Origin of the sequence: Stenotrophomonas sp. STK17_22 (assembly GCF_051983905.1) — a bacterium.
Taxonomy (GTDB): domain Bacteria; phylum Pseudomonadota; class Gammaproteobacteria; order Xanthomonadales; family Xanthomonadaceae; genus Stenotrophomonas; species Stenotrophomonas maltophilia_A.
Genome location: NZ_CP197010.1, coordinates 3042950 through 3265690, shown reverse-complemented (window position 1 = coordinate 3265690; position 222741 = coordinate 3042950). Strand labels below are relative to the sequence as shown.

General features: G+C 65.0%; 220 protein-coding genes, 7 tRNA genes and 2 pseudogenes (2 of these 229 only partly in view). 135 read left to right on the top strand and 94 right to left on the bottom strand.

The window, feature by feature from the left end:
• From ACSYS9_RS15285 to ACSYS9_RS15270, 4 genes are all read left to right on the top strand, one after another.
• Positions 1–205, top strand: partial view of a BLUF domain-containing protein gene (locus tag ACSYS9_RS15285; RefSeq protein WP_049396662.1) — the end only. Its footprint begins 269 nt before the window's first position; 205 of the gene's 474 nt are visible here — the last part of the coding sequence; the start codon falls outside the window, past its left edge; its stop codon occupies positions 203–205.
• A gap of 208 nt (positions 206–413) precedes the next feature.
• Complete coding sequence (locus ACSYS9_RS15280; RefSeq protein WP_071227533.1) at positions 414–647, top strand: hypothetical protein; 234 nt, start codon at positions 414–416, stop codon at positions 645–647.
• Positions 648–695: 48 nt separating this feature from the next.
• Positions 696–1310, top strand: coding sequence for a hypothetical protein (locus ACSYS9_RS15275; RefSeq protein ID WP_071227534.1), 615 nt, complete (start codon positions 696–698; stop codon positions 1308–1310).
• Between the two features lie 564 nt (positions 1311–1874).
• Positions 1875–2081 (top strand): hypothetical protein, encoded by a 207-nt coding sequence (locus ACSYS9_RS15270; protein ID WP_153643642.1) that lies wholly within the window; start codon positions 1875–1877, stop codon positions 2079–2081.
• 477 nt (positions 2082–2558) lie between these two features.
• Here the strand turns inward: ACSYS9_RS15270 and ACSYS9_RS15265 are convergent, their stop codons facing one another.
• Complete coding sequence (locus ACSYS9_RS15265; protein WP_049430810.1) at positions 2559–4004, bottom strand: EAL domain-containing protein; 1446 nt, start codon at positions 4002–4004, stop codon at positions 2559–2561.
• Between the two features lie 241 nt (positions 4005–4245).
• Here ACSYS9_RS15265 and ACSYS9_RS15260 point away from each other — a divergent pair, with 241 nt between their 5' ends.
• The 4 genes from ACSYS9_RS15260 (at position 4246) to ACSYS9_RS15245 (ending at position 5356) form a co-directional block, all read left to right on the top strand.
• Positions 4246–4413 (top strand): hypothetical protein, encoded by a 168-nt coding sequence (locus tag ACSYS9_RS15260; RefSeq protein ID WP_153643641.1) that lies wholly within the window; start codon positions 4246–4248, stop codon positions 4411–4413.
• A gap of 223 nt (positions 4414–4636) precedes the next feature.
• A complete protein-coding gene (locus tag ACSYS9_RS15255; RefSeq protein WP_071227536.1) occupies positions 4637–5005 on the top strand; it encodes a hypothetical protein in 369 nt (122 codons plus the stop codon).
• On the top strand, positions 4986–5174 hold the full coding sequence (locus tag ACSYS9_RS15250; RefSeq protein WP_049396657.1) for a hypothetical protein: 189 nt from the start codon (positions 4986–4988) through the stop codon (positions 5172–5174). Before ACSYS9_RS15255 ends, ACSYS9_RS15250 begins: the two co-directional genes overlap by 20 nt.
• Positions 5171–5356 (top strand): hypothetical protein, encoded by a 186-nt coding sequence (locus tag ACSYS9_RS15245; RefSeq protein ID WP_071227537.1) that lies wholly within the window; start codon positions 5171–5173, stop codon positions 5354–5356. The genes ACSYS9_RS15250 and ACSYS9_RS15245 overlap by 4 nt, the downstream gene beginning before the upstream one ends.
• A gap of 144 nt (positions 5357–5500) precedes the next feature.
• On the opposite strand, the gene ACSYS9_RS15240 is transcribed toward ACSYS9_RS15245, so the two are convergent.
• Positions 5501–6601 carry a hypothetical protein gene (locus ACSYS9_RS15240; RefSeq protein WP_138927471.1) on the bottom strand — a complete coding sequence of 367 codons (1101 nt, stop codon included), beginning with the start codon at positions 6599–6601 and terminating at the stop codon, positions 5501–5503.
• Positions 6602–6776: 175 nt separating this feature from the next.
• On the opposite strand from ACSYS9_RS15240, the gene ACSYS9_RS15235 reads away from it, so the two are divergent.
• Entirely contained in the window at positions 6777–7478 is a 702-nt protein-coding gene (locus tag ACSYS9_RS15235) for a hypothetical protein (RefSeq protein WP_071227539.1), read from the top strand.
• Positions 7475–8263 (top strand): DUF6988 family protein, encoded by a 789-nt coding sequence (locus ACSYS9_RS15230; RefSeq protein WP_071227540.1) that lies wholly within the window; start codon positions 7475–7477, stop codon positions 8261–8263. Before ACSYS9_RS15235 ends, ACSYS9_RS15230 begins: the two co-directional genes overlap by 4 nt.
• Here ACSYS9_RS15230 and ACSYS9_RS15225 read toward each other — a convergent pair.
• Both ACSYS9_RS15225 and ACSYS9_RS15220 read right to left on the bottom strand, forming a co-directional pair.
• Positions 8260–8556 (bottom strand): hypothetical protein, encoded by a 297-nt coding sequence (locus ACSYS9_RS15225; RefSeq protein WP_138927472.1) that lies wholly within the window; start codon positions 8554–8556, stop codon positions 8260–8262. The genes ACSYS9_RS15230 and ACSYS9_RS15225 overlap by 4 nt on opposite strands.
• 96 nt (positions 8557–8652) lie before the next feature.
• The gene (locus tag ACSYS9_RS15220) at positions 8653–8943 is read right to left on the bottom strand and encodes a helix-turn-helix domain-containing protein (protein WP_425532650.1); all 291 of its coding nucleotides are present in this window, start codon (positions 8941–8943) and stop codon (positions 8653–8655) included.
• 218 nt (positions 8944–9161) lie between these two features.
• Between ACSYS9_RS15220 and ACSYS9_RS15215 the strand changes: the two genes are divergently transcribed.
• The 11 genes from ACSYS9_RS15215 (at position 9162) to ACSYS9_RS15165 (ending at position 16342) form a co-directional block, all read left to right on the top strand.
• Positions 9162–10034 carry a hypothetical protein gene (locus ACSYS9_RS15215; protein WP_071227544.1) on the top strand — a complete coding sequence of 291 codons (873 nt, stop codon included), beginning with the start codon at positions 9162–9164 and terminating at the stop codon, positions 10032–10034.
• A complete protein-coding gene (locus tag ACSYS9_RS15210; RefSeq protein ID WP_071227546.1) occupies positions 10031–10393 on the top strand; it encodes a hypothetical protein in 363 nt (120 codons plus the stop codon). Before ACSYS9_RS15215 ends, ACSYS9_RS15210 begins: the two co-directional genes overlap by 4 nt.
• A 59-nt stretch (positions 10394–10452) precedes the next feature.
• Entirely contained in the window at positions 10453–10935 is a 483-nt protein-coding gene (locus tag ACSYS9_RS15205; RefSeq protein ID WP_081352238.1) for an ABC transporter permease, read from the top strand.
• Between the two features lie 293 nt (positions 10936–11228).
• Complete coding sequence (locus ACSYS9_RS15200; RefSeq protein ID WP_071227547.1) at positions 11229–11624, top strand: hypothetical protein; 396 nt, start codon at positions 11229–11231, stop codon at positions 11622–11624.
• A 36-nt stretch (positions 11625–11660) separates the two neighbouring features.
• Entirely contained in the window at positions 11661–12437 is a 777-nt protein-coding gene (locus ACSYS9_RS15195; RefSeq protein WP_143048162.1) for a hypothetical protein, read from the top strand.
• Positions 12438–12458: 21 nt separating this feature from the next.
• Positions 12459–12818: a hypothetical protein gene (locus ACSYS9_RS15190; protein WP_071227551.1), complete on the top strand. Its 360-nt coding sequence runs from the start codon at positions 12459–12461 to the stop codon at positions 12816–12818.
• Positions 12811–13299, top strand: a complete 489-nt coding sequence (locus tag ACSYS9_RS15185; RefSeq protein ID WP_143048163.1) for a hypothetical protein — start codon at positions 12811–12813, stop codon at positions 13297–13299. The genes ACSYS9_RS15190 and ACSYS9_RS15185 overlap by 8 nt, the downstream gene beginning before the upstream one ends.
• A 359-nt stretch (positions 13300–13658) precedes the next feature.
• Positions 13659–13892 (top strand): hypothetical protein, encoded by a 234-nt coding sequence (locus tag ACSYS9_RS15180; RefSeq protein WP_049406695.1) that lies wholly within the window; start codon positions 13659–13661, stop codon positions 13890–13892.
• Positions 13893–14136: 244 nt separating this feature from the next.
• Complete coding sequence (locus ACSYS9_RS15175; protein ID WP_256200883.1) at positions 14137–14577, top strand: DUF6573 family protein; 441 nt, start codon at positions 14137–14139, stop codon at positions 14575–14577.
• 89 nt (positions 14578–14666) lie between these two features.
• Positions 14667–15584, top strand: coding sequence for a hypothetical protein (locus tag ACSYS9_RS15170; protein WP_071227553.1), 918 nt, complete (start codon positions 14667–14669; stop codon positions 15582–15584).
• On the top strand, positions 15581–16342 hold the full coding sequence (locus ACSYS9_RS15165) for an AbiU2 domain-containing protein (RefSeq protein WP_081352239.1): 762 nt from the start codon (positions 15581–15583) through the stop codon (positions 16340–16342). The genes ACSYS9_RS15170 and ACSYS9_RS15165 overlap by 4 nt, the downstream gene beginning before the upstream one ends.
• 161 nt (positions 16343–16503) lie before the next feature.
• Here ACSYS9_RS15165 and ACSYS9_RS15160 read toward each other — a convergent pair whose 3' ends face one another.
• A complete protein-coding gene (locus tag ACSYS9_RS15160; protein ID WP_164207853.1) occupies positions 16504–18291 on the bottom strand; it encodes a type 4 pilus major pilin in 1788 nt (595 codons plus the stop codon).
• A 165-nt stretch (positions 18292–18456) separates the two neighbouring features.
• On the opposite strand from ACSYS9_RS15160, the gene ACSYS9_RS15155 reads away from it, so the two are divergent.
• The 5 genes from ACSYS9_RS15155 to ACSYS9_RS15135 all read left to right on the top strand — a co-directional run bounded on the left by ACSYS9_RS15155 (position 18457) and on the right by ACSYS9_RS15135 (position 21614).
• Positions 18457–18630, top strand: a complete 174-nt coding sequence (locus ACSYS9_RS15155) for a hypothetical protein (protein ID WP_006375368.1) — start codon at positions 18457–18459, stop codon at positions 18628–18630.
• Entirely contained in the window at positions 18621–19085 is a 465-nt protein-coding gene (locus ACSYS9_RS15150) for a hypothetical protein (protein ID WP_071227554.1), read from the top strand. Before ACSYS9_RS15155 ends, ACSYS9_RS15150 begins: the two co-directional genes overlap by 10 nt.
• A 114-nt stretch (positions 19086–19199) precedes the next feature.
• Entirely contained in the window at positions 19200–19796 is a 597-nt protein-coding gene (locus tag ACSYS9_RS15145; protein ID WP_071227555.1) for a ParA family protein, read from the top strand.
• A gap of 35 nt (positions 19797–19831) precedes the next feature.
• Positions 19832–20401 (top strand): hypothetical protein, encoded by a 570-nt coding sequence (locus ACSYS9_RS15140; protein ID WP_239591827.1) that lies wholly within the window; start codon positions 19832–19834, stop codon positions 20399–20401.
• A gap of 16 nt (positions 20402–20417) precedes the next feature.
• Positions 20418–21614 carry an AlbA family DNA-binding domain-containing protein gene (locus ACSYS9_RS15135; RefSeq protein WP_071227557.1) on the top strand — a complete coding sequence of 399 codons (1197 nt, stop codon included), beginning with the start codon at positions 20418–20420 and terminating at the stop codon, positions 21612–21614.
• On the opposite strand, the gene ACSYS9_RS15130 is transcribed toward ACSYS9_RS15135, so the two are convergent.
• Positions 21573–22673, bottom strand: coding sequence for an HNH endonuclease (locus tag ACSYS9_RS15130; protein ID WP_071227558.1), 1101 nt, complete (start codon positions 22671–22673; stop codon positions 21573–21575). The genes ACSYS9_RS15135 and ACSYS9_RS15130 overlap by 42 nt on opposite strands.
• A 767-nt stretch (positions 22674–23440) precedes the next feature.
• On the opposite strand from ACSYS9_RS15130, the gene ACSYS9_RS15125 reads away from it, so the two are divergent.
• The 11 genes from ACSYS9_RS15125 (at position 23441) to mobF (ending at position 36134) form a co-directional block, all read left to right on the top strand.
• Complete coding sequence (locus tag ACSYS9_RS15125; RefSeq protein ID WP_071227559.1) at positions 23441–23842, top strand: hypothetical protein; 402 nt, start codon at positions 23441–23443, stop codon at positions 23840–23842.
• Between the two features lie 27 nt (positions 23843–23869).
• Entirely contained in the window at positions 23870–24505 is a 636-nt protein-coding gene (locus ACSYS9_RS15120) for a hypothetical protein (protein WP_071227560.1), read from the top strand.
• A gap of 58 nt (positions 24506–24563) precedes the next feature.
• Positions 24564–25643: a hypothetical protein gene (locus ACSYS9_RS15115; protein WP_239591826.1), complete on the top strand. Its 1080-nt coding sequence runs from the start codon at positions 24564–24566 to the stop codon at positions 25641–25643.
• Between the two features lie 65 nt (positions 25644–25708).
• Positions 25709–26041, top strand: a complete 333-nt coding sequence (locus ACSYS9_RS15110; RefSeq protein ID WP_071227562.1) for a hypothetical protein — start codon at positions 25709–25711, stop codon at positions 26039–26041.
• A gap of 23 nt (positions 26042–26064) precedes the next feature.
• On the top strand, positions 26065–29103 hold the full coding sequence (locus tag ACSYS9_RS15105; RefSeq protein ID WP_071227563.1) for a TraM recognition domain-containing protein: 3039 nt from the start codon (positions 26065–26067) through the stop codon (positions 29101–29103).
• An 87-nt stretch (positions 29104–29190) separates the two neighbouring features.
• Positions 29191–29715 (top strand): hypothetical protein, encoded by a 525-nt coding sequence (locus tag ACSYS9_RS15100; protein WP_071227624.1) that lies wholly within the window; start codon positions 29191–29193, stop codon positions 29713–29715.
• 136 nt (positions 29716–29851) lie between these two features.
• Positions 29852–30055 (top strand): hypothetical protein, encoded by a 204-nt coding sequence (locus tag ACSYS9_RS15095; RefSeq protein WP_071227564.1) that lies wholly within the window; start codon positions 29852–29854, stop codon positions 30053–30055.
• Between the two features lie 225 nt (positions 30056–30280).
• A complete protein-coding gene (locus ACSYS9_RS15090) occupies positions 30281–30508 on the top strand; it encodes a hypothetical protein (RefSeq protein WP_239591825.1) in 228 nt (75 codons plus the stop codon).
• Positions 30509–30864: 356 nt separating this feature from the next.
• The gene (locus ACSYS9_RS15085) at positions 30865–31374 is read left to right on the top strand and encodes an ankyrin repeat domain-containing protein (RefSeq protein WP_239591824.1); all 510 of its coding nucleotides are present in this window, start codon (positions 30865–30867) and stop codon (positions 31372–31374) included.
• On the top strand, positions 31352–33238 hold the full coding sequence (locus ACSYS9_RS15080) for a helicase HerA-like domain-containing protein (protein WP_071227567.1): 1887 nt from the start codon (positions 31352–31354) through the stop codon (positions 33236–33238). The genes ACSYS9_RS15085 and ACSYS9_RS15080 overlap by 23 nt, the downstream gene beginning before the upstream one ends.
• Before the next feature lie 61 nt (positions 33239–33299).
• On the top strand, positions 33300–36134 hold the full coding sequence (gene mobF, locus ACSYS9_RS15075; RefSeq protein ID WP_071227568.1) for a MobF family relaxase: 2835 nt from the start codon (positions 33300–33302) through the stop codon (positions 36132–36134).
• Here mobF and ACSYS9_RS15070 read toward each other — a convergent pair.
• Both ACSYS9_RS15070 and ACSYS9_RS15065 read right to left on the bottom strand, forming a co-directional pair.
• Entirely contained in the window at positions 36124–36579 is a 456-nt protein-coding gene (locus tag ACSYS9_RS15070; protein WP_071227569.1) for a GIY-YIG nuclease family protein, read from the bottom strand. The genes mobF and ACSYS9_RS15070 overlap by 11 nt on opposite strands.
• Positions 36580–36762: 183 nt before the next feature.
• Positions 36763–38532: an adhesin gene (locus ACSYS9_RS15065; RefSeq protein WP_071227570.1), complete on the bottom strand. Its 1770-nt coding sequence runs from the start codon at positions 38530–38532 to the stop codon at positions 36763–36765.
• 258 nt (positions 38533–38790) lie between these two features.
• Between ACSYS9_RS15065 and ACSYS9_RS15060 the strand changes: the two genes are divergently transcribed.
• Positions 38791–39585 (top strand): M15 family metallopeptidase, encoded by a 795-nt coding sequence (locus tag ACSYS9_RS15060; protein ID WP_071227571.1) that lies wholly within the window; start codon positions 38791–38793, stop codon positions 39583–39585.
• 603 nt (positions 39586–40188) lie between these two features.
• Positions 40189–41442, top strand: coding sequence for a hypothetical protein (locus ACSYS9_RS15055; RefSeq protein ID WP_071227572.1), 1254 nt, complete (start codon positions 40189–40191; stop codon positions 41440–41442).
• Between the two features lie 249 nt (positions 41443–41691).
• Here the strand turns inward: ACSYS9_RS15055 and ACSYS9_RS15050 are convergent, their stop codons facing one another.
• Entirely contained in the window at positions 41692–44454 is a 2763-nt protein-coding gene (locus ACSYS9_RS15050; RefSeq protein WP_071227573.1) for a UvrD-helicase domain-containing protein, read from the bottom strand.
• A 179-nt stretch (positions 44455–44633) separates the two neighbouring features.
• Between ACSYS9_RS15050 and ACSYS9_RS15045 the strand changes: the two genes are divergently transcribed.
• A complete protein-coding gene (locus ACSYS9_RS15045) occupies positions 44634–45368 on the top strand; it encodes a hypothetical protein (RefSeq protein WP_256200884.1) in 735 nt (244 codons plus the stop codon).
• A 68-nt stretch (positions 45369–45436) separates the two neighbouring features.
• Here the strand turns inward: ACSYS9_RS15045 and acuI are convergent, their stop codons facing one another.
• Positions 45437–46426: an acrylyl-CoA reductase (NADPH) gene (acuI, locus tag ACSYS9_RS15040; RefSeq protein WP_071227575.1), complete on the bottom strand. Its 990-nt coding sequence runs from the start codon at positions 46424–46426 to the stop codon at positions 45437–45439.
• A gap of 102 nt (positions 46427–46528) precedes the next feature.
• Between acuI and ACSYS9_RS15035 the strand changes: the two genes are divergently transcribed.
• The 4 genes and pseudogenes from ACSYS9_RS15035 to ACSYS9_RS15020 all read left to right on the top strand — a co-directional run bounded on the left by ACSYS9_RS15035 (position 46529) and on the right by ACSYS9_RS15020 (position 50076).
• Positions 46529–46876 (top strand): winged helix-turn-helix transcriptional regulator, encoded by a 348-nt coding sequence (locus tag ACSYS9_RS15035; protein ID WP_049398249.1) that lies wholly within the window; start codon positions 46529–46531, stop codon positions 46874–46876.
• A 499-nt stretch (positions 46877–47375) separates the two neighbouring features.
• Positions 47376–47783 (top strand): hypothetical protein, encoded by a 408-nt coding sequence (locus ACSYS9_RS15030; RefSeq protein ID WP_071227576.1) that lies wholly within the window; start codon positions 47376–47378, stop codon positions 47781–47783.
• 76 nt (positions 47784–47859) lie between these two features.
• Positions 47860–48723, top strand: a complete 864-nt coding sequence (locus ACSYS9_RS15025) for a Smlt3025 familytype IV secretion system inhibitor (protein WP_071227577.1) — start codon at positions 47860–47862, stop codon at positions 48721–48723.
• 31 nt (positions 48724–48754) lie between these two features.
• A pseudogene (locus tag ACSYS9_RS15020) lies at positions 48755–50076 on the top strand (Smlt3024 family type IV secretion system effector).
• 48 nt (positions 50077–50124) lie between these two features.
• Here ACSYS9_RS15020 and ACSYS9_RS15015 read toward each other — a convergent pair.
• The 10 genes from ACSYS9_RS15015 to ACSYS9_RS14970 form a co-directional block, all read right to left on the bottom strand.
• Positions 50125–50595, bottom strand: coding sequence for a hypothetical protein (locus tag ACSYS9_RS15015; protein ID WP_256200885.1), 471 nt, complete (start codon positions 50593–50595; stop codon positions 50125–50127).
• Positions 50592–51158 (bottom strand): UDP-N-acetylglucosamine acyltransferase, encoded by a 567-nt coding sequence (locus tag ACSYS9_RS15010; RefSeq protein WP_071227578.1) that lies wholly within the window; start codon positions 51156–51158, stop codon positions 50592–50594. Before ACSYS9_RS15010 ends, ACSYS9_RS15015 begins: the two co-directional genes overlap by 4 nt.
• 398 nt (positions 51159–51556) lie before the next feature.
• Positions 51557–51754 (bottom strand): hypothetical protein, encoded by a 198-nt coding sequence (locus ACSYS9_RS15005; RefSeq protein WP_032128612.1) that lies wholly within the window; start codon positions 51752–51754, stop codon positions 51557–51559.
• A gap of 115 nt (positions 51755–51869) precedes the next feature.
• Complete coding sequence (locus ACSYS9_RS15000) at positions 51870–52247, bottom strand: EF-hand domain-containing protein (protein ID WP_071227579.1); 378 nt, start codon at positions 52245–52247, stop codon at positions 51870–51872.
• A 27-nt stretch (positions 52248–52274) separates the two neighbouring features.
• On the bottom strand, positions 52275–52670 hold the full coding sequence (locus ACSYS9_RS14995; protein ID WP_049398244.1) for a hypothetical protein: 396 nt from the start codon (positions 52668–52670) through the stop codon (positions 52275–52277).
• A gap of 90 nt (positions 52671–52760) precedes the next feature.
• A complete protein-coding gene (locus ACSYS9_RS14990; protein WP_071227580.1) occupies positions 52761–54719 on the bottom strand; it encodes a MacB family efflux pump subunit in 1959 nt (652 codons plus the stop codon).
• A 2-nt stretch (positions 54720–54721) separates the two neighbouring features.
• The gene (locus tag ACSYS9_RS14985; RefSeq protein ID WP_071227581.1) at positions 54722–55912 is read right to left on the bottom strand and encodes an efflux RND transporter periplasmic adaptor subunit; all 1191 of its coding nucleotides are present in this window, start codon (positions 55910–55912) and stop codon (positions 54722–54724) included.
• Between the two features lie 135 nt (positions 55913–56047).
• A complete protein-coding gene (locus ACSYS9_RS14980) occupies positions 56048–56446 on the bottom strand; it encodes a hypothetical protein (protein WP_440568113.1) in 399 nt (132 codons plus the stop codon).
• A gap of 341 nt (positions 56447–56787) precedes the next feature.
• Positions 56788–58137, bottom strand: a complete 1350-nt coding sequence (locus ACSYS9_RS14975; protein ID WP_071227583.1) for a sensor histidine kinase — start codon at positions 58135–58137, stop codon at positions 56788–56790.
• Positions 58137–58811 (bottom strand): response regulator transcription factor, encoded by a 675-nt coding sequence (locus tag ACSYS9_RS14970; RefSeq protein ID WP_049398287.1) that lies wholly within the window; start codon positions 58809–58811, stop codon positions 58137–58139. The genes ACSYS9_RS14975 and ACSYS9_RS14970 overlap by 1 nt, the downstream gene beginning before the upstream one ends.
• Before the next feature lie 208 nt (positions 58812–59019).
• On the opposite strand from ACSYS9_RS14970, the gene ACSYS9_RS14965 reads away from it, so the two are divergent.
• The gene (locus ACSYS9_RS14965; protein ID WP_071227584.1) at positions 59020–59301 is read left to right on the top strand and encodes a hypothetical protein; all 282 of its coding nucleotides are present in this window, start codon (positions 59020–59022) and stop codon (positions 59299–59301) included.
• A gap of 56 nt (positions 59302–59357) precedes the next feature.
• Here ACSYS9_RS14965 and ACSYS9_RS14960 read toward each other — a convergent pair whose 3' ends face one another.
• Positions 59358–61499, bottom strand: coding sequence for a TonB-dependent siderophore receptor (locus ACSYS9_RS14960; RefSeq protein ID WP_071227585.1), 2142 nt, complete (start codon positions 61497–61499; stop codon positions 59358–59360).
• A gap of 72 nt (positions 61500–61571) precedes the next feature.
• Positions 61572–62216: a TetR/AcrR family transcriptional regulator gene (locus tag ACSYS9_RS14955; RefSeq protein ID WP_071227586.1), complete on the bottom strand. Its 645-nt coding sequence runs from the start codon at positions 62214–62216 to the stop codon at positions 61572–61574.
• Between the two features lie 82 nt (positions 62217–62298).
• Between ACSYS9_RS14955 and ACSYS9_RS14950 the strand changes: the two genes are divergently transcribed.
• A complete protein-coding gene (locus tag ACSYS9_RS14950) occupies positions 62299–63822 on the top strand; it encodes an FAD-dependent monooxygenase (RefSeq protein ID WP_071227587.1) in 1524 nt (507 codons plus the stop codon).
• Between the two features lie 8 nt (positions 63823–63830).
• Here ACSYS9_RS14950 and ACSYS9_RS14945 read toward each other — a convergent pair whose 3' ends face one another.
• From ACSYS9_RS14945 to ACSYS9_RS14915, 7 genes are all read right to left on the bottom strand, one after another.
• Positions 63831–65534, bottom strand: coding sequence for a hybrid sensor histidine kinase/response regulator (locus ACSYS9_RS14945; protein ID WP_071227588.1), 1704 nt, complete (start codon positions 65532–65534; stop codon positions 63831–63833).
• A gap of 182 nt (positions 65535–65716) precedes the next feature.
• The gene (locus tag ACSYS9_RS14940) at positions 65717–65965 is read right to left on the bottom strand and encodes a hypothetical protein (RefSeq protein ID WP_005410137.1); all 249 of its coding nucleotides are present in this window, start codon (positions 65963–65965) and stop codon (positions 65717–65719) included.
• Between the two features lie 97 nt (positions 65966–66062).
• Complete coding sequence (locus ACSYS9_RS14935) at positions 66063–66308, bottom strand: hypothetical protein (RefSeq protein WP_071227589.1); 246 nt, start codon at positions 66306–66308, stop codon at positions 66063–66065.
• A 125-nt stretch (positions 66309–66433) separates the two neighbouring features.
• On the bottom strand, positions 66434–66703 hold the full coding sequence (locus ACSYS9_RS14930; protein ID WP_049422469.1) for a hypothetical protein: 270 nt from the start codon (positions 66701–66703) through the stop codon (positions 66434–66436).
• Between the two features lie 86 nt (positions 66704–66789).
• Positions 66790–67434, bottom strand: coding sequence for a hypothetical protein (locus ACSYS9_RS14925; RefSeq protein ID WP_071227590.1), 645 nt, complete (start codon positions 67432–67434; stop codon positions 66790–66792).
• 133 nt (positions 67435–67567) lie between these two features.
• Positions 67568–68044 carry a hypothetical protein gene (locus ACSYS9_RS14920; protein ID WP_071227591.1) on the bottom strand — a complete coding sequence of 159 codons (477 nt, stop codon included), beginning with the start codon at positions 68042–68044 and terminating at the stop codon, positions 67568–67570.
• Positions 68045–68137: 93 nt separating this feature from the next.
• Positions 68138–69376: an NADH:flavin oxidoreductase/NADH oxidase family protein gene (locus ACSYS9_RS14915; RefSeq protein ID WP_071227592.1), complete on the bottom strand. Its 1239-nt coding sequence runs from the start codon at positions 69374–69376 to the stop codon at positions 68138–68140.
• Positions 69377–69465: 89 nt separating this feature from the next.
• Between ACSYS9_RS14915 and ACSYS9_RS14910 the strand changes: the two genes are divergently transcribed.
• Positions 69466–69945 carry a MerR family transcriptional regulator gene (locus ACSYS9_RS14910; RefSeq protein ID WP_071227593.1) on the top strand — a complete coding sequence of 160 codons (480 nt, stop codon included), beginning with the start codon at positions 69466–69468 and terminating at the stop codon, positions 69943–69945.
• Positions 69946–69961: 16 nt separating this feature from the next.
• Here ACSYS9_RS14910 and ACSYS9_RS14905 read toward each other — a convergent pair whose 3' ends face one another.
• Positions 69962–71173, bottom strand: a complete 1212-nt coding sequence (locus ACSYS9_RS14905) for an MFS transporter (protein WP_071227594.1) — start codon at positions 71171–71173, stop codon at positions 69962–69964.
• Between the two features lie 107 nt (positions 71174–71280).
• The gene (locus tag ACSYS9_RS14900) at positions 71281–72114 is read right to left on the bottom strand and encodes an HD domain-containing protein (RefSeq protein ID WP_071227595.1); all 834 of its coding nucleotides are present in this window, start codon (positions 72112–72114) and stop codon (positions 71281–71283) included.
• 122 nt (positions 72115–72236) lie between these two features.
• Here ACSYS9_RS14900 and ACSYS9_RS14895 point away from each other — a divergent pair, with 122 nt between their 5' ends.
• From ACSYS9_RS14895 to ACSYS9_RS14815, 17 genes are all read left to right on the top strand, one after another.
• Positions 72237–72494, top strand: a complete 258-nt coding sequence (locus tag ACSYS9_RS14895; RefSeq protein ID WP_071227596.1) for a hypothetical protein — start codon at positions 72237–72239, stop codon at positions 72492–72494.
• Positions 72495–72530: 36 nt separating this feature from the next.
• Positions 72531–74210, top strand: coding sequence for a type IV secretory system conjugative DNA transfer family protein (locus tag ACSYS9_RS14890; protein ID WP_071227597.1), 1680 nt, complete (start codon positions 72531–72533; stop codon positions 74208–74210).
• A 427-nt stretch (positions 74211–74637) separates the two neighbouring features.
• Positions 74638–75084 carry a hypothetical protein gene (locus ACSYS9_RS14885; protein WP_049422460.1) on the top strand — a complete coding sequence of 149 codons (447 nt, stop codon included), beginning with the start codon at positions 74638–74640 and terminating at the stop codon, positions 75082–75084.
• An 89-nt stretch (positions 75085–75173) separates the two neighbouring features.
• Positions 75174–76229, top strand: coding sequence for a virB8 family protein (locus ACSYS9_RS14880; RefSeq protein ID WP_032129528.1), 1056 nt, complete (start codon positions 75174–75176; stop codon positions 76227–76229).
• Positions 76226–77005, top strand: a complete 780-nt coding sequence (locus ACSYS9_RS14875) for a TrbG/VirB9 family P-type conjugative transfer protein (protein WP_071227598.1) — start codon at positions 76226–76228, stop codon at positions 77003–77005. The genes ACSYS9_RS14880 and ACSYS9_RS14875 overlap by 4 nt, the downstream gene beginning before the upstream one ends.
• On the top strand, positions 77002–78267 hold the full coding sequence (locus ACSYS9_RS14870) for a TrbI/VirB10 family protein (protein ID WP_032129527.1): 1266 nt from the start codon (positions 77002–77004) through the stop codon (positions 78265–78267). The genes ACSYS9_RS14875 and ACSYS9_RS14870 overlap by 4 nt, the downstream gene beginning before the upstream one ends.
• 14 nt (positions 78268–78281) lie before the next feature.
• On the top strand, positions 78282–79325 hold the full coding sequence (gene virB11 / locus ACSYS9_RS14865; protein ID WP_032129526.1) for a P-type DNA transfer ATPase VirB11: 1044 nt from the start codon (positions 78282–78284) through the stop codon (positions 79323–79325).
• A gap of 3 nt (positions 79326–79328) precedes the next feature.
• On the top strand, positions 79329–80312 hold the full coding sequence (locus tag ACSYS9_RS14860) for a lytic transglycosylase domain-containing protein (protein WP_071227599.1): 984 nt from the start codon (positions 79329–79331) through the stop codon (positions 80310–80312).
• A gap of 73 nt (positions 80313–80385) precedes the next feature.
• Positions 80386–80796, top strand: a complete 411-nt coding sequence (locus ACSYS9_RS14855; RefSeq protein ID WP_006374697.1) for a TrbC/VirB2 family protein — start codon at positions 80386–80388, stop codon at positions 80794–80796.
• Positions 80789–81097 carry a type IV secretion system protein VirB3 gene (locus ACSYS9_RS14850; protein ID WP_081352243.1) on the top strand — a complete coding sequence of 103 codons (309 nt, stop codon included), beginning with the start codon at positions 80789–80791 and terminating at the stop codon, positions 81095–81097. The genes ACSYS9_RS14855 and ACSYS9_RS14850 overlap by 8 nt, the downstream gene beginning before the upstream one ends.
• Positions 81098–81178: 81 nt before the next feature.
• Positions 81179–83617: a VirB4 family type IV secretion/conjugal transfer ATPase gene (locus ACSYS9_RS14845; protein WP_032129524.1), complete on the top strand. Its 2439-nt coding sequence runs from the start codon at positions 81179–81181 to the stop codon at positions 83615–83617.
• Between the two features lie 59 nt (positions 83618–83676).
• Positions 83677–84474, top strand: coding sequence for a hypothetical protein (locus tag ACSYS9_RS14840; protein WP_049398226.1), 798 nt, complete (start codon positions 83677–83679; stop codon positions 84472–84474).
• Between the two features lie 79 nt (positions 84475–84553).
• A complete protein-coding gene (locus ACSYS9_RS14835) occupies positions 84554–85696 on the top strand; it encodes a type IV secretion system protein (protein WP_065724509.1) in 1143 nt (380 codons plus the stop codon).
• A gap of 24 nt (positions 85697–85720) precedes the next feature.
• Positions 85721–86254, top strand: a complete 534-nt coding sequence (locus tag ACSYS9_RS14830; protein WP_440568101.1) for a DUF4189 domain-containing protein — start codon at positions 85721–85723, stop codon at positions 86252–86254.
• A gap of 876 nt (positions 86255–87130) precedes the next feature.
• Complete coding sequence (locus tag ACSYS9_RS14825; RefSeq protein WP_081352245.1) at positions 87131–87700, top strand: DUF4189 domain-containing protein; 570 nt, start codon at positions 87131–87133, stop codon at positions 87698–87700.
• 163 nt (positions 87701–87863) lie between these two features.
• Positions 87864–88268, top strand: coding sequence for a hypothetical protein (locus tag ACSYS9_RS14820; protein WP_428992362.1), 405 nt, complete (start codon positions 87864–87866; stop codon positions 88266–88268).
• Between the two features lie 32 nt (positions 88269–88300).
• On the top strand, positions 88301–88816 hold the full coding sequence (locus tag ACSYS9_RS14815) for a DUF4189 domain-containing protein (RefSeq protein WP_182267872.1): 516 nt from the start codon (positions 88301–88303) through the stop codon (positions 88814–88816).
• Between the two features lie 278 nt (positions 88817–89094).
• Here the strand turns inward: ACSYS9_RS14815 and ACSYS9_RS14810 are convergent, their stop codons facing one another.
• The gene (locus tag ACSYS9_RS14810; RefSeq protein ID WP_177179484.1) at positions 89095–89280 is read right to left on the bottom strand and encodes a hypothetical protein; all 186 of its coding nucleotides are present in this window, start codon (positions 89278–89280) and stop codon (positions 89095–89097) included.
• A 252-nt stretch (positions 89281–89532) separates the two neighbouring features.
• Here ACSYS9_RS14810 and ACSYS9_RS14805 point away from each other — a divergent pair, with 252 nt between their 5' ends.
• The 5 genes and pseudogenes from ACSYS9_RS14805 (at position 89533) to ACSYS9_RS14785 (ending at position 93994) form a co-directional block, all read left to right on the top strand.
• Complete coding sequence (locus ACSYS9_RS14805) at positions 89533–90048, top strand: DUF4189 domain-containing protein (RefSeq protein WP_081352246.1); 516 nt, start codon at positions 89533–89535, stop codon at positions 90046–90048.
• Between the two features lie 488 nt (positions 90049–90536).
• Positions 90537–90680, top strand: a pseudogene (locus ACSYS9_RS14800) (type IV secretion system protein); the annotation flags it as partial.
• A gap of 397 nt (positions 90681–91077) precedes the next feature.
• Positions 91078–91614 carry a hypothetical protein gene (locus tag ACSYS9_RS14795; protein ID WP_071227601.1) on the top strand — a complete coding sequence of 179 codons (537 nt, stop codon included), beginning with the start codon at positions 91078–91080 and terminating at the stop codon, positions 91612–91614.
• Between the two features lie 57 nt (positions 91615–91671).
• Positions 91672–92679: an XVIPCD domain-containing protein gene (locus ACSYS9_RS14790; protein ID WP_032129520.1), complete on the top strand. Its 1008-nt coding sequence runs from the start codon at positions 91672–91674 to the stop codon at positions 92677–92679.
• Positions 92680–92776: 97 nt separating this feature from the next.
• Positions 92777–93994, top strand: a complete 1218-nt coding sequence (locus ACSYS9_RS14785; RefSeq protein WP_428992363.1) for a hypothetical protein — start codon at positions 92777–92779, stop codon at positions 93992–93994.
• Between the two features lie 54 nt (positions 93995–94048).
• Here the strand turns inward: ACSYS9_RS14785 and ACSYS9_RS14780 are convergent, their stop codons facing one another.
• From ACSYS9_RS14780 to ACSYS9_RS14770, 3 genes are read right to left on the bottom strand one after another with little or no spacing between them, the layout of a single operon-like run.
• On the bottom strand, positions 94049–95377 hold the full coding sequence (locus ACSYS9_RS14780) for an XVIPCD domain-containing protein (RefSeq protein WP_071227603.1): 1329 nt from the start codon (positions 95375–95377) through the stop codon (positions 94049–94051).
• Positions 95374–96027, bottom strand: a complete 654-nt coding sequence (locus tag ACSYS9_RS14775; protein ID WP_071227604.1) for a hypothetical protein — start codon at positions 96025–96027, stop codon at positions 95374–95376. The genes ACSYS9_RS14780 and ACSYS9_RS14775 overlap by 4 nt, the downstream gene beginning before the upstream one ends.
• Positions 96028–96066: 39 nt before the next feature.
• Entirely contained in the window at positions 96067–96738 is a 672-nt protein-coding gene (locus tag ACSYS9_RS14770) for a hypothetical protein (RefSeq protein WP_081352247.1), read from the bottom strand.
• A gap of 243 nt (positions 96739–96981) precedes the next feature.
• Between ACSYS9_RS14770 and ACSYS9_RS14765 the strand changes: the two genes are divergently transcribed.
• Positions 96982–97488 (top strand): GNAT family N-acetyltransferase, encoded by a 507-nt coding sequence (locus ACSYS9_RS14765; RefSeq protein ID WP_071227605.1) that lies wholly within the window; start codon positions 96982–96984, stop codon positions 97486–97488.
• 22 nt (positions 97489–97510) lie between these two features.
• Here the strand turns inward: ACSYS9_RS14765 and ACSYS9_RS14760 are convergent, their stop codons facing one another.
• The 3 genes from ACSYS9_RS14760 to ACSYS9_RS14750 all read right to left on the bottom strand — a co-directional run bounded on the left by ACSYS9_RS14760 (position 97511) and on the right by ACSYS9_RS14750 (position 99048).
• Complete coding sequence (locus tag ACSYS9_RS14760) at positions 97511–97717, bottom strand: hypothetical protein (RefSeq protein ID WP_071227606.1); 207 nt, start codon at positions 97715–97717, stop codon at positions 97511–97513.
• Between the two features lie 58 nt (positions 97718–97775).
• Positions 97776–98213, bottom strand: a complete 438-nt coding sequence (locus ACSYS9_RS14755; protein ID WP_071227607.1) for an acetyltransferase — start codon at positions 98211–98213, stop codon at positions 97776–97778.
• Positions 98214–98280: 67 nt separating this feature from the next.
• Positions 98281–99048, bottom strand: a complete 768-nt coding sequence (locus ACSYS9_RS14750) for an NAD(P)H-dependent oxidoreductase (protein ID WP_071227608.1) — start codon at positions 99046–99048, stop codon at positions 98281–98283.
• A gap of 78 nt (positions 99049–99126) precedes the next feature.
• Between ACSYS9_RS14750 and ACSYS9_RS14745 the strand changes: the two genes are divergently transcribed.
• The 5 genes from ACSYS9_RS14745 to ACSYS9_RS14725 all read left to right on the top strand — a co-directional run bounded on the left by ACSYS9_RS14745 (position 99127) and on the right by ACSYS9_RS14725 (position 103090).
• Positions 99127–99486, top strand: coding sequence for a winged helix-turn-helix transcriptional regulator (locus ACSYS9_RS14745; RefSeq protein WP_032129513.1), 360 nt, complete (start codon positions 99127–99129; stop codon positions 99484–99486).
• A 75-nt stretch (positions 99487–99561) separates the two neighbouring features.
• Positions 99562–100086 (top strand): tRNA adenosine(34) deaminase TadA, encoded by a 525-nt coding sequence (gene tadA, locus ACSYS9_RS14740; protein WP_049422446.1) that lies wholly within the window; start codon positions 99562–99564, stop codon positions 100084–100086.
• A gap of 75 nt (positions 100087–100161) precedes the next feature.
• Positions 100162–100734, top strand: a complete 573-nt coding sequence (gene orn, locus ACSYS9_RS14735) for an oligoribonuclease (protein WP_071227609.1) — start codon at positions 100162–100164, stop codon at positions 100732–100734.
• 159 nt (positions 100735–100893) lie between these two features.
• Positions 100894–101766: an EcsC family protein gene (locus tag ACSYS9_RS14730; RefSeq protein WP_071227610.1), complete on the top strand. Its 873-nt coding sequence runs from the start codon at positions 100894–100896 to the stop codon at positions 101764–101766.
• A gap of 208 nt (positions 101767–101974) precedes the next feature.
• Positions 101975–103090: an alkene reductase gene (locus ACSYS9_RS14725; RefSeq protein WP_071227611.1), complete on the top strand. Its 1116-nt coding sequence runs from the start codon at positions 101975–101977 to the stop codon at positions 103088–103090.
• A gap of 132 nt (positions 103091–103222) precedes the next feature.
• On the opposite strand, the gene ACSYS9_RS14720 is transcribed toward ACSYS9_RS14725, so the two are convergent.
• Entirely contained in the window at positions 103223–104116 is an 894-nt protein-coding gene (locus ACSYS9_RS14720; RefSeq protein ID WP_071227612.1) for a mechanosensitive ion channel family protein, read from the bottom strand.
• Between the two features lie 136 nt (positions 104117–104252).
• Positions 104253–106631: a phosphoenolpyruvate synthase gene (ppsA, locus tag ACSYS9_RS14715; RefSeq protein ID WP_071227613.1), complete on the bottom strand. Its 2379-nt coding sequence runs from the start codon at positions 106629–106631 to the stop codon at positions 104253–104255.
• A 145-nt stretch (positions 106632–106776) separates the two neighbouring features.
• Here ppsA and ppsR point away from each other — a divergent pair, with 145 nt between their 5' ends.
• From ppsR to ACSYS9_RS14690, 5 genes are all read left to right on the top strand, one after another.
• Positions 106777–107598 (top strand): posphoenolpyruvate synthetase regulatory kinase/phosphorylase PpsR, encoded by an 822-nt coding sequence (gene ppsR, locus ACSYS9_RS14710; RefSeq protein WP_006452040.1) that lies wholly within the window; start codon positions 106777–106779, stop codon positions 107596–107598.
• Positions 107599–107746: 148 nt separating this feature from the next.
• Positions 107747–108256, top strand: a complete 510-nt coding sequence (locus tag ACSYS9_RS14705) for a DUF1249 domain-containing protein (protein WP_071227614.1) — start codon at positions 107747–107749, stop codon at positions 108254–108256.
• A 42-nt stretch (positions 108257–108298) separates the two neighbouring features.
• Complete coding sequence (locus tag ACSYS9_RS14700) at positions 108299–108787, top strand: NUDIX hydrolase (protein WP_071227615.1); 489 nt, start codon at positions 108299–108301, stop codon at positions 108785–108787.
• A gap of 125 nt (positions 108788–108912) precedes the next feature.
• Positions 108913–109542 (top strand): DUF2239 family protein, encoded by a 630-nt coding sequence (locus tag ACSYS9_RS14695; protein ID WP_049422441.1) that lies wholly within the window; start codon positions 108913–108915, stop codon positions 109540–109542.
• Between the two features lie 118 nt (positions 109543–109660).
• Positions 109661–111025 carry an MATE family efflux transporter gene (locus ACSYS9_RS14690; RefSeq protein WP_071227616.1) on the top strand — a complete coding sequence of 455 codons (1365 nt, stop codon included), beginning with the start codon at positions 109661–109663 and terminating at the stop codon, positions 111023–111025.
• A gap of 547 nt (positions 111026–111572) precedes the next feature.
• Here the strand turns inward: ACSYS9_RS14690 and ACSYS9_RS14685 are convergent.
• Positions 111573–112223, bottom strand: a complete 651-nt coding sequence (locus ACSYS9_RS14685) for a class I SAM-dependent methyltransferase (protein ID WP_049398211.1) — start codon at positions 112221–112223, stop codon at positions 111573–111575.
• A gap of 344 nt (positions 112224–112567) precedes the next feature.
• On the opposite strand from ACSYS9_RS14685, the gene ACSYS9_RS14680 reads away from it, so the two are divergent.
• Genes ACSYS9_RS14680 through ACSYS9_RS14670 form a run of 3 tightly spaced genes read left to right on the top strand, consistent with a single transcriptional unit; the run spans position 112568 to position 115345 of the window.
• Entirely contained in the window at positions 112568–113182 is a 615-nt protein-coding gene (locus ACSYS9_RS14680) for a CDP-alcohol phosphatidyltransferase family protein (RefSeq protein ID WP_071227617.1), read from the top strand.
• A 22-nt stretch (positions 113183–113204) separates the two neighbouring features.
• A complete protein-coding gene (gene phaE, locus ACSYS9_RS14675) occupies positions 113205–114281 on the top strand; it encodes a class III poly(R)-hydroxyalkanoic acid synthase subunit PhaE (protein WP_032130351.1) in 1077 nt (358 codons plus the stop codon).
• Positions 114278–115345, top strand: a complete 1068-nt coding sequence (locus tag ACSYS9_RS14670) for a class III poly(R)-hydroxyalkanoic acid synthase subunit PhaC (protein WP_071227618.1) — start codon at positions 114278–114280, stop codon at positions 115343–115345. The genes phaE and ACSYS9_RS14670 overlap by 4 nt, the downstream gene beginning before the upstream one ends.
• 42 nt (positions 115346–115387) lie before the next feature.
• Here ACSYS9_RS14670 and ACSYS9_RS14665 read toward each other — a convergent pair whose 3' ends face one another.
• Positions 115388–116350 carry an IS110 family transposase gene (locus ACSYS9_RS14665; RefSeq protein ID WP_132808894.1) on the bottom strand — a complete coding sequence of 321 codons (963 nt, stop codon included), beginning with the start codon at positions 116348–116350 and terminating at the stop codon, positions 115388–115390.
• 253 nt (positions 116351–116603) lie between these two features.
• Here ACSYS9_RS14665 and ACSYS9_RS14660 point away from each other — a divergent pair, with 253 nt between their 5' ends.
• The 7 genes from ACSYS9_RS14660 (at position 116604) to ACSYS9_RS14630 (ending at position 124004) form a co-directional block, all read left to right on the top strand.
• On the top strand, positions 116604–116975 hold the full coding sequence (locus ACSYS9_RS14660; RefSeq protein WP_071229599.1) for a YfeK family protein: 372 nt from the start codon (positions 116604–116606) through the stop codon (positions 116973–116975).
• A gap of 64 nt (positions 116976–117039) precedes the next feature.
• Positions 117040–117243 carry a PspC domain-containing protein gene (locus ACSYS9_RS14655; RefSeq protein ID WP_006374017.1) on the top strand — a complete coding sequence of 68 codons (204 nt, stop codon included), beginning with the start codon at positions 117040–117042 and terminating at the stop codon, positions 117241–117243.
• The gene (locus ACSYS9_RS14650; RefSeq protein WP_071229598.1) at positions 117240–117692 is read left to right on the top strand and encodes a hypothetical protein; all 453 of its coding nucleotides are present in this window, start codon (positions 117240–117242) and stop codon (positions 117690–117692) included. The genes ACSYS9_RS14655 and ACSYS9_RS14650 overlap by 4 nt, the downstream gene beginning before the upstream one ends.
• Before the next feature lie 756 nt (positions 117693–118448).
• The gene (locus ACSYS9_RS14645; protein ID WP_005410085.1) at positions 118449–118664 is read left to right on the top strand and encodes a hypothetical protein; all 216 of its coding nucleotides are present in this window, start codon (positions 118449–118451) and stop codon (positions 118662–118664) included.
• A gap of 207 nt (positions 118665–118871) precedes the next feature.
• Complete coding sequence (locus tag ACSYS9_RS14640; protein ID WP_071228830.1) at positions 118872–121259, top strand: Tex family protein; 2388 nt, start codon at positions 118872–118874, stop codon at positions 121257–121259.
• Positions 121260–121467: 208 nt separating this feature from the next.
• Positions 121468–123657: a PAS domain S-box protein gene (locus tag ACSYS9_RS14635; protein WP_071228831.1), complete on the top strand. Its 2190-nt coding sequence runs from the start codon at positions 121468–121470 to the stop codon at positions 123655–123657.
• A 62-nt stretch (positions 123658–123719) separates the two neighbouring features.
• Entirely contained in the window at positions 123720–124004 is a 285-nt protein-coding gene (locus ACSYS9_RS14630) for a hypothetical protein (protein ID WP_223276933.1), read from the top strand.
• Here ACSYS9_RS14630 and ACSYS9_RS14625 read toward each other — a convergent pair.
• Positions 123978–124937 carry a right-handed parallel beta-helix repeat-containing protein gene (locus ACSYS9_RS14625; protein WP_071228832.1) on the bottom strand — a complete coding sequence of 320 codons (960 nt, stop codon included), beginning with the start codon at positions 124935–124937 and terminating at the stop codon, positions 123978–123980. The two genes, ACSYS9_RS14630 and ACSYS9_RS14625, sit on opposite strands and share 27 nt — an antisense overlap.
• A 64-nt stretch (positions 124938–125001) precedes the next feature.
• Positions 125002–126090: a DUF5694 domain-containing protein gene (locus ACSYS9_RS14620; RefSeq protein ID WP_071228854.1), complete on the bottom strand. Its 1089-nt coding sequence runs from the start codon at positions 126088–126090 to the stop codon at positions 125002–125004.
• A 95-nt stretch (positions 126091–126185) separates the two neighbouring features.
• Here ACSYS9_RS14620 and ACSYS9_RS14615 point away from each other — a divergent pair, with 95 nt between their 5' ends.
• Together ACSYS9_RS14615 and ACSYS9_RS14610 are read left to right on the top strand one after the other, a co-directional pair.
• Positions 126186–126788, top strand: a complete 603-nt coding sequence (locus ACSYS9_RS14615; RefSeq protein ID WP_256201494.1) for a GNAT family N-acetyltransferase — start codon at positions 126186–126188, stop codon at positions 126786–126788.
• Positions 126789–127043: 255 nt separating this feature from the next.
• Positions 127044–128870, top strand: coding sequence for a methyl-accepting chemotaxis protein (locus tag ACSYS9_RS14610; protein ID WP_071228833.1), 1827 nt, complete (start codon positions 127044–127046; stop codon positions 128868–128870).
• On the opposite strand, the gene ACSYS9_RS14605 is transcribed toward ACSYS9_RS14610, so the two are convergent.
• The 3 genes from ACSYS9_RS14605 to ACSYS9_RS14595 all read right to left on the bottom strand — a co-directional run bounded on the left by ACSYS9_RS14605 (position 128867) and on the right by ACSYS9_RS14595 (position 131117).
• On the bottom strand, positions 128867–130303 hold the full coding sequence (locus ACSYS9_RS14605) for a GGDEF domain-containing protein (protein WP_071228834.1): 1437 nt from the start codon (positions 130301–130303) through the stop codon (positions 128867–128869). The genes ACSYS9_RS14610 and ACSYS9_RS14605 overlap by 4 nt on opposite strands.
• Positions 130304–130418: 115 nt before the next feature.
• Positions 130419–130961, bottom strand: coding sequence for a GNAT family N-acetyltransferase (locus tag ACSYS9_RS14600; protein WP_032129386.1), 543 nt, complete (start codon positions 130959–130961; stop codon positions 130419–130421).
• A gap of 70 nt (positions 130962–131031) precedes the next feature.
• Positions 131032–131117: transfer RNA gene (locus ACSYS9_RS14595), tRNA-Leu, on the bottom strand.
• A gap of 132 nt (positions 131118–131249) precedes the next feature.
• Here ACSYS9_RS14595 and ACSYS9_RS14590 point away from each other — a divergent pair.
• Positions 131250–131630 carry a response regulator gene (locus ACSYS9_RS14590; RefSeq protein WP_032129385.1) on the top strand — a complete coding sequence of 127 codons (381 nt, stop codon included), beginning with the start codon at positions 131250–131252 and terminating at the stop codon, positions 131628–131630.
• 69 nt (positions 131631–131699) lie between these two features.
• Positions 131700–131897 (top strand): hypothetical protein, encoded by a 198-nt coding sequence (locus ACSYS9_RS14585; RefSeq protein WP_010484956.1) that lies wholly within the window; start codon positions 131700–131702, stop codon positions 131895–131897.
• 45 nt (positions 131898–131942) lie between these two features.
• On the opposite strand, the gene ACSYS9_RS14580 is transcribed toward ACSYS9_RS14585, so the two are convergent.
• A complete protein-coding gene (locus ACSYS9_RS14580) occupies positions 131943–132899 on the bottom strand; it encodes an SOS response-associated peptidase family protein (protein WP_071228835.1) in 957 nt (318 codons plus the stop codon).
• 77 nt (positions 132900–132976) lie between these two features.
• Here ACSYS9_RS14580 and ACSYS9_RS14575 point away from each other — a divergent pair, with 77 nt between their 5' ends.
• Positions 132977–133393 carry a GNAT family N-acetyltransferase gene (locus tag ACSYS9_RS14575; protein ID WP_010484960.1) on the top strand — a complete coding sequence of 139 codons (417 nt, stop codon included), beginning with the start codon at positions 132977–132979 and terminating at the stop codon, positions 133391–133393.
• A gap of 164 nt (positions 133394–133557) precedes the next feature.
• Here the strand turns inward: ACSYS9_RS14575 and ACSYS9_RS14570 are convergent.
• The 7 genes from ACSYS9_RS14570 to ACSYS9_RS14540 all read right to left on the bottom strand — a co-directional run bounded on the left by ACSYS9_RS14570 (position 133558) and on the right by ACSYS9_RS14540 (position 134897).
• Positions 133558–133633: transfer RNA gene (locus tag ACSYS9_RS14570), tRNA-Glu, on the bottom strand.
• A gap of 47 nt (positions 133634–133680) precedes the next feature.
• A tRNA-Ala gene (locus ACSYS9_RS14565) sits at positions 133681–133756 on the bottom strand.
• Between the two features lie 46 nt (positions 133757–133802).
• Positions 133803–133878, bottom strand: a tRNA-Glu gene (locus ACSYS9_RS14560).
• A gap of 49 nt (positions 133879–133927) precedes the next feature.
• A tRNA-Ala gene (locus ACSYS9_RS14555) sits at positions 133928–134003 on the bottom strand.
• Positions 134004–134188: 185 nt separating this feature from the next.
• A tRNA-Glu gene (locus ACSYS9_RS14550) sits at positions 134189–134264 on the bottom strand.
• A gap of 54 nt (positions 134265–134318) precedes the next feature.
• Positions 134319–134394, bottom strand: a tRNA-Ala gene (locus tag ACSYS9_RS14545).
• A gap of 89 nt (positions 134395–134483) precedes the next feature.
• Positions 134484–134897, bottom strand: a complete 414-nt coding sequence (locus ACSYS9_RS14540; RefSeq protein WP_071228836.1) for a heavy metal-responsive transcriptional regulator — start codon at positions 134895–134897, stop codon at positions 134484–134486.
• 186 nt (positions 134898–135083) lie between these two features.
• Here ACSYS9_RS14540 and ACSYS9_RS14535 point away from each other — a divergent pair, with 186 nt between their 5' ends.
• From ACSYS9_RS14535 to ACSYS9_RS14500, 8 genes are all read left to right on the top strand, one after another.
• Positions 135084–136151: a GlxA family transcriptional regulator gene (locus ACSYS9_RS14535; RefSeq protein ID WP_032129381.1), complete on the top strand. Its 1068-nt coding sequence runs from the start codon at positions 135084–135086 to the stop codon at positions 136149–136151.
• An 80-nt stretch (positions 136152–136231) separates the two neighbouring features.
• Positions 136232–137035 (top strand): TlpA disulfide reductase family protein, encoded by an 804-nt coding sequence (locus tag ACSYS9_RS14530; protein WP_032129380.1) that lies wholly within the window; start codon positions 136232–136234, stop codon positions 137033–137035.
• A 30-nt stretch (positions 137036–137065) separates the two neighbouring features.
• Positions 137066–137908 (top strand): thiol:disulfide interchange protein DsbG, encoded by an 843-nt coding sequence (dsbG, locus tag ACSYS9_RS14525; RefSeq protein WP_032129379.1) that lies wholly within the window; start codon positions 137066–137068, stop codon positions 137906–137908.
• A gap of 517 nt (positions 137909–138425) precedes the next feature.
• Positions 138426–139859: a DcaP family trimeric outer membrane transporter gene (locus tag ACSYS9_RS14520; protein WP_071228837.1), complete on the top strand. Its 1434-nt coding sequence runs from the start codon at positions 138426–138428 to the stop codon at positions 139857–139859.
• Between the two features lie 76 nt (positions 139860–139935).
• On the top strand, positions 139936–141288 hold the full coding sequence (adiC, locus tag ACSYS9_RS14515) for an arginine/agmatine antiporter (protein ID WP_005410068.1): 1353 nt from the start codon (positions 139936–139938) through the stop codon (positions 141286–141288).
• A 20-nt stretch (positions 141289–141308) separates the two neighbouring features.
• Positions 141309–143597, top strand: coding sequence for an Orn/Lys/Arg decarboxylase N-terminal domain-containing protein (locus ACSYS9_RS14510; protein WP_071228838.1), 2289 nt, complete (start codon positions 141309–141311; stop codon positions 143595–143597).
• 28 nt (positions 143598–143625) lie between these two features.
• Positions 143626–144528: a cation diffusion facilitator family transporter gene (locus ACSYS9_RS14505; protein ID WP_071228839.1), complete on the top strand. Its 903-nt coding sequence runs from the start codon at positions 143626–143628 to the stop codon at positions 144526–144528.
• A gap of 180 nt (positions 144529–144708) precedes the next feature.
• A complete protein-coding gene (locus ACSYS9_RS14500; protein WP_071228840.1) occupies positions 144709–145143 on the top strand; it encodes a RidA family protein in 435 nt (144 codons plus the stop codon).
• Here ACSYS9_RS14500 and ACSYS9_RS14495 read toward each other — a convergent pair.
• The 9 genes from ACSYS9_RS14495 to ACSYS9_RS14455 form a co-directional block, all read right to left on the bottom strand.
• Positions 145140–145853, bottom strand: a complete 714-nt coding sequence (locus ACSYS9_RS14495; protein ID WP_071228841.1) for an energy transducer TonB family protein — start codon at positions 145851–145853, stop codon at positions 145140–145142. The two genes, ACSYS9_RS14500 and ACSYS9_RS14495, sit on opposite strands and share 4 nt — an antisense overlap.
• A complete protein-coding gene (locus tag ACSYS9_RS14490) occupies positions 145846–146646 on the bottom strand; it encodes a ChaN family lipoprotein (protein ID WP_071228842.1) in 801 nt (266 codons plus the stop codon). Before ACSYS9_RS14490 ends, ACSYS9_RS14495 begins: the two co-directional genes overlap by 8 nt.
• Positions 146633–149104, bottom strand: a complete 2472-nt coding sequence (locus ACSYS9_RS14485) for a TonB-dependent receptor (protein WP_071228843.1) — start codon at positions 149102–149104, stop codon at positions 146633–146635. The genes ACSYS9_RS14490 and ACSYS9_RS14485 overlap by 14 nt, the downstream gene beginning before the upstream one ends.
• 64 nt (positions 149105–149168) lie before the next feature.
• Positions 149169–150095: a FecR family protein gene (locus tag ACSYS9_RS14480; protein WP_071228844.1), complete on the bottom strand. Its 927-nt coding sequence runs from the start codon at positions 150093–150095 to the stop codon at positions 149169–149171.
• Positions 150092–150601, bottom strand: coding sequence for an RNA polymerase sigma factor (locus ACSYS9_RS14475; protein ID WP_071228845.1), 510 nt, complete (start codon positions 150599–150601; stop codon positions 150092–150094). Before ACSYS9_RS14475 ends, ACSYS9_RS14480 begins: the two co-directional genes overlap by 4 nt.
• A 124-nt stretch (positions 150602–150725) precedes the next feature.
• Positions 150726–151232, bottom strand: a complete 507-nt coding sequence (locus tag ACSYS9_RS14470) for a hypothetical protein (protein WP_071228846.1) — start codon at positions 151230–151232, stop codon at positions 150726–150728.
• A 98-nt stretch (positions 151233–151330) separates the two neighbouring features.
• Positions 151331–151555: a hypothetical protein gene (locus ACSYS9_RS14465; protein WP_032129370.1), complete on the bottom strand. Its 225-nt coding sequence runs from the start codon at positions 151553–151555 to the stop codon at positions 151331–151333.
• Entirely contained in the window at positions 151552–152253 is a 702-nt protein-coding gene (locus ACSYS9_RS14460; RefSeq protein ID WP_071228847.1) for a glutamine amidotransferase, read from the bottom strand. The genes ACSYS9_RS14465 and ACSYS9_RS14460 overlap by 4 nt, the downstream gene beginning before the upstream one ends.
• Positions 152250–153023: a YggS family pyridoxal phosphate-dependent enzyme gene (locus tag ACSYS9_RS14455; RefSeq protein ID WP_071228848.1), complete on the bottom strand. Its 774-nt coding sequence runs from the start codon at positions 153021–153023 to the stop codon at positions 152250–152252. Before ACSYS9_RS14455 ends, ACSYS9_RS14460 begins: the two co-directional genes overlap by 4 nt.
• 76 nt (positions 153024–153099) lie before the next feature.
• Between ACSYS9_RS14455 and ptsJ the strand changes: the two genes are divergently transcribed.
• The gene (gene ptsJ / locus ACSYS9_RS14450) at positions 153100–154386 is read left to right on the top strand and encodes a MocR-like B6 salvage transcription factor PtsJ (protein ID WP_071228849.1); all 1287 of its coding nucleotides are present in this window, start codon (positions 153100–153102) and stop codon (positions 154384–154386) included.
• A 32-nt stretch (positions 154387–154418) separates the two neighbouring features.
• On the opposite strand, the gene ACSYS9_RS14445 is transcribed toward ptsJ, so the two are convergent.
• From ACSYS9_RS14445 to ACSYS9_RS14415, 7 genes are all read right to left on the bottom strand, one after another.
• On the bottom strand, positions 154419–154925 hold the full coding sequence (locus tag ACSYS9_RS14445; RefSeq protein ID WP_046984666.1) for a hypothetical protein: 507 nt from the start codon (positions 154923–154925) through the stop codon (positions 154419–154421).
• Between the two features lie 191 nt (positions 154926–155116).
• Complete coding sequence (locus tag ACSYS9_RS14440) at positions 155117–158227, bottom strand: error-prone DNA polymerase (protein ID WP_440568076.1); 3111 nt, start codon at positions 158225–158227, stop codon at positions 155117–155119.
• Between the two features lie 6 nt (positions 158228–158233).
• Positions 158234–159643 carry a Y-family DNA polymerase gene (locus ACSYS9_RS14435; RefSeq protein WP_071228851.1) on the bottom strand — a complete coding sequence of 470 codons (1410 nt, stop codon included), beginning with the start codon at positions 159641–159643 and terminating at the stop codon, positions 158234–158236.
• A gap of 9 nt (positions 159644–159652) precedes the next feature.
• On the bottom strand, positions 159653–160267 hold the full coding sequence (imuA, locus tag ACSYS9_RS14430) for a translesion DNA synthesis-associated protein ImuA (protein ID WP_012511391.1): 615 nt from the start codon (positions 160265–160267) through the stop codon (positions 159653–159655).
• 296 nt (positions 160268–160563) lie between these two features.
• The gene (locus ACSYS9_RS14425) at positions 160564–161571 is read right to left on the bottom strand and encodes a cyclase family protein (protein WP_049422824.1); all 1008 of its coding nucleotides are present in this window, start codon (positions 161569–161571) and stop codon (positions 160564–160566) included.
• Between the two features lie 35 nt (positions 161572–161606).
• Entirely contained in the window at positions 161607–162257 is a 651-nt protein-coding gene (locus ACSYS9_RS14420; RefSeq protein ID WP_049422823.1) for a DsbA family oxidoreductase, read from the bottom strand.
• Between the two features lie 92 nt (positions 162258–162349).
• Positions 162350–163300 (bottom strand): LysR family transcriptional regulator, encoded by a 951-nt coding sequence (locus ACSYS9_RS14415; protein WP_177179518.1) that lies wholly within the window; start codon positions 163298–163300, stop codon positions 162350–162352.
• 132 nt (positions 163301–163432) lie between these two features.
• Between ACSYS9_RS14415 and ACSYS9_RS14410 the strand changes: the two genes are divergently transcribed.
• Entirely contained in the window at positions 163433–164323 is an 891-nt protein-coding gene (locus ACSYS9_RS14410) for a sterol desaturase family protein (protein ID WP_071228852.1), read from the top strand.
• A gap of 9 nt (positions 164324–164332) precedes the next feature.
• Here the strand turns inward: ACSYS9_RS14410 and ACSYS9_RS14405 are convergent, their stop codons facing one another.
• On the bottom strand, positions 164333–165037 hold the full coding sequence (locus tag ACSYS9_RS14405; protein ID WP_071228853.1) for a helix-turn-helix domain-containing protein: 705 nt from the start codon (positions 165035–165037) through the stop codon (positions 164333–164335).
• Between the two features lie 318 nt (positions 165038–165355).
• Entirely contained in the window at positions 165356–165790 is a 435-nt protein-coding gene (locus ACSYS9_RS14400; RefSeq protein WP_005410044.1) for a VOC family protein, read from the bottom strand.
• A 337-nt stretch (positions 165791–166127) separates the two neighbouring features.
• On the opposite strand from ACSYS9_RS14400, the gene ACSYS9_RS14395 reads away from it, so the two are divergent.
• Positions 166128–168923 carry a beta-glucosidase family protein gene (locus ACSYS9_RS14395; protein WP_081352334.1) on the top strand — a complete coding sequence of 932 codons (2796 nt, stop codon included), beginning with the start codon at positions 166128–166130 and terminating at the stop codon, positions 168921–168923.
• Positions 168924–169022: 99 nt separating this feature from the next.
• Here ACSYS9_RS14395 and ACSYS9_RS14390 read toward each other — a convergent pair whose 3' ends face one another.
• A complete protein-coding gene (locus tag ACSYS9_RS14390) occupies positions 169023–169919 on the bottom strand; it encodes a LysR family transcriptional regulator (RefSeq protein WP_071229124.1) in 897 nt (298 codons plus the stop codon).
• A 105-nt stretch (positions 169920–170024) separates the two neighbouring features.
• On the opposite strand from ACSYS9_RS14390, the gene ACSYS9_RS14385 reads away from it, so the two are divergent.
• The 3 genes from ACSYS9_RS14385 (at position 170025) to ACSYS9_RS14375 (ending at position 173899) form a co-directional block, all read left to right on the top strand.
• Complete coding sequence (locus ACSYS9_RS14385; RefSeq protein WP_071229123.1) at positions 170025–171383, top strand: MFS transporter; 1359 nt, start codon at positions 170025–170027, stop codon at positions 171381–171383.
• Positions 171383–171769 carry a DUF4440 domain-containing protein gene (locus ACSYS9_RS14380; RefSeq protein WP_071229122.1) on the top strand — a complete coding sequence of 129 codons (387 nt, stop codon included), beginning with the start codon at positions 171383–171385 and terminating at the stop codon, positions 171767–171769. Before ACSYS9_RS14385 ends, ACSYS9_RS14380 begins: the two co-directional genes overlap by 1 nt.
• Positions 171770–171988: 219 nt before the next feature.
• Entirely contained in the window at positions 171989–173899 is a 1911-nt protein-coding gene (locus tag ACSYS9_RS14375; protein ID WP_071229121.1) for a CocE/NonD family hydrolase, read from the top strand.
• A 98-nt stretch (positions 173900–173997) separates the two neighbouring features.
• Here the strand turns inward: ACSYS9_RS14375 and ACSYS9_RS14370 are convergent, their stop codons facing one another.
• On the bottom strand, positions 173998–174462 hold the full coding sequence (locus ACSYS9_RS14370) for an SMI1/KNR4 family protein (RefSeq protein WP_081352347.1): 465 nt from the start codon (positions 174460–174462) through the stop codon (positions 173998–174000).
• A gap of 220 nt (positions 174463–174682) precedes the next feature.
• Complete coding sequence (locus ACSYS9_RS14365; RefSeq protein WP_049398445.1) at positions 174683–175636, bottom strand: helix-turn-helix transcriptional regulator; 954 nt, start codon at positions 175634–175636, stop codon at positions 174683–174685.
• A 446-nt stretch (positions 175637–176082) separates the two neighbouring features.
• Here ACSYS9_RS14365 and ACSYS9_RS14360 point away from each other — a divergent pair, with 446 nt between their 5' ends.
• Together ACSYS9_RS14360 and ACSYS9_RS14355 are read left to right on the top strand one after the other, a co-directional pair.
• A complete protein-coding gene (locus ACSYS9_RS14360) occupies positions 176083–176841 on the top strand; it encodes an SDR family NAD(P)-dependent oxidoreductase (protein ID WP_049398446.1) in 759 nt (252 codons plus the stop codon).
• 147 nt (positions 176842–176988) lie between these two features.
• Positions 176989–177438: an MgtC/SapB family protein gene (locus ACSYS9_RS14355; RefSeq protein WP_032129616.1), complete on the top strand. Its 450-nt coding sequence runs from the start codon at positions 176989–176991 to the stop codon at positions 177436–177438.
• 70 nt (positions 177439–177508) lie between these two features.
• On the opposite strand, the gene ACSYS9_RS14350 is transcribed toward ACSYS9_RS14355, so the two are convergent.
• Positions 177509–177901 carry a hypothetical protein gene (locus ACSYS9_RS14350; protein ID WP_049422813.1) on the bottom strand — a complete coding sequence of 131 codons (393 nt, stop codon included), beginning with the start codon at positions 177899–177901 and terminating at the stop codon, positions 177509–177511.
• A 238-nt stretch (positions 177902–178139) separates the two neighbouring features.
• Between ACSYS9_RS14350 and lldP the strand changes: the two genes are divergently transcribed.
• The 6 genes from lldP to ACSYS9_RS14320 all read left to right on the top strand — a co-directional run bounded on the left by lldP (position 178140) and on the right by ACSYS9_RS14320 (position 185166).
• Positions 178140–179798 (top strand): L-lactate permease, encoded by a 1659-nt coding sequence (gene lldP / locus ACSYS9_RS14345; protein ID WP_071229119.1) that lies wholly within the window; start codon positions 178140–178142, stop codon positions 179796–179798.
• Between the two features lie 53 nt (positions 179799–179851).
• The gene (lldR, locus tag ACSYS9_RS14340; RefSeq protein ID WP_071229118.1) at positions 179852–180616 is read left to right on the top strand and encodes a transcriptional regulator LldR; all 765 of its coding nucleotides are present in this window, start codon (positions 179852–179854) and stop codon (positions 180614–180616) included.
• A gap of 4 nt (positions 180617–180620) precedes the next feature.
• Complete coding sequence (gene lldD / locus ACSYS9_RS14335) at positions 180621–181760, top strand: FMN-dependent L-lactate dehydrogenase LldD (RefSeq protein ID WP_071229117.1); 1140 nt, start codon at positions 180621–180623, stop codon at positions 181758–181760.
• The gene (gene dld, locus ACSYS9_RS14330; RefSeq protein ID WP_071229116.1) at positions 181757–183463 is read left to right on the top strand and encodes a D-lactate dehydrogenase; all 1707 of its coding nucleotides are present in this window, start codon (positions 181757–181759) and stop codon (positions 183461–183463) included. Before lldD ends, dld begins: the two co-directional genes overlap by 4 nt.
• Before the next feature lie 92 nt (positions 183464–183555).
• Complete coding sequence (locus ACSYS9_RS14325) at positions 183556–184164, top strand: SMI1/KNR4 family protein (protein ID WP_071229115.1); 609 nt, start codon at positions 183556–183558, stop codon at positions 184162–184164.
• A 117-nt stretch (positions 184165–184281) separates the two neighbouring features.
• Complete coding sequence (locus ACSYS9_RS14320; protein ID WP_071229114.1) at positions 184282–185166, top strand: hypothetical protein; 885 nt, start codon at positions 184282–184284, stop codon at positions 185164–185166.
• A 98-nt stretch (positions 185167–185264) separates the two neighbouring features.
• On the opposite strand, the gene ACSYS9_RS14315 is transcribed toward ACSYS9_RS14320, so the two are convergent.
• Positions 185265–185561 carry an I78 family peptidase inhibitor gene (locus tag ACSYS9_RS14315; protein ID WP_006373100.1) on the bottom strand — a complete coding sequence of 99 codons (297 nt, stop codon included), beginning with the start codon at positions 185559–185561 and terminating at the stop codon, positions 185265–185267.
• A gap of 171 nt (positions 185562–185732) precedes the next feature.
• Here ACSYS9_RS14315 and ACSYS9_RS14310 point away from each other — a divergent pair, with 171 nt between their 5' ends.
• Positions 185733–186401, top strand: coding sequence for a decarboxylase (locus tag ACSYS9_RS14310; RefSeq protein ID WP_071229113.1), 669 nt, complete (start codon positions 185733–185735; stop codon positions 186399–186401).
• A gap of 67 nt (positions 186402–186468) precedes the next feature.
• The gene (locus ACSYS9_RS14305) at positions 186469–187245 is read left to right on the top strand and encodes a CDP-diacylglycerol diphosphatase (RefSeq protein ID WP_071229127.1); all 777 of its coding nucleotides are present in this window, start codon (positions 186469–186471) and stop codon (positions 187243–187245) included.
• On the opposite strand, the gene ACSYS9_RS14300 is transcribed toward ACSYS9_RS14305, so the two are convergent.
• Positions 187242–187841 carry a GNAT family N-acetyltransferase gene (locus tag ACSYS9_RS14300; RefSeq protein WP_071229112.1) on the bottom strand — a complete coding sequence of 200 codons (600 nt, stop codon included), beginning with the start codon at positions 187839–187841 and terminating at the stop codon, positions 187242–187244. The two genes, ACSYS9_RS14305 and ACSYS9_RS14300, sit on opposite strands and share 4 nt — an antisense overlap.
• Before the next feature lie 219 nt (positions 187842–188060).
• On the opposite strand from ACSYS9_RS14300, the gene ACSYS9_RS14295 reads away from it, so the two are divergent.
• Together ACSYS9_RS14295 and ACSYS9_RS14290 are read left to right on the top strand one after the other, a co-directional pair.
• A complete protein-coding gene (locus tag ACSYS9_RS14295) occupies positions 188061–190787 on the top strand; it encodes a TonB-dependent receptor plug domain-containing protein (protein WP_253143703.1) in 2727 nt (908 codons plus the stop codon).
• Positions 190788–190891: 104 nt separating this feature from the next.
• Positions 190892–191524, top strand: a complete 633-nt coding sequence (locus ACSYS9_RS14290; protein ID WP_239683447.1) for a hypothetical protein — start codon at positions 190892–190894, stop codon at positions 191522–191524.
• 27 nt (positions 191525–191551) lie between these two features.
• Here ACSYS9_RS14290 and ACSYS9_RS14285 read toward each other — a convergent pair whose 3' ends face one another.
• Positions 191552–192193: a hypothetical protein gene (locus ACSYS9_RS14285; RefSeq protein ID WP_071229110.1), complete on the bottom strand. Its 642-nt coding sequence runs from the start codon at positions 192191–192193 to the stop codon at positions 191552–191554.
• Positions 192194–192376: 183 nt separating this feature from the next.
• Here ACSYS9_RS14285 and ACSYS9_RS14280 point away from each other — a divergent pair, with 183 nt between their 5' ends.
• Positions 192377–193537 carry an amidohydrolase family protein gene (locus ACSYS9_RS14280; protein WP_071229109.1) on the top strand — a complete coding sequence of 387 codons (1161 nt, stop codon included), beginning with the start codon at positions 192377–192379 and terminating at the stop codon, positions 193535–193537.
• 49 nt (positions 193538–193586) lie between these two features.
• Here the strand turns inward: ACSYS9_RS14280 and ACSYS9_RS14275 are convergent, their stop codons facing one another.
• Together ACSYS9_RS14275 and ACSYS9_RS14270 are read right to left on the bottom strand one after the other, a co-directional pair.
• A complete protein-coding gene (locus ACSYS9_RS14275; RefSeq protein ID WP_071229108.1) occupies positions 193587–194024 on the bottom strand; it encodes a DUF3806 domain-containing protein in 438 nt (145 codons plus the stop codon).
• Between the two features lie 173 nt (positions 194025–194197).
• Positions 194198–195079, bottom strand: coding sequence for a LysR substrate-binding domain-containing protein (locus tag ACSYS9_RS14270; RefSeq protein ID WP_071229107.1), 882 nt, complete (start codon positions 195077–195079; stop codon positions 194198–194200).
• Between the two features lie 122 nt (positions 195080–195201).
• On the opposite strand from ACSYS9_RS14270, the gene ACSYS9_RS14265 reads away from it, so the two are divergent.
• From ACSYS9_RS14265 to ACSYS9_RS14245, 5 genes are all read left to right on the top strand, one after another.
• Positions 195202–195903 carry an ankyrin repeat domain-containing protein gene (locus tag ACSYS9_RS14265; RefSeq protein ID WP_071229106.1) on the top strand — a complete coding sequence of 234 codons (702 nt, stop codon included), beginning with the start codon at positions 195202–195204 and terminating at the stop codon, positions 195901–195903.
• 51 nt (positions 195904–195954) lie between these two features.
• Positions 195955–197412, top strand: coding sequence for an amidohydrolase family protein (locus ACSYS9_RS14260; RefSeq protein WP_071229126.1), 1458 nt, complete (start codon positions 195955–195957; stop codon positions 197410–197412).
• A gap of 155 nt (positions 197413–197567) precedes the next feature.
• Positions 197568–198623, top strand: a complete 1056-nt coding sequence (locus ACSYS9_RS14255; protein ID WP_256201509.1) for a sensor histidine kinase — start codon at positions 197568–197570, stop codon at positions 198621–198623.
• Positions 198620–199342 carry a LytR/AlgR family response regulator transcription factor gene (locus tag ACSYS9_RS14250; RefSeq protein WP_071229104.1) on the top strand — a complete coding sequence of 241 codons (723 nt, stop codon included), beginning with the start codon at positions 198620–198622 and terminating at the stop codon, positions 199340–199342. Before ACSYS9_RS14255 ends, ACSYS9_RS14250 begins: the two co-directional genes overlap by 4 nt.
• Positions 199343–199455: 113 nt before the next feature.
• A complete protein-coding gene (locus tag ACSYS9_RS14245) occupies positions 199456–200772 on the top strand; it encodes an acyl-CoA thioesterase/BAAT N-terminal domain-containing protein (protein ID WP_256201508.1) in 1317 nt (438 codons plus the stop codon).
• A 310-nt stretch (positions 200773–201082) separates the two neighbouring features.
• Here the strand turns inward: ACSYS9_RS14245 and ACSYS9_RS14240 are convergent, their stop codons facing one another.
• Both ACSYS9_RS14240 and ACSYS9_RS14235 read right to left on the bottom strand, forming a co-directional pair.
• The gene (locus tag ACSYS9_RS14240) at positions 201083–201736 is read right to left on the bottom strand and encodes a response regulator (RefSeq protein WP_071229102.1); all 654 of its coding nucleotides are present in this window, start codon (positions 201734–201736) and stop codon (positions 201083–201085) included.
• A complete protein-coding gene (locus tag ACSYS9_RS14235) occupies positions 201729–204758 on the bottom strand; it encodes a sensor histidine kinase (RefSeq protein WP_071229101.1) in 3030 nt (1009 codons plus the stop codon). Before ACSYS9_RS14235 ends, ACSYS9_RS14240 begins: the two co-directional genes overlap by 8 nt.
• 96 nt (positions 204759–204854) lie before the next feature.
• Here ACSYS9_RS14235 and ACSYS9_RS14230 point away from each other — a divergent pair, with 96 nt between their 5' ends.
• From ACSYS9_RS14230 to ACSYS9_RS14200, 7 genes are all read left to right on the top strand, one after another.
• Positions 204855–205187, top strand: coding sequence for a hypothetical protein (locus ACSYS9_RS14230; protein ID WP_071229100.1), 333 nt, complete (start codon positions 204855–204857; stop codon positions 205185–205187).
• A gap of 50 nt (positions 205188–205237) precedes the next feature.
• Positions 205238–205681: a helix-turn-helix transcriptional regulator gene (locus tag ACSYS9_RS14225; protein WP_071229099.1), complete on the top strand. Its 444-nt coding sequence runs from the start codon at positions 205238–205240 to the stop codon at positions 205679–205681.
• Positions 205678–206334: a hydrolase gene (locus ACSYS9_RS14220; RefSeq protein WP_071229098.1), complete on the top strand. Its 657-nt coding sequence runs from the start codon at positions 205678–205680 to the stop codon at positions 206332–206334. Before ACSYS9_RS14225 ends, ACSYS9_RS14220 begins: the two co-directional genes overlap by 4 nt.
• Before the next feature lie 2 nt (positions 206335–206336).
• A complete protein-coding gene (locus ACSYS9_RS14215; protein WP_049398467.1) occupies positions 206337–206762 on the top strand; it encodes a DoxX family protein in 426 nt (141 codons plus the stop codon).
• Between the two features lie 119 nt (positions 206763–206881).
• Positions 206882–208729, top strand: a complete 1848-nt coding sequence (locus ACSYS9_RS14210) for an amidohydrolase (protein ID WP_177179527.1) — start codon at positions 206882–206884, stop codon at positions 208727–208729.
• Positions 208708–209991 (top strand): alginate export family protein, encoded by a 1284-nt coding sequence (locus ACSYS9_RS14205; protein ID WP_071229096.1) that lies wholly within the window; start codon positions 208708–208710, stop codon positions 209989–209991. The genes ACSYS9_RS14210 and ACSYS9_RS14205 overlap by 22 nt, the downstream gene beginning before the upstream one ends.
• On the top strand, positions 209985–211634 hold the full coding sequence (locus ACSYS9_RS14200) for an MFS transporter (protein WP_071229095.1): 1650 nt from the start codon (positions 209985–209987) through the stop codon (positions 211632–211634). The genes ACSYS9_RS14205 and ACSYS9_RS14200 overlap by 7 nt, the downstream gene beginning before the upstream one ends.
• A gap of 159 nt (positions 211635–211793) precedes the next feature.
• On the opposite strand, the gene ACSYS9_RS14195 is transcribed toward ACSYS9_RS14200, so the two are convergent.
• Entirely contained in the window at positions 211794–212618 is an 825-nt protein-coding gene (locus ACSYS9_RS14195) for an alpha/beta fold hydrolase (protein ID WP_049398471.1), read from the bottom strand.
• Between the two features lie 186 nt (positions 212619–212804).
• Between ACSYS9_RS14195 and ACSYS9_RS14190 the strand changes: the two genes are divergently transcribed.
• On the top strand, positions 212805–213191 hold the full coding sequence (locus tag ACSYS9_RS14190) for a hypothetical protein (protein ID WP_071229094.1): 387 nt from the start codon (positions 212805–212807) through the stop codon (positions 213189–213191).
• 69 nt (positions 213192–213260) lie between these two features.
• Here the strand turns inward: ACSYS9_RS14190 and ACSYS9_RS14185 are convergent, their stop codons facing one another.
• The 9 genes from ACSYS9_RS14185 to ACSYS9_RS14145 all read right to left on the bottom strand — a co-directional run.
• Positions 213261–213974, bottom strand: a complete 714-nt coding sequence (locus ACSYS9_RS14185; RefSeq protein WP_043402505.1) for a DUF2968 domain-containing protein — start codon at positions 213972–213974, stop codon at positions 213261–213263.
• A 99-nt stretch (positions 213975–214073) separates the two neighbouring features.
• The gene (locus tag ACSYS9_RS14180; RefSeq protein WP_071229093.1) at positions 214074–216239 is read right to left on the bottom strand and encodes a TadG family pilus assembly protein; all 2166 of its coding nucleotides are present in this window, start codon (positions 216237–216239) and stop codon (positions 214074–214076) included.
• Positions 216240–216247: 8 nt separating this feature from the next.
• Positions 216248–216706 (bottom strand): DUF3613 domain-containing protein, encoded by a 459-nt coding sequence (locus tag ACSYS9_RS14175; protein WP_032128080.1) that lies wholly within the window; start codon positions 216704–216706, stop codon positions 216248–216250.
• Positions 216703–217599 (bottom strand): Flp pilus assembly protein TadD, encoded by an 897-nt coding sequence (locus ACSYS9_RS14170; RefSeq protein ID WP_071229092.1) that lies wholly within the window; start codon positions 217597–217599, stop codon positions 216703–216705. Before ACSYS9_RS14170 ends, ACSYS9_RS14175 begins: the two co-directional genes overlap by 4 nt.
• Positions 217599–218534, bottom strand: a complete 936-nt coding sequence (locus tag ACSYS9_RS14165; protein ID WP_071229091.1) for a type II secretion system F family protein — start codon at positions 218532–218534, stop codon at positions 217599–217601. The genes ACSYS9_RS14170 and ACSYS9_RS14165 overlap by 1 nt, the downstream gene beginning before the upstream one ends.
• 28 nt (positions 218535–218562) lie before the next feature.
• Entirely contained in the window at positions 218563–219519 is a 957-nt protein-coding gene (locus ACSYS9_RS14160; RefSeq protein ID WP_032128077.1) for a type II secretion system F family protein, read from the bottom strand.
• A gap of 2 nt (positions 219520–219521) precedes the next feature.
• On the bottom strand, positions 219522–220871 hold the full coding sequence (locus tag ACSYS9_RS14155; RefSeq protein ID WP_032128076.1) for a CpaF family protein: 1350 nt from the start codon (positions 220869–220871) through the stop codon (positions 219522–219524).
• Positions 220856–222112, bottom strand: coding sequence for an AAA family ATPase (locus ACSYS9_RS14150; RefSeq protein ID WP_071229090.1), 1257 nt, complete (start codon positions 222110–222112; stop codon positions 220856–220858). The genes ACSYS9_RS14155 and ACSYS9_RS14150 overlap by 16 nt, the downstream gene beginning before the upstream one ends.
• Positions 222113–222139: 27 nt before the next feature.
• Positions 222140–222741 carry the 3' portion of a type II and III secretion system protein family protein gene (locus tag ACSYS9_RS14145; protein WP_049398479.1) on the bottom strand. The gene runs 757 nt beyond the window's last position, so only the last 602 of its 1359 coding nucleotides appear in the window; its start codon lies off the right edge, out of view; it ends in the stop codon at positions 222140–222142.

The following is a 222741-nucleotide window of genomic DNA, read 5'->3' as shown; positions in this document are numbered from 1 at the left end:
GTGGCCAATGCGATTGTTTGAGGCCAATGAGGGCCAGCTGCAGAGCATCGCGATGGCGGGCTGGGCCGGCTTCGCGCAGCGGGGCGATGCGGAAGCAATGAATGCTACGGCGATGGATCTCCTTGTGCGATTCACAGGTGGGCCGGCTGCCTCGGTCTACGTTGGGCCCCTGTCTAGGCCACTTAGCAAAGGAGGGGCGAACTGAGCATTTAGGCAAGCGGTCTGCTACACAGGAACGAAGCGACGCTCGGAGTCACATTGCCGGCCGCCAGTGAGGGATGAATTGCTAGGTTGCAGTCGTCTGAGCCTGACTTTCCGCGTCGCAGGAAGGGCAAGCGTGGAACATACGGGATTGGTTGAGGCCAGCGGCGTTCGCGTGCACACTGCTTTTGAACAGTCAGGGTTCGAGGGCCATGGGTACTTCCAAGCCGGGCAAAGATTTAGAACGGGTCACCTTGTCGGTGGGAGAGCACGTTTACACCTCCGAGATCTGGCGGCTCAGTGAAAGCCGTTGGGTTCTTCTCGCTGTCGAGGTCCACGGCGTGGGAGGGCGCTCGGATTTGAGCATCAAAGCGTCGTCGTGCCTCCATGCGTTGGACGCGGGAGAGCGGATTGCGTCTGAGATTCTCAACAACCCCAATGGCTGAATTGGCGTTGGAAGGTTCAATCGACTGAGTGGATCCCAAGGACGGCAGATGAGCATTTTGAACGTGTTGCTGAGTGCCGATCACTTGGCTGTGACCGTCGATACCCTTGCGCAAGATGCTCAAACCGGGGCGCACTCAGAGGGCGCCAAGTTGATTCTGCTGCCTCAGCACAACGCCGTCTTGGCCACGCGTGGGTCGGCCCAGTTCTTCCTAAGAATCTACGAGCTCTGTCTCCAAGCCAGTTTTCGAGCAGACTTCACGATAGAGCGGCTGTCCGGCGAGCTTGGCGGCGTGATTGATCGCCTCTGGCCAAACTACGTGAGCGCGGCGGCAGCCGCTGGCATACCCATCAGCGCTATGCACACCGAGTTGGTTTTGGGCGGCTGGTCGGCGCACGCCCAGCGCATGGTTGCCACCGCTTATGCAAAGTCCGAAGATGGCCGTCCCGCCGTGGTCCAAGCGCTGGTGGGAGGCTTGGCGTCGCCAGGAGAGCCCTTGCGGAATCAGCCAGCAGGCATGGGACGGGCGGAGTTGATGGCAGCAGGACGCTTGCAAGCCGCTTACCTCAACGGCGACAGCGAGCGGCCATTAGCGGGCGGTCGTCTGTTGGCAGCAATTCTCTCAAAGGGCCAAGCAACCGTTCTCGATCTGGGAGGTCTCTAGGGGGCAGGGCAAAGCGTCGATTTGCTCGGCCACGGACCTCAGTCCATGACGCAAGCCAAGCAGAAAGTCTGCATTGGAGCGTTGGCTGGGGAGGCACATGGATGTCGACGATCATGGGCATCAGGTGGGCCCATGCAAGGCGCACCGTGGTGGGATTGGCAGAACTGGCCACCAAAGCCCTGACCGCATACTCCAAGGCATTGGTTTTGCCCTCAGCGTTGGGCAGGCGCCTCTCGCACTCGCTCAGGCTGAGCTCCAACTTGACCAACGCCTCCGTCTCAGCCTTGTGCATACCCCTCCTCCATTGGCTGGCCACCGAATCGCGGTCTGGCAGCAGGGTGGCCCCAAGCTCAAGCGTTGGAAACCGGTGAGCGTTCCGCTTGACTGCACCGTCAATCGGCCCTTTCGGGCCAGCACACAGCGGTCCACTCTTCAATCACGACTCGCCATGCGCGGGTGGTTAGGTTGGGGGCAAAGCTTTTCCAACCTCGCGCGTGCCACCGCCTAGCGGTTGTCACAGAGCGGGCAAGTGAGCACGGCGGCGCCGTCCAAGTCCAGCAGGCCATGCCCTGGAACCAATCGCAGTTGGCGGCCGCATTCCAGACAAGCGCAACTGATCCGCGTGACCTGCAAGAGCGAGCCGTCGGCCCGCCGCACACCCTCAACCTGATCGATGAAGAAACGTCCAATGTTGGGCATGAAGATGAACAAAAAGCTGAACAGAGCGGAATGCATATGATGCACCGCGACAACCCCACCGGAACCAGATGAGAAAATTGGATTCTGAAGAATTCATCTACGGGGTCGTCCGCGCAGTCCGCACGCCAGATACCGCTGTCCGATTCCTCTATTGCCGTCGCAGGAGCATGATAAAGAGGCGGGCTGCACGGCGACAGCCTTAGGCACAGGGAAGTCACCGAGCGGCGCTGTTGGAACGCGCTGAGCCAGTTCGTTAACCAGCAAAAGGCCAGACCGGCGGCCAGTCGGTTGCGACCACTGCTGAGGGTGTGTGTCGCGCGTTGCCCTAAAGAGGCCGCCTGCTAGGGGTGCCGATCACGACGATGCCCTGAACTGCCGGGGCGTCACCTAGGGCGAGGGGGAGTCACCCCGTTGGTTCGGCGGCGCCAACTGGGGTCAGCGCCATAGCGGAGATTTTCACGATTGTCGCGTCCATCGGACGCACGGACATCTTGCTAGGGCGAACGTCAAGCGCCAGTGAACGCGCTAGGGTCGACCCGTGCGCGAGGGCTACCCAACTTGGATGGCGGCAAGCGCGTCTTTGGTTGAGAGAGGGCAGCCATAGTGCCACCCTTGGCCAATAGCCTCTGGAGCAATCCGGTAGAGCAGCAAATCTTGCGCCTCTGATTCGACGCCTTCTGCGATGACATCCAGCCCAAGCTCACGTGCGATGCGATACATCCCTGGCAAAACGGGCCGCAGGGGGGAGTCCTCGTTGATAGCGGCCACGAACATGCGATCGATCTTGATTCCTCGAAATGGCGATTGGGCGAGGTGGGAGAAGTTGGCGCTGCCGGTCCCGAAGTCGTCGATCAAGAACCGGTATCCCAGAACTGAGAGGGCCTGCATGTTGCTCTTTGCGGCAGCGGACACGAGTTCTTCCCGCTCGGTGATCTCGATGCGAATTTGCTCTGGCAACACGCCAAAATCGTTGGTGACGCTGCCGATGTAGCGAACGACGCACTCTTGGGCCATGTCCACGGGCTCGGCATTGATGCTTACGTAGAGGTTCCTATGCTCCCTCAGCGCGGGGGCGAGATCATTCATGGCACGGGCCAGCACGTATCGAAAAAGATCAGGACTCAGGCCGAATCGGTGGGCGATGGGCACGAAGATGGCCGGCGGGATTTCATCGTCTCCCGGCGGGCGCCAGCGGCTGAGCGCTTCAAATCCCACGAGCTCCCGCGTGCCAATTCGACGCAGTGGCTGGTAGGCCAGTTCGATCTCGCTGCGCTTCAGTGCAAGCACCAACCGTTGCTGGATGGTTTGCCGAGCCGTGATTTGGTGTTTGATCAGCAAGAACGCGAGCAACAGCCCTACCGAGGCACCCGCTGCCAGGATGGTGGTGAGCAACGCCGAGGGCAGTTCGGACACCACGTGCCTAGGGCTGGTAACGAACGCGCAAACGTCGGCCACCCGGCTGCAATGTTGAGCTTGGACGAGAGACGGGGTGCCGACGCGGCTGGTCGGGGACAAGGTGCGGAATGTAAACGATCGGTCCTTCGTTTCGATGCTGATGGAGCTGCTGCGCGCAGGGTCCAAGCTCTCGAAGGCAGACGGGGAGGACACGGTGAACGTGTCGCCTTGGGCGATCAGATTGGACCCGGTGTAGGGGGAGCCAACGAGATCCGACGCGTGCCAAAGCCGGACAGCGCCGCTGGAGAAGCGTGGGGCGGGGAGGGTGTAGGGGCGCGAGCGCCCCCAGAGAGCGCTGCAGACAAGGCGTCCGTCTCGGATGCGACCGATGTCGCTCATGTAGATGGAGCGGAACGCGATCTCCTTTAGTGAGTCGATGTCGGTGTCGGAGCAAGGCGGCTGTCCGATGCGAGAGGCTTGTTCGGCCGCTACGCGCCGGTTACGAGATATGGCCTCCGCGCGCGTCACCGCGGCTTCCGCCACTGCCTCCGCCCCTTCCTTGTCACGCACGTAGAGGATGGCTTGGGCGACCGCGAGCATCGCCAAGAGGCACACCGCCGTGGCTCCTATTACGGTCAAGACGTAGCGACGCCGATTTTCTCGAACGCTCAAAGCAACCCCCGATCTGAAACGCGCCATCGCTTCGCTTGGCTTCTCGCCTCATTTACCTTGTTACAGGTTTATCGGCAAGCTTTCCATGAACTTCAGCCCCAGCTCCACTGGCTTGCAAGCCTCGATCGAACAACCATGCATCTGCGTCTGAACTGTACAGCAATAGGCCGTGAGCCCGGCGATCGCCAGCATGGCCACCCAGGACCTGCTGGTGGCAGCGCAGCTCCAGGCTCGATACCTCAACGCCAGCATGGGGCGGACCGTCGCCGGCGGACGGTTGCTATTGGGCTTTTTGAAGCCTGGCCAGGCGGTGGTCAAAGACTTGGGCCCGATTTAGCCCTGCCAATTTGGTCACTCGGACCGTTCAAAGCACTGCCCCAGTCGAGCGCCGGCTGACGGGCAAGTGCAGCCGCGCCTGCAGCGTGATCGGGCTTTTCTCCCAATTTTTAGCTTTAGTCAGAATAACCCCCTTTGTGGGTTTCGCGTGTCGGTGTATCCCAAACGTATGACGTTCGCGATGCGTGCGTCTGACACCGACCAACGAAACGAAAGGGGGGAACATGTTCATTGGATTTAGACTGACGAAGCGGCTTGTCGTCAACGTCGTGGTTGCCCTGGTGCTGGCGCGATTGCTGTTCATGGGCATGGACGGCTTGGACCGGTTTTCCGACACGTGGAACCGCACGTTTGGGGCGAACATGCCCAACGCCAGCGGGTTGCGCGGGGCCGTCAACGGCGCACGCCAGGTGTTCCCGTCGGGGTTGGACGAGTATGCGCGCCAGGCCGAACTGGACGCGGCGCAAAGCACCAAGCTCATGGATGTTTTTGCCAGCGTGTTCGGGCGCGTGAAAAACGAGGAGGTGATGCTGCCCTCGACCATCAATTCCGCTGGAGGGGAGGGCTCGATCTATGACCGCTACGACCATTGATTTTGAGTGGCTGTCCATCCTCTCCGGGTGGTCCTTGCTCAACGACAGCGCGGCGCTGCTGCGCACCCCGGGCCAACGTTGGGCGGGCTTGGAGGGATTGCTTATCGGCTACGGCCTCATCGCTGGACAGTGGTTCGTCCTGGCCACCATGGCCGGAGCGCTGGCATGACCACCGTGGGCGCGATGCTGGCCGCCATGTTGGCTGCAGCGTTCCTGGCCGTGGCCGGTATCCATTGGGTCAACGCCCGGCACGCCAGCGGGGCGCTTCGTGAGCGCTACCGCTTGCGGGCCCAAATTCTGGCCGGTTTGGCGTTGGCGTGGGTGCTCACCCTGGCGAGGCTGTCCACGTGAGCCGGCCACCTTATGTGCAGATGGCCGTTCGCGTGCCACGGCAGCTGAAAGATCGGCTGGAACAGGCGGCAGCCCGGGAGGGGCTGCATGCCAGCGAAATGGTTCGCTTGTTGCTCTGCGAGGGCTTGGCACGCCGTGCGGCGATCAATAGGCAGGGCGCTTCACGATCCGGTGGTTGAGCAGCGGCCGAATAAAGTTGGCCGGCGTGGACTTGTCCAATGGTTGGGCGCGCACCTGGTATTGCCCGCTCTCGCACAAGCGCAACAACTCAGCTTCGTCGTGGATCTCGCGCTGGCCATCCTTGGTGTTGCCCATCTTGGCCACCCGGAACGCCACGTTTCCCGTGTCTCGGTCCCTCATCCGCACCGGGACGATCACCCTTCCATCGTGGCGAACCAGGTGGAAGGCTCGGGCAAAACGGTCGCCGTTGGACGCCCTAGCTGGTGAAATCGGGTCAGGCGGCGTGGCACGCTGGATCGGTGCCGGTGCCGGTGCCGGTGCCGGGCGAGGCGGAGCTGAAAGGGGCTGCGCTGGGGCCTTGTGACCCAACGCTTGGCGCGCCAGCTGCTTCTTGCGGCCCGGTTCGGTGGCGGTGTCACCGTCGATCCAGGCTTGAAAGGTCCCGTTGGCCGGGCTGGGGTGCGACGCAAACACCCATGTCCGGCCTTGGGCGCTGAAGGCTACCTCGTTGATTTCTTGGAAGTCGTTGAATTGCTGGCGCATGAGCGCCTTGACCCCCTTCATGTAGGCATCGGTGGTCCCCAACAAGACCACGCGCTCCACACTGTCAGGCAACGGGTCCAGGTGGCGTGCCACGCATGTTTTCATGGCTTCCAAAGGCAACGACGAACGAATGGCCTTGGGCATGATGGTGCCACTGCTGACCAGCTTGCCGTTGTCCATCACCGACAACCCGCAGCGCACCAAGGAGGCGGCGCCCATGTGGCGGCTTTCGGCGGTCAGGGCGTCGTTGATCGATTGCCCACCCAGATCGATCCCAAGCTCGTGCAATACAGCTGCGAGGCGAGGGCGCATAGCACCCGCGAAGGCGACCCCATCGAAGCTCCCGTGTTGGGCGGCGGCAATTTGGGTGGCCCCCTTGGAAAAGCCCAGGACCAAGGTTTTAGGGACGCTGGTTCCCCAGTAGCCGGGATTGGCACGGAGGTGCCAGCCTCCCTCTACACGCACATCAAGTCCTGGTGCATGGCATGCGCGGCACGCCTGCCAGCCGTGGTGAGTTGTCATGGGGCCTCCGCATGATCCTTGAAGGCCCATACAGTTAAAGCACGTGCGAGCGGTATGCAAGAGCTTTTTGTCGGCTAAATGTGGCGGAAAAATGGGATGGCATGGGATGGCGTGCAATAGCTGCATGGCAGCACGGTGTGGAGTAGCCTGACACCATCATACGAAGGTCAATGGCATGGATGATCCGGCTGAGTTGAACATGGAAGCGTGGCCGGCTGAGGTGGTCTTCGTGCCCTACGTCGGCCGCGGCTACTGGAAGGGAGTTGAAGGGCGCCGCGTCTTGCTACTGGGCGAGTCCCACTACCGGGAGGCTGGGTGGACCGACGACCCCGTCGTCACTCGTCCTTTCACCCGTGAAACGTTTGGCGACATGCAGACTTGCAACAGGAAAGGTGGTGGCAAGTTCTTTGATGAGCTGGATCGCCTGCTGACTGGTCAAAGCAGCCCAAATGTTGTGGATGCCGCCCACGCCTGGCAGCACGTTGCATTTTGCAACTTGTCCCAGCGCTTTGCCGGCACGAGAGCTGGACACCGTCCGTCAGGAACCGACTTCAGTCAAGGCGGGAAGTTGTTGGTAGAGGTGATCCTCCCTCTGCTCCGGCCAGAGGTGATTCTGGTGCTCGGCCGCACCGCTTGGCGAATGTTCGATCACGGGAAGCGGTCGGACCAGCCTACCTTCCAGGCTCGCCATGCAAACTCAGAGGGCAGGAGGCGGCGCTATCTGGAGGAGCGCCACGTATGGTCTCTCGATTATGGCAACGGGGGGGCGTGGATGACTTGGGTCTACCATCCATCTTGGAACGTAGATTGCTGGGAAGATCGTGCCGCAGCTCTGAGGCATCTTTTGAAATACGCGAATGAAGGGCAAAGGATATGACGCACAATTCGTTGAAGGATGCGATCCGCGATGCGCTGGAGCCGCGTGCTGCCACGCGGCAGCCCACGGCGTTGGACATCGCACAGGAGGCCAGAGAGGCCAAGGCCAGCCTGGAATCGAACATGTCCTGCATGGCCCGCATCACTGTTCCCGCCGGCAGTGAGCGCCATCGGGTGACCTTCCAGCTGTTGCGGGCGTCAATGGACTACGGGCGTGCGTTGCTGTTCCTCCTAGAGACCCATCCCGTCGATCTTCCAGCGGTGGCCTTGGCAATGCACCGCTCCCAGATTGAGCAATTCCTGCGGGCGGTGTTTGTCCAGTTCCTTGCCGACGACGAACAGCTGGAGGACTTTCTCCAGGAAGATCGCGGCCCCCGAAAGAAGAACGAGAAAGGAAAGTGGGTGGCTATTGCCCTCAAAGACTTGGCCGCAGACGTGGAGCAGGCCATTGCACGCATCGGGCAGGACGATGGGCCTCAGAAGCTGGCTCGGACGGTGACCAATTCGTGGGATCCTCTTTGCGGACTGGTTCATGGCGCGAAGGCCATTCGGGTTATGTATCAAGATCCCAATGGGCAGATCGGGGCGCACGTGCCGGCAGCCATTCTTTTTCAGACCACCGTCAACGCGGTGGCCACAACCAACTTGTGCGTCATTGCAGCACTGACAGCGGTTGGGGTTGGGGCCTTTGAGGAAAGCCCCGTTGTTGAGCAGTGCGCCAGCGGAATGCTGCACTACATGCAACGGAGGAAAGCTCGCATGGAAGAGCTGGCCTGGCCGCCTTAAAGGACCGGACGCACATTGTCGCGCGGCTCTGTATCCCCACCAACGATCGCTGGCGGGGAGAGTTGCAATCGGAGGTCTGCGAATCCTCGGTTTAGGCGGCGTGCCTTCTGACCAAGGGATTCCCAGGTTGAGTCTGCGGCGTCGAATGGAGGCTTTTCGTTGAGGATCAGCTGGGCCGATGCCTTGAATCTCTCAAGAAGTGCTGCTTCATGCCCCGGTGGGTTCAGTGCAACGCGGCTGCGGGCCTCCGCTGCGTTGAGCTCTAGCATGTTTAGTTCGATCAGCGTGGCCATGGCAACGGCGGACCGGGTGGGCTCCGTCCTATTGCGGCGGCAGAGGTGGGTGATCCATGTCCACATGGGGTCGATTCGTCCTTGTTCGCCGACGCCCTAATCCTTGCCGGGCGGCAACAGCTGCTCGATGAGCGCGTTGCGCTTTTTTTCGGACAGTTCGCCAAGTTTGCCCAGCAGTTCGGCAAAACGTTCCTGCTGAGCCGCGCTCTGCTCCCCCAAAGCCAAGATCGCATCGGCCATCGCCGGGCTGGTTGCCAAGAGATAGGCCGGGGGCACCTCCAAGGCTTGGGCCAGCTCGAAGAGGGCTTCCAAGCTGATCGACATGCCCTCTGATTCATACCGAGAGATGCGTGCCGACGCCGTGTCCTTGTCCATCCCCATCCTCACTCCGACTTCGCGTTGGCTCAAGCCCCGGAGGACGCGGGCTTGGCGCAGGCGCGCGGCCACCACGGTTCGGGGAACGGGCGGGGCGGCGGTCACGGGCTGAACGGATGCAATGCAGGCATGCGGACAGGATGACCCAGAGGCTACGTCCCGGGTAGACTCTACGTGGCACGTAAGTTGGCTGCAAGATCCCAAATCTATCGGTGGGAACAGGGGGTTCCATGAAGGGAGTTAAAAGGGCCGTGCTGACCGGGGCTTTTGCCCTGACTGCGGCGGCTGGAGCGCAGGCGCAATCGGGGGCTGGATCGGATCTGCTTCGCCAGATCGGCCGAGCCATCCAAGGCGCGCCCAAGGTGGTGAGCGACAGGGCGAGAAGCCCCTACCTTGAGCCGGCAGGGACCTATTGGGATCTGGATCAGGACGACTTGGAAGGGGCTCAGCACCTGCGGGTCGGGGTGACGGCTGTCGGGGGCGGGGGCGTGGACACCTGCGACATGCAGCTGCTGGCGATGGCCCATTCGGCCTATCGGATCGACGCCGACAAGCGCCAGTGGTGCCTAAGGCAATGGTGGCTGATGGACACGAAGGCCCACGGCGCCAACGGTGTCTCGGGCAATGATCCGGCTGCCATCGAGCGCCGATATGGGCCGGCTTTCGATGCGCGCCAGGAACGCTTCAAGGGCATCCGGCGGTTTGCCATTCGTCCCACCTTCCAAGCCTTGGGCGATGTCGCCTACCGAGCCGACCGTGGGGTGCTGGAGGGATTCATCCCCATGCCTCAGGTGTCCGCGGCTGGGCAAAGCGTCACCGGCAACGGCTTTGTGCCGTGGGTCCACCGCACCGCCGGTGGTGTGTCCAGCCCACCCAACGCCGGCCGCTTCCACCTTCTGATCCGAATGAATGCCCAAGAGGCCGCCAACCTGGCGCGACAAGGTCGCAGCTACCGAGACGACCTGGTGGTGTTCTCCGTCAACCGGGTTTGGGTGGACGGCACGGTGCCGAAGATGGACGTGACGATAGAGAGGGTTCGGCTCGGATACCGCGACGAAACGATTGACGTTGATTTGACCAAAACGCAAGGAGCTCCGGCATGAAAGCAACCCTCGTTTCCCTCACCCTGATCACCGCAGGGCTGGCTGCCTGCAGCAGCAAGGCGGATTTTCCCACCGTTGAACAAGTCGCCCACGCTTACGAGGCGCATGCCAATGCCAACCTCTCTAGCGAAATGGGCCAACGAATCGAGGTCCGGGGTTGGAAAGACCTCACCGCGGATTGCACCTCCACTGGTCCCCAGCGGGCCACGTGCGTGACCGGTGGAACGCTGGACGTGGTCGGGTTCCAGGGCGGGCAGCAGTTGAAGCCCGATCCCGTTCCCGTGCCGTCGGCTTACGACTTCGTCTTTGAGAAGCAGCCCGCCGGCTGGGTGCCGGTCGGAGCCCAGAAGAAGGGCTGACCTTGCCAAGGCGCGGAATCGCGCTATGCATTGAGGGAACACCACTTCAAGGAGGTCCCATGCCTTACAACGCTCACCACACCCCCGGCGGTCACATGCAGTGGGGCTTGCTGGCACCGGCCACCGTCATCCTCGGTGGTGCAGGCCTGCTGTTTCTTGCCGGGGCCCAAGAGATCGGCCAGAACGTGGGCTACGGCTGGCAGGCCGGCCTGGCAGTCGCTGGTGGGGCAGCCGTGCTGCTCTTGCTGCTCCTGCTCTACGTGTTGAACTGGCGAGCGGCCCGAGTGCGCGCGGCAAGGGCAAGCGGGCTACTGGTCTCGCCTCGCAAGGGCGGCTTCGGAAAGGGCGCCATGATGGGCATGTTCTTCGTCGTTGCCCTGCAGCTGGCCAGCGTTGCCGTGGGCCTGCTCTACCCGGGGTTGGAGGAGGGTGAGCGAAACTTCTTCAGCTACGTGCCTCCGATGGCTCTGATGGCACTCCTGCCCGTGGCGCTGATCGCAGGTGGCGTCGTAGGCAATCTCTGGCGCTCCACCAGCCTGTAAGATCAGTCCATGTCCTTTGGGGCCCCCGCGAGGGGGCCCTTTTTTGTGCAAAGAACAAAGCCCGGCGCCCCCGCCGGTCGCCTCGCGCCGGCTTCTGTAAAAGCGGGGGTGGGAAAAGAGCAGATGACGCCTTCGGCACGATAAGTGATGTTAGGAATAACTGCGGCCTTGGCTCCGCAGTTTTTGATTTTAGTCAAGATTTTGTCCACCAAAACCGTGGACAAATTTTCGTGGTGATCTACCTTAAATTCATGGGAAGGCAATCGTGCCAACCGACAAACAAGGACCTCGCCATGAACCACACGATGCTCATCACAAACGACACCATCACCGTCAAGGAGGCTCACGAAGCTGCGCATGCCGCTGCCAGCACTTTGTTTGACCAGTTGTCTGGGTATACCTTTTCGACCGGCGCGGCGGGCTATCTCTATCCCGCGTTCCAGTCTTCCGCTGAGGACGCATTGCTGGCTTTCCTGCTGAACCGCAATTGGGCTGAGCTGGGATGCGAAGACGACGAGCTGTTGGCTGACCAAACTGTCTCCGTCAACGTGGAGCGTCAAGAGGACGGGCAGCTCCTTTATGAGGTGGTGTTCGACATCGAAGGGTCGGATTACGGCACCAATTGCAGAGTCAAGGACCTGGAGACGCTGGACGAATGGTTCGATGAAGAATGGATCGGCGTGGACTGAGATGTGCTTACAAAAGCTGTCACGTGAGAACAATCCATGTCCTTTAAGGCCCCGCGAGGGGCCTTTTTTGTGCAAAGAACCAACCGCCGGTCGCTTCGCGCCGGCTTCTATAAAAGCGGGGGTGGAAAAAGAGCAGGTGACGCCTTCCGCGCGATAAGTGATGTTAGGAAAAAGTGCGGCCCCAGCATCGCAGTTTTAACTTTTAGTCAAGATTTTGTCCGCTGTAGCCGTGGACAAATCTCCTGGGCGATCTACCTTGAATTTGTGGATGGGCAATCGCGCCTTCCAAAGACCATCAAGGAAATCAACATGAAAATCCATCACCTCATCAGCGACGGCAACCAAGCGGTCGCCATCACGCAATCGGCTTCGAGTGGTGGTGGTTACGCGCACCCGGTGAAGCTCTCCGCCATTCGCTTCAACGTGCAAGACGCTGAAGCGGCGCTTGGCGAGCTTAACAGGTCTGGCCACCGTCACGAGAAGGCGTTCGAAGTGATTGAGCGTTGGGACGTCGATGCTCGCAACCAAGGGCCAAAGTCAAAGTTCGGTCGAACCCTTGCCGCCCTCGTGGACGAAGCGCAGGGCCACTTGAAGGGGCCGGTGATCTACGAAGCCAAAAGCATGGAGGAGGACACCGCGCGTGCGCTCAATGCCGCAGCGAAGCAAGCCAGGCTTTCGCAGGTCCTTCCTGCTGCAGGTGGTCCGAGCATGATCATCGGTGGGGAGGTGTGGAACCCGCGCCAAGAGGCGCAGAGCCAAGCTCCAACTCCGGCGGCCGCCCTGGAAGCTCCCCGTCAGCGCGTGCGTCTGTAACCGCCGTCCAAGGAAAGAGAAGTGCTTAAACCCGTCCCTTCCCCAAAACTTGTCACCCTTCCGTCCTCCCGGGGCTACTCCCGTGATTTGGAGCGCTTGCAGGCGGCCGCCGCACGCGCGCAGGTCACCCGAAACGAAGCCGTGCGCCAAGTGCTCGCCATGTATGCCGCCCACCCTTACGCACTGAGCAAGCATCGGCTGGGTGGGGAGAGGGACGTGCGCCTGGCCTACCTACCGCTGCAGCGCAGCGTCTTGGAGGCGGTGGAGCAGGGCGCGGTGAACGCTGGGATATCCACCGCAGAAGCGGTGCGCCAGATCATCCGTGACTACGTCCAAGGACATCTGCTTCGGAACCAGGTTCGGGGCAGCCGGCATGGGTGACCGCCGCCCACCACCGCCAGGAAGTCCGAGCGCTGAGCTGATTCACGCGTGCGTCGATGGAAGTCTTTTCCGCGCTCTACAGGCCCTGCGGCAGGGCGCCAACCCCAATGCGTGGCGCCTCAACGAAGGTCCTGCGCTCCATTCCGCACTTGCCTGGCCCCGCATCGTCGAAGCCCTCCTGCAAGCTGGTGCGCACCCTCAAGAGAGGAACCACTGGTGCGAGCGCCCGCTGGAAAAGCTGGCGGCAGACTACCAGCTGAGCGACGACGCCGACGAGCGCAGCCGACTTGAACAGACGGCGTTGCTGCTGTTGCGGCTGGGCGGCAACCCTCACCGGGGCGGCCCGTTCTGGAACACGCCATCGCTGAAGGCGGCGATGCCGCACGTGGTGGCCACGGTGGAAGCCGAACAACGCGCTGTCCATCTGGAGCAGGCATGGGCTGCCCGGGGAAGTGTCAGTGCAAAGCGGACAAGGCTGTAGAGCCAACGGCCCAGCGCCGCCACCGGTCGCTACGCGCCGGATTCTGTAAAAGCAGGGGTGGAAAAGAGCAGGTGACGCCTTCGGCGCGAGAAGTGATGTTAGGAATAACTGCGGCCTTGGCTCCGCAGTTTTTACTTTTAGTCAAGATTTTGTCCACCACAACCGTGGACAGATTTCCAGGGCGGTCTACCTTGGAATCAGGAAGAACGCAACGCTCTTCCCACCGACTGGAACCGCCGACATGACCCTTTCTCTTCTCGCCATCGCTGCCCCCATCGCCCTTCCTTTCAGCGTTTGGTTGGCCCAGCGCCTTGAACGCTGCATCGATCGTGCCCTTTGGGCGCACTGAGGGAAACGCCATGACCACGCGTGCCGCCCGCCACCGCTATTACGCATACGAGCGCCGCGATGGCTCTGTGTGTTACCTGCCAAAACTGTTGCACGAGGGAATTCAGCGCTACCCACGAACGATCGCGCACTACCACCTGGTGCAATGGTTGGGGGTGTCAAAACTACTCAGCCAGGACGAATACAAGCAGATGGCGTGGATGGGTGCGAACCGTCCGATGGCTAGGCAAGCTGCTGTGGCTTAGGCACACAACTTCATGGCGAAGCTACTGCCCAATTCAAGCCCCTCGCGCTCCGCGCGGCCCCATCGCCCGGCTCTCCGGTCAAGGGTCATTCCAGGGCCCGTGTCCTCGCTCCGCTGCGGGCCGCGCCAGCCCTTCCATTTCCTCCCTTGACCGCGCCGAGCGGTGGGGCGGTGGGTTTTCCATTCCAGGACATCCGGACCGGATGCCCTGGACCGGGCCATTACTCATCAGCGAGGTGCGCTCCATGTTTGACGAATTCGACCTTATCCATTCCTACACCCGCGCCCAGGCGATCGAGGACGGCGTCTTGGTGGACGTGTCCGACGTGGCCAAAGAAGCCGGCCTCAAGTTGCCCGTGGCCATCACCCGCACTGCGTGGGCACGCTACGTCGAAGTGCCAGCGGGACTGGAGGTGCGTGGGCAGTCGGTGGACGGCCGGCTCTGGGACGTGCTTTTCATGCTCCACGTGGCCATCAAGCGGCAACAGGGCAACGGTTCGGAGATCCACTACCAGCTCCACGTGGCTCTGCCCGATGCCGGCGACTGGTTGTCGAACGAAGCCCACCTGGAGGCCGGGTCTGGCCTGACGCGGTCCACCCATCGCCTGGTTACCTTGAAAGCACTGTGTGGGCCCGGGGACTCCCTGGAGCCGGTGGTCACCATCATGCTGCCCAACGCGGATTGAGAAAGGAGGGTGCAGGACATCGGCCCCCCATCGTTTTCCCGTGCTGGTCCCGCCGCTACCATGGCGAGACGACAAGGGAGGAGTAGGGGATGGAAAAGTTCGATTGGTCGAAGGTGGAGTTTGCACGCACACCCTGGCGGAGCCGGGTTATCCCGGACGCGTTGCCCATCCTCATCCGGTGGGCGCAGGAGGGCGAAGCTCATTCCTACAGCGACCTGGCCCAAGAGCTGCACGACACCTTCGGACACGAGATCAAACCCCGCAAAGACCTCTACGGCACCGTCGCCGGGGGAGTGGCCCAGGCCCTGCAGTGGCTCAGCGAGCAGTGGAAGGAACCCATCCCGCCCCTCCACGCAATCGTCGTCAACAAGAACACGAAACACCCTGGCGAGGGTGCCATAACGATTTCGCCGGCCTACTTCGCGGGCAAGAAGTTGGACACCGAGGAAGAGCGCCGCGCGCACTTGCGAGAGGCGATGGAAGACGTTTTCACCTATCCCAATTGGGACCAGGTCGCCCGCGCTCTGGGAGCCACCATGCTGACCCCGTCCGCCGGGGCGGTTGAAGAGGTGGCAGCGGATGCGCCTCTTCCCCTTCCTAAAGTCCAGGAGGGTGGCAGGCCAGAAAGCGATGAGCACAAAGCGTTGAAGGCGTGGGTGGTCAGCCATCCCGAAGAGTTCGTGGACTTTGGGAGCTTCCCCGCGGGGAGCAACGAGAAGTTGTTGAGCTCGGGTGACCGACTGGACGCGCATTTCGATAACGGAAGACATCGTCTGGCGGTGGAAGTTAAAACCAGCAAGTGCTCAGAGGACGAGCTCCAGCGCGGCGTTTACCAAGCGGTGAAATACCGCGCCGTTCTTCGGGCCGAGCAGAAGGCGATCCGTCACGTGCCCAACGGGGAGGCGATCTTGGTCTGCACGCGTGCGCCAAACAAGGAAACCCGGGCGCTCATCAAGCGGCTGCAGGTGCGGTTCCAGCAAGTGCCGCTGGAGGCGGAGCAAGAATGAAGCCTGAGGAACTGGAGCAACGTATTCGCCAAATCGATGGATTCGTTCGGGTGCTCACGCAGGAGTGCCACATCCTCGACGAGCGCCGGCACATCCTGTCCCCACTCATTCAAGATCCCGAGATCCAGGCAGGGCTGAAAACCAAGCTGGACAAGACGCCGGGTGCCAATGCCTGGAACCACCTGGCGCCGCTTCTTGGACAAGACTTGGTGCGCGATCAGTCACGGCTTTTCCTCGACAACCATTGGCGGTCCGGAAGCCTGACGAACCTTTGGCGCAAGCTCCAGGCAGATCCCGCGATCAAGAGGCACTACCGAGAAGCCTACGGTCGAATGTTCGACCACTTCGACGACGAGCCTATCAGTGACCTGCCGCCCGAAAGCTCGGCTGTTTTCCAGGAGAAGTTCAGACAGAGCGATCGGGACGAAAATTACTCGCGCTTCGATAGTGGCTGGGAAAAGGTCTCCAATGAAATGGTGAGCCTTACGGCTGATCCCGTGGCAGCGAAGATCAAGACCTTGCGGGACAAGCACCATGCCCACCTGGAAATGCGAAAGTTGGACGAGGAGCCCGGCGCCTTTGACATCAACACGCTTGGGTTGACGTTCAATGAGGTCTTGGCTTTTGGTGATCGTTGCCAAGCCGCCGTGGCAGAGCTGGGGCTGCTCTTGACCGGAACCAGTTGGGATCCACAGCAATACGCATCGGTTCACGAAGCCCAGGGCAAGGCGATGTGGAAAACCTTGGCTGGGGTTTGACTTCGAGGCACAACAGCGAAGAGCCCAGAAGCCGCCGCAGGTGGCCAAGCCACCTGCCTTCTGAAAAGCACGCTTGGTGCGAGGGCATTGCCTCCGGTCGGTTTTGGAGAGCCGAAGCTTTGCCACTTCGAACGTGAGGGATGCCCCCGCCTTCTTTGCCGTCAGGGGCACTTGAACTCAAAGCCCACCCAGTCGCTCGCTCCCAGGTCTTGCCAGTAGAACCGTGCGCCTGGACCCACGACGCTGCACGAGCAAGCCGCCGGCCAAACCGCGGTGCCTGGGTGGTTGACGAAGCCGTAACCTGGCATCGGAGTTAAGTTGGCGCGCAGCGCGTAGACACAGGCTTCCAAAGCCGGTGTTGGGCGGGTCACGCCAGGTGGCTCTGGCGTAAACGTGGGGGTGTCGTTCGTTTCGTATTGCCAAGTGCATGCCAACGAGGTGGCTTGAAGCTCGGCCAGGGTCCGGGGAGCGTTGCAGAAGATCGCCCAGCCGTAGTGCCCTCCGTCTCCCCACGAATGCCAAGATCGCCCGGTGTATTCGGGAAACGTCGGAGGTGGTGCGTTGGGGGTGCATGTATTGGCCTCGTTGCGACGAACCCCAGTCTCCGCCCAATTTGTCCAAGTGGTGAACGTCGGGCTGGGCAGCGACCACGTGGTGGCCGGGCAGCTGTATGTCCCAGTCCTCGTCCGCCGCTGCTCGGCCTGCCACGTGTGCGATCCACTCTGGCCCGCCGGGCAAGCGGCCGCCGTGGTGACCCACTGGGTTTCCGCTTGTGGGAAAGGCGCTGGGCACGCCGCGCAGGTGGTGTTGGTTTGGGTCCATGTGTTCCACGAACCGGTGCCCGTGCACGAGAAGGTCCGCTGCTGCCCAATCGCGCCAAACTGGCCTGCAGGGCATCCCACGTTGCGCGTCTCGGGAGCAGGGCACGGCGTGCAGGTGCTGCTGGTCGTGGTCCAACTGCCGGCCGTCGTGGACCCAGCCCACGCCTCGTAAACGCTCGGGTCGGGTCCGCAGTGGTGACGGCGGTTCTGGAACACCTGGCCCACTTGGCCCATTGGGCAGTTGATCGTTCGGTTCTCGCTCCACTCTTGGCACGGCGTCGTGGTGCTGATCGGCGGCGGCGTGACCGGCGGTGAAGTGGGCGGAGCCGGAGGCGTCACGCTCACCGGGGGAGCGGGCGGCGTGACCGGTGGGGGTGTAGCAGGTGGGGCGCTAGGCGGCGGGGCGGATGCTGGCGACATCGGCGTGGAAGGCGCGACCGGCCCCACGGGCCCTACTGGGGTTCCCACGGGTGGAGAAACGGGAGGCGTGACCGAGGGCGTGGCGGGCGGCAATACCAGCGGCGATCCGGTCCATTCGCCCCCCAACAACCCGTTGTGGTAGACGAAGACCACGCGCGATTTGTCCGCACACGTGCGGCCCAGCAATCCCACGTCGAGCTGGCCGCCCGTGTTTCGAATCACCGAAACGTCCGACACCTGGGCGTCCCACACCCCGCCCGCGTTGGCCGCGACCAGGTCCACGCACGCTTGGCGAGGAAGGCCGGCGTAGCTGACGGAGAACGAATCACCGAAGCGTTCGACGGTGTAGGGTTGGACGTTTACCGCGCCGCCCCAAGCGTTGGTCAAGACGCTTTCCCCGACGCCGAGTTGGGATTCAGGGGCCAAGCCATCGACCACCACGGCCGAGGTGCTCACCCCGCGGAACGTCCCCACCATCCCAAAACTGCTCTCGATACGTCGGGACAGCTCGCGCAAATTGCGCGTTTCGCTGGCCACCTTGGCCTTTGCATCGACCTGGCCGAAGAACAGGAACATCGCGCCCGTTGCGGCGGTCACAACGCCCAGCGCCAGCAAGGCCTCGGTGAGGGTGAAGCCCAGCGCGCTGCGCACGCCTTTGGACAGGCGGGTGAGGGTGGGCGAACAGCGGGGGCGGATCGTGTGCGTCACGCATTCAGCATGCGATGCACCTTGGATTCCGCAAGCCCCTGTTTTTAGTCAAAAAAAGTTGGATTTTCCATCTTGACATTGCTCGGTGGTCTGGTTGCATGGGATCAAGGGAGTGGGGCGACCTACTCACGAAATCCGTTCTAAACAACCCAAGAGACCGCCGCCATGATTGAAAGCCCCACCCGCTCGGCCCGCCCCATTGCTGGCCTTCCTTTCGCGCACATCCCACCCACGGCTCCCGCGTTCCTGCCCGAAGGCAAGCTTCGCCGGCAAGCCCGGCTGGCCCGTCAGCAACGCCACTTCGAGCGCCAGCTGCGCAAGGAGCTGAAATGGAAATGACCACCGACCGGCGTGCTCAACGGCTTCTGGATGCCATCGAACACCGCAACCCACAGGCTTTGAAAAGAACCATTGCGGCCATCCGCGAGGCACGTCTGAAGGCGTGGAGGGGCTTGACGGCTTTCAGGTCCTTGGATCACCCGGTGGGGCCCAACGGAATTACCGCTTTCCACGTCGCTTGCATGGCGTGGCACGTGAACCAGCATGACCCGGCCAAACGGCAGTGCTACGACAAGATGGCCGGAATGTTGGCTGAAGCGGGAGCGGACGTGTTCGCGGAGTTCGGCCCGGCAAAACAACGCTGGACGATCATCGAAGCACTGCATGGCGCCGCGCCACCGTCTGTCAAAGCATGGATGGCCTCTCAGCCGTTCGATCTGCATTGCTCGGCGTCAAACACCGCCCACACGCTGCGGTGGGAATGCCGTCGTCCAGGCGCCTTGTCGGAAGCGTAGAAAAGAATCCAAGGGCTGAACGGCCCAAAAGGGTTGCAAAAACATGCACTTGCGCAACGGCGGCGTCGGGGTAGATTCGATGGGAATCCCTATCTACTCACGAAAGGATGTCCTATGCGACTGTGTAACTTCTCACTCAAGGGTGGCGTCGGCCGCACGACGCTGGCCCTGAATCTTGCCGGGTGCTATGCCCGTGACCCCAGCCTGCGTGTGTTGGTCAACGACCGGGACCCCCAAGGCGGAGCCTGTGCGTTTGCCTCGCTGTCGGACGAAACACCGTTCAGTGTCGGGCGATCGCGCTCCCCTGGCTTCGACGTGGAGATCACCGACACCCCGCCGCGTCTGCCGGACAACGAGGTGATTCCCGATGCTGACCTCTACTTGGTGCCAACGTTGCTCGACGGGGCCAGCTTCCTCATCTTCCTGCGAACCGTGGATGTTCTTGAAAAGAAGGGAAAGCGTTACCTGCCCATCGCCAACCGGGCCAACGAGAAGCGGGCAGCCCATCGACGCCGCCTGGAGCACCCCAAGATGTCGGGCGCTATCCTGGTGCGGGATCGTGCGTTGTTTGCGGACTGCTACGAGGAGGGAAAGACCGTGTTCGACGCCAACGGCCGCTGGGCCCGGGTGGCCCAGGAGGAGATCCACGCCATGGCTGTCCGGGTGCGCGATACCTTGGCCGCTGGTGCAGGCCGGAGGGCTACGGCATGATGGAGCTTCCCTTGGTTTCCCTCCCAGACCTACCCATGGCGACCCGCAAAGCTCCTGCCAAGAAGGCTGCGACGAAGAAGGCCGTCAAGCGCACCTTGGATGACGTCAAGGACGTCACCCATGCCAAGCCCCGCAGGGCCAGCAAAGCGGCAAGCCTTCCGATCGCCCGCATCCCTGAGCACCTGTTGCTGGGGCCGGGCGACTACCCGGAGCGCAAGTCCTATTTTGACTACGACGACAGCCAGAAGGCGGGAAGCGTGGGAGGCAAGCGGGTTCACATGGTCATGCCCCGATCGGTCACCCTCCACGACTACCGCCGTCGGGAAGACGGGCTGCGCCACCACCGGGCCATGGTCACCATTCCTCCCAAGCTCCGCGAGAACATCGCCAAGCTGTTCGGCTTTGACGATTCGGAGGACGCTGGCAGTGAAGTCGCGTTGACCACCGCCATGGTGGCGTTGGCCGACTACGCGGCAGCGTCGCTCATCCAGGATAAGACGCTGCTGATCGTGAGCTCGCCGGTGGACGAGCACGCGGAGGACCGCAAGGCCGCCAGGGTGGCGGTGCGGAACTTGGGGATGAGCAAGAACGGAAAGATCTACTGACAGGGAGTGTCCCGCCATGCTCACGGATGACCAGTTGGATCAGCTTCGATACAAGGGTGAAGGCTCGGATCTGGACTACAAGGCTGATCGCTACCCGTTCGCGTCCGCCACGGATGACGCGAAGTCAGAGCTGCTGAAGGACATTCTGGCCATGGCCAATGCCCATCGGGACGGCACGGCCTACATCCTGATCGGTTTTAAAGAAAGCTCGCCGCACCCAGCTGAAGTGGTGGGTGTCCTCGCAGAGGGCGCAATCGATGATTCAAGAATCCAGCAGTTCGTTAACGAGAAGCTGGAGAGCAAGCTGGATTTCCGCTATGAAGAGCGAATCTTCGACGGGAAGCATGTGGCAGTCATTGCTATCCCCAAGCAATCGCGTCCGTTCTATCTCAAGAAGTCTTACGGCAAGTTGCCCAAGGATACGGTCTATATCCGGCGTGGAAGCTCGACTGCGGTAGCTTCCCCGCGTGAAGTGGCCATGATGGGGGCCGGCAACGCCATCCGGCCGCCGGCCAAGATTGACCTCGAGCTAATGGGACACGGCAACCTTCCGTTGGTTGAGAACTTCCAACTGGCATTTTACTGCTCATCCTCTCCCTACCCTGACTTCAGCACGGAAGAGCGATCATATGACCCCTTCGACAGGACGTCTATTTACATCAAGACGCACGAAGACAATCGGCATTTTTGGAGGGAAGCCGCGGAACACTTGTTCCTGAGAAGCCGCCTCGTCACTGTTCGAATGAAGGTAACCAATCGGTCAGAGTTCGCCTTGAATGGCGCAAAGCTGGAGGTATGGGCACTTGGGCCGAGTGATATGGCTGTGGATCTAAATCTGGTGGACGAGTTGCCAGAGATGCCCACGCCGAGGTGGAACATCATGACCCGTCGAATGCGACATATGGTTCCGGTAGCTCGACACGGGAGCCGCGCACCTCAGATGGAAGTGGACACCAAGGAAGGCCATCACGTATGCCGTGTCCGATTGGGCAGCCTGTTGCCGGGCGAGTCAGTGTTTGGGGACGAAGCCTTAGCCGTGCTCCCGGAACTCCCTGGTCCCCATCTTCTTAAGGTCCGGATACTCGCCCAGGAACTCAACCCACCTTTGTCCTTCGAACACATTTTCGAAGTTCAAGGAAAGAGCGAAGCGCTCGATCTGGACGGGTTGAAGTCACTGATCTATCAGTCCATTAATGGAACAAGAGCCGATTAGCGCTGCTGGGCTTTCTTTCAGCGTCCCAGTAAATAGACGGCGCGCTGAAAGCCATTGTTGGGCAAGATCGTCTACATCGGCCTGCATGGCTGCCCGCTCCCCGGGTAACCATGCCCTCAGCGTCCCACTTGCCACGCCCGCGTCTCGCTTCGCCAAACGCCGCCGTGCTTCCAACCACTGGGCCTTCGTTTCCCCCTCACGCGTTGCTTGGCGCTGGGTCCGCATGCGAACGGCGTTGGGCCTGTCGCTGTAAGCGGGGACGTGGTCTTTGGCCTGGCTAGGCCACGGTGCTTCGTGCGTGCCCTGTCGCCGCAGTTGGATCTGGCGCAGGCTTGGATACCGGGCCATCCACCGGTTCTCAAAGGTGCGGTCGGGGAGGGGATAAGTCTCTATAGGCAGGGGAACGACCAACGCGTGGAGGGCAATCAGCTGCCACACCGCCAATTGAAAAACATCCGCGGTCAACCGGAAGGCCACCACCTCGGGGTGTTCCAGCCATTCGCCCTGGTGCACGTTGCGCAAGAGTGCGGCCAAGTCGTTTCGCGTCAGATGGGCACGCTGGGCCAGTGGCCACCCCAACATCCAGCTGTCCGAATGTCGCTCCACGTGGACGAGGAACCGGGGGTGTATCCAGCGCTCTTGAAGCTGGGCAAGAACGGTGGCCGGCTTCGCAAAGCGCCCCACCTCGACCAGGTGGTTGTCGGAGCGCTGGAGGACAAGCAGCCGGTCGGCCAGCAGGGCCTCTAGGGTGTCTGGTGGCAGCCGCTGGCTCAACTCGGGCCAGGCCAACAGGTCACGGCTGCCCCGCTCGGTGATGCAGCGCTTGCAAGCCATGCGCAGGTTCTCGGTGTCCGTTGGGCCGCCCTGGCTCAACGGAACGAGCGGTGAAAGCCCCCAGGCGTGGCGACGATCCAAGTCCAGGGGAGCGGTGCAGAAAGCGCACGCAGGGTTCTCGGAGCGGCGGGCCACGTCCAGCCCCCAACGTGGGGTGGCAGGCCCACGGGCGGCATGGAAGGCCCGCACGCGGTGGGCAAACGCGTCCACGTCAGCGGTGGTCATGGGAGCGCTCCTGAAACGAAAGCAGGTGGATCATTGATGGGCCAATGGCGGTGAATGAAGGCCATGGCGCGCACCCTTGTTTGACTAAAACGAAATGGGACGAGGGATCTGCGATTTACTTCCAGGGGTTCTTTGGCTCCCCACTTGTGGTTCGGAAAACACGGTGTCGGTGTATCCAAGGGCGCTGCACACGTTTGACTAAAACCAACGTGGCTTGGGTGTCGTGGGGCGGTGCTGCGGGTGGGCGAGGGCATCCTGTTCTGGGGATTCGAGGCAATGGGGAACAGTGGGCTGGAAAACTCCGCACGGATTCCCGGGGTGGGGCATCGGTGGGCGTGAGGGGTGGAAGAGCGGGAGCGCTGCGTGGGCATGGCGTGGGCGGTGGTCCTGTGGGGGCGAGGGGGCGTAGACCACCAATAGCGCACCTGGGGCAACACGCAAGGGGCCGCCGAAAAGAAACTGCAAGAGCCCAACGTGGGTGGAAGCAGTGTCGGCAGTGGCAGAGAAGCAGGAGCCCGGACGGTTCCCCAGAGTCGTCATACACATGACGCACTGAAGTGGGAGTGCGTTTTTCGCCCAAAAATCGGCCTCACATCTGCCGAAACCTCAATGCAATCAAGGCCTGACCGTGTCACCAGCGAATGGAGACAGCGTCAGTGGTTGTTAGCTCATTTGGCCCTTGTTTTTCAGGCTCCTGCGGTGGGGTCTTGCCAACTCCGAGATTCGCGGTATCGGTGGAGTAATCCCGATGCGGAGTTACTCGACCGATGGCGTTCGTTCGTCAAAACGTAAACCTCGACCGTGGGCAACTGAAACTTGCTCAGCGGCTTGCCCGTGAATCGGGCAGTGGGTTCAGCGCCTACGTGCGAGAGGCGCTGGAGCGACACAACACCTCCATGTCTGTGGCGAGTGTGCTGGAGAACTCCAACGCTCACTTGGAGCAGCTCATTGACGAGCTGCGGGAAGAGAACGCGCTGTTCCGGAGTGCGCTCCAGGAAGATCTGCGGCGGCTGCGAGACGAAACGAAGGCGGAGCAGGACCGCGCCATTCAGCGCTACGAAGAAGCGCTTCGCAAGGTCGTGACTGCGGCCCTCTCGCAACCCTCTCCCAAAGATCCTGGTGCGGCAAAGGTGCCCGCAACCGGACCCATGACTGCTCCACGCACCTAACTTTCCCCACAGCAGGAGATCCATCCCATGAAACGTTTTTCCCTTCCTCTCACTCTCTGCCTGGCGGCGTTCATGCCGCTTCACGTTTCCGCCCAAGCCGCCCCTGACGAAGTGCACGCCGCGGCGGACCATGGCAAGCCCAAGGCCGACAAGAAGCGTCTGTTCAAGGCCGGTGGTATCGGTTGTGTGGCCGGCGGAGCCATCGCCTTGCTCACGGGCAAGAAAGACAAGGCCCTGGGCGCTTGCGCCGCGGGTGCTGCAGTGGGTGCTTCGGCGTCTTACGTGAACCAGCAGCGGGAACACGCCGAGCAGGCCGCCGACGCCGCCCGTGCGGCTGGCATGAAGGCCGAAGTGGTCACCAAGACTGAAACCGTGGAGGGCAAGCAGGAAGCCGTCCTGGATTCGTTGCGCTTGAACTACAACCCCACCGACATGAAGCGTTTGGACAGCGACACTCGGGCCTTCCTCGACAAGTTCGCGGGTCTGTTGAACAAGTCCAGCAACGGGTTGACGGTGGTGTTCCAAGGAGCCGACAAGGCCGCCTGCCAAGTGCCCATCGTGGAGCTGGCCAAGCGTGGTGCGCTGTCCAAGGTCACGGTGGACGACCGCTGCGGCAGCGGTGAGCCCGTGATCGTCGTTACCCCGGTGCCTGACGTCCGGTGATCTCGCGCCCGGGTGTCTGTCGATGCTCGGGCGTCCTTTCCCAATTCAAGGAGCCCACATGACCCCAGAAGAAAAGAACCAAATAATGCTGCAGCGCAAGCGCAAGGAGCTGCTTGAGCGTGCCAGGGCAACCCCGACCGCATCGCCCACCCAAGAAGAGCGGCTGGTTTCCGACGGCATGAAAGAGAACCTGAAAGCTGCCAGTCACTGGGCCGGAGTGATCAGCAGGCGCACTGCCGAGTTGACCCAGAAGGGCGTTGCTGCCGCTGCCGAGAAGGCGAAGGAGGTCAAGGCGACCGTGGACGCCAAGCGGGCAAGGAGCGCGGAGGAAAGAGTTCAGGCAGCAGAAGCCGAGTCTGGACCCACCGTCCAGCCGAGCGAAGCCGAGGTGGGACCCGAGGACTTGGTCGATGCGTTGCCCGCCCGGGAGCCAGCGGCAATTGCCGTCGAAGCAGAAGCGGTTGGCGTGAGCGAAACGAATCTTGAGCCAGGAGTGACGGAACAGCGGCCTGTCGTGGAAGCCACCAGATTTACACCGGAGGCGGACGCCACTTCGTATCAGCCAGCAGATGCTGTCAAAGAGCCGCAGGTGACCGATGACGTTTCGACAGGGCAGGGAGAGTTGACCGCCGCTGCCGCAGAGGAGCTTGGCCCCTCACCCGACGCCAAGTCTTCAGAAGCATCGCAAGCGTCACTGCATTCCACGCCCGGCTCTCGCTGGCATTGGGCAGTAGGCGGCGTGGTGGCGGCGGCATTGGTCGTGGGGACGATCTACTTCTTACATGGGAAAGGCGATCAGGTGCCACCGAGCACACCGCAGCCCGTGGCACCGGTTGCTACTCCAGCCGCTCCCGAGCAGTTGCCCGAGGTGGTGGAAGCCCCCGTGGTCGCGCCTGCTCCAGCAGTGCTTACAGAGCAGGCCGAGCCAGAACCTGCGATCGAGAAGCCAGAGCCGGTCGCCGCTCCCGATGTGACAGCGTCAGCGACGATTGCGTCCCAGCCCAAGCCTTCGCCGAAACGTGCGATCGCCCCGTTGCCGAGGAAGGCCACCGCACCAGCCGCCGAACCGCGGAACGACTGGCAGCAAAAAGCCAATGCAGACCTGGACGCCTGGGCGAAGAAGTCGGGGATCGACTAATCCCCCTTGCGCATCCGCGGATTCGATCTAGAAAGAAGTGACCTACTCACGAATAGGGGGGAGACATGTTCAAGTGGCTGTTCACGCAATACCGGGAACCCGGAAAACTTCACTTCGGATCAAAGTGGCTGAACCTGCACGGGCGCTTGTTCCTCGGCAGCCCTGAATCATTTGGCATAGGCCACCTGAGTGAAGGCGTCCGCCGCACTTTCTACTACTTGCGGGCCGATCGCAGGCCTCCGGTCAGAGACGACGCCGCGTATGACGCATGGACCAAGGATCGGCTCTACGCGAGCAAGGTTGAGCAGGTCGCAGAGCGCTGGGTGGCCAAAGCGGGCTTCCTGGCGTGCGCGCCGCTTTGTTTGGTGCTTGCCGTCTTGGCGCATTGGCTTCGTTGATTTGACAGGGGAGGGAAACAGAGATGGCAGCAATCAGTTTGTTAAACGTTCTGGACTGGACGAGCGGCCTGGGCCGCAAGTTCCGACGGAAGAGCGGCGAGCCTTCGGGCGTGAAAGAAGAAATCATCGTCAAGTCCCACGATGAGTATGAAAACCTCGTGGGTCGCTTTGACGTGACCGATCGCGTTCGCAGCCGAGAGCTCGATGTGCCGGAGGCTGATCGGGATTTCGCGCTGGAGTGCGGCGCCGTCTGGGACGAGAACGCCCAGGTGTTCAAGGTGCCCGACGGACGCAGCGAGGACGAATTCCAGGAGTGGTGGCCGAAGGTTCCGGAAGATTTGCGTGACACGCAATCGCGGATCATCACGACGAAGCTTGGACGGCGTGCCGAGGGCTTTCTGCAGGGCAACGACATGGGGCAGGGCGGCGACAGCCTGGCCACTCCCTTGATGTATCTCGCCTTCCCCGTGATCGGCGTTCTGGCAACCTTCCTGGTGAGCCTGATCGTTTCTATGGGGTGGACCAAGCTAGAGGCCGCCTCGACGCTGGAAAGCTTCGTTCGGATTGGTGGGGCGGGCGTGATAGCTCTCTTGCTGACCATTCCTTATTTCATTGCCCTCAAGCAAGGCGAGGGCATGAAGGAGGCACTGAAGGCATGGGTGCTGTTGCAGTGGGTTCCGATGGCGCTTCAGTTCGTGGTTGGGGACAGCAAGGGCGGCACCGAGGTGGCAATGCAAGCCGGCGGCATGGCTGTGTATGCCCAGATCGCCAGGACCTACCTGTGGTGGGCCTTTGGCTTGGTCGGCATCCTGTTTGTGGTTTGCTTTGTGGCGGCGGCCTCGCACCCGCACCGGGGCGTCATTGGCGGGACAGCCGCGCGCTTCATTCAAGCGATGAAGTGGGTGGGGCTCGTCTTTGCCACACTGGTGGTCGCCAAGGTCCTGCCATTTGGCTTGGGCGAGGCGGCGCCTTACGTGCTGGCATGCATGTATGCGATGCAATACGCCGAAGGCAACTTTGTCCAAAACGCCGCCCGGCTTTACCTGCAGAACAACGACAACAACCTGGCCACCCAGGGGGCGCTGATCAACGCGCACGTCAAGGCGCGTGAACAGCAAGCCGAGGCGGCCCTGCGGGACAAGACCCCGCTGATCACCATCGGGCGCGCCACGGGACACCTGTCCGACAAGGGCTATGGCTACTCACCCGACTTGGGCACCGTGATGATGTTCTCATGGCGCGATTGCCAGCAGGGCCTGCTCGTGTTCGGAGCCATCGGTTCGGGCAAATCCTATGCCGCGCTGCGACCCATCGCTCGTCGGTTCCGTAAAGCTGCCTTGGCAATGGCGTGTGTGGCGTCGGACCAAGGCGATGTAAGGGAGCGTTTGACGCGGCAGAAGCTGGCCGGCGGTGCTCTCATTGCTGACGGTAAGGACGGAGCAATCATCGCGGATCTGGAAGGGTTGTTCGATATCGTCGTCAAGCCTGGAATGCGCGTGGGGCCCTACGAAGGGTTGGCGCCCGATCAGATCGTCCGGGCATTGCGCGGTGCAGCCGGTGGGCGAGTGGACGAGAGTTCCAAGCTCTGGATGGACGGCGGTGACGCGTTCCTCTACCACACCGGCATCATCCTTCGTGCGCTCGTGGATCACGAGATGGCTTACAGGTCCTGGTGCTCGGCCAAGCTGGAAGGGTTGGAGCGTGCACAGATGGACGCGGAGCTTGAGCTGGTCAAACAGCGCAAGCTGGGCGAGGACGTGGCCGAAACTGAGGCATTGATCGAGCGGATCGCCGAGCAGATCGCCATCCATCGAATACCGGTGAGTGACGACAGGCAATGGCATTACACGCCATTCCACCACCACAAGTTGTTGTCCATTGTGGAACGCGTGATTCCCGCAAGTCCCGCGCCTCGTGCCAGTCCAAAGCTAATGGAGGTGGTGAAATACTTGGGCCTGGAAGAGGCGGACACGAGCCATGACGAAGAAGGGCGCCTGGCCTACGCGGCCTACCTGCAACAGCACCGCCTTCGTCAAGAGAGCGCTCCGCAGACCATCCACCCGGATCTCTTCCGTCCCATGTCTCAGCTGCAGAGCTCGCTGGAATGGGCGTTCCTGGAGATTCCCGCGATGCATCCGGAACAGAGGCAATCGTTCACGCTCAACTCACGAGGGCTGCTGGAGAAGCTCTTGCGAGGCGAAAAGCTGCGTGACAGCAAGACGGACATGCCCTGGCATTCGATTGAGACGGGCGAGGTGGACGTCTCCGACGCGCTCTATGGAGCCATGGTAGGCCTCTTCTTGCCCCCGACCCAATTCGGTGAGGCAGGTGAAATGATGATGCGTCTGCTCAAACAGCGGGTCATGAACGGAATCAAAGGGCGTGGTGCATACGGTGATAAATGGCGTGAAGCACTGCCCGGCCAGACCGAGGTGATGCTGATGATGGACGAGGCCCACCTGCTGTTGACGGCCGATGACATCAACCTGTTCTCCGTTTCGCGCTCGCTGGGGTTGATGCCCGTGCTTGCAACGCAAGGGTTTGAAAGCTTGGTCAACGCCTTTGGGTCAGTCAACGAGGCGGAGCTGATGGCCAACACGATGCAATCGGTGATCGCGCTGAAGTGCTCGCACAACACCCACGAATACCTGGAAAAGCGGTTCGGACAGGCAACGTTGACCACGTTCAAACAGCGCACCCGGGGCATCGACTACCAAGGCGGCATGAACAATTGGCGCCACTCCGTGCTCAACGACCCGGATCATGCCTACGCGTCCGCCTACGACAAGATGCGAATGGAAGGGGCCGGGCGGTTGACGGCCTCGCGCATCGACGCCGTGACGGGCCGCCGCTGGCGGATTGGATCGGAGGACACGCTGGGCCAAGACGAGATCGCGCGCGACATCGACATGCCCACCGGGGGCAAGCGCGAGGTGCAGCCGCTGTTCCTGCGCGAGGAGTATTCCGCCCTTCTTGAGCCCCGCGGTCACGCCGTTGTGGCGTTGAACCGGGCTGGCATCAAGCGGTTCGACCTGGCAGAGCTCCTGCCCGATGCGGATTGATGCGGATAGGCAAGGGGGCTCACCCCCCTTGCCAAACCTGCGGATTGATCAACGATGAACCCATTCACCCCAGCGGAGGGAACAAACATGAGCGACAGCCTTTCCCAACCCATCGAAGAAATGACCGAGCTGCGAGCACTCCAGGCGCAGCGCAACGAGCGGCTTCTGGGCGATCGCCCACCGCCCAAGAAGGACAGCGCGGCACGGGCGGACTTCGAGCAGAACGTGGCCCAAGACCAAGACGCCATCGAGCAACGCCGACAGCGCGTTCTAGCGTGGGCAGAGAAGGCCTCGCCCGATCAGATCGCCGCGCTCCAGGCAAAGATCCAGGAGGCCGACAAAGCCGTTCGTGATGCAAAGCCGGACGACAGGCACGAGCAGGTGGTTCATGCGACCGTTGCGCAGTGGCGGCAGCAACGCAGCGTCCAGCGGGAGGAGAGCCCTCCCATGTTGACCCGTGAGCAGCGGATGGAGAACGGATCTGGGCGCCTGGGATACGCCGATTACGCCCGCAGTTCGTTGAAGGAGGCGGCTTTCATGAAGGACTACGCTGCCAATTACGATTGGGAGAAGCACCAGAAGCAGGCCCAGCCAAACGTCTTTCGACAGTAATTTTCACCGATGTTCAAATCTGCCCGGTTCTTCGCAGAATCGGGCATTTTTGCGTCTTGACGTCCAGTTTGACGGTGCTTTAATGGTTATGTAACGAGTAGGTAGACCTACTCATAAAACCAAAAGGAGAGCCGCCATGTCCACGTTGTTCAATGCCATCAAAGACTTCGCTTTCGAAAACGCGGTCCCACTGCTGACCGGCTTGTTCCTGCTGGTCGCGGCCTTCGCAACGGCCGTCCTCGCCTACCCTCCGGCCGTTCCGGTTCTGCTCAAGGTAATGGCCATAGCGGCGGTGGGCTTTGTGACCATCGGGGTGGTGGTCCAGAGTTCCTTCCGATGAGCAGCTGGCGCTGGCTCAAGCTGCGCGAGGTGCAGGAAGCGTTGGCGCCGTTTTGACTGGGAGGGCTTTGGTTTCTGGTTCTATCCCGCGCTGATTTTCTACATGCTGGGTTGAATCGTCTTTGGCCCACGCGACAGTGTTTGACGCGTTAGCCCATTAGTTCACCAGCGATCGAGCTGGACCTTTCCGATGAGGCACATTGGCTTACCACTGCAGGAGGATCAGATGAATATCAACAACACCAACTTCCACCGTTTTCCCGACGTTGCTCCCGAGCATTTGAGTTCTTTCGCCTTGGTCGGCGGGTATGTGGATTCCCAGGTTTTGGCTGGAAGAAGCTTGGACAATGTGCTTCAGGAACTGGACAGCAGTAGCCCAGGGCAGAAGCTCTGGCATGACACTGGGATTCTTCGGCATTTCAGTGTTGCGGTGGCTACTCGCCTCAACAGCTGACACGTTCTCTTGACGGTCGCGGATTCGGCTTTACAACAATAGAGATGGACATCCAAGAATCTCTGTTGCGCCTCTTGCGTCCCCTCGGCCTCCAACGAGCGGAGGCCTTGGCGGGCGCGCTCGCGCGCGAAGCCGGAGCGTCCAGAGGCCTTCACGATTCGCAAGTGTTGGCGCGTGCCCACGCCCTGAGCGTTGCCCCTGTCGAGGGGCGGTTGGGCGATCTGGTCTGGCAGGTCCGCCAGCGGAAGCACGATGATGCGCCCCAAGTGGACCTGCGCTGGGGCTTACATCGCCTGGGGTTCGACGCGCACACGCGAGCGTCCACACGGGACCTGGTGCGTGCTTACGAGAGGCGCTTGGCAGACCGTGACGAGCCGATGGTTTACAGCACCTTGGCAGAGAGGGTGGCTGGGTTGTCCATGGCAGAGCACGCCTCGCTCTTCCAAGGCATGGCGATGGCGGTGGAGGAGGCGCGGGCTCGGCTGTCGGATGCAAACCGGTTGCGGGAGAACGCACCGTGGCAAGCCTGGCTCGTGGGGGCGTCCCGAGCGGGCCACGAAGCAGCACTGCTGGCCTGCATCGGCATGGGCGCGGACGCCCGGCTGCCCGATGCCAGCGGCAACACGCCACTGCATCATGCGGCCCGGTTTGGTCACGCCTCGCTGGTCACCCCGCTGGTCCAAGCCGGCGCCGACGTGGCGGCCCTCAACGCCCACGGGTGGGCGCCGCTCCACCTCGCCGCGCTTCACAGGCACGCCCGGGTCTGCCTCCACCTGATGGCCCACGGCGCCAATCCTGAGCAGCCAGGGTGGCGAGGGCGGACCCCTACGCGCATGCACCGACATGAGCAAACCCGAGCCCTTTGACGCGCTGGGTGACGTGCCCGGCAGCGTTGCGCCTTCCCAGCCGGTCCGATACTGGCACCGCGCCGTTCTCGCCGGTGCATTCGTTTTTGGCTTGGCCTACGTGGGGAGCATGGGCGTTGCCTGGCTCTTGCCGAATCCCGATGGCTCGCTCATCCGCTTCGCCGATGCTTTGAAAGGTGGTCTGGTGACCGCTTTTCACTTCCTGACCGCTGGCATCTCGGCACGTGCTCCGGCACGGGAGTTCATCGAACTGGTGTCCTACCACCACCCAGTGGCGACGTGGTCCCGGATCGGGGTGTCGCTTCTGCTGGCGGTGGGCCTTGGCCTTCGCATGTTCCTCAAGGCAGCTGAGCCGGTGAGCAACACTTGGCATTTGTCTGGACCGAGGCTGCTGGATGGAAAGGAGGCTGTGGACGAGGCCCGGCACCGCTCGATGACACCCAAGGAAGCCGAGGCGGATCCCTTCGCCCTGTCCCTCCACCCCGATCTGTTGCTGTCTAAAAAGCATTGGGCGCGCCACGTCCTGATCACCGGCTCGGTGGGTTCGGGCAAGAGCGTCATCCTCAAGCACATCCTGGAACAACTGACGCGAAAGAGGGGCGCAAAGCTATTCCTCTACGACATCAAAGGCGACTTCACGTCGATTCTCAAAAGGCCCATCATCGTGTCCCCTTTTGATGCGCGGTCCTACGTGTGGGACGTTGCCGCCGACGTGCGGACCCCCGCCCAGGCGGCGGCGTTCGCTGCCTCGATCATTCCGGAGGGCGACGGGAACGCCAAGTTCTGGAGCATGGCCGCTCAGGACTTGTTGATTGGGTGCGTGCGCGAGCTCCAAAACACCCGGCCTGGCCAGTGGGAGTGGCCCGATCTGGCGGCCTTGGTGCGCCGCCCCGCCGCAGAGATGGCCGCAGGCATGCGCCCGCATTACCCCCGAGGCGCCGCACTGGTGCGTGACCCGGAGAGCCAAACCACGTCCAGCGTGCTGTCTTCCCTGGGGGGCTTCACCCGCCTCATCGACGATCTGGCCACCGCATGGCCCAAGGTTGGGAAGCGCCGTTTCTCCATGACCGAGTGGATACGGGACGACTACACCGGGCGCAAGCAGGTCATCGTTCAATCCGGACCCGATCCAACCCTGACGAAGGCCTACATCGCCGCCATGATCAACGTGGCCGTGCCGGATCTCATTGGGCCGGGCTTGCCGGACAAGGAGGGCGGGCGTGGGCTCTACTTCGTGTTCGATGAGCTGACCAGCGCAGGGCGCTTGAACATCGATCCCTTGCTGGCATTGGGGCGCAGCAAAGGCGTGGTGGCCGTCATGGCGGTCCAGGATCACTCCCAGGTTGAGCTGGTTTACGGCGACAAGACCGCCCAGGCCTTCTCGTCGCTGGTGGGAACCCACGTGGTGTGCCAAGTGCAGATGGGGGCTACCCGGGACAAGCTGGCCAGCCAGCTCGGCAAGCGAAAAATCGCCTGGCGTGGGCACGACGACAAAGCCCAGGTCCACGAAGAAAGCCGCGCCTTGGTTTCCAGCGGTGAGCTCACCGACCGGCTGGGGTTCCGCAAAGGCAAGCGCTACGGTCCCGAGAGGTGGGGCATCGAGGCGATCGTGCAGATGGGCGGAGACGTGCTGTTGCTGACATGGCCCGGAAAGAGCCATCAAACGGTTCGCGAGGGGCAGGTGGCCGCTGCGTGGACCACCAAGCCAGCCGGACCGGTGGCCGAGGCTGAAGGGCCGTCGCCGGCAACGTCCCCTTCAAACGCTGGCGCGTCTGCCTTCCCAATCACCGCCGAAGGCATCGATGCGGTGCAGTGTGTGCTGACCATGACACCCGAGGAAATCGACGCGCTTTTCAAGCGGTGATCGGCCTTGCCAACTCTCCGTTTTCTGGGACCTTGGATCAGTCAACGTTTCGGAGAGCCACATGATCAACTGCACGCGAATCGACGCCCGCGGCCACAACAAGCACAACGGCAACATGTTCGACTACATGCTGGCCACCGAGCGCCTGTCCATCGACAGCGCCGTGGCTTACTACGTCGGCAGCGGTCCTGATCCGCGGCAGACGCTCAATTGGGGCGGCAGCCTTGCCGCCGAACTCGGCCTGGAAGGGCAGCCGGTCACCCGCGAGGTGATGGAAAAGCTGGGGAAGGGCTTCTCACCCACCGGAAGGCCGTTGTGCAAAAACGCAGGCAAGGAGGCCCGATTGGTCATCAAGACGGATCGCTGGGGAAACGTGCGGTTGGACGACGACGGCAAGCCGATGGAGAAGTGGGAGGGCGGCCACCGGGTGGGGTTCGATCTGACCATTTCCGCCCCCGGGGACGTGAGCGTGGCGTTTGCCCTTGCGGATGAACGCGAGAAGCTGGCCATCTTGGAAGCGCACCGCCAGGCCTGCGCCGTGGCGATGCGCTACATCGAGAGCAAGGTAGAGACCCGGCGCGGAGAAGCGGGCGTAGACGTTATAGGCACGGCGGGATTGGTTTGGGCAGCCGCCGACCACGTCAGCAACCGGAACGTGGAATCCGATCTGCACACCCATCATCTCGCGTTTGGTGTTTCGAAGGGGGAGGACGGCCGTTGGGGCACGTTTGATGCCATCGAGATCTACCGCCACCGCCATGCGGCCGATCACCTCTACAAGGCCGAGCTCTACAGCGCGATGAAAGCGCTGGGCTATGGGGTTCAGCGGGAACGCGAGGTGGACGTGATGGGGCACGAGACGGGCCAGATCCTCACCACGATTGCCGGCATCGACCGTGAGCTGGTGCTTCAGACGAAGACCCGCCGCCAGGAAATCTTGGACTACGTCAAAGAACACCCCAACGCCAGCCACGACGAGGCCTGCAAGGCCACCCGCAAGAAGAAGGAAGAACCGCCCTTCGATCAGGTGGTAAAGGACTGGCAGCAAACCTTCGCCAACATTGCCCGAGAAAGGCCAGACTTGGTTCCCACCACCCAATCGCTCAAGCAGACCCAAGGCCAGCACCTGGACCCGCATACGTTTGATGAGGTCTTGCAGCGCATGCACGAGAACGAGGCGATGTTCTGCGAGCATGACCTGGTCCGGGAGCTGGGGATGGAGTTCGCCGGGCAAAAGAACGCGGAGGAGATCCTCAAAATGGTGAAGGAGTTCACCGAACAGGACGACCTGGTGCGCGTGAAAGCCGAACACCTCCACAAAGACGACCGTGGCACTCGGTTGGCGCGCAAGCACCGGGAGGATCGCTTCTGCGCCACCTGGATGGTCGAATGGGAGGCCGAGATCATCCGCCGCTCGAAGGAGCGGGAGAACGAGACGGATCTCAAGCTGTTCCGCTCCACAGTAGACCGGGTGATCGCCGCGTATCAGAAGCGAAAGGGGTTCATCCTCACAGAGGAGCAGAACGCCGCCATCGGTCACCTCACCCACGGCACGGCCGGCGTGGGGGTCATGTCGGGGTTGGCCGGCACCGGCAAGACCACCGTGGCCGAGGTTTACAAGCAGTGCTTCGAAGCCGAAGGAAAGCAGTTGATGGGCTTGGCCGTGTCGGGTAAAGCCGCGGCTAAGCTGGAAGAAGAGTCCGGCATGCCCTGCATGTCGGTTGCAAAGTTCTTTTCCCAGCTCCGGCAGGGCAAGGTTGCACTGACGAAGAACGTTGTGGTGGTGCTCGATGAAGCCGGGATGATTGCCACCGGCGATACCTTGAAGTTGATGACCTACTGCCAAGGGGTGGGCGCCAAGCTGATCTTGCAAGGGGACAGTGACCAGCTTCAGCCCATCGCCGCGGGCAACGGCTTTGAACTGGCGAAGATGGCCCTGGGCGACACGAAGCTGACCGAGATCCGCCGGCAGAAGAACGCCGGTGACCTGATCACCGCCAACAGCTTCTACGAGCGGGACCAGCAGGGGAAGGTCAAGGACATGCGCCGCGGGCACCGCAGCCGCCAAGGCACCTTTGATATGGGCACAGAAATCCTGAACAACCTCAAGCAACGCAACTGCATCGACGACTTCGGAACGGAAAGACAGGCCATCAAGGCGTTGGTGGACGATTACCTGAAAGACAAAACGCCGATGGACGAGAAGCTGGTCTTGGCCCACACGCGCTCTGAAGTCAAAGCCCTCACCACGGGCATCCGAACGGGGCTTCAGGAACAAGGCTTGCTGGACAAGGAGGAGTTCACCTTCCGCTCGATCGTGAAAGGGCAGTGGGAGGACCTGACGCTCTCACGCCGCGATCGTGTGATGTTCACGGCGACCAACAACGACCTGGGTGTCATCAACGGCACCGAGGGCACGGTGGAGAGCATCCGGAAGGACAAGTCCGGTGGCTACGACGTGGTGGTGCGCATCGAGGGCTCGAATCCGAAGGAGAATGGGCGCATCGTGCAATTCAACACGAGCGAACACAATGCCTTGGCCCACCGGTATGCCATGACCGTCCACAAGGCGCAAGGACAAGGGAAATCCGAGGTTTACCACTTGGCCACGAACATGGGCATGCTCGACCAGCAGTCGGCCTTGGTGGCGTTCACCCGCCTCACCAAGGGCAGCTACCGCATGTATACGACGGACGACGTGATGGAGCGCATGGCCGAACGCTTGGGCACCGAGCGACACAAAGAAATGGCGCTGAGCGTCGGTTTGTCCGAGACCCAGGCTGCTCCGATGCGCGACCTGGTTCAAGACGTCGAAGAGCTGCTCGCAGGATTGAAACCGCAACCTCAGGTGCCGAGCATGAACGCGAAACAGCGCGACATGGGGCTCACCCGGTGACGCATCGGGCCAGTGTTAAAACGCTGATCACCACCACTACCCACGGCCACCACCCCACGCGTTCGGAGGGGGCTTTCACCGGTGTTCCCAGCTGCCACCGCCGTTGGTGGGCCAGCCATCGCACGTGCGGCGTTGACCGCCGGTGCGGGTTGACCACGATCCCCGGTGGCTTGGCGTAGATGCGCCACCCCTCTCGGGAGGCCTTCACCCGCCACGCCTGCTCATACGCTTCGGCTTCCGCCCTGGTGGCGGTCACCACTTCCAGCGCATGGAACCGGAAGGGACGGTGCCAGCCGCCTTTGGGGGAGCGGTGCTGCTTCTCCCGCTGCTGCGGGTTTGAGCTTTGGCCGATGTAACAGCCCCCGTCGTCGAACAGCAGGGCATAAAGGGTGCGGGGCAGGGTGTGATACTTCTCACTGCGTCCCAGTTTGTGGTGGTGGGGCATGGTCTCTCCTTGAGTAAAGCGACCCACTCACGAATAGATCAGAATCTTGAGTTGGCAAGCCTGCTGCGAAGGGTTCAAGACGCCTACAGCTATTCATGTAAGCTCCTGCTAACGAACAAGGGCCCCGAAGGGCCCTTGCCGAGACACGATCACCTCCTTTCGCCGCTGACATTCTTTAATTCGTTACCAACCGATGGCCCAGGCTGCGCCCACGGCCGTGTCCTGCCCGCTGCGGGAAACGCCGATCGAGAAAGCCGATGGAGATCCGCGTGGGGTGGTCACGTCGCGGGTGTAGCCGATGGAAATGGCGGCTTGGCCGCTGCAGCCACCGACGCCCACGGCCAGGCGGTTTCGGTTCTCTCCATGGATAGCCGACGTCGAGGTGGCCATCTGCGCGTTGGCTTGGGCCATGGCGCACACACCGCTCACCCGTTTGTCGAGCTGGCGGAAACGGCGGTCCGTCAGGTTCCAGCGGTCGTCTTGCTCCCGCTGGTAATCCCACAATTGACCACCGTTGATCGCGTCCGTGGACCCTGGAGCGATCGCTCCTGCTGCCACTCCGGTTACCCGCTGGTTGCCGGCGTTGATCCCGGATCGGGTGACCGATGGGCCGCCCTGGACGGTGAAGCCGTCGCTGTTGTGGATGGCCTTGGCCACTTGGACCGAGCCCTGCTCGGACAGCTCAATGGTGTCTTTCAAGCCAACGGTTTGGGTGCCGTTCCCGTTGTCCGTGACCTCGATGTTGGCCCCGGCCACCGTGGTGCTGCTTCCGCCATCCTTGCCGTCTTTACCGTCCTGGCCTGCGGGACCTTGCGGGCCGGTCGGACCTTGCGGGCCGGTGGTGCCACCACCACCGCCAGGGTTCTGCTCCAGCTGGTGAACGCGCCCGTCGAGATCGTAGATAGCGCCGGCCACGGTGGTGTGGTTGTTTCCGCTGCTCAGCTGGTAGTTCGGCGCCACGATCACGCCGTTTACTACGGTAGCGCCAGCGCCCAGGGTTTCCACGGCGGTGCGCAGTTGGCTGACGACCACGGCGTCGTCGTCAGCTTTGCCCAAGGCAACCTGGGTCAAACGACGGTTGCCGAACGCTGCGGTCTCTTCTTCATCGCAGGTGGTGTTGGCGCCCACGGCCACGCATCCCCATGCGTTGGCCGCGGCACGAGGCCCCAATGCCACGCCTTCTGTGGCGTTGGCCGTGGCAGACGCGCCGAAGGCTGCAGAGTAGGGCGCAAACGCCTGGGCCCACGGGCCCACGGCGGTGCCGGCCTCGCCGGCAGCGCCAGCGCCGTAACCGTAGGAAACCGCGAAGTCGGCGGTGGCGTTGGCACCGGGCCCGACGGCGGATGCGCCTTCGCCCTCGGTCTGGGATGCGGCGCCCAGCGCCAGGTTGTTAACGCCTTGCGCAGTCGCACCGCTGCCGAAAGCCGCTCCACCGTTTCCATTGGCTTTTGCGGACGGCCCTACAGCGGTCCCACTGGCTCCAGGCGCACGGGCATTAGAGCCGATGGCCACACTGGTGATTCCGCTGGCCAAGCTGTGCCCTCCAATGGCTACCGCAAAGTCGCCGGTGGCTTGCGCTTGAGGGCCGACGGCGACGGCGTAAACCGCGAATGCCTGTGCGCGAGAGCCAATGGCGAGCGCATGTGGGCCCTGCGCTTCGCTCAAGAATCCCAGAGCGGTTGTGCTGCACCCGCGGGCGGTGGCGCGATTGCCCACCGCGGTGGCCCCCAGGCACTCGCCCGGAACGCCGTTTTCATTCACCTCCACCCCGCCATCGGCGAGGGCGTCTGCCCCGATGGTCGTGGCCCCTATGGTCAACGATTGAGCGCGGTCGCCCACCGCGGTGGTATCGGGTTTGGTGGCAACGGCGCCGTTGCCCACTTGAACCTGGGCCTGCGCCGTGCCTGCAAAGAGGCCCGCCAGCAAAGCGCAGTGGATGAGGGAGCGTTTCATGGGATGGCCTCCTGGGATATGAAATGAGTGATCGTGTGCACTCACGAATAGATCAGATCCTGGAATGCGCAAGCCCCCCCTAACGAAACTTCCCGGCACAACGGTAGGAGGAGCCGTTGCGCCGGGAAGCGGTGGGGCCGACTTTTCCCCACCCCTCTTCTTCTACGTCAGGGAAAAGATTCCGCAAGCCCCCCCTTGCGCATTCTCGATTCTCCGCTTGCATGAGTGCATCGCTCATGTGAGTAAGGAGGCCTACTCATGTTTCAACGCTTGTTGCTCGCGCTCGCATTGGCCAGCGCCCCCATCCTGGTCCACGCTCACGTGCCAGCCACCGATTCCGTTGAGGTCCACGGGAAGAAGCCAGGGTTTTTCAAACGCCTGTTCCACCGTCACAAGGACGCCCCGCAGTGGGACGGTGTCCACCCTGAGCTTCGCTCAACGCTGGAACGCATCGCCTTGCAGATGAAGGACGAGGGCTACGACCTGCGGCTGATGGAGGGCTACCGTTCTGAACAGCGCCAGGCCGCGCTGCTCGCCAGCCAAAAGGGCGTGACCCAGGTGGGGCCAGGCAGCAGTTGCCACAACCACGGTTGGGCCGCAGACATGGTCATCTACAAGCGCGGCCGCCCGTCTTGGGACCTGACGGACGAGCAGGTGCGGCAGGGCTACCAACGCTTCGGTGAGCTGGCCCAGCAGGCGGGATTGAGGTGGGGTGGGGCTTGGAAGAGCTTCAAGGACATGCCCCACGTCGAGATGCGCAGCGAGTGCCTGGTAGCCATTCGTGGCGGATCTGCCCCCCGCCGATCAATGCAAACAGTGATTGCCAAGGCGGAGTCAGTGTCTGACCTACCGAGAGCACCTCGGTGGGCCTGGAGCGTCGATTCCGAGTTGGCGCCGGACTGGGCGTGCGAGTCCGTGCTTTGCAGTGCGTCTTGGGCGACGGTGAGCCGGCCATGGAGCTATGGGGCAAGGCCGCCGTTGAAAGGACTCCGTCCAGAACCGTTTGCTGAGGCGTCCTGTCCCATGGCCCCAATTGCCCTGAGACATACATGAGGAAGCGGTCCACCGGATTGCTTCCCTTTTCGGCGGAGAGTGGGGGTAAGCGGGTCATCTGCCCTGATCGCGCAGGTTCGGAGGGGATCGAGATTGACGCTCCCAAGGGCTGCAAAAACGGCTGGATCCGTTGCACCGCAAGGGGTATGCTCGTGGCGGGCACATTCCAGGGCACCTCCCAGATGGGTGAAACCCAAGCCGCCCAAGGGGTGAGGGCACTTCTCAAGGAAGTCCCACTCTCTCCGCCAGTTGTTTCAAAGAGCCCCTGGAAACAGGGGCTTTTTTGTATTTCCCGCCTTGCTGCCCGTCAGTTCATCAATTCAGCTACTTGGTTCCAGGGAGGGGCGGCAGTCGCGCAGAGCACGCATGCTGCCAAGCGCGCTGGCTGACAGGCGACAGAGAAAGTGCGCAGAACGTGAGATTAGGGCCACGATCCCGCGTGGGTTCCATCGAGCGTATCACGGGCTGCTGGCTCCCTGACAACACGCTGACGGTTGGAAATGGAACACTCTACTCAATAGCAATCGTAATCACGTCGTACACTCATGCTCAGTTTGCAGCAGGCTGCGCAGAATTCCTACCGCATTCATTGGAGGAGGCTAGGTGAAAACAGGCGCTATTTACGTGAGTGTGTTCGGGCTCCTCTTGGGGAGTGTTGTGTCCACCACTGCACTTGCTCAGAAGGATGTTTCTGAAAGTGAGAAACTGAAGGGGCTGGATGAGGAGACTGCGGTTGCAGTCAGCTCCCTCCTTTCCAGAGTCAAGTCTCTATCGGTTGATGAGGCAATCAGACGGATTCAGCTGGAGGCGGCAGTGGCGCCCAGCATCCAGGACATTCGTCGAGAGTATGCCGGGCGCTTGACGGAAATCAGCATTGAGCAGTCGCCTGACTTTCATGTTTCAGTGAAGCTCAAGGGAGATGGTGCTGTTGCAGGGCGGCAATGGACGACGGCGGCTGGTAAAGCGCGTGTCGAGTTCTCCTCTGGGCACCTCTTCACGGAGGATGAGTTCACCAAGCAACTGAAGGAAATTCGGCTGGCAGCACAGTCAGCTATCCCGGGTTTCGTTGGATTGACCGGATATGCGGGAGATAACGAGGCTGAGGTCAGAATACGTGGGGATGAACAGGACGCCCAGAAATATATGGGAATCCTGTCCAAGCTCGAACGTGCCTATCGCGTAAAGCTCCGTTTCAAGACATCGGACGTTCCTGAAAGCAATTCAATATATGCAATCGGCGGAGCCGTGCTGCAGTCAAACAATTCATACTGCACCACCGGATTTACGGTGAAGCACACGGCTACAGGTCTAAAGGGAATCATAACGGCGGCGCATTGCCCCGACGACGTCATCTATGGCAACTATGGGAGTAGCCAGAACGGGACCTTGGTTACGTTCCCCTTGATGTTCCAGGATCAAAGGAACGATGCGCAAACCGATGTGCAGTGGCATCGAATTCCATCTCCGCACATTCCTTTGCTGGAGACGTACGCGTCGTCAACCGTGTCCACGCGATTTATTGCGAACGTTTACAATGTGCCAGCGAAAGACGGTACCATCTGCTTCCGCGGTTCGCGTAGCGGATACAGCTGTGGAATAGTCACGTCGGTTAAGCATAGTCCTGGAAACATTTGTGGGCCCACCGAGTCTATGCAGTGCGATGAGGTCTGGTTCAAGGTAGAGGGAAGCTCGCTCGCGTGCGGTGGTGGCGACAGCGGTGCTGCAATGTTCTTCCAGGACACCGGTTATGGCATTGTCAAATCTGCGCGCTCGGACACGCCGCTACCGGGCGAGTGCAAGTCGCTCACCGGAATGCCGTTCAGTCGCGTCAGGGCTTGGGGGTTCCAGCCCAACTAGAGACTGACCTCAACAAGCTTCTCTGAGTGGTTGAGCCGTGTATTGAGTTCCATACGGTATGTGCAGCTGGCGACGTTGCTGGTATCAGCGACGTCGGCTACATGGCCAGCGTTCTCTCCGCCAGAATCATGAAATGGCCCCTGGGAACAGGGGCCTTTTTTCTGCCTCCGCAGCTGCTGTGCAGCCATCGAACCATCAGGCCAGCTTGCACGGCTTGGTACGGGCGCATATGGGTTCAGCTGAACGCACTTACCCGCGTCGCCCAACCTTCGGCTTGTTGTGGCACAACGGATAACTTGAGCACGACCGGAAAGCCCCATGCGGCCCATTGCGGTCCACAAACACGCCGACCTTGCACACTGGGCAGCGTTCTTCATTGATGGCCACGCCAGACAGGCTTGTTATTTCCACTGCCCCGTCCTTCACCAGCTCATCCAGGAACGGCGAATGCTTCCCCTGCACGGTGAACATCGCCACCGACCGTCGCGCCCGCGTAAGCGCGACATAGAACAACCGCCGTTCTTCGCTCAGCGGATAGGTATCCCCATCCGGCATCGCCAGCGAAAGCGCCGGGTCATCCGCGCGCAAGCTCGGGAAGCTGCGGTTGATCATGCCCGGCAGGATCACGTAGTCCGCCTCGCGTCCTTTCGATCGATGTGCGGTCAGGAACTCGACGTCCATCGTGTTGCCGAAGGCTGTCTTCCAATCCGAGGGCAGCGCGCTGCGATCGGCGCGGTAGCGCCCCAGGATGAAGACCGTCACGCGCCCGTTGCGGCCCTGTGGAACGGCACCGGACAGCAGCTGCTGATGCAGCTTGGCGAGGTACTGGCGAACGCCATCCTGCACCTCCTCCCGCCGATTCATCTGGAACGCCTGCAGCACCGGGCCCATGGCCGTTGCAGCTGAGCGAACTGCTTTGGCGATCTGCGCGGGGTTGCGGCTGATGAAGCGGCTGGACACATCGCAGAGCGCCTGTGGGCAGCGGAACGTCTGTTCCAGTTTCAGCACCTGGCCATGGCCCATCCACTCGCGGAATCCGGTCATCACCGAAACGTCGGCCCCGGCGAAGCGGTTGATCGACTGCCAGTCATCGCCCACTGCAAACAGATGGCGGCCCGGTTGGCTGACCAATGCACGGCAGAGGCGTGCGCGGGCGCGCGAAGCGTCCTGGAATTCATCGGCCATCACCAGCTCGTAAGGCGATTCGTAGCGGCCCTGTTCCAGCAGCCCGGCCGCCATGTTGAGCATGTCCTCGAAGTCGATGCCGCGCTCCTCAGTCAGTGCGTTGTCCCAGGCCTGGAAAACCGGCCCTGCGATTTCCAGGAAGCGACGGTGTCGCTCCTTGAACTGATCCTCGGGCATCTGCCGCAGGCGTGCGGCCATATCGTCCAGCGTCAGGCAGTTGCTCTTGGCGTGGGCAATGAAGGTGCGCATCAAGCCGATCAGGTCCGCGTCCGGCATCGGTTTGGCGCCCTGATCGGGCAGCTCGCGGTCCGGGTTCGGGTCGAGCTCGATGTCGCACTCGCCAAGTTTCTCTGCGAGGTCCAGCAGGGCATGCCCGCTGCGCAGGCCAAAGGATGTCGTCTCGACAAGGGCCGTGCCGCGTGCCACATGCTGCTGGCGCTTCCAGTGCATCCCTTCGCTGTAGTTGGCAATGTGCTTTGGCGGCTGACCATCGGCATCCAGCGCAAAGTGCTCGTGATACAGCCCGGCGTCCGGGTAATAGAAGTCGGGGCGATACTGGCGATGGGTGTCTGTCGCGGTGTCGAACTCGTAGTGTCGCTCGTAGTCGTACGTCACGCCGTTGTAGAAGAGCCAGTCGGCGATGACGCACTCTTCCAGGCTCTTCACCCGTTCCCCCTGCAGGGTACGGATGTAGGGCGTGCCATCGCGGTCGTAGCCATCGGCCTCCATTTCCGCGCCGAATGGCGGCAGGTCGCGCCCGAACACCAGGCGGAACATGTCCCATTGGGTGCGGAAGTGGGTCGAGCGGTCCTTCAGGTCGTCCACCAGTTCGGCGAGCTTGTTGAAGCCCAGTGTGGCGTCAGTGGTCCATTCCGGGATATCGGGCTTGCGCCCGGTGGCTTTGGCGATGATGGCCAGGCCCAGGGCGTGGAAGGTCCGCGACTCAACCACGGTGTCGCCCATGCCGAGCCGATCGAAGGATCGCTGCGCGCGCTCCTCCAGCTCCTTGGCAGCGTCCTTGTTGAAGGCGAGCATCACGATGCGTTCGGGTTCGACAAAGCCCCGATCAATGGCATAAGCGGCCTTGGCGACCATGGTGGAGGTCTTGCCGGAACCGGCCGCGGCCACGACTTGGACCCGGTTGTCGAAGCAGATGACGGCGCGGGACTGTTCCTCGGTCAGCGGCTTGCTCTCGACCCGGTCCAGGAAGTCCTTGGCCAGCACCAGCTCCCGCGTCGCCATGGTCGCATTGGCGTCCCCCCATACGGCGGGCCAATCCAGCTGCCAGTCGTGCAGGGCATCCAATGCGGCACGATGGCTATGGGAGTGCAGGTCGTCGTGCACATCCTCATCAAGGAACAGCCGTTCCAGCTCGGCGGGCGACAAGGGCAGGGTGGGGCGCTCGGCCAGCAGGATGTGCTGCTGTTCGTGGGTGATCCAGCGGCGGCCGGCGGTGCCCCGGTCAGTGAGGGCGTCGGCCTCGGCCAGCCACGATTGGATCTGCTCCAGGATGTCCTCGAAAAGCGCCTTGCGCCCGCGTGTGGTGCGCGCGAAGAGCACCTGCTGGACAGCAGCCGCGAGGCGGGAAGCTTGGCCGTTGGGCAGGCCGTCCACGGACAGCGTTTCGCCGTCCTCGCTCTGCAGCGCAACCCTGGCCCAGAACAGGCCCGGAAGAATCCGCACACGCTGGTCATCATCGATGTGTTGGCGGTACTGCCGGCCTTCAATCAGAAGCTCGACATGCTCGACATGCTCGCCATCCAGCCGCAGCCGCCAGTCCGGCGAGCGGGTCACACGCTGGCCCCAGCCCGAGGGGCGCCATTCCATAGACATCCGGATACTGCCTTGCGTACGTCACTGGGCGTAAAGTGCCCTTACAGCCCCATGATAAGGGGGCTTGATCAGGCGCGTGACTGTTGCCGTGTGGTCGGAGTGGGTTAGGCTGTCGCCATGCCGTAGCGGATGGCTCCGACTACTCCGTGGATGGCGCCCCGGGAAGGAATCCAATGCCTGCAGGAATGTTCTCTACATCTGGCCGCAACTGCCTTCTGGCTGTTGTACTGTCTTTGGCAGCACTGCCTGCGGCGGCGCAATCGTCCACCCCATCACTGTTCTGTGGCTTCTGGACTGAGGAAGCGGACGGAACATGGAGTGTGTCCCGGGAGGTGGACGCAGCAACGGGTGCCACGGCATCGCGCGACACCTACGAATGGACGTCAAACAGCACGCCATTCGGCACTGGCATGGCCAGCAGCTGGACCCTGAATTACTACTGGCCACAAGACGCGACGCGCCAGAAGGCTGTTCCAGAGGCTGAGGTCGTAGTGGTCATGGGTTTCCGTTTTGACGCCAAGGAAATCGGCCAGGAGCCGAAGGATCCCGGACACACCTGGATACACCTGTATCGGTCGGAAGATCCGAACAAGCAGTTTTCGGTCTACTCCACCAGCCTGACAGGCAATATGGACTGGAATCGCCTCCGAAACGGAAACCTCGGCGGAAGGGCTTTTCTGTCTTTGGATACGCTGCTGGCTTACGGTACGGGCCTGGAAAAACTGGTGTGGCACATCCGCGGTGCGCCTAACGCTCTGGGTGTGACGGAAAGTTACGCCAAGGGCGTGCTGCCCATCGCGACGATGCGCAGGAAGCTGGCGAAGATTCCGAAGCTACGTGCTGAACTGGACCGGAAAGCGGGGAAGTTCCGCAGCGAATGCAAGCTGCCGATTGAAGTTTCAGAATAGCGCTGCATTGACGCACAGCACGGCATCGGCCGCGCGGCGGCAGCGTGCCACCGCGGGACTGCCTGCCGTCACGCATTCACATCCACAACAATCCGCCCACGCACCTTGCCCGGAATGATCTGGTCGTAGACGTCCAGCACGCCGGCAAGCCCGATCAACTGCACGGTGCTTTCCAGCTTCTGCGGGTCCAGATCGGTGGCAAGACGATCCCAGGCGCGCTGGCTGACGGCCTGCGGCGCATTCACCGAATCCACGCCGGCAAGCGTCACGTTGCGCAGAATGAAGGGCAGCACCGAGCCATGCAGATCATCACTCTGCGCCAGCCCGCAGGCGGCCACTGCGCCACGGTATTTCGTCTCGGCAATGGCGTTGACGAGGGTGGGGCCGCCCGCCACATCGACCACGCCGGCCCAGCGCTCGGCACTCACCGGCCGCTCGCGCGGGGCTGAAAGCTGCGCGCGGTCGATGATCTCGGCGGCGCCCAGGCTGTGCAGATACTCGGCGTGTTCAGGTCGCCCGGTGGCAGCCACTACGCGATAGCCAAGCTTGGACAGGATCGCCACCGCAATCGAGCCGACGCCGCCGTTGGCGCCGGTGACCAGCACATCGCCCTTCCCGGGCGTCACGCCTGCATCTTCCAGTGCCAGCACGCACAGCATGGCGGTATAGCCTGCTGTGCCGATGGCCATGGCGTCGCGGGTGCTCAGGTTGGCGGGAATCCTGTTGAGCCATTCGCCGCGAACACGGGCACGCTGGGCGAGGCCGCCGTGGTGGCCCATGCTGAGATCCCAGCCGTTCAACACCACGCGGTCACCGGGTTGGAAACCGGCATTGCCCGATTCCAGTACAACGCCAGCCAGATCGATGCCAGGGATCAACGGGAACGTCCGGATCACCGGGCGCGTGCCGGTGAGGGCCAGCGCGTCCTTGTAGTTCAGCGTGGAGTACTCGACCTGCACCAGCACGTCGCCATCCATCAGGTTGGCTTCATCGAAATCGACCAGCTCCGTGGAAACGCCGTCGTTGGTCTTGCGGGTCAGCAGTGCCTTGAAACTCATGGTGCGGTCTCACGTTCAGTGGATGAGCCCATGCTAGGCTCGCACCGTTATCGCAACAAGAACGATGATTTTCCGTAGGTACTATGGTTTTCCGGAGTATGCATGCGTAGCAGGCGTTGGGACGGCAAGAGCGGTTGCGCGGTGGAAGTCACGCTGTCGGTGATGGGCGGCGTGTGGAAGCCGATCATTCTGTTTCACCTGATGACAGGCAAGCGACGCTTCATGGAGCTGACGCGGCGTGTGCCCAACGCCACCCAGTCCATGCTGACCAGCCAGCTGCGGGAACTGGAGGCTGACGGCGTGGTGATCCGCCACGTGTACCCGGAAGTGCCGCCGAAGGTGGAATACGAACTGTCTGAATTCGGGCGCACGCTGGTGCCGGTACTCCTTGCCATGCGCGAGTGGGGTGAAACCTATCGCGGCCATAAGAGCGAGGACGCCAACAGCTGAAGGATGAAGGGGCCGCGTACGTGCTTTCGCTGCGCGCGCACTTCGGTCTCGCCAACGGCCGCGGTCACCAGTGGGCAGCGTGTGTCTCGATGGACGTGTCGTGTATGGCTGGATAGGGTGTCCAGATAGCGCACGCCAGCCGGGCACGTTTGCTGGCGAAGTGCATCAGTCGATGGATAACCCGCCATGCCGTGACGCTACCGGCGTAAGACCGCGTCAGCGCGGGATTTTCCTACTTCTCAGTGCAGGTTCAGTGCGGCAATCATGCCCGCGCCAAGGCACTCGCCCTGGCCGGGATTGGCGTCCCGAACTTACGTACCACTACCGGTCGTGCTTGCTGCCTTGGCGGCAGCCGCGACAATGCACCGCCTGCCAGTTCATGGCGGACGGTGCGTGGGGATCTCCTGATCCGCCGGCTTTAGTGGTACGTATCCGGCACGCCAACCCGCACCGTCCGCCACCTTGCATCTGCAGGTGGCCACACCGTGAGGTTGTCGCCATGCCTGACCGTACCCCTGACGTTCCCCGGCTGCGCGAGCTGCTCGGCACCGCAGTGCGCGATCTTCCCGCGGCCCTGGCCGAGAAGCTGGAAGGCGCGCTCTGTGAATCTGCGAAGTCCGTCGTGCCCTCAGCGTTCTTCGCGCACCTTCAAGCGCATGGCGGGAATCTGCGCGCCGACGGCCAGCCCTGGACCGAAACCCGGCTCAGCCCAGGCCGAGCCGTCGATCTGGCCCTGGCCACCCGCAGCGCGTCGGGCATCACTGCGCTTACCGCCTTGCTGCATGCCGCGCATGTGGCGCGGGAGAGCGACGATCCCGCGTGCTACCCGTCCGCAGCGCTGGTCGACGGGCTGTTCAACGCCTGCCAGGCCCTGTCGCTGCAGCTGGAATGCTGCCTGGTTCCGTGAAAGACCGCGATGCGGTTCCTGTTCCGTTGACGCCCGCTTGCCTATAGTGGCCCAGGAGCCCTGCAATGGAATGCCCATGCACGTGATGTCCCCCCGCCGTTGTCTGCCGCTGGCACTTGCCATCGCAGTGAGTGCCAGCGCGTGTGCACGGCCGCCGTCCACCGAGAATGAAAGGAATCCCGCCATGTCCGGCGCAACCCAGACCGGCCGCACGATCAACGGCCACACCTATACCGATGCGCCCGTGGACGTGAAGCTCGGGCCGAATACCTTCCGCATTCCGGCCAATTATCTGGACAGCCAGATCGCACCGTGGCCCGGAGAAGGTGTGACCCTGGTCATCGAATGGCCGGACATGAAGCCGACGCCGCCGGGCGCCCGGGCGAACCCACGTACGAATGATTTCCGGAAGGAGATTCCCATTCGGATCAACTACGTTGATCGGGTTCCCGTCGAAACACTGCTCTCAAGGCTGTCGTCAAATGAAGCCATCACGGAGGAGGGCTCTGTGGAAAGGGAGGATCCCAGGGACCGTCTCGATCAACGCGTTGCACAGCCGGAGACCTTGGGTCTGACGCCCTATGCAATCGATGAAGCGAAGATGGTGTTGTACGCGAAGAAGCATGAGGCGCGGTACGGGAAGCCGCCTGTCCGCAATCCGGCCTATGAGAGAGACTGGTACATCGCACGCCAGGGCGATGGCCGGATCAGCTCGTTCATCAAATGTGACGGCGAGGAATTCCGACGCGATGGCGTGCGGTTGGAGGGGGGCGAGGTGATCAGCGAGCCGGGAGAAGTGGCAGCGGGCTGCGTTCACTATTTCGTGGACATCGACAACAGGCTGTCCATCAGCCTGGACTACAAGAGAGCGTTTCTGAAGGACTGGAAGCGTATGGAAGAGGCCGTCAGGGATGTCATCGCGCGCACCCGGTCCAAGTGATCGGTGGTTCAGGGAAGAGAAGGGGTAAGGCATGAGTGGATTGACCGAACACGATCTCAGAATCCTTGGCAGCTATGCCAGAGATGGCAACCGCGAGCTTTACTGGAACTACCTGTCGCAGCTGCCGGGCGCCGATGGGTACGGGACACTGGGCTGGGTGTTGTACGCAATGACAGCCTGCCGGGGCGCGTAGCGAACAGCTATGCACAGAGCTACGCGAAGACCCAGCAGGAAGAGGGATCCCGTTTCTCGAATGCACAGTTGACCGAGCGGCAATGGGAGTCCTTCGGGCAGACCCTGCTCGAAAGAGATCTTGAACTGCGGCGGCAGTGGATGAACGAACGCCGCCCAGACCTGGCACTGAATCTTCCCGGCAAGGATGTGATGCTGGCGCACGATCGTGCGTTTGAACGGCATGAACTCGACCCCAATTGCTGGACCCCGCGCGTGCTGCTGGAAGCGGCCGAACAGAAGAGCAGCCCCGCGAAGCTGGAACAGATCTGGACCAACATGCTCAACAACGACTATGCCGGGGGCCCCCGCGTAGGCAACACCAGCGTCGATGCCATCAGCCAGATGGGATGGACGAAGGGTGGCCAGTACCTGACCCGGTTGAGCGTGCTGGAAGCCACCCAGGTACTGGAGGGCCGCTCAGCGGTCGATCCGAACATCATCGGTGGCAACAGCTATTACGCGATGTACTTCGAAGCGGACAGAAAATGGGCCAGCGTCAATGCGGGCAGCGGTCACATGTCGCTGCGCGAGATCACCGATCCCGCCCGTATCGCTGAACTCAACGACGCGCGCGAGGTTCGTCTGGAACGCCAGGAAAAGCGTACCCAGTTCCACCCGGACGACCCGTATCGGACCATTACCCGCAGCCCGCTGACCGCAGCGGCGGACGACGTGCCGGATCCCTCACAGGCGCCGACCCGCCTGGCGGACATCGGCCCAGGCCATCGGGAATACGCACTGATGCAGCAGGTGCGCGAAGGCGTTGCCGCGATCGATGCCAGCGCCGGGCGCACCCACGATGAGAACAGCGAGCGTCTTGTGGCGAGCGTGATGGCCTTGGCCCGCCGCAACCAGCTTGAACGCGCCGATCACGTGCTGCTGAGTGCCCAGACGGCCGACACTCCCGCAGGTCGGAACGTGTTCGTGGTGCAGGGCGAGATGAACGATCCCGCCCACCTGCGCGTTTCAATGCCCACAGATGTAGCAGTGCATACGCCGGTTGCGCAGTCGTTGCAGCAGATGGAAGCCGCCAGTCTGGAGCGGCAGCAGGCGGTCATGCAGCGCCAGCAGGATATCGAAGTGCAGGCTCGCGAGAGTCACGCGGTGCGGATGGGTTGAAATCGCACCGCTGCAGAGCGATGCCCCATGAAAGGGGCATCGCCGCGTTTACGGGGCCGACTTCGGCTGGCGTGGATCGGCAATGATCCGCGAGGGTGACCCATACAGCACCAGCACCCGCATGCCGGTGCTGAATACCGGATCGGGGCCTTGTACAACTGTCATCAGATTGCCGTTCTCCGTCTGCACCACGTATTCCAGGCCCTTGGCCTGCGAAAGTGCGCGTTCGGAGGCTGCGCCGGCAATCGCGCCTACCACCAGGCCGCCAATGGCACCGATGGCCGCCGCCTGGTCGCTGCCACCGATGGTGGAGCCGGCCACGCCGCCAGCCGCAGCGCCGGCAACGGCACCACCGCCCTGTGAGCCGTCAATACTGACCGCACGGACGCTGATGACCGTGCCGCTGACGGTGCGATTGACCTGTCCCACCGAACCGATGGAGTAGCTGTCCGTGCGCACATTTGGTGCGCATGCGGTCAGCATCACAGCAGCGGATGCGGCCAGCAGCAGGCGCTTCACGGCGCTTCCTGCTTGTTCGGGAACATCGGCTTGGAGATATCCACTGTCTCCAGGGCCTGCAGGAACTGGGCGATGTTGTTCTGGGCCGAGCGGCTGATCGACTCACGGGCACGGATCACGCCTGCGAAGGCGTAGTTGAACGGAACTTCGCCGGACGCGCTGACATCCTGGGTGTAGACGATGCTGCCCGTTGCACGATCGATCAGCTCGTAGCGGGCGATCGTCTTGGTGGTCATCGATGCACCGAAGCTCGGAATGTCGATCGCCAGGATCTTCACCGACAGGCTCAGCTTCACCGGCGCATCGTCGCGGAACACCGCCATCTTGTTCAGCGCTTCGGTCAACGCGTTCTGCCACATCTGCGGCACTTCGTGCTGGGCCTGCGCGGGGATCTTGCCCTTGGCTTCATCCGGACGTGCCAGCGTGACCGTCAATGACTTCAACTCGCCATCAATCTTCTTGCTGCTGACCCCGACATTCGGGACCGAAAAATTGAGCGGTGGATTGGTGGTGCAACCTACCAGCGACACGGCGATGATCGCTGCGAACAGAAACTTCTTCATCCATTTTCCCCTGTGACTACGTTGAAACATCCATGGCGAATCGTGTGTTCGTCGGCAACGACGATGCTGCACCGCAGCGGCCGCATGAAGGCGTGGCTGACTGCGCGCAAGGATACCTGAATTGGGGCGATCTGCCTGGTACTGTCACCTTGCAGGATTGGTGCTGCGAAGGACGGAAAAGGGTGCCAGGGGCTCAGCACCGGGTCCGCGCGCCGTCGCGCAAATGCGCCGGACGCATCGTGCTACCGATATGGCGGATGGGTATTCTGCGTGCATGCTCGGCTCGGCCGGCCAGCTGGAATGCAGACTGATACCGTGAGGAGCGAGGAGCACCTTTCGAGAAGCACCAATGCCAGCCCCCGCAATGGGGGCCGGCACACATCACGGCAGTGCGTGACTTATGGGATGGTGCAGCCGCTGTTCCGCAGGCAGCGGGCAAAAGCCGGGTAGCACACCTTCTCGCCATTGCCCGCTGCGAGGCAGGCCTCGTACGCGGTGTAGCACGGGGTACAGCGGGACTGCGCGGAGGCACTGCCGATTCCCAGGGTCAGTGCAGCAGCCGCAATAGCAACAGACAGCTTGAATCCAATCTTCATGCTTCACTCCGTTGATAGCCCTCCTTGGGCACCTCGGAGGCTAACGTGGGAAGAGGGTGTATTCAACCCGCACCGCGCCCGGATGGGTATCCATCTTCAGCGCTCCGCCCTGGATTTACTTTGTTGGCGCGTCTGCAGTCTGAGCGGCCACCATGGCTTGTTGCATCTCTTTCAGCGACAGATAGCCATCACCATCGGTGTCCAGGCCCGCGAAGTACTTCGCGATCTCCGGCACCACGTTGGCTTCCTCCTTGCTGATCCTGCCGTCTTTGTTCCTGTCCATCGCGGAAAACGCGGCGTCGATGGAATCGGCCTGCTTGCTGAAACGTTCCTGCTGAAATTTCGCGTACTCGACCTTGTCAACGCGTCCGTCGTTGTTGGCATCCATGGCGGTGAATGTGGCGTCGATGTAGGCCTGCTTCGGGTCGGTCGGTGAGGCCTGGGCCAGCAACGGAGCAGCGCACAGCGCGATCAATAGAGTGATCCTGGTCATGGGTGGTTTTTCCTTGAGAGATACAAGTCAGCGGCAGGGATAGGTGTAGCCGTCGGCGCCGCGATAGGTGTCGTTGCGGCGGTCGTAGTTGCCGTAGCGGTTCATGCAGTAGTCGGCGCGCTCGCGGGTCTCACGCTCACGTTTGGCGGCAGCGGCAATCACGCCGGCCACCACCGCTGCACCTACCACGCCCACCACGACACCGGCGGTCTTGGCATCGTGCCGGCGCTCGCGTTCGCGCTCATGATTCCGCTCACGTTCGCGCCGTTCCCATGCATCGCGCTCCCGATCGCGGTAGTCCTGGTTCCACTGCGGGTTGTAGCGGTCGCCACGCTGCGCATGGGCGTCGCCGGCGTACGGCATCAACACCAGCTGCGCAGCGACCGCCAGAATCAGCGCGGTTCTTCCTGTCTTCAGAAACATCGTCCAGCTCCTGTGCGGACATCGTTGGTAGCCGTAGTACACCCTGCAGACATTGCGCGAACCTGCCGTCAGGGCGAGCAATGACAGCGGCTATCGAACCAGCGCCTCCACAGGATCCAGCTGTGCGGCACGGCGTGCCGGCAGGAAGCCGAAACCAACGCCGATCAGGCTGGAACACACGAATGCAGCCAGAATCGAATTGACGGAGAACACCAGGCTGAAGCCCGCATCGGCCAGCTCCATCACCGCGCCCAGCGCCAGCGCCACGCCGATGCCGAGCACGCCACCGAGCAGGCAGACCAGCACCGATTCGATCAGGAACTGCTGCAGGATGTCGCTGCGTCGCGCGCCCACCGCCATGCGCACGCCGATCTCGCGGGTTCGCTCGGTCACCGAGACCAGCATGATGTTCATGACCCCGATTCCGCCCACCACCAGTGCGATGGCAGCGATGGAGCTGATCATCATGGTCAGGATGCCGGTGGTCTGTTCAATGGATCTACGGATCTGCGCGTTGCTGCTCATGTAGAAATCGGTGCTGCCGTGGCGGCGAGTCAGCAGTCGCGCGATGGCCTGCTCAGCCGCTTCCATGCTGATCGCATCCGAGACGCGCACGGTGATGCTGGAGACGTGGCTCTGCCCCAGTACGCGCGCCATTGCGGTGGTGTAGGGAAGCCATACCCGCAGCAACGATGCATCACCAGTGGTGCCGGCATCCTTCTTCACCACACCCACCACGCGCACCGGGACATTGCCCAGCAGCAGGGTCTGCCCGATCGGATTGTCGGTCGCGGCGAAGAAGCGTGCGCGGGTATTGGCGTCGATCACCACCACCTGCTGGTAGCCGACCACGCCGGGTGGACCGAAGAAGGCGCCCTCGCCGAGCTTCAGGCCATGCACGCGGAAGTACTGCTCGCTGACGCCCTGCACCTGCACACTGGCAGAGCGATTGCCGCGCAGGGCGGTGCCGCTGGTGGCAACACCCGGGGTGGCGCTGTCCACGAATGGCTGCCGGGCCAGGGCCACGCTGTCGCCGGGAGTGAGTGTTTCCACCCGCGCCGAGTGCAGGTCGCCAAAACCGGAACCGGGATAGATCTCGATGGTGTTGGTACCCAACGAGGAGATGTTGGACAGGATGGCCTGCCGTGCACCGGTGCCCAGTGCTACCACCGCCACGACCGAAGCAATGCCGATGATGATTCCGAGCATGGTCAGGAAGGTGCGCATGCGGTGGGCGTTCATCGCGCGCAGTGCCATGCGGAAGGCTTCAGCGAACCGGTCCCGCCAGACCTGCCAGCCGCTGCTACCCACGGATTGGGGCGCGGCTGGCGTCGCCACGCCCGCTGCCAGAGCTGTACCGGTTGCACGATCATCCACGATCCGCCCATCGCGGATTTCGATGATGCGCTGCGCATGCTCGGCCACGGCCATGTCATGCGTGACCAGCACCACGGTATGACCCTCCGCGTGCAGCTCGCCGAGGATCTTCATCACCTCTTTGCCGGAATGCGTATCCAGCGCACCTGTGGGTTCGTCGGCGAAGATCACCGCGCCACCATTCATCAGCGCACGCGCAATCGAAACGCGTTGCTGCTGGCCGCCCGAGAGCTCGCCAGGGAGATGCTGCATACGCTCGCCCAGACCCAGCCGCGACAGCAGGGTGGCTGCCCGTGCATGGCGTGCTTCGGCAGGCATGCCGGCGTAGATCGCAGGCACCTCCACATTGCTCAGTGCAGTCAGATCGGTCAGCAGGTGGTAGCGCTGGAAGATGAAGCCGAAGTGCTCGCGGCGTAGTTCGGCCAGTTCATCAGGCGACATCTGCGCGGTCTCGCGCCCGGCGATCTGATAGACGCCGGCGGAAGAGCGATCCAGGCAACCCAGGATGTTCATCAGCGTGGACTTGCCAGAACCGGATTGGCCTACGATGGCCACCAGTTCACCTGCGTGAATATCCAGGTCGATGCCGTCGAGTACCACCAGTGTCTGCTCGCCTGCGGCAAATTCACGGCGTACGCCGCGAACGCGCAGCAGTGGCTCGGTCATGGTCATACTCATTCGGGTTGCGCGGGTGCGCTGGTGGCTTCGTCGTTGGCCTGCGCCAGCACGACCTGTTCGCCTTCGTTCAGCCCGTCGCGTACTTCCACCTGGATCTGGTCATCCAGCCCGGTGGTGATGCGCCGCGTGCTGGCGCGGCCGTCGGCACCACGGACCTGCACGCTGTAGCTGCCATCGACGGCGCGCGCACCCAATGCGGCCGAGGGAATGGTCAGTACGTCGTTGGCGCGGCCCAGCACGATGCGAACCTGCGCGGTCATGTAGCTGCGCAGGCGGCCATCGGCGTTGTCCACGTCGAACTGGCCGTTGTAGTACATGGCCGTGCGGCTGCCACCCGACACCGCCGGTGCGGCGAGGCTGGAACTGTCTTCGTTGGTGATCGATTCCGGTGCTGGTGCTATATCCCGAAGCCTGCTGCTGTAGCGGCGACCGGCATCACCAAGAATGGTGAAGAACGCCTCCTGCCCAACAGCGGTGTGTACGACGTCAGCCTCGGAGATCTCGGCGTATACCGTCATCACGTCCTGATTGCCCAGCATCACGATGGTCGGTGCGCTCTGCACCGCATTCACGGTCTGCCCCTGGCGCGCGACCACGGCCAGTACGGTGCCGTCGGTGGGGGCGGTGATGCGGGTGTACTCCAGATTGGTCTGCGCGACATCGACGTCGGTCTGTCGGCGCGCAACTTCACCGTCCAACGCGGCGATCTGTTCACGGGTGGCGTCGACCTTGGCCTTGGCTGCATCGAAGTCGGCGCGGGCCACCAGTTGCGCGGCAGCCAGTTGCTGCTGCCGATGCAGTGTCAATTCGAACTGGCGCAGGTCGGTGGCCAGCGCATCGCGGTTGGCGCGCGCGGTGCGCTGTGCGGCCTGCGCGCTCAGCAATGCATTGCGCTGAGTACGCGAATCGATATCGGCGATGGGATCGCCGGCTTTCACTTTGTCGCCCAGTTTCACATGCAGGGTGTCGATGCGGCCGGAGACCTGCGCACCCACGCTTACCAGTCGCGAGGGCTTCAGCGTGCCAGTGGCTTCCACCACCTGTTCGATGCTGCCGCGAACGACCGGCGCAACCTGCAGTTGCGGAGGTGGTGCGGGCCGCAACCATGCAAACAGAATCAGCGCGCTGCACAGCAGGGCGGCAGCAATCATGAGCGCGCGGCGGCGCTTGCGTGGTGCGGCGCTCATCGTCGCAGCATCCAGTAGAGACAGGTCATCGCGGGTCCTCGCAGCAGAAGAGACACACGTCTGGCGTGGCAGACGGGGTTGGCCGTCGAGTCTCGATGCGCTGGGTTGCGTGAACCTTGCGGGGCTGTCGCTGTGTCAGCGTGCGGCAAGAAGGGCGAGCAATGCTACGGCGATGAACTGCAGGGCGCTACCGAGAACCAGCATTGCATTGCGCAGCCGGTGACCTGCCAATCGCGCAGCGAAGAGTTGACTCACCGCGCCGGCCAACAACCAGAAGAATGCTGGAACAGGCAGCTTCGCCATCCCTGCACCGATGCTGATCAGCAGCGCGCTGGCAATCATCATCCCGGTGGCATGACCATCCAGGACGCGCAGCAGTGGTGACATCGGGCGCGAGGTTGCCGCGCGCCATGCCGCCAACCCATGCAGCGCGGCATGCACGGCAATGAACAGGAGCACAACAGCGGCCGCCGCAGCGCTGGCGTGCCTATACGTTGAAGCCACCAGTGCAATGCCGGGCAGCAGCAGGAACAAGGCGCCGAACAGCCGCATCAATACACCTGCGCGCTCGGCTTCGGGAACTTCCCGCAGCCAGAGCGGCCAATGTTCCAGGCCGAGTGCGCGGCCAGTGCGTGGGCGGCGATTCCATGCGGCAGCGGTAAGGCCCGGCGAATTCCGCGGTGGCACAGTGCGCGTGGAAGAGGACGGTGGAGGAGCTCCCTGGGTCACATGCAGGCTTCCTGTCAGATCGGAACGCGGTGGCACGGCAGGTGCCACACCCCGATGCTGTGCAGCGAACATTGCCGCAACCTTGCCTGTCCTCGCTACCGGCTTCGCATGGACAGGTGCCAGTTACACAGGTGCATGCGGTGTGTTCAGTGCTCCAGCGGTGGCGCGCTGGTCACGCCCGGGTGCAGTGGAAACTCAACACGGATCAATGCACCACCGCCAGGCGCATCCAGAATCGTGACGTGGCCGCCGTGGCGGTCGATCACCTGGCGCACCAGGTTCAACCCCAGGCCTGCGCCTGTCTGCCGCGGCCGCAGCCGCTGGAAGGGTTCGAAAACCCGTTCGCGCTGGTCGACCGGTATGCCGGGGCCGTCGTCCTCGACCTCCAGGCAGCTGCCCTGAACGCGCACGATGATCTGGCGTCCGCCATGTTCGGCAGCATTCAGCACCAGATTGGAGATTACCCGCTCCACTGCGCCGGTCTCGCCGAACACCGGGAAGTGCGATTCCACCACCACGGCTACGGTCTTGTCCGACTGGATCAACAGCGGCGCCAGATCGGCGGCCACCCGTTTGGCCACCCGCGCCAGGTTGATGGTTTCCTTCGGCCCGTCTTCGTCCATGCGGTGCAGATCCAGCAACTGCTCTGCCAGTGTCGCCAACCGTGCCACTTCCACGGCCAGGTTGCGCGTGGTGGCGTCGTCGGCCGCATCGACCTTCACCCTCAGAATTGCAATGGGGGTGCGCAGCTCATGCGCGGCGGCGGCGATGAAGCGGCGTTGCCGCTCGTGCCCCTCGTCCAGCCGCTCCAGTGCTTCATTCACCGCCGTCACCAACGGAGCGATCTCCACCGGCACCGCGGTTTCTGTCAGGCGGACACCGCGGCGACTGGCGGAGATGTTGCGGGCTTCTTGGGCGATGCGCTCCACCCCGGCCAAGGCTCGTCTCACGATGATCGGTGTCAGGACGATGGTGGCCAGGCCCAGCAGCAGGAAGATCGGCAGGGTGATGATGTGTGCCGCCAACGCCATCTGCCAGGTCAGCGTATCGGTTTCGCCGTGGGCCATGATGGTCAGCTTGCCGGCCGGCCCGCTGTGCTGGCGGACCACGACGGCCAGGCCATCGCTGCGGTCGCGCCCGCGCAGGTCGCCAAAGGGGATGCCATCCAGTGCGCCAACCAGCGAGGCATAGGCCGGCGGCACAGGCCCGAACGTAACGTGGTGGCCGTGCTCATCCTCGGCGATGAACCATGCACCGGGAACAACCTTCAGCAGTTCGGCCAGTTCCGGCGTGTTCTGCACGTAGAGGTCGCCATTGCGGTCGCGGTGCACCGCGTCGGCCGCCACCGGCGCGAAGGTCTGGATGGTGTAGTAGCCACCGCTGTCGGCACGTATCAGCACCATCAGCAGCGCGAAGAACGCCACCAGCAACGCCAGCAGCTGATAGATCAGCGTTTTGACGATCAACGGGCGCTTCAGCGAGGGACGACGCGCCATTACTTGGCTTCCCGCATCAGATAGCCGACGCCGCGGATGGCGTGTATCTCTACTCCTGCATCGGCATCGGCCAGCTTGCGGCGAAGGCGCGAGACGTGCGAGTCGAGCGTGTTGGAATGGATGCCGTCATCGAATCCATACACTGCCATCTCAATCGACTCGCGCAGCACGGTGCGCCCCAGGCGCCGGGCCAACGCGGTCAGCACACGGATCTCGCGGCGCGGCAGCTCAAGCCGTTGCCCGCCCACACTGGCTTCACCCGATGCCGGGTCGAACACCAACCGGCCGATGCTGACCAGTTCCACCTGCATGCCGCTCGGCCGGCGCCCTGCAGCGCGGATGCGGGCGAACAGTTCCTCAAGTGCGAAGGGCTTGGCCAGATAGTCGTCCGCGCCCTCATCCAGGCCGGCGATGCGGTCCGGCAGCTGCCCCAGCGCGCTCAGCACGATGATCGGCACCCCTGGGTTGCGCTCACGCAGCAGGGAAATCAATCCCAGCCCGTCACCGTCGGGCAGGGTGCGGTCCAGCAGCACCAGATCGTGCGATCCGCACAGGGCCGCTTCGCGGGCCAGTGCCAGCGTGTTGGCCAGGTCCACCACGTAGCGCTCGCGCTGCAGGGCGGATTTCAGGGTGGCGGCCAGTTCGGCTTCGTCTTCGATCAGCAGGATGTGCATCGGCAGGGCTTGGGCAGGAAGGGCGTGGCAGGGCGGTCCGGCACGCGCCGGCACCGTATTACAGGAACATTGCGTGAACATGGCGTGCCTTCCCGATCTTCCGCACGGCTGTGGTGACGCAGGAAACACGCTGTCGGCGCAAGGTTCGCGCAATCCAGGCACTCCAGCCTTGGCGCCCACTCGCTGCCCCCCAATCCCTGGAGTACCCATGAAGTTGTTCGTTCCGTTGTTGCTCGTGGCCGCGTTGGGTGGCTGTACCACCGCGAAGATGACCGTTACCCCTGATGGCCGGCGCGGCGTCTCCATCGACTGCAGCGGCTCCAGTTCCTGGAGTGGCTGCTACGAAAAGGCCGGACAGATGTGCCCAGGCGGCTATGTAGTCTTCAGCAAGGATGGCGACGACGGCAACGCCATCGCGGTGGGCAACAAGAACGGCTTCACTTCCACCCAGATGGCCACCCGCTCGATGCTGGTGGCCTGCTCGCACTGACACCCACAGGGGAGGTGGGGTGCCACCTCCCCGTCATCACCGCCCCCAGCCCTTCGTCAGAAGCTGTAAGCGGCCTGCACGTACACCCGCCGCGGCTCACCCGGGAAATGCCCGTTGCGCGCGATGAAACCGCTGGCCGCATATACCTTGTCGAACAGGTTCTTGACGTTGGCCTGGAACTGCCACTGCTTCCATGTGGTCTTCCAGCTCATGTCGAACACGGTGTAAGCCTTGACCGTCTGCCCGTCCAGACTGACGCGCTCACCCACATGGTCAGCACCAAAGCCGATGGCGGAGTTGATCGCCGGAAGGTCATAACGCGTCCACAGCCCCAGCTTGTTGCGCGGCGCATTGGCGAATCGGTCGCCGGAAGCGTTGGTGATGCCATTCGGGCCTGCATCCTTCACCCGCGCATCGTTGTAGGCGTAGGTCAGATTCAGCACCCAGCGCTCGCTGAGGTCGGCCAGCAGATCCAGCTCCATGCCGGTACTGCGCACCAGGCCCAGCGCGGCCAACTGGTTCACGCCACCGATCACTTCGCCGGTGGCCTGCACGATATTGCTGCGGTCGATCCGGTAGGCGGCCATGTTCAAGGTCACACGGTCGGCCAGCAGGGACTTCATGCCCACTTCCCACTGCTTGCTGCGCTCGGCATCGAACGGCCCGCCAGCGGCGGGGTTCTGGTTGGCAGCACTCTGCGGTACGAAGCCGCTGGCCACGTTGGCGTAGACATTCAGGCCCTCGCGCACGGTGAACGTGCTGCCCAGCCGACAGCTGAGGTCGTTGCCGTCCACGCTGCTGCCGGCAATGCGGTCGTCGTCCTTGAAGCCATCCCAGCGCAACCCGGCCAGCACATGCCAGCGTGTGCCCAGTGCCAGTTCGTCCTGCAGGTAGCCGCCATAGCGCGTGCTGCGGGTGGACGTGCTGCGCCAGGGCAGGGCCGCCAGGTTGTAGTCGTGCCAGGTACTGGCGCCGTACACGGGATTGAACAGGTCGATGCCGCGCACCGGCCCCGCACCACGGGCAAGGTCGGCGCTGTTGGCGGTCTGTGCAGTGAAATCCGCATCCAGCTGGTACACATCGGCACCGAACAACACCTTGTGCTCAACCGCGCCGGTCGTCACCCGCCAGACGGCATTGCCGTTGGCAGTGAATGCTTCGTTGTCGCGGATCTGGTTGCGCAGCTGGCGGGTCATCCACTCGGCCACGCCATCGCGGTCACGATCGATCAGGCCCATCGGCTCGTGGTACATCTGGTGCTCGTTGTTGCTGAACCAGCGAGCGGCGAAGTCCACATCCAGATTGTCGCGTGGTGCGAAGCGGTACTGCGCCAGCGCCACTTTGGCGCGCATGTCGAGGAAGTCGCTGGCCTCGTTGTGGTTCCAGCGGCGATCGGTCAGGAAGGTGCCCGCATCATTCACCGGCACGCCGCGCAGGCGGTTGCCGCCGAGGTTCTGGGTGATGTCGGTGAACTGCAGCACCAGCTCGCCGGTCTGGCCGATGTCGAAGGCCAGCGAGGCGTCGCCGATCACGCTTTCGCTGTCGGTGTTCCAGCGCACGCCCTTTTCACTGTCGGCATACAGCCCGGCGCGATAGCGCACGCTGCCGGAGGCATTCAACGGCCCGGTACCCTCGATCGATCCGGCACGAAAGTTCTTGTCGCCCAGCTGGATCTCGATGTTGCGTCCGGCGCTGGCTTTCGGTTTGCGGGTTACATAGTTGATGACGCCGCCTGCATCACCACCGCCATAAAGCGCGCCTGCCGGCCCCTTCAGCACTTCCACGCGCTCGATGTTGAACAGCTGCGGCACCGAAAATCCTGCGTACGGGTCGCCGCGCAGGCCGTCATACAGCACGTTCTCCTGGCGGAAGCCGCGCAGGGTCACCCCGGCATAGCTGAAATAGCTGATGCCGCTGATGCTGCGATAGAGGTCGGTCACCTGGCGCGCGGCCTGGTCGTCGATCAGTTCACGCGGGATGACCTGGATCGACTGTGGGACCAGCTCCAGGGGCGTATCGGTGCGGGTGCCGACCGCGGCATCGTCTACCCGATACAGTGTCTGTGCGCGTCCGCGAACTTCGACCTTGTCCAGGTCCTTTGGTGCGGCAGTGGAGGGCTCGGCAGCATGGGCAAGGGTTGCCAGGGGCAGGGTCAGTGCCAGGCACAGGGCGCGTTGCAGGGGCATTGGAAAAGGCATCGGGAGAGGGGGTGTGTCTGCAAATGAGAAAGATTAGCATTTGCAGCACTTCGTGACCTATCCCCGAATGCGTTATGGACGCGCGCCGGGGTCCGTATACGGGGTGCCCGCCAAGGCCACCAGTACCCCGGTGGCGCCGCGCACGATCAGCTGCAGCATGGCCTCACGCGGGTCCTCGCCCTGCAGTTGGCTTGCCAATCCCTTCTCATAGGCCGCCACCATCGACGCCAGCAGCATGGCCGCGCCCAATCGCGCTTCGGCGTCATGTTCTGGCCGGCCGGCAGCGTCGGCCATCAATCGCGCCAGGTCGTCAATCAACTGCGCCTGCAGCCGTCGCGCGTGCGCGACCAGTACCGGGCTCTCCGCCACGGTGCCCCAGAAGGCGGCAGCGCCGGCATTGATGCGCAGCAGCGGATGGCCAGCCTCCAGCAACTCGCGCACCAGTGACTGGAAGGCCGCCAGCGGGGTCATGCCGCTGCGCGCCATCATGCCCTCGCGCAGCAGCATGCGCGCCTCCTCATCGCGATCGAACACCAGGTCTTCCTTGCTGGCGAAGTAGTTGAAGACCGTCTTGCGTGAGACGCCCGCGGCTTCGGCGATTTCGGACATGGAGACGGCCTCGAAGCCACGCCGGATGATCAGCTCGGTGGCGACGTCCGAAATCGCTTGTCGGGTCTCGGCCTTGCGTTGTTCGCGACGACCTGGAGGCGGGGTCATGGGCGGTTCATTTGTGGAAACGTACACCGAGTGTAACATTTGACCCGCCAGAGCGCCGACCCGGCGCTCACAAGGATTCCCCATGCTGTACGACGTCGTCATTGCCGGTGCTGGCCCGGTGGGCCTGTTCCTGTCCTGTGAACTGGCCCTGGCCGGGTGTTCAGTGCTGGTGCTGGAACAGGCCAGGTCCGCCGGTTCGCCGTTGAAGCGCTTGCCATTCGGGCTCCGCGGCTTGAACGCCCCTACGCTGGAGGCATTGGATCGGCGCGGCCTGTTGGACGCGGTCGCCGCGACGCAGGTGCTCAAGCCCGACAAGGGCGCGCCGCCGCCCGGCACCGCCCATTGGCTGGCGCAGCCGCGTGCGCTGGGTGGGCACTTCGCGGGTATTCCATTTGCACTGGACGATGTGGACCAGACGCGCTGGAGCTGGCGCCTGCCGACACCGGTGGGCACCCAGATGGCGGTGGAGCTGCAGGCCCTGGAAGCGGTGTTTGCCGAACGTGCGACTGCGCTGGGCGTGCGCATCGAACGCGGGCGTGCGGTACAGGCGGTGGATGCGCACGAGGCGCAGGTTGCCGTGCACACCGGCTCCGGCAGGGTCCACGGCCGCTGGCTGGTCGGTTGTGATGGGGCCCGCAGCACGGTACGCAAACAATCGGGCTTCCTCTTCGCTGGAACCGGGCCAGAGTTCACCGGTTACACGCTGCTGGTCGAACTGGCAGATGGGTGTGTACTCACACCAGGCCGACAGTTCACCGATCACGGGATGTGCAATTTCAACCCGCCAGGCATGCTGGCGCTGGCCGATTTCGATGGTGGCGCCGGCCATCGCACGCCACTGGACCGGCTCACCGCGCAAGCGTTGCTGCGGCGGGTGTCTGGCCGCGAGGCAACGATCACTGCATTGCACCTGGCCACGACATGGACCGATGCTGCGCGCCAGGCGACGGCCTATCGCAGCGGACGTGTGCTGTTGGCAGGTGATGCCGCGCACATGCATTCGCCGTTGGGCGGCCAGGGACTGAACCTCGGCATCGGCGATGCGATGAACCTCGGTTGGAAGCTGGCCGCCGTGGCGCGGGGCAAGGCCGATGAGGCGCTGCTGGACAGCTATCAGGCGGAGCGCCATCCGGTGGGTGCCAAGGTGCTGGACTGGTCGCGCGCGCAGGTTGCGCTGATGCGACCCGGGCCCGGTTCGCGCGCACTGGCAGCGATCATGGCCGACCTGGCCGGCACCCGCGATGGGGCCACGTATCTGGCCGAGCGGATCTGGGGTGTTTCGCAGCAGCTGGATCTTGACGGAGACCACCCGCTGGTCGGCAGGAGCGCGCCGGATTTCCGGTTGGTCGATGGCCGCCGCCTGGGCGAACTGCTGAGAGCGGGGCAGGGGGCGCTGCTTGTTTTCGACCCGGCGTCTTCGCCGCCGCAGCATGGCCAACGCTGGCAGCCTTCCATCGCCTGCGCCGCAGATACTGGGGATGCGACATCGGGCCTGGGGGCGGTGCTGGTGCGCCCGGATGGCATCGTTGCCTGGGTCTGTGGCACACGGGGGGATATGTCCGGCCTTGATTCAGCGCTTGCTTCCTGGACCGGTCCGACCCGGTGATCTGCCCGCTAATGCGCAGTCACCATCGTCTGCGAGCGACAGCTGGCCTCGGTCATCACCAAGGCCAGCTGCTTCAGTGAGTAGGGCTTGCGCAGCAGCGTGAAACCGTGGCCTGGATCGCGGGCCAGCAGTTCGCTGTAGCCACTGGTGAGGATGATCGGAAGATCGGGCAGGCGGCTGCGGATGGTGCGGGCCAGATCCAGCCCATTGGTCCCGGGCATGACCACGTCGCTGAACACCACGTGGAAACGCGCAGCGTCGCGCTCGAGCTCCGCCAGTGCTTCGTCGGCATTGCGCGCGAGTACGACGTTGTACTCAAGCTCGCGCAGCGCACCGACTGCAAATTCGGCCACATCCACATTGTCTTCCACCACCAGCACGCACAATCCGTGACCATGCAGCAATCCCGGTTGCGCGGTCGGCAGCTCGATGGAGGCGTTTGCCTGCGCCAGCGGCAGATACAGCGTGAAGCGCGTACCGACACCGGCCTGGCTCTGTACGTCCACTTCGCCCTCGGACTGCTTGACGAAGCCGAACACCTGGCTGAGGCCAAGCCCGGTGCCCGCGCCCACTCCCTTGGTGGTGAAGAATGGCTCGAAGATCCGGTCCACCACGGACGGATCGATGCCGGCACCGGTGTCGCTGACGCTGATCGCAGCGAAGTTGCCTTTCATCGGCGCCGCGAACCGTACGGAAGGCACCGATGTCAGCTGTTCCACATCGATCGTCACCTTGCCGTGGCCGTCAATGGCGTCGCGCGCGTTCACCGCGATGTTGATCAGTGCGGTGTCGAGCTGGGTCCGGTCCAGCAGCACCGGCAACGGGGCGTCGGGCAGGTTCACCGACACGGAGATGCGTGCACCCAGCACTGTGGTGATGATGTCCGAAAGCGCGCGTACGCTCTCGCAGAGGTCGAATACCTGCGGCGACAGGCTCTGCCTGCGCGAGAACGCCAGAAGCTGGGCGGTCAGGCGAGTGGCGCGGTCAGCGGCGGTTTCGATCGCCTGTACATAGCGCAGGCGCGTATCTTCGGCCGGCCAGGTATGCAGCAGCATGTCCACGGAACCGGTGATGACCTGCAGCAGATTGTTGAAGTCGTGGGCAACGCCGCCGGTCAGCTGGCCGATGGCCTCCAGCTTCTGCGACTGCCGCAGCTGTTCGCGGGCGCGTACCAGTTCAAGATGGGCCTCGCGTGCCTGCTCGGTGATGGCCGCTACCTGGCGGGTGTGCCGGTCGCGTTCGATCACCCGCTCGGTCTGCTCGCTGACCATGCAGATGATGCCGGCCACGCCTCCGCAACCGGCACGCAGCGGCGAGTAGGAGAACGTCCAGAATGTCTCGCGCAACGTGCCATCACGGTCCATCATCAACGGCATGTTCTTGAAACTGCGGCTCGTGCCGCCAAAGGCGTCGTTGACAGCATCGACGACGTCGGCCCAGACGTCCGCCCAGACGTCTTCCAATCGGCTGCCCATGGCGCCGTGCAGCTTGCCGCCCAGCATCGGCAGGTAGGCATCGTTGAAGAAGAACGCCTTGTTGTCGCTGCCCCATGCGATCCACAGCGGCTCCGGAGAATCCAGGATCATCGCCAGCAGAGCGCGAAGTTCGGGAGGAGCGTTGATCGCGTCGGTGGAACGGGCCCAGTCGCTGTCCTGCAGCAGTCGGTAGGCGAGTTGATCGGGTGCCGAGACAGGAAGGGGGAAGGGATGCATGGCCGTGCGCGAAGAAAGGTGCCGCAGCTTAGCCGAGGTGATGTCATTGCGCCCTGCACAGCTCCTTTGCCCTGGCTGTCATCGGCCCTGCGCGGCGGACGAGGTGGCTCACGGGGCGCCCTCTGACTGCACCATCATCCCTGCGCCAACAGCCTGCGTCGTGGCACCGTCGTATTGCAGCCTCAGACACCAAGAAGCGAATTCACCTGCCAATCGGCAACCCGCGCATGGCTCACCGCCTGATGACTGCCGCATCCGTCGCAGCGGAACAAGGCGCCGCCGGGCAGCTGGACCAGATTGTCTTCGCTGGCCGAGCGGGTTTCAGAGCAATGCCGGCAGATGACAGTGAGCGCCGTAATGCGCTCCACCCCGCCAGACAGGTCGAACACAGCTTCAAAGGCATGGATGACAGGGTGACCAGTGGCCGGCATCGGGAAAGTCGTCGTGATGGGGAGGCCTTATCCTGCCCCCCCGATCGTGACGGGCTGGTCATCCGCATGCATTGGAACGATCAAGATGCCCGGCGGCTCAGAGATCCTTCTTCTTGCCGCTCAGGTCGATCGGCCTGTCACTGCCCTTGCGCTCGCTCGACCACACTTCCATGCTCTTGTTGCAGCGGCTCTCGCGGGCAGCCACTTCGGGCGGCAGGTCCTTCAGATGCGGCGACTCCTGGCAGGCCTGGTGCATGTTGCTGTCGTCATACGTGGCACAGGCGCTGAGCGGGGCCAGGGCAAAGGCGGTGAGGGAGGCGCGAAGCAGGGGCTGCAGGATCATGGGGAGGTCTCGGGTGGTGCCGGGCTGGCCATGGAATTCAAATCCGTGACACCGGGCGCAGACAATCCGACCAATCACACTTGTTATTCTATAACAGATGCGCGATAGTCCGGCGCCTGCTGCTGTCAGGCGACGCAGATCATCAGCATCATGCTCAGCGCCAGCATCAGCACGAATACGCGCCGGCTGAGCGCAAGGCAGGCCAGGCAGGCGGCCAGTGCCCAGGCAGCCAGCAGCGCACAGGCCAGCAGCCACAGCCCGATCACAATCAAGGATCCGGTCGCCAGCGCCGACAACGCGATGGCCTTGTACAGAGCCACGCCCAACACGCTGCCGAGCACTCCCGCCTGCAGGGCAATGGCATCGTGATGTGCGGGGGCAGGCGCGTGAAGCATGGTGGCTGGATGGTTCCAAGCGTGAGCGGCGCGCGTACTGTGCCCGAATGCACATCCACGCCATGTGTACTTCGCCGACGACGTAATCAGTGACGGCGGCGCGACAGCAATAGCCCAATGCCCACCACGGGCACGATTCCAAGCATCGGTGCTTTGTACAACGGCCAGCCCTGCAGTACGCCCGTGATCACCAGTGCCGCCGTCGCTAGCAACAGGACCGCACCCCAAGCGCGTGCGGGCCAGGCACCGAAGAAGTGGCGACGTTGCGGAGCGGCGGCAGCATTGGCGGGCCGCTTCGCGAGAGCCTCTGCCAGCGCGTCCCGGAAGGTTGGGAAATCATGCGTCGATGCCCGTGTGCGCTGGAGCAGCACGCTCGGTCCATCGATCAGGGTCAGATCAACATGATCGTCCAGGTTGTAGGACCGGATCTGCTTGAACGGGAGAGGAGCACGGTGCTGGAATACCAGACGATCATGTTCCAGTGCCACCCGGTCCCGTCGAGGGGGATAGACAGCGAAGGCGAGGATCAACGCCGACAGCGTGAAAACCGCTGCCGCACCCAGTGCGGTGAGAAGTCCAAGTTCGGGTGCGCGGGCGAACAGGAGTATTGCCAGTGGTACGGCCCCGATGGCAAACATGGCGTACTGGTGATAGCGCCTGAAGATGCGCACTTCACTGTCGATCTTCCGGGGCCGGGCGGGGAGGCGGGAGTGGGCGATGGGTAACTTCATGGACTGTGTTCGATCACGGCTTTCCGGCAAGAGAGGGTCGCGTCGCGTTGCAATGAAGTCCATGCAACTATTTCGAATCCACCCGTGCTGGACCTCTGTGTGAGTCCTCGTGCGCCTTCGCCCACGCATCTGCTCAGTCGAACTCACCCTCGGCCGATTCCAGCCGTCGCCGGTAGGCAGCGCGGTGCTGATACAGGCGCTGGCATTCGGCCGACCTGTGGATGCGGCTGCCGGGTTCGTTGGCTACCGAGTCGCACATCCGCGCAATATGATTGTTCTCTGCCAGCTCGGTGACGAAGAACACGGCGGTGATGCCGGTACCGAGCAGCACCACGTAGAGCAGGCGGCTGAGCCAGCGTGACAGCTTGCGCTCGAAGTGCTGCTGGATGGTCAGGTCGAAGCGGATGATGCTGAGCACAATCCAGATGATCGCGACCAGGAAGCAGAGCGTGGGCAACAGGCCGCGCCAGAGCCCGGCCTCGTAGACCGATTCGTTGTAATGGACGGCAGCCCCGGCACCGGCGATGGCGATGGCAAGTGCCCAGTTGCGGCCCAGCGAGAGCAGGTCATCGAGCAGCTTCTCGCGGTTCCTGGTTGATCCTGCTGCCACGTGGGTTCCATCTCCATGCTGCGACCGGCGACGGACTGCCGCCGGCCCTGCAGATGGTGGAGCATCGCTGCGGCGATGAGAAGACCGCGCGGCTCAATGTGCGATGGCGCGGGCGCTGATCCAGCGCCGGTAGCGGCGGGTCCGACACTTTGCGGCCGCCTGTGCCAGCAGCAGTGCCCACGCCGGTGAAACCGTGGGTGCGGTGGGGCGGCGCCGGCTCAACCGGCCCAGCTGATACTTCACTGCCGCCATGTGCGCGCTGGCCGCCAGCGGCTTGCTGCGCCAGTTGATGTTGCGCAGCGTCGGCGCCGGGTCGCGGCCCTGCTGCCAGTGCTGTGGCAGATCCGGCTCGATCGCCAGCGCGGTGGCGATGCCGACCATGGCCACGCCGCTGGCCAGCACCTGTTCTGCCACTTCGCGGCGGCGGATGCCACCGGTGACCATCAACGGCATCGTTGCCACCGTGGCGATCTCGCGTGCGAATTCGAGGAAGTACGCTTCGCGGGCCACGCTGCGATCGTCGCGTGCGGCGCCGGTCATGGCCGGTGCTTCATAGCTGCCGCCGGACAGTTCGACCAGATCCACGCCGAGGGGGGCCAGCATCTCCACCACGGCGCGCGCATCCTCGGGCGAGAAACCGCCGCGCTGGAAATCGGCGGAGTTGAGCTTCACCGCCACCACGAACGTGGGCGCTACCGCCGCGCGTACACCCTGCACGATCTCCAGCAGCAGGCGCGCACGGTTTTCCAGGCTGCCACCCCACTGGTCCTCGCGCCGGTTCGACAACGGCGACAGGAATTGGCTGAGCAGGTAGCCGTGCGCGGCATGGATCTCCACGCCACTGAAACCGGCGCGCTCGGCCAGTTCGGCACTGCGGATGAAGCGCGCGATCACCGAGTCGATGTCGTCCTCGGTCATCGCCTTCGGCGGCGCGAACTGCTTGGACAGCGCGCCCATCTGCAATGCAACGGCCGACGGCGCGAGCGCGGGTTGACCGAGTGCGGCCGGCATCTGCCGCCCCGGGTGATTGATCTGCATCCACATCTGCGCACCCCGCGAGCGGGCAGTGTCCGCCCAGGCAGTGAAGCGGTCGAGGTGGCGGTCATCCTCCAGTACCACGCCGCCGGGCCCAGTCATGGCGCGCCCATCGACCATCACGTTGCCGGTGATGATCAGTCCGGCGCCGCCGTCGGCCCAGCGCTGGTACAACTGCAGCAGCGCTTCGGAGGGAGCGTGGTCGGCGTCGGCCATGTTTTCCTCCATCGCCGCCTTGGCGATGCGGTTGCGGATGACGGCACCGGAGGGTAGTGCCAGGGGCGAGAACAGCGACATCGGACAGCTCCAGGACAGGGGAATGGGGCTACGCTAACCTTCAAGTTTGATTGAAGGTCAACAGGCTTCCATGTCGAGGATTCAGGCAGATGAAGATCGGTGAGCTGGCCCGCCGCACGGGCCTGGCAGCGTCGCGCATCCGCTTCTACGAAGAGGCCGGGTTGTTGGTGGTCCAGCGCCAGGCCAACGGCTACCGCGATTATCCGGAGCAGGCGGTGCTGCTGCTGGAACTGATCACCGGTGCGCAGCGCGCCGGTTTCAGCCTGGAAGAAATCCGCGCGCTGTTGCCGCCGGACATGGGCCAATGGCAGCACGAGGCACTGATCACGATGCTGCAGCAGAAGGTGGCCGACATCGAAGCGCTGCAGTTGCGGCTGGCAGAGAGCCGTGTGCACCTGCTGGCCCTGATCGAAGATATCCAGGCGCGGCCGGAGGGCATCGATTGCGCGGCCAATTCCCGGCGGGTGCTGGACCGCGTGAAGCGCGGTGAGCTGGCGCGGCCGACGCTGGCGGCCGGCGACGTGGCGATGCTGCGACCGGATCGCCGCCGCCGCATGGGCAACGGCTGACGACCCGGCGCGGTGTTCAGTGGCTGTCTGTGACGGTGATCTTGCGCTTCTTGTCCACCATCACCGCCACGCACCACAGCAGCAGGCCGCCGATCGCGGTGGCTGCACCGACGTAGCCAGTGCTGGCCGGGCTGAAGCCGGCGCTGATCGCCATGCCACCCAGCCACGGGCCGAGCGCATTGGCGGTATTGAAGGCGGCATGATTGGAGGCGGCAGCCAGGGTCTGCGCTTCGCCGGCCACGTCCATCAGGCGCGTCTGCAGCACCGCAGCCAGCGCACCCATGGTGCCGACGGTGATGATCATCGGGCCGATGGTCCACACCGATTGCGCGGCCAGCGGATACAGCAGCAGCATCACGATCGACCACAGCAGCACCACCGCGGCGGCCTTGAAGTGGAACTTGTCCACCAGCCAGCCACCGGCGATGTTGCCGATGATCGCGCCGATGCCGAACACGCCCACGGCCAGTGGCATCCACGATTCGGCCACGCCGGTGACCTGCACCAGCGTCGGCGCGAGGTAAGTGAACACGCAGAACATGCCGGCGAAACCGACCGCGCCGATCGCCAGCGCCAGCCACACCTGGGGGGTGTTGAAGGCACGCAGTTCGCGCATCGGCGAGGTGCGCACCTCGTCCGGGTCCGGCAGCAGGAAGCGCGCGATCATCGCCACGGTGGCGATGGCCAGCACGCTGACCAGGGCAAAGGCGGTGCGCCAGCTCAGCTGCTGGCCCAGCCAGGTGGTCAGCGGATTGCCGACCAGGATCGCGATCGACAGGCCCAGCAGTACGCGCGACATCGCCTGGCCGCGCTGGCCGGCCGGACTGATTGCGGCGGCCACCAGCATCGCCACGCCGAAGTAGGCGCCATGCGGCAGGCCGGCAACGAAACGTGCGATCAGCATCGTGCCGTAGTTCGGTGCCAGTGCGCTGGCTAGGTTGCCGACAGCATAGAAGCCCATCAGTGCCAGCAGCAGCTTGCGGCGCGGGAAGCTGGCGCCGACGAAGGCGAGGATCGGCGCACCGACGACCACGCCGATGGCATAGGCGCTGATCAGGTGGCCGACCTGGGTTTCGGAGATCGACAGGCCACGGCTGATCTCCAGCATCAGGCCCATGCTGGCGAATTCACTGGTGCCGATGGCGAAGCCGCCCAGTGACAGGGCAAGGATGATCAGGGTGCGCTGACGGGGCGTCAGCCGCGCAGCCAGGGAAGAGTTGGGGCTCATGCGGGGGCGCGATGGGGGCGGGGAGCCGTGCATTGTACTGCTGCACCGCAACAGCAGCAGCCATGCTGGCGGTAAAACAGCGTTCGATCCGTGCCCAGCGGCCGGGCTCAGTCACCGGGCGGGTCGGCAGGCACGCCTTGGCAGCGCGGCAGCGGTCCACAGGTATCGATGAAGCGCTGCAGTATGCCTTCGGCGCTTTCCCCATAGGGCGGCGTCCAGTCCGGCGTCCCCGTGTCCATCCAGGTGTCGTAGGCCTCCAGTTCCATCTGCGCCTCCAGCTCCAGCAGGACAATGCGGCGGACGCGGGCCAGGCTGTGCAGCACCTTCTGGTCGTGCATGAACAGCAGAAGCGCAGCGGCCTGTTCAGTTTCCTCGCGGAAGCCGGCGTTGATGCGATCCAAGCCGCACACCACTGCGTCCAGTTGCTCACCGGCGTGCATCAGCGCTGCCAGGCGCTGGCGTGGTGCCGGCTCTTCGCGCTCGCTGGACGGGCTGTAGCGGGGCGGTTGCAGTGGTGTGCGGCGTGCGCCCAGGGCCGACAGTGCGTGCCGGTACTTGCCGCGCAGGCGTTCGGCGGTGGCGCTGTCCAGTGCGGCCAGCCGTTGCTCATCGGCATTGTCGGCAATGTCGGCCAGCTTCACTTTCAGCGCCAGCGGGTTGCCCGCGATGCCTGCGTAGTACAGGTCCGTATCGGCGCTGCGGTTGCGGCTCAGCAGGTGCACGGCGTGCTGTATGTGCGCGGGAAAGTCCTGCACCTGCGCGGCAGAGCCAGGGCAGTCCTCCACCACATCATGCAGCCAGGCCACCACTTCGGCATCGTCGTCCCCGCTGACCCGTGCCGCCACGCGGCCGACATGGCCGATGTAAGGCTGGCCGGCCTTGTCGAACTGCCCGGCGTGGGCCTGGGTGGCCAACGTGCGGGCGCGAGCAATCCATTCCATGACAATCTCCGGGGCGCAGGCGTGTATTGTCGGTGCTGACACCTGCGCGTTGCCACCCCACTGGGCGCGGCGAACGGGGCCGTCGCAGGAACGACATGTGAACGCCGTCGCGGAGTGAAGCCATGCAGGAATACACCCATCAACTTGAACTACGTGGGCGCTACCGATTGGTAGCGGTGACCCACGCGCCGGTGTACGCTGCCGGCGATGTGATCGGGCATGCGGTCATCGCCGATGACGGGGAACGCCTGTCCGATCTGATGTCGCTGGCCGAAGCGCGGCAGTACCTGGAAGGGTTGCTGCGGGAAGAGGGCATCGAGCCCGGGCTGGAGAACGAAAACCACCTGCGGAAGAAGGCGTCGCGCTGGCGCCGCCGCTAGGCCGTCGCGCCCTTGTGCGCATCATGGAGGATCCGGGTGTTGCCCAGTAAGAAGTATCTGCTCATCGCCATCATCACGCTGGCGACCCTGCTGCTTGGTCTCGTGTTTTCCGGTTACCTGACCCTGTTGTTGCTGGGGTTGGACACCAAGCTGTTCACCTGGAACACGTACTACCAGTATTACCACGCCATTGGCCAGCCGCAGGTCGCGCCGTTCGTGGGCAAGATCAAGTGGGCCGGCTATCTCGGTTTTGGCCTGCCGCTGCTGGTGCTGCTGGTGACCGGCCTGGTGCTGCTTCTGAAAAAGGACAAGCGCTCGCTGCACGGTGACGCACGCTTTGCCACCAGCGCCGACCTGTCCAAGCACGGCATGTTCAAGAAGACCGGCCAGAGCATCGTGGTTGGCAGCCATGGCGGCAAGCTGGTGCGGCTGGACGGCCAGCAGTTCGTGATCCTGGCCGCGCCGACCCGCTCGGGCAAGGGCGTGGGCGTCGTCATCCCGAACCTGCTGGAGTACGGCGAATCGCTGGTGGTGCTGGACATCAAGCAGGAGAACTTCGACCTGACCAGTGGCTGGCGTGCCAGTCAAGGGCAGGAGATCTACCTGTTCAATCCTTTCGCCGAAGATCGGCGCACGCACCGCTGGAACCCGCTCAGCTATGTTTCCGATGACCCGGCGTTCCGTGTCTCGGACCTGATGAGCATCGCCGCGATGTTGTATCCGGACGGGGCCGAGGACCAGAAATTCTGGGTCAGCCAGGCGCGCAACGCGTTCATGGCCTTCACCCTGTATCTGTTCGAAAACTGGGACGACGAGCGCAGCAGCGGTTTCCCGGGCGGCTCGGGCACGCCTACGCTGGGCGCTGTCTACCGGTTGTCGTCGGGGGACGGCACCGATCTGAAGAAGTACCTCAAGGCATTGTCGGAGCGGTCGTTCCTCAGCGCCAACGCGCGTTCGGCGTTCGCCAACATGCTGTCCCAGGCCGACGAGACCTTCGCTTCGATCCTGGGCACCTTCAAGGAGCCGCTCAATCCCTGGATCAACCCAGTACTGGACAAGGCCACCAGCAGCAACGACTTCCTGCTGACCGATGTCCGCAAGAAGAAGATGACCATCTACATCGGCATCCAGCCCAACAAGCTGGCCGAGAGCCGATTGATCATCAACCTGTTCTTCAGCCAGCTGATCAACCTCAACACCAAGGAACTGCCCAAGTCCAACCCGGACCTGAAGTACCAGTGCCTGCTGTTGATGGACGAATTCACCTCGATCGGCAAGGTCGAGATCATCGCCTCGGCGGTGTCCTACATGGCCGGTTACAACATCCGCCTGCTGCCGATCATCCAGAGCATGTCCCAGCTTGATGCCACCTACGGCCGGGAAGTGTCACGCACGATCATCACCAACCACGCACTGCAGATCCTGTACGCGCCGCGCGAGCAGCAGGACGCCAACGACTACTCGGACATGCTGGGCTACACCACCGTCCGCAAGAAGAACGTCACCCATGCCCGTGAGAAGACCCACAACTTCACCGAAGAGCGGCGTGCACTGATGCTGCCGCAGGAGCTGAAGGCGATGGGGCCGGACAAGGAAGTATTCCTCTACGAGGGCATACCGCATCCGGTGAAGTGCGACAAGATCCGCTATTACAAGGATCGCTATTTCACATCGCGGCTGCTGCCGAAGGTCGACGTTCCGATGCTTAACGTCTAATTCACGTCGCTAAATTTGTGACGTAGATTCATATTCACCGACGTGAAATCGTGAGCTGAGTCAAAAATTCGGCATCTGTTCATAGATTTTCAGACTTGTCTGACATGGAATTGACGCGTGGTTGTGTAACTCTGTGTGCGTCATCCAGAAGTGTGTGCTGGATGCCAAAAGTTGTAACGCAGGGTGGCCAGGAGTTTGTGCCATGGAAACAAGGATGGTTTCGACGTTGGTGAGGGTGTGCGGGTGTGTCGTCGGCAACGTCTGGCGGCCCCGCGACCTGGTTGGCAGCTTTCGGGCTGCAGGGGAGCCGGGGCAGGTGTGCTGCATGCCAGCGCGTCTCCCCGATTCCGGCGTGCGCCATGCAGCGCCGGACGGCCAGGGAACCAACGCTCGGGACTGCTTTTTCGTACGTCAAAGTGAAGCCCGTATGAATCAGGCGTTTATCGCGAAAATCTCCATCGCCGCAGTCGCGGCGCTGATGGTGGCAGGGTGTGCCACCAAGTCCGCCCCCGATTTCGGTGGGCGCTGGAAGCCGGTCAACCGCTTTGCCGTGGCGACGACCGAGATCCCGCTGTATTCCAGCTACGTCTACCAGGCCTCGCCGATGGATGGCACGCTCAAAGCCATGCTCGAGCGCTGGGCCAAGGATTCCGGACGAACACTGGACTACCGCCTCAGCTCGGACTTCACGCTGTATGGCGCGGTCTCGAAGATCGACACCACCAATGCGCAGCAGGCCGTGATCGATCTGACTTCGGCGTATTCGGCGCAAGGCATCTCCGTCTCCATTGTTGGCAACCAGATCGTTGTGCAGAGCGCTGGCTCGACGCCCACCGCGTCGGCGCAGAGCGCTGATTCCAACAGCGGCACCTGAGTCCACCTCGAAACCATCGAACGTGCCGCTCCCCGCGCCTGTCGCAGGGGCTCCATGCCCATTGATGTTTCAGCAGTACGGAAGAATCCATGTTCCGCAAGAAGGATCCCGGCAACAGTCCCAAGGTCGAGCAGTCGGTCGCCAAGGCGGTCAGCTACGAGATCACCGTGGCCGACATGGCGCGTCGCAGCGAGCGCCGTGCCTGGTGGGTCGCCACGGGCTCGTTGCTGATGTCGCTCGCACTGGCGGGCGGCTACTACTACATGCTGCCGCTGAAGGAGAAGGTGCCGTTCCTGGTGATGGCCGATGCGTACACGGGTACCGCGACGGTCGCACGCCTGAGTGGCACGTTCCAGGGCGAGACGATTACCAGCAACGAAGCGATCAATCGCAGCAATGTGGCCCAGTACGTACTGGCGCGCGAGTCGTACGACTCGGCGGTGATGGGCCTGCGCGATTGGGAACTGGTGTTCGTGATGTCCACCGATCCGGTGGCGCAGTCCATGCGCGTGCGCTATGCCGGCAACAACCCGCAGAACCCGTTTGTGATGTATGGCCGCGAGCGTGCCATCCGGGTCAAGATCCTCAGCATCACGCCGCTGGGCGCCGAAGCGAACGGCAGCTTCCGCGGCGCTTCGGTGCGCATCCAGCGCAGCCTGCTGGACAAGCGCACTGGCGTTGCCACCTACCTGGACAACCAGCTGGTGACGATGCGCTTCGGCTACAACCAGAACCTGGCGCTGTCCGAGCAGGATCGCATCCTCAATCCGCTGGCCTTCCAGGTCACCGAGTATCGCGTCGACAACGACTATTCCCGTGGCGTCCCGGTGCCGGATGACGGCGCCATGCAGGCGCAGGCGCAGCAGGCTGCACAGGCCGCGCAGCAGGCCCAGGGTGTCTACGATCCCAACAACCCGGCCGCGGCCACGATGATCGATCCGGCCACCGGCCAGCCGGTCGCCGTCCCGGCCAATGGCCCGACGCCGGGCCAGCCGATGCCGGGTCAGCCCGTACAGGGGCAGCCCATGCCGGGTCAGCCGGTGCAGGGGCAAGCAATGCCGGGGCAGGCCATGCCCGGACAGCCGGCCATGAGGCCGGCGCAGAACAATTCCACCGGAACTGCTGATGGAGCAAGCAACCGATGAGTAGTCGAAATATCAGGGGAAGCGCACTGGCGCTGCTGTCGATGTTGTCGCTGTTGTTTTCAGCAGCGGCGATGGCGCAGGCGGTGGACCATTACGAGTACGAGAAGGACCGCATCTATCCGGTTCGCACCGGCCTGGGCCTGACCACCCAGATCGAGTTGAGCCCGAACGAGAAGATCCTCGACTACAGCACCGGCTTCAGCAGCGGCTGGGAACTGACCCGTCGCGAGAACGTGTTCTATCTCAAGCCGAAGAACGTCGACGTCGACACCAACATGATGGTGCGCACCGAGACCCATTCCTACATCTTCGAGCTGAAGGTGGTGGCCACTGACTGGCGCCAGCTGGAACAGGCCCGTCGTGCTGGCGTGCAGTACAAGATCGCCTTCACCTACCCGAACGACACCGTGTTCGGCGTCGCCCAGGAAGCGGTCGAAGAAGAGGCCAAGCCATTGTTGAGCTCTGAACTGGCCAAGGACCGCCAGTACAACTTCAACTACTCCTATTCGACCAGCAAGGCGAAGAAGATGGGATGGCTGATCCCGGTCAACGCCTATGACGATGGTCGTTTCACCTACCTGAAACTGCCGAATTCGCCGGAGTACAAGACCGGCATCTTCCCGGCGGTTTTCGGTCGCGAAACGGAATACGGTGAAGACTTCGTGGTCAACACCACGGTTGAAGGCAATACGCTGATCGTGCACGGGACGCACCCGTACCTGGTCATCCGCCACGGCGACTTCGTCGTCGGCCTGCGAAGGAACGTGAAGAAATGAGCCAGCAGAACACTCCCGGAAACGACCCGAACAACGGACGCGACGAGAGCCAGAGCCCGTACGGTGCACAGGCTGCTCCGGAGGCGCAGACGAATCCGTACTTCGGCACGACCCAGGCTGAGCCTGCACCGGATCTGGACGCGGCCGCGCCGCAGCTGCGCTCGGCTGAAGAGCAGCGATTGAACCGCAAGGCGCTGCTGTTCCTGGGCGGTATCGTGGTGCTGCTTGTTGCCATGGGCTTCCTGCTGTTCCGCAAGGGCCAAGACAAGGACGATGCGCCGAAGGTGCCGGATGTTGCGCGCGCGAGCACGCCAACACTGCCGGATGCTGTCCAGACCGATCCGGGTCCGGCGCAGGCAATGCAGCCCGTTGATCCGATTCCGATGTTGCCGCCGCCCCCATTGGGGCCGAGTCGCCCTGAGCCGCCAGTGACGTTGGAAGATCGCTCCGCGGGCCCTCGTGGTCCGACGCTTGCCGAACGTCGGATGGGTGCCAGTGCCGACGGTTTCGTTGGCAATGGCAGTTCACAGGATGAGGAGCGCTCGCAGCAGGCGGGCATGGACGAATACACGCGGGCAATGCTGCAGCAGATGAACGGGCAGCAGAATGCAGCGCCAGCGCGCGTGCGTCGTGGCCCCGACGTGGATGACGTGTCCAATGCCAGCTACATCCGCAGCCCCGATGCGCTGCTGGTGCGAGGAACCTATCTGCGCTGTGTACTGGAAACCCGCATCATCACTGATATCGCGGGCTACACCTCGTGCCTGGTGACAGAGCCGGTGTACTCGATCAACGGCCGCAATCTGCTGCTGCCGAAGGGCTCCAAGATCTATGGCGCCTATGGCGGTGGTCCTACCGGCAAGCGGGTGGAAGTGATCTGGGACCGCATCACCACGCCGAACGGTATTGACGTGGCCATGTCCAGCCCGGGCGTGGATCAGCTGGGTGGCGCCGGTCATCCGGGCCAGTACAGCGCGCACTGGGGTAGTCGTATCGCCTCGGCGCTGATGATCAGCTTGCTGGCTGATGCGTTCAAGTATGCCGCCGCCGAACATGGCCCGGAGACCACCACGGTGGCCAACAACGGCATGACCATCCAGTCGCCCTATGAGAGCGCCACCGCGCGCACCATGGAACGCCTGGCCAACGAGTCGCTCAGCCAACGTCGCCCGCCGACCGTGACCATCAACCAAGGCACCATCGTGAATGTGTACGTCGCCAAGGACGTCGACTTCACGAGCGTGCTGCATCCTCGCCGGTAACCCAACGAACGATCATGGACGCTGAAGTGTCACCCCTTGCCCTCGTCTCCAGCGATTTCCTGCGCTATCAGTACGAAGTGCTGGGCATCGCCGAGTACATGACTTCCCCGGAAGTGACGGAAATCTGCATCAACCGTCCCGGTGAGCTGTACCTGGAAACCCGGGCGGGGTGGCAGCGGGTGGATGTGCCGAGCCTGACCTTCGAGCGGGCCCGGCAGTTCTGCACGGCGGTGGTGAACGAGAGCAACACCGGCCAGCGCATCACCGATGCCGATCCGGTGGTCTCGCTCACGTTTCCCACCGGCCAGCGTGCCCAGTTCGTGATTCCGCCGGCGTGCGATGCAGGCAAGGTGTCGATCACCATCCGTCTGCCGTCCAAGCACACCAAGTCGCTCAGCCAGTATCACGAAGATGGGTTCTTCAACCAGATCCTGGAAAGCGATGGCAGCATCAGCGAGCAGGATCGCGAGCTGCTGGAGCTGCGTCAGCAGCGCGAGTACGCAGAGTTCTTCCGGCGTGCGGTGATGTACCGCAAGAACATCGTGGTATCCGGTGCGACCGGTAGCGGCAAGACCACCTTCATGAAAGCGCTGGTCAATCATATTCCGGACAACGAACGCCTGGTCACGATCGAGGACGCGCGCGAGCTGTTTCTGACCCAACCCAATGTGGTGCACCTGCTGTACTCCAAGGGTGGGCAGAGCACCAGCAATGTCAGTGCCAAGAGCTGCATGGAAGCCTGCCTGCGCATGAAGCCCGAGCGCATCATCCTGGCCGAGCTGCGCGGTGACGAGGCGTTCTACTTCATCCGCAACTGCGCATCGGGCCACCCGGGTTCGATCACCAGCTGCCATGCAGGCAGTCCGGAACAGACCTGGGACCAGTTGGCCCTCATGGTGAAGGCCTCCACCGAAGGTTCGGGCCTGGAGTTCAACGTGATCAAGCGACTGTTGATGATGACCATCGACATCGTCGTGCATATCAAGGCGCACGCCGGTTCGCGCTACATCACCGGTATCGATTTCAATCCTGGGCGTGCCCAGGGGCAGGAGGGCTGAAGGATGCTGCCAGGACTGGAGATGATGGCGTGCCCGGAGATGGCGGTGTCGATGGACGTGATGCAGCACGTCATCAACGTTGAATCGTCACGCAACCCTTATGCCATCGGCGTAGTCGGTGGCGCTCTGGTGCGCCAGCCCAAGGCGCTGGACGAGGCACTGGCGACGGTTCGGATGCTGGAAGAGAAAGGCTACAACTTCTCCATCGGGCTGGCCCAGGTCAACCGCTATAACCTGGGCAAGTACGGTCTGGATTCCTACGAGAAGGCTTTCCAGCAATGCCCGAACCTGCAAGCGGGTTCTCGGATCCTCGCCGAGTGCTACAAGCGCTCCGGTGGTGACTGGGGCAAGTCATTCAGTTGCTACTACTCGGGCAATTTCGAGACTGGCTTCCGCCATGGCTATGTGCAGAAGGTCTATGACTCGATGCGCCGTGGGCAGCAGCTTGCCAGCAATGGTGTTGCACCGATCGACGTGGTGAGTCGCGGCGAACGCCGCAGCGTGAAGGTCGAGCATCACCCGCAGCTCGCTTCCCCGGCGCAGGCGCGCATCGTTGCGCAGGCGAGTGGCCCGGTGTACGTGCCGTCGGAAGACCCGGCACGTGCGTATGTCGTGTATCCGTCCACCGGTGCAATGGCGCGGGGCAGCCTGCTGAACATCGCCGACCAGGCGCTTTCCAAAGTGGTACTGGGCTCGGTGGATCGGATGATGCAGCCGCAGGCGCAGCCCACCCAAGGGGCCGCCTATCCGCAGCAACAGGCCGGTGGCATGCCGCAGCAGCTGCCTCAGCAGGGTCCGGCGCAGGCGATGGCCATGCCGCAGCAGTTGCCAGGTGCTGCAGGTGGCAGCAACGAGGGCCCTGTGATGTTGCGGCCCTGGAATGAGCGCAATCAGCCAGTGGCCGGCAATGGCAGTTCATATAACGCACCGGCACAGTCCGCACCGGTGCAGCAGATTCCCGCAGGGGATGCGGCCTTCGTGTTCTGACGAAGTCGTGGTACGGCCAGTCCCCCGGCTGGTCGATTCAGTTGTGTTAGTCCATCAACAAGGAAATCAATCCATGAAGCGATCCAATCTCGACCTCGTCCAGGCCCAGCGCACGCTGAAGACCCTGCTGATGGCCACTCTGTTCGTCGGCGCACTGTTTGCCCCGCAAGTCTTCGCCAACGGCGCCACCGACTTTGGCGGCACCGACAAGAAGGTCTGCAGCTTCTTCAACAACATCAACGGCCTGCTGAACATCGCCTCGATCGCCGTGGTCACCATCGCGGTGATCTTCGCTGGTTACCAGATCGCCTTCGCGCACAAGCGCATCGCTGACGTCGCCCCGATCCTGATCGGTGGCGTGCTGATCGGCGCCGCAGGCCAGATCGCGCGCATGCTGCTGGGTGATGGCAGCGACGGCAAGTGCGGTGGTGGCACCAGCACCTCCTACCTGATCAACCACGTGATCCAGTACTACAGTGCATAAGAACGTCGTGTTCCGCGGCTGCACGCGTCCAGCGATGTTCCTGGGCGTTCCCTACCTGCCATTCTTCATGGTGGCAGGCGGGCTGTTGCTGCTCAGCATGTACACGAACTTCTGGTTCCTGCTCACCATTCCGGTGGCGGTCTTCATCATGCGGCACATGGCCAAGCGTGACGAGATGATCTTCCGTCTGCTGGGCCTGCGCCTGATGTTCAAGCTGAAGGTGCGCAACGTGCAGGAGCACGATGGCATGTGGGTGCTCAACCCCAACCATTACCGCGACAAGCCGGCCCGAATGGATTGAGGTCCGGATCCGGCCTGGCGGGCGCCCGCGCCCGCCGGGTCTCTTGAAATTCCTTGGCAGTACCTCTTTGGAAGCAGTCGTATGTTCAGTCCTGACACCTCCATCAGTGAGTTCATTCCGTTGTCGTCGCATGTTGCCCCGAACGTGGTCAAGACCACGGGCGGCGACTACCTGCTGACCTGGCATCTGGAAGGGCTGCCGTTCGTCGGCCGCGAGGAGTGGGAGCTGGAGCATCGCCACAACACGTTCAACCGCCTGCTGCAGACTTTGCGCGCGCCTGACTTTGTCAACGTAGCCTTCTGGGTGCACGACATCCGTCGCCGTCGCACGTTGAAGGGCAAGAGCAACTACAGGCAGCGCTTCAACCAGGACGTTTCCGACCAGTACATGGGCATGCTGTCCTCGCAGCGCATCATGCAGAACGAGCTGTACCTGACCATGATCTATCGCCCGGTGGTGGCGGGCAAACGCTTCGTCGAAAAGTCGGCGAACGTGGAGAAGCTGCGCGCCGAGCAGGAGCAGGCGGTCGAGAAGTTGATGGAACTGGCCGGCAACGTCGAGGCCGTGATCCGCGACTACGCGCCGTATCGCCTGGGTATGTACGAAGCCAAGAATGGCGTGGTGTTCTCGGAAACGCTGGAGCTGTTCGGTTACCTGATCAATCGCATCGACGAGCCGGTGCCGGTGCTGTCGGCACCGATCAAGGATTACCTGCCGGTCAGTCGCCACATGTTCTCGGCCAAGACCGGCGATTTTGCGATCAATACTCCCAACGGTGCCAATCACTACGGCGCCATTCTGAACATCAAGGAGTATGCCGAGGGGACTTACCCGGGCATCCTCAACGGCCTGAAGTACCTCGACTACGAATACGTCATCACCCATTCGTTCAGCCCGATGGGGCGCCAGGATGCGCTGAAGGTGCTCGACCGCACCAAGGGCATGATGATCTCCTCCGGCGACAAGGCGGTCAGCCAGATCGTCGAGCTGGACCAGGCCATGGATCAGCTGTCGTCGGGCAACTTCGTGCTGGGTGAATACCACTTCATCATGGCGGTCTACGGCGACACGCAGGCCAAGCTTTCGCAGAACGTCGCCTCGACCCGCGCCGAGCTGTCCAACGCCGGGTTCGTATCGACCAAGGAAGACCTGGCGGTTACCTCGTCGTTCTATTCGCAGCTGCCGGGCAACTGGCGCTATCGCACACGCCTGGCCAATGTCAGCTCGCTGAACTTCCTGGGCCTGTCGCCGCTGCACAACTTCGCCACCGGCAAGCAGCACAACAACCCGTGGGGCGACTGCGTCACCACGCTGCAGACCACCAATGGCCAGCCGTACTACTTCAATTTCCATGCGACCCATCCCTCGGAGAATTCGCTGGGTGAGAAGGCGATCGCCAATACCATGGTGATCGGCAAGTCCGGTACCGGTAAAACCGCGCTGATCAACTTCCTGCTCAGCCAGGTGCAGAAGTACGAGCCGTCGCCGACCATCTTCTTCTTCGACAAGGATCGCGGCGCGGAGATCTTCGTGCGCGCCTGCGGTGGCAACTATCTGGCCCTGGAGAACGGCGCACCGACCGGCTTCAACCCGTTCCAGTGCGAGAACAACGAAGCCAACCTGCAGTTCCTGGCTGACCTGATCAAGGTGCTGGCCGGCAAGCGCGAGTACAGCGCCCGTGAGGAAGAGGATATCTACCGCGCGGTGGAGAGCATGCTCGATACGCCGATGCACCTGCGCAGCATGACCAACTTCCAGAAGAGCCTGCCCAATATGGGCGACGATGGCCTCTACGCGCGCATGCGCCGCTGGACCTCGGGCAACTCGCTGGGCTGGGTGTTCGATAATCCGATCGATACCGTTGACCTGAGCAAGGCCAACATCATCGGCTTCGACTACACCGACATCATCGACAATCCTGAAGTGCGCGTGCCGGTGATCAATTACCTGCTGCACCGCTTGGAGTCGCTGATCGACGGTCGTCCGCTGATCTATGTAATGGACGAATTCTGGAAGATCCTGGACGGCGAAGGTGGCCTGAAGGAGTTCGCGAAGAACAAGCAGAAGACCATCCGTAAGCAGAACGGTCTCGGCATCTTCGCTACGCAGAGCCCGGAAGATGCGCTGAAGAGCGATATCTCCGCCGCCCTGATCGAGCAGACCGCTACCCTGATCCTGCTGCCGAACCCGAATGCCAGCAAGAGCGACTACATGGACGGCCTGAAGCTGACCGAGGCCGAGTTCAGGGTGGTGACTGCACTGGACGAGCGCTCGCGCTGCTTCCTGGTCAAGCAGGGCCATGCCTCCAGCGTGTGCCAGCTCAACCTGCGCGGCATGGACGACATCCTGTCGGTGATCTCGGCTTCGACCGACAACATCGATGTCATGCATCGGGTCCTGCAGACGGCCGCGGTCCGCAATCGCGTCACTGTAGACGAGCTCAGCCCGGAGCAGTGGCTGGAAGATTTCTACAAGAACCGGAAGGGGTCGGGAAAGGAACCCCGGTCCGACGCGGCCTGATGGCCGTGCGAGCAGGAGACAGGCAAGTGGACGTCAATCAGAACAACAGGAGTTTTCCCATGAACAACGTCAAGCGTCGGGCCAGCGCCCGCAAGGTACTCAAGCCGATGGCCAAGGTGCTCGGCGTTGCCTTGGCCCTCTCAGCGACCAATGCGGGCGCCATCGGCCCGGTGCAGGAAACGGGTCCTGCGCTGTGGCAGCACATCCTCAATCAGATCAATACGTACCAGGCCCGTTTCCAGGAGAAGTACCAGTTCGTCAAGGAGAACACCCAGTGGGCACGGGACTGGGCGCAGACGATCAAGGAGTACCAGGAGACGATGGTCCAGATCCAGGGCATCGTGAATTCCTTCGGGTTGCCGGATTCCGCCCCGCTGACGCCGGTGCCACCCAATTATCTGGTTGCCGAGACCTGCGGAATCGGCACCGACCTGAAGACTCTCGCGACCCGGGTCGTTTTCAATTTCAAGGGCGATTGGAAAGATCAGCAGCAACAGATCTGCGTGAACATCCGGATGATGCAGAACCGCAAGTACAACGATGCGGTGGACTTCATGCTCAAGACGATGCCGTCGTTCTTCGATAGCCTCGATGCAATCGAGAAGCAGCGAAATGTCAGCAATCTGCTCGGCAACGTCAACGCAACGCAGAACGACACGTTGCGCACCGCGAACGACATGGCAGCCAAGGCAAAGTCCTTCGAGGCACAGCAGAAGGCCTACGATGCCTACATCGAGGTGATGGAAGCCAATCAGAAGGTCGTTGCACAGGCAGCGCTGAAGGGCGACCCGATGAAGACCATTGCCAGTGATCTGGTCAAGACGGCGGCGCTGAAGGCAGCGCTGTCCATCGACTGATGCATGGAATGGAGCACCAAGGGTGCGCGCGTCTGCGTCGCCCCTCATGTGATTGCAGTATTACCAAGGGAATGTGGGTATGACGATCAGGTCGATTGCCAACTTTGATTTTTCGGGCGGATTCCAGGATCTGATGGGGCACGTCGCGCGTGTCCAGTCGATTGGCGATTTCGTGTTCTTCAAGCTGATCCTCGACTACCTGCGGGACAGGATCGGCAAGTTCGGCTTCGACCTGATGGACAACATGATGGCGTGGGTGGGCGGCATCGCGCTGACCCTCATGACCTTGTGGGTGCTGATCCAGGGCTATCGAATCGTTACAGGCCGCAGCCGCGACTCGATGATGGTCCTGGTAACCAACATGGCGCGGGCAGCGTTGATTGTGGCCGTTGCCACCAGCATGGGCATGTTCGGGCGCGATCTTCATGAGTTCCTGACCGAGGACGTGAAGGGGCTGATCACCCATGTTGTCACTGGCAAGGATCAGAAGCCGGAAGAGCAGATCGACAAGAGTCTGGCTTGGATGCAGGTGGCGCTGTCCAGCATTGATGGCATCAAGATTCTGAATGACCCTGGATTGCAGGAAGACAAGACCCGGGCCATGTGGTTCATCGGCCTCGGCACCGGCGGTCCAGCGGTGACTGCGGGTTCAATGCTTCTGCTCTACGAAGTAGCAATGGCGTTGTTCATCGGATTCGGGCCGTTGTTCATTCTTTGCCTTCTGTTCGACCAGACCAAGCAGTTGTTCCAGCGATGGTTGTTCTATGGCATCGGAACCATGTTCTCGATGGCGGTGCTGGCGGCAATGGTGTCGATCGCACTGGACATGGTAATTCGCGTGTCCGCCTCGTTCTGGGTGACAGCGCTGGTGAACAAGTTCCCGCTGATGGGAGCGTCCAGCGACGGCATGACCAGTCAGGCGATGCAGCAGGGCGGCATGGGATTGATCCTGACGACCCTGATTCTGACTGCACCCCCAATGGCGGCCATGTTCTTCCAGGGTACCTTGGGTAGCTTCATGGCATATTCGCAGATAGGTGGCAGCGCGGCTTCAACTCCAAGTTCGGACGGTCGCCCGCCAGGCACTTACACGCCTCCTTCGCCATCCAAGGGCGAAGGACATTCGAGTCATCAGGATGCTGGCGTCACTGTAAGGAACTCTGCTCCAAGTACTTATACGCCCTCTACCCAGAGGCAGGGACAATATGGCTTGGCGGACTAACGGTTCTGACTTAGGTTAAAGGGTATGTGTCATATGAGTACTGACTGGTCAACTCAAATTCTTCGGTTTGCGCTCGCATTGACCCTGTTCTTTTTTGGGGTGGGTCTAGCCTTCGCAGAAGGGAGGTGTCCTCCGGGCCAGTATCCGATTGGAGGGCAAGGGGTCGGCGGATGTGCGCCTATTCCTGCCGGTGGATCCGGGTCTGAAAGCCCGCGTCCAACTGGTCGATGGATTAAGACTTGGGGAGCCTTTGCCTCCTCGCCGTCCGGTATCGCCGGTGCGGCAAGTGGGTGGAGGAAGAAGGGCGACGCGTCAAACGCGGCAGTGAGATCCTGCTCTGATTCGGGCGGGAGGGATTGCAGGGTGAAGTTTACATATAAGAATCAGTGTGGGACGGCGGCTGTCTCGAAAACGGGCATCGGCGGGACGTTCTATTCTGCGGCTGCCACAAAGGAAGAGGCGTCAAGTCTGTCTCTGGCGCAATGTGGTGCTGCGTCCAAGGAGAGGTGTGAGGTTGTCATGTCCAATTGCACCGAGCCGGAGTTTGAGAAGTTTTGAATCACTGCCCGCATTTTCAGATGATGCGGCAGTAGAATTGCCCGCCATTGAGCGGGTCATTTCTTTTCTGCGCCGATCGAATCGCAAGTCCTAATCACGTGATCGGATCTCCGTACGGGTGTCAGCCTGAGCCTCATCTTTCTCACTATGGAGCTGCGTTGACACATTCGACGTCCAACGCCTGTCGCACTTTGGTAGATGGATCTGAGTGCCTTGGGGTCATCACGAGGTGAACTCTCGAAGCTGAACTCGGGAGTTCGGTCCCGCGCTCGAAGTGCAATCGTGGTAGAACGAGCCGACAGCCAGATCGCCAGTGCGTCAGGGGTGTCTGTCTCCAGGTGAGACTACTGATTGGCGATTGAGCCAAGTAGGCAGCGACTCACCGTTATCGCTTTCTTTTTTTAGTCAAAAGCGCTTCTCAATCAGAGTCCAGTTCAACGAGCAACCTCTCCTCGAAGTAGGCTGCGTGTGCGTCAAAAATGCTGACGCATCTGGGCCTCAAACGCAGGAGCATTTTCGTCGATGAGGACTCTGGCGACGAGCATTGCGGGTGACGCTGCGCGGCGCAGAAGGGCGGCATGGGCTTGATCCTGATGGACACTATTCTGACTATCCCCAATGGCGGCCCTGTTCTTCCAGGGCACCTTGGGTAGCTTCATGGCATATTCGCAGATGGGTGGCAGCCCGGTGGCACAGGCGCCGGGACTGAGTGGGCAGCCGCCGGGTAGCTACTATTCGTCGGCCCAGACAAAGGATCATTCCAGTGCTTCATCGGTCAGTTCCGGCCACGGCGCGACTTCTGGTTACGGTATTGGGCGATCAGGTGAGATCAAGCAAGATACTGGAAAGTATGGGCAGGCTGGTGCCTAGCGTGAAATGACAGTGTCGATTGATAGAGGTGTAAGTATGAAGTGCATTGTCGTGCTTTTGCTGCTCGTTATTTCTAATGTGGCGTTGGCAGAAGGGCGGTGCCCCCCAGGTAAGTACCCGGTGGGAGGGCAGGGCGTAGGAGGTTGTGCGCCAATTCCGGGCGGTCAAACTGGTGGTGAGAGCAATGGCCCCACGCCAACTGGCAAGTGGGAAACCCGGTGGGGTGCTTTGGCGCAAGATGCAGACCATCAAGTAGGCCAGAATTTGGCGATTGGTGTGGCAGAGGTCAAAAAATCAAAGAGAGAAGCCAGGTCTCTCGCGCTCTCTGAATGTCAGCGCATGGGGGGGCAGAAGTGTAAAGTTATTCTTGAGTACCACAATCAATGCGCCGCGCTAGCCGGCCCGGTGATTGGCTCAGTACCCCTGGCCGACGTGACAACCGTGGCGTATCGATCACCTAATGAAGAGGATGCGAAGGCGGAATCAGTGCGCCGTTGTGAATCCGAGGGTAAGGGGCGCAGTTGTACCGTTATCTACTCTGCGTGCAGCATGTCTGAGTTTAAGCCTTTCCGCTGATGGAATCCTCGCGTTGGGTGAGCTTTGTTGCACGCCGAGGTTCTGCTTATTTGTTTTAGATGTGGCCTGCTGAGAAGCGGGCTATTTCTATTTCTCACTTCCGCCTAAGACATCGACTTTGCCTTTGGGGTTGGAATCGCTGGCCATAGGTATGGTGATTCGCGTGTCTGCGTCGTTCGGGGTGACAGCGCTGGTGAACAAGTTCCCGCTGATGGGCGCGTCCAGCGATGGCATGACCAGTCAGGCGATGCAGCAGGGCGGCATGGGATTGATCCTGACGACCCTGATTCTGACTGCGCCCCCAATGGCGGCCATGTTCTTCCAGGGCACCTTGGGTAGCTTCATGGCATATTCGCAGATAGGAGGCAGCCCGGTCGCGCAGGCACCGGGCCCGAGTGGGCAGCCGCCGGGTAGTTACTACACGCCGGCCGCTCCGGAGAAGGGGCAGTCCGGCCAGGACAGTGGTGCGCATGATCGACATGCGACCGCACGTTCAACCCTTCCGTCGTCGGAATCCTCCAGGGTTGCCGAAACCGGTCTCAGAGCTGCACATCCCGGCAATCAATAGCCCCATGCGTACGGAGTAGAAGTGTGAAATACATGTTTCCTCTCATTCTTGTCGGCTTGCTCCTATGTTTGTTTGTGACGGGTGAGGCGAGAGCGGAAGGGCGTTGTCCGCCAGGGCAGTACCCCATTGGTGGTCAGGGCGTAGGTGGATGCGCACCTATTCCGGGCTCTGGTACCGGTGGCGTCCAGAGCGGCCCCATTGCTACTGGGCGTTGGATCAAGACTTGGGGGGCTATTGCGGGGGCGGCAAGCACGGGCGATATGGGGGCTTCCGTTGGAAGGCGTTCCAAGCGAGAGGCTGTCTCAGAAGCGCTTGCTCGGTGCGCGACACATGGAGCGAAAGACTGCAAGATCGATACAACGTACAAGAACCAGTGCGTCGCATATGCTGACCCTGAGCCGAGCAGTAAGGGAATAGTTTCTATTTCAGTCGCCGGCTCAAGAGAGGAGGCGACCAGTCGGGTTCTCTCCTACTGTGCGAAGAACGGTGGAGGGCAATGCAAGGTGTTGTACACGGATTGTGCTGAGCCAATATTTGAATCTTTCTGAGCTATGCCAGTCGAATCACAGGTGAGATTCTTGAATCGGCCTTTGCATGGGGATGGCCTGCCGAAGAGCAGGCCATCTCATTTTTCGGCGAGCTGGAGCAGCTGATCTAGTTAGTAGGGTTAGGTGTCGTCACTAATCACCTGAGTGCAGTTGAATGGGGTCGCCCTCGTCTGGGACATGGTAATTTTGGCGTCGGATTCGTTCTGAACAACGGCGCTGGTGAACACGCCAAGTTCCGTTCGACGAGCAACCTCTCCTCGAAGTAGGCTGCGTGCGCGTCAGAAATGATGACGCATCTGGCCCTCAAACGCAGGCGCTTTTCCGTCGATGAGGACTTTGGCGACGAGCATTGCGGGTGACGGTGCGCGGCGCAGAAGGGGGGCGTGGGCTTGATCCTGACGGACACTATTCTGAATATCCCCAATGGCGGCCATGTTCTTCCAGGGTACCTTGGGTAGCTTCATGGCATATTCGCAGATAGGTGGCAGCCCGGTTGCGCAGGCGCCGGGCCCGAGCGGGCAGCCGCCGGGTAGTTACTACACGCCTCCGGCTCCAGAGAAGGGGAGCACCGGGCATGGAGCAAGCGGAGTGGGGCAGATGGGTAGATCAACTGGATCTCCACATGTTGCCGATACGCCGTCGGATACAGGCCGATTTGCCAAGGCACCTATTTAGCTCGCGGAGATGCGCGTTGTCTGTGTAAGGAGAGTTGCCTGATGAGAATGATCCATTTGCTAGCGCCGTTGGTGTTCATGTTCGCCACATCGGCCCTTGAGGCTCGGGCTGAGGGGCGATGTCCTCCTGGGCAGTACCCGATCGGAGGGAAGGGAGTCGGTGGTTGCGCCCCGATTCCTGGAGGCGAAGGTGCAGCTACCAGTGGGCCCAGAGCGACGGGTAAATGGATCAAGACTTGGGGCGCAATATCATTGGCGCCGTCGGGCGCCTCTGGCTCCTCAACAGGGCGGGTACGGAAGACGGAGGCCGTTGAAGAGGCGCAGAGGAAGTGTGCTGAATCCGGCGGAGTGGGATGTAAGGTTGCAATTACATATAAGAATCAATGCGTGGCCGCCGTTGTCGCCAGCTCGGGCACAGGTGGAACCACGCAGTTTGGTACCGGTGCAACGATCGAGAGTGCCACGGAGTTTGCCTCCCGCCTCTGTGCCTCGAAAGGAGGGAGCGATTGTGCTGCCGTCTACTCCGCTTGCTCTGAGCCGATCTTCGAGGAATTCTAAAAATCCAATAGCGAGTCTGTGGTCGTCCGACTGGCGTCCTGGCACAGTCCTTTATGGAAAGAATCCGGAAGATTGAATGTCAGGCAGGTCGAAATGGTGAGGTGCCCGGTAGTTGCGCGCTGGCTCGGGCGTTTGGCGTAGAGGCGAATCGGCTTCCGTAACTCGGGTGCGTGGTGGCGGAAGGATGAGTGACAGCGGATCAGATGCTGGATCTCGCATCGCCCCGGGATTGAGTGCGAGGCGGCTTGGAGACCAATCCTCAATGGCAAGGGGATTGGACGTGAAAAGGCGTCGTTCCGACCTGCGGTGAGGAAGTTTGGTTGCATGAAAGCACTTGACACCAAGCGACTCGAGAGTCTGGGGTGAGAGCCTGCGGCTGAAGAAGCTGCACGCCGAGAAGTTTGATCGAGAACGACGGCATCCAGAATGCGATGCGAAAGGCGCATCTTTCTTAGGGGGGGGATGCCCGTTTACTGCGCTGTGGAGAAGTGTTGCAAGGCTATCGAATCGTTACAGGCTGCAGCCGCGACTCGATGATGGTCCTGGTAACCAACATGGCGCGGGCAGCGTTGATTGTGGCCGTTGCCACCAGCATGGGCATGTTCGGGCGCGATAAGCAGCGCACGCTTTCCGCGCAACCTCAGGCCGGCGGGGCTGCGGGAGGCGATGCATCCCCGGCGCCATCCACCGCGGATCTGTTTTTCGGATAAGCCACCATTCACGTTAACTGCGCTTTTTCTGTGATCAAGTGCGCTTTTCATCCCAAGCTCCCTTCGACGAGCCCCGCCTCCTCGAAGTAAGCTGCGTGCGCGTCAAAATCCCGACGCATCGGTGCCATCGAACGCAGGAGCTTTTCCGTCCATGAGGACTCTGACGACCCACGATGCGGATGTTGATTGCGACCATCGCAGACGCCGCAGGGCCGGGGCTATCATCCGCCATGGTGGAAACCGGAGCCTGCAGCGCAGCGCATGGTTTCCCGGTCGTCGCGCGGGTACTGGAAAGTCAGGATTGAAGGAGTCGCAGGGGATGCAGAAGGGGAGTGGCGTACACATGGACAATGCCTTGGCGTTCGTTCCGTCCGGCGCGAACCTGCTGGAGGCGGTACGCGGCGATCTCACCGGCAACGGGATCGACGACCAGTTGCTGGTGATCGATCAACCGGCACCCGACGGCTTGTTGCCCGGCCAGCACGGACCGAACCGGGTGCTGCTGTTGCTGCTGGGCGATGCCACGGGCCGCTGGCAGCTGGCGGCACGCAACGACAAGCTGGTGCCGTGCTCAACGCGCGGTGGCATCGCCGGCGATCCCTTCGCGTACGTGACCATCGAGGACGGCGCGTTCAGCGTGATCACCAATGGTGGCAGCCGTGAGCGCTGGAGCAGTGTCTACACCTTCCGCTATGCACCCGCCGAGCAGGCCTGCTGGGTGCATGGCGTGCAGCGCAGGGTGGTCGACACCGAGACCGAAGCCACCCACACGCGTGACTTTTCGGCGGCCGAGCTTGGCCGGGTGCGGTTCGAGGATTTCGATCCGTCCGTTGTCGCCGACGTGAGCTTGCCCTGAGTGCCATGCCTGTAAGGAGGCGGGAGTACCCAACGATGATCGAGCAGGAGTTTCACCGTGTCGCAGGATAGAGAGTCGCAGTTGCTGCGGCAGGCCACGGAGGCCGGCATCACCTCGTCCCGGGAACTGGCCAACTTCATGGCGCAGGCCGGGCACGAGTCCCGTGGCCTGAGCCGGCTCAATGAAAGTTTCAACTTCACCCGGGGTATCTCGCAGATCCCGGTGGAAGCGGCGTGGCGCAATGGCAATGGCGCGCTTGAGGACGCCCGCCAGGACGCGTTGCGCGGCCGTCCGGAGAATCTGGCCGAGCTGATGTACGGCGGGCGCATGGGCAATGATGCGCCCGGCGACGCATTGAAGTATCACGGTCGCGGCTATCTGCCGCTGGTCGGCAAAGAGAATTACGAGCGTGCCGGCAAGGCGCTGGATCTGGATCTGGTGAATCAACCGGAACTGGCCGCGCAGCCTGAGCATGCGGGCCGTATTGCGGTGTGGCAGTGGCAAACGCGCGTGCCGGAGGCGGCGCGCGAGGATGTGCGCGAAGCGACGCGCGCGATCAATGGTGGCCTTAACGGCATCGAGGCCCGCCAGCAGCGATTCGATGCGTGGCAGCAGAAGCTGACGCCTGATGTGATGGCGCGGCTGGAGCGGGGCGAAGTAGGGGCGCCGGCGCAGCAGGCCACCCTGCGCGACATGTCGCAGCCGGGCGAGCCGGGACACGCCCTGTTCCAGGGGGCACGCCAGCACCTGCAGCAGATGGGGGTGCAGAGCGGACTGCGCAGTGAACAGGAACTGGACAACGCCGCCGGCGCGCTGGCGTTGAGCGCGCAGAAGGCCGGCCTGTCGCGTATCGATCATCTCCTGGCCGGCAACGACGGTCGCACGCTGTTTGCGGTACAGGGTGCGCTGGGCGATCCAGCCATGCTGCGCGCATCGGTCGATCGCGAACAGGCGGCGCAGCAGCCGCTGGCGCAGAGCAGCCAGCAGTTGGCTGCCAGTGTCGCCCAGCAGGACCCGGCGGCCGCGCTCGCCCGCGAGCAGGAGCAGCGTTCTCGATCCCTGTAACACCTGATGCCGGCGGGCAGGGGATCCGCCGGCGCTTTACGTACGACGCGTGGCGCCCTGTGGCGCCGACATGGAAACCCACTCGGAAGGACACCACATGCGAATCGTTCCCTCGAATGCCCGGCACGCCGCTGCCCGCTGCAATGCATCCGTGCGCCGCCTGCCGCCGCTCTGGCTTCTGTCACTTGGACTTGCCGCGGCGTCGGCTCAGGCTCAGGAGACAGCGGCGCCCGTCGTGGAGGCGCCCATCGCCGCCGAGGCGATCGTTGACGCGCCTGCAGGGATGGCACCTGTTGCAGCGCCCATGGCCACCGAAGCCGTTGTCGCGGCGCCGGCTCCCGAAGTGCCGGCTGCAGACCCGACGCCTGTGCCCGTTGCACCCGCGGCGGCGGCGCCTGTCGCTGCACCGCCTGCCGTCGTCGAGCTAGCCGTCCCGGCGGTAGCTCCCGCACCACCCGCCTTGGTCATCGCGCCGTTGCCGCCCGAGCAGGCGACCGAGCGTGCGCTTGGTGCCCGCTGCCCGGTGGATCTGGCTGGGCGGCTGGCGGCCCAGGGCGAGCTGCTGATCGGCGCCTGCCAGGGCACGATGCCGGCGCATCTGGCCGCGCTGCTGGTCGCGCTGCCCCAGCAGGACATCCACCTGCCGCGCAGCTGGCGCGAGCGTGAGGTGCAACAGAAGGTTTGGTTCAAGGCAGTGCCGGGCTACGGCCAGCGCCCGGACTTCATCGCGCGGATGGGCGACATCTGGGTGCGTTCGCTGGAAGGGCGCGACGCCGACAGCACGTTCTATCTGGTGTCAGCGCCGTTCACCTGCAGCGACCAGGTCGCCAACCGTGATGAGTACGGCGCGGAGCCGGTACGTGTGCCAGCGGGTGACTGTCGCGAGGCTTATGTGGGCCAGCGTGTGTACCAGGTTCGCGGGGACGGCGCGCCGAGGGATGTGACCGCCGACGCCATGCCGGCCATGCCCCAGGTGACGGAGGCCGATCGTGCGCGGCAGCTGTCGCGCGACGGCCGGATCAGCTTGGACCACAGCAAGCTGCAGTACGGCCCGGCCATGCGGTGGTTCGTGCAGTACCCGGAGGCAGCGCAGAAGGGCGGTCCGCGTGCCTACAGTGACTGGAACCGCGAGCACCTGGCCTTCGTGGTCTGGACTGGGGATCGCTTCGAGCTGCGTGAGAAGGTCGCGCGGGCGCAGTGGCCCTGTGATCCGGTAGCACCGGGTGATCGCGCCTGTGGTGGCTTCCCGGATTCCGGGCCGGATCTGTTCGTGACCGCCGGTGCGTCCGCGCCGGTCGCGGCCTCCAGCCCCTGAGGCAGAGGGCCGAAGTGACGCGGGAGCCGGATTGACCGGTTCCCGCGCTGTTCATCAGGCCTGCATGCTGCGGGTCTGGTTCTGCTGTTGTTCCAGTTGTTGATCGCGGTCCTGTGCCAGGCGCTGTCCCGCAGCTTGCTGATCAATCCGCTGGCTGCTCTGCTCCAGCGGGGTGTTCATCGCCACGGCCGTGTCCACCGACACGCGCAGATGCGCCGGGTCGCCGCCCAGGCCCTGCACCGCGAAGCTGCGCGAAGCATCGGCATTCATCACCACCTCGTCGATGCGCTTGCCGCCTGCAGCGTGCATCTCCGCCGCCAGGCTACCGGCCAACTGCGTACTCATCACATCCGGCACGCGGCCGACACGAACGTCCTGCGCATGCACGCCACGGATCGCGTCGTTGAACAGCGGGTTGCCCAGGTGATTGGCATCGTCCATGCGCAGCATGCTGGTGTGATGGCCGTTCTTCTCCGCCTCGCGACGGGCCGGCTCACCGGGTTGCAGCGGGCCACGGAGGTGGTCGTACAGATCGATGGCGCCGCCCGGGATGCCGCGTGCTGCACGGGTAACACCGCGGCGCAGTGATTCGACGTCGTCGCGGTACTCCTCGATCATCTTGGCGTTGTCTTTCGCCAGTTTCTGCGTTTCCGGGTGCTTCAGCACCGAGCCTTCGTTGAGGAAGTTGCCCAGTTTGTGCGCGCCGAATGAGCTGGTGGCCGCGATGATCGGACGGTCTGGAATCAGATCACGCAGGGCGTGATTGCTGAAGCCGTTCGCTGCCAGCGTCTTGATCTCGTCGGGCTTGGCGTAGATGCGGACCTGGCCGAAGTGCGGCGAGGCAGCGCTGACCGGATCGGAGGCCATGACGTGGTTGATCATGGTGTTGCCGCCTTCCGGAATGCGGTAGCTGAGGCTGACCGCGCCGTAGGCGTTGAAGGTCTCGCCCTTGACGTTGAAGTGGTGCGAGGTGATCTGGGCCAGGGCACCGCCGAGGGAGTGGCCTGTGACGGTAACTTCGGGCGGACGTTGTCCGAGATCCTGCCCTTCCTTCTTGGCATAGGCGAGGGCGCGTTGAGTCAGCGCGATGGCGTCCGGAGCCTGCACGTTGGTGCGGGCAACGACCATGCCACCATCGGTCAGAATTGCATCGCGTGCGATCTGTTCGGTGCCGCGATGTGCGACGACAATTTCATGGGTGTCGACTCGCTGGTAGATCGTTCCCTGATAGCCGTTCAGTCGATTATCAACATGCTCAAGAATCTTGTACTTGTGGCCGTTGATCGGGACGATCTCTTCTTGACCAGGTGCACGACGACCGACCGCATAATCCTTGTATGCATCTTCGGATAGTGCAGCATAGTCCTGGCTGTTGAGGCTCATTGGCGCACCTCACTGGCTTCAAGCGAAGCGGAGAACAGCGCATTCTGCAGTTCAGGCCGGAACTTGGTGGGATCTTCCTGGCCGCTTGCGCCGTAATCAGGAATCTCGTTCACACGCGGATAGTCTGCGCGAGGATAGTGGCGAGTTTCGGTCTCGCCTTTGACGAACGGCGCTGCCTCAATGAACGACAGGAAGCGCGTTTCACCCTCGGCGCCGGTGGCTTTCAGCATCGCGCCGGCGCCGCTGAATTCCCACTTGCAGACGCCACGACCGTAGTAGTCCTCATCCAGCATCCGGTCGAGGTACACGGTGCCGCGGTATTCGCCGTCGGCGACCTTGCGCAGCTCCACCGGTTCCTGGCTGGTGATGCGTGCGGCGGTACCGGTGGCCGGTTCGATGTGCCCGCACTGGTCTTCGTTGGTCACGTCGTACTGCGCGACACCTTCAACCACCGCGAACTCACCGGGTGCATCCTTCAGGCGCAGCACCAGTTCATAGGCCTTGCGCGGGCTGGGGTTGAGCTTGGCGAGGCCACGCCCACCCTGGGCGACATCGGCTTCAGCAGCGGCACGTTCCTGGTTCATGGCGGTCTCCGGGTGGCAGGCGGTCAACAGAAGCAGAGCAAGGCACGGAATCATCTTGTGGCGCAATGTCGGCCTCCTTGGGGGTAGGGGTGTGGAACTGGCAGCTCATGGCATGAGCTTCTGCACAGTGGTGGTGGTAGAGAACAGCGCGTCTCGCAGCTCTTCTTTGTAGGCTGACGGATCTTCCTTGCCACTTGCAGGATAGTTGGCAGCAAGTTCGGCGCGAGGATAGGCAGCCTTCGGATAGTAGAGAGTCAATGGCGATTCGGCGTTCATGCGTTCCTTTCTGAAATACGTCAGGAATCGCGTATCCGCCTTGCCGGTCGTGGCGCGCAACATCGCACCAACACCAGTCAGCGACCAATGGCAGACGCCACGACCGTAGTAGTCCTCGTCCTGCATACGGTCGAGGTAGAACGTGCCGCGATATTCGTTCTCGCCGATCTTGCGCAGCGTGACGGGCTCTTGGCTGGTGATGCGGCCCGCAGTGCCTGTCGCGGGTAAGATCCGCCCACAATCTGCGTAGTTGCTGGCGTCATACTGGGCCACGCCCTCAACAATCGCGAACGGGCCCGGCGCATCCTTCAGTGTCAGCACCAGCTCGTAGCCTTGCTGCGGTGATGGGTTGAGTTTGGCCAGGCCGCGCCCACCAGCGGCGACGTCGCGCTCGGCATCAGCATAGGGCGAGCATGCGGCCAGTGGGATAAGGGCGAGCAACGCCAGCAGCGGCTGCCTTTTCCTTTCAGGGAGCGCTACTCCCATGGCCTGATCCTGCATCGTGCGTCCATGTCCATATATCCTTCCTGGGTGACAGGTTTCTCGATTATGGAGCGTGTCAGGAACGCTGCGCCACCGCCGCGACGGCTTTTTGACGCGCCCGATGCGGTGTATTCCGGCGAATCGATTGCAGCACAGGGGATTCGGGCGTCGCGTTGGCCTTGCTGGCAGGGGCTGCTCGCGGTTGAATCTGCGACGTAAATCAATAATTCACGCATTCATCACATTATCAAAGGCGTTCTCTTGAACTGCATGATCCGCACCGAAACCACGGCCGACCACGCCGCCATCCATGCACTCACCGAGGCCGCCTTCCGCGAAGCCCCGCACAGCAGCCACACCGAGCAGTTCATCGTCGACGCCCTGCGCACCCGCGGGGAGTTGAGCATTTCGCTGGTCGCCGAAACTCAGGGCCAGGTGGTCGGTCACATTGCCCTGTCGCCGGTGACGGTCAGCGATGGCAGCGCGGGCTGGTTTGGTCTGGGCCCGATCTCGGTAGTGCCCGCGTGGCAGGGGCAGGGCATCGGTGCGGCCCTGATGCGCGCCGCACTTGAAGCACTGCGTCAGCAGGGTGCGCATGGCTGTGTATTGCTGGGCGAGCCGGCCTATTACGGGCGCTTCGGCTTCCGTGCCGAGCCGGGCCTGGTGTTGCCGGGCGTGCCGGCGGAGTACTTCCAGGCGCTTTGCCTGCAGCCTCCGCTGGCTCAGGGCGAGGTGCAGTACTCACCGGCCTTCGAGGCGACAGCCTGAGCCACGGCGGGCGTGCGCCCGCTCAGGGCGCGCGCCAGACGGTCGGTTCGGGTTGCGGTTTCGGAATGCGGTAGCCGCCGATATGCTCGAGAAGTTCATTGGTACGACGCTGCTCGATCAGTACCTCACGCAGCAGGTTGCGCACGGCGAAGATGGCGAACGGCACCAGGATCCAGACCAGGCTGATGCCCAGCGCAAACAGGGTCAACAGGGCTTTTGCACCATCCATGTACGGCATTCCTTGATCGAAAGCAGCCACGCTAACACGCAGCTGCTGCCAACGGATGTCAGGCCTTATGCCGAAGGTGGATCAGCGGATACGGGCGGCCCTGCGAATCCAGCGGCGAACGACCGGTTTCGACAAAGCCCATGCGCAGGTAGAAGCCCACGGCCTGCGCGTTCTGTGCGTTGACGTCGGTGCTCAGCTGCGGGTGCAGGGCCAGTGCGTGCTGCAGCAGCTGCCGACCGATACCGGTGCCGCGCACGTCCGGATCGATGAACAGTGCTTCCATGTGGGTGCCGTCGATCAGCATGAAGCCCAGCGGCCGATCCTGTGCATCGACAGCAACGGTCATCGGCGCCTGCGGCAGGAAACCGGCGACTTCGGCATCGATCGCCAGGCGATCTTCAGTGCTGAGGAAGTCGTGGGTGGCGTCGACGGCGCGGCGCCAGAGATCGACAAGGGCGGCGCCGTCGTCAGCGCGAGAGAGACGGAGGGTGGTCATATGTTCACCAAGGTGCTTGCAGGAATGCGAAGTATGAAGCTTTTCGGCCGTGCCTGCAGGTGCGGGTTCATCCGGCGTTGCGATGGCGGATGAAGGGACTGTACGCAGTCGCTTCCGCGCGCAGCAACACGCCATCCTCGAAGTCCTCACTGCTGTTGAAGGGCACGGTCGGCCACTGCCGCCATCGCGACAGTCGCTCGCGGTAGGAAAGGGTGGCTGCAACCAATGCTTCGTCGTGGGCCTGCACGCGTTCCGCTGCAAGCTCTGAGCGCACGCCGTGCACCATGTGCGGCTCCATCACCTCGAAGCCGACGTAGCGCAGGCTGTACATCAACGGCCACAGCAACAGCCGGGTATCGCCTTCGCGGCCATCGACCGCGCACGCCCGCGCCGAAGAGCCGGTGGTGACGCTCAGCAACGCACGCTTGCCCTGCATCACGCCGCGCTCGTGGCGTTGCCGGCTGTTGTACATCGGCCCGTAGACCAGCACGCGGTCCAGCCAGCCCTTGAGGATGGCCGGCGCCGCAAACCACCACAGTGGGAACTGCAGGATCACCAGGTCCGCGGCCTGCAGCAGCTGCAGGTGATGCCGCACATCGGCGGGCAACTGGTCGTGTTCGGCGCTGTAGCGCTGTTCGCGCTGGGCATCGAAGCGCTCGGGCTGCAGGCGCCGTGGATGGTGCCAGGCCGCTTCCAGCGGATCGAAGCCTTCTGCATACAGGTCGACCATGTCCACCTGCAGATGGTCGTGCCGCAGCTGCTCGGCCGCCTGCATGGCCAGGTGGGCATTGAAGGAACGGGGTTCGGGGTGGGCCAGCAGGATCAGGGCGCGCATGGGGCGAGGTGTTCGTGGAGTGTGCGACCATCCTCGCGATGCCGGCATGCCCCGGCAATTACGCACTTTGAGGTAACCATGGCCTTTCCCGGTGATGTCTATGCCGCCGACTGCTCGGCGCGCGATGCGCTGGCACTGATCTCCGGCAAGTGGGTGATGCTGCTGCTGCCGGCGTTGGCCGAAGGCCCGCAACGCAATGGTGCGCTGCTGCGGAAGATCGAAGGCATCTCGCAGAAGGTGCTGACCCAGACCCTGCGACAGCTGGAGCGCAACGGCCTGATCGAGCGCTGCGATCTGGGCGGCAAGCCACTGCACGTGGAGTACCGGTTGACCGAGGTTGCGCGCAGTCTGGTAGACACCCTGACCGCGTTGGACCGTTGGGCCGAGCACAATTTCCCGGCCCTGGACGCTGCCCGCGAGCGCTTCGACGCGCGCTAGCGGCGCCTGCACGGCTGCGGGCGTACAATGCGGCCCCGGCGGCCATCCTGGCCCTGCAGACACGCGAGAACCGCCATGACCGACGCCCTGGGTGTGCCGGTGCACGACACCGACGAACACTGGATGCGCCACGCGCTGGCGCTGGCCGAGCGCGCACAACGCGAGTTCGACGAGATCCCGGTGGGTGCAGTGCTGGTCGGTGCCGACGGCCAACTGCTGGGCGAGGGCTGGAACCTCAACATCGCCTCGCATGACCCCAGCGCACACGCCGAGATCGTGGCCATGCGGGCGGGCGGAAAACTGCTGGCGAACCATCGCCTGCTTGGCAGCACGCTGTATGTGACCCTGGAGCCGTGTGCGATGTGCGCAATGGCGATCGTGCACGCGCGCGTTGCACGGTTGGTCTACGGTGCCAGCGACCCCAAGACCGGTGCCTGCGGCAGCGTGTTCGACCTCATTGGCGATGCCCGCCACAACCACCGGGTGGAGATCCACGGTGGGGTACTGGCCAAGGAAGCCAGCATGCGCCTGACCAACTATTTCCGCGCCAAGCGTGGCAAGCCGCCGCTGTTGCTGGAAGACCACGCCGGCGAGGGCTGAGGGGCGAACGGGTATGATGGGCGCCTCTTTCCATCACCGGTAGGCCGCGCGCCTGCCCAGCAACGAGGCGACACAATGGCGGACACCGGCGCGGCCAACGAACGACTGATCTGGATCGACCTGGAAATGACCGGGTTGGACACCGACAACGATTCGATCATCGAGATCGCCACCGTGGTCACCGACGCCCAGCTGAACGTACTGGCCGAAGGTCCGGAATTCGCCATCCATCATCCGCTGGAAACGCTGGAGGCGATGGACGAGTGGAACCGCAACCAGCATCGTCGTTCGGGCCTGTGGCAGCGCGTGGTGGACAGCACCACCACCCTCGGCCAGGCCGAGGCGCAGACGGTGAACTTCCTGGCGCAGTGGATCCCGGCCGGCCTTTCGCCGATGTGCGGCAACTCGATCTGCCAGGATCGCCGCTTCCTGCACCGCCAGATGCCGCGCCTGGAGAAGTACTTCCATTACCGCAACCTGGACGTGTCCACGGTGAAGGAACTGGCCAAGCGCTGGGCGCCGAGCGTGGCCGCCGGCGTCGGCAAGAACAGCAACCACACCGCGCTGAGCGACGTGCACGATTCGATTGCCGAGCTGCGCCACTATCGCCAGTTCATGGGCGCGCTGTCGGGGCTGCCGGTTGCCTGAACAACGACGCCGGGCATGGCCCGGCGCTACCGGGTGACACGCGAACTGGTAGTGCCGGCCGCTGGCCGGCAATTCAGCGGCCTTCTTGACGTGTATCAGGTTGCCGGCCAGCGGCCGGCACCACCCTCCGTTCAACTCCCTGGCGCTAAGATCAGCGCCATGAACGAGCCCATCCTGCTTCCCCGCGACATTGCCCACGACGCCCGCGACTGGTCTGACCTGCAGCGGGCGGTGGCCCTGCTGGAAGCGCCGACCCTGACCGCGCGCATGGCCAACCTGGTCGGCACGCCGCTGGAGTTCGCGGTGAAGGCGCTGCCCAGCTCGGTCTCCGGCCGCATCCACGGTGCGGTGCAGGCAGCACTGTCCAAGTCGGCGCAGGCGGCGCTGTGGAGCATGGACAACACGCCCGGCAAGGGGGCATCCACCCGCTGGCACAAGCTGGCGGCAGCGACGTCCGGTGCGGTGGGCGGCGCCTTTGGTTTTGCCGCGCTGTTCATCGAGCTGCCGGTATCGACCACCATCATGATGCGTGCGGTAGCCGACGTGGCCCGTAGCGAGGGCTTCGACCTGTCCGAGTTCAGCACACGCCAGGCCTGCCTGGAGGTGTTCGCGCTGGGTGGCAACTCGCCGCGCGATGACGCCAGCGAGACCGGTTACTACCTGGCCCGTGGCTTCACCACCGATGTGATGCGCCACCTGTCGGCCGAGTTGGCCGGGCGCGTGGTGACCGGCCGCGACCTCACCCTGGGCGTGGCGCCGAAGGAAGCCGGCAAGCTGCTGGCGAAGATGGTGGAGAAGGTGGCCGCGCGCTTCGGCGTGGTGGTCACCGAGAAATTCGCCGCACAGGCGGTGCCGATCGTGGGTGCCGCTGCCGGTGCGACGCTCAATACGATGTTCACCGATTACTACCAGGACATGGCGCGCGGCCACTTCATCGTGCGCCGGCTGGAGATCAAGTACGGCGAAGACGTGGTGCGCACCTGTTATGACCGCGTGGCGCATGGCGGGGCGTTGATCGAGCCCACGCTGTAACCGGCTTCGGGGTCAGAGCCCTCTGCGTTGCAAAGGGATCCGACCCCGGTTGCGCGCGGGGTCGGATCCCGTTCCGCAGCAAGGGGCTCTGACCCCCGGCCACGCCATCCTTGCCTGCAAGGCACAACTGTTTTGCCACGATCCGCCTGTTGCACTGCGGCATCCATCCCCATCCTTGCGGTCAGTCCCCCCGCAAGAGATCGCCGCCATGTTGTTCACTTCCCACCGTCTGGGCCTGTTGGCCCTGCCCAACCGTATCGTGATGCCGCCGATGACCCGCTCGCGTGCCGCCGACGGCAACGTTGCCACCGCGGAAATGGCCGCCTACTATGCGCAGCGGGCCAGCGCGGGCCTGATCGTCAGCGAAGGTACCCAGATCAGCCCGCAGGGCCAGGGCTATGCCTGGACGCCGGGCATCCACAGCCCGGAACAGGTGCAGGGCTGGCGACAGGTGACATATGCCGTGCACGCTGCAGGCGGTCGCATCTACGCCCAGTTGTGGCATGTGGGTCGGGTCTCGCACGTGGCGCTGCAGCCCGGCGGTGCCGCGCCGGTGTCGTCGTCGGCGCTGCTGGCCGAGGGCGTGAAGGTGTTTGTCGACCCCACCGGCGCCGGCCCGGAAGCGGGCGTGGGCGAGATGATCCAGCACTCGATGCCGCGCGCGCTGGCCGAGGCCGAGATTCCGGGCATCATCGCCGACTACGCGCAGGCCACCCGCAATGCGCTGGCCGCCGGCTTCGATGGTGTCGAGCTTCACGGTGCAAATGGCTATCTGATCAACCAGTTCATCGATTCGCAGGCCAACCAGCGCACCGACGGCTATGGTGGCTCGCTGCAGAACCGGCTGCGTTTCCTGCGCGAGGTCGTGCAGGCGGTGACTGCAGAAGCCGGTGGTGAGCGCGTTGGCGTGCGCCTGGCGCCGCTGACGACGTTGCAGGGCGCGGTGGACGATACGCCGCAGGCCACCTACCTGGCGGCGGCACACCTGCTGGGCGAGTTGGGCGTGGGCTACCTGCACATCGCCGAGGCCGACTGGGATGACGCACCGCTGATGCCAGTGGCGTTCAAGCAGGCGCTGCGCATGGTCTACCCAGGCACCCTGATCTACGCCGGCAAGTACACCGCCGAGCGCGCCGAGCAGGCACTGGCTGAAGGCTGGGCCGACCTGATCGGCTTCGGTCGCCCGTTCATCGCCAACCCGGACCTGCCCGAGCGCCTGCGTCTGGGGGCGGAGCTGAACCCGCCGGATCGCGCAACGTTCTTCGGCGGTGGTGCGGTCGGGTTCACCGATTACGCGACGCTGGAAGAAAGCGTCACCGCCTGATCCCGGAGGCTGCCGGCCAGCGGCCGGCACTACCGATGTATGGAGATGGGGTGGGTGCCGGCCAGCGGCCGGCACTACCAGGATGTGCGGGGCAGGGTAGTGCCGGCCGCTGGCCGGCATTTCTGTGTCGGATCAAGGCTTGTCGCGCACCAGCGCGTCGGCCTCGACCACGCCGCCATCCTTGCCATGCAGGTACAGGTGCATGTCCTGCTGCGGATACGGGATGTTGATGCCGGCCTTGTCGAAGCCCAGCTTGAGCTGTTCCAGCAGCGTGACCTTGGTGCCGAACCAGTCGGCCGACTTCACGTAGCAGCGGATGCCAAGATTGATCGCGTGCGCGCCCAGCTCATACACCACCACATCCGGTGCCGGTGTCTGCAACACGCGTGGGTCGGCCTTCATCAGCGCCAGCGCGGTGTCGCGCGCCAGCTGGATGTTGTCTTCATAGCCGATGCCCACCACCAGTTCGACGCGGCGGGTCGGCTCGGCGGTCAGGTTGATGATCGGCGCAGCGGTGATCAGCGTGTTCGGAATGGTGGTGTGCTGATTGTCGGCACCGGTGATGACGGTCTGGAAGATGCGCACTTCGCGCACCGTGCCGGTCTGTCCGGCCACTGTCACCACATCGCCCACGCGGAACGGGCGCAGCGTCACCAGCATGACGCCCGAGGCGATGTTGGACAGCGAATCCTTCAGTGCCAGGCCTACCGCCAGGCCGGCGGTGCCAAGCACGGCCAGCAGCGGGGTGATCTGCACGCCCAGCGTGCCGATTGCCAGCACCACCACGATCATCAGCGACGCGGCGTACACCACGTTGCGCAGGAAGTTGCCCAGCATCGGGTCCACGCCCATGCGCGCGGTGGCGCGTGGCATCGCATTGGACAGGCGTCGCGCCACCCACATGCCGACCAGCAGCACCACGATCGCGGCCAGCAATGGCACGCCGTAGGTCTCCAGCAGGCGTTCCCAGTCGAGCGAATGGAACCAGGGCGTTGCGGCGGGGGCGGGTGGGGCAGTGGCGAGCATGCGGGCTCCTTTGCAGCGGGGGAGGTGGCGCGCGCAGACGCCAGAAACAACAAGCCCCGCAGAGGCGGGGCTTGCATGCAGCTGAAGTATGGGCCGGCGCCGATGAAAGCGACGTCAGCCCTCAGCAATCACGGTCTCAGCCGTTGGCCTTCAGCTTGGCCAGGCGCAGCCAGGTATCGACCACGGTGTCCGGGTTCAGCGACACCGACTCGATGCCTTCCTGCATCAGCCATTCGGCCAGATCCGGGTGATCGGACGGGCCCTGGCCGCAGATGCCGACGTACTTGCCCTTGGCACGTGCTGCCTTGATCGCCATCGACAGCAGCTTCTTCACCGCCGGGTTACGTTCGTCGAACAGGTGCGCGACGATCGACGAGTCGCGGTCCAGGCCCAGGCTGAGCTGGGTCAGGTCGTTGGAGCCGATCGAGAAGCCGTCGAAGATTTCCAGGAACTCATCGGCGAGCAGCGCGTTGGACGGCACTTCGCACATCATGATGATCTTCAGGCCGTTCTCGCCCTGCTTCAGGCCGTTCTGTTCCAGCACCTCGATGACCTTGCGGCCTTCTTCCAGGGTGCGCACGAACGGAATCATGACCCACAGGTTGTCCAGGCCCATTTCGTTGCGCACGCGCAGCACGGCCTTGCACTCCAGCGCGAAGGCGGCCGAGAAGCTCGGGTCGACGTAACGGCTGGCGCCGCGGAAGCCGATCATCGGGTTCTCTTCGTGCGGCTCGTAGTTGCTGCCGCCGATCAGGTTGGCGTACTCGTTGGACTTGAAGTCCGACAGGCGCACGATCACGGCGTTCGGTGCGACCGAGGCGGTGAGGGTGGCGATGCCTTCGGCCAGGCGGTCCACGTAGAAGCCGACCGGATCGGAATAGCCGGCGATCTTCTCGTCGATCTTCTTCTTCGTCGCCGCATCCTGACGGTCGTATTCCAGCAGCGCGTTCGGGTGGATGCCGATGTGGCTGGCGATGATCATTTCCAGGCGGGCCAGGCCGATGCCGGCGTTCGGCAGCTGGCCGAAGTCGAAGGCACGTTCCGGGTTGGCCACGTTCATCATGATCTTCAGCGGTGCCGGCGGCATGTTGCCCAGATCGGTGGTGGTGCGCTCGAAGCCCAGCTTGCCTTCGTAGATGAAGCCGGTATCGCCTTCAGCGCAGCTGACGGTGACCAGCTGGCCATCTTCGATGACCTTGGTGGCGTTGCCCGAACCGACCACGGCCGGCACGCCCAGCTCGCGCGCGATGATCGCGGCGTGGCAGGTACGGCCACCGCGATTGGTGACGATGGCCGATGCACGCTTCATCACCGGTTCCCAATCGGGATCGGTCATGTCGGCGATCAGCACGTCGCCCGGCTGCACGCGGTTCATGTCGTCCAGCGTCTTGACCACGCGGGCCACGCCCGAACCGATCTTGGCACCGACGGCGCGGCCCTCGGCCAGCACGTTCCCGCCCTTTTCAGTCAGCGCGAAGCGCTCGATCTGGGTGGCATGGCTGCGCGACTTCACCGTTTCCGGGCGCGCCTGCACGATGAACAGCTTGCCGCTGACACCGTCCTTGGCCCACTCGATGTCCATCGGGCGGCCGTAGTGCTTTTCGATGACCAGCGCCTGCTTGGACAGTTCCTGCACGTCCTCGTCGCTGATCGAGAAGGTGTTGCGCAGTTCGACCGGAGTGTCCTCGATCCTGACGCGCTCACCCGGAACATCCGAATACACCATGCGGATGGCCTTGCTGCCGAGCGAGCGGCGCAGGATCGCCGGCTTGCCGGCCTGCAGGGTGGGCTTGTAGACGTAGTACTCGTCCGGGTTGACCGCGCCCTGCACGACCATTTCGCCCAGGCCGAAGGACGAGGTGACGAATACCACGTCGCGGAAGCCGGACTCGGTGTCCAGGGTGAACAGCACGCCAGAGGAACCGACGCCCGAACGCACCATCAGCTGCACGCCGGCGGACAGGAACACGTCTTCATGCTTGAAGCCGTGGTGCACGCGATAGGCGATGGCACGGTCGTTGTACAGCGAGGCGAACACTTCCTTGACCTTGTGCACGACGTCGTCGGCACCGGTGACGTTGAGGAAGGTTTCCTGCTGGCCGGCGAAGGAGGCATCCGGCAGATCCTCGGCGGTGGCCGACGAACGCACGGCCACGGCCACGTCGCCGCCGCCGTTGTCGGCGCTCAGCTGGGCGTAGGCAGTGCGGATGTCCTGGTCCAGCTGCGGCTGCAGCGGGGCATCGATCACCCAGGTGCGGATTTCCTTGCCCGCTGCGGTCAGCGCGTTGACGTCCTCGACGTCCAGCGTGGCCAGCTTGTCGAAGATGCGCTTGGACAGATCGTTGTGCGCGATGAAGTCCTTGAAGGCTTCAGCGGTGGTGGCATAACCGCCCGGCACCGAAACGCCCAGACCGGCCAGGTTGCCGATCATCTCGCCCAGCGACGAATTCTTGCCGCCTACGCGGGCCAGATCGGCCAGACGCAGTTCGTGCAACCACAGGATGTTCTCGTTCAAGCGCGATGCTCCGTTTGGCCATCGCCCGAGGCGGGCTGGAATGGCCGCGTCCGTAGGAAGAAGCCGATATGATGCCGGGCAGAGTACCGTCGGCACAAGCTTGTGCTGGCGGCCTTTTTAGGCTTCGTAGGGGGTAAAAGCGCGCATGTCGACCATCCGTCCGGTGTTCTACGTTTCCGATGGAACCGGTATCACCGCTGAAACCATTGGGCATAGCCTGCTTACCCAGTTCTCCGGGTTCAGCTTCATTACCGATCGCATGTCGTTTGTCGACGACCCCGAAAAAGCGCGTGAAGCCTGTGCCCGGATCCAGGCGGCAGGGGAGCGGTACCAGGTCCGGCCGATCGTGGTGAACTCCTGCGTGGACCAGAGCCTGAGCCTGATCCTGGCCGACAGCGGCGCGCTGATGCTGGATGTGTTCGCGCCGTTCATCGAGCCATTGGAGCGTGAACTGGCCAGTCCGCGCCTGGCCCGGGTCGGCCAGGCCCACGGCATGGTCGATTTCGACACCTACCACCGCCGCATCAACGCGATGAACTTCGCCCTGACCCATGACGACGGCATCGCGGTGAACTACGACGATGCCGACGTGATCCTGGTGGCGGTGTCACGCGCCGGCAAGACGCCCACCTGCATCTACCTGGCCCTGCATTACGGGGTGCGCGCGGCCAATTACCCGCTGACCGACGAGGATCTGGAAAGCGACCGCCTGCCGCCGCGCCTGCGCAACTACCGGCGCAAGCTGTTCGGCCTGACCATCGACCCGGACCGGCTGCAGCAGATCCGCCAGGAGCGCCGCCCGAACTCGCGCTACGCAAACCTGGACACCTGCAAGCGCGAGGTGGCTGCGGCCGAGGTGATGTTCCAGATGGAGCGGATCCCGACCCTGAGCACCACCCATACCTCGATCGAGGAGATTTCCAGCAAGGTGCTGGCTACGCTGGGGCTGCAGCGCGAGCTGTATTGATCCTCGTCTGGTAGAGCCGGCCGCTGGCCGGCTGGTGGATGAACCCACGGCCGCGATGCAGAGCTGCCGGCCAGCGGCCGGCACTACCCAGGGGTTGGCTTGCACGTGCGCGCCCCCACGTTGAAGCACCAACGTGTAGGATCGACCCATGGCCCGAGCCGTGCCCCGCACCGAACGCATTCCCCGCCTGAGCCGGCTGAGCTGGCTCATGGGCCTGTACGCGGAAAACTACCGCCATCTGGTGCGTCTGTTCGAACCGGCCGGACTGGTGGCGGGCAGCTACATTTCCTCGATCGGCGACGGCCTGGATGTACGCCTGGACGTGATCGAGTGCCACCGCTACACGGTGGAACTGCGCCTGACCTACGACCTGGCCGACCCGGTCACCGGTGAGCCGGATCCGTCGGCCTATGTGCGTCTGTACCGTGACGCGCGCCAGGCCGAGACCACCCATTGCTACGTAGGCCGCCGCTGGCAGGACACGATGGGCCTGTATCCGCCGCCGGCGGAGCTGATCAGCCACCGCATGCGGATGAACACCTTCCTCGGCAAGTGGCTGGAATACCTGGCCGAGCGCGGCCACGGCGTGGCCACCCTGCGCCGCGATCCCGACGGTGCTGGCACACCTGCTGAGCGCCGCCTGTCGCTGGTGCGCTGATCGGCCATAATCCACGGCTGACCTGCCGCTGGATGCTGCCCCATGCCGTACACCCCGATCGTCGCCACCCTGGGCTACGTGCTGTCGCCCGATCGTCGCCAGGTGCTGATGATCCACCGCAACACCCGGCCCGGTGACCACCACTTGGGCAAGTACAACGGCCTGGGCGGCAAGATCGAAGCGGACGAGGATGTGGCGGCCAGCATGCGCCGCGAAATCGCCGAGGAAGCCGGCATCGACTGCACCGGCATGCGGCTGCGCGGCACCATCAGCTGGCCGGGATTCGGCAAGCACGGCGAGGACTGGCTGGGCTTCGTGTTCGTCATCGACAGTTTCGAAGGCACCCCGCACGGCGGCAACCATGAAGGCACGCTGGAGTGGGTGGACCTGGACAAGCTGGATGCGCTGCCGATGTGGGAGGGCGACCGCAACTTCCTGCCACTGGTGTTCGACGCCGACCCGCGCCCGTTCCACGGCGTGATGCCGTACAAGGACGGGCGCATGGTGAGCTGGTCCTTCAGCCGCCTGTGAGCCGGGAAATCGGGTAGCTGCCAACCTTTGGTCGGCACGCTCTTCTGGCAAATTAATACCCGGGCAATATTGACGGGAGAGAATTACCCGGGCAATATTCGCGCATCGCCTCTGATGCCATTGCCATGCCTGCGTCCCGACTCCCTCCCTTCAGTTGTTTCGACGGCCATCGCCTGGTCGCTTCCGGTACGCCGGAAGTGGCCGCGCTGGCGTTGAAGCAGCTGCGTGTCGACAACGCTGCCGGTCCGCTGCTGGTGTTCGACAACGCCACCGGTCGCACCCGTGATTTCGATACGCGTGGCAGCGACGCAGAACTGCTTTCGCGGGTGGCTGCCGCGTTCCCATCGGCCGTGCAAGCGGACGCCGGAATCGCTCCTGAAGACGCGCCTGTTGCCCCGCGAGGCCGTGGCCGCCCCAAGCTGGGTGTGGTCGCCCGAGAAGTGACCTTGCTGCCGCGCCATTGGGCGTGGCTGGCCGAGCAGCCTGGCGGTGCCTCAGTGGTGCTGCGCAGGCTGGTGGAGGCGGCCAGCCGTGCCGGTGCTGACAAGGACCGCCAGCGTCGTGACAGCGAGCGTGCCTATCACTTCCTGCAGGCCATCGCTGGTGACCTGCCGGGCTTCGAGGAAGCCATCCGCGTCCTGTTCGCGCATGACCGCGCGGGCCTGGAAGCGGCGTTGCGGAGTTGGCCCGCGGATGTGCGCGCCCACGCTCTGCGCCTGGCCTTCGACGATCCTGCGGACCACGCCGACGGCTGAGCCATCGCGCCGTTGCTGAGCGACGGCCCCACCTGACCGCGGGTCCAGGCCCGCTTCCCCTGTGCGTGCTTTGCTGGCGGAAACGCCGGGCAGGGCGGCGCCTTGCCCAGAGAACCCCATGAGCCCCCCTGTACATCCGATACCTCCGGCAGCACCCCCGCTGTGGCGCACCTATCTGACCCTGCTGCTGCCGATGCTGCTGACCAATGCGCTGCAGCTGGCCGCAGGCACGCTGGACAACATTTACCTCGGCCATCTGCTCGGCACACAGGCAGTGGCCGCAGCGGCTGCGTTCTTCCCCGTCTTCTTCCTGCTGTTGGCCCTGGTAATGGGCCTGGCGACCGGTGCGATGGTGCTGATCGGCCAGGCCTGGGGCGCGGGCCGCCCGCAGCAGGCACGCGCCGTGGCTGGCAGCGCGGTGGCGCTGATCCTGCTGTTGTCGGTGCTGGTGATGGCCCTGGGCGGCGGTTTCGCGCCACAACTGCTGGCAGCGTTGGGCACGCCGGCAGCGGTCCTCAGTGAGTCCATTGTCTACGCACGCGTGCTGCTGCTGACGGCACCGGTGTTCTTCCTGCTGTGGCTGGCCACTGCGGTGAGCCGCGCTGTGGGCGATGCGAAGACACCGCTGCATGCGCTGCTGCTGGCCACGGTGGTCGGCCTGCTGTGCACGCCGCTGCTGATCCTCGGCAGGGTCGGCCCGCCGCAGCTGGGTTCGGCCAGTGCGGCAGTCTCGGCGGCATTTGCCTCGCTGCTGGCCCTGGCCTGGCTTATGTGGCGGTGGCAGAGGATGGGGCACCCGTTGGCACCGGGACGTGAGCTGCTGCGTGCCATCCGTTTCGATGGCGTGCTCATCCGCGCGATGCTGCGCATCGGCGTACCGTCATCGCTGCAGATGCTCAGCCTGGCCATTGCCGAAATCGTGTTGCTGGGCTGGATCAACCGCTACGGCTACACGGCCACGGCCGCCTACGGTGCGGTCAACCAGTTGATGAGCTGGGTGCAACTGCCTGCGATGTCGCTGGGGATCACCGCCACCATCCTCGCGGCGCATGCGATGGGCGCGGGGCGTACGGCACGGCTGCCCGCCATCGCTCGCACCGGTGTGCTGCTTGGGCTGGCGATGCTGAGCGTGGTGGTGCTGCTGGTGATGGCGCTGGCGCCCTGGCTGACCGGGCTGATTCTGGCGGCCGCAGAGGTGCGCGAATTGGCCGCATCGCAGCTGCGCACGGTGGTATGGGGCGTGCTGGCGATGGGAGGCAGCGCGGTGTTGGTCGGAGTGATGCGAGGCAGTGGCACGGTGATGTTGCCAGCGTTGCTGGGCATGGCAGCGGTACTGCTGCTGGAGCTGCCGTTGGCGATGTGGTTGCAGGCGCGGCATGGTCTGGCCGGCCTGTGGTGGGCGTGGCCACTGGGGCTGCTGGCGATGCTGGTGATGCAGGTGTTCTGCTTCGCGCGTTGGCGGCGGCGGGAGCAGGCCGGGTAGTGCCGGCCGCTGGCCGGCAACGCGGAACGGTCCGGGCAGCCGGCCAGTGGCCGGCTCCACCACGCGGTCGGAACACAGTCGTTGCGGCGGCTGCGGTGGGCCGACCACTGGTGATGCAGGTGTTCTGTTTCGCTCGCTGGCGGCGGGTGCGGGCTGGGTAGTGCCGGCCGTTGGCCGGCAACGCGGAACGGCCGGGGCAGCCGGCCAGCGGCCGGCTCTACCACGCGGTCGGATCACCGTCGTTGCGGCGGCTGCGGTGGGCCGACCACTGGTGATGCGGGTGTTCTGTGTTGCTCGCTGGCGGCGGGTGCAGGCTGGGTAGTGCCGGCCGCTGGCCGGCAACGCGGAACGGCCGGGGCAGCCGGCCAGCGGCCGGCTCTACCACGCGGTCGGATCACAGTCGTTGCGGCTGCTGCGGTGGGTCGGCCACTGGTGATGCAGGTGTTCTGTGCTGCTCGCTGGCGGCGGGTGCAGGCTGGGTAGTGCCGGCCGCTGGCCGGCAACGCGGAACGGTCCGGGCAGCCGGCCAGCGGCCGGCTCTACCACTTCAGCGCCGCTGTGCCAGCAGCAGATGGAAGTGCTTTTCGCGGATCTGGCCGTCATTGCCGGCTGCAGATTCCCGGTGGCTGCGCCAGGCCGAGACGCGGAAGCCCGACACACGCAGCGCCAGCTCCACCGCGTCCAGCTCATGCAGTTGGAAGTCGGCAGCAAATGGCAGGCTGCGCATGAAGCTGGCGTCGCCAAAGGCCAGGCACAGGCGGCCGCCCCGGCGCAGCACCCGCGCCAGCTCGTCCAGCACCGGCGCCAGGTTCGGCCAGAAGTACAGGGTGTTGACCGCCAGCGCGGCATCCATCGCGGCATCGGCGACCGGCAGCGCATGAGCGTCGCCGTGTCGCATCGCGGCACGCTCGGCCAACCCGGCGCTGGCCAGGCGCTGGTTGCCGGCCTCGACCATGGCGGTGGACAGCTCAATACCCAGATAGTGGCTGTCGGTGGCCTGCAGCATCAGCGGCGCGAAGGCCGCATTGCCGGGGCCGATCTCCAGGACCCGTTCGCCAGTACCGACGGCCAGCAGCCCGATCGCGGCCAGGTTGAGTGCGCCGTTGCTGCGGTTCATCGAGTCGGCCACCGCCAGCGCGGCCTCGCCATGGGGCTGCCGCAGCTGTGCGGCCAGAGTGGGAGCATCCAGCATCATCATCGTCCGTTGCAGAGTTTCGGACGTGGCGGCGGCGGGTCCGCCGGTGACCATAGCGCCGACCTTGTGGCTTGGGAAGTAGGGAAACCCCGCTTCGGGGTGATGAGGAAATGTCCAGCGTCGCAGTCGGTGAGATCTGGTTGTCCACAGGGGGTGTGGATTACGCGTGGGCAACTTTGTGGATAAGCCGCGACAGGCGCCACCCCCCTAGGCTGTCAAGATGGGTGGCGAAAAATTCACCGCCGGTGAGGACAGGTGAGGGAGCGGTGAAGGCTGGGGCCTGCCAGCGCTGTCGCCAGTGGCGGCGCTCGCGGTAACCTGTGGGCCTTGATGCTCCGTGAGACCCCATGAAACGTCACTTCTCGATGCTGCGCGAATTCCAGCTGGCCGACTGGTTCACCCTGGCCAATGCTTTCTGCGGCACCGGTGCGGTCTTTGCCGCAATGCGCTTCCTGCAGGACGGCGAGCGCGGCTACCTGCTGTTCGGCATGGCGTTGATCCCGCTGGCTTTCATTTTCGAGGCCCTCGATGGGCGCATCGCGCGCTGGCGCAAGTCCAGCTCCACCCTGGGCCGCGAGCTGGACTCGCTGTCCGACGTGATCTCCTTCGGTGTGGCCCCGGCGGCGCTGGCCTACGCCTGCGGCATGCAGGGCGGCTGGGACTGGCTGGTGCTGAGCTATTTCGTCTGCTGCGGCGTCAGCCGCCTGGCGCGCTACAACGTCACCGCAGAGGCGCTGGCCGGCGACGAGGGCAAGGTCGCGTATTTCGAGGGCACCCCGATCCCGACCAGCCTGGTGCTGGTGATCGTGCTGGCGATCGCCGCCGGTACCGATGCCATCGGCCAGAACATCTGGTTCGGCCAGTGGCAGATCGGCCCGTGGCAGCTGCACCCGATGGTGCTGTTGTTCGCCCTGTCCGGGTCGCTGATGATCAGCAAGACCCTGCGTATCCCCAAGCCATGAGCCAGCCCTGCGGAGGCCTGCGATGACCAGCTCGGCCCACGACGCCGGCAGCAGCGATTTCGAGACCCTGGCCCGGCAGTACTTCGGCGCCTGGGGCGATGCCCTGCGCCATGCCAGCACGCCCGGTGCGCCGGCAGGTGACGACCCCGGCAGCTGGCAACGGCTGTTCGACTGGTGGGGCCAGCTGTTGCCCGAGCAGGGGCAGGGCGCGCCGGAAGATGCCGTGCGCCGCTTCCGCGAACAGGCGGGCAGCTGGTACGGCACCATGCAGGAAGTGGCCGCGCGTTTCGCCGGCCGCGACGCCAGCAGTGCCGATGTGGCACAAGCCTGGCGCGAGGCGGTGCAGGGGCAGGGCGACGGCATGCTGCAGTGGATGCTGCAGGGCGCCCGTGGCAGCACCCACGCTGGCGCCGCTGTACCGGAGTTTGCCGCCTGGCTGCAGCAGTTCCAGCTGCAGGCCGGTCCGTGGCTGCAGAGCCCGGCGTTCGGGCCCGGCCGCGAGCACCAGGCGCGCTGGCAGGCGCTGCTGCGGGCGCAGGAGGAATACCAGCAGCATTCACGCGCCTACGTCGATCAGATCAAGCAGGCACTGGACGAGGCCTTCGCGCTGTTCGAGCAGCGCCTGGCCGAGCACGAGCAGCCGGGCAGCCAGCTGACCAGCGCCCGCGCGATGTTCGACCTGTGGATTGAAGTGGCCGAGGAGGCCTACGCCAAGGTCGCCATGTCCGAACCGTTCCAGCAGGTGTATGCCGCGCTGGGCAACGCTCAGATGCGCCTGCGCGCCGGCCTGCAGCGCGAGGTGGAACAGATGAGTGAACGGATCGGCCTGCCGACCCGCAGTGAGATGGACGCCGCGCACCGCCGCATCGCCGAGCTGGAGCGCAGCCTGCGCCGCCTGCAGGCACAGGTGGCGGCCATGGCCGGTACGGGCGAGGTCGATCCGGTGGCACAGCCGGCGCCGGCGAAGGTGAAGCCGGTCGCGCGCAAGGCCGCGAAGAAGGCCGCGCCGGCAAAGAAGGCGGCTGCGAAAAAGGCGCCTGCGAAAAAGGCTGCACCAAAGGCAGCGCCCCGTACTTCCACGCGGACGCGTGACCGATGAAAGGACCGCTGGGCTTCAACGCCGATGACCTGATGCAGGAAACCCTGGCCATGCAGCGCAAGCTGATGGAAGGGCTGAAGCTGCTGCCGCAGGTGGAAGACGTGGACTATGGCGTCACCGCCCGCGAGGAAGTCTGGCGCGACGGCAAGGTGGTGCTGTACCGCTTCGTCGGCGAACAGGCACCGACCCGGCGCACGCCGTTGCTGATCGTCTACGCGCTGGTCAACCGGCCGTACATGGTCGACCTGCAGGCCGATCGCTCACTGGTGCAGAAGCTGCTGGCGCTGGGGCAGGACGTCTACGTGCTGGACTGGGGTTACCCGGATCGCTCGGAGCGCTTCCAGACCCTGGAGGACTATCTGCTGCGCTACATCGATGGCGCGGTCGATGCGCTGCGCGCGCGCAGTGGTGGACCGGTCGACCTGCTCGGCATCTGCCAGGGCGGCGTGTTCGCGCTGTGCTACGCCGCGCTGCGCCGGCAGAAGCTGGGCAAGCTGATCACCATGGTCACCCCGGTCGATTTCCACACCGCCGACAACATGCTCTCGCACTGGGCGCGGCAGGTGGATGTGGACCTGTTGGTTGACACGCTGGGCAACATCCCGGCCGACCTGATGAATGCCAGTTACCTGATGCTCAAGCCGTTCCGCCTGAACGTGCAGAAGTACGTGGGCCTGCTCGACATCCTCGATGACAAGGCCGCGCTGGAGGATTTCCTGCGCATGGAGAAGTGGATCTTCGATTCGCCGGACCTGGCGGGCGAGGCGTTCCGCGACTTCATCAAGCAGTTCTACCAGGGCAACGGGCTGATGAACGGCACGGTGCGGATCGGCGAAGAGGCGGTGGATCTGTCGAAGGTGACCCTGCCGGTACTGAACATCTACGCCGAGCAGGACCATCTGGTGCCGCCGGATGCCTCGCGCGCGATGCGTGGACGCCTGGGCACCGAGGATTACACTGAGTCCAGTTTCCGTGGCGGCCATATCGGCATCTACGTGTCGGGTCGCGCGCAGCGCGAAGTGCCGGCCACGATCGATGGCTGGTTGAAGGCGCGCGACGTGTAAGGCTTGCTTCGCTTTTGTAGAGTCGAGATCCTATGTTCGTGGTCAAGCCTGCTGGAAGCAGGCTTGACCCACCTTCAGCATGGCCGGATCGAAGTCCCGGCCGCTTTTGAAGACACCCCAGGCGATCCTGGCCAGCTTTCTGGCCAGGATGTTGAAGACGGCGGTGCTGGGGTGACCGCGTTTTGACAGCTCGTCGTAGAGCGGTTGCCCCCGGCGACACCGCTTGAGCCCCATGGCGGCCATGTAGAGCATCTGACGCAGCACTGGCGCGCCCTGTTTGGACAGCCGACGCCGTCCCGTTCTGCCGCCAGACTCGTTAGGCCGGGGATCCAGGCCGGTGCAGGCGATCCACGCGTTGGCGTTGGCCAACGGCCAGCGCGTCATGTAGTAAATCAGGTGAGCGGCGACAGCGGGGCCGATACCAGGGATGGTCAACAGGCGCTTGTAGAGCGTGCCATGCTCTCCATCGCGACCCAAGCGCTGCAGTTCGCTTTCCAGCTCGGACAGCGTCCCAGCCAGAGCGCAGAACAGATCTGACAGCTCCCCGGGGGCACTTTTGCTTACCCCGAAGGATTGCTCCAGGCGCGCGCGTGTCTTTACCAGCGTCTGCCGCTTGCGCAGCAAATCGTGCATCTGTTGCTGCTCGTCGGTACGCGGTACGTATTCACGCAGGCGATCGTTCTCCTTCTTCACGTATCGGGCGATCGCTTCGGCGTCCATGGCGTCCGTCTTGCCACGCGAGCCCGTCGCCCGGCCGTAGTGCTTGATCAGACGTGGATTGATCACATAGACAACGTGGCCTGCCTGGCCAGCCATCCGAGCCAACAACTCGTAGTACCGCCCCGTCGCCTCCATGCCAATCCGGCATCGCTGGGGCAAGGTGTTGAGCCACTGGGCTATGCCGGCCCGGGTGTTGGCGATCCTGTCGCCGGCCTTGCGGTCGGCCACTGCCGGTACGAACTCCTTGGAGTCCACGTCCACGCCAATATCGAGAGAATCAGACATTTGTACGGCTCCCAGCTATCTTTAAGGGGCTGGGGTGGTACCGCACCGACGTTAGCTTGCCTACATCGACGATCCCCTTTGGGGGCCGTACGATCCTTTATCGACGTTCGTGTGCGGGATGGGGATCGCTCGACTCGTCTGTCGGCTAGTATCCGCAGATGCATGCTTGACGGTCCCTCCACCCTGGCTCCTACATACCTCGTAGGAGCCGGGAGGAACATACAAGCTTGCTCGACTGCCTTGGAGAATAATGATGTCGCAACGGTTCACGCTGCTGCTTGCCACGCTGCTGCTGGCAGCACCTGTTGCTCACGCCGCACCCAGTACGGATGCACGCCGGGAGATCGCCCAGCTGATCTCCAGCCTGGACGGCTCCCAGTGCCGGTTCCAGCGCAATGGCAGCTGGTACGACGGCAGCGATGCGCGGTCGCACCTGCAGCGCAAGTACGATTACCTGCTGAAGAAGAACATGGTGGACAGCGCCGAGCAGTTCATCGAGCGCGCCGCCAGCCAGAGCAGCATGAGCGGCAAGCCTTATCGCATCCAGTGCCCGGGGCAGCCTGAACAGACTGCAGCCGCCTGGTTCGGCGCACGCCTGCAGGCCCTGCGCCACCGCACGCCGTAGACATAGGGGCGGTGTAGAGTCGAGCCATCTCGACTGCTTTTTCCCGTAGCCCAGGAGAACCGCCATGAACACCACGCCGCGCACGCTGTCGCGTTCATTGAACGACCGCATGATTGCCGGCGTGATGGGCGGCATCGCCCACCGCTTCGGTTGGAACCCCACGCTGGTGCGGATCGTGTTCGTGCTGGTCTCGATCGGCTCGGCGGCCTTCCCCGGCATCCTGGTCTACCTGATCCTGTGGCTGCTGATTCCCAACGAGGCCGATTGAAGACTCCCGTGACGCCCTGGCCGGTCTGGCTGCGCGCGCTGCAGGTGCTGGGTGCGGTGTGGACGTCCCCCAATTCACTGCTCGGCCTGATCGGTGGACTGGCCGGCATGCTCGGCGGCGCGACGCTGCGCTGGAGCGGCCGTGACAGCGCGTTGGTGTTCGATCGCTGGCCGTGGGGGCCGGGTGGGGCGATCACCCTGGGCAATGTGATCCTGCACACCGGGCATGACCTGGGCATTTCCTGCCGCACCTATGCGCACCAGGCGGGGTGGGGCGTGGAGCCGCTGATCCGGCTGGATGACCACGAACGCGCGCACGTGTACCAATACATGGTGCTGGGGCCGCTGTACCTGCCGGTGTACCTGCTGTGTGGCGGGGTGAGTGCGCGCAACCCGTTCGAGCGCGCGGCCGATCATTTCGCCCGGTTCGGGCGTGGCTGGTGGCCGTAGTTTCCAGCCAACGGCGCAGCCCCTCGTGGCTTGGTCGCGGAATACGTTTCATGTGATTGGGCCGGGCGGGGTGGGTTCGCGGGACACGCCGTAAACCCGTCCCTGGGGGCTCGATGGCGCCATCCATGGCGCCAACGGTCCCGCGAACCCACCCCACCCGGCCTCTGACAGTTTCCGTGCGCGTCCAGCCACGGAGAAGAAAAAGAACAGCAGAAGCGGGTCGCGCGCTGCGCTTGCTCGCGAGCCGAGCCTGCGGTCGGCTTCGCGGACTGGTCTGAAAGCAGCCGAGCGTGGGCTCGGCTCTACAAAAAGCGGCCAGCCAGGCTGCTTTTGCTTTTGATCTTCTTTTTTCTTCTCCGTGGGTGGTAGACGCAGCAGAAATCTGTCAACGGCCGGGTGGGTGGGGCTGGCGGGGTATCCGCGGCATGGATGCCGCGGCTAAGCCCCCAGGGACGGGTTCACGGCGTCCCCGCCAGCCCCACCCACCCGGGCAGCCCACAGGAAACCGGCTTTCCGCGATCATCCCAAACCACCCACGAGGGGCTGCGCCGTTGGCTGGAAACCCCCGATTCGTTAGTCGGAAGTTAAAGATCCGTAAGCATTCTGCTGCGATCCCGCAGTCATCTGCATGCAACCGATCGTCATTAGCCTTCGTGACGTTCCAGTCAGGTTCGACGCGGTAAGCTCTCCCTCGATGAGCTCGCAGCATCGCTCATCGAGTGCAGTACGCAGTAGCAATTTGGAGGAATACATCACATGGCAATCGTTCTTTATGTCGGTGGTAGCAAGGATGGCGAGAAGGGCGTGGTGCCCTACGGCTTCAGCAAATCCCGCGCCGACACCGCGCTGGGGCCGGAGTTCTACACGGAGCGGTTCATGGAACTGCAGGGTGTCGGCAAGGTCCGCCTGATGGCCCTGGAAGGCATGCGTGACGAGATCGTCATGCAGCGCGCCGCCCGCCACTACCGCTGACCTCCGCAACACGCGGCAGGGCGCGCCCACCATCGCGCGCCCGCGCCGGCATCCCAGCCCAGGGCCAGTCCGAGCCCTCTTTTCGCCAGGATGCCGGCGTCCACTCCGGCCTCACCGCTGAACCTCGCCCCCTGTCAATGCCTTGTCCGGCTCCGTCGTGGATTGCCAGAATGGGGTCTTCCCGTAACGCGGCACAGACCTGAAGCAATGCACGACGCCAAGAACGCCCAGAGCGCGCTCGCCCAGCAGATCGCCCAGACCATCGCCGACGAGATCGGTGCCCAGTCCGCCCAGGTACGTGCCGCCGTCGGCCTGCTCGACGAGGGCGCCAGCGTTCCGTTCATCGCGCGCTACCGCAAGGAAGTGACCGGGGGCCTGGACGACACCCAGCTGCGCAACCTGGAAGTGCGCCTGACCTACCTGCGCGAACTGGAAGACCGTCGCGCGGCGGTGCTGGCCAGCATCGGCGAGCAGGGCAAGCTCAGCGACGAACTGCGCAACGACATCCTGGCCGCCGACACCAAGAGCCGGCTGGAAGACCTGTACCTGCCGTACAAGCCCAAGCGCCGTACCCGCGCCCAGATCGCCCGCGAGGCCGGTCTGGAACCGCTGGCTGATGGCCTGCTGGCCGACCCGACGCAGGACCCTCAGGTCTTCGCGGCTTCCTTCGTCGACACCGACAAGGGCGTGGCCGACACCAAGGCTGCGCTGGAAGGTGCACGCGCGATCCTGATGGAGCGCTGGGGCGAAGATGCCGCGCTGGTCGGTGAGCTGCGCACCTGGCTGGGCGAGACCGGCGTGATCCGTGCCCGCGTGGCCGAGGGCAAGGAAACCGAAGGCGCCAAGTACCGTGACTATTTCGAACACGCCGAGGCGCTGGCGAAGATTCCCTCGCACCGCTTGCTGGCGCTGTTCCGTGCGCGCCGCGAGGAGATCCTGTTCCTGGAACTGGACCCGGGCAGCGAGGCCGAGGCCGGCCACCAGTACGCCGAAGGACGCGTGGCGCGCAAGGCCGGCATCGCCGATCAGGGCCGCGCCGCCGACCGCTGGCTGCTGGATGCCTGCCGCCTGACCTGGCGTGCCAAGCTGCACACCCATCTGCTGCTGGACCTGTTCAACCAGGCTCGCGAAAAGGCCGAGGCCGAAGCCATCGCAGTGTTCGGCGACAACCTGAAGGACCTGCTGCTGGCGGCTCCGGCGGGCCCGAAGACTGTACTCGGGCTGGACCCGGGCATCCGCACCGGCTGCAAGATTGCCGTGGTCGATGCCACCGGCAAGCTGGTCGCCACCGAGACCATCTACCCGCACGAGCCGCGCCGCCAGTGGGAGCAGTCGCTGCAGACGATCAAGCAGCTGTGCGCCAAGCACAACGTGGAACTGATCGCGATCGGCAACGGCACCGCCAGCCGCGAAACCGACAAGCTGGCCGGCGAAGCGATCAAGGCTGCCGCCAACCCGAAGCTGCAGAAGGTGGTGGTCAGCGAGGCGGGCGCGTCGGTGTACTCGGCGTCCGAGTTCGCGGCCAAGGAATTCCCGGGGCTGGACGTGTCGCTGCGTGGCGCGGTGTCCATCGCGCGCCGCCTGCAGGATCCGCTGGCCGAACTGGTCAAGATCGAACCCAAGGCGATCGGTGTCGGCCAGTACCAGCACGACGTGGACCAGTACCGCCTGGCACGGGCGCTGGATGCGCGGGTCGAGGACTGCGTGAATGCCGTGGGCGTGTACGTGAACACCGCTTCGGCCGCGCTGCTGTCGCGCGTGTCCGGCCTGTCGTCCACGGTGGCCGAGAACATCGTGCGCCATCGTGACGACAATGGCCCGTTCAAGCGCCGCAAGGACCTGCTGAAGGTCGCGCGCCTGGGCGAGAAGACCTTCGAGCAGTGCGCCGGCTTCCTGCGTATCGCCGATGGTGACCAGCCGCTGGACGCCTCGGCGGTGCACCCCGAAGCCTACCCGGTGGTCGAGCGCATCGTGGCCAGCACCGCGCGCCCGATCAAGGCGCTGATCGGTGATGGCAGCTTCCTGCGCGGCTTGAAGGCAGAACAGTTCACCGACGACACCTTCGGCGTGCCGACCGTGCGCGACATCCTGAAGGAACTGGAAAAGCCGGGCCGTGACCCGCGTCCGGAGTTCAAGGCCGCGCGCTTCGCCGAGGGCGTCGAGGACATCAAGGACCTGCGCGAGGGCATGGTGCTGGAGGGCGTGGTCAGCAACGTCGCGGCCTTCGGCGCCTTTGTCGATATCGGCGTGCACCAGGACGGCCTGATCCACATTTCGGCGCTCTCCGATACGTTCGTGAAGGACCCGCGCGACGTGGTCAAGGCCGGCGATATCGTCAAGGTGAAGGTGCTGGAGGTGGACGTGGCGCGCAAGCGCATCGCCCTGACCCGGCGCCTGGACGATACCCCGGGCCAGGCCACCAGCCGCCCGGGCCAGCGCGATGACCGCGGCCAGGGGCAGGGGCCGCGCCGCGACGCAGGCGGCCAGAACCGCGGGCCAAACCGGGGCCAGGGCAATGGCGGCCGTCCCGCTCAGTCCGCGCCCCCGGCCAACAACGCCCTGGCGGAGGCCTTCGCCCGCGCCAAGCGCAGTTGAGGACCGTGTCCCCCGTCACGCTTGATTCGTGGCGGGGGACTTGTCGATTTTCCCCGTGATTGCGCACACTTGCGCCTGAGGGGGGGCGTTTGGCCTCCCCGCTGTCGCTGGGGAGGGCCATGACGCCAGCAGGACCCGTTGTCTTCGTTGAGGGCTGCAGCGTTGTGCTGCGGCTGCTGCCCGCCTGTGCGGGCCGGGGACCGGATTGATGGCGGGCCAGGGAAACAACGGCAACGGGCTGCTCGAGCGGCGCCTGCAGGAACTGGCAGAGGAGCGCCGGCGCCTGGCCATGATCATCGACGGCACCGCTGCCGGTACCTGGGAATGGAACGTGCAGACCGGCGAAATGCGGGTCAATGCGCGCTGGGCGGAGATTGTCGGCTATCGGCTGGAAGAGCTTGAGCCGGTGTGCCAGAAGACGTTCCTGAAGCTGGTCCACCCCGACGACATCGTCCTGTCCGACGCGGCACTCGAGGATCACTTCGAAGGCCGCAGCGACAACTATGTCTGCCTGCTGCGCATGCGCCACAAGAATGGCCAGTGGATATGGATCCACGATCGTGGCCGCGTGTTCGAATGGGACGGGCAGGGACGACCGCTGTGGATGGCCGGTGCGCACGCCGACGTGACCGAGCTGCAGCAGGCGCGGCAGGATGCGGCCGAGAGCCGACAGCGATTGCAGGCCGTGGTCGACGCGTCCGATGAGGTGGCGGTGATCGCGACCGATACCGAAGGGACCATCACCCTGTTCAATACCGGCGCGGAACGCCTGCTGGGTTACAGCGCGGAAGAAGTGGTCGGCCAGCGGCGACTGGGTGATTTCCACGATCCGGACGAGCTGGCGGCCTGGCTGCGTCCGCTGGCGGCTGCGGACGGAAGCCTGCCGGGCGCGTTTGAAGCACTCAGCGCCCGCGCCGATGAGCAGACCTATTCACGGCAGTGGACACTGCGGCGCAAGGATGGCCAGCCACGCCAGGTGCGCTTGTCGATCAGCCGCATGGATGGTGCCGGCGGCGCGCGGATCGGCTATGTCGGCATGTCCATCGACATCACCGAGATCCTGCAGGCGCGCGCCGAAGCACGCCTGTCGGCAGAGAAATTCGCCGGTGCGTTCACGTCGGCGGCGCTGGGCATGGCGCTGGTGTCGCTGGAAGGACGCTGGCTGGACGTCAATGACGCACTGTGCCGGATCCTGGGCTACCCCCGCGAAGAACTGCTGCAGGTTGATTTCCAGCGCCTGACCCACCCCGATGACCTGCAGACCGACCTGGCCCTGGTGCAGGATCTGCTGGCCGGGCGGCGCAGCCACTACCACCTGGAAAAGCGCTATCTCGATCGCGACGGCAAGGTGATCTGGGCGCGGCTGTCGGTGTCGCTGGTGCGCCCCGAGCACGGTGAACCGCTGCATTTCGTGTCGCAGATCCAGGACATCAGCGCCCAGCGCAGCAGCGAGCAGCGCCTGTTCGAGAGCGAGCAGCGCAGCCGTATCACGCTTGATGCGGTTGCCGACCTGGTGCTCAGTGTCAGCCTGGATGGCCGTATCGACTACGCCAATGCCGCCGCAGTACGCACCCTGGCGGGTGATGGCGCGCTGTCGCTGGCCGGGCACAAGGTGCAGGACGTGCTGGCGCTGACCACCGAATATGCGCCCGGCTCGGTACTGGATGTGTCGGTCCTGCTGGACCCGGAAAGCAATGCGGTGGACCTGCACGCCGATCTTCTGCTGCGCCTGGGCACGGCCACGATCCCGGTCGACCTGACCCGTGCCTGGCTGCGCGATGATGAAGGTCATGTACGCGGTGCAGTGTGGGTACTGCGTGATGACACCCAGCAGCGCGCGCGCCAGCGCGAAGCGCGCCATCTGGCCGAGATCGATCCGCTGACCGAGCTGAGCAACCGTCGCGGCTTCGAGGTGCATCTGCAGCAGGCGATCACCCGCGTCGAGCGAACTGGCCAGGCCGCGTCGTTGATGTACATCGACCTGGACCGCTTCAAGCCGGTCAACGACACCTGGGGCCATCTGGCCGGCGATGCCGTGCTGTGGGCGGTGGCCAGCGTGCTGCGCCACGGTGTGCGTGATTCGGACGTAGTGGCGCGTCTGGGCGGCGACGAATTCGCAGTGATCCTGTCCGGCTGCACGCCGCGTCGTGCCGCGCGCATCGGCGGTGAACTGCTGCACACCCTGGCGTCGCTGTCGATTCCGTGGGACCGGGACCGCCTGCATGTGGGTGCCAGCATCGGTATCGCGCCATTGGCGGGTGGGATGAGCGTGGACCAGGCCGTGGCAGCGGCTGATGCCCAGTGCTACCGGGCCAAGGCAATGGGTCGCAACAACGTACAGGTGCAGGGCGAGGCCAGTGAGCTGCCCGGCGATGATTCCGAAGCCGCCGAAGGCTGATCTCAGCCTGTGAGAGGACGTGCGCGAATACTGCGCGCACATCCACTCATGCAGGTGATCCCATGAAGGTCTGGAACCCGGTTGCGATGCGGGCCTACGCCCCGGCGATGGTTGGCTGGTGCCTCGCGCTGGCCGCCTGCCTGCGTGCGGAACAGCTGCGCGGCGACCTTCACGCGCAGGCCCTGCTGCCGGTACTGCAGGGCGGCGCGGTCGCCCTGCTGGTGTTCACGCTGTCCTGTATCGGTGCCGCCAGCATCGTGCTGTGGCGGACGGGCGGGAAGGAAGTACCGCCTCATGCTTTTGATGCTCAGGCCCATGCTTCACGGGAAGGCGCAGAGATCACCTGAAGGGAAAGAGATGTTACCTGTCGATAGAACGCCTGCAACACCACCCTTTGCATTGATGCCGTTGCAGTTTCCAACACCCAAGCGACGATTCTGAATGAACCGGTTGGAGCGGAATGTTGCCGTGGTACCGCCCGATGTCTCAAACACCGCTCCACCATAGTTCGCACCGCTTACAGCATTGTTTTCTGCAAAAAAGCGCTGTGAACCCTGTACGACGTCAATACCCCATTCACCAGGGCGTTCGATCACCGAGTTCTTGATGGTGCAGTCGACGCAGTTCACCAGATAGATGGCGCTGGCGCCGGAGTCGATGACGCGGGCGCCATCAATCATGACGTTGCTCGAGTTGTAGATGGCCATCTCGCCATCGCCCCCCGGGCCATCCTTGCGTCCGGTCAGCTGCCCATAGAGGATGGTGACGTCGCGGGAATCGGTGATCCACAGATTCGGGTCTGCCACATTGTTGCCCGCTATGCCGTTGGCACGCATGAAGGTGTCCCATATATCCACACCTTTCCCGCCCACGACACCAGTGCTGATCTGGAAGCCGACGATATCGAGGCTCCAGATGATGATGCGGTCCTGATGATAGGCCAGTACACCGAAGTTTCCGCCTGCACCGGTGGACAATGTGAAGTTGTGCAGCATGGTGCCGCTGCCGAGCCCGATTGCCTTCTGTGGGGAGCCATGGGCGGAGATCACGACGTCGGCCATGCTCGCACCCAATCCCTCGATGGTCGTGCCGGAGGGAACTTCCAGTGGTGCAGGCCCAGTGACGTAGGCGCCAGGCCGCAGGCAGATTTTCTTGCCAGGTGCGGCGGTCACTGCGGCAGCAAGGTCACCACCACTGTCGAGAGTGAGATCGCATGCCGAGGCCTGTGCAGCACCGGCCAGGCCTATGGCAAAGAGTACGGCGGAAATGCGTTGCTTCATTATGGGTTCCTTCCGTGGAGTGGTTGAAGTTGCATCCAAGATACCGCAGCCGACCGGCTTGACGTCAACGCAGTACTTCATCCGAACTGACCAGCTGCACGTCATGCATCAGGTTGAGGTAAGCCTCGTAGTAGCCCTTGTGCGAGGCACCGACGATGGTCAGCATGCGGGTGCCTGGATGCTGGCCCAGGATGTCGCGCATGTTGGCGACCATGCGCAGGTTGCGGGTTTCCCAGTAGCCCACGTAGTTGCGGCCGAAGCCTTCCGGCGAGGGCTCGACGAGGGTCGCGCCGAAATCGCTGTTGAAGGCCACCATCGTGGCCGCGGGGGCGTTGTAGGCGCGATACATTGCGAGCAATCCATCCGGTTGAGCAAGATTGGCCTCCAGTCGTTCATCGGCCGCCCTGCGCGCTTTGACGAAGGAATTGTCCCAGGCACCGCGTATGGCGGCAGCGTAGGCCTTCTGCTGCGATTCCGGTGTTGGCGAATCTGCAGTGTGGTCGTCGACCGACCACAGGCGCTCCAGCCCCAGGCGTGCCGCAAGTACGCCGGCCACCAGTCCGGCCTCGTTGCGGCGGGCCATGCGCGTGTCGAGGAACTGCACCAGTTCCGGTGTCAGGCTGTCCGAAGCACGTCGCTCTTCCCTGGGCAGCCGCAGCCATTGGACGACTGCCGAGCTGCTTTCGCCCGCGGCCAGGAACACGGCGGCCAATCGGCGCCGCTGGGCAGCGGTCGGCGCCTTCGGCCAATCCGCAAGCAGGCGTTCCATCTCCACGTTGGCGCTGGGCACGTCCAGGCCGGTGGCGGCCTGCGCCGGTGCCGGGTCGACGCAGTAGTCCGCTACGCTCTCCGCGTATCGGGCCGGATTGCGGCGCATGAAGTCACACTGCAGGCCGGACAGGTTCTCCACCGCGATCGCGGTGGGCCGCCAGGCTTCCAGGCGCTGCAGCAGAGGTTCCAGCATCGCCGGCGTGAAGGTCTCCGGCAGGCTGGACAGGTGCGGGCTGCCCAGCACCAGCACTTCGTTCGGGCGTCCTGCGGGTGGTCCCTTCAGCTGGTCGGGGTGGAAGGCGGGTCGATAGGCGGCGTCGTTGGCCAGCGCGCTGCTGCTGCACAGGGCCAGGAAGAGAAGGCTGGCAAAGCGAGGGAACATGCGATCTCCATGTCGATAAGCATCCTGCGGGACCTTCATGCTGGTCATTTTCTCCTGCTGGGGAATCCCGCATTGGTCATGTAAACCTTTCTGCCTTGAGCTGCATCCTTCTGCTGAGCGATGCTGCACGCAATGCCCAGGCGATGCAGAAGATGACATTGGACGACTGGACCATCGACAGTCCGCGGCTGCACCTCCGCCCTTTCACGCCCGGTGACGCCGACGAGGCATTTGTGGCAATCACACCCGGGCTGACCCGCTATATGGCGTTCGAGCCGCCACCCTCGAAGGAGGCGTTTGTTGCCGTCTGGCGGACGTGGCTGCTTACCATCGCCGACGGGACCGACATCACGTTGGTGATCCGCAGGCGCGGGGATGGGGTATTCCTTGGCCTGGCAGGCCTGCATCGAGCCCGTGAAGCAGAACCCGAACTGGGCATCTGGATCGCAGAAGTGATGCATGGGCACGGCTATGGCCGCGAGGCAGTGGCGGCGGTGTGGTCGGCGGCCTCCGGGCGCCTGCGCTGTGCTGCGTTCCGCTACCCGGTGGCGGAACGGAACCGGTCCAGCCGTGCATTGGCTGAGTCCCTTGGTGGGCAGGCTGTGGCACGTGAGCAGGGCGTGAAGTACACGGCAATCGTCTACCGCATTCCGGCTGCAATGCACGGAGTTGCGACGGACGTCGCGGAATCCCGCTAAAGCGGCCGACGGCGTCGCCGATACTCCCTCTGGATCCCGCTCCAGTCACCCGCCGCAGGACCCCAGGCTGCCCCCGACGGGTGGTCCGCGCAGTGTGTTCCGCCGTTTCCAGATGCCGATCGCACCCGCAGCAGACGTTCTTGGCAGTCGCTCGAGAGGTGCCCGTTGGCACCTGTAGTCCCTGGCAACTGATGTTGCCGCCGGGCATCCCGCCCGTCGGGTCACAACCGCTTACCGGACACCGAGGATCAGACAATGCTCATTCCAGGCTTCACGGCAGGCGCGCAGGCGCCGGCCGAGCTGCATACCCGTTGGTCGCCGTGGCGTGCGCTGCTTGGCGTGCTGGCGCCGCAGCAACGCACCAGCACAGAGGCGGCGATGACCGACCGCACCGAGCTGGAAGCGCAGGTGGCCGCGCTGCATCGCGTGCAGGCCGTCATCGAGTTCGCGCTCGACGGCACCATCCTGCGGGCCAATGACAATTTCCTGCAGGCGATGGGTTACCGGCTGGAGGAGATCCAGGGCAAGCATCACTCCCTGTTCGTCGACCCCGAGCAGGCGCGCAGCGCGGAATACCGCGACTTCTGGGTACGCCTGGGGCGTGGCGAATATGACGCCGGACAGTACCGCCGCTTCGGCAAAGGTCAGCGCGAGATCTGGATCCAGGCTTCGTACAACCCGGTGCTGGACCGCCAGGGGCGGCCGTACAAGGTGGTCAAGTTCGCGACCGACATCACCGCGCAGAAGCTGCAGGCGGCCGACTCGGCGGGGCAACTGGCCGCGATCGCCAAATCGCAGGCGGTGATCGAGTTCAGCATGGATGGCCGAATCCTGTCGGCCAATGACAATTTCCTGGCCGCTACCGGCTACAGCCTGGACGAGGTGCGCGGGCAGCACCATTCATTGTTTGTCGAGCCTGAGCATCGCAGCAGCGTCGAGTATCGCCAGTTCTGGGAGAAGCTCGGGCGCGGCGAATATGACGCCGGCCAGTATCGGCGCCTGGGCAAGGGCGGGCGCGAGGTCTGGATCCAGGCATCCTACAACCCGATCCTGGACCTCAATGGCAAGCCGTTCAAGGTCGTCAAGTACGCCACCGACATCACCGCGCAGGTGCACGAGAACCAGGCCATGCAGCGCGCCGTGGCGCAGACCCGCGAGGTGGTGGCTGCCGCCAAGCAGGGCGATCTGACCCCGCGCGTGGCCACCGCCGACAAGAACGGGTCGATCGCCGAACTGTGCGAAGGCGTGAATTCGCTGGTCGAGGCGATGGCCGCGATCATCGGCCAGATCAAGTTCGCCGCGGACACCATCGCAGTCGGCGCGACCGAAATCGCACAGGGCAACAGTGACCTCTCGCAGCGTACCGAGCAGCAGGCGGCCTCGCTGGAGGAAACCGCTGTGTCGATGAAAGGCCTGGCCGAGACCGTGCAGCGCACGGCCACCAACGCGCGCCAGGCCAGCCAGCTGGCCGGTGGAGCGGCCGACGTCGCCGCTCGAGGCGGCACTGTGGTGCATGAAGTGGTCGAGACGATGGCGGTGATCAATGCCTCGTCGCGGCGCATCGTCGACATCATCGGAGTGATCGACGGCATCGCCTTCCAGACCAACATTCTCGCGCTGAACGCAGCGGTGGAGGCTGCGCGTGCCGGTGAACATGGCCGCGGCTTTGCCGTGGTCGCCACTGAGATCCGCGAGCTGTCGCAGCGTTCGGCCAGCGCAGCCAAGGAGATCAAGCACCTGATCGATGAGTCGGTTGCCAATGTGGGCGCCGGCACGGCGCAGGTTGAGAGCGCGGGCCGTACCATGGATGAAATCGTGACCAACGTGCGCCGGGTCAGTGACCTGATGACTGAAATCAGCGCGGCCTCGCAGCAGCAGAGCGACGATATCCAGCAGATGAATCATGCGGTCGACCTGATCGATCAGGGCACCCAGCAGAACGCGGCCCTGGTCGAGGAGGCGTCGGCGGCGGCGCGCAGCATGGAAGAGCAGTCGGCGCAGCTGCTGCAGACCGTGGCCAGTTTCCGCGTGCAGGGCGGGGCCGGGCACCGGCACGGAACAGCGGGGCTGCACGCGGTCTAGGCGCGGCGACCGGACGGGTCTTCCATGCTATCGGTGTCGCCGCGTACGCAGTTGCGACCGGCATGTTTGGCGCGGTACAGGGCCTGGTCGGCGCGTTCGACCAGGTCGCGCGGATCGCGGTCTTCGCCGGGCGCCTGCCAGGCCACGCCGATGCTGATGGTGACGGTGGCCTCGGGAGCGGGCAGGGCTGCGACTTCGACCGAAGCGCGCAGCCGTTCGCCCAGGCCCAGTGCGTGGGCGGCATCGGGCGAGGGCAGGGCGGCGATGAACTCTTCGCCGCCATAGCGCGCCAGCAGATCGTCACCCCGTTGCAGGCAGCCATCAAGAATGGCGGCGACCGACTGCAGGCGACGATCGCCCTCCGGATGGCCATAGGTGTCATTGAGCCGTTTGAAGTGATCGATGTCGATCATCAGTACCGCCAGCCCGAGTCCCTGGCGGCGTGCGCGGCCACGGGCATTGCCAAGAGATTCGTCGAAGCTGCGGCGGTTGCCCAGCCCAGTCAGCGGATCGCGCCGCGCCAGCGTTTCCAGCTCATCGCGCTGGCGCTGGATCTCCACCTGGCTCAGCACGCTGCGCAGGGCATAACCGAGCATGGCACCAATGAAGCCCACCGTGGCCAGGGTGGGCTGCAGGCGCGCGACCAGCAGCGCCACCATCATCAGCAGCAAGGGCAGCATCAACGGCACGCCGGCGTCGACGATGCGGCGCAGGCTGCGCGATACCTCCACCGCCGGATAGCGGCGCTTGCTGGCGGCCATGACGGCCAGCATCACGAACAGTCCGCTGATCAGCAGGTCCCCCCAGTTGCCGTCAGGCAGCTGCGGCTGGCAGGTGTTGATGTAGAACGCCAGCAGGAAGTAGCCCAGCGCGTAGATCGCAAGTGTCCGGAAAAAATCGCGGCGGTCGGGATTGTCCTCGGCCAGGAAGCGGATCAGCGCGAAGCAGAACACCAGGCTGTTCTGTAGGTTGCTCATGGCGTTCAGGCACTGCGTCCACAATGCGGCGTTGAAATGCGCCATCGCCCGCGTGTGCCCGAAGTACAGCAGCCACAGCAGTGCGATGATCAGCAGGTCCACCGCGCGGATGCAGCGGTTGCCGCCGCCCGGGCTGGCGGCCACGTAGGTCAGGGGGATGCGGTAGAACACGTACAGGATCAGCGAAGACACGGTCATCTGCGCAGGATCGAGGCCGGCCACATTGCGGTACAGCAGGGCGAGCAGGGCCAGCGAGAACAGGCCCACGGCAGCGCCCAGCGTCCGCCATTTGCAGGCCGCCTGGCGGCTGTCACGTGCACGCCGCACGCAGGCCAGTGCAGCCAGCAACGGGGCGGTGATCAGCATCAGGTAGGAGCCGACCGGGTCCTGCGGGCCAACAAAGGCAATGACGAGCGCGTGCGTGACCAGAAAAAACAGTGCCGCACGCAACGTCATGCATTCCCCCGCCCCCAGCTCCGGCTGGGATCACGATAGGCAGAAGCACGTGTGGCTTGCAAGAAAAGTGTGCGCTGCGTCTATTTCGAAGCTTGCCGGAAGTCGCAGTTGTGTTTCAGCATGGTGACGCGGAGCCTTCGACGCGGGCGTACATCCAGAAGTCACGGGGCTGTCCTCGAACCCGCCGGTAAGCGCGCAGCAGGCCTTCGCGCTGCATGCCGAGGCGTTCCAGCACGGCGATCGAGCGGGCGTTGCTGTCCAGGACAGTCGCCTGGATTCGGACCAGGGCGAGTGCGGCATGGCCCCATTCGAGCACCGCGCGTGCTGCGTGCGTGGCCAGTCCCTGACCCTGCCAGCGCGGATCGAGATCATAGGCAAGTTCGCCGCGGCCATGCGACAGGTCGATTCCGTTCAGGCCAACGGTGCCGATCAGCTGGCTGTCGGCGCCCACCAGCGCCCAGCGCTGGTCCGTTGCCGTGGGCAGGTAACCGGCGATCTGGCAGCGCAGTGCTCTTTCGGAAACGTCGCCCCAGCTGGTGTGCTCGGTCACGCCCGGCAGCGAGAGATAGCCGGCCCAGGCGGCAGCATCATCCACGTGCAGTGGACGCAGCCGTGCGGGCAGGGTGGCAGGGAGCGTGGGCAGGGCGGGCGTTGGCATCGTCGCCAGTGTCGGCGCACGGGCCCTGAAAATGCAAAAGGCCAGGTCGGTGACCTGGCCTTTGATGCAGTGGTGCCGGTGAAAGGACTCGAACCTTCATGGGGTCACCCCCGGCTGATTTTGAGTCAGCTGCGTATACCATTCCGCCACACCGGCAGGCAGCGTGCGAGTGTAACCGAGGTCGGCATGGCTTTCATAGTGGGGAGGCCGATCGGGGCGCGTCCTGTCGGCTTCGGCCCTGTCATGGCTATACTGCGGCGGCTTGAATGCCTCCAGGAGCGGTAGCCGATGACAGTGTTGCAGGACCTGAGGGTGCTGGTGGTCGAGAACGACGAGATGAGTGCCGCACTGCTGCAGATGCAGCTGGTGCATGCCGGTGCGACGGTGGTGGGGCTGGCCGCGAGCGTGGCTGAAGCGCTGCGCCTGCTGCAGGCGTCGACCCCGGACGTGGCCCTGCTCGACTACCGCCTGGCCCGCAATGAGACCAGCGAGCCGGTGGCTGCGGCACTGTCGGCGCGCGGGGTGCCGTTCGTGCTGGCCACCGGGATGCAGGCCGAGCAGCTGCCCGAGCCGATGCTGGCCGGCGTGCTGCTGGTCAAGCCCTATCTCTCGGCAGATCTGAGCCAGGCGCTGGTACGCGCAGTGGGCCGCGCCAGCGCCAGCGCTTGATTGGCGCGTGCTGAAGCGGTGGGCGTATCCTGCCCGGGCCTGAATGCTCAGGCCTACAAGGAGAGTGGCATGAAGAAGTGGATCAAGCGCATGGTTGCTGCGGGTGTCCTTTCGATGGCGGTCTTCGGTGGTACGGCCTCTGCCGCGTGGTGTGGCCAGCCCTGTTTCCAGCTCTACAAGAGCTGCATCGCGCGGGGTGGAGAGGTCGAACAATGCCTGCAGGAACAGGCCTTCTGCGAAGAGGCGATGTGCGGCGGCAATCCCTGATCCATGAACCCCGCCCAGGCGGGGTTTTTCATCTGTGCGCGGTGTTCAGCCCGCTTCTTCGTATACGTAGCGGATCTCCTCGCGGTCGTCGAGGATGCGGTACTGCCGCGCCAGGTCATCCGGATCGGGATTGAGCCAGGCATCGAGGTGTTCCTTGCGGATGGGAACGACGCCACGGTCATGGCCCGCAGCGGCGACGTCGTGCGGAGGCGTGTCGGTGATCGTGGCAAATGACAGGAGGCGACCTTCCGGTCCTTCCCATTCCGCCCACAGGCAGGCCAGCAGCAGGTCGCGCGGGGGATCGGGCCGGAACTCCAGCACCACGTCCTGATCCTTCTCATCGGCACCCAGCGTATGGCCGGCGATGGCATGGCGTGGCACATGCTCATAGAACGCGTGCACCACCACCACGCCGTGGCGCAGCCCGAATGCACCGCGCCAATAGCCTTCCAGGCTGTCGCGCCGCGCGTTGTAGGTGCCGGGATAGAGGATGTCGTTGCGCACCGGCTTGTCCGGCAGCCGGCACTGGTAGCGCATTGGCTTGATCACACGTTTGCCGCCCTCGCCGACCATCACCGGTGCGTAGGTACCGGGGAAAATGCGGTTGTCGCGCGGCAGCAGCTGCACCCGGTGCAGGTCTTCCAGCCGAGCCTGCGCACGATCGATGCGATTGCCGGCCACGCGCAGGTCGTTGCGTGCCTTCTGGGTGGGGCGGGTCGCCAGCGTGGCATTGGCAATATCGCGTCGCTCGCGCTGGCGGGCCAGCTCCGCTTCCAGATCCTGGCGTTCCTGCGCATGCCACTGCTGGATTTTCGCGACGATGTCGCGGCCCTGCTCGGTGCGCGCGCCGGCGAAGCCGTCATCCATCGCCTTGGGAGTTCTGGGGCGCTTCTTGCCAGGATCGTGCGCGTACAGCTCCGCGAATTCTTCCAGCGACAGGATGGCGCCGAACTCGCGCACCAGCTTGGCGTAGTCGGCGCGGATCAGGGCGGAATAGCACATGGGAACTCTGCGGGCGTGGGTCGCAGCAGCTGCGACATGGATGAGGCAGGATAGCCCGACCTACAGGGAGATAGCGCATGAATGATTCCGTCGCCTGCCAGTTCCGCGACGCCGTGCCCACGGTCGAAGACTATTGCCAGTTGCGTGTGCTGGCGGGCCTCAGTGCCAAGAGCCAGGAGGCGGCGGCACGCGCGCTGCCCAATACCCTGTATGGCGTGTGTGCCTACCAGGGTAACGAGCTGGTGGCGATGGGGCGCATCGTCGGCGATGGGGGCTGCCACCTGCAGGTCTGCGATATCGCTGTGTTGCCGCGCCTGCAGGGTCAGGGCCTGGGCAAGGAAGTGATGCGTCGCCTGGAGGGCTGGATGCAGGCGAACCTGCCGCCGTCGGCATACGTCAGCCTTCTGGCAGATGGTGAAGCGCACCGGTTGTACGCGCAGTTTGGTTTCGCACCCACCGCACCTGCATCGATCGGGATGTATCGCCGGTTCTGAGGTGTGGCCGAGTTGAAGCCATCCACGCATGGCGTGGATCTACTGGGCCAACCGCCGCCGGATCCATCCCGGCCCTGCAGTAGATCCGCGCCATGCGTGGACAGGGCCTTCCCAGGAATCACAGGCAAAGAAAAACCCCGGCCGAAGCCGGGGTTTTAAAGAATTGGCGTCCCCACGGGGATTCGAACCCCGGTCGCCACCGTGAAAGGGTGATGTCCTAGGCCTCTAGACGATGGGGACGCACGAAAACTTCAAGTTGTAGATCCTTCGACGGCCTAATGTCGAAGTGGTGGAGCCAAGCGGGATCGAACCGCTGACCTCCTGCATGCCATGCAGGCGCTCTCCCAGCTGAGCTATGGCCCCAATGAAACTCCGGATGATCTGCCGGGAGCAGAGTCCGTTTTGAAACTGGCGTCCCCACGGGGATTCGAACCCCGGTCGCCACCGTGAAAGGGTGATGTCCTAGGCCTCTAGACGATGGGGACGCACGAAAAACTTCAAGTTGTAGAACTTTCGACGGCCTAATGTCGAAAGTGGTGGAGCCAAGCGGGATCGAACCGCTGACCTCCTGCATGCCATGCAGGCGCTCTCCCAGCTGAGCTATGGCCCCGTGTTACCGAGCCGCCTATCATACCTGCGTGTTCACGTTTGTGGAAGCTTTTTTTTGAGCTTTTTTCGTTCCGGTTCAACCGCGACCACGAGGGCAGGGGAACCGCAACGCCACAACCTGAATGCCGGTAGGCGGTGAACAAAAAAGACCCGGTTATCGGCCGGGTCCTCGTTGTTCGTGATGAGTGGCGTCCCCACGGGGATTCGAACCCCGGTCGCCACCGTGAAAGGGTGATGTCCTAGGCCTCTAGACGATGGGGACGCAATTCTCATCAATGTTCTTTAGCGACCTTTCGACGGCCTAATGCCGAAAGATTGGTGGAGCCAAGCGGGATCGAACCGCTGACCTCCTGCATGCCATGCAGGCGCTCTCCCAGCTGAGCTATGGCCCCACGTCGCTGAGGAGCGAAATAATAGCCTTGACCCAGGGGGTTGGCAAGCATTTGTTGCACTTTTCTTCACGTGCGTTGCGAAGCCGATGTCAGTCGCCTTTCGCCTGTGCAGCGTCTTCGGTCAGTGCCGCCAGGATCGGGCACTGGTCCAGCGCGCCGTGACCTGGGCAGGCGTCGACCAGCAGCGAAAGTGCAGTGTGCATGCGTTGCAGCTCCGCCATCCGCTGTGCGATGTCCTGCAGGCGCGCCTGCGCGGTGTCGCGCACGCTGCCCATGTCCTGCGAATGGCGATCGCTCAATGCGAGCAGCTCGCCGATCTCTTCAAGGCTGAAGCCCAGCGCCTTGGCGCGGCGGATGAATCGCAGCCGGCGCAGGTCCTGCTCGCCGAAGATGCGGTAGCCACCCGCCGAGCGGGCCGCAGTCGGCAGCAGCTGCTGTCGTTCGTAGTAGCGCACCGTATCGATCGGTACGCCCGCCTGGCGGGCCAGTTGTCCAATGTTCATGGCGGATTCCTGCAGGGGCTGCCGACCATTGTGAAGCCTGGAGTCTGGTCTAGAGTCAAGGCTTGGCCCGGGTGCGCGCATTCAGCGCACTTTGCAACTTTCTTCATAGCCCCGCCGATGGACCAGTTCCTACCCTTCGCCTGAACCGGCCGTTCGATGGCCTGCAACGAACCGAGGAGGTGGTCTGTGGAAGGATTCAGGAACGAAGGATTCGTCGAGATCGCGGTGGTTGAATACCCGGGAGGTGATCCGTCTGCCGCCTCCGTACTGGCCGAAATGGCGCACGTTGCCAATCGCCTTGCCCAGCAGCAGCGTCGGCCGTTCAAGCGGGTGCTGGTCACCCGCTGGATCGTGCCGGCCAGCCAGACAGGGGTGCATCGTATTGCGGGTGCGGAAATGCTCGATGCGGCCATCCCGGCTGTGATCGCGGTTCCCGGCCAGATCAGTGCCGGCGCGTGCCTGCGCGCGGACGAGGTCCTGCTGGACTGGCTGCGTGCGCACTATGACGGCGGCAGCCTGCTGGCCGCCGCCAGTGATGGCGTCAGCGTGCTGGCACGCGCCGGGTTGCTGGCCGGGCGTACGGTCAGTGGCCCCGATCTCGGACGCCATCCAGGCCTGCAGGCGCAGGCCGCGAGCTGGGTGCCGAGCGAGCGGGCGCTGGTGGATGACGGTGACCTGCTGACGGTCGGCGGGGCCCAGGCCTGGCGCTTCCTTGGCCTGCGACTGTTGTACCGGCTGCACGGGCAGGGCGTGGCCAGTGCGGTCGCACAGCAACTGGGCATCACCGTGCCCGCCACGATCCAGCAGGACCTGGAGCGCTTCAGCGCCAACTTCGCACATGGCGATCGTGATGTGCTGAAGGCACAGCGCTGGCTGCACACCACGGCGGCACGCGGCGCCACCCTTGCCGCGATCTGCGAGGTCTCCGGGCTGGAGCCGCGCACACTGCAGCGGCGGTTCCTCAAGGCCACCGGCCTGCGGCCGATCGAATACTGCCAACGGCTGCGCATCGCCAAGGCGCAGACCCTGCTGCAGCAGGGGGCGGGTATCGATGAGGTGGCGTGGGGTGTCGGCTATGCTGATCAGAGTGCTTTCCGCCGGTTGTTCCTGCGCATCGTTGGCATGACGCCGGCCAACTATCGGCGTCACGTCAGCAGCAAGCGTCGCGAGCGGCCCTTGATGCCGTCGGTGGCAGGCAGCCTGCGCGGGCTGCAATCGCCGTCGGTGATGCAACTGGGGCGCAGCGCGGCCTGATGTCGGCGGCATCGTCGCGCTTGCAACCGGAGCGCGACACTTCGACCATGCAGTCAGTGGACGATTGAACAGGTGGTCTGATGTCGAGCGTTGGGCCGGTGCCGATGCCGGTGGTGTTGATTCTCGTGTGCGTAGTGATTGCCATGGCCGTGGCGCGTCTGTGGCCACGCAGGAAGGACGGCATGCCGCTGCCTTCTGCACCCAGCATGGTTCTGGACATGCTGCTGGTGGGCCTGCTGTGTGGTCGCATCAGCTTCGTGGCCTTGAACTTCGCCCTGTATCGCGAGGCGCCGTGGAGCATTCTGCAGATTGCCGATGGTGGCTACCACCTGGTGGTTGTCCTGGTTGCGGGATCGGCATGGGGGCTGTGGCGGGTGCGCCCATGGCGGGCGTTGCGCGCCCCGGTGCTGGGCGCGGCGTTGGCGGGTGTGCTGCTATGGGCGGGCGGTAGTCAGCTGCTGTCCGCATGGCAGGAGCGGCAGATGCCCTTGCCGGTACTGCAGGTTGCTGATCTGCAGGGGGGCAGGGTTGATCTGCAGCAGTTCCGGGGAAAACCGCTTGTGCTGAATCTCTGGGCGACCTGGTGCGGGCCCTGCCGGCGCGAGATGCCGGTCCTGGCTGCGGCGCAGCAGGCGCATGCGGACGTGCAGTTCGTGTTCCTCAACCAGGGTGAAACCCTTGAGGAGGTCCAGGGTTTCGTTGCGCGCGAACGGCTGCTGCTGCACAACGTTTTGCTCGATGATGACGCTGCGGCATCCACGGTGCTGGGCGTGCAGGCCTATCCCTCGACCCTGTTCTTCGATGCCGAAGGGCGCCTGCGTGAACTGCACCTCGGCGAACTGACGGCAGCCGGTCTTGAACACAAACTGCGCCGGCTGCGGTAGCCTGCGCGGGCATCTCACTACGGAGTTCCCATGTTGTCGACTTCCCTGCGAACCGCCCCTGCGGTGCTGTTGCTGCCGGTCCTGCTGGCATTGGCTGCCTGCAGCCAGGCACAGACGCCACCGGGCAAGACCGCCGCGGCACCGGCAGCGAGCGCCACAGCCACGGCCAACAAGGGCGATCGCCCTGCGGTGCTGAAGGGCATCGAGAAGCATGGTTTCGAGGTCGTCGCAGAATTCGATGCCCCCGGTGGCCTGCGGGGCTTCGCCGGCGTGGTCGGCGGCCAGCAGCCGGCAGCGGCCTATGTCACTGCTGACGGCAAGAACGTACTGGTCGGCAGCCTGTTCGATGCGGAGGGCAACGATGTAGCCGCTGAGGCCGTTGAGAAGCTGGTGGCTTCGCCGATGTCGGCCAAGATGTGGACCAAGCTGGAAGCCAGCGCCTGGGTGCGTGATGGCAAGGCCGATGCGCCGCGCGTGGTCTATACCTTCAGCGATGCCAACTGCCCGTACTGCCACAAGTTCTGGGAAGCGGCACGGCCGTGGGTCGATGCCGGCAAGGTGCAGCTGCGTCACATCATGGTCGGCGTGATCCGCGAGGACAGCCCGGCCAAGGCCGCGGCGATCCTTGCCGCGCGTGACCCGAGTGCGGCGCTGCTGCAGAACGAGCACGATTTTGATCGCGGTGGCATCAAGGCGCTGCCGAACATCAGCCGCGAGATCGCTGGCAAGCTCGACGCCAATCAGGTGCTGATGATCGAGATGGGCTTCCAGGGCACCCCGGGCATCCTGTTCCAGGACGCACAGGGCCAGGTGCAGCGTCGTGCGGGTCTGCCGCAGGGTGCCGATCTGCAGACGGTGCTTGGCCCGCGCTGAGTGGCGCCAGCCCCATGAAACATTGCGCAGGCCCGCATGGCAGCATGCGGGCCTGTCACATTCCATGGCGGGCATTGCGGTTGCGGGCCCGCGCAACAGTGGTTCATCGTCACGTATGAATCGTGACTGACATCAAGCATCCCGCCTTGATTCCAATCAAGGCCAAAAACGACAGGCGGATTAGCCTGTGACGCATGGAATACAGCGTCAATGCGCGATGGATGCCGCGCTCGCCACGCCCTGATCAGGGTCGGCTGGCACAGCCATTCACGACACTCTCACTCTGTGCTTGTTACCCAGACCGCTGCGGTCGCCACCTCTCTGGCAGCGCGGCCTTGATGGCGTCGACATCGGTGCGGGCAGGGCAGTGTCATCGTCCTGTTGCCTGCCATGCGCAGGCTGGCCGGTGTCGTCGACGCAGTATCCGCATTTCCAGCAACGGCAGCACGAGGCCGGAGTGGCGCATGCGTGCGTCCCGTCTGCGTGCTGCGAACAGGGGTCGTCCAGGGAGGATGCAATGCGCGCGGCGGTACTGAGCCTGGCCTGTGTGACAGCACTGGCGATCACGCCGGCGTATGCACAGGTGGATGACAAGAAGGACGCGCAGGCGCTGCGTCGTGAGATTGCGGTCATGCGGCAGGCACTGGAGGGCATGCAGCAGCGGTTGGACCGCCTTGAGCAGCGCGACGCAACCGTTGCGCCTGCTACAGCACAGGCACCCGCCGCCGTGGTCGCGCCTGCCAGCACTGCCAACCTGCTGCACCCCACCCAGGTACCGGGCGTGGCACAGCCGGTGCTGCCGCAGCGCGAATCGGTGGCCGATCCGTCCACCGCCGCGTCGCGACCGGACAGTGCGGCCGGCCCGACCGATCCGGACCTGAAGGGCTTCTTCGCCATTCCGGGTACTGACACGGTGATCCGCATCGGCGGCTACGCCAAGCTCGATGCCATCGCCGATTCGCGTGCAGCGGGGGATGAGGATCAGTTCATTCCCTCGTCGATGCCGGTCGGTGGCAGTCATCGTGATGTCTCGAACTTCAACATCCATGCCAAGCAGACCCGCTTCAGTTTCGAGGCGCGGCGTCCGACCACGCACGGCAACCTGCGCTTCTACCTGGAGAACGACTTCTTCGGCAGTAGTGACGGCTACGAATTCCGGCTGCGCCATGCCTATGGCCAGCTCGGCAATACCTATGCCGGTTACGGCTACTCCAGCTTCATGGATCCGGACAGCCTGCCCGATACATTGGACTTCGCAGGTCCCGGCGGTGCCGGCTACCTGCTGGTGGCAGGCATCCACCACAGCTTTGCGATGGGCAAGGGCAACACCCTGACCGTCGCCGCCGAAGATCCGAAGACCGAACTGGCCGGCGCCAGCGATGAGCGAGCGGCAGTGAACCGCCTGCCCGACGTGACGGCGACCGCGCGCATGGAGCGCGACTGGGGCCACCTGCAACTGGGCGCGGTGGCACGCAGCCTGGCCTATGACGGTGACGATGAGCGCGACCGGCGCATGGCCGGTGGCCTGCAGCTGAGCGGCTCGGCGTCGGTAGGCGAACGCGACCTGCTGCTGTTCGGCGCTTTGGGTGGGCGCGGCCTCAGCCGTTACACCGCCGACCTGACCGGCTCCGGACTGGACGCGGTGGTCAGTGCCGATGGCCGTCTAGACGCGCTGGACCTGCACGGCGGTTTCGTCGGCTACACCCACTACTGGTCCGAGCTGTGGCGTTCGAACCTGATCTTCGGCCAGCTGACCCTGGAGCGGAATGCCGCACTGGCGGCCGATGCATTCCGGCAGAGCCGGTACGGCGTGTTCAACCTGATCTGGAGCCCGGCACCGTCGTGGACGATGGGCATGGAGCTGCTGTACGGCCGCCTGGAACAGCAGAGCGGCGCACGCGGCGACACGGTCCGGGTGCAGGGCAGCCTGCAATACAACTTCATCAAATAGGCGCCAGCGGTCGTACGCCAGCGCAACCGTCCCCACGCCCGGTGCTGCCGGGCTCATGCCAGTACCGGAGATCGTCATGGCAGAAGCAAAGAAAATCGGGGTGGTCGGAGCCACCTTCCTCGTCGCCGGCAACATGATGGGCTCAGGCGTGTTCCTGCTGCCATCGAGCCTGGCCAAGATTGGTACCGCCTCGATCTGGGGCTGGTTGATCACCACCGCCGGTGCGCTGTTGTTGGCCTTCGTGTTCGCCAAGCTGGGCAAGCTGGCACCCAAGGCGGGCGGCCCGTACGCCTATGCGCGCGACTGGTTCGGGCCGTACATGGGCTTCCAGACCAACACCATCTACTGGTTCGCCAACTGGATCGGCAACGTCGCCATTCCGATCGCCGCAGTGGGCTATTTCAGCTACTTCTTCCCGATCCTGTCCGAGCCGCTGGTGCGCTGCATCGCGGTGCTGATCCTGGTGTGGGCGCTGAGTTTCGCCAACGTGATCGGTCCGGCGTTCGTCAGCCGGGTGCAGACCGTCACCACCAGTTTTGCGCTGGTGCCGATCCTGGGCATCGCCATCTTCGGCTGGTTCTTCTTCGATGCCGACATTTTCAAGGGCGCCTACAACGTGTCCGGCGAATCGAACTTCGGCGCGATCTCCAGCGCCGCGGCGCTGACGCTGTGGGCCTTCATTGGTGTCGAGTCGGCCTCGGTCACCGCTGGTGTGGTCGAGAACCCGGAAAAGAACGTGGCCCGCGCCACCCTGGCGGGTGTGTTCCTGGCCGCCATCGCCTACATCGCCAGTTCCTCGGTGATCATGGGCATGGTGCCCAATGGCGAACTGCAGACTTCCGATGCGCCGTTCGCACTGGCTGCGGCCAAGGCCGTCGGTGGCTGGGGTGGTGCGCTGGTCAGCCTGTGTGCCTTCATCGGTGCCGCCGGTTCGCTGGGCGGCTGGATCCTGCTGACCGCGCAGAGCGCCAAGGCGGCCTCCGATGACGGCCTGTTCCCGAGCATCTTCAGCAAGACCAACAAGGACGACGTGCCGGTCAAGGGTGTGCTGATCGTGGCCGTGCTGATGACCCTGGCGGTGCTGGTCACCTCCACCTCGGAAACCGCGTCGGCACAGTTCGACGTGATCACATCGGCGGCGGTGGTGCTGACCCTGCTGCCCTACATCTACTCGTGCGTGGCCTGCTACTTCGTGGTCGAGCGCTCGCACACCCTGGTCCACACCGGTGCGTTCTGGACCCTGACCAGCCTGACCGTCGTTTACTGCCTGTGGGCGATCTACGGCTCGTCGGGAACCATCGTGCAGTACGCCTTCCTGTTCGTGCTGTTCATCACCGTGTTCTATCCCTTCTTCAGCGAGGAGCGCCGCCAGCAGCGGCAGCGCGCCCGCGAGGCCTCGGCGATCAGCGCCGGCGCCCAGCGTTCCTGAGTTAGACAAGGAGAATCAACGTGTACTTCAAGTCCCTGGACTACCCGGTCATTGTCATCGACAACGACTACGAGTCGCCGCGCATCGGCGGCATCCTGATCCGCGCCCTGGTGGAGGAGCTGCGCAGCAACGACCAGCGCGTGCTGTGCGGCCTGAACCTGGATGATGCCCGCGCCGGTGCCCGCACCTACGTGGCGGCCTCGGCGGTGCTGATCTCGATCGACGGCAGTGAAGAGGTGGATGGCGAGTTCCAGCGCCTGACCGCCTTCCTGCGCGAGCAGAGCGCACGCCGCGCCAATCTGCCGGTGTTCCTGTACGGCGAGCGCCGCACCATCGAGAAGGTGCCGAGCAAGCTGCTCAAGTACATCCACGGTTTCATCTTCCTGTTTGAAGATACCAAGAGCTTCATCTCGCGGCAGGTGATGCGCGCGGCCGAAGACTACATGAAGAACCTGCTGCCGCCGTTCTTCAAGGCATTGATCCACCATGCGGCCGAGTCGAACTACTCTTGGCACACGCCCGGCCATGCCGGCGGCGTGGCGTTCACCAAGTCGCCGGTCGGTCGTGCATTCCATCAGTTCTACGGCGAGAACACCCTGCGCAGCGATCTGTCGATCTCGGTGCCGGAGCTGGGCTCGCTGCTCGACCACACCGGCCCGATCAAGGATGCCGAGAACGAGGCGGCGCGCAACTTCGGTGCCGACCATACCTTCTTCGTCACCAATGGAACCTCCACCGCCAACAAGATCGTCTGGCATGGCACGGTGGCCCGTGGCGATGTGGTGTTCGTCGATCGAAACTGCCACAAATCGCTGCTGCACGCGCTGATCATGACCGGCGCGGTGCCGGTGTATTTCACTCCCAGCCGCAACGCGCATGGCATCATCGGCCCGATCAGCCTGGACCAGTTCACGCCCGAGTCGCTGCAGCAGCGTATCGCCGCCAACCCGCTGGCCAGCAAGGCCTACAAGGCCGGCTCCAAGCCGCGCATCGCGGTGGTCACCAACTCCACCTACGATGGCCTGTGCTACAACGCCGAGAAGATCGCCGACGAGATCGGCAGCGCGGTGGACTTCCTGCATTTCGACGAAGCCTGGTACGCCTACGCTGCGTTCCATCCGTTCTACGAGAACCACTACGGCATGGCCAAGGGCAAGCCGCGCGAGCAGGATGCGATCATCTTCACCACGCATTCCACGCACAAGCTGCTGGCCGCGTTCTCGCAGGCCTCGATGATCCACGTGCGCAACTCGGCGCAGCGCGACCTGGATGCCGAGCGCTTCAACGAATCGTTCATGATGCACACCTCGACCAGCCCGCATTACGGGGTGATCGCGGCCTGCGATGTGGCGTCGAAGATGATGGAAGGCGATGCCGGCCGTTCGCTGGTACAGGAAATGCACGACGAGGCGATCGCGTTCCGCCGCGCGATGCTGCACGTCCGCGATGATCTCGGCCGCGACGACTGGTGGTTCAGCGTGTGGCAGCCGACCCAGGTCGAGCGCAGTCTGGACAAGGGCGATACGCCGGCACCGATGGTGGCCAAACGCGAGGAGTGGTACCTGCAGCCGGATGCGCACTGGCACGGCTTCGAGAGCCTGGTGGATGACTATGTTCTGATCGACCCGATCAAGGTGACCCTGCTGACGCCGGGCCTGGCGATGGACGGCAGCATGGGCAAGCTGGGCATTCCGGCGGCGGTGCTGAGCAAGTTCCTGTGGGGCCGCGGCATCACCGTGGAGAAGACCAACCTGTACTCGGTGCTGTTCCTGTTCTCGATGGGCATCACTAAGGGCAAGTGGAGCACCCTGGTCACCGAACTGATGGCGTTCAAGGAACTGTACGACTGCAATGCGCCGCTCAGCCAGGCACTGCCGACGCTGGCCGCCGACTATCCGAATGCCTACGCCGGTTGGGGCCTGCGTGACCTGTGCGACGCGCTGCATGCGTTCAACCAGGAGTTCGCGGTGGCCAAGGTGATGCGCGAGATGTACGTGGATCTGCCAACCCCGGTGATGACCCCGGCCGATGCCTACAACCACCTGGTGAAGGGCGAGATCGAGCGGGTCGACATCGAGCAGGTCAGTGGTCGCATCGCCGCGACCATGCTGGTGCCGTACCCGCCGGGCATTCCGACCATCATGCCGGGCGAGCGCTTCGGCGACAGCGATGAGCCGATCATCCAGTCGCTGCGCATCGCCCGTGAGCAGAATGCCCGCTTCCCGGGCTTCGAGTCGGACGTGCACGGGCTCATCATCGAGAACGACGGCGATGTGACCTCGTACAAGGTGGAGGTACTGAAGGCCTGACCGGCGACGGTCGGCCCTTCGGCGAACGATGGATACCGCGCGCGAGCAACGCATCCTGAAGTTCTCGATCGGGGTCACCATCGCGGTCAGCGTGGTCGGCTTCAGCGGTGGCCTGCTGGTGGGATCGCAGGCCATCCTGTTCGACGGTGTGTACAGCCTGGTCGACGTTGCCCTGACCCTGGTGTCGCTGTCGGTGCTGCGGCTGGTGGCGCGGGAACAGAGCCCGCGCTTCCAGTACGGCTACTGGCACCTGGAGCCGATGGTCGAGGCGCTGGGCGGTGTGATCCTGTCGCTGGCCTGCGTGTATGCGCTGGCCAACGCGGTGATCGGTTTGACCACGGGCGGACACGAGGTGAAATTCGGGCCCGCGCTGTGGTGGGCGGCGCTGCTGAGTTCCAGCAACCTGGCGATGGCGGCGTTCGTCGCCCAGCGGGCGCGGCGCCTGCGCTCGGCGCTGTTGTGGCTGGATGTACGGGGCTGGCTGCTGGGTGGGTTGATGAGCCTGGCGGTAGTGCTGGCCTTCGTACTGGCCCTGGTCCTGCATGGCGGTGAGTGGCACCACTGGGTACCGTACCTGGATTCGATCGTGCTGGCATTGATCAGCCTGGCGGTACTGCCGGTACCGGCGCGCAGTGCGTGGAAGGCCATGCGCGAAGTACTGCAGGTGGCGCCGGATGATCTGGACCGGCGCGTGCAGCGGGTCATGCAGGCATTCGTGGCCGAGCGTGGCTATGCCGGTTTCACCAGCCACGTGGCGAAGATGGGGCGGATGCGCTTCATCGAAATCCATGTGCTGGCCGATCCGGCTACGCCCTTGGGCTCGGTGGGCGAGGTCGATGCGATGCGTGACGAGATCGCGGTCAGGCTGGATGCTCGGGGCAGCACGTTCTGGTTGACCATCGATTTCACCGCAGACCCAGCGTGGACGTGATCACGCTTCTGTAGAGTCGAGATTGCTCGACTGCTTTTCGTCAGCGGAAGTCGAGCAGGCTCGATTCCACGGGATCGCGTGATCGTTGCGCGTGGCAGACCGGTCTGTTGCACCGGATCCGTTTGACCTCAACCGGGGTTGAGGTCACAGACTGCCGGCATCCCCCACGAGGCGCGCGGCATGAACCTGCTGACCACACCGGACCTCAGCCATGGCCTGCTGGAACTGTTCAATCCACCGGGCCTCTACGATCCTTCGGCCAACGGCTACTCACACGTGGCGGTGGTGCACCTGCCGGCACGGGTGATCCATGTCGCAGGGCAGGGCGGCGAAGATGCGCAGGGCCGCCTCTCGCCCAGCTTCGAAGAACAGGTCGTGCAGGCGCTGGACAACCTGCAGACCGCGCTGCGATCGGCGCAGGCAACCCTGGCCGATGTGGCGCGGCTGCGCATCCTGGTGGTCGGCCACGATGAGGACCGGCTGGGCATCATTGCCCACCAGGTGCGGCGGCGCTGGCCGAACCGCGCGGCGCCCACCTGCACGCTGATCCCGGTGCCGCGACTGGCGTTGGACGGCATGCTGTTCGAGATCGAGGCGGAGGCCTACGCCGCCTAGCGCAGGTAGTACTCCACCGGCACCACCAGTTCCTGCGGTGCCTTCAGTTCATCGGGAATGGGCGGCAGCGGCTGCGCGCGACGGAAGGTCTGCAGCGCAGCGTCATCGAGCATCGGCTGGCCACTGGACTGCTCCAGCCGCAGCGCCAGCAGGCGACCTTCGCGGTCGATGCTGGCCCTGACCCAGGCAGTGCCCTGCTGCCGGCGCGAGCGCGCGGCGGCAGGGTAATAGCGGTAACGCTCCAGCCGCGCCATCAGGCGGGCTTCCCACTGGTCGCTGGCGGCGCCGGCCTGGAAGTCCGCCGGTGGCGCGTCTGGAGCGGGCGGCGCGGCCGTGATCGATGCCGGTGCGGGACTTGCATCGGTCGCGGCCGCAGGCGGGGCGACCGGCAGCGGCTTTCGACCCGTCCCGCCCGTTTCGCTGGCGGCCAACTCGCCCTCGCGCGCGGCGGTAGGCTTCGGTGGTGGCGGCGACTTGGTCGGTTGCGATGCACGCGCCTGCTGCGCCTGGCTGGGGGTGTCGGCCTGGCGCTCCTCTACGGGCTGTGGCGGCGTGGCCGGCGCCAGCAGGCGCAGGCTGATGCGCACGTCCTGCTCCGGCGGCGGCAGCATCGGCGGCGCTGCCACCCAGTGCAGCAACAGCAGCAGGGGCAGCAGGTGCAGGACGGCGGTGATCGCGATCGCCTGCCAGTGTTGGCCGCGCTCACTCATCGTCCAGCACCCACAGCAGATCGGCATCCGCCGCATCCACGGTTTCACCCGGCGAAGCCAATGCGATCACCAGAGCAGGCGTAGCCGGTGACAGGTAGCCCGGTACCCCGGTACCGCGCAGTACATGCCAGCGCCCCGCTACCAGCAGCGCGGGTGCGGGGGCTGCGGTCAGCACCTGTGCCATGCGCGTGTCGCGGGCCTGTTGCACGGCCAGCATCCCTTCCAGCATCGGTGCTGCGTCTGCGTGCTGGGCCAGCACCACCGCCGACAGGCGCTGGCGGGCAGCGGCCACCGGGAACCGCACGCCCTCGGTGGACGCGAGCAGCGCGTTGACCTCGGCACGCGACAGGTTGCCGCCGAACAGCGGCGTGCCTGCATCGGCAGCATCCTGTACCAGCCCGCCATACGCGGCCCACGGCCAACGCGTATCCCAGTCCAGCAGTTCCTGCAGGCGTGCACCTTCGGCCTGGTTGCCCTTGGCCAGCCAGCGCTGCACCCGCTGCAGGCGTGGCTGGCGCTCGCTGGCGATCATTTCCAGCACCAGCGAACCCTGCGGGCGCCGCCGCTGCAGCGCCTGCAGCAGCCAGCGCTGGGCGGCGTGGTCTCCGGCGAGGTCATGGCGCTCACCCAGCAGCAGCCTCCGGGCGTCCGCCGCACGCGCCACGAACGCGGCTTCGTCCAGGTGCCGGCCGTTGGCCAGGTCGATCACTGAGCCAGGCATCGGCTGCGCGCTGGCCACGGTCGCCAGCGCGAGCAGGCAGACGGGCAGCCAGCGACGGCTAGAACGCCACATTGACGCCCATCGAGACGGTACGGCCACGGCCGTTGCCGCGGTCCAGGATCGGACTGAAGATGCTGTCGATCGAGGCATTGTTGTCATAGGCCTTGTTCTGCAGGTTTTCGATGTTCAGCCACAGCGTGGTGTTGGCCTGCGGCTTGAAGCTGGCGTAGAAGTCCAGCAGCACGCCGGTGCCGCCGGTCTTGCGGGTCTGGAAGAAGTCGTAGCCTTCCTCGGTCGGACCGGAGTACTCGGCGCGCAGGCCGGCCTGCACGCGCTGCTGCCACCAGCGGCCGCCCACGTCCAGCGTCCAGTAGCGGTCGGGCAGGGCGGTGATGTCTTCCAGGTTGACGAACTCGATGGCCGGCGCGCTGGTGCGCGAGCGGGTCCAGCTCAGCGTGGCGTGGTAGTGCTCGCTGGCGTAATGGGCTTCCAGTTCGATGCCGCGCATGCGCACCACGCCGGGGTGGTTCATCCAGCGCGTGGTGGTGCTGAAGTCGTCCACGTCCAGCGCATCGGTCCAGGCAGTGAGCTGCGGATCGCTGTCGATCGGCACCACGAACGGTTCCACTTCCGGCGGATGCACGATCAGCAGATACTGCGGCTTGATGTAGTCGCGGATGCGGTTGTCGAAGCGGGTGATCCTCAGCTGTGCCAGGTCACCGTCGACCAGCAGCGAGTCGGTGCTGAGGTTGGCGCCGAACTGCAGGTTGCGCGAGCGCTCGCGGCGCAGGAACGGGTTGGCGCCCACGCCATCGGCATCGCTCATGCCTTCCAGCGGGATCTTCTCGAAGAACATCTCCTGCACCCGCGGCGGCCGCGACGTGCGCGAGACCTCGGCGAACAGCTGCATCCAGTCGGTGGCCTGCAGTGAAACCGCCAGGCTCGGGCTGAGTGCGCGCTCGGTGCGACGCACGTCGATGTCGCCGCCATTGATCTCCGCGCACTGGCCGGGCACATCCGAGCACACCGGGATGTGACCACGGATGCCGAAGCGGTCCTGGCGCAGTCCTGCGGTCAGGGCATAGATGTCGTACTGCAGCTCCAGCGTGCTGAACACACTGTCCAGCTGGCTGCGACCCTGCGGGTTGGCACCGCGCAGGATGGGCGTATCGGCCACATAGATGTCCGATTGGTGCTTGATGCCGGTGTTCCAGCGCGCCTGCAGTGCACCGATGTCGAAGCGGCTGGTGTTGTCCACGGTCCAGCTGCTCAGGCTGCTGTGGGTGCGGCGGCCGATGTAGCTGGAGTCCTCCACCGGCGGGTAGAACAGCCGGGTCTTGTTGCTGGCGAAGGTCGCACGCAGGTCGATCCACGGCGAATAGGGTGTGTAGTGGTAACTGGCGCGCTGGTTGCGCGCGGAAATCTGCCACGGATAGTTGTGGTAGAAGTCGTTTTCGTAACGCATGTGGCTCAGGTCCAGCCGATGCTGGTCGCTGGGCTGCAGGCGCGCCTTCAACAGCCAGCTGCTGGGCTGCTGGCTGCCCGGGTCGGCGTTGTTCTTCTGCCCGCGTGCGGTCGCGTATTCGCTGCTGCGGCTGCTGCTGGCGGCGGCCAGCAGGCCGAACTGGCGGTCGCCACCCTCTTCGCTGTGGCGCCAGGCACCGGCGAAGGTACGGCCACTGCCGTAGCCGTTGTTGCCGTGGCGGTAGCCCGCACGCAGGCCCCAGTCGCGCCCCTCGCCGAGCAGATCGTCGATGTCCAGCGTGCGGAAGTTGGCACTGCCGGCCAGCGTGCCGGCGCCATCACCACCGGCGACCGCACCGCGCTGCACGTCCACACCGGCCAGCAGGAAGGGATCGACATAGGCGAACGGACCACCCGAGCCATGCCCGGCATTGTTGCGGAAGGTCTGGGTGACACCGTCGATCATGGTGTTGACCCGGCCAGCACCGGTCATGCCGCGGATGTTGACCTGCAGGCCCGGCTGGCTGCGCGAATGGAAGCTGTGGGTGCCAGGCATCGAGCGCAGCAGGCTGTTGCCTTCCTGGCGTTCAGCCATCGCCACGCGCTCGCTGCCGATCGAAGGCGCAAAGCCATCGCGGGTGGCTGGTACATATTGACTGGCGCCGGCACCCGGTGCCTGACCGTGTGCGGTAGTACCCTGCACCCGCAGCGGGCCAGTGCGACGGCTGCCATCGGCGCGTTCAGCCGGTGCCGGCTCCAGGGCGGCACGACGCGCATCGACGAAGCGCGGGCGCAGGCCGCTGCCTGCCAACAGGCGCGACAGGGCCTGCGCATCGTCGAAATCACCACGCAGGGCAGGGGCAGCGTGGCCGGCGGGCAGCGCCGCGCCGATCACCAGATCGACGCCGCTCAGGCGGCTGTAGGTATCCAGCGCGGCCGCCAGCGGCTGTGCGGGCAGATCGTAGTGGCGGCTGACAGCCTGCGCCTGGGCGCTGGCAGGCAGCAGTGGAATCGCGCTGGCACAGGCCAGCGACAGGGCGAGGACAAGGGGGCGGTGGCACAGCATCGGGGGCTCCAGGGGCTGACGCAGAGCGTCGTCATCCTGGGTAGACGCAGCCGCAGGCCGGATGTCAGGGTCCATCACGCTGTTCCCTGCGTGGCGGCAGCCACACCTGTATGCCCGCGCCGAGGTGCAGCACGCGCACCTGCAACTGAGTGGCCAACTGGTCGCGATTGCCGGCCGCACCGTCGGCACTGCCAAGCAGGGTGACCGGCTGCTGGCGCAGCTGCTCGCCGACGACCCACGTGTGCCCGCCGTGCCAGCGGTCCAGGCCCTGCGTGACGTCGGCCAGCGGGGCCGAGACCCAGTGCAGGCGCCGCGCGCGCCAGGCCAGTGTTCCCGGGGCGGTGGTTGTTGCATGGGCTGTTGACTGCCCATCGAAGCGCAGCTGCTCGCCGTCGTTGGCCAGCATGCTGGCGTTGCCGCTGTCCACGCGCACGCGATGCTCGGTAACGGTGACCACGCTGCTGTTGCCCTGCGCGGCAAGATCGAATGCGGTCCCCAGTGCAGTGACGGTGCCCTGCGGAGTGTGTACCTGGAAGGGCCGGTCGGCATCGGCGGCGACCTGGAACCAGGCCTGGCCACGCTGCAGCTGGAGCTGGCGGCGCTGCCCATCGATGCGCACCTTCACTTCGCTGCCGGGTGACAGCAGGACATGCGAACCATCCGGAAGGGTCTCCTCGCGGATCTCGCCAGCGGCCGTACGCAGTACCTGCGCCACCGGCGGCGAGGCATGGCGGCTGTAGAAACCCAGCGCACACAGAAACAGAACCGCAATGCCGGCTTCGCGCAGGCGACGGCGTTGCCTGCGCTGCTGTTGCCGCTGCAGGCTGGGCAGCGTCGCGCCTGCCTGCCACAGGTGCTGCAGATACTGGTACTGCGCGGCATGGCGAGGGTCGGCCTGGTACCACTGGTCGAACGCGTTCTCGTCGCGGTCACCGTCGTGCCCGTCCAGCCACCAACGTGCGGCTTCACGCGCGATCGCGTCCTGGCTCATGCGCCGGGCACCTGCTGCAGGGCGACGAGGGCGCGCAGCAGATGGCCGTGCGCGGTCTGCCGGCTGATGCCGAGCTGGCGCCCGATCTCAGCCAGCGCCAATTGTTCAACCCGCGCCAGCAGGAACACCTGGCGCGAGCGCGGTGGCAGCGCGGCGATGATCGCGTCGAGGTGGCGCAGCTGTTCGGCGTCGAGCAGTCGCTGCTCGGGCAGTGGTGCAGGATCGGCGATGGCCTGCAGCTGCGTGTCATCCGGTACCTCTTCGCGACGGCGCTGGCGCTGCCGGTAGTGATCCGCGATCAGGTTGTGGGCGACGCGGTACAGATAGGCGCGGCCGTTGCTCAGCAGGCCGCTGGCGGCGACTTTGACGACACGCAGCCAGGTTTCCTGGACGACGTCATCGGCGTCGCTGCGTTGCGGGAGTTTGCGGCGGACATGGGCGTGCAGCGGCCGGTAATGGGCCGCGCACAGCTGCGCGACATCCGTCGGTTCGACAGGCGTGGACACGGGGCGGGCGACAACTGGGAAAGGGAACAGCCCGCGGCGGCAAGGGCAGCGGCTGCACCTTACAGCAAAAGAGAATCATTTGCATCCATGGCGCGAGGCACGGCACGCATGGGTCACCGCGGCGTCAGCGCGGACGATAGTCGCAGTGGATCTGCAGGGCTTCGGTGGCGTTGTGATGCAGCTCGAAGCCGCACTGCTGCAGGCTGCGCTTCACCTGCACGACGGCTTCGGAATGACGGGCAACGCGACGATCCTGCCAGCGCAGTGGGGTGAACACGCCCAGGGGCAGCAGCCGCAGCCGCTTGCCGTGCAGTACCAGTGAGACATCGACATGACGGCCATCGATGTCGTGGCCGTTGGCACCGAAGATGGCATCGATCTCATCGCGGCGCTGCGGATAACAGGCACGGAAGAGGGTGATGCCGAGCCGACGCACCAGGCGGCGGAAGCCACCGAGACGGCTGTGGCTGGGTTCGAAGCCACGGGTGAGCAGTAGCCGCAGCCCCACAGGCAGCATTGCCTGTGCGTCGAGCAGGCGTTGCAGTACCTCTTCTTCCAGTTGGATGCGGGTGGAGGGCCAGCGCGGGGCGATGAGCAGTCCGTGGTGGTTGCCGCGTTGCAGGGTCAGCATCGGTGAAGCTTCGCACGCGGCCGAACAGCCGCGGTAGTGCCGGCCGCTGGCCGGTAGATTCGAATGCCGGCCAGCGGCCGGCACTACCGTGACGATCGTCAGAGGTCGCGGTACTGGATCTGCGAAGCCAGTACGCGCAGGCCGTCGGCATTGCTGGACAGGATGCGCTCTTCGCCAACACCTTTCTGCCGTTTCAGCTGGAAGCCCTGATCCGCAGGCAGTTGTGCGGCGATGGCGTCCATGCGCTGCAGGGCATCAGGGCCGCTGCAGTCGAAGTGGCCCCAATAGACGCCATCGCGGTGGATCTGCAATCGATAGTTCATCGCGGTGTCTCCGGCAGGTCCTGCAGCCAATGGTCGAACATCGCGGTGGCGGCCGCGGCCAGTGGTGCGCCATAGCGACGCGCCTGCGCGCGCAGATCATTCGGATCGATGCCGGCCTGGGCCAGCTCCAGCGTGTGGCCGACCAGCCAACGCTCGAACTGGCGGGCGTCCAGTTCCGGATGGCATTGCAGGGCCAATGCGTGGTTGCCGATGGCGAAGGCCTGGTGGCGGCAGGCCGGCGTGCTGGCCAGGCGGCGTGCACCGGCCGGAAGGTCGAACGCCTCACCATGCCAATGCAGTACCGGAATGCCCTGCAGGGCCTGCAGCGGTGAACGCTGGCCTTCATCGGTCAGCAGCAGTGGCGCAAAGCCGATTTCCTTGCCGCCGCTGGGAGCGACACTGGCACCGAGTGCACGCGCCATCAGTTGTGCACCCAGGCAGATGCCCAGGGTTGGCCGCTGCTGCTGCAGCCGGCGCTGCAGCAGGGCGATGCTGTCGGTGACGAAGGGATAGGTCTCTGTGTCATTGGCACTGATGGGGCCGCCCAGCACCACCAGCAGGTCGGCCACTTCGGCCGGATCGAGCGCATCGACGCCGGCCTGCAGCACCTGCAGCTGCCAGCCTTGTGCCAACAGCAAAGGCTGCAGGGTGCCGAGGTCTTCGAAGGCGACGTGTTGCAGAACGACTGCGTGCTTCATGCCGGGGCTCCGCTGTTCGGCCAGTAGAAGCTGTCCGGGGTGGCGCGGGCGCCGAAGATGGCCTGGCCGACGCGGACCACGGTGGCACCTTCCTCGATGGCCACTTCGAAATCACCGGACATGCCCATCGACAGCTGCGACAGGTCAAGGCCGGGCGGGGCGGTGCGTTGCAGCTGGTCGCGCAGTTCGCGCAGGCGCACGAAGCAGGCGCGCACGCGCTCGACGTCGGGGGTGAAGATGGCCAGGGTCATCAGGCCGCGCACACGCAGGCGATCGAAGGCCGGCAGCTGCTGCACGAAGGCCTCGACCGCGTCGGGTTCCAGTCCGTACTTGCTCGGCTCGGCCGAGGTGTTGACCTGCACGAACACATCCAGCGTGCGGTCTTCCAGTTGCAGGCGCTGCTGCAGGGCCTCGGCCACGCGCAGGCTGTCCAGCGCCTGGAACTCGCTGGCAAAGCGCGCCACGTAGCGCGCCTTGTTGGTCTGCAGATGGCCGATCACCGACCAGTGCACGGCCAGGTCGGCCATCGTTTCGGCCTTGCGCTGTGCTTCCTGCACCTTGTTCTCGCCCAGTTCATGGCAGCCTGCGGCCACCGCCATGCGGATGCGGGCTTCATCGACGGTCTTGCTGACCGGCAGCAGGCGCACGCTGGCCGGGTCCCGGCCGACGCGGGCGCAGGCATCGGCGATGCGTTGGCGCACCGTGACCAGGTTGGTGGCGATCTGTTCAACGGACTGGGCGACGGGCCAGTCGGCGGCGGCAAGGGGCATGCGGGCACCTCCAATGCAGGGCGGCCAGGGTGGGATACACTGGCACAGGACAAGAGATATTTTGGCATAGGACAAAATGAAAATCACCGGGCATAGCGCCGAGTCGATCTTCGACAGCATCCGCGACGGCATCGGCAAGGGCCGCCTGCCGGCCGGCAGCGTGCTGCCGCCGGTGCGTGAACTGGCCGAGCAACTGGGCGTGAACCGCAACACCGTGGCCGCTGCCTACAAGCGCCTGGATGCGGCGGGCCTGGCCAGCACGGCGGGCCGCCGTGGCACGGTGGTGCGCGGATTGCCGCCGACGCTGGCGCGCGAGGGCAGTACGCCCGGGCTGGCGCTGCAGGACCTGGCCGGTGGCAATCCGGATCCGCGCCTGCTGCCGAACCTGCGCCTGGCCCCGGCCGCGCCGCGTTTGTACGGCGTAGGCACGGTCGACCCGAGGTTGCAGGCGCTGGCGCGCGCCTCGCTGGATGCGGACTGCCCGGAGGGCTATGCGCTGGAGCTGACCCATGGCGCGGTTGATGGCATCGAGCGCCTGCTGGCGGCGTGGTTGCTGCCAGGAGACCGCATCGCGGTGGAGGATCCATGTTTCCTCGGTAGCCTCAATGTGCTCAATGCTGTGGGCCACGCGCCGTTGCCGGTGGCGGTGGACGCGCATGGCATGCAGGTCGATTCGCTGCGGCAGGCGCTGGAGGCCGGTGCACGCGCGGTGCTGCTGACCCCGCGTGCGCACAACCCGACCGGGGCCAGCCTGGATGCGAAGCGGGCACGGGCGTTGCGCCAGCTGCTGGCGGCCTACCCGCAGGTGGCGGTGCTGGTCGACGATCATTACGCGCTGCTTTCGCAGCAGGCCTACCACTCGGTACTGCCGCTGGATGGCCGGCGCTGGGCGCTGTTGCGTTCGTTGTCCAAACCGCTCGGCCCCGACCTGCGCCTGGCCTGGCTGGCCTGCGATGAAGAAACCGCGATGCGGTTGCGGCTGCGATTGGCGTCCGGCACCGGCTGGGTCAGTCATCTGCTGCAGGATGCGGCGACGTCGGTGCTGGCGTCGGCAACGCAGCGGGCGAAGATCGCCTCGGCAGGTGAGCGTTACCAGCAGCGCCTGCAGTCGCTGCAGGAGTTGCTGCGCGCGCGTGGCATGCCGACGCCGCTGCCAATGGAGGGATTGAACTTGTGGCTGCCGTTGTCGGCTGACAGCCATCCTCAGGTGCTGGCACTGGCTTCGCGCGGATGGCATGTGCGGGCGGGCGAAGTGTTCGCGGTGGCGGCGCCGGGACATGGCCTGCGCATCACCTGTGCGGCGCTGGGGACGACGCAGCTGCGGCAGCTGGCCGATGACCTGGCGGCCGTGTGCGGGGTGTAGCGTCGAGCATGGCTCGACGCTACAGAAGCCGATCAGGGCGCGGCGTTGGCGCCAGGGCGCACGTAGTAGGACTGGCCGCTGTCATCGACGAACATCAGCTCCGGCTTGCCCTGCCAGGAGGTGAGCATGGCGCCGGTATTGTTCTGGTGCTTGACCATCAGGCTGGCGCCGCGATCCGGGTTGGCGACGACCTTGAATACTTCGGTAGTGCCGGTGGCATCGTCGAGGGTGAGCAGGGCTTCGCCGCCGCGGTCGCTGGTGCCATAACCACCACGCTCCGAACCGTCGGGGCCAAGCAGGATCAGGCCAGACAGGGCGGTGGCGCGCGGCCCCTGGGTGCGGCCCTGGCTGAGCGGGTCGGGGACCGGTGCGCCGAGGATTACCCGCGGTTGGCCGCTTGCATCGTGGATGATCAGCCCGCGTGCCTCGATGATGCGCTGTGGCGATTGGCTGCGATGCAGGTTCCAGGCGGTCCAGCCGGAAACAAGCAGGGCGAGGGTGGAGACCACCAGTGTGGTCAGCAGCAGCGCACGGGGCATCGGGTGGTCCTTCCTTGGATGTGCCGACGATAGCGGATGCAAAAGGGGATGGGTAGAGTCGACTGTCAGTCGACTGCTGTTCGATCAGATCACGGAGATTCCCGCGCTGGCGCGCGCAAGTCGACTGACAGTCGACTCTACCTCTACCTGCTCGACATCACCCAGTGGCCGTTACGCGGTGATTCCCGGCGTCAGTGGAAATCGCGGCTGTGGCTGCGCAGTCCCTGCAGCAGTTCATCCAGGCAGTGCATGCGTTGCACGATGACGTGCTGGACGCCATCGACGCGTTCCAGGCGACCATCGACCTGCATCAGCTGGGTATCGACCTGCACCCGGTGCTGGCGATCGGCCAGGTGCCGCCAGACCACGGCGTTGACCATGCCGGTCTCATCCTCGAGCGTGAGGAAGGTGACACCGCTGGCGGTCTGTGGGCGCTGGCGCATGCGTACCAGGCCGGCGATGCGCACGCGACGGCCATGGCCGTGGGCAGCCAGTTGTGCGGCATCCAGGCAGCCACGGGTGCGCAGTTGCGCGCGCAGGAACGAGATCGGATGGCGGCCCAGCGTGGTGCCGGTGCTGCGGTAATCGGCCTGCATGTCTTCCCAGGCGCTGGGCAGGGGCAACGGCACGCGGGCTTCGGCGGTGGCGCGGGCCTGGTCGAACAGCGGCAGCCGGTTTTCCACGCCGGAGATATCCCAGCGTGCACGATGGCGATGGCCACTGAGCCCACGCAGCGCACCGGCATCGGCCAGCAGGCCCTGCTGGCGGCGATCCAGGGCGGTGCGCTGGCACAGGTCGCCCACATCGTCGAACGGGCGCCGCGCACGTTCGCGCATGATGGCCTGCACGGCGGGCTCGTTGCAGCCATCGACCAGGCGCAGGCCGAGCCGGATCGCCGCCGGCCCCTTGCTGAAATCCAGGGTGCAGTCCCAGTCGCTGTGGCGCACGTCCACCGGCAGCACGCGGATGCCGTGCCGGCGCGCGTCCTGCAGCAGCTGGTCGGGGCTGTAGAAGCCCAGCGGCTGGCTGTTGATCAGGCTGGCGGTGAACGCGGCGGGGTGATGGCATTTCAGCCAGCAGCTGTTATAGGTCAGCAGGGCGAAGCTGGCGGCGTGGCTTTCCGGGAAACCGTAATCACCGAAGCCCTTGATCTGCTCGAACAGGTGCTCGCCGTACTCGCGGCTGAAGCCGTTCTTCAGCATGCCGGCCAGCAGCTTCTCGCGATGCGGTTCCAGACCGCCACGGCGCTTCCACGCCGCCATCGAGCGGCGCAGGGCATCGGCCTGGCCCGGCGTGTAGCCGGCCGCTTCCACCGCCAGCTGCATCACCTGTTCCTGGAACAGCGGCACGCCCAGCGTGCGTGCGAATACGCGTTCCAGCTGCGGTGGGTAGAGCGGGTTGTCCGGGTCGTTCAACGCGTCCGGTCCCTTTTCGCGCAGGATCCGGCGCCGCTCCAGATAGGGGTGCACCATGTCGCCCTGGATCGGGCCAGGGCGCACGATCGCCACCTCGATCACCAGGTCATAGAACGTGCGTGGCTGCATGCGCGGCAGCATCGCCATCTGTGCGCGCGATTCGATCTGGAACACGCCGATGGTATCGGCGGCGCAGATCATGTCGAAGGTCTTTGCATCCTTGGGCGGGATCGCATCCATGCGTCCTTCATGCAGGCCGTGCTGCTTCAACATCGCCAGGCATTTGCGGATGGCGGTGAGCATGCCCAGCGCCAGGCAGTCGACCTTCATCAGGCCGGTGGCATCCAGATCGTCCTTGTCCCACTGGATGACGGTGCGGTCGGCCATCGCCGCGTTTTCCACCGGCACCAGGGTCGACAGCGGATGCTCGGAGATGACGAAACCACCCGGATGCTGAGACAGGTGGCGCGGGAAGTCGATCAGTTCATTGGTCAGTGACAGCAGCCGCCGCATCAGCGGCGTGTCCGGGTCGAAGCCGCGCTCGCGCAGGGTTTCCGGCAGCGGGATGCTGCCACCCCAGTGGTCCATCGCCGCGCCGAGTTCGTTGACCTGGTCCATCGGCAGGCCGAGCGCACGGGCCACGTCGCGGATCGCGCTGCGGCCACGGTAGCTGATTGCTACTGCGGTCAGTGCGGCGCGCTCGCGGCCATAGCGCTTGAACACGTACTGCAGCACTTCCTCGCGGCGCTCGTGCTCGAAGTCGATGTCGATGTCCGGCGGCTCATTGCGCTCGGCGGAGATGAAGCGTTCAAACAACAGATTGCTGCGCGCAGGATCGATCTCGGTCACGCCCAGCACAAAGCACACCGTCGAATTGGCCGCCGAGCCGCGGCCCTGGCAGAGGATGTCCTGGCTGCGGGCGAAGCGCACGATGTCATGCACGGTAAGGAAGTAGGAGGCGTAGTTTTTCTCCCGGATCAACGCCAGCTCATGTTCGATCTGTTTGCGTTGTGCCGGTTCGATGCCGCCTTTCCAGCGCCACGGGATGCCGCGCTCGACCAGCACGCGCAGCCAGCTGTCCGGGTCGTGGCCCTCGGGTACCAGTTCACGTGGATAGGTGTACTGCAGCTGCTCCAGGGTGAAGTGGCAGCGCTCGGCGATGCGCAGGGTTTCGGCCAGCAGTTCGGGCGGATACAGCTGGGCCAGCGCGGTACGCGGGCGCAGGTGGCGCTCGCCGTTGGGAAACAGGCGCCAGCCGGCCTCGGCCACGCTGCAGCGGTGGCGGATCGCGGTCAATGTGTCCTGCAGGGCGCGGCGGCGGCGCACGTGCATGTGCACATCACCACTGGCGACCAGCGGCAGGTGGTGGCGTTCGCCGAAGGCCTGCAGCTGCTGCAGGCGACGCGCGTCGTCATGCTCATGGTGCAGCTCCACCGCCAGCCACAGCCGATCATCGAAGCCGGTGCGCAACAGTTCCAGATCGATGGCGGCCGGTTGCCGGTCCAGCCACAGGCACAGCAGGCCCTCGGGCAGGCCGAGCAGGTCCTCGCGCAGGCAGCGGTATTCGCCCTTGGCCGCGCGCCGCCGGCAGGTGGTGATCAACTGGCAGAGACCGGCATAGGCGGCCTGGTCGGTGCACAACAGGGCCAGCTTCGGCCCGTCCTCGACCTGGAATTCGGCGCCGACGATCAGCGCCACGCCATGCGTCTTCGCCGCCTGCCAGGCGCGCACGATGCCGGCCAACGAGCATTCGTCGGTGATCGCCAACGCGCGGTAGCCCTGGCCGGCGGCGCGCGCGAACAGTTCTTCGGCAATCGAGGCGCCACGCTGGAAACTGAAGGCCGACAGGCAGTGCAGTTCAGCGTAGCCGGGCAGTTCGTTGTGCATGGCGGCTCAGCCGAACCAGCCGTGCAGCATCCACGGCGCATGCGGATCATTGCGTGTGCGGAACGCCCAGCCGCGCTGGCCATGCGCGGTTTCCACCACGTAGTAGTCGCGGCGCGCATCGGCCTGGTCCCACCAGCCCGATTCGATCCGCTCCGGCCCGGCGATGATACGCAGGCGGGGATCACGCAGCGGTTGCGGGGTGTCCAGCAACCAGCCAGGGCGCAGCGGCCAGTACGACGGAGGCTTGGCCGCAGGCTGGCTGCCACTGGCGCGTTCGGGGCGATGGTCGGCCTGCACCGCCAGCGGCTGCACGGCGTCATCGCCCAGCCGCGCGCGCAGGCGCTCGCGCAGCTGGTTCCAGGGCATTGCCTGTGCCGGCCGGGTGTCGAACAGGTCACGCGCGGCGGGCACGAATGGTGGCAGTTGCTCGGCCTGCAGGCGCAGTGCACGGCTGCCGGCGGGCAGGGCAAAGGCTTCCATGCGGTTGCGCGCGATCTCGAACAGCAGCGCGGGATCGCGCTCGGGTGCCAGCAGGCCGATGGTCAGCACGCTGGCCGGCAGCAGGTCATGCTCGAAGTGCAGGTCGAAGCGCTGTACGCCGCCATCGCGCGAGCACAGGAAGGCCGCCAGGTCCAGCAGCAGGCGGCGCAGCGGGAACAGCAGGGCCTGGCTGGATTCGATCTCGTATTCGAATTCGATGCGCGCATCGAAACGGTCCGGTGGCTGGTAGTAACGCAGTGGCGCGGTGGGCAGGCCGCGCAGCGCATCCAGCTGCTGCAGCACCTCGGGTGAGAAGCGCCGGGCCAGGCTGTCGCGAGGGAGTTCGAGCACCGCACCCAGCGTGCGCAGCCCGGAACGACCGAGCACGGTCACCGCGTCGCTGGGCAGGCCGCAGCGCGGCAACGGCAGCTGCGCCAGTGTCGCTGGCAGCTGCTGCGCATCGATGCCGAGGCCGTCGTGGACGTTGGCCAGCACGCGCGCGGCATGCGCGGTGGGTGCGGCCACCAGGCGATGGCGGAAACCAAGCTCATGCAGTTCGCCGCGCAGGCGCTTTTCGATCGTCAGCCAGTCACCGAACAGGGCGCGACTGGCTCCGATCTCCATGACCAGCGCGTGCGGAAAATCGAGGCTGACCTGCGAGCTGTAGGCGTAGGCCCAGCTGGCCAGCAGTTGCCGGGTGTGCTGTTCGGCGTTCGGGTCGTAGTCGTGCAGGTGCATGTCCTGCACCAGCACCTGCGCAGCCGACAGCAGCATGCCCGGGCGCAGCCCCGCTGCGCGTGCCGACGGGCTGACCGCACGCAGCACGCGGCGCTGTACCGGCCCCTGCAGCAGCACCAGTGGCCGCTGCGGGTCCGGCTGCAGGCGCAGTACGCTGTCCAGCGCCAGCTGCGGCAACAACAGGCAGGCCCAATGCATGGCGCAGCCTCAGTGGGCGATGGCCAGTGGCAACGGCTGTGCGGGTGGCAGGCCGCCACGGCACTTCAGCACCCGTACCTGGCCGTGGTCGAGCTGCAGGCGCAGGCTGGCCGGGGAGGGGTTGCGCGCTGCCTGCGCCTCGCGGAACACGAAGCCCAGGCACTGGCCGCTGTCGGCAGCCACCTGCAGGCGGCGCAGTGAGCGGTCGTCGGCCTGGTGTGGCCAGCACAGTACCGCCGCGCAGGCGGCCGAGCGCAGGCACTGTTCGGCAGCCCACAACGCCTGCTTCGGCGCGGCGTGGATGATCTGCAGCTGGGCCAGGTCCAGCCCGGCTGCAGCCCAGGCCGGGGCATGCGGGCGGTAGGGCGGGGCGACCAGCACGATCGGGCGGTCGCGCTGGCTCAGCTTCGCCAGCGCCGGCCAGACCAAGGCCAGCTCGCCCACGCCGGGCGCGGCCTGCAGCACCTCGCACAGCCCGCTGGCCGGCCAGCCACCGCCGGGCAGGCGTGCGTCCAGTGCCGGGTGACCGCTGGCCAGGTGGTCGCTGGCCGGCCCCTGGCGGGCCGGGCCGCGCCACAGCTGGCGGCCGTCCAGCAGCCGGTCGAGGGCGACGACGGCGCCCATCAGCCGGTCCTCCAAGGGAGGTGCCGGGTGGGCTGGAAGCGGCAGGAACGGGCGGAAACGGCAGGCATGGCGCGAGTATCGACGGGCCGGTATCAGGGGCTGAGACCGGACATGCTACTCGCGTTGTGAGTAGAATTACTAATGAAATCGGAAGGTCGGGTTTCAGGTTGCTGAAGGGCTAAAGCATCCACGCATGGCGTGGATCTACCAGGGTTCTCTCCAGTAGATCCACGCCATGCGTGGATGGGAAAACGGTGCCGACCAGGGTCGGCACCTACAGGCACGGGCACTCCCGGTTACGGGCGGACCGGCAGCGCGACCGGGCGCAGCGGCGCGGCATCGCCGCCGCGGATCTTCAGCGGGCCGCCGATGAAGGCGAACTCATAGACCTTGTCGCGGGCCAGTTCGTCCAGCGCCACCAGCTCGATGATCGGCGCGCCCTGCTGGGCCAGCAGGTAGGTGTGCAGCGGCACGTAGTCGTCGGACACCTCCGAGGGGAAGGTCTCGAAGCTGAGGTTGTCGGCGCCGACGATCATCGCGCCGCTGTCCTCCACCAGGAAGCGCGCCGCGTCCAGGCCCATGCCCGGCGGGTTGGCCATGTAGGCCTTGGGCTGTTCGAACAGGCGCATGCGGCCGGTGCGGATCAGCACCACGTCGCCCTGCTGCAGCTTCACCTGCTGGCGTGCCAGCGCATCCTTCAGGTCCTGGCGGGTGACGCGGTAGCTGTCCGGCAGCATGTCCACGCCCTTGGCGCCGGCCACGTCGATCAGCACGCCACGCGCGATCAGCGGCGGGAATTTCTCGATGCCGGTGACATTCCAGCCACGGTCACCGAGGTGCTTGTCGGCCTCGAAGCCGTTCCAGATCTTTCCGTGGATGCCGAAGTGGTTCAGCGCATCGATGTGGGTGCCGGTGTGGCTGTACATCGAGAATGCGGTGCCGGTGTAGCTGCGGGTGAGGTTCATGGTCTCGCCCACGCCCATCGGATCATCCATCACCGTGCCGCGCGGGGTGTGGGTCATCCAGAACTGGTAGTGCGGGTCGCCGGCATCCTGCCAGCTGGGCATGCCGACGTAGTATTCGGTGGCCAGGTCATAGGCCTTGCCGCCGCTCACCCGCGACAGGATCGCCGCACGCGAGGCCTCGGTGATCAGGTTGAGGCGGCCGATCTCGTCCTTCGGCCCCCAGGGGCTGGTGCCGACCTGTTGGCCGGAGGGAACGCGTTCGTGCGCGGAAACGGTGGTGGAAGCGGCGGTGCCGGCCAGCAGCAGGGCCAGCGCGGTGGCCAGGGTACGTGAGGTCATGGGGAATCTCCTTGCAGGGTGGGGGACGGTGCGGCTCAGGCCGCGACCAGGTGCGCCAGGGCCTGGCGCAGTTGCGGCAGCGGCAGGGTCTGCAGGCGCAGGCCGTTGCCGCCGATCACGGTGGGAATGGAGCGGATGCCGAGGGTCGCGGCTTCGGCACGGTCAGCCTGCACACGCCGGGCTGCTGCGTCGCTGCGCATGTGGTCAGCGAAGGCGCCACGCGGGTGGCCCAGTGCTTCGGCGATATCCAGCAGTACTTCGGCGTCGCCGATGTTGCGGTGCTGGTGCAGGTGCGCCCATTGCACGGCATCAAACATCGCGCCATGGGCGTCGTTGCCACCGAGCATGCCGGCGGCCTGGCAGGCCAGTGCGCCGAGCCAGCCGGACGGATACTCGAAGTCCTGTGCGCGCATGCCTTCGATATCGATGCGCGCGGTGTCTTCATGCGCGGCGCAGTCGGTCCAGTGGCGCAGGATGATCGCCTTGGCGCGCTCCATCGAGCCGAACACCTCGACCATCTGCGCGCGCGAGTCCTGCAGCACGAAGCTGCGGTGGCGCACCTGGATGCCGAGTTCGGCCGAGACCTGCTGCAGGCGAGGGGCCAGCACGAAGCACCAGCCGCAGACCACGTCGTGGAAGAAATCGACCACCGGCGCGGCGGTGGCGGGGGAAGGAACGGAAGACATCTGCCTGCCATCGGTGAGAGGGGAGGCGGCAGAGTAGGCAGCGCGGCGTGGCCGAAACAGCACGCTGCGGGCAGCTCAGTTTTCGCTGGCGGTTACGAATCCAGGCCGGCGCAGCCGGGCAGCTCGGCGTGCAGGAAATCGATGAAGGCACGCACCTTGGGCTGCAGGTGGCGCGAGGTGGGGTAGACCGCATGCACGAAGCGTGGTGGATAGCGGTGGTCGGGCAGCACCTGCTGCAGTTCGCCACGGGCCAGCACCGGTGCCGCCAGGAACGAGGGCAAGGCGCCGATGCCCATGCCGGCCACCAGCAGGTCGCGCAGCAGCAGGCTGTTGTTGACGGTGACGCGCGCCGGCAGGGTGATGGTCACCTGGCCGTCGGGGCCGAGCAGCGGCCAGCTGCCGGGCGAGTCGGACAGGCTGTAGGCCAGCACGCTGTGCGTCTGCAGATCGTCCACCGCCTGCGGTGCCGGATGCTGCCGCAGGTAGGACGGGGCAGCGCACAGCACCTGCTGCAGCGAGGCCAGGCGGCGCGCCACCAGTCGCGAGTCGTCCAGCTCGGCACGCAACCGCAGCGACACATCGAAACCTTCGCCCACCGCATCGAGCAGGCGGTCTTCCATCACCAGGTCCAGCGACAGCTGCGGGTGCTGCTGCAGGAAGCGCGGCAGCAGCGGCGACAGCGTGCTCAGTGCGAATGATTGCGGTGCGTTCACGCGCAGGCGTCCGGCCACGTCGCCACGCTGTTCGGCGATGCCACGCTCCAATGCATCCAGCTCGTCGAGCAGGCGGCAGCATTCGCGGTAATAGGCGTGGCCGGTCTCAGTCAGGCTCATGCGCCGCGTGGTCCGCTGCAGCAGCACCACGCCCAGGTGCGCTTCCAGGGTGCGCAGCTGCTTGCTCAGGCCGGCCGGCGACATGCCCAGGTCTTCGGCGGCGCGGGCCAGCCCGCCGCGTTCGACGATGCGGCGGAAGGCACGCATCAGGTTGAAGGAATCCATGCCGGTCCCGGGCGCGATGAGGGCGCCATTGTAGATCCACGCCATGCATGGATGTGGGAAACGTGGTGCCGTCCACGATGGTCATCCACCGGGGAGCGCGCCGGGTTGCGCCGTTTGTTCAAGCCGGCGCCCCATACGCGGCGCCAGCATGCAGGCCCCTTACTTTCCGGATTGCTCATGAAGCACTGGATGCTCCGCCTGTATGCCCCGTTGTTCCTGCTGGGTTTCGTTGCCGCCGCCGTCGCCTGGGTCGGCCACCTCCACGGCGACCCGCTATGGCTGCTGGCCTTGCTGGCAGTTGCCATCGCGGTCTCGTTCGCTGCCGAACGTGCTTGGCCGTATGACCCCGCGTTCAACCACGATCACGGCGACAGCCTGCGTGACACCCTGCATGCGCTGGTCAACGAGAGCCTGAACCTGCTGTCGATCGCGGCGGTGCCACTGCTGGCAGCCATCATTCCGTGGCAGGCCTGGCCGCTGCAGTGGCCATTCGCGCTGCAGGTGCTGCTGGCCGTCATCTGCGCCGATCTCGGCATAACCCTGGTGCACTACGCCAGCCATCGCATCGGCTGGCTGTGGCGGCTGCATGCGGTGCATCACAGCGTGACCCGCATGTATGGTTTCAACGGACTGATGAAGCATCCGCTGCACCAGGCGGCCGAAGCGGTCGGTGGCGTGCTGCCGCTGCTGCTGTTGGGCCTGCCGATGCCGGTGGCTGCGGTGTTGGCGTTCGCCATTGCCATCCAGCTGCTGCTGCAGCATTCCAACGTGGACATGCGTCCCGGCGTGCTGGGCCGGGTGATGGCCTGGGCGCCGCTGCACCGCTTCCACCACATGCGTTACGGCACCGCCGGCGACGTCAACTTCGGCCTGTTCCTGACTGTCTGGGATCACCTGCTGGGGACCGCCTTCGATGCGCCCGGCTATCGGCTGCAGCAACGCGACCTCGGCATCGGCAGCCAGCCGGACTATCCGCGCGATTATCCCGGACAGCTGCTGGCGCCGTTCCGCGAACTGCCGCATGGCGAGGTGCCGGAGCTGCCGGAAGGTCTGCGCAGGCGCGGATGATGGGGCGTGTCAGGCCGCGTGCAGCTGCAGGCCCTGCAGCTGCGCGGCACTGATGCCGAACATGCGGCGCAGGCTGCGCGACAGATGGGCCAGGTCAGCGAATCCGGCCGCGTGCGCGCTGTCGGTCAGGCTGTGCCCGCGCAGATGATGCATCAGTGCGCGGCGCAGCCGTTGCCACAGTACCCAGCCGCGTAGGGTCACCGCCAGATCGGACTGGAAGCGCCGATGCAGCTGGCTGGCCGACAGATGCGCCGCCTCGGCGATATCGGCAGCCGGCACCGGGCCGGGCAGGTGCTGGGCGATACGGGACAGCGCGGCCTGCACGCGGCGGTCCAGCGGTTGCGGGCGACTCAGCCGTGGCAGCCAGTCGTGCAGCTCCAGCGCGTTGCCCGGCAGCGCGTGCAGGTGCTGCTCGATCTGCCCGGGATCGGCATGTGCGGGCTCGAGGAACACCGTACAGCCCGCTTCCGGCGCCGACAGGATTGCGTGCGGCTGGAATGACGGCAGCCACAGCCGTTGGCCCTGGTGCCGCACGCCATCAACCTCGACCTGCCAGGGCGCGGCTTCGCTCAGCAACAGTTGATGGGCGTAGTGCGCGTGCGTATCGCTGCCACCGGCGTGGCCCTGCAGCACGGCCACGTGAGCATCCAGCAGCAGCGTGCCATTCCAGGGCAGGGCGGGAGAGGACATGGAGGAATTGTAGATCCACGCCATGCGTGGATGAATCTCCATCGAAATCGAATATCTGGAGATCCGATCCCGTGCCGACCAACGGTCGGCACCCACCAACAGCAGCAGGTTCCAACAGCTCGCAGGAAACTGTCGAAGGCGGGGTGGGTCCGGTTGCGGGGGCGTGAGCCGCATGGATGCGGCGACCGAGGCTACATGGACGTACTTGCGCCGTCCCCCGCAACCGGGCCCACCCCGCCACCCCACAGGAAGCCCGCTGTTGCTTCGGCTGTTGCTTCTGAGGTTGCCGGCCAGCGGCCGGCACTACCGCGGGTGCCGGGCGCAGCCCGGCCGTGTGCCCCCTCACCGCCCGTGCGGATCCGGCCGGTGATGCACGTACTCGACCACGGTGCCATCGGGATGCACCGCATTGAACGCCGCCCCGGTCGGGACCACCTGCAGCGGGAAGATGATTTCAGCGCCAGCCGCCACCAGCTTGTCGTGATAGGGCCGAACGTCGTCGACCAGCAGCGTCCCCGTGGTCGAAGTGAACGGCGCCAGCGCCGTCTCGCTGCCCTCGATCAACAGGAACGCACCGACCATTGCCAGACGCAGCCCAGCCTCCGGAAACGGGAACCCCGCATCGGCCACCACACCCTGCAGCTGCTCGTAGAACGCCACGCTGCGCTCCAACTCCCCCGGGGCCACGAACACCCGGATCAACACGCGCGGCGCGCGCTGGCTGGAGGTATCACAGCGGTCGCGCCAGAGATGGTCGAAGTCGCGATGGACGGTCATGGGCTCGGTTCGTGGCCAGGGACCCTCATTATCGGCAGCCTCGCGCGGCGCGCTGATGACCGCCGGTGATGGCCTGATAACCGCTGGCCGGGTTGCCCCTGTGACTTAGGTCCTGTTGACAGGTGTGAACGCCCTCGCACAATCTTCACAGGATTGGGTCGCCCTGCGCGGCCCGGGCAGGCAGGTTGTCACGCCGGGAGGAGGGTCCCGCGCGCAGACCGGCCCGTCCATCGGCCTGCGGGACGTTGCCTGGCAACCCCTGCGCGGCATGAACGCTGCACCCTTCGGCGGCACTTTCCCTGGACCGATTGCCTTGGCAACGGAATTACGCCTGCCGATGAAAACGTTTACAAAGCCGCTTGCACTGTCCCTGGCCCTGTCTGCCGCACTGGCCGCCCCGGCCTGGGCCGACCCCGCCGCGTTCACTGTGCTGACCCTGGAACAGGCCCCGACCGCCGAGGCGATGCCGGCCCTGGCCGCCCAGCTGAAGACCCTGCAGGTGGACGCGGTGAGCGTGCGCCAGGTGCAGCGCGGCATCGGCCAGGTCGATCCGCTGCAGGTGCTGGCCGATGGCCTGGGCTACGCGTACCGCTTCATTGCTGCCGGCAAGGATGATGGCCAGACCCAGCGCGGCCAGGCCGTGCTGACCCGGTTGCCGATCGCCGCTGAATCCGGCCCCGACCAGCCGGGCCTGAACTACCTGCGCCTGGACGACGGCCGCCACACCGTGGCGGTCTATACCGATGCCGGTGCAGGTGCGGCGCAGCTGCCGGCGCTGGTCACCCGTTCGCGGCTGGGTGCACCGGCGGTGCTGCTCGGCGCGGTGGCCGGTGAATCGGCCAAGGCCGCAGGCTTCGATCCGGCGCGTGTCGCGCTGGAAGCCGATGCCAGCTATTTCAGCGATGGCTTCCAGGCCGCCAGCAGTGCGCCGTTCAAGGTGGAAGGCAGTACCCTGCGCGCCACCCTGCTGACCCTGGCTTACGCCGCCGACACGCATGGCGACAGGCCGTGGATGGACACCACCCTCAACGCCGACGCGCGCGCTGCGCTGCTGCTGAAGGCGATGACCGAGGATGAGAAGTTCCAGATGCTGCACAGCTACTTCGGGCTGGGCAAGGACGGCGGCCCGCTGCCGGAAGGCGCAGTCGGTTCGGCAGGTTTCGTGCCGGGCGTGGCGCGGTTGGGCATTCCGTCGCAGCAATCAGCCGATGCCGGCGTCGGCGTGACCAATCCGGGTGGCATCCGCCCGGGCGATTTCGCCACGGCGATGCCGTCGGGCCCGTCCACCGCATCGAGCTGGAACCGTGAAGTCGCCTTCGCCGGTGGCGCCACGATGGGCCGCGAGGCATGGCAGCAGCGCTTCAATATCCTGCTGTCGGGCAGCGTCAACCTGCAGCGCGACCCGCGCAACGGCCGTAACTTCGAATATGCCGGTGAAGATCCGCTGCTGGCCGGCTCGATGGTTGGCGCGCTGATCCAGGGCGTGCAGAGCCAGCACGTGATCTCGTCGATGAAGCACTTCGCGCTGAACGACATGGAGACCCGTCGCAACTTCCACGACGTGCGCATCGGCGAACAGGCCATGCACGAGTCGGACCTGCTGGCCTTCGAGATCGCGCTGGAAGCCGGTCGCCCGGGCGTGGCGATGTGCTCGTACAACAAGATCAACGGCACCTACGGCTGCGAGAACGGCTACCTGATGAACCAGGTGCTGAAGCAGGAATGGAAGTTCCCCGGTTTCGTGATGTCCGACTGGGGCGGCGTGCACAGCGGTTCCAAGGCAGCGCTGGCCGGCCTGGACCAGCAGTCGGCCGGTGAAGTGTTCGACGCGGCGGTGTTCTTCGACGAACCGCTGCGCCTGGCCGTGCACGGCGGCGTGGTGCCGCAGGCGCGCCTGAACGACATGGTGGCGCGCATCCTGCGCACGATGTTCCTGCATGGCAACTTCGACAACCCGCCGCAGCACCAGAAGGTGGATGCCGAGGCCGGCTTCGCCGTTGCCCAGCGCACGGTGGAAGAGGGCAGCGTGCTGCTGCGCAATGAGGGCAACCTGCTGCCGCTGGCCGACAGCGTGAAGCGCATCGTCATCATCGGCGGCCATGCCGACAAGGGCGTGATCGGCGGCGGTGGTTCGTCGATGGTGGGCGTCACCGCCAAGGGCACCAATGCGGTGCCGGGCGTGATGCCGATCACCTGGCCGGGCCCGGTGATCTTCCATCCGTCCTCGCCGCTGGAATCGCTGCGTGCGGCGCGCCCGGACGCGACCATCGAGTATGTGGACGGGACCAATGCCGCCGCTGCGGCCAAGGCCGCCGCGCAGGCTGACGTGGCCATCGTGTTCGCCACCCAGTGGGCCGCCGAATCGGTGGACCTGCCGGACATGCAGCTGCCGGACAACCAGGATGCCCTGATCTCGGCAGTGGCCAAGGCCAACCCGAAGACCGTGCTGGTGCTGGAAACCAATGGCCCGGTGCGCACGCCGTGGCTGGCGCAGGTGCCGGCGATGCTGCAGGCCTGGTACCCGGGCATCCGTGGTGGCGAAGGCATCGCCGCGCTGCTGACCGGCCAGGCCAATCCGTCCGGCCGCCTGCCGGTGACCTGGGTGACGGACGAATCGCAGCTGCCACGCCCGCACATTGATGGCCTCGGCTTCAAGCCGGCCAAGCCGTTCGGTGATGTGTTCGATTTCGATATCGAAGGCGCCAACGTCGGCTACAAGTGGATGGCGGCCAAGGGCCTGACCCCGACCTTCGCCTTCGGCCACGGGCTGTCCTACACCTCGTTCACCTATGAAAATCTGAAGGTGAGCGTGGAGGGCTCGCGCCTGGTCGCCAGCGTCGACATCCGCAACACCGGCAAGCGTGCCGGCGCCGACGTGGCCCAGCTGTACCTGAAGCTGCCGGCCGGCAGCACCACGCCGATCCGCCTGATCGGCTACGACAAGGTGACCCTGCAGCCGGGCGAACAGCGCCGCATCCGCATCGAAGCCGAGCCGAAGACGCTGGCTCACTACGATGCGCAGGCCCGCCAGTGGAAGATCGATGGCGGCACCTACCAGGTGCAGCTGTCGCGCAACGCTGCCGAGCCGCTGCAGACGGTGGATGTGCAGCTGGTGGAGCAGGTGCTGCGCTGATGCCTGAAGGCATGGCCCCGCAAGGGGCCATGCAAAAAGGGGACGGAGGGGATTAAGTCGTTTATGCATAAACGACTTAATCCCCTCCGTCCCCTTTTTTCAGGTGACAAACCACCCGCGCAGGAAATCGATCAGCTGCCGCACCTTCGGTGAGGGCTGCGTGCTGTGCGGGTAGACCGCGTACACGCTCTGCTGCGGGAACCGGTGCTGGCGCAGCACCGGGCGCAGCCGGTCCTGGGCCAGGTCGTCCTCGATCAGCCAGCGTGGCAGCACGGTGACCCCGGCGCCGGCCACGGCGAAGGCGCGCAGGCTGCTGGCACCATCCACGCCCACCACTGCGTTGCCCGGGTTGGTGGCAAACAAGGCGTCGCTGCCATCAGCCGCGACGACCGGCACATCGGCCAGGCGCGGATAGCCCAGGCGGGGCAGGGTGCCGAGCTGTGCCGGGTCATCGACAGCCTCGGCAGAGGGCAGGCGTGCCAGCAGGGACGGAGCCGCCACCGCGCACAGTGGGTGCCGTTCCAGTTCGCTGGCGCGCAGGCCCGAATCGGGCAGACGGCCGAGGCGGATCGCCAGGTCGAAGCGTTCGGGAATCAGGTCGGCCGGCGCGGGTGACGTCGACAGGTGCAGCTGCAGAGCCGGATGCCGCGCACGGAAGGCTTCCAGTGCGGGAATCAGGCGCAGCTGGGCGTACTCCGGGGTGGTGGTCAGGCGCAGCACGCCCTGCAGCTGGTGCTGGTCGCGGCGGGCGGCATCGATCGCCGCCTGTGCGGCGTCCAGCGCCTGCACGCAGTGCTGCAGGAACTGTTCGCCGGCCTCGGTCAGGGCCAGGTGGCGGGTACTGCGCAGCAGCAGGGTCACGCCAAGCTCCTGCTCCAGCCGCTTCAGGTTGAAGCTGACCACCGCACGGCTCAGGCCCAGGCGATCGGCGGCAGCGGTCAGGCTGCCGGCCTCGACCACTGCACGGAAGATATCGAAGCGATCAAGGCTGACCATGGCAATTCATTGTCAAAGCAGATTTGCCAGTGTTGCAGTTGCTGTCGTGTTTTTCCAACAAGGCCCGCACGGCATGCTGGCCGCTTCCCTGCTGGAGCGTCGCCGATGCCGTCCCCCCGCCTGCGCCATGAGGCCATCTTCCTGCTGGTGTTCGCTCTGGATCTGGTCAACATGTTCATCGCCACGGTGGCCTATCCGGCGCTGGCGGCGGAACTGCATGCCGACGTCGGTACCCTGGCCTGGGTCGGCACCGCCTACATGCTGGGCCTGAGCGTGGTGATTCCGCTGGCGCCCTGGCTGGCCGCACGCTGCGGTGAGCGTCGCCTGCTGCTGGTGGCGTTGCTGCTGTTCGCCGCCTCCGCAGTGTTGGCCGGGGCTGCACCGGGTATTGGCTGGCTGTTGGGCTGGCGCCTGCTGCAGGGCCTGGCTGGTGGCCTGCTGATTCCGGTGGCACAAGCGGCAGCGTACCGACAGTGCACGCCTGACCAGCGTGGCGCGCTGACCCGCCGCATCCTGCTGGTGGCGCTGCTGGTGCCGGCACTGGCGCCTGCGCTCGGTGGGCTGCTGGTGCAGTGGTTGTCCTGGCGCGGTGTGCTCTGGGCCAGCCTGCCGCTGGCCGTGGTGGCGATTGGACTGGTGCTGGCGTGGATGCCGGCCGATGGCGCGCGTAGTGCGCCACGCCTGCAGGCCTATGCGCTGTCCACCGCGATGGCGGCGCTGGGCGCGCTGCTGCTGGCGTTGACCTGGCTGGGCGAGCCCGGACATCGGACCGCCGGTGCCGTACTGCTGTTGATCGCAATGCTGTTGGCGGCGGCTCACCTGCGGCATGCACGGCAGCAGGCGCAGCCACTGCTGCGCTGGTCATTGCTATCCCATCGCGGCCTGCGCCTGGCGATGCTGGTCTACCTGGCAGTACCCGGTGTATTCATCGGCAGCCAGTTGGTCAGCACGCTGCAGTTGCACCAGGCCGGTTACAGTGCCGCGCACATCGGCGCGCTGATGCTGCCGTGGGCGCTGGCCTCGGCCATGGCGATCACGGCCAGCAAGCGCCTGCTGGCTCGCTTCGGACCAGCCACGGTACTGCGTACGGGCATGCTTCTGCAGGCCAGCGGCCTGCTGTTGATGGCGCTGCTGCCACACCCGGTCTTTGCCATTGCAGCATGGCTGTTTGCCTTGATGGGCGCCGGCGGCAGCCTGTGCAGCAGCACGGCGCAGACGCTGGCCTTCCATGGGGTCGAGGGCGAAGCATTGGGCGATGCCAGTGCGCTCTGGAACCTCAATCGCCAGCTCAGCTTCTGCCTGGGCACCGCGGCCATCGCGCTGCTGCTGGCCTTGGCCATGCAGTGGCTGCCGGTCCGCGCCACCGGCGTGGCGCTGGGTCTGGCCGCTCTACTTACCCTGCTGCCGATGACGTTGCTGCGCCGGCCGCAGTTGCTCACCCTTTCGCAACCGGAGAACACCTGATGGATACCACCGCAGAACACGAAGTCCACCACCTGCACGACAAGCTGCAGGCCTGGTTCCGCGCCGACGTCGGCACCGACGCACTGGAGGACCTGATGGCGCATTTCTGCGCGGACTTCAGCATGGTCGGCATCGCGGGTCGCAGGCTGGATCGGAATGCCGTACAGGAACTGTTCGCGGGTGGTCATGGCGCGCGTCCAGGGCTGCAGATTTCCATCGACGCCGTGCAGGCGGTGGAAGCGCCTTCACCGCTGGCGGTGCTGCGCTATCGCGAAGGGCATGCGATCGATGGCGGCGAGCCCGTATGGCGGGAATCGCTGGCGGTGCTGCGCCAGGAACAGGGGCGTTGGCGCTGGCTGGCGCTGCATGAGGTAACGGCAGCCTGATCGGTAGTGCCGGCCGCTGGCCGGCAACCGCGTACCGTGCCCGAGGTGGATGAAGTTGCCGGCCAGCGGCCGGCACTACCGGTTGCCAACGAGCGCAGCAGCTGGTCGCACATGTGCCATCAGTCCTGCCTGCATCCACCGCAGAATGCAAAGCCTGCACACACTTCACGGCTCAAGGCAGGAGTAGGCTTGAGGCTTTCCTGCCGGGAGGGGTTGTCCATGCGTGTGCGTGCCGTCGCTGTAGCCATTGCCCTTTGCCTGTCCAGCACCGTGCTGGCCGCCGAAACCCCGCCGATGACCCCGGACATCAGCGGCAAGCCCTTCGTTGCCCCCGATGTCGGTCGTGACTACGACAAGCGCGTGGTGATGGTGCCGATGCGTGATGGCACCAAGCTGTATACGGTGATCGTGGTGCCCAAGGGCGCCCGCAATGCCCCGATCCTGCTGACCCGCACGCCCTACGATGCCGCTGGCCGCGCCAGCCGCAGTGATTCGCCGCGCATGCGCGACCTGCTGCCGCAGGGCGACGAGGTGTTCGTCGACGGCGGTTACATCCGCGTGTTCCAGGACATCCGTGGCAAGTACGGCTCCGAAGGCGATTACGTGATGACCCGGCCGTTGCGCGGGCCGTTGAACAACACCAAAGTCGACCACTCCACCGACGCCTGGGACACCATCGACTGGCTGGTGAAGAACGTGCCGGAGAGCAATGGCAAGGTCGGCATGCTCGGCTCGTCGTACGAGGGCTTCACCGTGGTGATGGCGCTGACCGACCCGCATCCGGCGCTGAAGGTGGCCGCACCGCAGAGCCCGATGGTCGATGGCTGGATGGGCGACGACTGGCTCAACTACGGTGCGTTCCGCCAGGTCAACTTCAACTATTTCGCGATGCAGACCGAGAAGCGCGGCAAGGGTACGCCGCTGCCCAACCTCGGCTATGACGACTACAGCACTTTCCTGCGGATCGGTTCGGCTGGCGACTACGCGCGCTTCACCGGCGTGGACCAGCTGACCTGGTGGAAGAAGCTGGTCGAGCACCCGGCCTATGACGGCTTCTGGCAGGGTCAGGCGCTGGACGCGGTGATGGCGAAAACACCGTTGAAGGTGCCGACCATGTGGCTGCAGGGCCTGTGGGACCAGGAGGACATGTGGGGCGCCAACCACGCCTACCAGGCAATGGAAGGGCGCGACAGCGGCAACAACCGCAATTACCTGGTGATGGGGCCGTGGCGGCACAGCCAGGTGAACTACAGCGGCAGCGAACTGGGCGCGCTGAAGTTCGACGGCGATACCGCGCTGCAGTTCCGCCGTGATGTACTCAAGCCGTTCTTCGACCAGTACCTGGTGGACGGTGCGCCGAAGGCGGACACGCCGCCGGTGCTGATCTACAACACCGGCGAAAACCACTGGGATCGCCTGAAGGGTTGGCCGCGCAGCTGCGACAAGGGCTGTGCCGCCAGCAGCAAGCCGCTGTACCTGCGGGCCGGCGGCAAGCTGGCATTCCAGGCGCCGGCGGCGGGCGAGGGGGACTTCGAGGAGTACGTGTCCGACCCGGCCAAGCCGGTGCCGTTCGTGCCGCGTCCGGTGCGTTTCGGTGACCGCGACATGTGGACCACCTGGCTGGTCAAGGATCAGCGCTTCGTTGATGGCCGCCCGGACGTGCTGACCTTCATCACCGAACCGCTGACCGCGCCGCTGCGCATCGGCGGCGCGCCGGTGGTGCACCTGCAGGCCTCGACCAGCGGCACCGACAGCGACTGGGTGGTGAAGCTGATCGACGTGTATCCGGACCAGGAAGCGTCGACGCCGGAGATGGGCGGCTACGAGCTGCCGGTGTCGCTGGCGATCTTCCGTGGCCGCTATCGCGAGAGCTTCAGCGATCCGAAGCCGCTGGCCGCCAACGAGGTGCTGCCGTACCGCTTCGACCTGCCCAACGCCAACCACACCTTCCAGAAGGGGCACCGGGTGATGGTGCAGGTGCAGTCCAGTCTGTTCCCGCTGTATGACCGCAACCCGCAGACCTACGTGCCGAACGTCTACCTGGCCAAGCCCGGCGATTACCAGAAGGCCACGCAGCGGGTCTGGCACAGCGCGGCGCAGGCCAGTTACATCGATCTGCCGGTGTATTGAGGCCCACAGGGTGACGCCGGACATGGCCCGGCGCTACCTGGGCCCGCGCGATGCACGACGGTTTTGGTAGTGCCGGCCGCTGGCCGGCGTTTCTATGCTCAAGGATAAAGGTTGTCGCTCGTCAGCAGCCCACTGTCGAACTTCCGAAAGAGTTCGGCAATTGATTCGGCGATGGGCTTTCCCCGGCTGATGTCGAGATCGCCCAGATCGAATGAGATGATCTGTCCGCGACTGAGCGGGCAGAGATCGAGCGCGATGAGCGTCGATCCACCGTCCGTTCCAATGCCCATCAGGTAGTCGCCAAGATAACGACGGATTTGGTAGCTGCGGTTGAGCTGAATGATGGTGTCGATGGACCATAGGTCGACATAAGCATGAGGGAACACGCAGCGCCCACCGTTTGACCAACGCAGGAGCTGCATGAATTCCTCTGGAATCGCTGCCTCGCTCCAATGTGCCTGTAAGCTGCGTAGATCGTCCTCATGCGCGCCTGTCTCGGGTAGCCATGGACTTTGGATGCATCGGATGAAGTAAGGCGTGCTTGGTTGATCTCGATTGTCCACGAGAAGTCCCTGTAGTCAGCCTTACTACGATGGCGCGGCCCATCTTTGGCGGCAATGGGCATATGCGACATGCGCAGAGATGTGTCGGGAATATGATCGCTTCCAGCGCGTGTCGACCAAGGTCGACACCTACCAGAGCGGAGCCATGGCAGGTCGATTCAGGTGGCTGCGGTAGTGCCGGCCGCTGGCCGGCATCCGCGATGGCGTGAAGCAGAAGCTGCTATCCGACCTTTGAGGGCCCGGTGCGCCAGCGGCTGGGTACCAGGCCGAAACGCTTACGGAATGCAGCCGCGAAGTTGCTGGGGTGGCGGTAACCACTGGCGGCCGCAGCCTGCTCGACAGTCCAGCCGTCTTCGCGCAGGCCCTGCTCGGCGTGGCGCATGCGTTGTTCGTGCAGGTAGTCGAACACCGAGCAGCCGTACTGCTGGGCGAAATGACGGCGCAGCGAACTTGGGCTCATGCAGGCCAGCTGGGCCAGTTCGATCAGACTATGGGCGTGGCTGGGATCGTCATGCAGGTAGGCACGCACGCGCTCCAGGCGCTCGCGCTGGCCAGCCCGCAGCGTTCGTACATGGTCGGTCTGCAGATCCTCGGCCTTCAGCCCAACGGCCAGCAGCTGCAGCGCGACGCCTTCGCGCCACAACGCGTCGATGCCGTCCTCCCATGGGCTTTCGAACAGCTGGCCCAGCACCGGCAGCAGGGTATGCGGAATGGCCCAGTGGCGGCATTCCAGGTGGGTGTTGAGCGCGGTCTCCAACTGTGGCAGCTGGAACAGGTCCGGATCGATCTGGCCGGGCACCATCACGCTGACGCCGCGCATGCGCGTTTCGCCAGGATGCGCACCGGTCATCTCAACCTGTTCGCGGTGGTGCGCGGTCATCGCCGTACCAGCACGCAGGGTGAAACCACCACGTCGCGGAATGCGCACATCGACCTGGCCCTGCAGCATCACGCGGATGGCCAGGCCGGGACTCTGCTGGGCGGTGGCGACATAAGGGAAGCGATTATGGACGTCGGAGGCGATCAGGCTCATGCCGCCGCGCAGGAACTGCTCGTTGACCTCGCCATGGCCGGCCCACTGGTCGTCACGCAGGTGTTCCGGGTCGGCGCGGTAATCGAAGCCATGGCGGTGGCCGAAGCGGCGGTAATCAGCAAAAGTGAAATATCGGGACATCGCTCGGCACGTGCTTTGGAGGTGGACGCTGGCATTACCTCGCCCACGCGCTCTGCAATGCAGATGCAGATCCCGTCGTTACCCGTGCAGACATGCTGGGAAGCAGGGGCGTGGGCACTCTGGATAGTGGGGGAACACCAGGTTGAATGGAATGTGTCGAAGAAACTGGAAACGTTTCCCATTGTCGCCTTGATTCGCGCGCTTTTGATTTCAATATGGTCAAAACGATTGACGAATACGGCCAAAGTGAAAATGCCGCCGAACATACGCCAGCGTTTTGCATGCATATCCGTACGCAATTCCATACATCAACTTGAGTTGAGGTTTCATGGCTGGAACGATCACCCGTAGACGCGATGTCGGCCGGGCCATCACGAGCGGGCGCGTAGGGTTGGGCGGTTGGCCATTGCAGGTCACATCGATACCCCCACTGATGGAGAACGCAGATGATTGACTACCAGCTCACCGGCAAGACCGCGATCGTGACCGGCGGCGTGTCCGGTATCGGCCTGGCCGTGGCGCAGACGCTGGCCGCATCCGGTGCCCGTATTTCGGTCTGGGACCTGAAGCAGGATGCAGTCGATGCCACCGTGACGCAGCTGCGCAGTGCCGGTGCACAGGCCATCGGCATTGCGCTGGACGTTACAGACGACGCGGCCGTGGAGGCGGCGGTGCAGCGCACGATCAAGGAACTCGACGGCCTGCATGTGGCAGTCAACAACGCCGGTATCGGCGGGCCGGCCGCAAGCAGCGGTGACTATCCGATCGATGGCTGGCAGCGGGTAATCGACGTCAACCTCACCAGTGTGTTCCTGTGCCAGCGTGCGCAGATCCAGGCGATGCGCACGGCCGGAACCGGTGGCAGCATCATCAACATGGCCTCGATCCTGGGCCAGGTGGGCTATGCCGGTTCCACCGCGTACGTGGCGGCCAAGCACGGCGTGGTCGGGCTGACCCAGACCGCCGCCTGGGAGCATGCAGCCGACGGCATCCGTGTCAACGCGGTCGGCCCGGGCTTCATCAGCACACCACTGCTGGAGAAGATGGACCCCAAGGTGCGCGCCACGCTGGAAGGCCGCCACGCGTTGAAGCGACTGGGCACGGCCGAGGAAGTGGCGGCGCTGGTTGCCTGGCTGGCCAGCGACGACGCCTCGTTCGCGACCGGCACATACTATGCGATCGATGGTGGTTATCTGGCGCAATGACCGAGTGCGTGAAGGTTACGCATGGCGATGGCCAGTAGATCCAGGCCATGCGTGGATGAGCGCATGCGGTGAAGAGGGCGTGCCATCGTCTTCACCGCCATCCTACGGCTGCCGAGCAACGCTCCGGGAAACACCCGGAGCCTGCCCATGGAACTCACCCAGGATGTCTCGATCCTGCTGCGCGTGGCCGCAGCAATGCTGTTCGGCGGCGTGCTCGGTGTCGAGCGCGAGATGGGCAAGCACGCTGCGGGCCTGCGCACCCACATGCTGATTGCCGGCGCTGCTGCGCTGATTGTTGGACTCGGCGATTCAGTGGCAGAGCACTTCCAGCAGGAGCGTTACCGCGACCTGCTGCAGGTCGACCCGGTGCGCCTGATCGAAGCCGTGGTCGCCTGCGTCGGCTTCGTTGCCGCCGGCACCATTCTGCGTGGGTCACGCGAGGATCAGGTCAGCGGCCTGACCACGGCCAGCTCGCTGATCATGGCGGCGGCCATCGGCATCGCCGTGGGCATAGGAAAGTACGTGATTGCCATCGGGGTGAGCGTGCTGTGCGTGCTGGTGCTGGCGGTGATGCGGCGGTTGGAGAAGAAGATCTAAGGGGTTGAGGGAGTGGGATCAGAGTCCCTTCGGGGGATCTGATCGTGATTCCAAGGCGGAGTTGAAGCAGTCAGGTCTGCTGCGAAGTGTTGCGCTGCAGGATGGCCAGTGCTCTGGCCAGCATCTGGTCAGGAACATCCGTCGTAGCGCCGTACAGATCTGCGATTCCCACTTCAACGCAGGAACAGATCAGGTCATTCAACTCCTCGTGCTTGTCTGTGGCGATCTGCCCCAACAGAGATGGCGGCAATGGATCGCCTCGACCCGCGATCTGAAGCTCTGAGCCTGCCTGATCCCAGTCTGGCAGGGCCATGGGTTCGCCCGAATCCGGATATGCGCGCAGGTGGGCGATGAGCGCATCCAAGCCTGCATGATTGAGAAGGTTCGCTTCAGCGTAGCCGGCCAGGCAGTCAGCTGCCTGTTGCTGCATGGACTGCAGGTCGCGGGTGGGGGCGAGTGTCATTCGTGTACCAGAGATGGGGCAGGATCCAGTGTGGTGGATGCGCGCCACTGTCTCAACCGTCTTAATGGTCGTACCAATAATTGATTCTAGCCCTATGGTCTAATAGGCTCTTCGCGCAATCAGCGGTTCAATCTGCGTCCGGTGGCTCCATAAATCCATTATTGGTACGACCAATAATGCTGGAGCCCATGACCGCCCACCCCTGCGGTGTTGAACCCGTCCCCAGTCGAGAGCCCTCATGCAGCCCTGGCAACACCTGTACGACCCCGCCGGCAACCTGTGGTTGTCCAGCCTGATCGCGCTGCTGCCGATCGCGTTCTTCTTCGTCGCCCTGGCCGTGCTGCGCATGAAGGGCTGGCTGGCCGGCACGATCACCGTGGCCATCGCGCTCGGCGTCGCCCTGCTGTTCTACCGCATGCCGCTGAGCCAGGCGCTGGGCGCGGCCGGTTTCGGCTTCGTCTACGGCCTGTGGCCGATCGCCTGGATCATCATCGGCGCGGTGTTCCTCTACAAGGTCTCGGTCAAGACCGGACAGTTCGACATCATCCGTGCCTCCATTCTGTCGGTCACCGAAGACCAGCGCCTGCAGATGCTGATGGTCGGCTTCGCCTTCGGTGCGTTCCTGGAGGGCGCAGCCGGTTTCGGTGCACCGGTGGCGATCACCGCGGCGCTGCTGGTCGGGTTGGGCTTCAAGCCGCTGTACGCGGCCGGCCTGTGCCTGATCGTCAACACCGCGCCGGTCGCCTTTGGTGCGATGGGCATTCCGATCATCGTGGCCGGGCAGGTCACCGGTCTGGATGCCTTCGAGATCGGCCAGATGGCTGGGCGCCAGCTGCCGTTCCTTACGATCATCGTGCTGTTCTGGATCATGGCGATCATGGATGGCTGGCGCGGCATCAAGGAAACCTGGCCGGCAGTGCTGGTGGCCGGTGGTTCGTTCGCCATCGCGCAGTATCTGACCTCCAACTTCATCGGCCCGGAGCTGCCGGACATCACCGCGTCGCTGGCCTCGCTGGTCTGCCTGACGCTGTTCCTGCGCCGCTGGAAGCCGGTGCGGATCTTCCGTTTCGATACCGAAACCAGCGCCGAGGCGGCCGCACAGGCGCTGGAGGCGCCGCGCTACAGCGTCGGCCAGATCGCCAAGGCATGGTCGCCGTTCCTGATCCTCACCGCGATGGTCACGCTGTGGAGCATCAAACCGTTCAAATCGCTGTTCGCGGCGGATGGCCCGCTGGAAAGCTGGGTGCTGAAGCTCCCGGTGCCGGGCCTGGACCAGATGGTGCAGAAGATGCCGCCGATCGTGGATGCACCGCTCAGCTACGAGGCGATCTACAAGTTCGACTGGTTCTCGGCCACCGGCACCTCGATCATCCTCGCTGCGGTGATCGCCATCATCGCGCTGCGCATGCCGGCCCGTTCGGCGCTGCAGACCTTCGGTGAGACCGTGCGTGAGCTGCGCATGCCGATCTACTCGATCGGCATGGTGCTGGCCTTCGCCTTCATCGCCAATTACTCGGGCCTTTCGGCGACGCTGGCGCTTGCACTGGCGCACACCGGTGATGCGTTCCCGTTCTTCTCGCCGTTCCTTGGCTGGTTGGGCGTGTTCCTGACCGGCTCGGATACTTCATCCAACGCCTTGTTCTCGGCACTGCAGGCGACCACCGCGCAGCAGATCGGCGTGTCCGACGTGCTGCTGGTGGCGGCCAACACCACTGGTGGCGTGACCGGCAAGATGATCTCGCCGCAGTCGATCGCCATTGCCTGCGCGGCGGTCGGCCTGGCCGGCAAGGAATCGGACCTGTTCCGTTTCACGGTCAAGCACAGCCTGATCTTCACCACGATGGTCGGCCTGATCACCCTGGCCCAGGCTTACTGGCTGACCTGGATGATTCCCTGAGCCATGCACGGTCAGCCGACCACCCGCTGCGCGCTTCGGGCCACAATGGCACCATGAGCACGCAACGTATTTCGGACAAGGTGGCCGCGCAGCTGCGCGGCCTGGTGCAGGAACAGCGGTTGCAACCGGGCGACCGGCTGCCGGCCGAGCGCACCCTGGCGGTGCAGCTGGGGGTCTCGCGCACCGCGCTGCGCGAGGCCATCGCGCAGCTGGCCAGCCAGGGCCTGCTGACCGCACGGGTTGGTGGCGGCACCTACGTGGCCGAACCCGCGGCGCGCGCGCGGCAGGCGCTGGATGAACCGCTGGCGCCGTACCTGCCGCTGTTCCAGGGCGACCCGGAATACCGCTTCGACGTGCTGGAGATCCGCCACGCGCTGGAAGGTGCCACCGCCTGGCATGCGGCGCTGCGCGCGACCGACGAGGACCGCAAGCGCATCGCCCAGGCCTTCCAGACCATGATGGACGCGCATGGCAAGGATGACCCCACCGGCGAAGCGGAGGCCGACGCGGCCTTCCACCTGTCCATCGCCGAGGCCTCGCACAACCTGGTGCTGCTGCAGGTGATGCGCGGCCTGTTCGACCTGCTGCAGACCAACATCTCGCAGAGTCGCGAAAAGCTCTACACCTCGGCGAGGACCTTCTCGCCGTTGTCTGACCAGCACCGCGAGATGATGGACGCGGTGCTTGCCGGCGACCCCGAACGCGCGCGCGCCGCCGCGCATGCCCACCTCGAGTTCGTGCACACCACGCTGCGCACCCTCGATGACAACGAAGCCCGGCGTGCGCGGGCCTCGCGTCTACCTTCCCCACACGGTTGACCCCATGATCATCTCCGCCTCCACCGATTACCGTGCCGCAGCGCAACGCCGGCTGCCGCCGTTCCTGTTCCACTACATCGATGGCGGCGCGTATGCCGAGCACACGCTGAAGCGCAACGTTTCCGACCTGTCCGACATCGCGCTGCGCCAGCGCATCCTGCGCAACATGTCCGACCTGAGCCTGGAAACCGAACTGTTCGGCGAAACGCTGGCGATGCCGGTGGCACTTGCGCCGGTCGGCCTGACCGGCATGTATGCCCGGCGCGGCGAGGTGCAGGCGGCGCGCGCGGCCGACAGTCGAGGCATCCCGTTCACCCTGTCCACCGTATCGGTGTGCCCGATCGAGGAAGTGGCACCGGCCATCCAGCGGCCGATGTGGTTCCAGCTGTATGTACTGCGCGACCGTGGCTTCATGCGCAACGCGCTGGAGCGGGCGCAGGCCGCGGGCGTGACCACCCTGGTGTTCACCGTGGATATGCCGGTGCCGGGTGCGCGCTACCGCGATGCTCACTCCGGCATGAGCGGACCGAATGCCTCGCTGCGCCGCATCGGCCAGGCCATCACCCACCCGCACTGGGCGTGGGACGTGGGCCTGTTCGGCCGCCCGCATGATCTGGGCAACATCTCCACCTATCGTGGCAACCCGACCGGGCTGGAGGATTACATCGGCTGGCTGGGCAGCAACTTCGATCCCTCCATTTCGTGGAAGGACCTGGAATGGATCCGCGAATTCTGGAAGGGCCCGATGGTGATCAAGGGCATCCTTGATCCGGATGACGCGCGTGATGCGGTCAAGTTCGGCGCCGATGGCATCGTGGTCTCCAACCACGGCGGCCGCCAGCTCGATGGCGTGCTGTCCACTGCGCGTGCTTTGCCGGCGATTGCCGATGCGGTACAGGGCGATCTGAAGATTCTCGCCGATTCGGGCGTCCGTACCGGCCTGGACGTGGTGCGCATGCTGGCGCTCGGTGCCGATACCGTGCTGCTGGGGCGTGCCTTCGTTTATGCGCTGGCCGCGCAGGGCGAGGCCGGCGTGGCCAACCTGCTGGACCTTATCGCCAAGGAGATGCGCGTGGCGATGACACTGACCGGTGCGCGCCGCATCGCTGACATCGGCCGCGATTCGCTGGTCAGCCTGCCATGAGTGGCCACGATGCCGTGCTGGCACAGTTGCGCGACGCGGTCGGCAGCCGCCATGTGCTGACCGGCGACAAGGCCACGCGCCGCTTCCGTCGCGGCTACCGCTTCGGCGACGGCCCGGTGCTGGCGGTGGTGCGCCCGGGGACGCTGCTGGAGCTGTGGCGTGTTCTGCAGGCGGCGGTGCAGGGGGGGGCAGCGATCATCCTGCAGGCGGCCAACACCGGCCTGACCGGTGGCTCGACCCCGGATGGCAACGACTATGGGCGTCCGATCGTGCTGGTCAGCACGCTGCGCCTGACCGGCATCCAGCTGTTGAACGAGGGCCGCCAGGTGCTGTGCCTGCCCGGCGCGACGCTGGACCGCCTGGAGCAGACGCTGGCACCGCTCGGCCGCGAACCGCATTCGGTGATCGGCTCGTCCTGCATCGGTGCGTCGGTACTCGGTGGCATCTGCAACAACTCCGGCGGCGCGCTGGTGCGCCGTGGCCCGGCCTATACCGAACTGGCACTGTACGCGCAGGTCGATGCGCAGGGCCAGCTGCAGCTGGTCAACCATCTGGGCATCGCGCTGGGCGATACGCCCGAGCAGATCCTGCAGCGCCTGCAGGCGGGCGACTACCGTGCTGCCGACGTTGGGGACGGCGATGGCCGCGCCGCCTCCGATCCACGCTACGCCGAGGAAGTGCGCCGGGTCGATGCCGATACGCCGGCACGCTTCAATGCCGACCCCAGCCGCCACTTCGAGGCAGCGGGGTCTGCCGGCAAGCTGGCAGTATTCGCGGTGCGCCTGGATACCTTCGAGAAGGAGGCCGCCGAAGTCTTCTACATCGGCAGCAACCGCACCGACAGCCTCACCGCGATCCGGCGCCAGCTGCTGACCGGCTTCGAACGCTTGCCGATTGCCGGCGAATACATCCACCGCGATGCCTATGACATCGGCGAGCGCTACGGCAAGGACAGTTTCCTGCTGATCGACCGCCTCGGCACCGCCCGCGTGCCGGCCGCCTTCGCACTGAAGAGCCGCGTCGATGGCTGGTTCGAGCGGTTGGGCCTGCGCGGGGTGACCGACCGGGTGATGCAGGTGCTGACCGGCCTGCTGCCCTCGCACCTGCCCAAGCGCATGGGCGAGTTCCGCCAGCGCTACGAGCATCATCTGCTGTTGAAGGTCTCCGCGCAGGACGCCGCGGACACCGAGGCCTGGCTGCGCGGCTTCTTCGCCGACCATGAGGGCGACTACTTCCACTGCACGGCCGATGAGGGGCGCAAGGCGTTCCTGCATCGCTTCGCTGTGGCCGGCGCCGCGGTGCGCTACCGCGAGGTACACCGCGACCAGGTGCAGGACATCGTCGCGCTGGACATCGCCCTGCGCCGCGATGATGCCGACTGGTTCGAGCAGTTGCCGGTCGATATCGATGGCCGCCTGCTGCACAAGCTGTATTACGGGCACTTCCTGTGCCACGTGTTCCACCAGGACTACATCGCGCGCAAAGGCGAAGACCCGATGGCGATCGAGCATGCGATGTGGGCGTTGCTGGACCAGCGTGGCGCCGAGTATCCAGCCGAGCACAACGTCGGCCACCTGTACCCGGCCAAGCCGGCGCTGGCCGGGTTCTACAGGCAGCTGGACCCGAGCAATACGTTCAATCCGGGCATCGGCCAGACATCGAAGGCGAAAGGGTGGGGTGGCTGCGACTGTAGTGGGCATTAGCGGCGCACTCTCTGAAAATTCGGATCTCTTGCATTCATCACTGATCGGGTTCGCACTAGGCTGAGGTCTTGGCTGAAACGGATACAGAACCAATGCAGAGTGCGGATCAGATATGGGCGTCCATCAAAGCGTCGCTTCACGAGAAAAATTGTCTGGATGAAGTGCAGTTGCGACCGGGAGCTTCCGAAAGCGAGTTGGTTGAACTGGAAGCTCAGCTTGCAGTCGCTTTGCCAGATCTGCTCAGGCAGCTGCTGATGATTCACGACGGGCAGGATGGGGCCGGGCTTCTGTTCGGCACTCAGATGCTCTCGTCCATGGAGATCAGGCGGCAGTGGCAGGGTTGGCGTGAGATCGAGGCCGACGGCATGAACGAGGACTGTGCGGAGTTCATGAAGTCCAGTCCTGCGGGGGTGGTGAAGCCGATGTATACCAATGCACGTTGGATACCGCTGACTCACGATGGTGGCGGCAATCACATGGGATTGGATTTCGATCCCGATATTGACGGTGCTGAAGGACAGATGATTGCCTTTGGTGCGGATGAAGAAACCAAGTACCTTCTTGCTCCCACTTTCGCTGACTTCGCTGAGAAGGCTGTGGAGTGGATCACTCAGGCAAGCTGGGATGGTGAGAATCTCGAGTCGACAACTGATGACGGCTTCGCTCCCCCGGCCATTCTCCGTACTGCTGGAGGGGCGTAGTTGGGAGCGCCGTTCTGACAGGTAGTGTGCCGCTTGGGTTCCGGTTGACCGGGCTGGTCGCGATCGTTCCGTTATTCCTGCGCTACCATCTTGATTCCACGAGCAGGAATCTCATCCATGCCCCCCGTCCTTGCCCGCACGACCGTGTGCGTTGCACTGCTGGCCACCCCGATGCTGGCGCTGGCGCAGGGCTCGATCCTGCCGCAGCAGCGTGACGCTGCGGGCAATGTGATGGAGCCGTTGGGGCAGGTGCTGATCGCCAGTGAGACGGGGCCGGTGGGGCTCTACGAGTGCACGCGGGACGGCAACTGGTGCGTGCGCGTGCAGCCGGTTGCCAAAGATGGTGACCGGCCGACCGTGCTGGAAGTACTTGAGAAGGCACCGGGCCAGGGCACGCCACACACCTACCACGTCAGCATCGACGTGCCGCAGGAAAGCGAGCTGTCGCTGTGGCCGTGGATCGTGCGGCTGGCACCTGGCGTGGGCAGCGATGAACCGGTGACCGACCCGCAGCAGCGCGCCCGCCAGAATGTGCTGGTGGGTGGCATCGTCACGTTCAGCGCCATGTACTCCGGTGGAGGTGCCGACGCATCCACGCTGCAACTGGCACGCGTGCGCCACCTGCAGGACGACATCCAGGTGGACGACGACGTGTTGACCGTGCCATGGCTGGGCAATGCGATGATCCTCGCCTGTTTCAGCGAACAGGACATCAAGCAGCGCGCAGGTGCCTGCCATGACGAATACGGCTTCTCGGCGAAGCTGGCGCTGGATACGGTCGCCGAGGGCATGCCGGTGCTGAGCTACCAGACCGTGGCGACCCGGTTCCCGGCCGGTGTTTCGCGCTTCGAGGATTCGCTGGCCAAGGGGCCGTTGAAGAAGCAGGATCTGCGCACCGAGCAGGACCCGGCGTGCACCTACACGCGGCTGTTCCGCTTCAGCGATGGGGTGTTCCACCCCGACCACGCGCTGCCGGACTGCGCGGGGTATACCGAACCCTGAACCTTGTAGAGCCGGGCCTACGCTCGGCTGGTCTTCGGATGCGCCGCGCGAAAAGCCAGTCGAGCATGGCTCGACTCTACAAAAGCCTGCTGCCGCGCTTACTCGCAGCGGGTGGACGTGATGATGTTGTCCTTATCCACGAACACGCGCAGGCGGTCCGGGCGGATGTCTTTGGTGGTGATGGTGCTGGGGCCGATCGGGTTGACCAGGCCGGCACCGCTCTCGCGGGACAGGCGACGGATGTTGGGCTCGTTGGCCGGCTGGCCGATCGCCCAGCCCAGCTGGCTGGCGTCGCAGCGGCCACTGCCTTTGACTTCCGGGCCAGGGGTGCTGACGCAGGCCGACAGCAGCAGGGCGGAGGCCGGCAGCAACAGGGACAGACGGAATGCAGACATGCGAGCGCTCCTGCGCAGGGGAAGATGGCGGGAACGATAGCACCGAGCGTGCGAAAGGCGTCAGCGCCCCGGTCATTGCCGGCACAGCGTGGTCATTGCATAGTGGGAGCAATGGCTGGCAGTACGCCAGCGGGCAGGCCGGGCCTTTCCGGCGCAGGTGTTGGATACGGTATGACGGCAGGCAGTTTCCGCGGCAAGGACAAGACGATGACGGCGCTGGTGTTGTCGTTGCTGGGCATGGCGTTTGCCGCCTCCGCCTCCGCTGCCGCTGCCGATCCGGAACCCGAGCAGGTCCAATCCCCGGTATTCGGTGCCTGGCGCAACCTGCAGACCGAATCCGGCTACGCGCCGGCGCAGCGTAACCTGGCCTTCGCCATGCTGCCGCAGGCGGCCACCCGCGGCGACCGTTTCGCCATCCTCGACCGCGAGGGCAAGCGGGCGGTGTGCTGCCTGCAGGTGGCCAGCCCCTCGCTGGGCGTCGCTGCGCTGCGCGGGGAGTACCACCTGCCGCAGGCCTGGGTGACGGACCTGAGCAATGGCCGTAGCCCTGCACGACCCTATGTGCCGCACGTCTATGCGATGCAGCGGGTGGACGAGCTGGCCGACTACAGCTTCGCCGATGTACCTGGCGCCTACAGCGACCTGGGTGGGCTGCTGATTCCGGAAGGTGCCGCGCTGGAGGCCGACGGCAGTGCCGTGCGCCTGGGGGACAGCCGCTACCCGCTGCATTTCCAGCGCCAGCCGCACGCCGATGACGATGGCGCGCTGGACCGCTACAGCCTGCAGGCCGGCGAGGGTGCCGCCCCGATCGTGGTTGAAGTGCCGTTCGGCACCTACTGATTGCAGCGTTGCACTGGCTAGAATGCAGCGCGGCGCTGTCTGCCGTGCCTGCTCCGTGAGTCGTGCCGTGTCCTTGCGCCCCTTCCTGCTGTCGTCCCTGCTGCTGTTGTCTGCCTGTGCCAGCGCGCCTCCGCCGCCGGCCCATTCCGATGCATTGTGGCGATTGATTGAACGTGACTGCCAGGGCGCCGAAGGCCCGCGTGGCGATTGCCTGCGGGTGGAGACGGCAGCAGACCGCCGCGATGTGCTGGTCAAGGACGCGCACGGCGACTACCAGTTCCTGCTGATGCCGCTGGACAAGGTCAGCGGCATCGAGAGCCGCAGCCTGTACCAGCGTGGTGCACCGAACTACTTCGCTGCAGCCTGGCAGGCGCGCAGCCACACCGAACGGGCGCTGGGCCAACCGCTGCCGCGCAACGTCGCCAGCCTGGCGTTGAACTCGCCGCACGGCCGCTCGCAGCACCAGCTGCATATTCATGTGGATTGCCTGCGTGCCGACGTGCTGCAGGCGCTGGATACGCATGCTGCCGCCCTGGGCAGCCAGTGGGCACCGCTGCCGGTGCTGCTGCGCGGCCATCAGTACCAGGCCCACCTGCTGCCGGGCGCAGAACTGACCGCCAATCCGCTCAATCTGCTGGCCTACGACCTCGCAGGCGTGGACGACGTCGGCCAGTGGAGCCTGGTTGTGGCGGGCCGGGACGCCGTGCAGGGCGGCCCGGGCTTCATCCTGCTGGCCACCCGTGTGGACGCCGGCACCGGCAACGAGGCCAGCGCCGAAGAGCTGCAGGACCACGCCTGCTCGGTGCTGACCGGTGCCGGCAACGCGCTGGAGCGGGTGCGCTAGTCCAGCATCCTGTGCTTGCTCCGCCACATGGGGGCGGTCAGCGCCAGCAGCTGGCGATCCTGCCAGCCATCCAGATCCAGATGATGGTCGCGCAGCAGGCCTTCCTGCTCGAAGCCGAAGGCCCGCAGCGCGGTGGCGAACGGATCACTGCAGTCCGGTGGCAGCATCACGAACAGGCGATGCAGGCCGACGTCCTCGAACAGGAACGGGCACAGCGCCTGCAGCGCCGCGTCGGCATGCGGGTGCCAATGCTGCAGCGACAGCAGTTCGGCGCTGCGCGCGTGTAGTGATTGCAGCCGTACGTGCAGCTGGTCCAGTACGTTGCCGTGCTCGTCATCGAACACCCCCAGCAGCAGCTGGTCGTTGTCCTGTTCCAGGCGTGAGCGATGCATGTGGGCGAGGAAGCGCGCTTCCTCATCGATGACGGACGGATCGCGGCGGCCGCGCCGGCGGCGGTCATCGAACAGGCGCCAGCGCGGCAGGTCGGCACGCTGGAAAGGGCGCAGGGTGACCGGTGCGGCCTGCAGCTGCAGCAGGTGACGGCGCAGCACCGGGCGCAATGGGGGAAGGAGGGAAGTGGGGTACGGGGTCATCATCCCCGGCACGATGGCCGTGCCTGCAGCCCTGCACCATTCAAAACATTGCAAAAGTGTGGTGGATGGCACTGCGGGTCTGATTCGGTTCAGGCATAAGGCCATCAGGCCTGGTCATTTCCGTTGAAACCCCCCATTCAGGACACTTTCGTTACGGGATCGTTATGCGCCGTACAGGCCGCTGCCCCCGTACCACCACCCGCCCAACTCCCCAGGAAGCCCATGTCCGCCTCCCACAAGGCGCTGCGCCCGCGTCCGCTGGTGCTCGCACTGTCGTCCCTGATGCTGGTCTCGATGCCGGCCTTCGCGCAGGAAAGCGCACCCACCACATTGCAGGAAGTGAAGGTCACCGGCTCGCGCATTCCACGCGCCAGTGTCGAGGGCCCGTCGCCGGTGACGGTGATCAGCCGCGAGCAGATCGATGCGCAGGGCTACCGCAATGCCTTCGACGCACTGAGCGCGCTGACCGAGAACACCGGCAACGTACAGGGCGAGGACTTCGGCAACACCTTCACCCCGGCCGCCAACACCATCAACCTGCGCGGGCTGGGCCCGAACCGCACGCTGGTGCTGGTCAACGGCCGCCGCCAGGCCGACTACCCGCTGGCCTACGAAGGGTCGGTGAACGTGGTCAACCTGGCCAACATTCCCAGTGCGCTGATCGAGCGCATCGAGGTCCTGGCGGCAGGTGCGTCTGCGGTATACGGCTCCGATGCGATCGCCGGCGTGGTCAACATCATCCTCAAGGACCGCTTTGAGGGCGTGGATGTGAACGTGCGCGCCGGTGGCACCCAGCAGGGCGGCGGCGACAACCAGCGCGCGCAGGTGGTCGGTGGTAGTTCCGGCGAGCGTTGGGATGCGCTGTTCGGCTTCGAGTTCGATGTGCGCAAGGCGATCCACGCGCGCCAGCGCGATTTCATGGATTCGCTGGACGATGATCCGGCCGGCAAGGCACCGCAGGCGACCGCGATCGCCTATCGCCGCAATGCCGCCACCGGCCGCAACATCGATCCGGGCGTCACTGGCTGCGACGGGGCGTCTGACATCTATGGCGGCAGCGTGTTCCGCGCCTTCAACCCTCGCCAGGGCTGGTACTGCGGCAGCAACGAGGCCGCCGCCAGCTACTGGACCGTGCAGACCCAGAAGCGCAACCTCAATGGCTATGGCCTGCTGACCTTCCACGTCAACGAGACCACTGACCTGTTTGCCGATGTCGCCGTGGGCAGCGCGCGGATCTACAACAACACGCGTGCGCCGACCTGGACCTCGGCCCGCAACTACTTCTACAACCAGACCACCGGCAACCTGGAAAGCTGGTACCGCCGCTTCGCGCCGGAGGAAATCGGCGGGCTGCCGCGCAATGCCAACCGCTTCCTGGAAAACTCGTGGTCGTTCAACGTCGGTGCACGTGGCCAGATCGGCGACAGCGGCTGGGACTATGAGGCGGTCTACAGCCGCTCGCGATATGAGAACCGCACCCGCCGCCCGGTGCTGCTGGCCGGCATCAACGAATACCTGCTCGGCCCGAAGCTGGGTGTGCGCAACGGCGTTGAGGTCTATGCGCCGGATCCGGCGCGCCTGTTCCAGCCGTTGACCCCGAACGAATACGAGGGGCTGTCCGACTACCAGGAAAGCCGTAACGCGGCATGGCTGCAGACCTTCAGCGCCAGCGTCAATGGCCGCCTGTTCGCGCTGCCTGGGGGCGATGCGGCGTTGGCAGCGGTGGTCGAGGCCGGCAGCCAGGGCTACCGCAACCGACCGGACCCGCGCCTGGGCAGCGGCGAGTTCTGGAACACCAGTGCAGGCGTCGGCGCCGGTGGCGAGCGTGACCGCTACGCTGCAGGTGTGGAGCTGCAATTGCCGCTGCTGCAGTCGCTGACCACCACCCTGGCCGGTCGTTATGACCAGTACCGTGCCGGTGGCGAGCACATCGGCAAGGCCACCTGGAGTTTCGGCGTCGAGTTCCGTCCGATCGAGAGCCTGCTGATCCGTGGTACGGCGGCGACCAGCTTCCGTGCGCCGGACATGAACTACGTGTTTGCCACCGAAACCCGCGGCTACAACCCGGGCATGACCGATTACTGGCGCTGCCGCACGGCGGGCCAGTCGTACGACAACTGCGACTACAACGGCCTGTCGATTGATTACAGCAACCGCGCCAATGCGCAGCTGCAGCCGGAATCGGCCAAGTCGTATGGTTTCGGCGTGGTCTGGTCGCCGCTGTCCGGCCTGGATTTCAGCGCGGACTACTACGACATCCGCATCGACAACGAAGTGACCAGCCTCGATACCAGCCGCATCCTGCGTGATGAGGCCGATTGCCGCCTGGGCCGCACGCTGGGCGGCGAAGCGCGCGATATCGGTTCGCCGCTGTGCCAGGACGCGCTGTCGCGGGTGATCCGCAATCCGTCCAATGCCACGGTGCAGCCGGACCAGGTGACCCGCGTGCTGATCAATCCGATCAACGCGGCCTCCGAATCGGTTCGCGGTCTGGACCTGAAGGGCAACTGGCGTTTCGATGCCGGCCGCTATGGCCGCTTCACCACGCGCCTGGCCTACACCGTGGTGCTGGAGCACAAATACCGACAGTTCTCCGATGATCCGGAGCGTGACATCCGCAATTCGCTGGATGACTACCAGTGGCGCAGCAAGGCCAACGGCAGCATCACCTGGAACCAGGGTGACTGGACCACCACGCTGTACGGCAACCGCTTCGGCTCGCTGCCGAAGACCGATGGCAGTGGCCGCATCGCGCCGTACATGACCTACAACGCCAGCGTGTTCCGCCAGTTCGGCGAGAACCTGTCGGTGGGTGTGATCGTCAACAACCTGCGTGACAGCCGCCCGCCGGCGGACAAGAACGGTGGCGGCTGGCCGTTCTACCCGGTCGGCAACTACGACCCGTATGGCCGCCAGTACTGGGTGCAGCTGGACTACCGGTTCCGCTGATTCCGCAGGCGAACGAAAGGCCCAGCATTGCTGGGCTTTTCTTTGTGCAGTGCACCCGTGTTGCCGCTGCGCGCGAGGCATGCTGTGGCGCTACCCGGAGGAGGATGCGCATGGATGTCAGGGTGTGGAGTGTGATTGCGGTGGTGGCCATTGCAGGTTGCAGTGGCAGGCAGGCGGCCAGCGTGGAGGATGCCGCGGAGGTGGCCAATGCCGCGCCTGCGCAGTCTCACGCGCAGCCAGCGGAGCACGCTGGGCCATCGCGCGCGGCAACGGCATCGAGTGCCACGACGGCTGCCGCTGGGCTCGCGCAACCGGAGGGGCACTTCCTCGAGGGCGAGCGCATGCTGCTGAGCGAGGGTGCGGTGTCCGTGCAGAAGAGCGAGGCGCTGCTGGGTTCCGACAAGGCTTTCGCGCAGGCGATCAGCCAGTTCGAGCGCGATGCGGCTGGCCACCCGGAAGTGCAGGACCTGACCCGGCTCTACAGGACGGCCGCGACCCGGCTCATCGGCAGCGACGGCACGCTGGTGTCTTTCGCCTGTGGCTACAGCCTGTGTGTTGGCGAGATCCGAAGCCGTACCGATGAGGATTTCAGTGCCTGGTCCGAGGCGATCGGCACGGACAAGGCGGCCCCGGTCTACAGTCTGACCACGGCGCCGATGACATGGGGCAGGGACCAGCGTGGTGGGCGCTTCGTGTTCTCGGTGGATCCTGCAGCCAACGCCATCACGGGCCCGTAGCCGGCGGATGCCCGGCGCCGCGGCGCGTTACGGAAGCGTCTGCTGCAGGTACGACTCGATGACGTAGCTGAAAGGCTGCTGCTGGCGGTCGCGCAGCAGGGCACGCACTTCCAGGATCACGCCGTGATCGCCTTCGCCCCGCGGCGGCCAGAACGTCTGGTCAGCCAGGGTCTGGCGCTGGAAGCCGAGCGGGCCGACCACGCGACCGAACGGTTCGTCGGTGCTGTCCAGCACCTGGTTCATGGCCGGGCTGAGGTGACCAGGCAGGTACCAGTTGTCGGCCTCGGACAGCACGCGGCTGCCGCAGACCAGCTGCACGCGGCGATAGCGCAGGTCGGTACCCGGCTTCACGCCCAGCGCCTGCAGCACGTCGGCGGGGGCAGGCTTGTCCTGGCCGTGTATGCGCACGGCGCGCACCCGCGCCTGTTCGGCCAGGCCGTGCTCGGCGCACCAGTGTTCCAGCGTGGCGGTGGCGCTCTGCCCGGACAGCACGCGCTGGTGCAGGCGCTCGACCAGCGCAGCCGGGGCGATCCGCTGCTGGCCCGGCGGCGACTGCAGCGGCGCGGCGGCCGCAGCATCAGTGGCGGACAGGCTGGCGATCGGAGCGGCGGCAAGCAGGGACGCGGCCTGCCAGCGGCGGAGACGATCGTGGCGGTCGGACGGGCCCATGCGGCATCACAGCGGAAACAGGCGCCCATGTTACCCGTTCAGGGGTGTGCACGGCGTGGCTGCGACCGGTTGTCGCAGGGGGAATCATCGTTCTGGTGAATGCGTGCCATCCAGATATTTCGTTGGCCGATGGCGCTATCGAGGCGCAGGATGGCGCCAGTCTTGGCTTTCCGGGAATTCCCGATGACCCTGCAGTTCATCCACGGTGGTGTTGACCGCGACGGCGCGCCACTGCATTTCCATATCCGTGATGGCCGCATCAGCGGGCTCAATGGCGAGGCCGCGCCGGCTGAAGGGGCGGAATGCGTCGACCTGCAGGGCTTTGCGGTGCTGCCCGGGCTGGTCGACGGCCACATTCACCTCGACAAGAGCTTCGTCGGCGACCGTTGGCACCCGCACCAGCCGGTGAACAGCCTGCGTGAGCGGCTGGCGGTGGAAAAGGCGGCAGTGGCGGCTGCGGCGCCGATGGTCGATCGCGCCGAGGCGCTGATTCGCCAGTGCAGCGGCTTCGGCACAGTGGCGATGCGCTGTCATGTTGATATCGATGGCAGCACCGGCCTGGGCCACCTGGAAGCGGTGCGCGAGGCCGCGCTGCGCTGCGCCGGCATCATGCGCATCCAGCTGGTGGCGTTCCCGCAGGCCGGGGTGATGTCCTGCGCGGGTACCGCAGCGGTGCTTGAGCAGGCCCTTGCAGCGGGTGTGGACGTGCTGGGCGGCATCGATCCGACCACGCTCGATGGCGATGCCGAGGGCCAGCTGGCACTGTTGTTCGGCCTGGCCGAGCGCTATGGCGTGCAGCTGGACATCCACCTGCATGAGCCTGGCGAAACCGGCCTGGCCCAGCTGCTGCGTATCGCCGCGCGGACCCGGGCCGCCGGCCTGCAGGGAAGGGTGGCGGTCAGTCATGCTTATTCGCTGGGCGAGGTGCCGCTGGCACGCGCGCTGCAGGTGGGCGAGGCGCTGGCGACGGCCGGCGTAGCGATCATGAGCAACGCGCCGGGCGATCATCCGTTCCCGCCGCTGCGCGCGTTGCATGACGCTGGTGTGCGCGTGTTCGCCGGGAACGACAACATCCGCGACTGCTGGTGGCCGTATGGCAACGGCGACCTGTTGCAACGCGCGATGCTGCTGGGCTACCGCTCCGGCTTCCATACCGATGCCGACCTGATGCTGGCGCTGGACATGGTGACCACCCATGCCGCGCAGGTGATCGGGCTGCCGCAGTACGGTCTTGTGGAAGGGCATCCGGCCACTTTCGTGGCGGTGCGTGCCGACCACGGCCCGGCCGCTGTGGCCGGGGTGCCGGTGGAGCGACGCGTGGTAGTTGATGGCCGTTGGCTGTAGATCCACGCCGGGCCAACCCGTGTAGCGCCGAGCCACGCTCGGCGGCTTTTCATACGTAATCGTCGGCGCGGGTAGCGACGAACTCTTCCAGCCACGCAAGCAGATGGGCGATGTCGATGAGCTCGCCCTGCTCGATGCGCTTGAGCAGCAGCGTGCTGGCGCCGATCTGCAGGCTGCTGTCGGCATAGCGCAGCACCGCGTCGATGCCCCAGGCATCGGTGACCTGCATCCAGGCCAGGCCAGGCACGCGCTGGGCCAGGGTGTCACCGAACGCCACGCCCAGCGCTTCCCAGCCATCGCCGTCATCACGGTCGATCAGCTCGGCATCGACCACGCGCTGCAGCGTGGTGGCCGCCAGCGGCCATTGCACCGGCAACGTCGGAAAGCCGGCGGCCACGCGCGCGGCGATCAGCGAACGCTGGTGCTGCAGATGCGTCTGCAGCGCAGCGGGCAGGGGATCGAAGCGGGTGGGGATTTCATCGGACATGGCGAGGCGCCGTGGGGCACGGAAACTTGGGCGACTGTAGCCGGCGATGTAGTGCCCTGGTGCGGCAGGTCTGATCAGATATCGATGATCAGTGCGCTAGATCCATGCCCGCGCTGGACAATGTGGCCGTCGAGGTTGCCGGCCAGCGGCCGGCACTACCTCATGTGCGGTGCTCAGTCCGGTTCGCGTTGCACCTGCCGCCACAGTTCGCTGGCCAGCGCTCGCACGGCATCATCGGCATCGGAGCGATGCAGCAGGCCGATCTCGTAGTTGTCGATCACCGGCAGCTCGCGCTCGCCATCGATGATGCGGTGTTCGCGGGTGACCGCGCGGCGCGGCAGCAGGCTGATGCCGATACCATCGGCCACCGCGCCCTGGATGCCACTCAGCGAAGAACTGGTGAAGGCGATGCGCCAGCGCAGGCCCAGCGCTTCCACGGCGTGGATCATCTCGTCGCGGTACAGCCCGCGTGGCGGGAAGGTGACCAGCGGCAGCGGGTCCAGCTGCAGGCAGCTGCTGCGCAGGCTGTCGATCCAATGCATCGGCTCGCGTCGGCAATGCACCGCCTGGCGGCTGTTGCGGCGTTGCTTGACCAGCACCAGGTCCAGCTCGCCGTGGTCGAAGCCCTGCGCGAGGTCGCGGCTGAGGCCGCTGCTGATCTCCAGCTTCACCTGTGGGTGGCGGCGGCTGAAGGCGGCCAGCATGCGTGTGGTCTGTGCGTTGACGAAGTCCTCGGGCACGCCGATGCGCACTGCGGTTTCCACGGTGGCGCCGGCCAGCGCCTGTGCCATTTCCTCGTTCAGGTCGAGCATGCGCCGCGCATAGCCGAGCAGGGTGTGGCCGGCATCGGTGGGGTGTACGTCGCGGTGGCCGCGTTCGAGCAGGCGATGCCCGGCCAGTTCCTCCAGCCGGCGCACCTTCTGACTGACCGTGGACTGGGTCGAATGCAGGCGCGTGGCCGCAGTGGTGAAGCTGCCGCAGTCGGCCACCATCACCAGCGCACGCAGCAGGTCCAGTTCGAACAGGGTTCTATTCGATTTGGCACTGTCTTGCATTTGAACATTTCACTTCTGGATACCCAGGCCGACTTCTACCATGCAGGGCAGGGGCCGGCAATGCCCGGCTGTTGCTACCGTCGCACGGCGTTCCGTGGCGACGGTCATGAGGAGACACCGTCATGCGCGTCCATCGTTCCCCTGGCTGGCCTGCGCCGTTCGCGCGCGTGCTGCTGTTGTTCCTGCTGGCCATGGTCTCCCCGGCCTGCACCGCAACGTCCAAAGCCGACGTCGATGGCCGCCTGCGCGATGCTGCCAGCCGTGGCGATGCCGATGCGCTGCGACAGGCGATCGAGGATGGCGCCACGCTGGAGGCGCGTGATGGCCAGGGCCGTACCGCGCTGCTGCTTGCCACGCATGGCAACAATGTAGACGCCGCGCGTGAACTGATCGAAGCCGGCGCCGACGTCAATGCCAAGGACGCCATGCAGGACAGCGCCTACCTGTACGCCGGCGCGCGTGGACTGGACGAGATCCTGGCGATGACCTTGGCGCATGGCGCCGACCTGCGCAGCACCAACCGCTACGGCGGCACCGCCTTGATTCCCGCCGCCGAGCGCGGCCACGTCGCCACCGTGCGCACGCTGCTGCGTGCCGGCGTCGCTGTAGACCATGTCAACCGCCTGCACTGGACCGCGCTGCTGGAGGCCATCCTGCTTGGCGATGGCGGCGCGCGCCACGTGCAGATCGTGCAGCTGCTGCTGGAGGCCGGCGCCGACCCCGAGCTGGCCGACGGCGACGGTGTGACGCCGCTGGCGCACGCGCGCCAGCGCGGCTACACCGGAATTGAAACCCTGCTGCGCCAGCACGGCGCGGTCCGCTGAATGCACACCCCTTCCACCCGCACGCTGGGCGTGCCCATCAGGATGCTGTCCATGTTCCGTTCCCGTCCGTTGTCCCTTGCCATCCTCCTTGCGGTGGCGCCGCTGTCGGTGTCTGCTGCCGAGCGCGCCGACCTGCTGATCCGCAATGCCACCGTGGTCGATGTCGAGCACGCCAGCACCTTGGCCGGGCAGAGCGTGGTGATCCGTGGCGAGGACATCGTCGCCGTCGGCCCGGACGCGCAGCTGCGCAGCCAGTGGAGCGCGGCCCGCCAGATCGATGCCAAGGGCAAGTACCTGATTCCGGGCCTGTGGGACATGCATGTACACTTCGGTGGTGGCCCGGCGCTGATCGAAGAGAACAAGGCGCTGTTGCCGCTGTACATCGCGCACGGCATTACCACCGTGCGCGACTGTTCCGGCGATCTGCCCGAGCAGGTACTGCAGTGGCGCGGCGAGATTGCCAAGGGCACGCTGTTCGGCCCGCGCCTGCTCAGCTCGGGCGCGAAGATCGAAGGCATCAAGCCGGTCTGGAAGGGCACGATCGAGGTGGGTAGCGAGGCTGACGCCGACAAGGCGATCACCCGCCTGCAGCACGACAAGGTTGATTTCGTGAAGATCACCGACAGCACGCTGAAGCCGGAACTGTTCCTGTACTCGGCCAGTGCTGCGCGCAAGGCCGGCTTCAAGGCCTCGGGGCATATTCCGATGGCACTGACCGTGGAGCAGGCGGTCGATGCGGGCCTGGCCTCGATCGAGCATCTGGATTATGCATTCAAGGCCGGCAGCAAGGACGAAGCGCAGATCGCCGCCGACTTCGGTGCCGGTCGCATCGACCGCGCCGAAGCCAACCGCCGCCTCGACGCCAGCTTCGATCGTGACACGGCGATGCACGCCTACCGCGATTTCGCCAAGCGCGGCGTGTTCGTGACCCCGACCCTCAACGGTGGCCGCATCCTCGATTTCCTTGACCAGGATGACCACGCCAACGATCCGTACCTGGCCTACATCGGCCCGGGCCTGCGCGCGACCTACCAGTGGCGCGTGGACCGCGCGGCGAAGGCCACGCCGGCACAGATCGAAGCGCGCCACGCGCAGTACCACCAGGTGGCCGCGGTGCTGCCGATGCTGCAGGAAGCCGGTGTGACGATCATTGCGGGCACCGATGCGGGCTTCCTCAACTCGTTCAACTTCCCGGGCATCGCCCTGCACCAGGAATTGCAGCTGTTCGTGAAGGAAGGCCTGAGCGCACCGCAGGCGCTGTCGGCCGCAACCCGTTCCGGCCCGGCCTGGTTCGGCCAGATGGACCGCTACGGTGGTGTCGCACAGGGCAAGGCCGCCGATCTGGTACTGCTGACCGCCAACCCGCTGCAGGACATTGCTGCCACCGAAAAGATCGACAGCGTGATCCTGCGCGGCAACGTGTATGACCGCGCCGCGCTGGACAAGATGCTGGCCGAAACCAAGGCCAGGGTCGCAGCGTGGAATGTCGAGGCTGCGAAGACGCAGTGATCGACAGGGGCAGAGCCCTTCCCGGTGGGAAGGGACCCGACCCTGGGGCCTCGAACGGAATCCACGCCATGCGTGGATGAGCCCCTTGCTTCCGGCACGGGAACGATCCGGTGCGGGCACCTAGCATGGTGCCCGTTTCCGGTTTGAATCCCTGCATGCCTGTTTCCCCTGACTTCCTGCTGCCTGCCGCAGAGCCGCCACTTTCGTTGCCACGCCCGTGTTGGGTGATGCTGGCCCTGTGGGGGCTGTTGATCGCCACTGCGGTGCCTGCAGTACACCTGAGCCAGACACCCGGTGGTCTGCTGCCGGCGGCGTTGTTCATCCTGGGCGCCGAGCTGCCCTGGATGCTGGCGACGCCGGCGTTGTGGGCAGCGTGCCGGCGCTGGCCACTGCCTGGACGCCGGCATCTGATTGGCTGGCTGGGTCTGGGCCTGCTGCTGACCCCATTGCTGACCGCACTGGGATGGACCTTGGGCCACCTGCTGCTGCAACAGTGGCAGGCGCGACCCTGGCCTGCACCGGCGCAGGTGATGCGTGCGATCGGTATCACGGCGTTGTTCGCATTGCCGACCTTCATCGCGGTGGCGGGCGTGGGTCATGGCCTGGCCGGGTTGCAGCGCTTGAAGGCGCAGTCGGAGGTGCTGCGGCAGGCCCGTGAAGCCGCCCTGCGCCAACATCTGCAGCACCACTTCCTGTTCAATGCACTCAACGCCATTGGTGGCCTGGCCCTGCAGCGCCCCGGCATGGCGGACATGGCGTTGGCACAGCTGTCCTCGCTGCTTCGCGATACCCTGCAATGCCCGCCGCATCGCGCCCTGGCCGATGAGCTCGGAGCCGCCCAGGACTATGTGGCCCTGCAGTCGCTGCTGCGCGACGAGGCACTGCAGCTGCACCTGCAGGCCAGCGCCCAGGCCCTGGCGTGGCAGGTGCCGGGCCTGCTGCTGCAGCCGTTGATCGAGAACGCGGTCCTGCACAGCGGCTGGCAGCCCGGTGATGCGCCCTTGCGGATCGAGCTGCATGCGCAGGTGGAAGGAGGCCTGCTTGAGGTGACGCTGTTCAATCCCTGCATGCGCCCCTCTACGAGCGATGGCCTGGGTACTGGCCACGCTGCGGTGCAGCGGCGGCTGGCGTTGTCGGGAGGCAGGCTGCAGGCCGGCAGCGAGCACGGTGGTTACCGTGCACGGCTGGTCCTGCCGGAGGTCGTCGCATGACGCGTCCATTGAGTGTCATGCTGGTGGATGACGTGGCGCTGGCACGTGACCGCCTGCGCCAGTTGCTGGCGGGCATTCCGCAGGTCAGGGTCGATGCTGAAGCCGCCACCCTCGCGCAGGCACGCGAGCAGCTTCAGGGGCGCCGTTTCGATCTGCTGCTGCTGGATCTGGTCCTGCCCGACGGTCGTGGCTGGGAGTTGCCCCAGCAGCAGCCGGCACTGGCCGCGCACACCATCTTCGTGACCGCGCTGCCGCAGCATGCGCTGCGCGCGTTCGAACTGGGCGTCGCAGACTATCTGCTCAAGCCGGTGGCAGCGCAGCGGTTGCGTGAAGCGATCGAGCGCGTGCGCCGCCTGGCAGGCCTGGCACCGCGTACGGAGGACTGTGCGCAGACCCTGGCGGTGCCTGGTAGTGGTGGTGTCCAGTATGTACCGCTGGCGGAGATCGACTACATCGACATGGCCGGTCATTACGCGTGCGTGCACGTGGGGCAGCGACTGCACCTGCTGCGTGAGCCGCTGGCGCAGCTGGCCAAACGGCTGGCGGATGGAGGACTGTTGCGCGTGCACCGCTCGGCGCTGGTCAACCCGCTGCGGGTGCGATCACTGATCGAGCGCCACAACGGTGATGCGCTGCTTGAACTGGCCGATGGCGTGCAGCTGCCGGTGAGCCGCAGCTACCGGCCGGTGCTGGAGGCGGCCTTGGCGGCACGCGCCTGACACACGGCTGGTGCCTGCAGCGGCACGGTTGGTGCCATCGTCGCCGAAGTACGCAATCCGGTCGTTGCGGCCAGTGCACCCTGCGCCTTTCCAGATCAGGGTGGAGCATGCGGATGCGGTGGTGCTTGGGTGTGTTGCTGGGCGTGCTGGCGCTGCCTGCGTTGGCCGATGTGCGGGTCATTGTCGATGACCATCAGGGGCGCGCTGATCGTATTCCAGCCATTAGGGTTGAGGGACTGGCGGCGGCCGAGGTGGTGCAACTACGGTTGTCGATGCGGGACAGCCGGGGCCAGCGCTGGCAGTCACAGGCTGCACTGCGCGCGGACCCGCAGGGGACGGTCGACACCGCACGCAGCGGCTCGGAACAGGGAAGCTATCGAGGCGTCGATGCGAGCGCGCTGATCTGGTCGATGCAGCCGCAGGAAGGAAGGGCCAACGCACTTCCCCTGCAGTGGCAGCGCTCCGATGACGGCTTGGGATTCCAGTCGCAGGCCTTCGAACTGGAGGTGGAACATGCAGGTTCGGTAGTCGCACGGCGGGCCCTGCAGCGCCATCTGATGCTGCCGGGCGTGCAGGTGCAACGGGTCGAAATCGGTGGCCGCGAAGCACATCTGTACCTGCCATCGGGCCAGCAGGCTGATGCACGGGCGCCAGCATTGGTGACGCTGGGCGGTGCCGAAGGCGGATTCGACGGTGGTGACCTCTATGCCGCCTGGCTGGCCAGCAACGGCTATGTCGCGGTGTCGGTGGCGTGGTATCGCGGGCCGGGCGTGCCCAAGGACCTGATCGAGGTTCCGTTGGAAACCGTACGCGACGCAGTGCACTGGCTGCAGCGCCATCCCCGGGTGGATCCACAGCGGGTAGGGCTGATGGGAGGCTCCTGGGGCGGCATCGTGACCATGGCCACGGCGGTGCATCTGCCTGAGCTCCGCGTCGCTGTGTCCTGGGTAGGCAGTCCAGCCCCGTTTCGTGGCATCGCCCGTGACGTGGCCCCCGCCGATTTCCGCGCGGTGGACCGCTCGCCGTTGAGCTGGCAGTGCCGGCCGCTGCCGTGGCTGCCGTATCGCGAGGAGGTTGACTGGGGGAGGCCGGGGCCGCAGTGGGAACCGGCATTGCGTGCGGCGATGCTGCCCATCGAGAACATTGCTGCACGCACGTTGTGGATCGGAGGTGGTGACGATCGGCTGGGTGACTCAGGCACGATGCTGGCTGTTGCGCAGCGTCGGCTAGCAGCGGCAGCGCGTAGTGACCGTGACCGTTTCCTGTACTACTCAGATGCGGGGCATCTGATCACACCGTTTCTGCAGCCGACCACCCATCGCCATGATGTAGGCCCGTACATTGAAGTGGGGGGCACGGCCGAAGGTCATGCCCGCGCGGACCGAGAGGTAGGGCCAGCGGTGCTGGCGTTCCTTGCCGAGGCGCTGTAGCCGAAAGTGCGGCCCCCTGTTCTTCCTTCCAGATGTTCGATTCCGATCCGATTGAGCTTCATCCACGCATGGCCTGGATCTACCGTGTCGACCAAGGTCGACACCTACCAACAGCCATCGGAATCTGTCAGAGGTGGGGCGGTGTCGGAGTGCGGGGTGTCAGCCGCATGGGCCCGAGGCATGCCTCGGGCGGGTTGGGCAGGATGCCCAGCCCCGCCGATCCTCAGGAAACCTGCTGTTGCTGTAGAGGTTGCCGGCCAGCGGCCGGCACTACCGCAGGTGCAGGGCTGCAAGCCCTGCCGAACAACCCCTAATCGTGACCGCTGTCGTCCAGGCTGATGATCCCGCGCCGCAGCGCCTGGGTCACCGCATGCGTGCGATCACCCACGCCCAGCTTGTCCATCAGGCTCTTCATGTGCGCCTTCACCGTCTGCTCGGAAATCTGCATGCGCTCGCCGATACGCTTGTTCGACAGGCCGCCGGCTACATGCCTCAGTACCTCGGTTTCGCGCGGCGACAACCGGTCTTCCACCACATGCGCGGCGATGCTGGCCGCCACCGCCGGGGGAATCGGTGCGCGGTGGCCGCCAGCGACCATGCGGATCGTATCGACCAGCTCATGGCGGAGCATGTCCTTCAGCAGATAGGCGCTGGCGCCGGCCTGCAGTGCCCTTACCGCACGTACGTCACCGCGGTAGGTGGTCAGCACGATGATGCGGGCGCGCGGGTCCATCGCGCGGATCCGCACGATGGCCTCGACGCCATCCAGGCGTGGCATCTGCAGGTCCATCAGCACGACGTCCGGCTGCAACTGCTGGTAGCGCGCGATGGCTTCCTCGCCATCGGCGGCCTCGCCGAGCAGGCGCAGGTCGGCATGGGCGCCCAGCAGCGCCGCCAAGCCGTCGCGCAGCAGTGGGTGGTCGTCGACCACCAGCACGCCGATCGGGGCAGGGGACTCAGTCATGGTTTGCTTTACTCCAGGGCCAGCGCCAACGCGATGGACGGCGGTGATACAGGCGCCGGGCAGGAACCGCCAGCGCGACTTCGGTGCCAAGCCCGGGGCGGGTCCACAGCTGCAGTTCGGCGCCGAGGCGTTGCGCACGCTCACGCATGCCCTGCAGGCCCCAATGGCCATGGCCGGCATTTTCGTCGTCGATGCCGACGCCATCGTCGCGCACGTGCAGCAGGAAACACCGCGTGCCGTAGGACAGCTCCACTTCGATCGCGCTGGCATGGGCATGACGCAACGCGTTGCGGATGGCTTCGCGTCCGATCAGGAACACTTCCTCGGCGGCATCGGCCTGCAGCGCTGGTGTTGCGCCTTCCACGGTCAGGCGCAGCGGATTGGTACCGTGCCCGGCGTATTCGGCGTGAACATCGGCCAGCGCCGAAGCGAGGTCGCGGCCCGCGAAGGGACCGTCACGCAGTGCGTTGACCCGCTCGCGGCCCTCGGCCAGGTTGCGTTCGGCCAGCTGCATCGCCGCTTCCAGCTGGCTGCGCACGGGCTCTGGCGTCTGCGCGGCCTGGCTGATTGCATGCAGGCGCAGGATCAGGCCCTGGCTGCCCTGCAGCAGGGTGTCGTGCAGGTCGCGGGCAATGCGTTCGCGTTCGCCATTGCGTTCCTGCAGGCGCGCGCGGAACAGCGCGGCCAGCTGCCCGCTGCGGATGCGCACCGCCATCACCAGCAGTGCGAGGATCGCGGCCGCACACAGCAGCTTGAACCACACCGTCTGCATGAAGGTGGGGGCGATGCGGAAGCCGCGACTGGCCGGTGCAGTGCTCCAGATGCCGTCCTCGTTGGCGGCTTCCACGTCGAACCGGTAGTTGCCCGGAGCGAGGTTGGTGTAATACGCGCGGGTGCTGCTGCCGGCATCCTGCCAGCCGTCGTCGACGCCGGACAGGCGATAGCGGTAGCGGTTGCGCTCCGGGCGCGCCAGCGACAGCGCCACGTAATCGATCTGCAATTGGCTGGTGCCGGCCGGAAGGCGCAGGCCATCGCGCAGTGGCTCGTGCTCACTGCCATAAAGCACTTCGCCGATGCGCACGCTGGGCGCCATGGTGTTGACGTGCGAGCGGGTGGTGTCCAGCCAGGCCAGGCCCTGGTTGGTGGCCAGCCACAGCAGTCCGTCATCGGCCAGCGTGGCGGTGGCGATCGGTCCGCTCTGCAGGGCGATGCCCGGCATGCCATCCACCGCATCGAACAGGCGTGGCGTCACCGGCAGCCCGGTCCGCAGCGTCCGTCGCAGCTCATCGCTCCCCAGCCGGACCAGGCCACGGCTGCCATTGAACCAGAGGTGTCCGTTCGGATCGGCCACCATGCCGGTGATGCCTTCCAATACACCGGCCATGTCGGTTCGCACCGGAACGAAACGACCGTTGCCAACGCGCGCAGCCAGACCGGCTTCGCCGGCGACCAGCAGCAGGTCCTGGTGATGCAGCATTGCGGTGATCGGCCCGACCGACAGGCCCTGGCTGGCATCGAAGCTCTCGATGTGGCCCGCGCTCATCCGGCGCAGGCGGCCGTCGGCATAGCCGAGCAGCAGCTGGCCATGGGCATCCAGCGCCAGCGATGAGCAGGCCTGCTCGGGCAGGCGGACCTCGCGCTGCCATTGGCCATGCAGGTAGTGCAGGACGCCGCGTTCACCCGTGCATACCCAGGCCTGCGCGTCGTCGGGGAACAGCAGGGCGTGCAGCGGTTGCCCGGTGAACGGGGCCGGCAGCGGGATCAACGAGGTGTGGCCGGCGACCGTGCGCGCAAGATTGACCCAATCGAACTGCCAGATCGGCGTGGGTGCCTGGCGCGCGGCGGCCTGCAGCTGCGGGGCACTGCCATCCAGCAGAGTGCGCCGCAGATCGTAGGGTTTGAGGTCTTCGCCATAGCCATACACGCGGCCATCGCTGGCCCGCACCAGCGAGCGGTAGGGATCACTCGGGCCCACTGCCAGGGTGTGCACGCTGCGTGCGCGGAAGCGGTTGAGGCCGAGATTGGTGCCAACCCAGAGATTGCCTTCGCGGTCGGCGATGATCGGCACCGCCGAGGTGGCGGTCAGCCCGTGCGGCGAATCGAAACGCTCCATGCGCACGGCGCGGCTGCCGTCGAAGGTGATGCGGGCGACGCCGCCGTGCGGGCTCATCGTGGCCCACAGCGCGCCATCGGCAGTGAACTGCAGGCGTGCAGCAACCAGTTCCGGAAGACGCCGCGCTTCACGTTCGCTGGCCGCCAACAGGCCCTGCGCGTTGGCCAGGGGTGAGGTGCCGCGCACCCGGTCGGCCAACCACACTTCACCCTGCGGGCTTTCGGCCAGCGTTGCCATCTGCGAGACCGCGATGCCGGTGTCCTCGAACGTGGTCTGGCCGGCCGCACGCATCCAGATCTTCAGGTCGGCCAGCACCCAGAACCTGCCCCGGCTGTCGTGCAGCACCCACTGCACACGGCGTTCGGGCAGTCCGGCTGCGGCCGGCAACGGCTGCCAGCGCTGTCCATCAAAGCGGCGCAGCCCGCCATTGATCGCCGCCCACAGCTGGCCCTGGCGATCCTGGCTGAAGCGTGGGACCACGCCGACCGGTACCCCCTGCTCGCGGCCGTAGTTGTGCAGCCTCCCCTGTGCGAACCGGCTGATGCCGGCCTGGAAGTAGCCGATCCACAGGGCACCGTCGGCGGCATGCGCCAGCGTGACCATGTTGGTGGACGGGAACTGGCTGCCGACGGGCGCTGCCTGCCGTTCGAAGCGACGGCCATCGAAGCGGTACAGGCCCGAGCCGGTGGCCAGCCACAGCAGACCGTCGCGGTCCTGGGTGATGTCCCAGATATCGCCGGGTGCACCCTGGCCGACCCGCCACGCGGTGTGCTCGTAACCGGGCAGCCCGCGGCTCACCGGCGGGCGCTGCACGGCAAAAGCGGGCAGGGCGGTCAACAGCAGCAGGCACGTCAGCAGCGTCGGCAGGCGACGCAGGAACGGGAAGGGGCGGCCACGCATGGCGCGCATTCTGGCAGGTGCGGGGCAGTCCGGGGTGACCCGAACGGGGTAGGCGGTCGCCGCCGCGGTCGGTTATCACGCCGGCATGCCCTGTGGAGCCCGGCCATGCAGCGCCTGTTCGTGATGTTCCCCGACCGCGGGCCGGGCATCGGCCTGCTGTGGCTGCGGCTGTGCCTGTCCGCGGCACTGTGCACGCCCGGCACGCATGCGGGCGGGTGGTCGGCGCTGTGCCTGCTGGCAGTGCCGATGCTCACGCTGGGTGTGTTGACGCCACTGGCCGCGCCGATAGCGGCCGTGGGCCTGTTCGCGCAGCAGGCGCCGTGGTCACAGGTGGTGCTGCCGCTGGCCTTGCTGGCGCTGGGCCCGGGTGCCTATTCACTGGATGCGCGGTTGTTCGGTCGTCGCCTGCTCGGGCGTCGGCCTCCCCCATTCGGGTAGGTGCTGGCCTCGACCGACGGGGGTAGGGCATCGTGCGGCGGCCATGCACCATGGGGCACCCCCTCGCGGCGTCCCGCATGGCCACCGTCTTTTCGCCCGATCCGCCCGCCGTGGCGCTGGCACCGCAGCAGGCCGCCGCATTGCAGCGCGCCCTGCGCTATGTCGATGAGCACCTGTCGCAGCCGCTGCGGGTGACAGAGCTGGCCGCAGCCGCCTGCGTCAGCCGCTTCCATCTGGTGCGCCTGTTCCGCAGCGGCACCGGCGCCAGCCCGCTGCGCTACGTGCGCCGTCGCCGCATCGAACGTGCGCGCCAGTTGTTGCCGGTCGCGCAGCTGCCGATGTCCTGCCTGGCGCAGCAGCTGGGCTTCTTCGACCAGAGCCATTTCGTCCGCAGCTTCCGCGCCGAGACCGGCTGCAGCCCCGGCCAGTACCTGGCCGGCGATGCGGCCCTGTTGCTTCCCCCTGATCGTGTTTCCAACGGAGTCCAACCATGAGCCTTGCCACCGCCACGCCCGCCCCGGCCCTGTTGTCGCCCACCGACCATGCCTTGGTGCTGATCGACTTCCAGTCGCAGATGGCATTCGCCACCCACACCATCGATATCTCCGCGCTGCGCAACAACGTGTCGTTGATCAGCAAGGGCGCCAAGGGCTTCAACGTGCCGGTGCTGCTGACCACCGTTGCCGAAGCGTCGTTCTCCGGCCCGATGTTCCCGGAACTGCCGGAGATCTTTCCGGGCCAGCCAGTGTTCGACCGCACCTCGATGAACACCTGGGAAGACCAGCCGGTGATCGACGAGATCAACCGCATCGGCAAGCGTCGCCTGGTCGTTGCCGGCCTGTGGACCAGCGTCTGCATCGTCGGCCCGGCGCTGTCGGCGCTGGCGCAGGGTTTCGAGGTGTATGTGATCACCGATGCCTGCGGCGATGTCAGCGAAGAAGCCCACGAGCGTGCGATCACCCGCATGGTGCAGGCCGGTGCGGTGCCGATGACCAGCGTGCAGTACCTGCTGGAGCTGCAGCGTGACTGGGCGCGTGGCGAGACCTACGAGCTGACCACCGGCATCGCCCGCGACCACGCCGGTGGCTATGGCATCGGCATCCAGTACGCCAAGCGCATGTTCGGCGCGCAGGAAGGCGGGCACTGAGCATGCTGGCTGGCCATGGCCTCGACCTGGCCCTGTTGATGCTGCGCGTGGCGGCAGGAGGCTTTCTGCTGCCCCACGCTCTGGGCAAGCTGTTCGGTTGGTTCGGCGGTCCTGGGCTGGCCGGCTTCGCCACCGAACTGCGCGGCTTCGGCCTGCCAGCGGTGGCACCGCTGCCGCTGCTGCTGGCCCTGCTGCAGGTGCTGTCAGGGCTGGCCGTGCTGCTGGGCTGGCAGACCCGCGTCGCCGCGCTTGCAGCGGCGGCCTTCATCGGCTTCACCGTTCTGTTGGCCCTGCCCAAGGGCTGGTTCTGGATGCGCGGTGGCAGTGAGTACCCGTTGATGTGGACCACGGTACTGCTGGCCCTCGCGCTGACCGGGCCCGGCGCCTGGGCACTGGACGGCCAACGCCTTCCAGGAGATCTCGCATGAGTCACGATCCACTCGATCACGGCCGCCGCAACGTGGTGCTGGCCGGCAGCGCCGCGGTGGCGCTGGGCCTGGCCGGCCGTGCCGGTGCCGCACTCGATTCCACTTCCAAGGAGCGTCGCATGAGCACGCTGGTCATCCGCAATGCCCGCATCACCACCCTTGACCCACAGCAGCCGCATGCACAGGCACTGGCCGTGCAGGAAGGGCGGATTGTCGCCGTCGGCAGCGACGAGGAGATCATGCGTGGCTGGGGCAATGAAGCGACCCTGATCGACGCCCAAGGCCGGCGCCTGCTGCCCGGCCTCAACGACAGCCATACCCACCTGATACGTGGTGGCCTGAACTACAACCTGGAACTGCGCTGGGACGGCCTGCGTTCGCTGGGCGATGCCTTGGACATGCTGAAGGCGCAGGTCGACCGCACGCCTGCACCGCAGTGGGTGCGCGTGGTCGGTGGTTTCACCGCCACCCAGTTCAACGAGAAGCGCCTGCCCACGCTGCAGGAGCTCAACGACATCGCGCCGGACACGCCGGTGTTCCTGCTGCACCTGTACGACCGTGCGCTGCTCAACCGCGCCGCACTGCGTGCCTGTGGCTATACCAAGGACACCCCGGATCCGCCGGGCGGCCAGATCGTGCGTGACTCGCTCGGCAATCCGACCGGGCTGCTGCTGGCCAAGCCCAACGCGCTGATCCTGTACGCGACCCTGGCCAAGGGTCCGAAGCTGCCGATCGAGTACCAGGCCAATTCCACCCGTCATTTCATGCGTGAGTTGAACCGTCTCGGCATCACCTCGGTGATCGACGCCGGCGGTGGTTTCCAGAACTATCCCGAGGACTATCAGGTCATCGAGCAGCTGCACCGCGATGACCAGCTGACCGTGCGCATCGCCTACAACCTGTTCACCCAGAACAAGGGCAAGGAAGTGGATGACTTCCGCGGATGGAGCGAGATGCTGCAGCCGCGGCAGGGTGATGACCTGCTGCGCCACAACGGTGCCGGCGAGATGCTGGTGTTCTCCGCGGCCGACTTCGAGTTGTTCAACGAGCCGCGCCCGGAACTGGCGCCGGAGCTGGAGCCGGAACTGCACGATGTGGTGAAGCTGCTGGTCGAGAAGCGTTGGCCGTTCCGCATCCATGCGACGTACGACGAGAGCATCACCCGCATCCTCGATGTGTACGAACAGGTCAACCGCGAGGTGCCGTTCGATGGCCTGCACTGGTTCATCGATCACGCCGAAACCATCACCCCGCGCAACATAGAGCGCATCCGTGCGCTGGGTGGCGGCATCGCCGTTCAGCATCGCATGGCCTACCAGGGCGAAGCCTTCGTCGAGCGCTACGGCGTGCAGGCCGCGCGGCATACGCCGCCGGTCAAGCGCATGCTGGCCGAAGGCGTGCCGGTCGGTGCCGGTACCGACGCCACCCGCGTGGCCAGCTACAACCCCTGGGTGGCGTTGTCCTGGCTGGTGACCGGACGCACCGTGGGCGGACTGGCCCTGTATGGCGATGAGAACCTGCTCGAACGCGAGCAGGCGCTGCGCCTGTGGACCCAGGGCAGCGCCTGGTTCTCCGGCGACGAGGCGGTCAAGGGCACGCTGAAGGCCGGCCAGCTGGCCGACTTCATCCTGCTCTCGGCCGACTTCTTCCGCGTGGATGATGCGCAGATCGCCGACATCACCAGCGTGTTGACCGTGGTCGGTGGCCGCATCGTGCATGCCGACGCCGACTATGCAGGGCTTGCGCCGCAGCTGCCGCCGGCCATGCCCAACTGGTCGCCGGTCAACCGGTTCGGTGGCTACCACGTCGGCGGTACCGCCACCGGGTTGGCCACCGCGCACCATCACCATCACGGTGTGGCCTGCAGCACCCACGGCGCGCACGGCCATGCGGCCCGGCATGCTGCACCCACCGACGACCTGACCGCGTTCTGGGGCGCGATGGGATGCTCGTGCTTCGCGTTCTGAGCCTGGCGCTGCTGGCCGCACCTTCGCTTGCACAGGCCTGCGACCGTGGTCATTGCAGCGACGCCGGTGACGGCCAACTGCAATGGGATGCGTCGCTGCGTGTGCGTGGGCTGTACTACGACCCGACCCGGTTCGGGATTGGCGGCGCAGAGGATGGCTATGGCCTGCTGCGCGCGCTGGCCTCGGCCACCTATGTGGAAGACACCTGGCAGGCGAAGCTGCAGCTGGGTGTGCATGGGGAGAATGGCAAGGCCGGCGGCCCTGGCCGTACCGACCGCAGCACGCTGGATGTGCAGCAGGCGTATTGGCGCTGGCAGCAGGGCGCGTTCCATCTGCAGCTGGGCCGGCAGGAAGCCGGCTATGGCAGCTCACGGCTGCTGTCGGTGCGCGATGGGCCGAACATCCGCCTGGCGTTCGACGGTGCGCGTGTGGGTTGGAAAGGCCGCCTGGGTACGCTTGATCTGATGGCATTGCGGCCAGTGGAAAACCGACCAGGTGCCTTCGATGATCGCGGCGAACACGGCGCCCACCTGTGGGGTGCCTATGCCACCACGGCACGTGGACAGGGTGCGGGACAGTGGGATATGTACCTGCTGGACTACCGCCGCGACGGCGCGCGCTTCGCCGCAGGCAGCGGTACCGAACGTCGGCACACTCTGGGCACGCGCTGGTTCGGCCAGGCCGGTGCACTGGACTGGAACAGTGAGCTGGTGGCGCAGGGCGGTGAACTGCGGACGACCGCCGGCACGCTCGATATCCGCGCCTGGACGCTGGCGACCGATACGGGGTGGCGCTGGACCAACCTGCCGCTGCAGCTGCGGCTGGGGCTGAAGGCCGACATCGCCAGTGGCGATGGCAATCTGCATGACGGCCGGCTGGGAACCTTCAACGCCTTGTTCCCGAAGTCGGCCTATTTCAGCGAGGCCAGCCTGCTGGCCCCGGCCAACCTGATGGACATCCAGCCGACCCTGACCCTGCGCCTGCACGACGCGGTGACGACGGAGCTGGGCGTACAGATGGCGTGGAAGCATCGGCGCGCCGATGCGGTCTACACCACGCCGGCACCGCTGGTGGCGTTGCCGGGCAGCGCCGGTGGCGCGCGCCGCATCGGTAATCAGTACAAATCCGAAACCCGCTGGCAGGCCAGCGAACACTGGCAATGGCAGCTGCAGCTGGCCTGGGTCGACGCCGGTCCTGCGCTGAAGCAGGCCGGAGGCCAGGACACGTTGTTCGCCTCGATCGTTGGAGCATGGCAATGGTGAACGCAACCGCGTCGCAACCTTCCGCACAGGCCGCAGGCGCCTGGTCCCCGCTGAAAATCCGGATGTTCCGCTCGATCTGGCTGGCGATCCTGGCCAGCAACATCGGCACCTGGGTCAATGACGTGGCCGCCGCCTGGGTGATGGCCGAGCGTACCGGTTCGCCGTTGATGGTGGCCCTGGTGCAATCGGCCACCACGTTGCCGATCGTGCTGCTGGCACTGGCCGCCGGAACCCTGGCCGACATCGTCGACCGCCGCAGGTACCTGCTGGCCACCCAGGGCTGGATGCTGCTGGTCGCGGCGGTGATGGCGGCACTGACCGCGATGGACATGCTGACCCCGCAACTGCTGGTGCTGCTGACCTTCTGCATGGGCTGCGGTGCGGCGATGGCGATGCCGGCACAGGCGGCGATCGTGTCCGAACTGGTGCCGCAGCCGATGCTGGCTTCAGCAGTGGCGCTGAACTCGATCGGCATCAACATCGCGCGCTCGATCGGCCCGGCCATCGGCGGCGTGATCGTCGCCCAGCTCGGTGCGGTCTGGGCGTTCGGTTTCAACGCCATCACCTTTGCCGCGATGCTGTTCGTGGTGTGGGGCTGGAAGCGCGACCCGAAACAGTCCAGCCTGCCGCCGGAAGGCTTCGGTGCCGGCCTGAAGGCGGGCCTGCGCTATGCTAGCCGTGCCGGACGGTTGCAGGCGGTGTTGATCAAGTCGGTCGGCTTCTTCTTCTTTGCTGCGGCAATGAATGCACTGCTGCCGGTGGTGGTACGCGGCCAGATGCACGGCGGGGCGGGGCAGTACGGCATGCTGCTCGGCTGCATCGGCATGGGTGCGGTGGGTGGTGCGTTGTTGCTGCCGAAGCTGCGCGCGCAGATGGATCGCGACCTGCTGGTGCTGCTGGCCACGCTGTCGCTGGCACTCAGCCTGGTCGGGCTGGCGCTGACCCGCAGCTGGTACGTGCTGCCATTGGTGATGCTGATCAATGGCTTTGCCTGGATCACCGTGCTGTCGTCGCTGCAGATTGCCGCGCAGACCGCAGTGCCAGCGTGGGTACGGGCGCGTGCACTGGCGCTGTACATCATGGTGTTCTCCGCTGGCATGGCGGCCGGTGGCCTGAGCTGGGGCGCGCTGGCGCAGCGCACCTCGCCGGAGCTGGCGTTGCTGGTGGCGGCTGCCGGCGCGGTGATCGGCGGATTGCTGGTGTGGCGCGTGCGCATCGCTGGCACCGAGGATCTGAACCTGCGTCCGGCCGGGCACTGGCCTGCACCGGAACTGTCGGTGCAGGTATCCAACGATCGCGGCCCGGTGCTGGTGACCATCGAGTACCGCATTGACGATGCTGATCGCGCCGCATTCCAGGCGCAGATGCGCGCACTGGGCACGATCCGTCGCCGCGATGGCGCCGTGGTCTGGGGTGTGGTGGAGGACGTGGCCAGCCCGGGCATCCACCTGGAGTATTTCGTGACCCCGTCGTGGCTGGAGCACCTGCGCCAGCACGAGCGCATCACCGCCGATGACAAGGCGATCCAGGAAGTGCTGCGCGGGCTGCATCGCGGTGAGCGTGCACCGGTGGTGCGCCATTTCGTCGGCGGGCATGACCCGCTGCCGAAGACCGGGGTCCCGCACCACCACAGCGATATCTGACCCAAAAAGGGGACGGAGGGGATTAAGTCGTTTGTGCACAAACGACTTAATCCCCTCCGTCCCCTTTTTGCGCGATCAATCCATCCCGATCCTGCGCAGCCGGCCAGCGGCCGGCTCTACCACAGGGGCGGCGGCGCTGGGTGGCGCCGCCGCCGCATGTCACTTGCGTGCGAACGCCAGCAGGTCGGCGTTGAACCGGTCGGCGTGGGTGACGGTCAGGCCGTGCGGCGCACCGGCGTACACCTTCAACTCGGCGTCCTTGATGATCTGCGAGGACAGCTTGGCTGAGGCATCGAATGGCACGATCTGGTCGTCATCGCCATGCACCACCAGCGCTGGCACATCGATCTTCTTCAGGTCCTCGGTGTAATCCACTTCCGAGAATTCGTGCACGCAGTCGTACTGGCCCTTGACGCCACCGAGCATGCCCTGCAGCCAGAACGAATCACGCATGCCCTGGGTAACGCTGTTGCCGTCGCGGTTGGCGCCGAAGAACGGCGTGGTCAGGTCCTTGAAGAACTGCGAGCGGTCACCGCCGGTGCCCTTGCGGATGCCGTCGAAGACTTCCAGCGGGGTACCGGCCGGGTTGGCATCGGTCTTCAGCATCAGCGGCGGCACGGCGCCGACCAGCACCACCTTGGCCACGCGCTTGCTGCCGTGGCGCCCGATGTAATGGGCCACTTCGCCGCCACCGGTGGAGTGACCGACCAGGATCGCGTCCTTCAGGTCCAGCGCCTCGAGCACGGCGGCCAGGTCGTCGGCGTAGGTGTCCATGTTGTTGCCGTCCCAGGTCTGGCTGGAGCGGCCGTGGCTGCGACGGTCGTGAGCGATCACGCGGAAGCCGTTCTGGCCCATGAACAGCATCTGCGGGTCCCAGGCATCGGACGACAGCGGCCAGCCGTGCGCGAACACGATCGGCTGGCCGGTACCCCAATCCTTGTAGAAGATGCGCGCGCCGTCGGCGACGGTGACGAAGTTGCTCATTGTGGTTTCCTTGACGGAAGGGAGGGAAGGCGCTGGCGTGGATGCCGGTGCCTTCGGCAGTACAGCGCAGCGCCAGACCGACGACTTGCACGGCTGTGCTGGATTACGCCGGATGTGACGTGTATCGCTCTGGCACGAAGCCGTGCCGGCATCGAGGATGGCGGCAGCCCTGACGAGGAGCCTGCAATGTCGAACGCGTGTTGGAGCCCGCTGTTGTACCTGCTGCTGGCCACGGGGGCGCATGCTCAGACCAACGTCTACAAATGTGTGGACGGGCCGCATCCGGTCTACCAGCAGACGCCGTGCCAGGGGCGCGCGGAATGGCGCTGGGAGGTGCCGGCGGAGCCGCCCTCGACAGGTGCGAGCGCGGCCAAGGCAGCGAGCCCAGCTTCAATGCGTCCGCGTGTGGTGCAGCAGCGGCGTGCGCGGGCTGCAGTGATACCGATCAGCGCGGATCCCGCCGCCTGTGAGCGCGCGCGGCAGCATCGTGGGAAGGTGCTGGCCAATGGCAAGCGCATGGACTTCGTGCAGCGCCGGCAACTGGACGATGCCGTGCATGAGGCGTGCCGTTGAAATGGAATGGTGCCGGAAACGACAACGGCGCCCGTAGGCGCCGTTGGACGGCACGCCAGGCGCTGGACCTCAGCGACCGTCGCTGGCGGCCGCCGGTGCCGGCGAGGGCACGCTGTCCGGCTTGGGCAGGCTCAGCTCCGGGTTGCCCTGTTCGGCCTGCAGGATCTGGATGCGGCGCTGCAGGGAATCCAGCTGGCTGTTGGTGCTCTGCACGTCGCTGCTCAGGCTGACCGCCTGCTGCTGGGCCTGCTGCAGGGCAGCGCTGACCTGGGCCGACTGTGCCTGCTGCTGTTCCATTTCCTGCTGCAGGGTGCGCAGGCGCTCCTCGTTGTAGGCCACCAGGCGCTCGGTATAGCGCTTGCCGGCTTCCAGTCGGGTGGTGTCGATGTAGACCTGGGCCAGCTGCTCTGACTGCTGCGCGAAGGTGCGGTAGACACGCTCGGCGTTGTCGACGGCATCGGTCTTGATCACCCGCCAGAAGTTCTTCTCCTGGAACAGGGCGACGTAGTAGGTCAGGGTGTTGGCATTGAACAGCAGGCTGGCGCCGTAGTTGCCGTTGTAGGTGGTGCGCAGCTCGGTGAGCTGGCGGGCATCCATCAGCTGCTTGAGCTCGTCAACGGTGTTGCGCACCACCGGTGCGGTACGTGCGGCCGGCTCTGCGGCTGCTTCGCGGTCGCCGCGGGCAGCCATCGCCGCCGGTGCCACCAGCATCATGGCCACGGCCAGCAGTGCCGCGCCGCGCGCGTGCCGGGCGAAGACCGCGCCCCCTGAAGTTTCTCGCATGTCTAGACCATCCACGGATGAGTGTGGGTTGAGATGAAGGTGGTTCCCCGCCGGGAGTCTAGCATGTGCGCGGGCGCCGCCAAGGGCGCCCGTCACGGGTCAGTAGACCAGCTGTGCGGGCGTGCACTGGATGGACTGGACATGCACATCCGTACGGCCCAGTTCCAGGCCCAGCACCTGCGCCAGCAGCGAGCGCAGCAGGGAGCCGACGCTGTTGAGCAGCGGCTTCAGGACGTCCAGGGCGGGCTTCAGCAGCAAGCACAGCAGGCCCGAACAACTGACCGGGCCATTGCCGGGGGCGGTGACGCCGTCGCCGGCGAACTGGTCCAGGAAGCCGTCGTGGGCGGTCTGCAGGTAAGACGCGAGGTTCTGCGTCATGCAGTTGTTGTAGGCCTGGTCGCTCAAGGAAATCAGCAGGCTTGCACACCGGTTGACGGTCAGTCCGCCGAGCAGGCTACCCAGCAGTGCCGGCAGCACGCCCAGCCCTTCGCCAGTCACAGCCGTGCGATAGCCTTTCCAGACCGAGCCATCCTCCCAGCATGTGAGCAGGCCCACCAGGCAGGGTTTTGGAACACCCTTGGGTACATCCCACGCGCCCAAGGGCTTCAACCCCCGCGTCTGGTCGCCAAGTTCAAGCAGCTTGATGGACGCATCGACGTCGTAGCGATTGCGACCAACGTTGGCTGCTTTCAGGTAGCGATCGGCCAACTGCGCTGCGGTCGAGCCCTGGCTCATGCCATCGTCGCGCGGATCGAGCACGCCGGACAGTACGCGCAGCAGTTCGCTGACCAGCTCGGACACGGCGGTGCCCACCTCCAGGGAGTTGACCTGGGTTGAACCGGTCGCGCCGGCGGGGAGGGTGAGGCTTTGCGTGTCGGTCAGCGTATTGACCTTGATGCTGTCATTGATCAACGGCGCGCCGAGCAGTGTGAGCATCTGTTCCTTCTGCAGGGTGTCGCCACAGACATTCTGCTTGGAGAACCGCTCGCTGTCGGCCACCTTGCCGACGCAGGCGCGCAGCACGGAAGACTCGACCTTGATCGTCGCCGTGGGAGGCGTGCTGCCACATTGCAGGCTGGTCAGGGTCGCCATTGCATTGGTCACGTCCGCATGGACCGGCAGCTTCAGGCGGATGCCCAGCAGTGAAAGCACGCCGCCTGCAACCGGAATGTTGTTGGTGTCGATGTCGAGGAAGACACGGATCTGCGCGTTGTAAGCGCGCGAGCCAACGCCACCGATGGCGATGGACGGCGGTTCCACCACAGCGGCTTTGGCATTGACCAGGCCCAGCAGGTTGAGTTCATCGACCGAGACCGCACGGCCGCCATTGGCGATGCTGATGCTGGTGCCGATCAGGTCCAGCACATTGACATCGGCCTGCAGCGCGCTGGAAATCGTTCCATCCGGCGCGACCACGCGTGCGAACAGGCCGCCACCGCTGTCATCGGAGCCGAGTTTCACCTCCAGCTGCTTGAGGTCGATGCCCTTCACGACCAGGGCATTTTCCAGTGCACTCAGGTCCACGTGGGCAACGCCCTGCTGGGTGAGCAGGTCAACGGTCGCCTGAAGAATCTTGCCCAGCTTGACCTTGCGGCCGGCCAGCAGATTGTTGAACTCCGCCACGCCCATGTTGACGTCGATCGGAATGCCCAGTGCCTGCAGCAGTCCATTCGGGGTGATATGCGCCTGTGCAAGGCCGTCGTAGCCGAGCAGGGTGGTCTTGTCGAGGTCGGCGCCCACCAGTTTCAGGACATTTCCCAGTGGCGTGTTGCCATTGATACGCAGCAGTTGCGAGCCGACACTGAAAACCGCCGTCGGTTCTGCACGGCGCGCTACCGCCTGGGCGGTCACGGTCGGCAGGCTGCTGTTCTGCCCGAAGAAGGGAAGCACCGCGCGGCGGGTGATGACACGGACAGCGTTGCGTTGATTCGCTGCATCGACGACCGGGCTGAAGTGCCCTTCGGTGGCGCGGGTCACGTTCCAGTTTCCGCAGCGGATTTCCAGGCTTCCTGCGAAGGTGTTCTGGGTGAGTGCGCTCTGCCGCGCAGCACTGTTGTCGCTGTTGTCCGAGGTGCACAGTTCCAGTCGCTGCGCTCCGGCCAGTGCAGCCAGATCAGCGACCTTCTGTGCATCGCGCTTGGCCCAGAACAGGTAACCGATCTCGATCAGGCCCAGCATCGCCAGCAGCGCCAGCATGACCAGCATCATGGTGATCGACATGCCGCCCCGTGGGCGGCTGAAACTGAACTGGCGTGGGCGTTTCATGGCCTACCTCAGCGTCCGGATGAGGATGATCCCTTGGACTTGGCGACATCGGCTTCAAAGAAGTCCGGGATCTCGTGTTCGAAACTCTTCATGTAGCGGGCGTAGCTCAGCGTCGCCTGGTCGCCGAGGATCGGCAGGTGCTGTCCGGCCTGTTGCCCCGATGCCTGCAGGCGGAACAGATTGCGCGTGGTATCGCCGATCTGGCTGCGGCCGGGCCGCGGGGCTGCAGTGCTGCCGTCGGTGTTGGCCACTGCTGCAGGCGCCGCCTGAGGCACCGGTGCTGGCGGGGCCGCCAGGTCCACGGTGGGCAGTGACTCGGACTGCAGCGGCTGCGAAGCCGACGCAGCCGGCGTGCTGCCGCCAAGCATCTGCCCGGTCAGCGGCTGTTGCTGCGCCTGCACGGCGGCGGCTGGCAGCAGGCAGATCAGAACGGGCAGCAGGCGTCGGGTCAGGGGCGTCGCGGTCATGGTGTGTTCCCGTTCGGGTGGTCGGAGGCGCTGAAGCGTTCCAGCATCGAGGGCGGCAGGCGCTGCGGATCGCGTTCATCGCGGCTGTCGCGGCGCGGTTCCGCCGCCAGTCGCGTGGCGCCGGGCGGGTTGCCGGCGGCATCGCTGGCGAGAGCACGGGCAGCGGCCGGCACGACTGCGGCGGCTGCCGCTGCGGCTTGGCGCTGCTGCAGGCGGGCACGGATCTGCGCCGCCTGCTGCTCGATGCTGAGCCGGGTCTCGTCGTTGAGGTTCGCTTGCTGGGCGAGGCGTTCGGCAGTGGCGGAGTCGCCCCGCAGTACCGCCCAGAGGGCGAGGTTGGCGGTGGCCTTGGCATTGCCCGGCGACAGCTCCAGCGCCTTGGCCAGGGGTTCGCGCGCGCGCTCGAACTGCCCGGCGCGCAGCCGCGCATAGCCCAGGTCGCCGAGATAACTTGTATTCAATGGCTGCAGTTCGGTCGCCCGCGCCAACGCCTGCTCACTGCCGGCGTCGTCGTCGCGGCGCGCGGCAATCAGGCCCAGGCCATGGGCGGCCGCGGCGGCCTGGGGGCCACTGGAAAGATCGCGGTACAGGGTGACCGCGGCATCGGCCTGGCCGGTCTCGCGCAGCGCGTCGGCCTGCAGCAGGCGCAACGCCGGCGGATCGCCGTAGCGCTGGCGGAAGGCGTCGACGTGGGCGAGCGAGGCATACCATGCGCCTTGCTGCTGCATGCGCTCGATCAGCTCCAGGTAGGCATTGCGGCTGTCCTGCGGTGCCGGTTCGGGCGCGGCCAGGCTGGGCGCGCGCAGGTACTTCGGCGTGGTCGATGCACAGCCGCTGGCGCCGGCAACGGCAGCCAGGGCAACAATCAGGCAGGAAGTGCGCAGGGCAGGCATCAGGGGGACCCCATCTTGGACATGGTGGTGGCCAGCGCGACCAGCGCCGGACCGGCAAGGACCAGCATCAACGCTGGCAGCAGGGTCAGCATCATCACCACGGTCATCTTCACCGAGAGCTTGCCGACCTTTTCCTTCAGCGTGTTGCGACGCTGTTCGCGCAGGCGGATGCTGAACTGCCGCAGGGGCTCCTGCACCGCGCCGCCATGGGCGTGCACCTGCAGGATCAGCTGCATCAGGCTGGTCAGGTCATCGTCGGCATAGACCTCGCTCAGCCGGCGCAGGGATTGTGCGCGGGTGCGGCCGTGGGTATAGGCGATGTTGGCCTCCTGCAGCTCGCCGCCGAGGACCGGCAATGCATCGCGCAGCTTGTCGCCGAGCGTCTGCAGGCTCTGGTCCATGCTGAAGCCCACGCCCTGCAGCAGACGCAGCAGGTCGATCAGCAGCGGCAGCTCGTTGTCGACCGCTCGTCGGCGCCGTTTCACCCAGGAGGAGAGAACGAACTTGGGCAGCAGCAGGCCGGCGGCGAGGGCGCCGATGATCACCATGATCCTGGCCAGCCCGGTGACGCTGCTGAATGTCAGCGCCAGTACCAGCACCAGCACGGCCAGCAGCAGGCGCAGGCCGAGGTAGATGGCCGTACCGCGGCGGGTGTTCCACCCGGCCAGATCCAACAGCAGCCGGTCTTCATTGGCCAGCAATGCCGTTTCCAGGCGGCCGCCGCTGAGGGCACGGCCGAAGCGTTCCAGCCAGCCCAGCGAATCGTGCCGCGCAGGCTCGGTGTCACGGGACGCCTCGCGCGGCTGCAGGGCGGTCTTCAAGGTGGCCGTTGTACGTTGCTCACGATGGCTGCGTACCCAGCCGCCGATACCGAGCAGGGCGATACCGGCGGCCAGCACGAGCAGGGAGAGGGCGAACCAGGCGCTGGCGCTCATCGGTTGTCTCCGGCGGGGCGAAGGGGGTTCATAGCGACTTGGCCAGGCGATACAGCAGGAAGCCACCGACAAGTTCCATGCCCAGTGCAAGCAGCAGGATCTTGTGGCCGAGCGGATCGTGCAGCACCGGCTGGAAGAAGTCCGGGCTGGTGATCGCCATCAATACCGCGCAGGCCGGTGGCAACAGGCCCAGCACCCACGCTGACATCCGCGTCTCCGAGGTGGTCGCTGCAAGCTCCTGCTGGGCCTGTTCCAGATCGCGCATGAAATCGCCCATGCGCTGCAGGATCTGGTCGGAGCGCCCGCCGATGCGCACGCTGACACCGATCACCACCGACAACACCTTCAGCACATCCATGCGATAGGGATGCGAGGCCTGTGCGAGTGCACGGTCCAGCTCCATGCCGCTGCGTGCAAAGCGCACCGTGGTGTCCAGCAGCCCGCGCAACGGCGCGCTGGTCTGCATCGATGCAACCTGGAACGCTGCCTGCAGGCTGTTGCCCAGTGCGGTCAGCCGCACCAGGTTGTCGAGGAAGTCCGGCAGCTGATGCAGCAGTTGCGCACGCAGCTTCGTGGTCCGCCGCATCACCCACAGCCAGCAGCCAAGCAGGTACAGCAGCAGGGTCAGCGGAAACATCCATGCGGTGCCCAGCCGCAGCATCGCCACCACCGACAGTACCAGCCCCGGTACCAGCAGCATGATGGGAATTTTCCAGCCGGTCTGCAGCCCTGCGCGCTGCAGCAGGCCATCCAGCGGCAGCACGCGGCGCCCGGCGCTGGCGGGCCGCGCCGGGTCGTTGGCAGCGGTGACGGACGGCCCGGCGGGTGCTCCGCCCGTGGCGCTTCCGCGCGAAAGCTGCTGCTCGGCGTGCCGCATTGAAACCTGGCGCTGCTCACGGCTGCTGGCCGTGCCCCACAGCCAGGCTGCCAGCGCCAGCAGCACCGCGATGATGCTCAGCATGCCCAGCAGCGCGCCGGTTCCCATGCTCAGAAGTCTCCGTAGAGCGATTCGCGCAGCTGCTGGCGGAACGGCTCCAGCTTGTGCGAGTGCGGATGGAAGCCCAGCCCGACCCAGCGATCGATCTCTTTGCCGTTGCCGTCGATCTGCAGCTCGTGGCGGAACATTTCCTGGGTGGTGATCAGGTTGTCGCTGACTCCGGTGATCTCGGTGATCGAGACCAGCACGCGGCGCCCGCTGCCCAGGCGCGAGATCTGCACGATGAAGTCGATGGCACTGGCGATCTGTCGGCGCAGGCTGTCCTCGCTGCCCTGGAAGCCAGCAAAGCCGGCCAGCATCTCGATCCGGTACAGGCAGTCGCGGGGCGAATTGGCGTGGATGGTGGCCATCGAGCCATCGTGGCCGGTGTTCATCGCCTGCAGCATTTCCAGCACCTCGGCACCGCGCACCTCGCCGACGACGATGCGGTCGGGGCGCATGCGCAGGCTGTTGCGGACCAGATCGCGGATGCTGACCGCACCGTGCCCTTCGGCGCCGCCGATACGGCTTTCCAGGCGAACTACATGCGGGTGGTTGAGCGAGAGCTCGGCGGTGTCTTCGACGGTGATCACGCGCTCGTTCGCGGGGACGTAGCTGGCCAGGGCGTTCAGCAGTGAGGTCTTGCCCGAGCTGGTGCCGCCGGACACCAGGATGTTGCAGCGACCCAGTACCATCGCCTTCAGCAAGGCCTGCATCGGCGCATCGAAGGTGCCCTTGGCCAGCAGTTCATCGGGGGTGAACGGGTCCTTGCGGAACTTGCGGATGGACACCATCGGTCCATCCACCGCCAGTGGCGAGATGATCGCGTTGAGACGGCCGCCGTTGGGCAGGCGCGCATCGACCATCGGATTGGAGTCATCCAGGCGGCGCCCAAGCGGGGCGAGGATGCGGCGTAGGATGCGCAGCAGATGCGTATCGTCGGTGAAGCGCTGGGTGGCCCGCTTGAGCTGGCCGCCCTGGGACACGTGCACATCCTTGAAACCGTTGATCAGGATGTCTTCGATGGACGGGTCGTGCAGCAGGTCGTCCAGCGGGCCGAAACCGGTCAGCTCCTTGACCAGGCCGTCGGCAACCACCTGCATCTCCTCTTCGTTGATCGGGATGCGCCATTCCTGGATGAAGCTCACCGTCTGCACCTGCACCCAGCGGGCGATGGTGTCGGGGGCCCAGGAATCGATGTCGATGCGCTCGTCCTCGATGCTGTTGAGCAGGTGCTCATGCGCGGCCGACAGCACCTTCTGGTACTGCTCGGTCTGCGCGAACGGCTGATGGCCCGGCGAGCTTTCGGGCAGCACCGGCCGGGCAACGGCATGCGGGAACGGGGTTACCTTGTCTTCCATTGCGATCCACCCAGGGCAAGGGAGAGTCTTTCCCGCAGGCCCTGCGCCTGGACCGGGCAAGCAGCCGGATCCAGGCGCGAAACCAGCGGGGCGAGGGCACGCAGGTAGGGGTCGCGCGGCGCATCCTGCAGCAGCAGGTGGCCCTGGCTGGCAGCCAGGCGCACGCGCGGTCGTTCGGGAAGCGTGGCAAGCAGGGGAACCTCGAAGCGGCGCGCGATCTGCTCCGGGCCCATGCCGCTGCTGTCATCGTGGCGGTTGATCACCAGCTGCAGGCGCTTCTCGCGTTCGCGCTGGCCGGCAAGATGCTTCAGTGCCTGGTCGAGCGACACCAGTGTGGCAATGGAGGCATCGGTGACCAGCCAGATCTCGTCGGCCTGGTCCAGCAGCAGCGGCGGCAGCTGACGCAGCGGGCAGCCACCGGCATCACACAGCACGCTGGCGAACACGGTGCGCAGGCGCTGCAGCAGCGCACCCGGATCGGACGGCGGTACCGCATCGCTGCCGCTGGCGCGGTCCAGCAGCACCAGCCCGGAATCGTGACGGGCCATGGCCGTACGGGCGAGGGTGGCGTCGATGCGACTGGCGTTGCGCAGCGCGTCTTCGTAGTGGAAGCGGCTGTCCAGGTTGAGGTACAGGGCGAGGTCGCCCGAAGGCTGGGCCAGCTCCATCAGCAGGCCATCCTGCTGCAGTGCCTCGCCCTGTGCCAGTGCACGGGTCTGCTGTGCCAGCACCGAAAGATGCGCGGCCAGCGTACTGGTGCCGACCCCGGCGCGCACGCCCAGCAGGACGATCAGGCGGGCCTTGTGCGCCTGCTGCGCGGCGGCAGCCGGTCGTGGTGACAGGGCGCGACGCAACGCGGCCTCGATGCCGACGTTGTCGCTGTCCAGGTCCAGCACATCACGCAGGCCCGCCCGCAATGCGATGACAACGCCTTCCACCTGGCCGGCACTGGTGGCACCGACCGCGACCAATGCCAGATCCGGCTCGGTCTGCTGCAGTTGCTGCGCCAGCACGCTGGAGGCGGCCGCATGTTCCGGGCGGAAGTCGAGCAGCACAAGGCTCTGCGGCCCGCGTTGCAGGTCCTGGGCGGAGGTCGGCGTGCTGCTGTCCTGCCAGTGCAGGGTGGTGGTTGGCGGCAGTTTCGCCGCCAGCCGGGGCAGCAGTTCGCGATCCATTCCGTACAGGACCAGGTTCATCGGCGGTCCTTGCGGATGCAGCGGCTGGGCAGTGGCGTAGGGCATGGGCGTGGTATCGCAGGCATCATGGAATCAGCGTGAGAAGCCGGGCACCGGGTCCTGGCTGATAGGACCCAGCAGCCAGGCGCCCCATTCGGGCATGTGCGGCTTGGCCTCGCGGTCGCCGGGCAGCGGCAGCTCGGTGTTGCGTGCCAGCGGCTTCACCAGGCGTGGCGTGACGATGATCACCAGTTCCTTGTCCTGGCGCTTGTAGTCGAAGTTGCGGAAGAACGAGCCGATGATCGGCAGGTCACCCAGCAGCGGGATCTTGCCGACGCTGGAAACCACGTTGGAACTGACCAGGCCACCGATCACGAAGCTCTCGCCATCGCCCAGTTCGACCGTGGTGTCGGCGCGGCGGGTGGTGATGGAGGGAATCTGCACGCCGTTGAGCGCGATGGCGTTGCTGTAGTCCAGGTCGCTGGCTTCCGGTGCGACTTTCAGGGCGATGCGGTTCGGTGCCAGTACCGTCGGTGTCACGGTCAGGCCGATGCCGAAGGGCTTGTAGGTGATGGTGGTGGTGCCCAGTCCCTGCGGTTCCAGGATCGGCAGCTCGCCGCCGGCCAGGAAACTGGCGCTCTGCCCGGACAGCGCGACCAGTGTCGGTTCGGCCAGCACACGCGCCATGCCATTGC

Coding starts and splice junctions, on each gene's coding strand:
- ACSYS9_RS14540 (WP_071228836.1), bottom strand. CDS start 134,897: ATGAACATTGGACAACTGGCCCGCCAGGCGGGCGTACCGATCGATACG.
- ACSYS9_RS14875 (WP_071227598.1), top strand. CDS start 76,226: ATGAGTAGTCGAAATATCAGGGGAAGCGCACTGGCGCTGCTGTCGATG.
- ACSYS9_RS14255 (WP_256201509.1), top strand. CDS start 197,568: ATGCCTGTTTCCCCTGACTTCCTGCTGCCTGCCGCAGAGCCGCCACTT.
- ACSYS9_RS14360 (WP_049398446.1), top strand. CDS start 176,083: ATGATTGACTACCAGCTCACCGGCAAGACCGCGATCGTGACCGGCGGC.
- ACSYS9_RS14220 (WP_071229098.1), top strand. CDS start 205,678: ATGAGCCTTGCCACCGCCACGCCCGCCCCGGCCCTGTTGTCGCCCACC.
- ACSYS9_RS15270 (WP_153643642.1), top strand. CDS start 1,875: ATGCCCTGGAACCAATCGCAGTTGGCGGCCGCATTCCAGACAAGCGCA.
- ACSYS9_RS14180 (WP_071229093.1), bottom strand. CDS start 216,239: ATGAAACGCCCACGCCAGTTCAGTTTCAGCCGCCCACGGGGCGGCATG.
- ACSYS9_RS14825 (WP_081352245.1), top strand. CDS start 87,131: ATGACAGTGTCGATTGATAGAGGTGTAAGTATGAAGTGCATTGTCGTG.
- ACSYS9_RS14680 (WP_071227617.1), top strand. CDS start 112,568: ATGAAACGTCACTTCTCGATGCTGCGCGAATTCCAGCTGGCCGACTGG.
- ACSYS9_RS14585 (WP_010484956.1), top strand. CDS start 131,700: ATGAAGAAGTGGATCAAGCGCATGGTTGCTGCGGGTGTCCTTTCGATG.
- adiC (WP_005410068.1), top strand. CDS start 139,936: ATGGCAGAAGCAAAGAAAATCGGGGTGGTCGGAGCCACCTTCCTCGTC.
- ACSYS9_RS14780 (WP_071227603.1), bottom strand. CDS start 95,377: ATGAGCCTCAACAGCCAGGACTATGCTGCACTATCCGAAGATGCATAC.
- ACSYS9_RS14420 (WP_049422823.1), bottom strand. CDS start 162,257: ATGTCTTCCGTTCCTTCCCCCGCCACCGCCGCGCCGGTGGTCGATTTC.
- ACSYS9_RS14725 (WP_071227611.1), top strand. CDS start 101,975: ATGTTGTTCACTTCCCACCGTCTGGGCCTGTTGGCCCTGCCCAACCGT.
- virB11 (WP_032129526.1), top strand. CDS start 78,282: ATGGACGCTGAAGTGTCACCCCTTGCCCTCGTCTCCAGCGATTTCCTG.
- ACSYS9_RS15165 (WP_081352239.1), top strand. CDS start 15,581: ATGAAGCCTGAGGAACTGGAGCAACGTATTCGCCAAATCGATGGATTC.
- ACSYS9_RS14325 (WP_071229115.1), top strand. CDS start 183,556: ATGCAGAGTGCGGATCAGATATGGGCGTCCATCAAAGCGTCGCTTCAC.
- ACSYS9_RS14425 (WP_049422824.1), bottom strand. CDS start 161,571: ATGACCTCACGTACCCTGGCCACCGCGCTGGCCCTGCTGCTGGCCGGC.
- ACSYS9_RS14185 (WP_043402505.1), bottom strand. CDS start 213,974: ATGCGAGAAACTTCAGGGGGCGCGGTCTTCGCCCGGCACGCGCGCGGC.
- ACSYS9_RS14405 (WP_071228853.1), bottom strand. CDS start 165,037: ATGGCGTGGATCTACAATTCCTCCATGTCCTCTCCCGCCCTGCCCTGG.
- ACSYS9_RS14645 (WP_005410085.1), top strand. CDS start 118,449: ATGGCAATCGTTCTTTATGTCGGTGGTAGCAAGGATGGCGAGAAGGGC.
- ACSYS9_RS15235 (WP_071227539.1), top strand. CDS start 6,777: ATGGATGATCCGGCTGAGTTGAACATGGAAGCGTGGCCGGCTGAGGTG.
- ACSYS9_RS15130 (WP_071227558.1), bottom strand. CDS start 22,673: ATGACCACCGCTGACGTGGACGCGTTTGCCCACCGCGTGCGGGCCTTC.
- ACSYS9_RS15245 (WP_071227537.1), top strand. CDS start 5,171: ATGACCACCGTGGGCGCGATGCTGGCCGCCATGTTGGCTGCAGCGTTC.
- ACSYS9_RS15065 (WP_071227570.1), bottom strand. CDS start 38,532: ATGAAACGCTCCCTCATCCACTGCGCTTTGCTGGCGGGCCTCTTTGCA.
- ACSYS9_RS14395 (WP_081352334.1), top strand. CDS start 166,128: ATGAAAACGTTTACAAAGCCGCTTGCACTGTCCCTGGCCCTGTCTGCC.
- ACSYS9_RS14205 (WP_071229096.1), top strand. CDS start 208,708: ATGCTCGTGCTTCGCGTTCTGAGCCTGGCGCTGCTGGCCGCACCTTCG.
- ACSYS9_RS14265 (WP_071229106.1), top strand. CDS start 195,202: ATGCGCGTCCATCGTTCCCCTGGCTGGCCTGCGCCGTTCGCGCGCGTG.
- ACSYS9_RS14910 (WP_071227593.1), top strand. CDS start 69,466: ATGAAGATCGGTGAGCTGGCCCGCCGCACGGGCCTGGCAGCGTCGCGC.
- ACSYS9_RS15175 (WP_256200883.1), top strand. CDS start 14,137: ATGTTTGACGAATTCGACCTTATCCATTCCTACACCCGCGCCCAGGCG.
- ACSYS9_RS14455 (WP_071228848.1), bottom strand. CDS start 153,023: ATGCCCCTTGCCGCCGCCGACTGGCCCGTCGCCCAGTCCGTTGAACAG.
- lldD (WP_071229117.1), top strand. CDS start 180,621: ATGATCATCTCCGCCTCCACCGATTACCGTGCCGCAGCGCAACGCCGG.
- ACSYS9_RS14815 (WP_182267872.1), top strand. CDS start 88,301: ATGTTTCCTCTCATTCTTGTCGGCTTGCTCCTATGTTTGTTTGTGACG.
- ACSYS9_RS14700 (WP_071227615.1), top strand. CDS start 108,299: ATGCCGTACACCCCGATCGTCGCCACCCTGGGCTACGTGCTGTCGCCC.
- ACSYS9_RS14260 (WP_071229126.1), top strand. CDS start 195,955: ATGTTCCGTTCCCGTCCGTTGTCCCTTGCCATCCTCCTTGCGGTGGCG.
- ACSYS9_RS14390 (WP_071229124.1), bottom strand. CDS start 169,919: ATGGTCAGCCTTGATCGCTTCGATATCTTCCGTGCAGTGGTCGAGGCC.
- ACSYS9_RS14280 (WP_071229109.1), top strand. CDS start 192,377: ATGACCCTGCAGTTCATCCACGGTGGTGTTGACCGCGACGGCGCGCCA.
- ACSYS9_RS15250 (WP_049396657.1), top strand. CDS start 4,986: ATGACCGCTACGACCATTGATTTTGAGTGGCTGTCCATCCTCTCCGGG.
- ACSYS9_RS14720 (WP_071227612.1), bottom strand. CDS start 104,116: ATGCTCGCCACTGCCCCACCCGCCCCCGCCGCAACGCCCTGGTTCCAT.
- ACSYS9_RS14955 (WP_071227586.1), bottom strand. CDS start 62,216: ATGACCCCGCCTCCAGGTCGTCGCGAACAACGCAAGGCCGAGACCCGA.
- ACSYS9_RS15225 (WP_138927472.1), bottom strand. CDS start 8,556: ATGGCCACGCTGATCGAACTAAACATGCTAGAGCTCAACGCAGCGGAG.
- ACSYS9_RS15035 (WP_049398249.1), top strand. CDS start 46,529: ATGCGTAGCAGGCGTTGGGACGGCAAGAGCGGTTGCGCGGTGGAAGTC.
- ACSYS9_RS14885 (WP_049422460.1), top strand. CDS start 74,638: ATGAATCAGGCGTTTATCGCGAAAATCTCCATCGCCGCAGTCGCGGCG.
- ACSYS9_RS14995 (WP_049398244.1), bottom strand. CDS start 52,670: ATGTTTCTGAAGACAGGAAGAACCGCGCTGATTCTGGCGGTCGCTGCG.
- ACSYS9_RS14415 (WP_177179518.1), bottom strand. CDS start 163,300: ATGGCGTGGATCTACAATGGCGCCCTCATCGCGCCCGGGACCGGCATG.
- ACSYS9_RS15095 (WP_071227564.1), top strand. CDS start 29,852: ATGTCCACGTTGTTCAATGCCATCAAAGACTTCGCTTTCGAAAACGCG.
- lldR (WP_071229118.1), top strand. CDS start 179,852: ATGAGCACGCAACGTATTTCGGACAAGGTGGCCGCGCAGCTGCGCGGC.
- lldP (WP_071229119.1), top strand. CDS start 178,140: ATGCAGCCCTGGCAACACCTGTACGACCCCGCCGGCAACCTGTGGTTG.
- ACSYS9_RS14200 (WP_071229095.1), top strand. CDS start 209,985: ATGGTGAACGCAACCGCGTCGCAACCTTCCGCACAGGCCGCAGGCGCC.
- ACSYS9_RS14655 (WP_006374017.1), top strand. CDS start 117,040: ATGAACACCACGCCGCGCACGCTGTCGCGTTCATTGAACGACCGCATG.
- ACSYS9_RS14665 (WP_132808894.1), bottom strand. CDS start 116,350: ATGTCTGATTCTCTCGATATTGGCGTGGACGTGGACTCCAAGGAGTTC.
- ACSYS9_RS14365 (WP_049398445.1), bottom strand. CDS start 175,636: ATGTCCCGATATTTCACTTTTGCTGATTACCGCCGCTTCGGCCACCGC.
- ACSYS9_RS15210 (WP_071227546.1), top strand. CDS start 10,031: ATGAAAGCAACCCTCGTTTCCCTCACCCTGATCACCGCAGGGCTGGCT.
- ACSYS9_RS14755 (WP_071227607.1), bottom strand. CDS start 98,213: ATGACCACCCTCCGTCTCTCTCGCGCTGACGACGGCGCCGCCCTTGTC.
- ACSYS9_RS14855 (WP_006374697.1), top strand. CDS start 80,386: ATGAAGCGATCCAATCTCGACCTCGTCCAGGCCCAGCGCACGCTGAAG.
- ACSYS9_RS15240 (WP_138927471.1), bottom strand. CDS start 6,601: ATGACAACTCACCACGGCTGGCAGGCGTGCCGCGCATGCCATGCACCA.
- ACSYS9_RS14270 (WP_071229107.1), bottom strand. CDS start 195,079: ATGCAAGACAGTGCCAAATCGAATAGAACCCTGTTCGAACTGGACCTG.
- ACSYS9_RS14175 (WP_032128080.1), bottom strand. CDS start 216,706: ATGACCGCGACGCCCCTGACCCGACGCCTGCTGCCCGTTCTGATCTGC.
- ACSYS9_RS14240 (WP_071229102.1), bottom strand. CDS start 201,736: ATGACTGAGTCCCCTGCCCCGATCGGCGTGCTGGTGGTCGACGACCAC.
- tadA (WP_049422446.1), top strand. CDS start 99,562: ATGACCGACGCCCTGGGTGTGCCGGTGCACGACACCGACGAACACTGG.
- ACSYS9_RS14435 (WP_071228851.1), bottom strand. CDS start 159,643: ATGCATTGGGCCTGCCTGTTGTTGCCGCAGCTGGCGCTGGACAGCGTA.
- ACSYS9_RS14225 (WP_071229099.1), top strand. CDS start 205,238: ATGGGGCACCCCCTCGCGGCGTCCCGCATGGCCACCGTCTTTTCGCCC.
- ACSYS9_RS14950 (WP_071227587.1), top strand. CDS start 62,299: ATGCTGTACGACGTCGTCATTGCCGGTGCTGGCCCGGTGGGCCTGTTC.
- ACSYS9_RS14505 (WP_071228839.1), top strand. CDS start 143,626: ATGGATACCGCGCGCGAGCAACGCATCCTGAAGTTCTCGATCGGGGTC.
- ACSYS9_RS15005 (WP_032128612.1), bottom strand. CDS start 51,754: ATGAAGATTGGATTCAAGCTGTCTGTTGCTATTGCGGCTGCTGCACTG.
- imuA (WP_012511391.1), bottom strand. CDS start 160,267: ATGGGCGCCGTCGTCGCCCTCGACCGGCTGCTGGACGGCCGCCAGCTG.
- ACSYS9_RS14290 (WP_239683447.1), top strand. CDS start 190,892: ATGCGCATGGATGTCAGGGTGTGGAGTGTGATTGCGGTGGTGGCCATT.
- mobF (WP_071227568.1), top strand. CDS start 33,300: ATGATCAACTGCACGCGAATCGACGCCCGCGGCCACAACAAGCACAAC.
- ACSYS9_RS14810 (WP_177179484.1), bottom strand. CDS start 89,280: ATGAAGCTACCCAAGGTACCCTGGAAGAACATGGCCGCCATTGGGGAT.
- ACSYS9_RS14830 (WP_440568101.1), top strand. CDS start 85,721: ATGTGTCATATGAGTACTGACTGGTCAACTCAAATTCTTCGGTTTGCG.
- ACSYS9_RS15000 (WP_071227579.1), bottom strand. CDS start 52,247: ATGACCAGGATCACTCTATTGATCGCGCTGTGCGCTGCTCCGTTGCTG.
- ACSYS9_RS14580 (WP_071228835.1), bottom strand. CDS start 132,899: ATGTGCTATTCCGCCCTGATCCGCGCCGACTACGCCAAGCTGGTGCGC.
- ACSYS9_RS14785 (WP_428992363.1), top strand. CDS start 92,777: ATGCGAATCGTTCCCTCGAATGCCCGGCACGCCGCTGCCCGCTGCAAT.
- ACSYS9_RS15135 (WP_071227557.1), top strand. CDS start 20,418: ATGCTCACGGATGACCAGTTGGATCAGCTTCGATACAAGGGTGAAGGC.
- ACSYS9_RS14695 (WP_049422441.1), top strand. CDS start 108,913: ATGCCTGCGTCCCGACTCCCTCCCTTCAGTTGTTTCGACGGCCATCGC.
- ACSYS9_RS14750 (WP_071227608.1), bottom strand. CDS start 99,048: ATGCGCGCCCTGATCCTGCTGGCCCACCCCGAACCCCGTTCCTTCAAT.
- ACSYS9_RS14905 (WP_071227594.1), bottom strand. CDS start 71,173: ATGAGCCCCAACTCTTCCCTGGCTGCGCGGCTGACGCCCCGTCAGCGC.
- ACSYS9_RS14745 (WP_032129513.1), top strand. CDS start 99,127: ATGGCCTTTCCCGGTGATGTCTATGCCGCCGACTGCTCGGCGCGCGAT.
- ACSYS9_RS14375 (WP_071229121.1), top strand. CDS start 171,989: ATGCGTGTGCGTGCCGTCGCTGTAGCCATTGCCCTTTGCCTGTCCAGC.
- ACSYS9_RS14915 (WP_071227592.1), bottom strand. CDS start 69,376: ATGTCGCTGTTCTCGCCCCTGGCACTACCCTCCGGTGCCGTCATCCGC.
- ACSYS9_RS14935 (WP_071227589.1), bottom strand. CDS start 66,308: ATGATCCTGCAGCCCCTGCTTCGCGCCTCCCTCACCGCCTTTGCCCTG.
- ACSYS9_RS14835 (WP_065724509.1), top strand. CDS start 84,554: ATGACGATCAGGTCGATTGCCAACTTTGATTTTTCGGGCGGATTCCAG.
- ACSYS9_RS14795 (WP_071227601.1), top strand. CDS start 91,078: ATGCAGAAGGGGAGTGGCGTACACATGGACAATGCCTTGGCGTTCGTT.
- ACSYS9_RS14670 (WP_071227618.1), top strand. CDS start 114,278: ATGAAAGGACCGCTGGGCTTCAACGCCGATGACCTGATGCAGGAAACC.
- ACSYS9_RS14460 (WP_071228847.1), bottom strand. CDS start 152,253: ATGAAGCACGCAGTCGTTCTGCAACACGTCGCCTTCGAAGACCTCGGC.
- ACSYS9_RS14705 (WP_071227614.1), top strand. CDS start 107,747: ATGGCCCGAGCCGTGCCCCGCACCGAACGCATTCCCCGCCTGAGCCGG.
- ACSYS9_RS14880 (WP_032129528.1), top strand. CDS start 75,174: ATGTTCCGCAAGAAGGATCCCGGCAACAGTCCCAAGGTCGAGCAGTCG.
- ACSYS9_RS14195 (WP_049398471.1), bottom strand. CDS start 212,618: ATGAGCAACTTCGTCACCGTCGCCGACGGCGCGCGCATCTTCTACAAG.
- ACSYS9_RS15105 (WP_071227563.1), top strand. CDS start 26,065: ATGGCAGCAATCAGTTTGTTAAACGTTCTGGACTGGACGAGCGGCCTG.
- ACSYS9_RS14630 (WP_223276933.1), top strand. CDS start 123,720: ATGAAGGTCTGGAACCCGGTTGCGATGCGGGCCTACGCCCCGGCGATG.
- ACSYS9_RS14150 (WP_071229090.1), bottom strand. CDS start 222,112: ATGCCCTACGCCACTGCCCAGCCGCTGCATCCGCAAGGACCGCCGATG.
- ptsJ (WP_071228849.1), top strand. CDS start 153,100: ATGAAAATCACCGGGCATAGCGCCGAGTCGATCTTCGACAGCATCCGC.
- ACSYS9_RS14190 (WP_071229094.1), top strand. CDS start 212,805: ATGTCGAACGCGTGTTGGAGCCCGCTGTTGTACCTGCTGCTGGCCACG.
- ACSYS9_RS14845 (WP_032129524.1), top strand. CDS start 81,179: ATGTTCAGTCCTGACACCTCCATCAGTGAGTTCATTCCGTTGTCGTCG.
- ACSYS9_RS14940 (WP_005410137.1), bottom strand. CDS start 65,965: ATGCCGGCCACTGGTCACCCTGTCATCCATGCCTTTGAAGCTGTGTTC.
- ACSYS9_RS14730 (WP_071227610.1), top strand. CDS start 100,894: ATGAACGAGCCCATCCTGCTTCCCCGCGACATTGCCCACGACGCCCGC.
- ACSYS9_RS14930 (WP_049422469.1), bottom strand. CDS start 66,703: ATGCTTCACGCGCCTGCCCCCGCACATCACGATGCCATTGCCCTGCAG.
- ACSYS9_RS14285 (WP_071229110.1), bottom strand. CDS start 192,193: ATGGGCCCGTCCGACCGCCACGATCGTCTCCGCCGCTGGCAGGCCGCG.
- ACSYS9_RS14245 (WP_256201508.1), top strand. CDS start 199,456: ATGCGGTGGTGCTTGGGTGTGTTGCTGGGCGTGCTGGCGCTGCCTGCG.
- ACSYS9_RS14155 (WP_032128076.1), bottom strand. CDS start 220,871: ATGGAAGACAAGGTAACCCCGTTCCCGCATGCCGTTGCCCGGCCGGTG.
- ACSYS9_RS14215 (WP_049398467.1), top strand. CDS start 206,337: ATGCTGGCTGGCCATGGCCTCGACCTGGCCCTGTTGATGCTGCGCGTG.
- ACSYS9_RS15280 (WP_071227533.1), top strand. CDS start 414: ATGGGTACTTCCAAGCCGGGCAAAGATTTAGAACGGGTCACCTTGTCG.
- ACSYS9_RS14760 (WP_071227606.1), bottom strand. CDS start 97,717: ATGGATGGTGCAAAAGCCCTGTTGACCCTGTTTGCGCTGGGCATCAGC.
- ACSYS9_RS14160 (WP_032128077.1), bottom strand. CDS start 219,519: ATGGGAACCGGCGCGCTGCTGGGCATGCTGAGCATCATCGCGGTGCTG.
- ACSYS9_RS14770 (WP_081352247.1), bottom strand. CDS start 96,738: ATGCAGGATCAGGCCATGGGAGTAGCGCTCCCTGAAAGGAAAAGGCAG.
- ACSYS9_RS14355 (WP_032129616.1), top strand. CDS start 176,989: ATGGAACTCACCCAGGATGTCTCGATCCTGCTGCGCGTGGCCGCAGCA.
- ACSYS9_RS14400 (WP_005410044.1), bottom strand. CDS start 165,790: ATGACCGTCCATCGCGACTTCGACCATCTCTGGCGCGACCGCTGTGAT.
- ACSYS9_RS15150 (WP_071227554.1), top strand. CDS start 18,621: ATGGAAATGACCACCGACCGGCGTGCTCAACGGCTTCTGGATGCCATC.
- ACSYS9_RS14210 (WP_177179527.1), top strand. CDS start 206,882: ATGAGCACGCTGGTCATCCGCAATGCCCGCATCACCACCCTTGACCCA.
- ACSYS9_RS15030 (WP_071227576.1), top strand. CDS start 47,376: ATGCCTGACCGTACCCCTGACGTTCCCCGGCTGCGCGAGCTGCTCGGC.
- ACSYS9_RS14500 (WP_071228840.1), top strand. CDS start 144,709: ATGAACCTGCTGACCACACCGGACCTCAGCCATGGCCTGCTGGAACTG.
- ACSYS9_RS14310 (WP_071229113.1), top strand. CDS start 185,733: ATGACGGCAGGCAGTTTCCGCGGCAAGGACAAGACGATGACGGCGCTG.
- ACSYS9_RS14530 (WP_032129380.1), top strand. CDS start 136,232: ATGTCGAGCGTTGGGCCGGTGCCGATGCCGGTGGTGTTGATTCTCGTG.
- ACSYS9_RS14840 (WP_049398226.1), top strand. CDS start 83,677: ATGAACAACGTCAAGCGTCGGGCCAGCGCCCGCAAGGTACTCAAGCCG.
- ACSYS9_RS14165 (WP_071229091.1), bottom strand. CDS start 218,534: ATGAGCGCCAGCGCCTGGTTCGCCCTCTCCCTGCTCGTGCTGGCCGCC.
- ACSYS9_RS15180 (WP_049406695.1), top strand. CDS start 13,659: ATGACCACGCGTGCCGCCCGCCACCGCTATTACGCATACGAGCGCCGC.
- ACSYS9_RS14970 (WP_049398287.1), bottom strand. CDS start 58,811: ATGCACATCCTGCTGATCGAAGACGAAGCCGAACTGGCCGCCACCCTG.
- ACSYS9_RS14410 (WP_071228852.1), top strand. CDS start 163,433: ATGAAGCACTGGATGCTCCGCCTGTATGCCCCGTTGTTCCTGCTGGGT.
- ACSYS9_RS14870 (WP_032129527.1), top strand. CDS start 77,002: ATGAGCCAGCAGAACACTCCCGGAAACGACCCGAACAACGGACGCGAC.
- ACSYS9_RS14295 (WP_253143703.1), top strand. CDS start 188,061: ATGTCCGCCTCCCACAAGGCGCTGCGCCCGCGTCCGCTGGTGCTCGCA.
- ACSYS9_RS14170 (WP_071229092.1), bottom strand. CDS start 217,599: ATGCCTGCCCTGCGCACTTCCTGCCTGATTGTTGCCCTGGCTGCCGTT.
- ACSYS9_RS14985 (WP_071227581.1), bottom strand. CDS start 55,912: ATGAGCGCCGCACCACGCAAGCGCCGCCGCGCGCTCATGATTGCTGCC.
- ACSYS9_RS14860 (WP_071227599.1), top strand. CDS start 79,329: ATGCTGCCAGGACTGGAGATGATGGCGTGCCCGGAGATGGCGGTGTCG.
- ppsR (WP_006452040.1), top strand. CDS start 106,777: ATGTCGACCATCCGTCCGGTGTTCTACGTTTCCGATGGAACCGGTATC.
- ACSYS9_RS15170 (WP_071227553.1), top strand. CDS start 14,667: ATGGAAAAGTTCGATTGGTCGAAGGTGGAGTTTGCACGCACACCCTGG.
- ACSYS9_RS14620 (WP_071228854.1), bottom strand. CDS start 126,090: ATGTTCCCTCGCTTTGCCAGCCTTCTCTTCCTGGCCCTGTGCAGCAGC.
- ACSYS9_RS15155 (WP_006375368.1), top strand. CDS start 18,457: ATGATTGAAAGCCCCACCCGCTCGGCCCGCCCCATTGCTGGCCTTCCT.
- ACSYS9_RS14945 (WP_071227588.1), bottom strand. CDS start 65,534: ATGCATCCCTTCCCCCTTCCTGTCTCGGCACCCGATCAACTCGCCTAC.
- ACSYS9_RS15010 (WP_071227578.1), bottom strand. CDS start 51,158: ATGAAGAAGTTTCTGTTCGCAGCGATCATCGCCGTGTCGCTGGTAGGT.
- ACSYS9_RS15060 (WP_071227571.1), top strand. CDS start 38,791: ATGTTTCAACGCTTGTTGCTCGCGCTCGCATTGGCCAGCGCCCCCATC.
- ACSYS9_RS15070 (WP_071227569.1), bottom strand. CDS start 36,579: ATGCCCCACCACCACAAACTGGGACGCAGTGAGAAGTATCACACCCTG.
- ACSYS9_RS14625 (WP_071228832.1), bottom strand. CDS start 124,937: ATGAAGCAACGCATTTCCGCCGTACTCTTTGCCATAGGCCTGGCCGGT.
- ACSYS9_RS15115 (WP_239591826.1), top strand. CDS start 24,564: ATGACCCCAGAAGAAAAGAACCAAATAATGCTGCAGCGCAAGCGCAAG.
- ACSYS9_RS15255 (WP_071227536.1), top strand. CDS start 4,637: ATGTTCATTGGATTTAGACTGACGAAGCGGCTTGTCGTCAACGTCGTG.
- ACSYS9_RS14520 (WP_071228837.1), top strand. CDS start 138,426: ATGCGCGCGGCGGTACTGAGCCTGGCCTGTGTGACAGCACTGGCGATC.
- ACSYS9_RS14605 (WP_071228834.1), bottom strand. CDS start 130,303: ATGACGTTGCGTGCGGCACTGTTTTTTCTGGTCACGCACGCGCTCGTC.
- ACSYS9_RS14960 (WP_071227585.1), bottom strand. CDS start 61,499: ATGCCTTTTCCAATGCCCCTGCAACGCGCCCTGTGCCTGGCACTGACC.
- ACSYS9_RS15080 (WP_071227567.1), top strand. CDS start 31,352: ATGAGCAAACCCGAGCCCTTTGACGCGCTGGGTGACGTGCCCGGCAGC.
- ACSYS9_RS14990 (WP_071227580.1), bottom strand. CDS start 54,719: ATGACCATGACCGAGCCACTGCTGCGCGTTCGCGGCGTACGCCGTGAA.
- ACSYS9_RS15100 (WP_071227624.1), top strand. CDS start 29,191: ATGAGCGACAGCCTTTCCCAACCCATCGAAGAAATGACCGAGCTGCGA.
- dld (WP_071229116.1), top strand. CDS start 181,757: ATGAGTGGCCACGATGCCGTGCTGGCACAGTTGCGCGACGCGGTCGGC.
- ACSYS9_RS15215 (WP_071227544.1), top strand. CDS start 9,162: ATGAAGGGAGTTAAAAGGGCCGTGCTGACCGGGGCTTTTGCCCTGACT.
- ACSYS9_RS14900 (WP_071227595.1), bottom strand. CDS start 72,114: ATGGAATGGATTGCTCGCGCCCGCACGTTGGCCACCCAGGCCCACGCC.
- ACSYS9_RS14685 (WP_049398211.1), bottom strand. CDS start 112,223: ATGATGATGCTGGATGCTCCCACTCTGGCCGCACAGCTGCGGCAGCCC.
- ACSYS9_RS14350 (WP_049422813.1), bottom strand. CDS start 177,901: ATGACACTCGCCCCCACCCGCGACCTGCAGTCCATGCAGCAACAGGCA.
- acuI (WP_071227575.1), bottom strand. CDS start 46,426: ATGAGTTTCAAGGCACTGCTGACCCGCAAGACCAACGACGGCGTTTCC.
- ACSYS9_RS15140 (WP_239591827.1), top strand. CDS start 19,832: ATGGCGACCCGCAAAGCTCCTGCCAAGAAGGCTGCGACGAAGAAGGCC.
- ACSYS9_RS15125 (WP_071227559.1), top strand. CDS start 23,441: ATGGCGTTCGTTCGTCAAAACGTAAACCTCGACCGTGGGCAACTGAAA.
- ACSYS9_RS14495 (WP_071228841.1), bottom strand. CDS start 145,853: ATGAGTGAGCGCGGCCAACACTGGCAGGCGATCGCGATCACCGCCGTC.
- ACSYS9_RS15275 (WP_071227534.1), top strand. CDS start 696: ATGAGCATTTTGAACGTGTTGCTGAGTGCCGATCACTTGGCTGTGACC.
- ACSYS9_RS15050 (WP_071227573.1), bottom strand. CDS start 44,454: ATGGAATGGCGCCCCTCGGGCTGGGGCCAGCGTGTGACCCGCTCGCCG.
- ACSYS9_RS14690 (WP_071227616.1), top strand. CDS start 109,661: ATGAGCCCCCCTGTACATCCGATACCTCCGGCAGCACCCCCGCTGTGG.
- ACSYS9_RS14975 (WP_071227583.1), bottom strand. CDS start 58,137: ATGGCGCGTCGTCCCTCGCTGAAGCGCCCGTTGATCGTCAAAACGCTG.
- ACSYS9_RS15230 (WP_071227540.1), top strand. CDS start 7,475: ATGACGCACAATTCGTTGAAGGATGCGATCCGCGATGCGCTGGAGCCG.
- ACSYS9_RS15045 (WP_256200884.1), top strand. CDS start 44,634: ATGCCTGCAGGAATGTTCTCTACATCTGGCCGCAACTGCCTTCTGGCT.
- dsbG (WP_032129379.1), top strand. CDS start 137,066: ATGTTGTCGACTTCCCTGCGAACCGCCCCTGCGGTGCTGTTGCTGCCG.
- ACSYS9_RS15195 (WP_143048162.1), top strand. CDS start 11,661: ATGTCCTTTAAGGCCCCGCGAGGGGCCTTTTTTGTGCAAAGAACCAAC.
- ACSYS9_RS15110 (WP_071227562.1), top strand. CDS start 25,709: ATGTTCAAGTGGCTGTTCACGCAATACCGGGAACCCGGAAAACTTCAC.
- ACSYS9_RS14445 (WP_046984666.1), bottom strand. CDS start 154,925: ATGCCCCGTGCGCTGCTGCTGACCACACTGGTGGTCTCCACCCTCGCC.
- ACSYS9_RS14275 (WP_071229108.1), bottom strand. CDS start 194,024: ATGTCCGATGAAATCCCCACCCGCTTCGATCCCCTGCCCGCTGCGCTG.
- ACSYS9_RS15265 (WP_049430810.1), bottom strand. CDS start 4,004: ATGCTCGCGGTCGCCCAAGCCATCCTCTACGTGCGTGACAAGGAAGGG.
- ACSYS9_RS14635 (WP_071228831.1), top strand. CDS start 121,468: ATGGCGGGCCAGGGAAACAACGGCAACGGGCTGCTCGAGCGGCGCCTG.
- ACSYS9_RS15200 (WP_071227547.1), top strand. CDS start 11,229: ATGAACCACACGATGCTCATCACAAACGACACCATCACCGTCAAGGAG.
- ACSYS9_RS14895 (WP_071227596.1), top strand. CDS start 72,237: ATGCAGGAATACACCCATCAACTTGAACTACGTGGGCGCTACCGATTG.
- ACSYS9_RS14380 (WP_071229122.1), top strand. CDS start 171,383: ATGGATACCACCGCAGAACACGAAGTCCACCACCTGCACGACAAGCTG.
- ACSYS9_RS14480 (WP_071228844.1), bottom strand. CDS start 150,095: ATGAGCCAGGACGCGATCGCGCGTGAAGCCGCACGTTGGTGGCTGGAC.
- ACSYS9_RS14440 (WP_440568076.1), bottom strand. CDS start 158,227: ATGCACAACGAACTGCCCGGCTACGCTGAACTGCACTGCCTGTCGGCC.
- ACSYS9_RS14575 (WP_010484960.1), top strand. CDS start 132,977: ATGAATGATTCCGTCGCCTGCCAGTTCCGCGACGCCGTGCCCACGGTC.
- ACSYS9_RS14965 (WP_071227584.1), top strand. CDS start 59,020: ATGAAGTTGTTCGTTCCGTTGTTGCTCGTGGCCGCGTTGGGTGGCTGT.
- ACSYS9_RS14300 (WP_071229112.1), bottom strand. CDS start 187,841: ATGATGACCCCGTACCCCACTTCCCTCCTTCCCCCATTGCGCCCGGTG.
- ACSYS9_RS14660 (WP_071229599.1), top strand. CDS start 116,604: ATGTCGCAACGGTTCACGCTGCTGCTTGCCACGCTGCTGCTGGCAGCA.
- ACSYS9_RS15205 (WP_081352238.1), top strand. CDS start 10,453: ATGCCTTACAACGCTCACCACACCCCCGGCGGTCACATGCAGTGGGGC.
- orn (WP_071227609.1), top strand. CDS start 100,162: ATGGCGGACACCGGCGCGGCCAACGAACGACTGATCTGGATCGACCTG.
- ACSYS9_RS15145 (WP_071227555.1), top strand. CDS start 19,200: ATGCGACTGTGTAACTTCTCACTCAAGGGTGGCGTCGGCCGCACGACG.
- ACSYS9_RS14925 (WP_071227590.1), bottom strand. CDS start 67,434: ATGAAGTTACCCATCGCCCACTCCCGCCTCCCCGCCCGGCCCCGGAAG.
- ACSYS9_RS14470 (WP_071228846.1), bottom strand. CDS start 151,232: ATGCTGACCCTGCAACGCGGCAACCACCACGGACTGCTCATCGCCCCG.
- ACSYS9_RS14805 (WP_081352246.1), top strand. CDS start 89,533: ATGAGAATGATCCATTTGCTAGCGCCGTTGGTGTTCATGTTCGCCACA.
- ACSYS9_RS14640 (WP_071228830.1), top strand. CDS start 118,872: ATGCACGACGCCAAGAACGCCCAGAGCGCGCTCGCCCAGCAGATCGCC.
- ACSYS9_RS14610 (WP_071228833.1), top strand. CDS start 127,044: ATGCTCATTCCAGGCTTCACGGCAGGCGCGCAGGCGCCGGCCGAGCTG.
- ACSYS9_RS14235 (WP_071229101.1), bottom strand. CDS start 204,758: ATGCGCGCCATGCGTGGCCGCCCCTTCCCGTTCCTGCGTCGCCTGCCG.
- ACSYS9_RS15025 (WP_071227577.1), top strand. CDS start 47,860: ATGCACGTGATGTCCCCCCGCCGTTGTCTGCCGCTGGCACTTGCCATC.
- ACSYS9_RS14590 (WP_032129385.1), top strand. CDS start 131,250: ATGACAGTGTTGCAGGACCTGAGGGTGCTGGTGGTCGAGAACGACGAG.
- ACSYS9_RS14320 (WP_071229114.1), top strand. CDS start 184,282: ATGCCCCCCGTCCTTGCCCGCACGACCGTGTGCGTTGCACTGCTGGCC.
- ACSYS9_RS14490 (WP_071228842.1), bottom strand. CDS start 146,646: ATGTGGCGTTCTAGCCGTCGCTGGCTGCCCGTCTGCCTGCTCGCGCTG.
- ACSYS9_RS14230 (WP_071229100.1), top strand. CDS start 204,855: ATGCAGCGCCTGTTCGTGATGTTCCCCGACCGCGGGCCGGGCATCGGC.
- ACSYS9_RS14250 (WP_071229104.1), top strand. CDS start 198,620: ATGACGCGTCCATTGAGTGTCATGCTGGTGGATGACGTGGCGCTGGCA.
- ACSYS9_RS14600 (WP_032129386.1), bottom strand. CDS start 130,961: ATGCCAACGCCCGCCCTGCCCACGCTCCCTGCCACCCTGCCCGCACGG.
- phaE (WP_032130351.1), top strand. CDS start 113,205: ATGACCAGCTCGGCCCACGACGCCGGCAGCAGCGATTTCGAGACCCTG.
- ACSYS9_RS15185 (WP_143048163.1), top strand. CDS start 12,811: ATGGGTGACCGCCGCCCACCACCGCCAGGAAGTCCGAGCGCTGAGCTG.
- ACSYS9_RS14385 (WP_071229123.1), top strand. CDS start 170,025: ATGCCGTCCCCCCGCCTGCGCCATGAGGCCATCTTCCTGCTGGTGTTC.
- ACSYS9_RS14465 (WP_032129370.1), bottom strand. CDS start 151,555: ATGAACTATCGATTGCAGATCCACCGCGATGGCGTCTATTGGGGCCAC.
- ACSYS9_RS14315 (WP_006373100.1), bottom strand. CDS start 185,561: ATGTCTGCATTCCGTCTGTCCCTGTTGCTGCCGGCCTCCGCCCTGCTG.
- ACSYS9_RS15120 (WP_071227560.1), top strand. CDS start 23,870: ATGAAACGTTTTTCCCTTCCTCTCACTCTCTGCCTGGCGGCGTTCATG.
- ACSYS9_RS14485 (WP_071228843.1), bottom strand. CDS start 149,104: ATGCTGTGCCACCGCCCCCTTGTCCTCGCCCTGTCGCTGGCCTGTGCC.
- ACSYS9_RS15090 (WP_239591825.1), top strand. CDS start 30,281: ATGAATATCAACAACACCAACTTCCACCGTTTTCCCGACGTTGCTCCC.